General features: G+C 61.9%; 190 protein-coding genes, 5 tRNA genes and 3 pseudogenes (2 of these 198 cut by a window edge). 81 read left to right on the forward strand and 117 right to left on the reverse strand.

Going from position 1 to position 230,686, the window contains the following annotated elements; translation table 11 throughout:
- From G606_RS0103400 to ftsY, 5 genes are all read right to left on the reverse strand, one after another.
- Window positions 1-74, reverse strand: the 5' portion of a protein-coding gene (locus G606_RS0103400) for a hypothetical protein (RefSeq protein WP_026644778.1). 1,483 nt of this gene lie to the left of the window's left edge; only the first 74 of its 1,557 coding nucleotides appear in the window; the start codon lies at window positions 72-74; the stop codon falls past the left edge of the window.
- Between the two features lie 502 nt (window positions 75-576).
- Window positions 577-2,394 carry an HD domain-containing protein gene (locus G606_RS0103405; protein WP_026644779.1) on the reverse strand — a complete coding sequence of 606 codons (1,818 nt, stop codon included), beginning with the start codon at window positions 2,392-2,394 and terminating at the stop codon, window positions 577-579.
- A 111-nt stretch (window positions 2,395-2,505) separates the two neighbouring features.
- Window positions 2,506-2,844, reverse strand: a complete 339-nt coding sequence (locus tag G606_RS0103410; RefSeq protein WP_024541425.1) for a P-II family nitrogen regulator — start codon at window positions 2,842-2,844, stop codon at window positions 2,506-2,508.
- Between the two features lie 2 nt (window positions 2,845-2,846).
- A complete protein-coding gene (locus tag G606_RS0103415; RefSeq protein ID WP_026644780.1) occupies window positions 2,847-4,139 on the reverse strand; it encodes an ammonium transporter in 1,293 nt (430 codons plus the stop codon).
- A 242-nt stretch (window positions 4,140-4,381) separates the two neighbouring features.
- Complete coding sequence (ftsY, locus tag G606_RS0103425) at window positions 4,382-5,884, reverse strand: signal recognition particle-docking protein FtsY (RefSeq protein WP_026644781.1); 1,503 nt, start codon at window positions 5,882-5,884, stop codon at window positions 4,382-4,384.
- A 62-nt stretch (window positions 5,885-5,946) separates the two neighbouring features.
- Here ftsY and G606_RS09760 point away from each other — a divergent pair, with 62 nt between their 5' ends.
- Complete coding sequence (locus G606_RS09760; protein ID WP_081663979.1) at window positions 5,947-6,699, forward strand: TetR/AcrR family transcriptional regulator; 753 nt, start codon at window positions 5,947-5,949, stop codon at window positions 6,697-6,699.
- Here G606_RS09760 and G606_RS0103435 read toward each other — a convergent pair.
- On the reverse strand, window positions 6,671-8,206 hold the full coding sequence (locus G606_RS0103435; protein WP_026644782.1) for a C69 family dipeptidase: 1,536 nt from the start codon (window positions 8,204-8,206) through the stop codon (window positions 6,671-6,673). The two genes, G606_RS09760 and G606_RS0103435, sit on opposite strands and share 29 nt — an antisense overlap.
- 66 nt (window positions 8,207-8,272) lie before the next feature.
- Between G606_RS0103435 and G606_RS0103440 the strand changes: the two genes are divergently transcribed.
- Window positions 8,273-8,345: transfer RNA gene (locus G606_RS0103440), tRNA-Lys, on the forward strand.
- A 118-nt stretch (window positions 8,346-8,463) separates the two neighbouring features.
- Here G606_RS0103440 and G606_RS0103445 read toward each other — a convergent pair.
- From G606_RS0103445 to G606_RS0103500, 12 genes are all read right to left on the reverse strand, one after another.
- A complete protein-coding gene (locus G606_RS0103445; protein WP_196799996.1) occupies window positions 8,464-9,510 on the reverse strand; it encodes a tyrosine-type recombinase/integrase in 1,047 nt (348 codons plus the stop codon).
- 125 nt (window positions 9,511-9,635) lie between these two features.
- Entirely contained in the window at window positions 9,636-10,376 is a 741-nt protein-coding gene (locus G606_RS11140) for a hypothetical protein (RefSeq protein WP_152595877.1), read from the reverse strand.
- A 686-nt stretch (window positions 10,377-11,062) separates the two neighbouring features.
- Entirely contained in the window at window positions 11,063-11,929 is an 867-nt protein-coding gene (locus G606_RS0103455) for a phage major capsid protein (RefSeq protein ID WP_026644784.1), read from the reverse strand.
- A 149-nt stretch (window positions 11,930-12,078) separates the two neighbouring features.
- A complete protein-coding gene (locus G606_RS0103460; RefSeq protein WP_026644785.1) occupies window positions 12,079-12,738 on the reverse strand; it encodes a hypothetical protein in 660 nt (219 codons plus the stop codon).
- 8 nt (window positions 12,739-12,746) lie between these two features.
- Window positions 12,747-12,911 carry a hypothetical protein gene (locus tag G606_RS11145; RefSeq protein ID WP_155802753.1) on the reverse strand — a complete coding sequence of 55 codons (165 nt, stop codon included), beginning with the start codon at window positions 12,909-12,911 and terminating at the stop codon, window positions 12,747-12,749.
- 20 nt (window positions 12,912-12,931) lie between these two features.
- Complete coding sequence (locus tag G606_RS0103470) at window positions 12,932-13,585, reverse strand: hypothetical protein (protein WP_196799997.1); 654 nt, start codon at window positions 13,583-13,585, stop codon at window positions 12,932-12,934.
- A 66-nt stretch (window positions 13,586-13,651) separates the two neighbouring features.
- Window positions 13,652-13,924, reverse strand: a complete 273-nt coding sequence (locus tag G606_RS0103475) for a hypothetical protein (protein WP_026644787.1) — start codon at window positions 13,922-13,924, stop codon at window positions 13,652-13,654.
- Window positions 13,917-15,194, reverse strand: a complete 1,278-nt coding sequence (locus G606_RS09765) for a DUF3631 domain-containing protein (RefSeq protein ID WP_051198471.1) — start codon at window positions 15,192-15,194, stop codon at window positions 13,917-13,919. The genes G606_RS0103475 and G606_RS09765 overlap by 8 nt, the downstream gene beginning before the upstream one ends.
- Window positions 15,172-15,354, reverse strand: a complete 183-nt coding sequence (locus G606_RS09770) for a hypothetical protein (RefSeq protein WP_034247930.1) — start codon at window positions 15,352-15,354, stop codon at window positions 15,172-15,174. Before G606_RS09770 ends, G606_RS09765 begins: the two co-directional genes overlap by 23 nt.
- The gene (locus tag G606_RS0103490) at window positions 15,351-15,707 is read right to left on the reverse strand and encodes a hypothetical protein (protein ID WP_155802756.1); all 357 of its coding nucleotides are present in this window, start codon (window positions 15,705-15,707) and stop codon (window positions 15,351-15,353) included. Before G606_RS0103490 ends, G606_RS09770 begins: the two co-directional genes overlap by 4 nt.
- Before the next feature lie 26 nt (window positions 15,708-15,733).
- Complete coding sequence (locus tag G606_RS0103495) at window positions 15,734-15,922, reverse strand: helix-turn-helix transcriptional regulator (protein WP_026644789.1); 189 nt, start codon at window positions 15,920-15,922, stop codon at window positions 15,734-15,736.
- 950 nt (window positions 15,923-16,872) lie between these two features.
- Window positions 16,873-17,496, reverse strand: coding sequence for a TetR/AcrR family transcriptional regulator (locus G606_RS0103500; protein ID WP_231371397.1), 624 nt, complete (start codon window positions 17,494-17,496; stop codon window positions 16,873-16,875).
- Between the two features lie 137 nt (window positions 17,497-17,633).
- Here G606_RS0103500 and G606_RS09775 point away from each other — a divergent pair, with 137 nt between their 5' ends.
- The 5 genes from G606_RS09775 (at window position 17,634) to G606_RS0103525 (ending at window position 25,200) form a co-directional block, all read left to right on the forward strand.
- Window positions 17,634-18,515 carry a patatin-like phospholipase family protein gene (locus G606_RS09775; RefSeq protein ID WP_051198473.1) on the forward strand — a complete coding sequence of 294 codons (882 nt, stop codon included), beginning with the start codon at window positions 17,634-17,636 and terminating at the stop codon, window positions 18,513-18,515.
- Window positions 18,516-18,703: 188 nt separating this feature from the next.
- Window positions 18,704-19,285 (forward strand): hypothetical protein, encoded by a 582-nt coding sequence (locus tag G606_RS0103510; protein ID WP_026644790.1) that lies wholly within the window; start codon window positions 18,704-18,706, stop codon window positions 19,283-19,285.
- A 291-nt stretch (window positions 19,286-19,576) separates the two neighbouring features.
- Window positions 19,577-22,333: a YhgE/Pip domain-containing protein gene (locus G606_RS0103515; RefSeq protein WP_026644791.1), complete on the forward strand. Its 2,757-nt coding sequence runs from the start codon at window positions 19,577-19,579 to the stop codon at window positions 22,331-22,333.
- A complete protein-coding gene (locus G606_RS0103520) occupies window positions 22,330-24,531 on the forward strand; it encodes a YhgE/Pip domain-containing protein (RefSeq protein WP_026644792.1) in 2,202 nt (733 codons plus the stop codon). The genes G606_RS0103515 and G606_RS0103520 overlap by 4 nt, the downstream gene beginning before the upstream one ends.
- Before the next feature lie 63 nt (window positions 24,532-24,594).
- Window positions 24,595-25,200: a TetR/AcrR family transcriptional regulator gene (locus G606_RS0103525; protein ID WP_051198475.1), complete on the forward strand. Its 606-nt coding sequence runs from the start codon at window positions 24,595-24,597 to the stop codon at window positions 25,198-25,200.
- Between the two features lie 223 nt (window positions 25,201-25,423).
- On the opposite strand, the gene G606_RS0103530 is transcribed toward G606_RS0103525, so the two are convergent.
- Window positions 25,424-25,885, reverse strand: a complete 462-nt coding sequence (locus G606_RS0103530) for a hypothetical protein (protein WP_231371398.1) — start codon at window positions 25,883-25,885, stop codon at window positions 25,424-25,426.
- 111 nt (window positions 25,886-25,996) lie between these two features.
- Here G606_RS0103530 and G606_RS0103535 point away from each other — a divergent pair, with 111 nt between their 5' ends.
- The 3 genes from G606_RS0103535 to G606_RS09780 all read left to right on the forward strand — a co-directional run bounded on the left by G606_RS0103535 (window position 25,997) and on the right by G606_RS09780 (window position 29,017).
- Window positions 25,997-26,680 carry a phosphatase PAP2 family protein gene (locus G606_RS0103535; protein ID WP_026644795.1) on the forward strand — a complete coding sequence of 228 codons (684 nt, stop codon included), beginning with the start codon at window positions 25,997-25,999 and terminating at the stop codon, window positions 26,678-26,680.
- A gap of 41 nt (window positions 26,681-26,721) precedes the next feature.
- Window positions 26,722-27,180, forward strand: coding sequence for a hypothetical protein (locus G606_RS0103540; RefSeq protein ID WP_155802759.1), 459 nt, complete (start codon window positions 26,722-26,724; stop codon window positions 27,178-27,180).
- 397 nt (window positions 27,181-27,577) lie between these two features.
- Window positions 27,578-29,017, forward strand: a complete 1,440-nt coding sequence (locus G606_RS09780) for a polysaccharide deacetylase family protein (RefSeq protein ID WP_051198477.1) — start codon at window positions 27,578-27,580, stop codon at window positions 29,015-29,017.
- Window positions 29,018-29,032: 15 nt separating this feature from the next.
- On the opposite strand, the gene G606_RS0103550 is transcribed toward G606_RS09780, so the two are convergent.
- From G606_RS0103550 to G606_RS0103575, 6 genes are all read right to left on the reverse strand, one after another.
- Entirely contained in the window at window positions 29,033-30,868 is a 1,836-nt protein-coding gene (locus G606_RS0103550; protein ID WP_026644797.1) for an ABC transporter ATP-binding protein, read from the reverse strand.
- A gap of 99 nt (window positions 30,869-30,967) precedes the next feature.
- The gene (locus G606_RS0103555) at window positions 30,968-32,887 is read right to left on the reverse strand and encodes an ABC transporter ATP-binding protein (RefSeq protein WP_026644798.1); all 1,920 of its coding nucleotides are present in this window, start codon (window positions 32,885-32,887) and stop codon (window positions 30,968-30,970) included.
- Between the two features lie 52 nt (window positions 32,888-32,939).
- Window positions 32,940-33,548, reverse strand: a complete 609-nt coding sequence (locus G606_RS09785; protein ID WP_081664026.1) for a MarR family winged helix-turn-helix transcriptional regulator — start codon at window positions 33,546-33,548, stop codon at window positions 32,940-32,942.
- 273 nt (window positions 33,549-33,821) lie between these two features.
- Window positions 33,822-35,351, reverse strand: a complete 1,530-nt coding sequence (locus tag G606_RS0103565; protein WP_026644799.1) for an amino acid permease — start codon at window positions 35,349-35,351, stop codon at window positions 33,822-33,824.
- Between the two features lie 71 nt (window positions 35,352-35,422).
- The gene (locus G606_RS0103570) at window positions 35,423-38,329 is read right to left on the reverse strand and encodes an ABC transporter permease (RefSeq protein ID WP_051198549.1); all 2,907 of its coding nucleotides are present in this window, start codon (window positions 38,327-38,329) and stop codon (window positions 35,423-35,425) included.
- Between the two features lie 7 nt (window positions 38,330-38,336).
- Complete coding sequence (locus G606_RS0103575; RefSeq protein WP_026644801.1) at window positions 38,337-39,038, reverse strand: ABC transporter ATP-binding protein; 702 nt, start codon at window positions 39,036-39,038, stop codon at window positions 38,337-38,339.
- Between the two features lie 300 nt (window positions 39,039-39,338).
- On the opposite strand from G606_RS0103575, the gene G606_RS0103580 reads away from it, so the two are divergent.
- Window positions 39,339-39,872, forward strand: a complete 534-nt coding sequence (locus G606_RS0103580) for a helix-turn-helix domain-containing protein (protein ID WP_026644802.1) — start codon at window positions 39,339-39,341, stop codon at window positions 39,870-39,872.
- Window positions 39,873-40,122: 250 nt separating this feature from the next.
- Here the strand turns inward: G606_RS0103580 and G606_RS0103590 are convergent, their stop codons facing one another.
- The 4 genes from G606_RS0103590 to G606_RS0103605 form a co-directional block, all read right to left on the reverse strand.
- Window positions 40,123-40,488: a type II toxin-antitoxin system PemK/MazF family toxin gene (locus G606_RS0103590; protein ID WP_026644803.1), complete on the reverse strand. Its 366-nt coding sequence runs from the start codon at window positions 40,486-40,488 to the stop codon at window positions 40,123-40,125.
- Window positions 40,488-40,739 carry an AbrB/MazE/SpoVT family DNA-binding domain-containing protein gene (locus G606_RS0103595; protein WP_196799999.1) on the reverse strand — a complete coding sequence of 84 codons (252 nt, stop codon included), beginning with the start codon at window positions 40,737-40,739 and terminating at the stop codon, window positions 40,488-40,490. The genes G606_RS0103590 and G606_RS0103595 overlap by 1 nt, the downstream gene beginning before the upstream one ends.
- Before the next feature lie 116 nt (window positions 40,740-40,855).
- Window positions 40,856-41,203: a hypothetical protein gene (locus G606_RS11150; protein ID WP_133120912.1), complete on the reverse strand. Its 348-nt coding sequence runs from the start codon at window positions 41,201-41,203 to the stop codon at window positions 40,856-40,858.
- Window positions 41,204-41,329: 126 nt separating this feature from the next.
- Window positions 41,330-42,805 carry an amino acid permease gene (locus G606_RS0103605; RefSeq protein WP_026644806.1) on the reverse strand — a complete coding sequence of 492 codons (1,476 nt, stop codon included), beginning with the start codon at window positions 42,803-42,805 and terminating at the stop codon, window positions 41,330-41,332.
- Between the two features lie 208 nt (window positions 42,806-43,013).
- On the opposite strand from G606_RS0103605, the gene G606_RS0103610 reads away from it, so the two are divergent.
- Window positions 43,014-43,892 carry a helix-turn-helix domain-containing protein gene (locus G606_RS0103610; protein WP_026644807.1) on the forward strand — a complete coding sequence of 293 codons (879 nt, stop codon included), beginning with the start codon at window positions 43,014-43,016 and terminating at the stop codon, window positions 43,890-43,892.
- Window positions 43,893-44,023: 131 nt separating this feature from the next.
- Here the strand turns inward: G606_RS0103610 and G606_RS0103615 are convergent, their stop codons facing one another.
- A complete protein-coding gene (locus G606_RS0103615; RefSeq protein ID WP_026644808.1) occupies window positions 44,024-45,289 on the reverse strand; it encodes an AGE family epimerase/isomerase in 1,266 nt (421 codons plus the stop codon).
- Between the two features lie 119 nt (window positions 45,290-45,408).
- Window positions 45,409-47,577 (reverse strand): alpha-galactosidase, encoded by a 2,169-nt coding sequence (locus G606_RS0103620; protein ID WP_026644809.1) that lies wholly within the window; start codon window positions 47,575-47,577, stop codon window positions 45,409-45,411.
- A 224-nt stretch (window positions 47,578-47,801) separates the two neighbouring features.
- Between G606_RS0103620 and G606_RS0103625 the strand changes: the two genes are divergently transcribed.
- Both G606_RS0103625 and G606_RS0103630 read left to right on the forward strand, forming a co-directional pair.
- A complete protein-coding gene (locus tag G606_RS0103625; protein WP_026644810.1) occupies window positions 47,802-48,542 on the forward strand; it encodes a hypothetical protein in 741 nt (246 codons plus the stop codon).
- A gap of 100 nt (window positions 48,543-48,642) precedes the next feature.
- Entirely contained in the window at window positions 48,643-49,293 is a 651-nt protein-coding gene (locus tag G606_RS0103630; protein ID WP_026644811.1) for a YesL family protein, read from the forward strand.
- Window positions 49,294-49,563: 270 nt separating this feature from the next.
- On the opposite strand, the gene G606_RS0103635 is transcribed toward G606_RS0103630, so the two are convergent.
- The 6 genes from G606_RS0103635 to G606_RS0103665 form a co-directional block, all read right to left on the reverse strand.
- Window positions 49,564-50,595, reverse strand: a complete 1,032-nt coding sequence (locus G606_RS0103635; RefSeq protein WP_026644812.1) for a LacI family DNA-binding transcriptional regulator — start codon at window positions 50,593-50,595, stop codon at window positions 49,564-49,566.
- Between the two features lie 328 nt (window positions 50,596-50,923).
- Window positions 50,924-53,632, reverse strand: a complete 2,709-nt coding sequence (locus G606_RS0103640; protein WP_026644813.1) for a glycoside hydrolase family 2 protein — start codon at window positions 53,630-53,632, stop codon at window positions 50,924-50,926.
- 141 nt (window positions 53,633-53,773) lie between these two features.
- On the reverse strand, window positions 53,774-54,643 hold the full coding sequence (locus tag G606_RS0103645) for a carbohydrate ABC transporter permease (RefSeq protein WP_026644814.1): 870 nt from the start codon (window positions 54,641-54,643) through the stop codon (window positions 53,774-53,776).
- A 62-nt stretch (window positions 54,644-54,705) separates the two neighbouring features.
- A complete protein-coding gene (locus tag G606_RS09790) occupies window positions 54,706-55,782 on the reverse strand; it encodes a carbohydrate ABC transporter permease (RefSeq protein WP_051198480.1) in 1,077 nt (358 codons plus the stop codon).
- A gap of 793 nt (window positions 55,783-56,575) precedes the next feature.
- Window positions 56,576-57,958 (reverse strand): ABC transporter substrate-binding protein, encoded by a 1,383-nt coding sequence (locus tag G606_RS0103655; RefSeq protein ID WP_026644815.1) that lies wholly within the window; start codon window positions 57,956-57,958, stop codon window positions 56,576-56,578.
- Between the two features lie 621 nt (window positions 57,959-58,579).
- Window positions 58,580-59,962, reverse strand: a complete 1,383-nt coding sequence (locus G606_RS0103665) for a GH1 family beta-glucosidase (RefSeq protein ID WP_026644816.1) — start codon at window positions 59,960-59,962, stop codon at window positions 58,580-58,582.
- 278 nt (window positions 59,963-60,240) lie between these two features.
- Here G606_RS0103665 and G606_RS0103670 point away from each other — a divergent pair, with 278 nt between their 5' ends.
- Both G606_RS0103670 and G606_RS0103675 read left to right on the forward strand, forming a co-directional pair.
- A complete protein-coding gene (locus G606_RS0103670; protein ID WP_026644817.1) occupies window positions 60,241-61,338 on the forward strand; it encodes a GDSL-type esterase/lipase family protein in 1,098 nt (365 codons plus the stop codon).
- Window positions 61,339-61,455: 117 nt separating this feature from the next.
- Window positions 61,456-63,198: a 9-O-acetylesterase gene (locus G606_RS0103675; protein WP_026644818.1), complete on the forward strand. Its 1,743-nt coding sequence runs from the start codon at window positions 61,456-61,458 to the stop codon at window positions 63,196-63,198.
- Here the strand turns inward: G606_RS0103675 and G606_RS0103680 are convergent.
- The 10 genes from G606_RS0103680 to G606_RS0103720 form a co-directional block, all read right to left on the reverse strand.
- Complete coding sequence (locus tag G606_RS0103680; protein ID WP_026644819.1) at window positions 63,155-63,547, reverse strand: hypothetical protein; 393 nt, start codon at window positions 63,545-63,547, stop codon at window positions 63,155-63,157. The two genes, G606_RS0103675 and G606_RS0103680, sit on opposite strands and share 44 nt — an antisense overlap.
- Before the next feature lie 228 nt (window positions 63,548-63,775).
- Complete coding sequence (locus G606_RS09795) at window positions 63,776-65,050, reverse strand: MFS transporter (protein ID WP_034523579.1); 1,275 nt, start codon at window positions 65,048-65,050, stop codon at window positions 63,776-63,778.
- A gap of 828 nt (window positions 65,051-65,878) precedes the next feature.
- Window positions 65,879-66,940, reverse strand: coding sequence for a ketol-acid reductoisomerase (gene ilvC / locus G606_RS0103690; protein WP_026644820.1), 1,062 nt, complete (start codon window positions 66,938-66,940; stop codon window positions 65,879-65,881).
- 175 nt (window positions 66,941-67,115) lie between these two features.
- On the reverse strand, window positions 67,116-67,307 hold the full coding sequence (locus G606_RS11155; RefSeq protein ID WP_101671378.1) for a hypothetical protein: 192 nt from the start codon (window positions 67,305-67,307) through the stop codon (window positions 67,116-67,118).
- A gap of 46 nt (window positions 67,308-67,353) precedes the next feature.
- A complete protein-coding gene (locus tag G606_RS0103695) occupies window positions 67,354-68,727 on the reverse strand; it encodes an MFS transporter (protein WP_026644821.1) in 1,374 nt (457 codons plus the stop codon).
- 702 nt (window positions 68,728-69,429) lie between these two features.
- On the reverse strand, window positions 69,430-70,242 hold the full coding sequence (locus G606_RS0103700) for an ABC transporter permease (RefSeq protein WP_026644822.1): 813 nt from the start codon (window positions 70,240-70,242) through the stop codon (window positions 69,430-69,432).
- Window positions 70,243-70,544: 302 nt separating this feature from the next.
- On the reverse strand, window positions 70,545-71,261 hold the full coding sequence (locus G606_RS0103705; RefSeq protein WP_081663987.1) for an ABC transporter ATP-binding protein: 717 nt from the start codon (window positions 71,259-71,261) through the stop codon (window positions 70,545-70,547).
- Complete coding sequence (locus G606_RS0103710) at window positions 71,258-71,944, reverse strand: hypothetical protein (RefSeq protein ID WP_026644824.1); 687 nt, start codon at window positions 71,942-71,944, stop codon at window positions 71,258-71,260. Before G606_RS0103710 ends, G606_RS0103705 begins: the two co-directional genes overlap by 4 nt.
- Complete coding sequence (locus G606_RS0103715; RefSeq protein WP_231371400.1) at window positions 71,941-72,432, reverse strand: peptidoglycan-binding domain-containing protein; 492 nt, start codon at window positions 72,430-72,432, stop codon at window positions 71,941-71,943. Before G606_RS0103715 ends, G606_RS0103710 begins: the two co-directional genes overlap by 4 nt.
- Before the next feature lie 37 nt (window positions 72,433-72,469).
- Entirely contained in the window at window positions 72,470-73,357 is an 888-nt protein-coding gene (locus G606_RS0103720; protein ID WP_155802762.1) for a hypothetical protein, read from the reverse strand.
- A gap of 150 nt (window positions 73,358-73,507) precedes the next feature.
- On the opposite strand from G606_RS0103720, the gene G606_RS0103725 reads away from it, so the two are divergent.
- Together G606_RS0103725 and G606_RS0103730 are read left to right on the forward strand one after the other, a co-directional pair.
- On the forward strand, window positions 73,508-74,179 hold the full coding sequence (locus G606_RS0103725; protein ID WP_155802765.1) for a response regulator transcription factor: 672 nt from the start codon (window positions 73,508-73,510) through the stop codon (window positions 74,177-74,179).
- The gene (locus tag G606_RS0103730; RefSeq protein ID WP_026644828.1) at window positions 74,155-75,249 is read left to right on the forward strand and encodes a sensor histidine kinase; all 1,095 of its coding nucleotides are present in this window, start codon (window positions 74,155-74,157) and stop codon (window positions 75,247-75,249) included. The genes G606_RS0103725 and G606_RS0103730 overlap by 25 nt, the downstream gene beginning before the upstream one ends.
- 164 nt (window positions 75,250-75,413) lie before the next feature.
- Here G606_RS0103730 and G606_RS09800 read toward each other — a convergent pair whose 3' ends face one another.
- The 3 genes from G606_RS09800 to G606_RS0103740 form a co-directional block, all read right to left on the reverse strand.
- Window positions 75,414-76,982 (reverse strand): MFS transporter, encoded by a 1,569-nt coding sequence (locus tag G606_RS09800; protein ID WP_051198482.1) that lies wholly within the window; start codon window positions 76,980-76,982, stop codon window positions 75,414-75,416.
- Window positions 76,983-77,086: 104 nt separating this feature from the next.
- Window positions 77,087-77,299 carry a Txe/YoeB family addiction module toxin gene (locus G606_RS10915; protein WP_442852239.1) on the reverse strand — a complete coding sequence of 71 codons (213 nt, stop codon included), beginning with the start codon at window positions 77,297-77,299 and terminating at the stop codon, window positions 77,087-77,089.
- Between the two features lie 67 nt (window positions 77,300-77,366).
- Window positions 77,367-77,621 carry a type II toxin-antitoxin system RelB/DinJ family antitoxin gene (locus G606_RS0103740; RefSeq protein WP_026644829.1) on the reverse strand — a complete coding sequence of 85 codons (255 nt, stop codon included), beginning with the start codon at window positions 77,619-77,621 and terminating at the stop codon, window positions 77,367-77,369.
- A 260-nt stretch (window positions 77,622-77,881) separates the two neighbouring features.
- On the opposite strand from G606_RS0103740, the gene G606_RS0103745 reads away from it, so the two are divergent.
- Window positions 77,882-78,172 (forward strand): hypothetical protein, encoded by a 291-nt coding sequence (locus G606_RS0103745; RefSeq protein WP_026644830.1) that lies wholly within the window; start codon window positions 77,882-77,884, stop codon window positions 78,170-78,172.
- Entirely contained in the window at window positions 78,165-78,590 is a 426-nt protein-coding gene (locus tag G606_RS0103750; protein WP_051198485.1) for a PIN domain-containing protein, read from the forward strand. Before G606_RS0103745 ends, G606_RS0103750 begins: the two co-directional genes overlap by 8 nt.
- Window positions 78,591-78,664: 74 nt before the next feature.
- Here G606_RS0103750 and G606_RS0103755 read toward each other — a convergent pair whose 3' ends face one another.
- Window positions 78,665-80,263: an MFS transporter gene (locus G606_RS0103755; protein ID WP_026644832.1), complete on the reverse strand. Its 1,599-nt coding sequence runs from the start codon at window positions 80,261-80,263 to the stop codon at window positions 78,665-78,667.
- 43 nt (window positions 80,264-80,306) lie between these two features.
- On the reverse strand, window positions 80,307-81,830 hold the full coding sequence (gene gtfA, locus G606_RS0103760; protein WP_026644833.1) for a sucrose phosphorylase: 1,524 nt from the start codon (window positions 81,828-81,830) through the stop codon (window positions 80,307-80,309).
- Window positions 81,831-82,217: 387 nt separating this feature from the next.
- Between gtfA and G606_RS0103765 the strand changes: the two genes are divergently transcribed.
- Entirely contained in the window at window positions 82,218-83,279 is a 1,062-nt protein-coding gene (locus tag G606_RS0103765; RefSeq protein ID WP_026644834.1) for a LacI family DNA-binding transcriptional regulator, read from the forward strand.
- Window positions 83,280-83,406: 127 nt separating this feature from the next.
- On the opposite strand, the gene G606_RS0103770 is transcribed toward G606_RS0103765, so the two are convergent.
- From G606_RS0103770 to fbaA, 9 genes are all read right to left on the reverse strand, one after another.
- Entirely contained in the window at window positions 83,407-84,642 is a 1,236-nt protein-coding gene (locus G606_RS0103770; protein WP_442852240.1) for an ABC transporter substrate-binding protein, read from the reverse strand.
- Window positions 84,643-84,936: 294 nt separating this feature from the next.
- Window positions 84,937-85,713 carry an ABC transporter ATP-binding protein gene (locus G606_RS0103775; protein ID WP_051198550.1) on the reverse strand — a complete coding sequence of 259 codons (777 nt, stop codon included), beginning with the start codon at window positions 85,711-85,713 and terminating at the stop codon, window positions 84,937-84,939.
- Window positions 85,714-85,835: 122 nt separating this feature from the next.
- Window positions 85,836-86,855 (reverse strand): ABC transporter ATP-binding protein, encoded by a 1,020-nt coding sequence (locus tag G606_RS0103780; RefSeq protein ID WP_081663989.1) that lies wholly within the window; start codon window positions 86,853-86,855, stop codon window positions 85,836-85,838.
- Complete coding sequence (locus tag G606_RS0103785) at window positions 86,848-87,831, reverse strand: branched-chain amino acid ABC transporter permease (RefSeq protein ID WP_026644838.1); 984 nt, start codon at window positions 87,829-87,831, stop codon at window positions 86,848-86,850. The genes G606_RS0103780 and G606_RS0103785 overlap by 8 nt, the downstream gene beginning before the upstream one ends.
- A 6-nt stretch (window positions 87,832-87,837) precedes the next feature.
- On the reverse strand, window positions 87,838-89,265 hold the full coding sequence (locus tag G606_RS0103790; protein WP_026644839.1) for an ABC transporter permease subunit: 1,428 nt from the start codon (window positions 89,263-89,265) through the stop codon (window positions 87,838-87,840).
- 277 nt (window positions 89,266-89,542) lie between these two features.
- Complete coding sequence (locus G606_RS0103795; protein ID WP_026644840.1) at window positions 89,543-89,917, reverse strand: fluoride efflux transporter FluC; 375 nt, start codon at window positions 89,915-89,917, stop codon at window positions 89,543-89,545.
- Entirely contained in the window at window positions 89,917-90,750 is an 834-nt protein-coding gene (locus G606_RS09805; RefSeq protein WP_051198487.1) for a fluoride efflux transporter FluC, read from the reverse strand. Before G606_RS09805 ends, G606_RS0103795 begins: the two co-directional genes overlap by 1 nt.
- Window positions 90,751-90,907: 157 nt before the next feature.
- The gene (locus G606_RS0103805; RefSeq protein ID WP_026644841.1) at window positions 90,908-92,194 is read right to left on the reverse strand and encodes an adenylosuccinate synthase; all 1,287 of its coding nucleotides are present in this window, start codon (window positions 92,192-92,194) and stop codon (window positions 90,908-90,910) included.
- A 114-nt stretch (window positions 92,195-92,308) separates the two neighbouring features.
- Entirely contained in the window at window positions 92,309-93,373 is a 1,065-nt protein-coding gene (gene fbaA, locus G606_RS0103810) for a class II fructose-bisphosphate aldolase (RefSeq protein ID WP_026644842.1), read from the reverse strand.
- A gap of 72 nt (window positions 93,374-93,445) precedes the next feature.
- Here fbaA and G606_RS0103815 point away from each other — a divergent pair, with 72 nt between their 5' ends.
- The 4 genes from G606_RS0103815 (at window position 93,446) to G606_RS0103830 (ending at window position 96,551) form a co-directional block, all read left to right on the forward strand.
- Window positions 93,446-94,837 (forward strand): polysaccharide deacetylase family protein, encoded by a 1,392-nt coding sequence (locus G606_RS0103815; RefSeq protein ID WP_081663991.1) that lies wholly within the window; start codon window positions 93,446-93,448, stop codon window positions 94,835-94,837.
- A gap of 144 nt (window positions 94,838-94,981) precedes the next feature.
- Window positions 94,982-95,182, forward strand: a complete 201-nt coding sequence (locus G606_RS09810; protein ID WP_051198489.1) for a flavodoxin — start codon at window positions 94,982-94,984, stop codon at window positions 95,180-95,182.
- Between the two features lie 101 nt (window positions 95,183-95,283).
- On the forward strand, window positions 95,284-95,673 hold the full coding sequence (locus G606_RS0103825) for a hypothetical protein (protein WP_026644844.1): 390 nt from the start codon (window positions 95,284-95,286) through the stop codon (window positions 95,671-95,673).
- A gap of 107 nt (window positions 95,674-95,780) precedes the next feature.
- Complete coding sequence (locus tag G606_RS0103830; RefSeq protein WP_231371401.1) at window positions 95,781-96,551, forward strand: DUF4234 domain-containing protein; 771 nt, start codon at window positions 95,781-95,783, stop codon at window positions 96,549-96,551.
- Window positions 96,552-96,574: 23 nt separating this feature from the next.
- Here G606_RS0103830 and G606_RS0103835 read toward each other — a convergent pair whose 3' ends face one another.
- Window positions 96,575-97,444, reverse strand: coding sequence for a LysR family transcriptional regulator (locus G606_RS0103835; protein ID WP_026644846.1), 870 nt, complete (start codon window positions 97,442-97,444; stop codon window positions 96,575-96,577).
- 178 nt (window positions 97,445-97,622) lie between these two features.
- Here G606_RS0103835 and G606_RS09815 point away from each other — a divergent pair, with 178 nt between their 5' ends.
- From G606_RS09815 to G606_RS0103855, 4 genes are all read left to right on the forward strand, one after another.
- Window positions 97,623-98,615 (forward strand): alpha/beta hydrolase, encoded by a 993-nt coding sequence (locus tag G606_RS09815; protein ID WP_051198491.1) that lies wholly within the window; start codon window positions 97,623-97,625, stop codon window positions 98,613-98,615.
- Window positions 98,616-98,807: 192 nt separating this feature from the next.
- Entirely contained in the window at window positions 98,808-99,251 is a 444-nt protein-coding gene (locus tag G606_RS0103845) for a cupin domain-containing protein (protein WP_026644847.1), read from the forward strand.
- A 119-nt stretch (window positions 99,252-99,370) separates the two neighbouring features.
- Window positions 99,371-100,108, forward strand: a complete 738-nt coding sequence (locus tag G606_RS0103850) for a carboxymuconolactone decarboxylase family protein (protein WP_034523580.1) — start codon at window positions 99,371-99,373, stop codon at window positions 100,106-100,108.
- 111 nt (window positions 100,109-100,219) lie between these two features.
- Entirely contained in the window at window positions 100,220-100,702 is a 483-nt protein-coding gene (locus G606_RS0103855) for a methylated-DNA--[protein]-cysteine S-methyltransferase (protein ID WP_026644849.1), read from the forward strand.
- Window positions 100,703-100,763: 61 nt separating this feature from the next.
- Here the strand turns inward: G606_RS0103855 and G606_RS0103860 are convergent, their stop codons facing one another.
- On the reverse strand, window positions 100,764-101,501 hold the full coding sequence (locus G606_RS0103860; RefSeq protein ID WP_026644850.1) for a DUF4241 domain-containing protein: 738 nt from the start codon (window positions 101,499-101,501) through the stop codon (window positions 100,764-100,766).
- A gap of 415 nt (window positions 101,502-101,916) precedes the next feature.
- Here G606_RS0103860 and G606_RS0103865 point away from each other — a divergent pair, with 415 nt between their 5' ends.
- Window positions 101,917-102,177, forward strand: coding sequence for a type II toxin-antitoxin system RelB/DinJ family antitoxin (locus G606_RS0103865; RefSeq protein ID WP_034523582.1), 261 nt, complete (start codon window positions 101,917-101,919; stop codon window positions 102,175-102,177).
- Between the two features lie 180 nt (window positions 102,178-102,357).
- Window positions 102,358-102,450, forward strand: coding sequence for a type II toxin-antitoxin system YafQ family toxin (locus G606_RS11475; RefSeq protein WP_269208412.1), 93 nt, complete (start codon window positions 102,358-102,360; stop codon window positions 102,448-102,450).
- Window positions 102,451-102,540: 90 nt separating this feature from the next.
- Here G606_RS11475 and G606_RS09825 read toward each other — a convergent pair whose 3' ends face one another.
- The 4 genes from G606_RS09825 to htpX all read right to left on the reverse strand — a co-directional run bounded on the left by G606_RS09825 (window position 102,541) and on the right by htpX (window position 106,135).
- Window positions 102,541-103,806, reverse strand: a complete 1,266-nt coding sequence (locus tag G606_RS09825) for an MFS transporter (RefSeq protein WP_081663993.1) — start codon at window positions 103,804-103,806, stop codon at window positions 102,541-102,543.
- Between the two features lie 132 nt (window positions 103,807-103,938).
- Window positions 103,939-104,670 carry an SOS response-associated peptidase family protein gene (locus tag G606_RS0103880; RefSeq protein ID WP_231371402.1) on the reverse strand — a complete coding sequence of 244 codons (732 nt, stop codon included), beginning with the start codon at window positions 104,668-104,670 and terminating at the stop codon, window positions 103,939-103,941.
- Between the two features lie 381 nt (window positions 104,671-105,051).
- Window positions 105,052-105,122 (reverse strand) — tRNA-Gly (locus G606_RS0103885).
- A 53-nt stretch (window positions 105,123-105,175) separates the two neighbouring features.
- Window positions 105,176-106,135 carry a zinc metalloprotease HtpX gene (gene htpX, locus G606_RS0103890; RefSeq protein ID WP_026644853.1) on the reverse strand — a complete coding sequence of 320 codons (960 nt, stop codon included), beginning with the start codon at window positions 106,133-106,135 and terminating at the stop codon, window positions 105,176-105,178.
- Between the two features lie 94 nt (window positions 106,136-106,229).
- Here htpX and G606_RS0103895 point away from each other — a divergent pair, with 94 nt between their 5' ends.
- A complete protein-coding gene (locus G606_RS0103895) occupies window positions 106,230-107,678 on the forward strand; it encodes an FAD-dependent oxidoreductase (protein WP_026644854.1) in 1,449 nt (482 codons plus the stop codon).
- Window positions 107,679-107,838: 160 nt separating this feature from the next.
- Window positions 107,839-109,005: a serine hydrolase gene (locus G606_RS09830; RefSeq protein WP_051198492.1), complete on the forward strand. Its 1,167-nt coding sequence runs from the start codon at window positions 107,839-107,841 to the stop codon at window positions 109,003-109,005.
- A gap of 111 nt (window positions 109,006-109,116) precedes the next feature.
- Here G606_RS09830 and G606_RS0103905 read toward each other — a convergent pair whose 3' ends face one another.
- Window positions 109,117-111,330, reverse strand: a complete 2,214-nt coding sequence (locus tag G606_RS0103905) for a heavy metal translocating P-type ATPase (protein WP_026644855.1) — start codon at window positions 111,328-111,330, stop codon at window positions 109,117-109,119.
- A gap of 343 nt (window positions 111,331-111,673) precedes the next feature.
- Complete coding sequence (locus G606_RS09835) at window positions 111,674-113,350, reverse strand: S1C family serine protease (RefSeq protein ID WP_231371415.1); 1,677 nt, start codon at window positions 113,348-113,350, stop codon at window positions 111,674-111,676.
- 330 nt (window positions 113,351-113,680) lie between these two features.
- On the opposite strand from G606_RS09835, the gene G606_RS0103915 reads away from it, so the two are divergent.
- From G606_RS0103915 to G606_RS0103960, 10 genes and pseudogenes are all read left to right on the forward strand, one after another.
- Window positions 113,681-115,210, forward strand: a complete 1,530-nt coding sequence (locus G606_RS0103915; RefSeq protein ID WP_026644856.1) for a DUF6508 domain-containing protein — start codon at window positions 113,681-113,683, stop codon at window positions 115,208-115,210.
- Between the two features lie 89 nt (window positions 115,211-115,299).
- On the forward strand, window positions 115,300-116,649 hold the full coding sequence (gene tgt / locus G606_RS0103920) for a tRNA guanosine(34) transglycosylase Tgt (protein ID WP_051198498.1): 1,350 nt from the start codon (window positions 115,300-115,302) through the stop codon (window positions 116,647-116,649).
- A gap of 101 nt (window positions 116,650-116,750) precedes the next feature.
- Window positions 116,751-117,134 (forward strand): Rrf2 family transcriptional regulator, encoded by a 384-nt coding sequence (locus G606_RS10920; protein ID WP_196800000.1) that lies wholly within the window; start codon window positions 116,751-116,753, stop codon window positions 117,132-117,134.
- A 59-nt stretch (window positions 117,135-117,193) separates the two neighbouring features.
- Window positions 117,194-117,279, forward strand: a tRNA-Leu gene (locus G606_RS0103930).
- A gap of 92 nt (window positions 117,280-117,371) precedes the next feature.
- A pseudogene (locus tag G606_RS11395) lies at window positions 117,372-117,458 on the forward strand (response regulator transcription factor); the annotation flags it as partial.
- Between the two features lie 383 nt (window positions 117,459-117,841).
- Entirely contained in the window at window positions 117,842-118,684 is an 843-nt protein-coding gene (locus G606_RS0103940; protein WP_026644858.1) for a putative RNA methyltransferase, read from the forward strand.
- Window positions 118,685-118,786: 102 nt separating this feature from the next.
- Window positions 118,787-118,969, forward strand: coding sequence for a hypothetical protein (locus G606_RS0103945; RefSeq protein ID WP_026644859.1), 183 nt, complete (start codon window positions 118,787-118,789; stop codon window positions 118,967-118,969).
- A gap of 15 nt (window positions 118,970-118,984) precedes the next feature.
- Window positions 118,985-120,025, forward strand: a complete 1,041-nt coding sequence (locus G606_RS10685; protein WP_026644860.1) for a hypothetical protein — start codon at window positions 118,985-118,987, stop codon at window positions 120,023-120,025.
- A gap of 51 nt (window positions 120,026-120,076) precedes the next feature.
- Entirely contained in the window at window positions 120,077-120,469 is a 393-nt protein-coding gene (locus G606_RS0103955; protein ID WP_026644861.1) for a hypothetical protein, read from the forward strand.
- Window positions 120,470-120,567: 98 nt separating this feature from the next.
- Window positions 120,568-122,007 carry a hypothetical protein gene (locus G606_RS0103960; RefSeq protein WP_155802768.1) on the forward strand — a complete coding sequence of 480 codons (1,440 nt, stop codon included), beginning with the start codon at window positions 120,568-120,570 and terminating at the stop codon, window positions 122,005-122,007.
- A gap of 174 nt (window positions 122,008-122,181) precedes the next feature.
- On the opposite strand, the gene G606_RS0103965 is transcribed toward G606_RS0103960, so the two are convergent.
- The 3 genes from G606_RS0103965 to G606_RS0103975 all read right to left on the reverse strand — a co-directional run bounded on the left by G606_RS0103965 (window position 122,182) and on the right by G606_RS0103975 (window position 124,917).
- Complete coding sequence (locus G606_RS0103965; RefSeq protein WP_231371403.1) at window positions 122,182-122,562, reverse strand: hypothetical protein; 381 nt, start codon at window positions 122,560-122,562, stop codon at window positions 122,182-122,184.
- Window positions 122,563-122,676: 114 nt separating this feature from the next.
- The gene (locus G606_RS0103970; protein ID WP_231371416.1) at window positions 122,677-123,543 is read right to left on the reverse strand and encodes a DMT family transporter; all 867 of its coding nucleotides are present in this window, start codon (window positions 123,541-123,543) and stop codon (window positions 122,677-122,679) included.
- Between the two features lie 300 nt (window positions 123,544-123,843).
- Window positions 123,844-124,917 (reverse strand): alpha/beta fold hydrolase, encoded by a 1,074-nt coding sequence (locus tag G606_RS0103975; protein ID WP_026644865.1) that lies wholly within the window; start codon window positions 124,915-124,917, stop codon window positions 123,844-123,846.
- A gap of 227 nt (window positions 124,918-125,144) precedes the next feature.
- On the opposite strand from G606_RS0103975, the gene G606_RS0103980 reads away from it, so the two are divergent.
- The gene (locus G606_RS0103980; protein WP_026644866.1) at window positions 125,145-126,965 is read left to right on the forward strand and encodes an AMP-dependent synthetase/ligase; all 1,821 of its coding nucleotides are present in this window, start codon (window positions 125,145-125,147) and stop codon (window positions 126,963-126,965) included.
- 19 nt (window positions 126,966-126,984) lie between these two features.
- Here G606_RS0103980 and G606_RS0103985 read toward each other — a convergent pair whose 3' ends face one another.
- Entirely contained in the window at window positions 126,985-129,342 is a 2,358-nt protein-coding gene (locus tag G606_RS0103985) for a prolyl oligopeptidase family serine peptidase (RefSeq protein WP_026644867.1), read from the reverse strand.
- Between the two features lie 317 nt (window positions 129,343-129,659).
- On the opposite strand from G606_RS0103985, the gene G606_RS0103990 reads away from it, so the two are divergent.
- Genes G606_RS0103990 through pknB form a run of 7 tightly spaced genes read left to right on the forward strand, consistent with a single transcriptional unit; the run spans window position 129,660 to window position 138,607 of the window.
- Complete coding sequence (locus G606_RS0103990) at window positions 129,660-130,361, forward strand: FhaA domain-containing protein (RefSeq protein WP_024540459.1); 702 nt, start codon at window positions 129,660-129,662, stop codon at window positions 130,359-130,361.
- A gap of 21 nt (window positions 130,362-130,382) precedes the next feature.
- The gene (locus tag G606_RS0103995) at window positions 130,383-130,925 is read left to right on the forward strand and encodes an FHA domain-containing protein FhaB/FipA (RefSeq protein WP_034523585.1); all 543 of its coding nucleotides are present in this window, start codon (window positions 130,383-130,385) and stop codon (window positions 130,923-130,925) included.
- A gap of 4 nt (window positions 130,926-130,929) precedes the next feature.
- Window positions 130,930-132,558: a PP2C family protein-serine/threonine phosphatase gene (locus tag G606_RS0104000; protein WP_034523586.1), complete on the forward strand. Its 1,629-nt coding sequence runs from the start codon at window positions 130,930-130,932 to the stop codon at window positions 132,556-132,558.
- Entirely contained in the window at window positions 132,555-134,072 is a 1,518-nt protein-coding gene (locus G606_RS09850) for an FtsW/RodA/SpoVE family cell cycle protein (RefSeq protein WP_231371404.1), read from the forward strand. The genes G606_RS0104000 and G606_RS09850 overlap by 4 nt, the downstream gene beginning before the upstream one ends.
- Entirely contained in the window at window positions 134,072-135,538 is a 1,467-nt protein-coding gene (locus tag G606_RS0104010) for a peptidoglycan D,D-transpeptidase FtsI family protein (RefSeq protein WP_026644870.1), read from the forward strand. The genes G606_RS09850 and G606_RS0104010 overlap by 1 nt, the downstream gene beginning before the upstream one ends.
- Window positions 135,535-136,548, forward strand: coding sequence for a serine/threonine-protein kinase (locus tag G606_RS0104015; protein WP_026644982.1), 1,014 nt, complete (start codon window positions 135,535-135,537; stop codon window positions 136,546-136,548). The genes G606_RS0104010 and G606_RS0104015 overlap by 4 nt, the downstream gene beginning before the upstream one ends.
- On the forward strand, window positions 136,541-138,607 hold the full coding sequence (gene pknB, locus G606_RS09855) for a Stk1 family PASTA domain-containing Ser/Thr kinase (protein ID WP_034523588.1): 2,067 nt from the start codon (window positions 136,541-136,543) through the stop codon (window positions 138,605-138,607). Before G606_RS0104015 ends, pknB begins: the two co-directional genes overlap by 8 nt.
- 99 nt (window positions 138,608-138,706) lie before the next feature.
- Here pknB and G606_RS0104025 read toward each other — a convergent pair whose 3' ends face one another.
- The 3 genes from G606_RS0104025 to G606_RS0104035 all read right to left on the reverse strand — a co-directional run bounded on the left by G606_RS0104025 (window position 138,707) and on the right by G606_RS0104035 (window position 141,443).
- Window positions 138,707-139,354 (reverse strand): anthranilate synthase component II, encoded by a 648-nt coding sequence (locus G606_RS0104025; protein ID WP_026644871.1) that lies wholly within the window; start codon window positions 139,352-139,354, stop codon window positions 138,707-138,709.
- 78 nt (window positions 139,355-139,432) lie between these two features.
- Window positions 139,433-140,530 (reverse strand): class E sortase, encoded by a 1,098-nt coding sequence (locus tag G606_RS0104030; RefSeq protein WP_026644872.1) that lies wholly within the window; start codon window positions 140,528-140,530, stop codon window positions 139,433-139,435.
- A gap of 103 nt (window positions 140,531-140,633) precedes the next feature.
- Window positions 140,634-141,443 (reverse strand): DUF881 domain-containing protein, encoded by an 810-nt coding sequence (locus tag G606_RS0104035; protein WP_026644873.1) that lies wholly within the window; start codon window positions 141,441-141,443, stop codon window positions 140,634-140,636.
- A 157-nt stretch (window positions 141,444-141,600) separates the two neighbouring features.
- Here G606_RS0104035 and crgA point away from each other — a divergent pair, with 157 nt between their 5' ends.
- Entirely contained in the window at window positions 141,601-142,071 is a 471-nt protein-coding gene (crgA, locus tag G606_RS0104040; RefSeq protein ID WP_026644874.1) for a cell division protein CrgA, read from the forward strand.
- A gap of 166 nt (window positions 142,072-142,237) precedes the next feature.
- Here the strand turns inward: crgA and G606_RS0104045 are convergent, their stop codons facing one another.
- Both G606_RS0104045 and G606_RS0104050 read right to left on the reverse strand, forming a co-directional pair.
- Window positions 142,238-143,506 (reverse strand): THUMP-like domain-containing protein, encoded by a 1,269-nt coding sequence (locus G606_RS0104045; protein ID WP_051198503.1) that lies wholly within the window; start codon window positions 143,504-143,506, stop codon window positions 142,238-142,240.
- A 929-nt stretch (window positions 143,507-144,435) separates the two neighbouring features.
- Window positions 144,436-145,218, reverse strand: a complete 783-nt coding sequence (locus tag G606_RS0104050; RefSeq protein ID WP_026644876.1) for a rhomboid family intramembrane serine protease — start codon at window positions 145,216-145,218, stop codon at window positions 144,436-144,438.
- Between the two features lie 179 nt (window positions 145,219-145,397).
- Here G606_RS0104050 and G606_RS0104055 point away from each other — a divergent pair, with 179 nt between their 5' ends.
- On the forward strand, window positions 145,398-145,622 hold the full coding sequence (locus tag G606_RS0104055; protein ID WP_024540346.1) for a hypothetical protein: 225 nt from the start codon (window positions 145,398-145,400) through the stop codon (window positions 145,620-145,622).
- 246 nt (window positions 145,623-145,868) lie between these two features.
- Here G606_RS0104055 and G606_RS0104060 read toward each other — a convergent pair whose 3' ends face one another.
- Window positions 145,869-148,331 (reverse strand): glycogen/starch/alpha-glucan phosphorylase, encoded by a 2,463-nt coding sequence (locus G606_RS0104060; protein WP_026644877.1) that lies wholly within the window; start codon window positions 148,329-148,331, stop codon window positions 145,869-145,871.
- 510 nt (window positions 148,332-148,841) lie between these two features.
- Here G606_RS0104060 and G606_RS0104065 point away from each other — a divergent pair.
- Window positions 148,842-149,249 carry a sterol carrier family protein gene (locus G606_RS0104065; RefSeq protein WP_026644878.1) on the forward strand — a complete coding sequence of 136 codons (408 nt, stop codon included), beginning with the start codon at window positions 148,842-148,844 and terminating at the stop codon, window positions 149,247-149,249.
- A 173-nt stretch (window positions 149,250-149,422) separates the two neighbouring features.
- Here G606_RS0104065 and G606_RS0104070 read toward each other — a convergent pair whose 3' ends face one another.
- Window positions 149,423-149,812, reverse strand: a complete 390-nt coding sequence (locus G606_RS0104070) for a DUF3073 domain-containing protein (RefSeq protein WP_026644879.1) — start codon at window positions 149,810-149,812, stop codon at window positions 149,423-149,425.
- A 140-nt stretch (window positions 149,813-149,952) separates the two neighbouring features.
- On the opposite strand from G606_RS0104070, the gene trpS reads away from it, so the two are divergent.
- A complete protein-coding gene (gene trpS, locus G606_RS0104075) occupies window positions 149,953-151,056 on the forward strand; it encodes a tryptophan--tRNA ligase (RefSeq protein ID WP_026644880.1) in 1,104 nt (367 codons plus the stop codon).
- Window positions 151,057-151,146: 90 nt separating this feature from the next.
- Here the strand turns inward: trpS and G606_RS0104080 are convergent, their stop codons facing one another.
- Complete coding sequence (locus G606_RS0104080; protein ID WP_026644881.1) at window positions 151,147-152,916, reverse strand: threonine/serine ThrE exporter family protein; 1,770 nt, start codon at window positions 152,914-152,916, stop codon at window positions 151,147-151,149.
- A gap of 467 nt (window positions 152,917-153,383) precedes the next feature.
- On the opposite strand from G606_RS0104080, the gene G606_RS0104085 reads away from it, so the two are divergent.
- Window positions 153,384-156,137: a phosphoenolpyruvate carboxylase gene (locus tag G606_RS0104085; RefSeq protein WP_026644882.1), complete on the forward strand. Its 2,754-nt coding sequence runs from the start codon at window positions 153,384-153,386 to the stop codon at window positions 156,135-156,137.
- Between the two features lie 244 nt (window positions 156,138-156,381).
- On the opposite strand, the gene G606_RS09860 is transcribed toward G606_RS0104085, so the two are convergent.
- Complete coding sequence (locus G606_RS09860) at window positions 156,382-156,639, reverse strand: hypothetical protein (RefSeq protein ID WP_026644883.1); 258 nt, start codon at window positions 156,637-156,639, stop codon at window positions 156,382-156,384.
- A 338-nt stretch (window positions 156,640-156,977) separates the two neighbouring features.
- Here G606_RS09860 and G606_RS0104095 point away from each other — a divergent pair, with 338 nt between their 5' ends.
- Window positions 156,978-157,313, forward strand: a complete 336-nt coding sequence (locus G606_RS0104095; protein WP_026644884.1) for a hypothetical protein — start codon at window positions 156,978-156,980, stop codon at window positions 157,311-157,313.
- Between the two features lie 56 nt (window positions 157,314-157,369).
- Here G606_RS0104095 and G606_RS0104100 read toward each other — a convergent pair whose 3' ends face one another.
- From G606_RS0104100 to G606_RS09865, 5 genes are all read right to left on the reverse strand, one after another.
- Complete coding sequence (locus G606_RS0104100) at window positions 157,370-158,233, reverse strand: aldo/keto reductase (RefSeq protein WP_026644885.1); 864 nt, start codon at window positions 158,231-158,233, stop codon at window positions 157,370-157,372.
- A 201-nt stretch (window positions 158,234-158,434) separates the two neighbouring features.
- Window positions 158,435-159,952 (reverse strand): L-arabinose isomerase, encoded by a 1,518-nt coding sequence (gene araA / locus G606_RS0104105; RefSeq protein ID WP_026644886.1) that lies wholly within the window; start codon window positions 159,950-159,952, stop codon window positions 158,435-158,437.
- Between the two features lie 142 nt (window positions 159,953-160,094).
- A complete protein-coding gene (locus G606_RS0104110; protein WP_026644887.1) occupies window positions 160,095-160,787 on the reverse strand; it encodes an L-ribulose-5-phosphate 4-epimerase in 693 nt (230 codons plus the stop codon).
- A gap of 74 nt (window positions 160,788-160,861) precedes the next feature.
- The gene (locus G606_RS0104115; RefSeq protein ID WP_026644888.1) at window positions 160,862-162,481 is read right to left on the reverse strand and encodes a xylulokinase; all 1,620 of its coding nucleotides are present in this window, start codon (window positions 162,479-162,481) and stop codon (window positions 160,862-160,864) included.
- Window positions 162,482-162,503: 22 nt separating this feature from the next.
- Entirely contained in the window at window positions 162,504-163,928 is a 1,425-nt protein-coding gene (locus tag G606_RS09865; protein WP_269208410.1) for a sugar porter family MFS transporter, read from the reverse strand.
- Window positions 163,929-164,018: 90 nt separating this feature from the next.
- Between G606_RS09865 and G606_RS11165 the strand changes: the two genes are divergently transcribed.
- The gene (locus G606_RS11165; RefSeq protein ID WP_133120908.1) at window positions 164,019-164,399 is read left to right on the forward strand and encodes a hypothetical protein; all 381 of its coding nucleotides are present in this window, start codon (window positions 164,019-164,021) and stop codon (window positions 164,397-164,399) included.
- Between the two features lie 292 nt (window positions 164,400-164,691).
- Here the strand turns inward: G606_RS11165 and G606_RS0104130 are convergent, their stop codons facing one another.
- The 4 genes from G606_RS0104130 to G606_RS0104145 all read right to left on the reverse strand — a co-directional run bounded on the left by G606_RS0104130 (window position 164,692) and on the right by G606_RS0104145 (window position 170,660).
- The gene (locus tag G606_RS0104130; protein WP_026644890.1) at window positions 164,692-165,804 is read right to left on the reverse strand and encodes a LacI family DNA-binding transcriptional regulator; all 1,113 of its coding nucleotides are present in this window, start codon (window positions 165,802-165,804) and stop codon (window positions 164,692-164,694) included.
- 105 nt (window positions 165,805-165,909) lie between these two features.
- The gene (locus tag G606_RS0104135; protein WP_026644891.1) at window positions 165,910-166,911 is read right to left on the reverse strand and encodes a LacI family DNA-binding transcriptional regulator; all 1,002 of its coding nucleotides are present in this window, start codon (window positions 166,909-166,911) and stop codon (window positions 165,910-165,912) included.
- A 149-nt stretch (window positions 166,912-167,060) separates the two neighbouring features.
- A complete protein-coding gene (locus G606_RS0104140) occupies window positions 167,061-169,157 on the reverse strand; it encodes a beta-galactosidase (protein ID WP_051198505.1) in 2,097 nt (698 codons plus the stop codon).
- Between the two features lie 36 nt (window positions 169,158-169,193).
- Entirely contained in the window at window positions 169,194-170,660 is a 1,467-nt protein-coding gene (locus tag G606_RS0104145; RefSeq protein ID WP_051198507.1) for a glycoside-pentoside-hexuronide (GPH):cation symporter, read from the reverse strand.
- 580 nt (window positions 170,661-171,240) lie between these two features.
- On the opposite strand from G606_RS0104145, the gene G606_RS0104150 reads away from it, so the two are divergent.
- The 3 genes from G606_RS0104150 (at window position 171,241) to G606_RS0104160 (ending at window position 174,044) form a co-directional block, all read left to right on the forward strand.
- Window positions 171,241-171,924 carry a carbonic anhydrase gene (locus G606_RS0104150; RefSeq protein ID WP_026644894.1) on the forward strand — a complete coding sequence of 228 codons (684 nt, stop codon included), beginning with the start codon at window positions 171,241-171,243 and terminating at the stop codon, window positions 171,922-171,924.
- 211 nt (window positions 171,925-172,135) lie between these two features.
- Entirely contained in the window at window positions 172,136-173,476 is a 1,341-nt protein-coding gene (locus tag G606_RS0104155) for a hemolysin family protein (RefSeq protein ID WP_026644895.1), read from the forward strand.
- Window positions 173,477-173,561: 85 nt separating this feature from the next.
- Window positions 173,562-174,044 carry a Dps family protein gene (locus G606_RS0104160; RefSeq protein WP_026644896.1) on the forward strand — a complete coding sequence of 161 codons (483 nt, stop codon included), beginning with the start codon at window positions 173,562-173,564 and terminating at the stop codon, window positions 174,042-174,044.
- A 168-nt stretch (window positions 174,045-174,212) separates the two neighbouring features.
- Here the strand turns inward: G606_RS0104160 and G606_RS0104165 are convergent, their stop codons facing one another.
- The 3 genes from G606_RS0104165 to G606_RS0104175 form a co-directional block, all read right to left on the reverse strand.
- Window positions 174,213-174,392 carry a hypothetical protein gene (locus G606_RS0104165; protein WP_026644897.1) on the reverse strand — a complete coding sequence of 60 codons (180 nt, stop codon included), beginning with the start codon at window positions 174,390-174,392 and terminating at the stop codon, window positions 174,213-174,215.
- Window positions 174,389-175,216 (reverse strand): aldo/keto reductase, encoded by an 828-nt coding sequence (locus tag G606_RS0104170; protein WP_034523689.1) that lies wholly within the window; start codon window positions 175,214-175,216, stop codon window positions 174,389-174,391. The genes G606_RS0104165 and G606_RS0104170 overlap by 4 nt, the downstream gene beginning before the upstream one ends.
- Before the next feature lie 409 nt (window positions 175,217-175,625).
- Window positions 175,626-177,770, reverse strand: coding sequence for a hypothetical protein (locus G606_RS0104175; protein WP_026644899.1), 2,145 nt, complete (start codon window positions 177,768-177,770; stop codon window positions 175,626-175,628).
- A 230-nt stretch (window positions 177,771-178,000) separates the two neighbouring features.
- Here G606_RS0104175 and G606_RS0104180 point away from each other — a divergent pair, with 230 nt between their 5' ends.
- The 5 genes from G606_RS0104180 to G606_RS0104200 all read left to right on the forward strand — a co-directional run bounded on the left by G606_RS0104180 (window position 178,001) and on the right by G606_RS0104200 (window position 183,592).
- Complete coding sequence (locus G606_RS0104180; protein WP_231371405.1) at window positions 178,001-179,425, forward strand: hypothetical protein; 1,425 nt, start codon at window positions 178,001-178,003, stop codon at window positions 179,423-179,425.
- Window positions 179,426-179,454: 29 nt separating this feature from the next.
- On the forward strand, window positions 179,455-181,581 hold the full coding sequence (locus G606_RS0104185; RefSeq protein ID WP_034523590.1) for a hypothetical protein: 2,127 nt from the start codon (window positions 179,455-179,457) through the stop codon (window positions 181,579-181,581).
- Window positions 181,562-182,149 (forward strand): hypothetical protein, encoded by a 588-nt coding sequence (locus G606_RS0104190; RefSeq protein ID WP_026644902.1) that lies wholly within the window; start codon window positions 181,562-181,564, stop codon window positions 182,147-182,149. The genes G606_RS0104185 and G606_RS0104190 overlap by 20 nt, the downstream gene beginning before the upstream one ends.
- Before the next feature lie 365 nt (window positions 182,150-182,514).
- Window positions 182,515-182,865: a hypothetical protein gene (locus G606_RS0104195; RefSeq protein ID WP_026644903.1), complete on the forward strand. Its 351-nt coding sequence runs from the start codon at window positions 182,515-182,517 to the stop codon at window positions 182,863-182,865.
- A gap of 238 nt (window positions 182,866-183,103) precedes the next feature.
- Window positions 183,104-183,592 carry a hypothetical protein gene (locus G606_RS0104200; RefSeq protein ID WP_026644904.1) on the forward strand — a complete coding sequence of 163 codons (489 nt, stop codon included), beginning with the start codon at window positions 183,104-183,106 and terminating at the stop codon, window positions 183,590-183,592.
- 68 nt (window positions 183,593-183,660) lie between these two features.
- Here G606_RS0104200 and G606_RS09870 read toward each other — a convergent pair whose 3' ends face one another.
- The gene (locus G606_RS09870; protein WP_034523592.1) at window positions 183,661-185,946 is read right to left on the reverse strand and encodes a S8 family peptidase; all 2,286 of its coding nucleotides are present in this window, start codon (window positions 185,944-185,946) and stop codon (window positions 183,661-183,663) included.
- The gene (locus tag G606_RS0104215) at window positions 185,946-187,001 is read right to left on the reverse strand and encodes an AAA family ATPase (protein ID WP_026644907.1); all 1,056 of its coding nucleotides are present in this window, start codon (window positions 186,999-187,001) and stop codon (window positions 185,946-185,948) included. Before G606_RS0104215 ends, G606_RS09870 begins: the two co-directional genes overlap by 1 nt.
- A 274-nt stretch (window positions 187,002-187,275) precedes the next feature.
- On the opposite strand from G606_RS0104215, the gene G606_RS10930 reads away from it, so the two are divergent.
- From G606_RS10930 to G606_RS09875, 3 genes are all read left to right on the forward strand, one after another.
- Window positions 187,276-187,455 (forward strand): YjzC family protein, encoded by a 180-nt coding sequence (locus G606_RS10930; RefSeq protein ID WP_081664000.1) that lies wholly within the window; start codon window positions 187,276-187,278, stop codon window positions 187,453-187,455.
- 462 nt (window positions 187,456-187,917) lie between these two features.
- Entirely contained in the window at window positions 187,918-188,043 is a 126-nt protein-coding gene (locus tag G606_RS11480) for a hypothetical protein (protein ID WP_269208411.1), read from the forward strand.
- 326 nt (window positions 188,044-188,369) lie between these two features.
- Complete coding sequence (locus G606_RS09875) at window positions 188,370-189,032, forward strand: DUF1287 domain-containing protein (protein WP_034523594.1); 663 nt, start codon at window positions 188,370-188,372, stop codon at window positions 189,030-189,032.
- 157 nt (window positions 189,033-189,189) lie between these two features.
- Here G606_RS09875 and G606_RS11400 read toward each other — a convergent pair whose 3' ends face one another.
- The 5 genes from G606_RS11400 to G606_RS09880 form a co-directional block, all read right to left on the reverse strand.
- Window positions 189,190-190,191, reverse strand: a complete 1,002-nt coding sequence (locus G606_RS11400) for a hypothetical protein (RefSeq protein WP_026644909.1) — start codon at window positions 190,189-190,191, stop codon at window positions 189,190-189,192.
- Between the two features lie 45 nt (window positions 190,192-190,236).
- Entirely contained in the window at window positions 190,237-191,064 is an 828-nt protein-coding gene (locus tag G606_RS0104250) for a hypothetical protein (protein WP_231371406.1), read from the reverse strand.
- Between the two features lie 64 nt (window positions 191,065-191,128).
- Window positions 191,129-192,673, reverse strand: coding sequence for a hypothetical protein (locus G606_RS0104255; RefSeq protein WP_026644911.1), 1,545 nt, complete (start codon window positions 192,671-192,673; stop codon window positions 191,129-191,131).
- A gap of 834 nt (window positions 192,674-193,507) precedes the next feature.
- Window positions 193,508-193,873, reverse strand: coding sequence for a hypothetical protein (locus G606_RS11170; RefSeq protein ID WP_155802771.1), 366 nt, complete (start codon window positions 193,871-193,873; stop codon window positions 193,508-193,510).
- 432 nt (window positions 193,874-194,305) lie between these two features.
- Complete coding sequence (locus G606_RS09880; RefSeq protein WP_051198509.1) at window positions 194,306-199,420, reverse strand: type ISP restriction/modification enzyme; 5,115 nt, start codon at window positions 199,418-199,420, stop codon at window positions 194,306-194,308.
- Window positions 199,421-199,805: 385 nt separating this feature from the next.
- Here G606_RS09880 and G606_RS0104275 point away from each other — a divergent pair, with 385 nt between their 5' ends.
- The 4 genes from G606_RS0104275 (at window position 199,806) to G606_RS09890 (ending at window position 202,981) form a co-directional block, all read left to right on the forward strand.
- The gene (locus tag G606_RS0104275; RefSeq protein WP_026644913.1) at window positions 199,806-200,492 is read left to right on the forward strand and encodes a DUF4357 domain-containing protein; all 687 of its coding nucleotides are present in this window, start codon (window positions 199,806-199,808) and stop codon (window positions 200,490-200,492) included.
- A gap of 98 nt (window positions 200,493-200,590) precedes the next feature.
- Complete coding sequence (gene abiEi, locus G606_RS0104280) at window positions 200,591-201,136, forward strand: type IV toxin-antitoxin system AbiEi family antitoxin (RefSeq protein WP_026644914.1); 546 nt, start codon at window positions 200,591-200,593, stop codon at window positions 201,134-201,136.
- Complete coding sequence (locus G606_RS09885) at window positions 201,129-202,022, forward strand: nucleotidyl transferase AbiEii/AbiGii toxin family protein (protein WP_051198511.1); 894 nt, start codon at window positions 201,129-201,131, stop codon at window positions 202,020-202,022. Before abiEi ends, G606_RS09885 begins: the two co-directional genes overlap by 8 nt.
- A 65-nt stretch (window positions 202,023-202,087) precedes the next feature.
- Window positions 202,088-202,981, forward strand: a complete 894-nt coding sequence (locus G606_RS09890) for a Fic family protein (protein ID WP_081664005.1) — start codon at window positions 202,088-202,090, stop codon at window positions 202,979-202,981.
- 280 nt (window positions 202,982-203,261) lie between these two features.
- Here the strand turns inward: G606_RS09890 and G606_RS09895 are convergent, their stop codons facing one another.
- From G606_RS09895 to G606_RS09900, 4 genes are all read right to left on the reverse strand, one after another.
- Window positions 203,262-204,113, reverse strand: coding sequence for a hypothetical protein (locus G606_RS09895; protein ID WP_051198513.1), 852 nt, complete (start codon window positions 204,111-204,113; stop codon window positions 203,262-203,264).
- Window positions 204,114-204,453: 340 nt separating this feature from the next.
- Window positions 204,454-206,961, reverse strand: a complete 2,508-nt coding sequence (locus G606_RS0104300; RefSeq protein ID WP_026644915.1) for an excinuclease ABC subunit UvrA — start codon at window positions 206,959-206,961, stop codon at window positions 204,454-204,456.
- 117 nt (window positions 206,962-207,078) lie between these two features.
- Window positions 207,079-207,738, reverse strand: a complete 660-nt coding sequence (locus tag G606_RS0104305; RefSeq protein ID WP_231371407.1) for a nitroreductase family protein — start codon at window positions 207,736-207,738, stop codon at window positions 207,079-207,081.
- A gap of 9 nt (window positions 207,739-207,747) precedes the next feature.
- Window positions 207,748-208,185 carry a MarR family winged helix-turn-helix transcriptional regulator gene (locus tag G606_RS09900; protein ID WP_051198516.1) on the reverse strand — a complete coding sequence of 146 codons (438 nt, stop codon included), beginning with the start codon at window positions 208,183-208,185 and terminating at the stop codon, window positions 207,748-207,750.
- 689 nt (window positions 208,186-208,874) lie between these two features.
- Here G606_RS09900 and G606_RS09905 point away from each other — a divergent pair.
- The gene (locus G606_RS09905; RefSeq protein WP_051198518.1) at window positions 208,875-209,906 is read left to right on the forward strand and encodes a phosphotransferase enzyme family protein; all 1,032 of its coding nucleotides are present in this window, start codon (window positions 208,875-208,877) and stop codon (window positions 209,904-209,906) included.
- A gap of 36 nt (window positions 209,907-209,942) precedes the next feature.
- Here G606_RS09905 and G606_RS0104320 read toward each other — a convergent pair whose 3' ends face one another.
- Window positions 209,943-210,536: an NADPH-dependent FMN reductase gene (locus G606_RS0104320; RefSeq protein ID WP_034523596.1), complete on the reverse strand. Its 594-nt coding sequence runs from the start codon at window positions 210,534-210,536 to the stop codon at window positions 209,943-209,945.
- Between the two features lie 657 nt (window positions 210,537-211,193).
- Between G606_RS0104320 and G606_RS0104330 the strand changes: the two genes are divergently transcribed.
- Complete coding sequence (locus tag G606_RS0104330) at window positions 211,194-211,946, forward strand: MerR family transcriptional regulator (protein ID WP_026644918.1); 753 nt, start codon at window positions 211,194-211,196, stop codon at window positions 211,944-211,946.
- A 3-nt stretch (window positions 211,947-211,949) separates the two neighbouring features.
- Here the strand turns inward: G606_RS0104330 and G606_RS0104335 are convergent, their stop codons facing one another.
- Window positions 211,950-212,699 carry a M48 family metallopeptidase gene (locus tag G606_RS0104335; protein WP_026644919.1) on the reverse strand — a complete coding sequence of 250 codons (750 nt, stop codon included), beginning with the start codon at window positions 212,697-212,699 and terminating at the stop codon, window positions 211,950-211,952.
- Between the two features lie 158 nt (window positions 212,700-212,857).
- On the opposite strand from G606_RS0104335, the gene G606_RS0104340 reads away from it, so the two are divergent.
- Window positions 212,858-212,931 (forward strand) — tRNA-Ile (locus G606_RS0104340).
- A gap of 32 nt (window positions 212,932-212,963) precedes the next feature.
- Window positions 212,964-213,036: transfer RNA gene (locus tag G606_RS0104345), tRNA-Ala, on the forward strand.
- Between the two features lie 126 nt (window positions 213,037-213,162).
- Here the strand turns inward: G606_RS0104345 and G606_RS0104350 are convergent.
- From G606_RS0104350 to G606_RS11520, 5 genes and pseudogenes are all read right to left on the reverse strand, one after another.
- Window positions 213,163-213,963, reverse strand: a complete 801-nt coding sequence (locus tag G606_RS0104350; RefSeq protein ID WP_026644920.1) for a transglutaminase family protein — start codon at window positions 213,961-213,963, stop codon at window positions 213,163-213,165.
- Window positions 213,964-213,978: 15 nt separating this feature from the next.
- On the reverse strand, window positions 213,979-216,129 hold the full coding sequence (locus tag G606_RS09910; RefSeq protein ID WP_051198522.1) for a circularly permuted type 2 ATP-grasp protein: 2,151 nt from the start codon (window positions 216,127-216,129) through the stop codon (window positions 213,979-213,981).
- Window positions 216,130-216,370: 241 nt separating this feature from the next.
- Window positions 216,371-216,778, reverse strand: coding sequence for an ester cyclase (locus tag G606_RS0104360; protein WP_034523597.1), 408 nt, complete (start codon window positions 216,776-216,778; stop codon window positions 216,371-216,373).
- A 10-nt stretch (window positions 216,779-216,788) separates the two neighbouring features.
- On the reverse strand, window positions 216,789-217,949 hold the full coding sequence (locus G606_RS0104365) for a hypothetical protein (RefSeq protein ID WP_231371408.1): 1,161 nt from the start codon (window positions 217,947-217,949) through the stop codon (window positions 216,789-216,791).
- A 60-nt stretch (window positions 217,950-218,009) separates the two neighbouring features.
- Window positions 218,010-218,093, reverse strand: a pseudogene (locus tag G606_RS11520) (zinc ribbon domain-containing protein); the annotation flags it as partial.
- Between the two features lie 442 nt (window positions 218,094-218,535).
- Here G606_RS11520 and G606_RS0104370 point away from each other — a divergent pair.
- Entirely contained in the window at window positions 218,536-220,758 is a 2,223-nt protein-coding gene (locus tag G606_RS0104370; RefSeq protein ID WP_051198524.1) for a DUF2207 domain-containing protein, read from the forward strand.
- A 231-nt stretch (window positions 220,759-220,989) separates the two neighbouring features.
- Here G606_RS0104370 and mscL read toward each other — a convergent pair whose 3' ends face one another.
- Window positions 220,990-221,478 carry a large conductance mechanosensitive channel protein MscL gene (gene mscL, locus G606_RS0104375; protein WP_026644924.1) on the reverse strand — a complete coding sequence of 163 codons (489 nt, stop codon included), beginning with the start codon at window positions 221,476-221,478 and terminating at the stop codon, window positions 220,990-220,992.
- Between the two features lie 475 nt (window positions 221,479-221,953).
- Here mscL and G606_RS0104385 point away from each other — a divergent pair, with 475 nt between their 5' ends.
- The 3 genes from G606_RS0104385 (at window position 221,954) to trhA (ending at window position 225,718) form a co-directional block, all read left to right on the forward strand.
- Window positions 221,954-223,246: an MFS transporter gene (locus tag G606_RS0104385; protein ID WP_155802774.1), complete on the forward strand. Its 1,293-nt coding sequence runs from the start codon at window positions 221,954-221,956 to the stop codon at window positions 223,244-223,246.
- Between the two features lie 160 nt (window positions 223,247-223,406).
- Complete coding sequence (gene gdhA, locus G606_RS0104390; protein WP_026644926.1) at window positions 223,407-224,753, forward strand: NADP-specific glutamate dehydrogenase; 1,347 nt, start codon at window positions 223,407-223,409, stop codon at window positions 224,751-224,753.
- Between the two features lie 119 nt (window positions 224,754-224,872).
- Complete coding sequence (trhA, locus tag G606_RS10935; protein WP_026644927.1) at window positions 224,873-225,718, forward strand: PAQR family membrane homeostasis protein TrhA; 846 nt, start codon at window positions 224,873-224,875, stop codon at window positions 225,716-225,718.
- 540 nt (window positions 225,719-226,258) lie between these two features.
- Here the strand turns inward: trhA and G606_RS11505 are convergent.
- The 4 genes and pseudogenes from G606_RS11505 to gyrB form a co-directional block, all read right to left on the reverse strand.
- Window positions 226,259-226,945 (reverse strand): annotated as a pseudogene (locus G606_RS11505) (VanZ family protein); the annotation flags it as partial.
- A 116-nt stretch (window positions 226,946-227,061) separates the two neighbouring features.
- A complete protein-coding gene (locus G606_RS0104405) occupies window positions 227,062-227,547 on the reverse strand; it encodes a DUF3566 domain-containing protein (RefSeq protein WP_051198558.1) in 486 nt (161 codons plus the stop codon).
- 153 nt (window positions 227,548-227,700) lie between these two features.
- Window positions 227,701-230,448 (reverse strand): DNA gyrase subunit A, encoded by a 2,748-nt coding sequence (gene gyrA / locus G606_RS0104410; protein ID WP_026644929.1) that lies wholly within the window; start codon window positions 230,446-230,448, stop codon window positions 227,701-227,703.
- A gap of 92 nt (window positions 230,449-230,540) precedes the next feature.
- Window positions 230,541-230,686, reverse strand: the end of a protein-coding gene (gene gyrB / locus G606_RS0104415) for a DNA topoisomerase (ATP-hydrolyzing) subunit B (RefSeq protein ID WP_423734418.1). It continues 1,906 nt past the right edge of the window; 146 of the gene's 2,052 nt are visible here — the last part of the coding sequence; the start codon falls outside the window, past its right edge — the gene reads right to left on this strand; its stop codon occupies window positions 230,541-230,543.

The raw sequence follows: 230,686 nt of genomic DNA on the forward strand, positions 1-230,686 counted from the left end.
AGCTTCTCGAGGAAGCCCTGCGAGTCGAGCGTGAGCGTCGCGCCGTTGGCGCCCGGATCTGCTGTTGTGGACATATGTCCTCCTTGTCCGTGGAATATCGTTGGTTCGCACCGGTGTTCCAGCCACTGTGCACCATCGGACGATTGCGCGCCAACGGACGGCAAACCTTTGTGGATATGTGGAAAGTTCGCGCGTGTTCCACCGCCATCCGCCCCGATGTGGACAACCGATGACGCCGCCGCTTGCCCTCCTCACCGACGCTGACTCCCCCGATGCGTCCGGCGCCTCTGACACAGCAGCGTGCGCCGTACTCCCCGCCCGTAACCGTCACCGTCGACGTTTAGCGGAAAGTAGAACGACTCGCGCGACGCGCGTTGTGGACAACTTCTTCACAATTTACTTCCGATTATCCACATCTTGGGGATAAGCATGTGGATTACGGTGGATTACGGCTCAGGTTATCCACATTCGGTGGATAACCCTGTGGATAACTTGGGGATACAGCCGCAATCCTTGCAGATTCGCGCTTCTCCGATTTGCGACCGCCGTCGATCTGTGGTAGGCGATCTGCAATTGTCATCCCTTGATCGCCGCGCGCGCGTTCGCCGCCATCGCCGTGACGAGCTGCGCGCTCCATTTGCTCCAGCCGACCCGTCCGGAGATCTGTTCGCCGGATGTCGCGCCGAGCGACGACATGTCCGCCTTCGTCAGGTCGAACAGCATGTCGAGCAGCACCGGGTCGCCCTCCACGCGTGCCGCGAGCTCCTCGCCGGCCTTCGGATCGTTGGGATTGCGCGACGTCGAGAACTCGGACAGACTCAGATGTTCGCGCACGAGCAGCGTCGTCATATGCACGATCCGCTCGTCGAAACCCATCCGTTCAAGCACGGCGCGCGCATGCCGCTCCCCTTCGCGCGCATGGTCCGTGACGCGTGGCCGCTTGCCGATGTCGTGCAGCAGCCCGGCGAGCAGCAGCGCCGCGTAATGCTCGTCGTCGTACTGTCCTCGTTTGAGCTGCGACGTCACGGCGATCATATGACGGTCGATCGTGTAGCGGTGCGTCGCCGATACGCTCGGCCGGTTGCGGATCGCCGCCCATTCGGGCATCCAACGGTTCGGGATGCCGACGAAATCAAGCTCTTCCCAGACGTCGAGCAGATGTTCGCCGCTCGCGAGCAGACGGACGAAGGCGGCGCGCGAATCATCGTCCCAATCGGCGTAGCGAATCGGCGATTTTGCGAGGTTCGCCAATGTCGACGTGTTGATCGACAGTCCACCTTCGGCGGCGGCCGCGGCCACGCGCAGCGGCAGGCCGCCGTCCTTCGCCGCGTCGACGCCGGGCGCAAGCACGACCTCCTGTTCGTGCAGCGCGACGCCGGGCGCGAGCAGCTCGAACTTCGGCGCCTCGCGCTTGCCGCCGGCGCGCGGATGCATGATCTGGAAGAACGAGAATCGCGGTCGTTCATGCACGAGCGTGTGTTCGGCGCGCGCGGCCGTCGCGTCGAGCGAGAATGCGATCGCGCGGCCGAGCCGGGCGATCAGTGTGAGCAGATCGTCGATTGACGTCGCCGCGCGCTCGTCCTCGGGCAGTGTCGGATCGGCAAGGCCGAGCATCGCCGCGACCGGCGCCTGATACGGCGTCAGCAGCAGATTCGTGTCACGATGCGCGGCCAGATGGATGCAGTCGCGTACGTCGAGCAATCGTTCGACGGCGGCGTCGTAGCGGCCGTGCGGACGGTCGGCGAGCCACGACGCTGACAGCGCCGCCGTGAGCACGACGTCGCGCAGGCCGCCGCGCGACTCCTTGACATCGGGTTGGTTGACATACGGCAGGCGGCCGAAACGTTCGAGCCGCGTCCGTGCCGAGTCGAGCAGCTCCGGCAGCCGCTTGCGCGCGGCCTTGCGCCATCGTTCGAGGATCGACACGGCGGTGCCTTCGATCAGTGCGATGTCGCCGGCGATGGGTCTCACGTCGAGCCAGCCCATCGCCGCCGGCAGGTCGGCGTCGGTCACCGATTCGCATTGCACGCGTGTGCGCACCGAATGGTCGAGGTCAATGCCGCTGTCCCACAGCGGATACCACAGTCGGTTCGCGAATTCGTTGAGCTGTGCGCCGTCGAGCGCCTTGCCGTCGTGGATGAGCACGAGGTCGAGGTCGGAGCACGGCCCGAGCTGCCCGCGCGCGAGCGAGCCGACAGCGGCGAGACCGATGCCGTCGGACGGCACGGCGAAGGGCACGTCGTCGCACGCTTGTTGCCACAGCCGCGCAAGCGCGTCCATCGCGAGCACCGTGCGCGCCTCGCGTTTCGCCGCGCCGCCGCGCAGCACGCCGTCCGTGTCGGGTGCGCTCAGCGCGAGCATGCGTTCCTTGAGATCGTCGACCGCCGTCGTCATCGTCGTCTTCTCCTGACTGCGTCGCGTGGGCGCCGCTCAATCGAGGACGGCCTCCGCGCACGTCGTGCAGCGGAGGCCGTCAGGGTGTCACATGGGTTTGTCTGTCGGAGGTCAGATGGCCGCCGATCCCGTTTCGCCGGTGCGTACGCGGGCGACCATGTCGAGCGGGGCGACCCAGACCTTGCCGTCGCCGATCGTGCCGGAGCCGGCGGACTTGATGATGACGTCGACGAGCGTTTCGGCGTCGGCGTCGTCGCACAGGACTTCGACGCGGACCTTCGGGATCAGGTCGACCGTGTATTCGGCGCCGCGGTAAATCTCGGTGTGGCCGCGCTGACGGCCGTAGCCGTTCGCCTCGGAGACGGTCAGGCCGTGCACGCCGGCGGCCGCGAGGGCCTCCTTGACGTCGTCGAGCTTGAAGGGCTGGATGATTGCGGTGATGAGTTTCATGCTCACATCTCCTTGATGACGGAGCTGGCGGTGCCAGCGAAATCGTATGCGCGTTCGCCCTGGTCGGCCAGATCGATGCCGCCGACCTCCTGGGCCTGGGTCACACGCCAGCCGACGGTCTTCTCAAGGCCGAAGGCGATGATCGTCGTGATGACCGCGGAGAAGGCCATCGCGATGAGGGCGATGACGATCTGCACGACGAGCTGACGCCAGTCGCCGCCGCAGAACAGGCCGGTGTCCTGCATGAAGAAGCCGAGCGCGACGGTGCCGATGAGGCCGCCGACGCCGTGGACGCCGACGACGTCGAGCGAGTCGTCATAGCCGAGCTTGTACTTGAGCGAGCAGGCGAGGCAGGTCACGATGCCGGCGATCGCGCCGAGCACGATCGACCAGATCGGGGAGACGACATCCGCGGCCGGGGTGATCGCGACGAGGCCGGCGACGATGCCCGAAGCAGCGCCGATCGCCGTGTAGTGGCCGGTGCGGATCTTCTCGGTGAAGCCCCAGGCGAGCATCGCGGCGCCAGCGGCGAGCGACGTGGAGACCCAAGCGTAGCCGGCGGTGCCGTTCGCGGCGAAGGCGGAGCCGGCGTTGAAGCCGAACCAACCGAACCACAGCAGGAATGCGCCGAGCATGACGAAGGGGACGTTGTGCGGACGCATCGGCTCGGTGCCGAAGCCCTTGCGCTTGCCGATGATCAGGACGATGATCAGCGCTGCGACCGCAGCGTTGATGTGGACGACGGTGCCGCCTGCGAAGTCGTGCGCGGCCGCGCCGATCGCCTGCGAGATCGGGCCGTCGGCGGACAGCAGGCCACCGTTCCAGACCATGTGCGCCATCGGCGCGTAGTCGAAGGTGATCCACAGCGCGACGAAGATCATCCACGTGCTGTACTTGACGCGTTCGGCAATCGCGCCGCAAATGAGCGCGACGGTGATCATCGCGAAGGCGGCCTGGAAGCCGACGTCGACAGAAGCCGGATAGTTGTTGCCGTTCATGCTCGCTGACGTGAAGACGCCGTCCTGCGCGACCATCGTGTCACGCAGCAGGAAACCGGTTGCCGGATCGCCGAAGACGCCGCCGATCGAATGGCCGGCGTAGGCGATCGACCAACCCCACAGACCCCAGATGATGATCGTGACGGACAGTGCCGCCGCTTCCATCATCATCATGTTGAGCACGGCCTTGGCGCGGACCATGCCACCGTAGAAGAATGCAACACCGGGTGTCATAAGGAACACCAAGCACGCGCTCGTAAGTATCCACGCGGCATTACCGGAATCAAGCTGTCCCATACGGCCACCTCCCTCTCATATGTCTTGTTCTTGCTTGTCCGCCGGGGATCCGGCGGGCGACTCTCTTTCGATTGCAGTTCCGTAGTGGAACTCACAAGCCATATGGAACGCCCCGAGGATGTTGAGCATGTTTCGACGCGTTACGAAAGTGTAAAACGCCGAACATGACGAAACGGGACGCCAACCATGCGGTTTGCGTCCCGTTTCGTTGTGTTGCGCGGCGCCTGTCGCGCTGCGGCGCATTATTCGCCGAGGATGCCGTCGACGAAAGATTCCGGGTCGAAGGGGGCCAGATCGTCGGGGCCTTCGCCGACGCCGACGAGCTTGACCGGCACGCCGAGCGCCTTCTGCACCGAAATGACGATGCCGCCCTTCGCCGAACCGTCGAGCTTCGTGAGCACGACGCCCGTGATGCCGGTCGCCTCGGCGAAGACCTTCGCCTGCGTCATGCCGTTCTGTCCGGTCGTCGCATCGAGCACGAGCAGCACTTCGGCCACCGGCAGGTTCTTCTCGGTGACGCGGCGGATCTTGCCGAGCTCGTCCATCAGGTTCGCCTTGTTCTGCAGACGGCCGGCCGTATCGATGATGAGCACGTCCATGCCGGTCTCCTTCGCCTTCGCCGAGGCTTCGAAGGCGACCGACGCCGGATCGGCGCCGTCCTTGTCCGAACGCACGACCGGGACACCGACCTTCGCGCCCCACGTCTCGAGCTGGTCCGCGGCGGCCGCACGGAAGGTGTCCGCTGCGCCGAGCATGACCTTCTTGTCCTCGGAGACGAACAGACGCGCGAGCTTGCCGGTCGTCGTCGTCTTGCCGGTGCCGTTGACGCCGACCATGATGATGACGCTCGGCGTGCTCGCGACCGGTTTCTCCGCTTCGAGGCGGCGGTCGACGTCGGTGCCGACGAGGTTGAGCAGTTCGGCGCGCAGGGCCGCGCGCAGCTGCGTCGCGTCGCTTTCGCCGGTCACGCGCGCGTCGCGGCGCAGCTGTTCGACGAGTTCCTCGCTCGCCTCGGCGCCGACGTCGGCGAGCAGCAGCGTGTCCTCGACATCCTCCCAATCGGCTTCGGACAGATGATCCTTCGCGAGAATGTTGAACAGCGCCTTGCCGAAGGGGTTGCTCGACTTGGAAAGCCGTTCGCGCAGCCGCTGCAGACGCCCTTTCTTGCCGACCGGCTTTTCGGGCTTCTCCTCGAGTGGCGCAGGCTCCTCCTCGACGATCGTCTCGTCGACGACGGCCGGCTCGGCCTCCTCATGCTCGACCGTCTCCTCAGTGACCGGTTCCTCGGCTTCCTGCGCCGCCGGTTCTTCGGTGACCGTCTCTTCGGCGACCGTTTCCTCAACGGCCGGCTTTTCGGCGACCGTTTCCTCAACGGCCGGCTTTTCGGCGACCGTTTCTTCGGTGATCGATTCCTCGGCTGCCGGTTCCCCGGTGATGGTCTCCTCAGTGACCGTTTCCTCAATAGCCGGCGTCGTTTCGACTGCGGCCGCCGGCTTTTCGTCGGCGGATTCCTCCGCTTCCGGGGTCTTCCTCGGCTGCGGATGCTCGGCGGCCGGCTTGGCGGCGGACTTGCGCGCCGCCTGCTCGCGTTCGGCGGCGAGGCGGGCGTCGGCTCTCGCCTTGGCTTCCTCCTGCGCCTTGTTGATTCTCTTCTTGCGTGACCGATCGGCCCAGATGCCGCCCACGATGAACAGCACGGCGATGACCACGACGGCGATGATGCCGTACACGGTGTTCGTATCCATGGCTTCAGCCTAAAAAACTCAACGGACACGGCCAATCAAGAGGACGTGAAAGAATACGCGGTATGGCAAATGCTTCCAGAATGTCGTCGTATCAGCGTCGTGAACAGCTCATCCGCATCGGCCGTTCACTGTTCGCGTCCAAGGGTTTCGAGGCGGTCAGCGTCGAGGAGATCGCCGCGACCGCCAAAGTCAGCAAACCGATTGTCTATGAGCATTTCGGCGGCAAGGAGGGACTGTACGCCGTCGTCGTCGACCGTGAGATGCGCGCGCTCAACGACTCGCTGTTCCAGGCGCTGTCTGGAGAGAACGCCCACCCGCGCCAGATCGTCGAACGCACGACGCTCGCATTGCTCACCTACATCGAGGAGAATGCGGAAGGCTTCCAGGTACTCGTGCGCGATTCGCCGACGACCGATCCGACGAGTTCGTTCTCGTCGCTGCTCGGCGACGTCTCGACGCGCGTCGGCGAAATCCTCGAGGAATGGTTCAAGCGGCAGAAGCTGCCGGCGAAGCATGCGCCGTACTATGCGCAGATGCTCGTGGGCATGACCGTCTACACCGGCCAATACTGGGCCGATCAGCGCAAACTCAGCAAGGAGCAGCTCGCCGCGCTCATCGTGAACCTCGCATGGAACGGCCTGTCGCGCATGGAAGCGAAGCCGGAGCTGCGCTTCGAAAGTGGCAAGGCACGCAAGGACAAAGACAAAGTCGACAAGGACAGCAATAACAGCAACGCCGGCGCGTCGTCGGCACCGCCGTCCAACGACGGCGGTGCCGACGACGCGGTCACCGCATCCAGTGATCCGACATCCTGAACGCGTTGTGCATCAGGTTGCTTGACGTATACAGCACCTGATCGAGCAGCGTCTGCGTGCGTGCGCGCAGCCACGTCGCCATCGTCGCGTTCGCGTCGGCGAGCGCGATGTGCACGGCCGCGCGCCCTTCGACTGCGACGTCGTCGGCGAGCGCATCCGCGTCCTCGGCGAGCGACGCATCGGTGTGTTCGACGAGGTTGAGGCCGTAGGAGAGCACGTCTTCGATGTACTGTTCGATTTCGCCGTTCGTGTCGAACCAGTGCGCGTCGGCGATGACGGCGATGATGCGGTTCATCCAGTACAGCGAATCGGTCGACGCATGCTCCGGCTCGGTGTCGCGCAGGAACGGCGGCGTATCGAGCACATTCGCGTAGAACGGCGCGGGCGACGTGAACGCGCCGCAGCCGTAGGAGATCCACATGAGCGCACGGTTCGCCTCGGGCACATACGGGCGGATCTGCATGCACACCATGTGGCCGGTGCGGTTGACGCCGATCGGACGGTAACGATGGCGGCTTTCCGGCGTGCCGGTCGTGCCGTAGGGGTCGTAGGGCGTGCCTTCGAAATGCGAACCCATCAGGAAGGCCACATCCTCGACGCTCACCTTGCGCTCGGGTTCGCGGCACCACGGCAGATTCTGCGAATCCGGCCGGTATTCGGCGTCCGGGCCGTCCCAGTCATGCGACAGGTTGAGATGGCGTTGCATGTACCATGCGCGCGGCGTGTTGTAGATCGCGTCCTTCGGCGTGGCCGTGCCGAAGGCGCCACGCACGTCGAAATGCGCGGGGCTGCTGTTCTCGGACGTCATCGCGCGGTTCAGATGATGGGCATCGATGAATTCGCGCAGATCGTCGCTGCACATGTTGTTGCGTCTCTCGCTCAGCGCGTCGTCGAAATCGAGGACGTCGATGCCGAGCTGGTTCGGCACCGCCGCATAGCAGTCGTCGGGCACGCGGCGCGCGATCCAATGATGGCCGCCGATCGTCTCGACATACCAGATCTCGTCCACATCGCTGATGATGATGCCGTTCGATTCGTAGGTGCCGTACTGCTCGAGCAGTGAGCCGAGGCGTTCGACGCCCTCGCGCGCCGTCGTGACGTACGGCAACACGAGTGTGATGACGTCCTCCTCGCCAAAGCCGCTGATCTGTTCGCCGCCGGCGTCCTTGTCTGCCTTGACATACGGGTCGGCGGCGAGGACGCGCGGATTGACGCTGATCGTCTCCGTCGCGCTCATCGCCACATTGTGCTCATTGACGCCCGCCTCGGCGAGGATGCCGCGGTTGTTGCGCACATTCGGCACGATGCTGTAGCGGCACGGGTCGTCGGGCAGTTCGATGCGGAAGGTTCCGGCCACGTTCGCGTAATCCCGCGGCTGGTCCTCGGGAGCCACGACGATGAAGCGCTTCGGGTCGTAGGTGCCGCTGCCCGAGTCGTCATTGCGCGCGATGATCGTGGATCCGTCGATGCTGGCTGATTTTCCGACTAACAGTGTGGTGCAAGACATGATGCCCATGCTAGTCGAACCGGCGATTTGCGAAATCAATCCGGCAATGTATAATTGCAGGTTGTTGCCCCTCTAGCTCAACGGTTAGAGCAGCGTCCTTTTAAGTCGTGGGTTGTGGGTTCGAATCCCACGGGGGGTACCGAGCAAGGCTCTGAATCGTTGGGATTCCAATGGTTCAGAGCCTTCACCATATCCGGCGCGCATCGTCCGCGACGCCGAAAAGGGACTATATAGGGACTGATTCAGCGATAAAAGCCCTATAGGCCCTCCAACCCTCCCCACGCATCCAACGTCTTCGCCGTCTCCACCGTATGCAGATTCCTCGCTATGTACACTTTCTCAGTAAGCACAGCATCCTCATGGCCCAAGTAGTCACGTATCGCCAACGTCGAAGCCCCCTGCGCCTCCAGGATCGAAGCACACGTCTTACGGAACGAATGCGACGTGAGATTCAGATCAGGATAGCCAAGCGCCGCACGGTTATCCCGAAGATGCCTATCCAGCAGATTCCCCTCACGGATATTGCCCGTAGGCAATGGGAACACAAGGTCATGCGGGTTAGGCAATCCGTCCGCCTGCTGCCGCTCTTTACGCGCCTTCAACAGGTCCACCACGGCCGCGGGCACGTGGATACGACGCTTGGATGCCGGTGTCTTCACCCTTGGAACCACGCGCATACCCTCATGGGCGATACGCTTCGCCTGCCGTTCCACACGAATCTCACCCGTATCAAGATCCACACAGTCCCATTGCAGTCCGCACGCCTCGCCCACGCGCAACCCGGTGCCGACCATGAACCGGCACAAGTCCACTTCATCGTTACGCACCAGTGCTGGAATGCACTCAATGGCCTTGAACACCGCGCTCAACCCGTCCAACGGGATCGAATCGGCCGCGCGTTCCTCCGCGTCGTCGGGACGCTTCACCTTGTCCAGTTCCAACACCGGATTATGGTTGATCGCACCGTTCTTCACGGCAATCTTGAACATGCCGCTCAACACCGTCTTGCACGTCTTCGCCGCCCCATGCCCATGTTCCGACACGACGTCATCGATGAACCGTTGCAGCACCATCGGCGTCGCCTCACGAATCTGCAAACCGCCGATAGCGGTATAAATCGTAGCCACACTGGAACGATACGCCGCAAGACTACCGTCGCTCAGCTTCCCGGCCTTGTCTTCCATGAACAGTTCCGTCAACCGACGCAACAGCATACGATCATCCACATCACCGCCCACATGAAGATTCAACCCGGAAAACGCCTGCTCGACATTACGCCTCGCACGCTCCCTGGAATCACCCATGCGCGGCAGCTTATGCAACTTGCCATCCATGCCGCGATAACGGCACACGGCCCGCCAACGATCGCCTACCGACTCATACCAGATTTCACCATGCTGCCCCAACGGGATACGCTCACGCGGCATAACTAACCACGCTTCCAGTCAGCCGGCGGCAACAAACCTTCCTTGCGCGCACGGGTAATCCACCTGCGCACACTGCCCGGAGCAACATCTGAATTAAGCTCAACCATCAGGTTCGCGACGTTAGCGTCCGGATGCTCACGTGCCAAAGCGTCATACTGTTCAGCAACCAAGGCATAGAACCAAGGACGCTTAGAGTACTTCGCCGGCAACGGATCAAGAATGTTCGCCGGAGAATAGACGGTATCTCCTTCGCTATCGCTATCTTCAACCCAATACTTCTTCGGAATACCTTTTCGTTCAGGAAAATCCAACAAAAAAGCTCGATTGAACGAAATATTTTTCTCTGCATCATGCTGTGCATATGCAGCCAAAATCGCCCTAATGGGTATGTCGCGCAAATCACCGCCGCGTATCTCACCATCCCATCCACTTAGGATAACCATATTCTTAATCGAGTATTCTATAGACATACTCGGCAGCGAACGCACCCCATTGCAAGGCACGCGCGATAGTTGCAGAATTATTCGCGCGCCAGTATCAAGATTTTCAAGGCAATGCAGATGGTTTGCTGCCGTGTTGATCATTTTCTCAAAAGCTTGAAAGGCCTGCTTTGTACCAAGAGACTTTACTTCATCTCTATCTTCTTCAAGCATAATTACTTTAGCCCATTTTTTCTCGTCAAAAAATAGGCTCTCTTTCCACGGTTCAGGTAGGCGCACTGGTTCATGTTCTTGCTCGGGCATACCCACAGGATACCCGACCCTTTAACCCACAGCCCCTACCACTCCCTGAAAAGCCGTTACCCGCGTTACCCGCGTTACTTAGCCGATTTCAGCCGTTACCGCTCTGTTACCCCGCGTTACCAACCACAGACCAGCCAGGAACACACGAGATGCAGTGGCGATCCACCACCCCACGGGCCACAAACCGATAACGAAATGTGATCCAGTCGCGCACGCGCATGTCACGGCGTCGAAGGATACCGCGATCCACGAGCATCAGGCGCAACACTGTCAATCCGGCAGTTTTGGGACGTCCACCGACCATCAGCAGCATAGAAGCCCCTAAACGCCCATCTAACGCACGCAACCATAGAACACGACAAACCATACGCACACGCGCCACACGCGCCACACGCACACCGTTCCGCAACGTCTGGAGCACACCCGGGGCGGGGAAGGGTACCCCCGCCAATCTGACCGAGGCCGCTGGGGGTTCTGGTTCTCGCCCCGAATGCCTTTCGGGACTTTTTGAAGAGGGTGTAACACCACCGCGAAAACCCTTATGGCAGTAAGGGACACGCCGGTTTCAAAACATTTTCGAGAGCATGGAAAAGGGCCCCACCCATCAGGCAAGGCCCATCAGTTCTGAGCAACGTTACAATTTGTAATGTTGCTGCCCCACCCATCAGGCGAGGCACATCAGCGGTTTACTTCGCCGGCACGATGACGCGGCCCAGCCGTTCGGGCTTGACCACGCCGAAGCCGATCCTCATTGTCATGCGCAGCAACGAGGAATCAGACGTGAACATTGCCGAACTGTCAGTGTCGGCCGCAATGTCAGACACGGATACGATCACGTCCGGCGCGCTCATTGTGAGAATCACGTTCGCCGGCACTTGGCTATTGAACAGAACCGGGGTGTTAAACAACGTCGGCGTCGCGCTGGAAGTCACATCCGGTTCGATGAGCGGCCTTCCATCGGACGCCGTGATCGCCATGAGGGTTGCCCACGTCGAAAAACGCATGATGATGGCCGTGGGGGTTGCGCCCTTGTCGGTAGTCTGGGCGAGCACGTCCAACACCGCATCGAGGGTCTTCTCCTTGCTTGCCGCCGTCACCTCTGTCACGCCGCCCGTGTCGCCAGTAGCCGCGGCGATCTTCGCAATGCCGGTCGGAAGAATCCCGTTCGTATCCTTATCCGCCGCAAGGAACAGGTGGTCGGCCTGCGCCACGAGCGCCTTCTGAGCCGAATCCGTAATCAAGTTCACAGCATCTTCGTAGCGCAATGATTCGTTGGAAAACGGCACGAGCAGTGCCACTTTATGGGTGCCGAACGAAACCTGATTAAGGGCCGGGTTGCTCGTCGCAATCTCGGCACCCTCTGCCACGACGTTGGCCGTGGGATCAACGCTGACGTAGGGTACGTTCACCCGTGGCGCGTCGCCACTGATTACAACCGACTGGGTCGCAACCAGAGGGTTGAGTGCGATCGCTTCAGGAATGGCATCGCGAGCTGCGATGAAGTTGGTGTCGGGGAATGCTCCCTTTGTATTTGTTGTCTTGAAGATAGCCATCATTATCCTTTCGTCTCTGCCGCGCAGCCCGGTAGAAACGAAAACGGGGCGCACGGCAACCATGTGATTGTTTGGTCTCCGTGCGCCCCGCGCTCCGGGTGTGAAACCCTGTTCCACTCCTCCGATTATACCATGAAAACGGCTTGATTTCAACGTTTCGTGAGCTTTTGAGCCACGCTCTCCATGCCGCTGCCAGGACGCTTCATCTTGCCGCCACCGACCTTGTTCGCTTGAATGCCAGCAAGGAAACGCTGACGCACCACATAACTCTCAGACTTCGCGTTCGCGATGCCCGCCGCGATCTGCTCGAACGCCGCCGCCCACTCGGCCACACCCTCCGGCGTCGAGGCTGTACACAGCGCGTCCAGCACCTCGTCGGTGACGTGCTCGTTCTCGCTGACGGCCTTTTGCCGGGCGAGCTCCATCTGCGCGGCCGCGAGCTCCTTCTCGGTGTCGCTCATGGCGTCCGCGGCCACCGGCGCCTCACCACGAAGAGCCACCACGAGCCCGATAGCCTTGTCGGCCCATGCGGCGAGGCCGTCCGCGTCGATGTTATCCGGGGCATATTGGTCGATAAGGTCGGCCGTCAACTCGGGGTGTGCGGCCGTCACGGCCTGCTTAGCCTGACTGAGTTTCAGCGCCGCGATCTGCGCCTTGAGGTCGGCCACCGTAGCTTCGGCAGCGTCGGCACGCTCGTTCGCTTGCTTTGCCTGAACACGGCGGCGAGCGGCCTCCGCAGCAAGCTTGCCATCATGGCCCGTATCGGGCGCCTGCTGGTTGATCTCATTGTTGTTTGTCGTGTTGTCCATTTTACCTCCTAAAGGATGTCAAAGATTTTTGCGAGTTTCTCGTGCAGTGCTTCGTTTTCGGCTTCGAGGGCCGCGATATACCTGCGCTTCCACGCGCTTTCGCTGACACGCTCTCCGTCGATCAGATAGTTCGTACTGTGCCGTCCATTCGCGTGACGCTGTTGGATCGCCATGCCAGGTACTTTGTTCCACATCAGCGCCGGCTCTCCGCGGTCGGGATGTCGCCGGCGTCGCGCCTCGCTTCCCACAGGTCGGCGACGTGGTCGAGGGCGGCAGCGTACACGGTGCGGTAGCGGTCGGCCAAGTCGTGCAACGCGTCCGGGTTCGGCATCATGATCGCGTCACCGTCGCCCATGAGGTAGAACGCTGTCGTGTCGTCTTCCGCCCACGTCGTCACCGTGCCGCGCAGACCGCCGTCATCGAACAGCACCGTCAGATGGTCCACGCGGCCCGCCTCCGGGTTCTCATGCGTCTCGTCGTCCAGCTCGACGTAGTCGGCCCACACGTCGGCCGCATCGGCCGTGTCGGCCGTGAGTGGCTTCAACGCGGTCATCAGCTCACCCACGGTCAGCGAGGCGACGTGGTTCAGGCGCTGTGCTTCAACCGCTTCCGCGAGCTGTTCCAGGGCGGCCGCCTGCCGCCGTTCGGCGTTGCGGATATCGATGAGCATTCCTCGCTCGTCCAGTCTGGCTTCTTGCTCGAGCACCCACTCGTCGAACGCGACGCCTTCGCCTTGCGCTGCCGCCGCACGCCGCAACACTTCCCAGCGGCCGGCGTCTTCGGTACCATCCTCGGGCACGCCCGCGTGCTTCTGCCACAGCGCCTTCAGCGCTTGCACCGGCGACATCGTCGAATCATCACTCATGGTTATCTCCTTTGTTGTTTGTGGCCCTGCGGGCCGGTTTTTTGGGGTTCAGGCTGCCTGCCGGCGGCGTCCGTTGTCGATGCCGAAGTGATCCTCGACCGCAAGTTGGTGCGCCTCATTGAGCAGCACAGCAAGGGCCTCACAGACAGGGCACGACACCTTCACCGCATCCACCTTGGGATCGCCCGCATGGAACACCGTCGCCATCGGCTTCGCCGCCTCATACTCGAGGCCGCACAGTCGCTGACCGGTGTCGGTCAGTTTCAGATGGATAACCTTCTGCAAGGGCCGCACAGTACGGCGGCGATAGATCTCAGTCATCGGTTTTTCCTTCCTTTGGATCTTGTTCAGGTACGTATCTCGTCCAGGCGTCAACGAAGTCGTCACGCATGAACCCTCGAGCCCTGACGCCGCCGAAATTGACGGTATGCGACGATCGGACGCCGAAGTTCTTGAGTGTCTTCGCGATGAACGCCGGCGTGACGCCTCCGCCATCAGGGCCCATCGTCGCCCACGGCCGCTCGTCCATCTTGTTGAGCTCTGTGGCGAGCCCCTTCGCCTGCACGCGCTCAACCTGCATCGTATCGAACACGACGCGAATGTCTGCGAGCAGCATCTCGCCCAACGACTGCGGTTCGCTCTGCTGTTCCTCGATGATTCCCGGAGCCACAGAGGCCAACCATTCGGGCCAATTCCCGCCCGCAAGCTGCGCGACAACGAAGAGCGGTTCCCACACATCGGCCACGCGATCATGGACTGCCGGCGGCAGCGTCGGGTAGTCGTCTTCGCCATATTCTTCGAGTATGCCGATCCTGTCGGCGCTCCAGGCTTCCAGCTGGTCGCGAAGCTTTGCGCTTTCCTTGTCCACCAGACGTTCGCGGTACGGGCGAACGTGCTCCGTAGCCAGCCGACGCTTCATATGGCAAATAATCGCCCGGTCTTCGATGGTGTCAGGTAGGTTCCCGATACCGGCGAGACACGTTGCCGAGAACACCGGAAAGTCGCGCGGATGCACGTCTTTGTTCTTGATTTCCACGCGCCCAACGACCGCGCCGCGCCGATAACCTCCGTTCACGATGGCTCGGACAGCTTCGGCGTTCTCTGTCTTGCCTATGAATAACGCGTCTGTTTCATCGATGAAGATCGTCGGAATGCGTTCGCCCTCCTCCGCTTCGAGTTTCCTGAACAGGTATGCTGCGGATACGTTGATAGCGTTGACCGGGTTCGGGCACAGCGCCGACACGACTTCTTGGGCGCGCGTCTTCCCAGAACGCTTCTCCGGGCTGACGAACAGCAATCGCGGTGTCGTGTAAAAGCCTTCAATGAGCCAGGCGTGCGCCACCCACAACGCACAGATACGCGCCCACACCGGGCTCGGGAACGCGACGTATCCGGCGATCCAATCTGCGACGTCGTTGAGCAGTCGGGCCCCGTCAGGCACCGGCATCGTGGCTTCCTCGGGTTCCACGAATGTTTCGTTTTTCTGCGCCGTAATTGCCTCCTCTGTTGCCGCCGCGACACGGTTGACGTGCTCCAACAGCATCTCCGCCGTCGCCGCCGTCTTCTTATCAGCTGCGATCTTCGCGCCCATAGTCGTCTCTCCCCTCAGCTGCATCTTTTTCGAGTTCCGCCACCCACGGCAACGGTTTACCGTTGAATGCACGCGGGATGCCGTCGCCGACGTATTCGCGCTCCGGAATCGTGAACCGCACCAGCGGCGATTCAGCCAAGGACGGGGCCATCATGCTCATGCGGCCACCTCCTCGTCGCCGACGACTGCCAAGACCTGCGCGATCGTCGCCGTCGTAATGGAAAGCTCATGCTGCGCAGACACGGCGCGGCGGGTGTCCAGTTGCATCCGCTCGTCCGATTCCAACTGCCGAAGTGTCGAGAGCAGAGACGACACGATTCGCGCCCGTTCGGGCGGCGTGTCATTGGATGCTTTCGCCACGGCAACCGAATTGGACACGTACGTCATGATCCGTGCGATGTGCCGCACCGAGACGACCGCACCGACGTTCAAGTCGTTGATCTCCGCCACGGCGGCCGACATCTGCGCGGCCAACGTGGACAGGACGACGACCAGCTCGTCGATCAGCGTCATCTCCGCCTCGAGTGGCTTCTTCCTAGTCATCTCGTCTCCTCCTTCTCTTCATGCTCTTTCAGCCATTCATCGACAGTGTCGGCATTCCACCGAAGCCGCCCACCGATCTTTATTGCCGGAGGCACAGTTTCCGGCATATACGTCCGCCGGCGGTAGATCGAATGGCGAGAAAGGCCCATCAGGCTCCCAAGCTCGTCGATGCTGATGTACTGCATCCCAACCTCCTTAGTGCGAATTTTGCAGTTATCACATCTACAGATATACGACGCTAACGTGATATCTGCAAATTTCACAGTTGTTTCGGCGTGTCGCACCACCTATCCACAAAGCGAACATTTCCGAACGTAACAGAAAGTAACAGCACAGTAACGGCCGAAAACGTTGAAGTAACGCGGGTAACGCCGGTAACGCGTTTTCAGGACGGTAACAAGCGGAGACGGAACCATACGCCGACGCACACCGGCAAGGACATGGCGTGCTCCCATGCAGAAAAGGGACTGTATAGGGACTGATTCAGCGATAAAAGCTTGCCCACTACCGCTAAAAGATTCCAGCAATTTCAAGGGGTTAAGCACACTAGAGATAAAGCCCGCTAACCGCCTCTAACCGCCCTAATTTAAGTCGTGGGTTGTGGGTTCGAATCCCACGGGGGGTACCGGGCAAGGCTCTGAACCATTGGAATCCCAACGATTCAGAGCCTTCACCATATCCGGGCGCCGGCAGTCCGCACCCTTGTTTGAGTGCACTTTGGGTGCACATTCAGCGATAAAACCCCTACAGCCCAGCCAACCCGCCCCAAACATCCATCGCGTCTCACCCATCGACGGCGCCAGCGCCCCATCGGCCCCGCTCATGCTCACCCATCATCATCTCGCCACCTGTCCCAGCCCCCGGCGCCGCATAGCTCGAGGTTTCCCTCAAACTATCGAGTTATGCGCCCAAGCTGCAATCCGACGCCGGCAGCCCCATGACGCCTATCGGCGCAACTGCACAACATCAACCATGACCCCAGTCCAACAGCACGCTTTTGCACACGAACCGCACACCAACGCACATCATGCCCCATTCGAAGCCGGACGTCCGCGCATATCTCGACACTTCCCGGAAACTATCGAGATATGCGCACAGCAGGCGACCGCACGCGCACACGCGCACACCCGTGCACTCACCACACCTCGTCAATGTCGCGAATCAGCCGCAGAATCAACGCCTTGATTTCGGGGATCTCCACGCGTTCCGGCGTCATCAGCCAGAAACGCACGCCCGAGATGAACGCACTCGCGATCATCTCAAGCACAAGCGCGCGGTTGACGGTCGACGGCCGCAGCCGCTGCTCGCGGGCGCCGTCGGTGAACAGCCGCTCCCAGAAGTGGTAGCCGAGCATGCGCTTCCATCGATCGACAAAACGCGCCGACGGCAACTCGACGAGCAGCAGTCGAAATTCATCCTCATGCCGGTGCAGCACACGCACGAAGGCGTCATAGGATTCGGTCGCCGACGCGCCGCCGCGCGCGAGCGCCCGCATCGCGTCGCCGGCGTCGCACAGCTCGGCGAGGATGCGCTGTTCGATGACGTCGAGCACGGCATCGGCGTGCGCGTAGTTCTTGTAGAACGTGCTGCGCGCGACGAACGCGCGTTTCGCGAGCGCGCAGACGGTGATTTCGGCGGCACCTTTGCCGGTGTCGTGCATCCAGTCGACGAGCGCGCGTTCGATCTGCCGCCGCGCCGGCGTCTGCGTCGGCGGATGGGTCAGCTCGAGCACATCCGCATACGGATTCGTTTCCGTCATCGCCGTCAGCATAGACGACGACGGTGGACACTTTCGTCGTTTTTGCAGCCCTCCCCTCGTCTGAACGCGCCGTCGACGCATTTGAATGGGTAGTCACTTGGGTCGTATGCGGCCCGCAGTTCGTCGAAAGGGTGCCCATGTCGAGTTCGTCGTCCGCCGCCATCACCGCCGCGCGTCCGAAAATCGGCGTCATCGACGTCGGCGGCGGCCTGCGCAGCGCGTACGGCGCCGGCGTGCTCGACTGGTGCCTCGACCACGATGTGCGTTTCGACTACGGGCTCGGCGTCTCCGCCGGCGCCGCCAACGTCACGTCGTATCTCGCCGGGCAGCGCGGGCGCGCCTTCCGTTTCTACGCGGACTACTCGTCGCGCCCCGCATACATGGGCGTCGGCAATCTGCTGCGCACCGGCTCGTTTCTCGGCCTCGACTACATCTACGGCACGTTGATGAACGCCAGCGGCGAGGATCCGCTCGATTACGACGCGTTGACGTGCGGCGGGGTGCCGTATCGCATCACCGTGACGAACGCGCTCAGCGGCACCCCCGAGTATTTCGGTCCGGAGCATATGCGGCAGGACGGCTACGACGCGCTCAAGGCCACCGCGTGCCTGCCCGTCATCGACCGCCCGTACGTCATCGACGGTGTCCCGTATTTCGATGGCACGATCAGCGATCCGATTCCGGTGCGACAGGCTTTCGCCGACGGCTGCGACAAAGTCGTCGTCATCCTCACGCGGCCACGCGACTTCCGGCGCAAGGCCTCGCACGACGCCGGCAGCTCGACGCTGCTGCGGCTGCGCTACCCGAAGGCGGCGCGCGCACTCGCCCACCGCGCGCCGTCCTACAACGAGGAGCTCGACCTCGTCGAGCGGCTCGCGCGCGCCGGCAAAGCCTGCATCGTCGCGCCGCAGTCGATCGACGGCATGAGCACGCTCACCCGCGACGCCGACGCGATCGGGCGTCTCTACCGGATGGGACTTGCGGACGGTGCGACAATCGCCGATTTTCTCGCCGCCTAAGGTGGGCGTCCGCGCGCATGCGCAGCGTGGAACAATGTGAAGAATCCGTGTTTTCAGTGGGCTTTCAGCGATTCCGAAGCCGTTTGCAATCCGGCGTCAAGCGATGTCCAATAATTATCGACTGAGATGGTTCCGTCAGCAAACGCGCGTTGCATGTGCACGCGCATCGAATCACATGAAGGACCATCATGACGAATCACGATCACGACATCCAGAACACCGCGACGAACGCGGACGAGACGCCGACGGTCGCGCAGCAGCCGGTCGATTCGACGAAGGCATACAACTACGATTTCACGCAGCGTCCGGCCACACCGATGTACACGGCGAGTCCGACGCCGCCGCAGAACGGCGCGACCACGCGCATCCATGACAAGCTGAGTGGCAAGATGACGGCGTTCATCGTCGGCATCAGCCTCGCCTGCGGTCTCGGCGCCGGCGTCGCTGGCAGCGCGATCACGAACGCGCTGCACGATTCCGGCCAGTCCGGGCGCCATATGGCACCGTTCGCGCACAGCACCGACGAGCAGCTCGAGCAACTGATGCCCGAAGACGGCGAAGGCGGCGACATGGGCGGCATGGATATGCGGGGCTTTGAAGGCGACCGCGGCATGCGCGGCAACCGTCAGCGTCTCGAGGGCCGTGACGGATCGGATTCGCGCGATTCCGACAAGTCCGACCGCAACGGCTCGGACGACTCCAGCGATTCCGATTCCAACTCCGAAAAGGAGAGCAGCTACGTGTGGTACGGTGACCTCCTCAACCTGTAAATCGCACCGCACTGCAAAAACTCACCACACTGCAAACCGCCCCAACGCCGCGCCCCGCCCGCGCGGCGTTCCCATCCCCGTGTTCTTCTTCAGCAAAAGCGTCCACCGAAGCGGCGTCGCACAATGGTAGGAAGCAGCCGCAGCCACGGCATCGACACGCAAACGCTACAGCATCCGTAGCGCTACGTACACCGTAGCGTATAAGGTTGCTGTCCGTATGACGGCCGCCGACGCGCTGCCGTCGCGACCCACACCATCAGAGCACCGAGGAACACGAGGAGCAGAGGCACCATGCGCAACATATGGTTCATTCTCGGCAGAGACCTCAAGCGTCTGCTGCGCGTGCCCACCGCCTGGGTCATCCTCTTTGGCCTGACCTTCATCCCCCCGCTGTACGCGTGGTTCAACATTGTCGGCTTCTGGAACCCCTACGGCAGCACAAGCGGCATCCGCGTCGCCGTCGCGAACGACGACCGCGGCGCGAACAGCGACCTTATGGGCAAGCTCAAGCTTGGCGACCAGATTGAGGACACGCTCAAAAAGAACCATCAGCTCGGCTGGGACTTCATGAGCCGCGCCGAGGCGATGGAATGCGTCGAATCCGCGCGATGCTACGCGGCGATCGTCATCCCGTCCGATTTCAGCGAGCGCATCGCCGACGTGCTCACCGACACCGCGAACCGCCCGCAGATCGACTACTACGTCAACGAAAAGGCGAATCCGGTCGCACCGAAAATCACCGGCGTCGGCGCAACAACCGTCGACCGTCAGATCAACAACACCTTCGTCTCCACGGTCAGCGGCGTCATCGGCGGCATCGTCAACAAAACGAACACCAAGATCAAAGACGATTCCAACACGACGGTCGCGAAGACAACCGCACAGCTGAACAAGACGAAATCCAACCTCGAGGACGCGCGCGCGACCGTCGCGCAGCTGCGCGAAACGCTCGGCACGACGAAATCGAAGACGGCGGCGGCACGGCAGGCGCTCGACGGCGTCACGACGGCGTCGACGAACGCGAGCGACGGCCTGACGACGGCGAACGATCTGCTGACGAAATCACAAGGATCGATCAACACCTTCGCGGCGGACGCGTCGAATCAGCTCGACAAAGGCGGCAACCTGATGCTGCAGGCGACCGGGCGCGCGTCCACCGACGCGACGCGCGTCGCGAACGGCATCCTCACGGCGAGCGGCGCGACCGGCGCCGCCCTCAACAACATGACATCGGTGAACGAGGACACGGCGAAGATCCTCGACGACCTGAAGAATCTGCCGGACAATCCACTGTCCGAGCAGATCAACGAAATCGTGACGCTGCTCGAGCAAGAGAACAAGAAATCCGCGCAAACGCTCGCCTCGCTCACCGAACTCAACAAGTCGACGCAGCAGGCCGCGACGAATTCGCTGTCCACGATCGACCAATTCTCGACGACATCGACATCGACGATTGACTCGCTCGCCGGCGCGCGCACGACGATCAACACGACGGCGCTGCCACAGCTCAACGCCGGCCTGAGCTCGCTCGCCGGCACCAGTGGCGCACTCGCCGGCTCACTCAACGGTCAGGCGTCGCTGTCCGCGCAGGCCAAGCTCGTGCTCGACCAGATCGATGCGATCAGCGACGACGCCGATACGTCGCTCGCGAGCACGGACGGCCTGCTCAAGACCTTCATCGACCGTCTCGACACGACGGCGACTGATTTGGGAGCGCTCGCGAACACCGATCTGCTCGCACAGTTCACCGGCGTCGACGGCGACGTCGACGTCTCGCGCATCGCGAACTTCATGCTGTCGCCGACCGTGCTCAAAACGCATACGCTGTATCCGGTGGACACCTACGGATCGGCGATGGCGCCGCTGTTCACGAGTCTGGCGCTGTGGGTCGGCGCGTTCATGCTGATGGTGCTGATCCGCCTTGAAGTGGATCATGAAGGCCTCGAAGGACGCGATCCGAAGATGTGGCAGACTTATATGGCGCGTTTCCTGCTGCTCGCGTTAATCGCGGGGCTGCAGGGCATCGTCTGCGCGGTCGGCGATATCGCGATTGGCATACAGATGAAGAACGCGGCGCTGTTCATCCTCACCGCGTGGTTCACGTCGATCGTCTACGTCTCGATCGCGTACGCGCTGTCCGCGACCTTCATGCATGTGGGCAAGGCGCTCGTCGTCGCGCTCATCATGGTGCAGATCCCCGGCGCGTCCGGCCTGTACCCGATCGAGATGATGCCGACCTTCTACCGCGAGCTGTACCCGCTGTTCCCCTTCACCTATTCGATCGGCGCGTTCCGTGAGACGATAGGAGGCTTCTACGACGGCCACTGGGCGAAGGACATACTGCTGCTCGCACTGTTCATGGCCCTGGCTTTCGCAATCGGTCTGGGGCTGCGTCCGCTCATGTCGAACTTCAACCATCTGTTCTCCCGTGAGCTCAACGAGGCGGACATGGTCAACAGCGAACGCGTCTACACGCCGACGCACAAATTCAGCCTCAGGCAGGCCGTCGCCGTCCTCGCGAATCAGGAAGGCTACCGCAAGCAGGTGGAGGCACGCGCCACGAAGTTCGCGCGCCTCTACCCGAAGCTGATGCGCGGCGCACTCGTCGCCGGTTTCGTCGTGCCAATCATCCTGTTCGTCACATTCTCGTTCACGAACGGCACGAAGCTCGTGGCGCTCGCGACGTGGATCGTCTGGATCCTGTGCATCATCATCTTCCTGATGGTCGTCGAATCGATCCGCAACAGCCTGCGCCGCGAAGCCGAACTCGGCACGCTCGACAAGGACGCGTTGCGCGCACTCGTGCTCAATCGCGGCATCATCACGCGTCCGTCGGCGCCGAAGTTCGCGCAGAGCTACGCGAAGGCCGCGAAAACACTCGCCGACGCCGATGACGAAGACGATGAGGAAGAAGAGGACGAGGACGACATGATCGACCTCGAGGACACGCTCGACCTCGATCTGCACGAGCTGCGCGAACGACTGACGAAGGGCATGCACGACCTGCGCCCGCACCACGGGCAGCATGAGGGGAGGCACTCGGCATGAAGACGGTAGGCAGGATCTTCATCGACGACGTGAAACGGCTGACAAGCAACATCGCGTCAATCATCATCGTCATCGGACTGACCGTCATCCCCGGCCTGTTCACATGGTTCAACGTGGCCGCCTGCTGGGACCCCTTCGCGAACACGAAGAACCTGCAGTTCGCGATCGCGAACGAGGACGAGGGATACAAGGGCGACCTGCTGCCGATGCGCATCAACATCGGCGACGAAGTCGTCAACACGCTGCGCGCGAACACACAGCTCGACTGGAACTTCACGAAGACGCGGCAGGAGGCGATCGACGGCACGAAGTCGGGCAAATACTACGCCGCCGTCATCATCCCGAAGGATTTCAGCAAGACGATGCTGACGTTCTTCTCAACCGATGCAGACCACGCGGTGCTCGACTACTACGACAACGAGAAACTCAACGCGCTCGCGCCGAAGGTCACCGGGCAGGGCGCCGACACGATCGCCGCGTCGATCAACGAGATGTTCGCGAAGACGATCACCGACACGGCGCTCAACGTCGCATCGTCGATGGTCGACATGCTCGACAAACCCGAGGCGAAGGATCGGCTGAGCAATTTCAATGCGCGGGTCGACGACCTGTCGTCGACGCTCAAGGACAGCGCGTCGATGCTGCGTTCGTACAGTCAGCTCACCGGTTCCGCGCAGACGTTGATGGCGAGTTCGAAGGATCTCGTCGCGCAGACGAAGTCGGGCGTGGACAACGCCGTCGGCGAACTGTCCGGCGCAAAACAGTCGGTCAACAATCTCTCGGGCGCGCTCGGCACGTCCACGGACGCGCTGCAGCAGGCGCTCGACACGAGCTCGGCGAGCATGGAATCGCTCGCCGGCAGCGTCGACACGTTGCTCGGCAGCGTCGACAATCAGGCGAACGCGTCGGCGGCCGCCATCACGAACCTGTCGGGCAACGTCGCCGCCGAGGCGAAGGACTATGCGACGACGCGCGACCGGCTGCAAGATCTGCTCGACAAGTCGTCGCTGCCGCAGGACGGCGCCGTGCGCGCGCACATCCAGTCGCTCATCGACCGTCTTGGCGACGCCTCGACGACGCTGACGCAGCTGTCGTCGCGACTCGACGCGGCCGCCGCCGACATCACCAACCATGTGAAGGTCAACGGCGAGACGCGGCAGTCGATCAAGGATCTCGTCACGCAGGCGAAATCGTCGGTGAGCGGCATCTCCACCGATTTCGACACGTCAATCAAGCCGGATCTGGAGAAGATGAGCACGGCCTTCGCGAACGCCTCCGGCAGCTTGGCGACGAGCGTGACGACGCTCAAGGACGCGCTCGGTGACCTCAACGGCTCGACGACGACGGCCGACGAGCAGATCACCAAAGTGCGTACGTTGCTCGACGACGCCGCCGGCGAACTCGACACGGCGTCCACGAAGCTTGCCGACTTCAGCGGACAGCTGACGAAGGCGCTCAATACCGGCGACATGGGCGTCGTCAAGCAGATGCTCGCCGGCAATTCGTCGAAACTGTCGAGCACGCTGTCCGCACCCGTCGAACTCAAGACGAAGGCGCTGTTCCCCGTGGAGAACTTCGGCACGTCGTTGACGCCGTTCTACACCTTCCTGCCGCTGTGGGTGGGCGCAATCCTGACGGCGGTGACGCTCAAGGTGAACCTGTCAAAGAAGCGGCAGCTCGCACTCGGCGATCCGAAGCCGTGGCAGCAGTTCCTCGGCCACTATTTCGTCTTCGGCATCATCGTGCTGATGCAGGCGACGTTCTCGCTCGCCGGCACGCTGCTGTTCCTGCGCGTGCAGACCGTGCACCCGTGGCTGTTCATGCTCGATGGCTGGTTCAGCGCGATCGTCTATTCATTCTTCACATACACGCTGATTGCGAGTTTCGGCAACGTCGGCAAGGCGATCGCCGTGCTGTTCCTCGTCATGCAGATCTCCGGTTCGGACGCCGCGTATCCGCTCGCGATCCTGCCGCAATTCCTGGGCGATGTCAGCCCGTGGCTGCCGGTCACCTACTCGACGGCCGCGCTGCGCAGCGCGATCGCCGGTATCTATCAGAACGATTATTGGATTGCGATGGGCAAGCTCGCGCTGTTCCTTGTGCCGCTGCTCATCATCGGTTTCGGGCTGCGGCGCGGCCTGACGCGGTTCAACCTGTGGTATGAGCGCAAAGTCGAAAGCACAAAGCTCATCAGCTGACGGCGGCACGGCCACGCGGCAACGGCAAGACAGAATCATCAAGACAGAATCAGGAAGAAGGTCATGAACGCAGCAGCACAGCCGGCCGACGGTGTCCGCATGCCGGCGCGACATGCCGAACGCCGCGAGCAGACGGACGTCAAGATCATGCGCGCGACGTTGGAGATCCTCATCGCGCAAGGCATCGGCGCCGTCACGATTGAGGCGGTCGCGCGCAAATCCGGCGTCGCGAAGACGACGATCTACCGCAGGTTCGCGAACAGCGACGACCTCATCCGGCATCTGGCGCACACAATCGCGCTGCCGATCGATCTGGACGGCATCGAGCCGGGACGCGCGGGTCTTCAGGCGGCGCTGCGGCGCATCGTCGATTGCTTTGACGAGAAGGTCGGGTTGACGGCCGTCGGCATCGTGCTGTCGTCGAGCAATGAACGGCTGCGCGAGGTCGCAGACAACGTCATCCGCCCCGTCTCCGCACGTTTCGCCGAGTTCCTCGCGCGCGGTGCAACGGACGGCGTCTTCCGCGGCGGTCTGGACGCGCCGTTCCTGTTCCGCACGGTGCTGGGCTCGATGCTCGCCTGCAAGGCGCTCGGCGCGCCCGGCAACGGCTCGCACAACGCCTGGGCCTCGCATATGACCGAACTGCTGTGGCCGTCGGTGAGCGCATGACGCCGGTCATTATTTTCAGCAACTTCACAGCATGTTCCAGCCTTGCTTCAAGATACCGGTGGTTATATTGAAGTCATCAGCCGCAAGGTTGACATAATCGAAAACCTTCTTTCTTCTCTTTCCTCTCTCTCAGAGGCCCGGCTTCTTCCCTTCGGCCGGGCCTCTTTCCTTTGTTTTGCACCGCCGTATTCGCGCGCCACGCACACCATTGTTCAGCGGCCGTTCATCGCCGCCGACGCCGGCCGAACCGCTGCGCGAGCCAGCAGCCGCCCAATGCGCCGCCGATGAACAACAGCACCGGTGCCATCGATGCGAGCGTCGCGAGCAGGTTCCCCACGCCCGCCGAGATTCCGCCGGTCACGCCACCGATGATGCCACCGATCGTGCCATCGTCGACGATGTTGTGGAAGTACCCGTAGAGCATCGGCGCCGTCGTGCCCGCGACCATCGCGAGCGCATACCACCACATTGCGCGTCGCGAGCGCTGCCGATACAGCAACGCGCCGCCTGCCGCCGGCGAAAGGATGAAGGAGCTCACGCCGCTCAACGGCGTGTACAGCGCGTCTGCGTCGGGCATCAGCGGCACGCGTCCGACGAGCGCGATCGCCGCCGCGAACACGGCTGCCGACGTGACGGCCGTCCGATGCCGCCGGTAGAACCTTCTCACGCTGCGCCACGCACTCACGTCCATTCCTCGCTTTCACTCGCCCGAACATCTGTTCGATGCCTTCCTCATTATGCCCACCGTGTCGCCTGCGCGCAAATTCCGTCCGTGCCTGCGCCGTACCCTTGTGCCATGCAAGTTTGCGATTCCACGCCCCATGATTCCTTCCTGCGCCGCTACGGCTGGCAGATCGTCGGCGTCCTCGCCGTCTGCGGCGCGACCGCCTTCGCGATCGCCGTGCTGCTCGCGCATGGCGATCCGCTGCCGATGGACACGGCGGTCTACACATGGCTGTCCGCGCATGTCATCTCGCCGTCGCTGACGCCCGCCGTCGTCGTGTTCACGCAGATGTCCGGCGTCGCGACGCTTATCGGACTCACTGCCGTCATTCTCGTCGCCGCCTGCGCGTTGCGGCGTTGGCGTATCGGCGTCGCGGCGGCAGTCAATCTCGCCGTCGAGGCGGCGCTCAACGAGATGCTCAAACGTATCGTCGCCCGTCCGCGGCCGCCGCTTGATCATCGTCTGATCGACGAGGTCGGTTTCAGCTTCCCTTCCGGTCATGCGATGGCGTCGACGGCATTCTACGGTTTCCTCATCTATCTCGTGTACCGCTATTGGCGGCGCGCGATCAAATGGGTTGCGATTGTGCTGCTCGCGCTTGTTCCGCCGATTGTCATGGCGACGCGCATCTATCTGGGCGTCCATTATGCGAGCGACGTACTCGCCGGCTGCCTGTACTCGATCGCCTATCTGACGTTGTTGTCGATTCCGATAATGAAGCTCACGCTACTGCCGACCGATTCCGAGCATCGCTAATGGACGGCCGTTTCCACAGGCCGCCCGAATGGATTTCGTGGGTGCTCGGACTCGTCGCGCTGTTCGATCTTCTTCCGCTGCTCGTCACCGCGTTCTTCGTCGTCTGCGCCGCCGAAAACCACGTCTCCGACCTGCCGACTGATTGCGATCCCGACCATTGCCCGGTGACGCCCGAGCAGCACAGCCGCGATCTGACGATTCTGTGCGGCTCGGTCGTTTTCTGGCTCGCCACCGTCTATCTGATTTACCGACTGTTGCTCGCGTGCCTCGACGCACAGCGCCGCCGCAACGAACGTCTCATCGCGACTGCACTGTGCGTTGCGGGCATGGCGGCGATCTTGACGATTACTTACCGCACTCTCGGCTCCTGGGTGCAACACAACGACCTCATCACCGCCTATGTCGTCGCCGCGCTTATACTCGCCTGTTTCCCCGCCTACCTCGCCGTGCGCCACCAGTATTTCAGGTCCCTGCCATCGGATGTGCCCGAGCGCGCATGACCTGCATCGGCTGCGCGCCGCATCCGCAACGGCCACGCCACCCTTCTTCAACGCATAACTCGATAGTTCGCGGCAACTATCCGGTTATGCATCGACGTCCTTAGCCATACACTCCCGCCATGTGCGATTGCGATTGCCTGCGATTGATTATGTGACCGATTCCCAATCCCCCCCCCGTGCGCTTTTGTGACCTCTCCACCTCACGCCGCATCTCCCGGTCAGCGCGGCGCGCACATCACTCGACAATTCGCCCGAACAACCGAGTCATGCGCAGGGGCGACTAGTCGACGTCGTCACACCAACCATCCATATCGGCCGTTTATATCGATTCCGCGCGCAATGGGCATATACTGGACCCAACAATACAATCGCAACAATGGGGTACTGAGGGGGCATCATGACCGACGATTCTTCTGACCACCACAACGACCAACTCGACCAACCCGCCGATTTCTTCGGATCGGCGACCGAAACGGCTGCCGATCCATCGCCGCATCACCGCCGCAACATGATCCTCGCGCTTGTCACGGCAATCGTCGTCGGTGCCGGCGTGCTCGCGGCGATCATCATCCCGGTCATCGGCGCCTCCCACCGCCATCAGCAGCAGGCGCACGCGAGCGCGCTCGCCGACTGCGAGTCCGCACAACGCGCGTTCGCCACCCTCAACACCACCTACACGACGACGATCACATCCGCGGGCAGGCTCGCGCGCGGCGACGAGGCGAAGACGGTGAGCGAGGAGCACGCGATGGCGCTCACGAGCAAGATCGACCACATCGATGACACCCACACCGTCTCCACATTGGCCACGGCGAGCTGCGACGCAAGCGCCGACACCGCCGCGCTCACCGACCTCGCCGCCAGATTCACGATTGCGAACACGAGTATAGTCAACCGCATGCGCGACGTGCAGACTGACGCTGACACGTTAAAGCAGCTCGTCGAAGGCGCGCGCAACGCCGACCGTCGTGGTGAACTGCAGAAGGAGCTCACCTTCGCGAACACGGTCTATGCGCGCGCGCCCGCCAATCTGCGCGCGGGGCTGCAAGTGCAGATCGAGCAGGCGAAGGCAGTGCTCGAGCCGACCTCCACGGCAACGAACGCGCAAATCAACGATGCGCTTGCCGCACTGACGAAGGCAACTGACGACGTCGTCGAGGCAATGCCGCTTGACTGCGAGCTGACCGCATGCGTCGCGCTCACCTTCGACGACGGCCCGAACAAGCAGGTGACGCCGCGGCTGCTCGACGCGCTGCACACAGCGGATGCGCCGGCCACATTCTTCGTGCAGGGCCAGTTCGTTTCGGGCAGCAACAAGCAGTTGCTCGCGACGATGGCCGCGCAGGGCCACGAGATCGGTTCGATGAGCTGGAGACACAAACAGCTGCACACACTGTCCGCCAACGAGCTCAGCAGATGGTTCCACGACACCGATGAAGTCATCGAGGACGCCGGCGTGGCTAAGCCGACGTTGTTCCGGCCGCCGGACGGCGCATGGAGCGAGGACGTTGTCGAAACCGCCCGCGCTGATGGCCAATCAGTGATCTTGTGGAACGTCGACGCTCGCGACTGGGACGCGAAGACGAGCGCCGACGACATCGCGAACAATGTGCTCAACGGTGCGTCCGCCGGGGCGATCATCGCATTGCATGATGGCAACGAACGCACCGTCGAAGCGATTCCGCAGATCGTCAGCGGCCTGCGTGAGCGCGGCTTCCATCTGGTCACCGTCTCCCAGCTGCTCACCGATGAACTCGACCCCGGCACCGTGTTCTATGCGCGCGGCGACACGGCACAGGACAGTCTGCCGCCTAACGGCGGCGAGCCCACGCGCTGATGCGTGCGCACCTGCCTACTGCGCGAGTGAGAACTGCGCGTTGTAGATGTCCGCGTAGAAACCGCCGCGCGCGAGCAGCTCGTCGTGCGTGCCGCGTTCGACGATGTCGCCGTCCTTCATGACGAGGATCATGTCGGCGTCGCGAATCGTGGACAGGCGATGCGCGATGACGAACGAGGTGCGTCCTTCGGTGAGCTTGTCCATTGCTGTCTGGATGAGTTCCTCGGTGCGCGTATCGACCGAGCTCGTCGCTTCGTCGAGGATCAGGATCGGCGAATCCTGCACCATCGCGCGGGCGATCGTCAACAGCTGCTTCTGCCCTTGCGACAATGTCGCCGATTCGTCGAGCACCGTGTCGTAGCCGTCCGGCAGCGACATGATGTAGCGATGCAGGCCGACGGCCTTGCACGCGGCGACGACCTGCGCGTCGTCCACGTTCTCTTTCGCGTAGACGATGTTCTCGCGCACCGTGCCGCGGAACACCCACGTGTCCTGCAGCACCATCGAGAACTGGTCGTGCACGTTCCAGCGCGGCACGCCCTTCGTGTCGATGCCGTCGATTGTGATGCGGCCGCCGTTGATCTCGTAGAAGCGCATCAGCAGGTTGACCATCGTCGTCTTACCGGCTCCGGTCGGCCCGACGATCGCCACCTTGTGTCCGGGTTCGACGTCCGCGGAGAAATCATGAATGATCAGTCGGTCGGGGTCGTAGCCGAACTTGACGTGTTCGAAACGCACGCGGCCTTCGACCGGCGTGATCTCGCCGTCGGAGGTCATGCCGAGCAGCGGCTGCTTGCCGCTTTCATCGGCGAGTTCGGGCTCATTGAGGAACGTGAACACGCGTTCGGCGCCGGCGGCGCAGCGCTGCAGGTTCTGGAAGGCCTGTGCGAACTGCGAAAGCGGCTGTGTGAAGAATCGGATGTACATCATGAAGGCGACGATGACGCCGAACTCGATGCGCCCGCTCATCGCGAGCCATGCGCCGACGACGCAGACGACGACGTAGCCGAGGTTGCCGACGAGGTTCATCATCGGCATCATCAAGCCGGACAGGAACTGGCTTTTCCAGCCGGATTCATACAGATCGTTGTTGTAGCGTTCGAAACGGCGGATTGCGTCGGCCTCGCCGCCGAAGGCCTTGACGACGACGTGTCCGCTGTACATCTCCTCAACATGGCCGTTGACGTCGCCGAGCGCGACCTGCTGCTGCACGAAGTAATGCTGCGAGAACTTCATGACGACGAGCATGAGCGCCATGCCGACGATGCTCGCCGCGATCGCGCACAGCGCAAGCAGCCAGTTGTTCACGAACATCATGATGAGCGCGCCGAAGAACAATGTGACCGACGTGATCAGCGAGCCGAGCGACTGCCCGAGCGTCTGCCCGACGGCGTCGACGTCGTTCGTGATACGGCTCATCACATCGCCGTTGCTGTGCTCATCGAAATACTTGAGCGGCAGCTTGTTCATCTTGACGTCGATCGCCGTGCGCAGCCGCTGCGCCGTGCGCTGCGTGACCGTCGCCATCATCCAGCTCTGCACATACGAGCACAGCGCGTACGCGACGTACAGCGCGACGAGCGTCCACCCGATGCGCGTGACGGCGTGCATATCTATCGAGCCGAGCACTGGCTTGCCGTTGATGAGCGCCGGCAGTCCCTTCGTGATCTCGTCGGTCATGTCACCCAGACGATCCGGGCCGATGATCTGGCAGACGGTGCCACCGACGCCGAGCAGCAGCGCGACGATGATCGCCGGGATGTATCTGCGGCTGAAGCGCATCAGTTCCTTGAGTGCGCCGCCGAGATCATCTGCTTTCTCAGTGGGCGCACCCGGCCTTCCATGCCCCATTGGTCCTGGCATGATTGCTGTCCTTCCATTCAAACGACTGTTTCAGCGTTTCGCTGTTTCACATGAAACATGCAGTGTCGATTGCCGACCTGCGCGTATTCAGGCGCCGAGCTCCTCCTCGCTCAGCTGCGAGTGCGCGATCTGCTGGTAGACCTCGCAGCTCTCGAGCAGTTCGCGGTGCGTGCCCTTGCCGACGAGCTTGCCGTCATCGAGCACAAGGATGCAGTCGGCATCCATGATCGTGCCGACGCGCTGCGCGACGATGATCTTCGTCGCGTCCTTCGCATACGCCTTGAGCGCGTCGCGCACAACGCGATCGGTCTTGAAATCGAGCGCCGAGAACGAATCGTCGAAGATGAGGATCTCCGGATTGCGGTAGACGGCGCGCGCGATCGACAGACGCTGACGTTGACCGCCGGACACGTTCGTGCCGCCCTGCGCGATCGCCGCGTCGAAAGCGCCCTGCATCTTCTCGACGAATTCGGTCGCCTGCGCGACGTCGCACGCCTGCTCGACGCGGTTCTCCTCCTGCGCGCTGAGCGCACGCTCCTCGTCGGCCTTGAGCATCGCACGTTCCGCCTTGCGGCCGCTCGCGCGCGACGCGTCGAGCATCGGCACATCCTCGGATTCGCCGGGACGGTCGCCGTAGCTGACGTTCGACGCGACGGTGCCCTTGAACAGGAACGACTGCTGCGGCACATAGCCGATCTTGTCGCGCAACGTTCGCAGGTCGTAGTCGCGCACGTCGACGCCGTCGACGAGCACTGCACCGTCGGTCGCGTCGTAGAATCGCGGCACAAGATTGATCAACGACGATTTGCCGGAGCCGGTCGCACCGATGATCGCGATGGTGTCGCCCTGATTCGCCGTGAAACTGATGCCTTCGAGCATCGCCTCGCGCGAATCGGGATAGGCGAAGCTCACGTCGCGGAACTCGACCATGCCGGCGACCTCGAGGTCGTCGCGGTAGTCGGCGGCGTCGGAATCATCGATGACGCCGACCTTCCTCGCCTCGGCCACGGTCAGGCCACGGTCGCGCGTGCCGGACGTGACGAGCGGCTCGGTGTCGATGACCTCCATGACGCGGTGCGCGGAGACATCGGCGCGCGGCCACAGCACGAAGACCATGCTCATCAGCAGGAAGCTCATGATGACCTGGATCGCGTAGCTCGAGAAGACGATCATGTTCGAGAACAGCGTGAGCTTCTCGGTGGCGCCGGCATCCTGGATCAGATAGGCGCCGATCCAGTAGATCGCGAGCGACAGGCCGTTCATGATCGTGCTCATCAGCGGCATCATGACGCTCATCGCACGGTTCGTGAACAGCTGCGTGTTCGTCAGCGCCGCGTTCGCATCCTCGAACTTCTCCTCCTGGTAATCCTCGGCGTTGTAGGCGCGCACGACGCGCATGCCGGTAAGGTTCTCGCGCGCGACGAGGTTGATGTCGTCGGTCAGCCGCTGCATCGCCTTGAACTTCGGCATCACGAGCGCCATGAGGACGCCGACGGCGACGATCAGCACGGCGACGGCGATGCCGGTCGCGAGCGTCCATTCGAAACCGTCGCCGGCGATCTTGCAGACGGCCCAGACGGCCATGATCGGCGCTTTGACGAGCATCTGCAGACCCATCGTGATGAACATCTGGATCTGCGTGACGTCGTTCGTCGAACGCGTGATGAGGCTCGCCGTCGAGAAACGGTGCATTTCGGAGGGGCCGAAGGACTCGACCTTGCGGAACTCGAGCGAGCGCAGCCGCTGGCCGAAGGACGCGGCGACGCGCGCGGCGAAGTAGCCGGTGATGACGGCGCAGACGAGCGAGCCGAACGAGACGAGCAGCATCTTGCCGCCGGCGACCCAGATGTCGTGCATCTGGCTGCCCGGCGTTTCGACAAGCCGGGTGATCTGAGCCATGTAGCTCGGCAGCTCAAGGTCGAAGTACACCTGCCCGACGATTGTGACAAGCGATAGCAGCAGCTGGCCTATCTCCGTCTTGGAGAGGTATTTCATGATTCGCAGCATGGGGCTCCTTGTACGGGGGATTTGTGGTGGATGGATTGTGGGGTGGGTTGGGTTATGCGGTGGGTTGCACGGGTTCTGCGGGGTGCACGGGTTCCGTATCGGAACGGGGTTCGAATGAATCGTCCGGCGGTCGCAGGCAGATCGGGTCGCCATGTGCCATCGCGAGCATACGATCGTGCAGTCGTCGTCGGCGCGCGAAGGCTTCCTGCACCTGCTCGTCAGTCGGTACGGGACCATCCGGCGTACAGACGGACATGTAGGTCATGAACTCGGCGAGCAGGTCCACGAACGCTCGGGTGCGCGTCTCGCCCATGCGGGAGAACACCCAGGTCAGATCCCGGACGAGCATTTCACTGTGCCGACGCTCGGCCTGTCGGCCTTCCTGGGACAACGCGATGCGCACGCTGCGGCGGTCGAACGGATCTTCGGAGCGCACAATCCAGCCTTTTTTCGTCAGACTGGACAGGATCGAGGAAATACGGCCGGAAGTGGCGCCCATCGCCTCCGCAAGCTGCTTGGGCGTGCGCGGCCCTTGGAACGACAGCTCGCGCAGCACGAACATCTCGCCTTGGCCGCCGCGCTCGAAAGAGCGCATCGCGCGCGAGCGCGACGACCACATCGCGAACATCAGCTCATGCACCGCTTCCAACGTGTAATCCATCATCACTCGCAATCATCTTCATCCGGCACCAATTTGTCTTACACCGTAAACTACTTACACTGTAAGACATCTGCGGCGACGGCTGCATCCCGCCGATCGCACGTCCCAGCAACGGCAGTCCGTAGTTGACCTCAACCACAGACCGCCATTATCAACCCTTCAGATGGCAGTACGCGGTTGAGGTCAATCACAGACTGCCACCGCAACCGCCACAAACGGCAGTCGGTGGTTGAGATCAACCACCGACTGCCGTCTGAACATAGGTAAGCGAGATCAGTGCTTCAGGGCCGCACGTAGGCCGCGGCTGGAATAGCGGTCGTGCAGCAGACAGTAGCCGCCGAAAACGACGAGCCATACGAGGCCGGCGATCGCCGGCCCGCGCGTGTCCGCGCCGATGAACAGCGTCGCATAGATGAACACGAAGAAGACGATCGTCAGCGGGTTGAGTACGCGGTAGGTCGGCATCAGGAAACCGTCGGCCATGAATTGCGGCGAATTGCGGTAACGGTAGTGCGCGACCATCGTCAGGATGTAGATGAAGATGAACACGGCGGAGGCAGCCGACGAGAACAGCACGAAGGCACCGGACGCCCCCGGCAGCGCCGCGATCGCCGGCGACAGCACAATCAGCGCGCCGGAGACGACGATCGCACGTGCCGGCACCTTCGTCTTCGAAACGACGCCGAGCTTGCTCAACGTCGGCGATTTGGATTCCTCGCCGATCTGGAACAGGTGGCGTCCCGCCGAGTACAGCAGCGAGTTGAGCGACGACGCGGCGGCGGTCAGCACGACGAAGAACACGACTGCGGCGGCCCAGTGTAGGCCGGCGAATTCGAACACCATGATGAACGGGGATGAGAACTGGTTGCTGTTGTCGTTCGTCATGAAGTTACGCCACGGCACGATTGCCATGATCGCGAGCAGTGCGCCGACGTAGAAGACGAGCACGCGCAGGATGATGCCGTTGATTGCCTTCGGCAGCACTTTGCGCGGATTCTTCGTCTCGGACACGGTCACGCCGACGAATTCGATCATCGTGTAGGAGAAGAAGACCATCTGGAAGCTCATCAGCATCTGCGTCCACCCGTTCGGCGCAAGCGAGAAGCCGTCGGAGATGTTCGCGAGCGACGCCTGACCGGCCGGGTACGTCTGCCCGGATCCCGGCAGTTTCGTCGCGCCGTATCGGTAGCCGGCGACGACCATGATGATCGACGTGACGATGAGCGCGAGGATCAGGAAGATCTTGATCATCGAGAACCAGAACTCCGTTTCGCCGAACAGTTTGACGGCGATCAGGTTGACGCTCACGAGCGCGGCGAGGAACAGCAGTTCGATGAGCCACTGCCATGATTTGAGTTCGAAGCCGAGCGTATGGAAGAACGTCACGCAGTATTGGCCGACGGCCGAAAGTTCGGTCATGCCGGTCAGGATCAGCACGAGCCAATATGTCCACAACGCGAATTTGCCGGTGCCGTTGCCCAGATACATGCGGATGAAATTGATGAAGGTGTGCTGGCTCGGGTCACGGTACATCAGTTCGCCGATTGCGCGCATCATCAGGAACATGACGCCGCCGACGAGGATGTAGACGAGCACGATGCTCGGCCCGTCGAGCGCGATTGACTTGCCCGAGCCGAGGAACAGGCCAGTGCCGATCGCACCGCCGATCGCGATGAACTGCACATGGCGGTTCGTCAGCCCGCGTTCCATCTCGTTGTCTTCGTCAACCGTCTCGAGCGAGTTGTTCACGGCCTCCTGACGGCTACCGCCGGAGGGGCCCGCAGATTGTTGCATATTCGACATAATACGTTCGACTGTAGCCGCCATCTGTTGCGCGCCGTTCGCACTGCGCATACTCACGGCGCGCAACCGCACTATTCGACCGACTTGAGCGAACTGACCGGATCGATGCGGTCGAGGACGGGGTCGACGAACAGCTGCACGAGCCACGCGAAGGCGAGCGTCGCGACAACGGTGATGACATAGCTCCACCAGAAGATGTGCACTTCGAAATACAGTCCCGGCATGTTGAGCACGCTCGTGAGCAGTCCGGCGACCCACCGCCCCAGCGGCAGGCCGATGATGATGCCGATGATCGTCAACACCATCATCTCGCGGTTGACGTAGCGGTGCACTTCCTTGTCGTAGAAGCCGAGCACCTTGAGCGTGGCCATCTCGCGCATGCGTTCCGACACATTCGTATGCGCGAGCGTGAACAGCACGACGAGCGCGAGGCTGCCGGCGAGCGCGACGATCAGCCCGACGACGGCGCCCATCAGATCGAACTTGAAATGCTCGGCCTGATAGGCGGTGGAGCTTGCGCTCAACACGATCGCGTCGTTTTCGAGCCGCTGCACGTACTTGATCTGCGCGTCGTCGTCGCCTTTGAGCTTGGCGTAGACGGCGTTCCAGGTGATCGCCGGCTCGTTGCCCGACAACGCTTCCTCCACGCCGCCACCCTGTTGCGCGGGGAACAGATGCCGGTACAGGTCCTGGGAGATGAACACCTCGGCGCCGACGAGACTGCGCGTGACCGCCGTCACCTTGACCGTATGCGGCTGCGTGCCGTCGGCGCGCAGCGTGACCTCGTCGCCGCCCTGCAAGCCGAGCGACTGTCCTGCCGCCTGTGACACGATGATGCCGTCGTTATTCAGTTTGACCGCCTGATCCTTGCCTGCGTCGTGCATCCACCCGAACAACGATTCCGCCTGCGCGGGCTTGAGATTGAACATCTCGTTGAGTTCGGCGAGCTGGTCCTGCGGCACGATGGTGAGCTGGATGCTCGAGCTGCGGTCGCCGGCGTTCGTGATCTCACCGTTCTCGATGCGGGTTTCCATGATCGCCGTCGTTCTGCCGTCGGAGACGAGCCTCTCCTTGAGCGCCTGCTCGTCGCCGTCATTGGCCACGGCGAGCATGTCGTACTGGTCGACGCCCCGGTATTGGTTCGGTCCGATGGCCGCCACCGTATCGTTGATGGCCAGACCGCATAGAATCAGCGCCGTGCAGCCGGCCACTCCGCCGACCGTCATGATGAGACGGCTCTTGAACCGGAAGATGTTGCGCGCGGTGACCTTGTTGAGGAAGCTCATGCGCCTCCACAGCGGCCTGATGCGCTCGAGAAGGATGCGCGAGCCGGCTTTCGGCGCCTTCGGCCGCATGAGCGTGGCCGGCATCTGGCGCATCTCGCGGACCGATGCGAACAGCGCCGCGCCGAGCACGCCCACGACGAAGAGCAGGATGCCCATCGTGCCATACAGCCAGTCGTACTCAAGACGGAGGTCCGGGATTGCATACAATCCCTTGATTACCAACAGCAGGAACGCCGGAATGCCGAGGAATCCGATGAGCAAGCCGAGACCGCCCCCGATGAGGCACGCGAACAGCGCGAACAGCGCATAGCGCAGCGTGATTGCGAGACGGCCGTACCCGAGACCCAGATACGTGCCGACGAGTCCGCGGTCCTCCTCCACGAGACGGCTCATCGTCGTCAAGCTCATCATGACGGCCACGACGAGGAAGACGATCGGAAACGCGCGACCGAGTGATTCTATCGAGCTGATATCGGATTTCAATGAGCTGAATCCGGCAAGTGCCGATCTGGATTGCATGTACCAGCGTGGCGTTGCGATATCGTCGATCTCCTGCTGCGCCTTCGCGAACTCGAGGTCGGCATCCTTGCGCTGGGCGTTGAGCTCCTGCTGTGCCGCCTTGAGTTTCGCCTCGCCAGCCGCCCACTGCCGCTGCGCTTCGGTGAGCTGCGCGGGTGCGGGCATACCGGCGGGAATCTGCACGGCCTGTACATCAAGCAGATGCTTCTGCTGGTCGAGCTGCGTGCGCTGTTCGTCAAGCTTTCTCTGCGCATCATCGAGTTTGGCGTAGGCGTCGTCCTGCTGAGCCTGCAGCTCGTCCTGCGCGGTCTTGACGAGCGCATCGCGGCGCGCCTGCTCGCGCCTGCCCTGAACGTCGTTCTCGACACGCTTGATGACTCCGGAGACGTATTCGTCGTAGCTATCGCTGAACGCATCCTTGTTCTCGGCGTTCTCGAGCCGGATCACGACCGAGCCGTACACATCCGGGTCGGCGCTCGCGATCGGCGCGCCGGAGGAGTCGACGAAGGTCCTGCGGATGCCGTCCTTCGCCATGTAGAACGCGTAGTCGTTGGTCATCGTCGAGCGGAAGGCACCACTCGAGTATCCGTCGGGATTCGAAAGGTCGGAGGGGTCGGTCACGATGCCGGTGATCTTCAGCGCGCGCAGAGCCTTGGCGTCGTCGTCGTCGGCCACCTTGACCGTATCACCGACCTTCGCGCCGGTGTCATGCGCGAACTGCGAGCTGACGGCCACCTCGCCCGGTCCGTCCGGCAGCCGACCCTCGTGCAGATACGGATGGTCGAGGTCTCCGGCCGGTTCCTGAATGGTCGCGCCGAGCCGTTTGCTCGACCCGTCGTCCACATGGACGCGAATCATATGCATGCCCTGCGCAGCCGTCACATCGTCCACATCGCGCAGTGCGGCGACGTCATCATCGGTGAGCCCCATCGTGGAGACCACCTGCACGTCGTGGAGCCCCTGTTCGCGGTAGAATCTGTTCGCCGCGGCGAAGGTATCGCGGCAGCCCGCGTACATGCCGGTGAGCACGGCCACACCGAGCATCGTGATGATCAGAATCGAAAGGAACGGCTTCCATGCATGCAGCCAGGAGCGCAGCGTGTCCAGCAGGAAAGCGGATCCCACGGGCGATGCGCTCTTGCGCGGGTTCGGGTTCACAGTGCGTCGGGTCATCGTCACCTCACCATTCGATCTCGCTGATCGGCGTCGGATGATCGTTGATCTCCTGACTGACGACCTTGCCGGAGCGGAAACGGATGACCTTATGCGCCATCGGCGCGAGCGCCGAGTTGTGCGTGACGATGAGCACGGTCATGCGCTCGTCGTGGCAGATGTCCTGCAGCAGCTGGAGCACCTCCTTGCCGGTCTCGTAGTCGAGCGCGCCGGTTGGCTCGTCGCACAGCAGCAGCTTCGGTTTCTTCGCGAGCGCACGGGCGATCGACACGCGTTGCTGCTCACCGCCGGACAGTTGCGCCGGGAAGTTGTTGAGCCGGTCGCCGAGACCCACCTTGCGCAACGTGTCCGCGGGGTCGAAATGGTCGGCGCAGATCTGCGAGGCAAGTTCCACGTTCTCGAGCGCGGTCAGGTTCGGGATCAGGTTGTAGAACTGGAAGACGAAGCCGATGTCGTTGCGCCGGTAGGTGATCAGGTCGTGGTGATCGAGATCGGTGATGTCACGGCCGCCGACGACGACCCTGCCGGAGGTCGCCGTGTCCATGCCGCCGAGGATGTTGAGCGCCGTCGTCTTGCCGGCGCCGGACTGCCCGAGGATGACGCTCAGCTCGCCTTCGTCGGCTGTGAAATTCGCGTCGTCGAGCGCACGGATCGTGGAATCCCCGGCCGGATACTCCTTGACCACATCATTGAATTCGATGTACGCCATCATCTACTCCTTCCGCTGCACTGCGCCCTTCGGCCTTAGTACCTCCCAATTTAGTATCTCTGAGTTTGGGCGGCGAAACGCCGCCTCCACCCGCAACACGCAATCGCATAACACGGCGTCCGCATAGCCGATCGTCACAATCGTTGGAATCCCGCCATTGGACAGCGTTGTCCTGTGTCCAATCCATGGTCATCTCCCGAGTTCTCGGGCTGCGCCCGGCGATGATGTGCGTGTTGCCTCCGACGCGGTGCAAAGCTGATGCTCGAAAGCACTCCCCGACCAGAGAAAGGACAGCGCGCGATGAACCAGAAGCACATCGGGACGTTCCTCAAGGAGCTCCGACTTGAACACAGCTGGACGCAGCAGCAGCTCGCGGATCAGATCGGCGTGTCCAACCGAAGCGTGTCCCGTTGGGAGACCGGCTCGACGATGCCCGACCTTTCACTGCTCGTGATGCTTTCGGAACTCTATGGAATCAGCGTCGATGAAATCCTCGACGGCGAAAGGAAAGGTGACGACATGATCGACAACACGACGATGGGCAAGGTGGCCGACTACAACGCGCAGATCAACGAGAGGAAGGACCGACGTATGACGGTGCTGTTCTCGATTGCGTTCGTGATGTTCATCGGATACTGCATCATCGAGGCGAACGGCCTGGCGGATACGGCGCCGTGGTCGAACGTGGCCGAGGCATGCCTCGGCTTCGTCGCGGGCATCCTCGCATGCGGTGTGCTGTACGCGTCCGGCCGCATGCAGCAGATCTCGAGGGCGAAGCTGCGCCTCAAGGGCTATCTGCTCGGCAAGAAGCACAACGACGATTCGACGCGCTGACCGCGCGCAGACGCCGACCGTGCTGACGTCGCTGACCACGCGCTGACTTCGCGCTCACGCGCGCGCAGCCGTAACGGCCGAGCCGTCCGCCGCATATCTCGAGATCGAGGAGGATTTATCGAGATATGCGGCGGACGGCTCGGCTGCTGCGTTCTTCAGCATTCCCGCAGACGATTTCATTTCATATGATCGATTTCGATTGATGCTGAGCGAAGTTGCGCGAGCCGTCCGCCGCATGCGCCGACGTTGATCAAGCGAACTGCTCGATGCGCATCGTGGGTTGCATCAGGCACCCCAGAATCATCTCCGTGAGCGCATTCAGCACATCGGCGTCGACTTCACCGACGACCGTCGCGTTTCTGGTCCGCAAATCCAATGATTTCAGCTGTTCAACCTGTGCCCAGCCGTGGATGGCGTTGCCCCGCTCATCCTCGATAACGCCGATGTTGATATGCAGCGGATACTCATGCGCGCTCGTCACCGGGACGACCATGATGAGATTGTTGAATCGATTGTACGAGTCGTTGCTCACGACGATCGCCGGCCTGCGCTTGGTCTGCTCATGCCCGGCAGCTGGATCAAGATCGACCCAGATCACATCACCGTAATGGAACATCACCACTCCTCGTCGCCAACGGGGCCACCGAAGTCATCCTCCTGCGGCTGCGGACCCGAATAACCGGCGAACATACTCGCAAAATCAGGAATGGAAATGATTCGTTTCCGAACCGGAGCGAGCACGATGTTCCCGCCTTCTACGTGAACATCGAGCTCATCCCCTACGTTCAGATGCGCCTCTTCGAGGACCTGCCGCGACAGGCGCACCCCCTGTCCGTTGCCCCATTTGACCAGCGTGGTGACCATCATCCCGCTCCTTGCCGCTCCATGACCTCAATACCGTATATACAAAGTATATACCTTTCGATCATGCATTGGCACAAAGGTTTGCTGTGCAGCAGCAGCCGCAGCCGCACAGCAAACCGTCAGCGCTGCGCTTGCAGATCATAGACAACTACATCCCGCGCTTCATCGATCACCTTCACAGGAGCTTGACGATAATCGACCTCCAACATGCCGTCAGCGATGAGATTGTTCACCATTCCACGGCGAACGATATCAAGAACTTCGTAAAGCACGACATAGAACTCGTCATACCGAACGGACGGATCCTGCTCCACCAGGTTCTCATTGTCGCTTTCGTAAGACGTAACCAACACTGCATGGCACGAAGAACCATCGGCATACACAAGCAGCAGCTTCGCATGCGGATGCTCCTGCTCATACGCAAGCAGCGGTCCAATTATCGCACTTTCTTCTTGGTGATACCACATGATGTCATCTTCTCAAAGGACAACCAGAAACTCCATGATGCGCCACTCGTTTGCCATACAGAAAACGGTCTTTGACTCGGGTAGAAAGCCAAAGACCGTGCATCAGCGCCATGCGGCACTCCACTATCAGCACTCCTTCGCCGCCTCCCGGCGTCGTTCGCCGCCCCTCGATGCGAGCGCATATGCCGCGAACAGCACGGCGAGCCAGATCACACCGGCGATGAGCGCGATGCGGTAGCTCGGCGAGAAGCACATCAGCACCGCCACCATCGCCAGGAACGCGATGATCAGATACGGCATCCACCGCCATCCCGGCAGCTTGAACTGGATCTTGTCGAGCGCCTCCTTGCCGGTGAGCCCGCGCAGTTCACCCGGGCCGTCGCCGGCTGCCACATGACGTCGGAACAGCATTTCGGTGATCATGATCATCGTCCAGTTGATGATCGCGGCGATCGTCGCGATCGACATCAGATAGTTGAACGCGAACTGCGGCCACAGGAACACGACTACAACGGCGACGACGGTGACGGCGGCGCTCGTGAGCACTGCCGCGACCGGCACGCCGCGCTTGTTCACTTTTCCGAGGTACGCCGGCGCGTTGCCCTGCCTGGCCAGAGAGAACAGCATGCGCGAGTTCGAGTAGAGCGCGGAGTTGTAGACGCTCATGACTGCCGTCAGGCACACGAAGTTGAGGATGCCGGCGGCCACCGGCACGCCGACCGAGTCGAAGATCTGCACGAAGGGGCTCATCTGACCGTCGATCCTGTTCCACGGCACGACCGCCATGATGATGCCGAGCGCAGCCACGTAGAAGACAAGGATGCGCCAGATGATGCCGTTCGTCGCCTTCGGGATCGTCTTGCGCGGCTCGGCGACCTCACCCGCCGTCACGCCGATGAGTTCTGTGCCGCCGAAGCTGAACATGACGACGACGAGCGCCATCAGCAGACCCGTCCATCGTCCGTCCGCGGCGCGCGACATGACGCCGTTCGGGAAGAAGCCGCCGTCGATCGTGAACCAGTTCGCGAAGGACGCGCGCACGCCCGAATCGGTCGGCAGATTCATGATGATGACCGCCAGGCCACCGCCGATCATCGCGATGACGGCGACAATCTTGATCAGCGCGAACCAGAATTCGAATTCGCCGAATTCGCTGACCCCGAAGAGATTGAGGATTGTGATGAGCACGAGGAAGAACGCCGCCGATGCCCACTGCGGAATGTTCGGGAACCAGTAGTTGACGAAGGATCCGACGACGGCGAGCTCGACCATCGAGACGAGCACATAGTTGAACCAGTAGTTCCATCCGGAGATGAATCCGGCCCGCTTCGACCAGTAGCGCGACGCGTAGTAGCTGAACGCGCCCGCCTTCGGGTCTTCGACGCTCATTTCGCTCAGCGCGCGCACGATCATGAAAATCGCGGCGCCGCCGATGATGTAGGCGAGCAGAATGGAGGGGCCGGCGAGCGAGATCGATTCGCTCGAGCCGTAGAACAGGCCGGTGCCGATCGCGCCGCCGAGCGCGATGAGCTGGATGTGCCTGTTCTTCAATGATTTGCGCAGCTGTTGCGGCTGCTCACTCACTTCGGATGTGGAGGCCATGATCGTCCTTTGTTTCGCATTGCCGCGAACGGCCGTCCGTGGCATGGCAATGGCATGGAAAAGGCCGCACCACGCGCGCATGCGTGGACGGCTGACGTCCATTCTACGGACACGTTGTTACGGCGAGCCTCACGAACATGGCAAAAAAGGTCGAGCATCAGCGCAGAACATCGACTTACATGGAAGCTGTCGAAGGAGACGAACGACGATGGACGAACGAACGGCCGCGGTCCAGCGGATGCAGGACTACATCGCGCGGCATCTGCATGAACGCGTCACGATGTCCGATCTGGCCGGCGCGGCGCTGTTCTCACCATGGTATGCCTACCGCCTGTTCCGCGAGATGACCGGTCTGACGCCGGCCGCCTACATGCGACGGATGCGGCTGAGCAGTTCGGCGATGGCGCTCAAACACGATGCACGTCCGGTCACCGAGACGGCCTTCGCGTATGGCTTCGGCAGCGTCGACGGCTACGTACGCGCGTTCAGGCGCGAATTCGGGCGCACACCGGGCGACTTCTCCCGTTCGCCGAGCCCGATCACGTTGTTCCATCCTTACGGCGTCCAGTATCAGCAACCACGAAAGGACACGATCGACATGGATACGATGCAGTACCTGTGTGTCACCCCGATCCACAAGCCACGCCGCAAGGCGATCATCAAACGCGGCACGTCCGCGAACGATTACTGGGCCTACTGCGAGGAGGTGGGCTGCGACGTCTGGGGCACGCTGCTGAGCATGGATTCGCTGTGCGGCGAGCCGGTGTGCCTGTGGCTGCCGGCCGCGTACCGCGAGCCCGGCACCTCGACCTATGTGCAGGGCGTCGAGGTGGGCGTCTACTACGACGGCCCGGTCCCCGACGGATTCGACATCATCGAGCTGCCCGAAGCGGACTATCTGATGTTCCAGGGGCAGCCCTTCGCCGAAGCGGACTACGGCGAGGCGATCCAGTTTGTCGAACATGCGGCGGACCGCTACGACCCATCCGTGCTCGGCTACCGCTGGAGCACGCAGTCCCCGCGCATCCAGCTCGAGCCGAAGGGCGAACGCGGCTATATCGAATTCCGTCCGGTCACGGTGCAGTAAGGCACAGCACCGTCCATCCGAAACCCGATAGGCACCAATATATGAGCGGGCGCCGCGACAGCAGCCGCGGCGCCCGTTCACGCTAAGCGACAGTATGCACAGTGCTCACCGTGTTCATACTGTGCTCGCCGTCAGTCGAGGCCTTCCTCAACGCCCTTCTTCGTCGCCGGAGCGATCGAGAGCGAGGGGTCGCGCAGCGGGATCATCATCGCCTGCGTCGCATGGTACAGGTCGGACTTGCCCGGCCAGACCGTGTCGATGACCTCGTTCTTGCGGTTGAGCTGGTGGAACCACGAACCGTTCTTGTGGTCCATCAGATAGGTGTCGATGTACTCGAGGAAGGTCGCGTACCAGTCGGCGTACTCCTGCTTGCCGGTGACGTGGTAGAGCGTCGCCGCCGTGTTAACGCCTTCGGCGAGCGTCCAGTGCATGCGGTCGTGCACGACCGGCTTGCCTTCCCAATCGGTCGTGTAGACGATGCCCTGCGCGCCGTCGGCGTCCCATGCGTCCTCGACCGCGCGGTTGAATAGATGCTCGGCCGCGTCGAGGTACTTCTTGCCGTCGCCATTGAGTACGCCGTCCTTGCCGTACACGGAGAGCGCGTACTGCGTGATCAGGCGCGCCCATTCGATGCCGTGGCCCGGCGTCGCGCCGTAGGGCTTGAACTGGTCGTCCGGCTTGTCGGCGTTGAACTCGAGCTGCGCCATCCAGTCGGAGGTGAAGTGCTCCGGGATGCGCCAGTTGTTCTCCTCCGCCCACGTGAGCACATGGCCGATGATGCGGCCGGCGCGTTCACGCCAGCTTTCGTCACCGGTGACGTCGGCGACGGCGAGGCACGCCTCGACCGAGTGCATGTTCGCGTTGAGGCCGCGGTAGGTGTCGAGTTCGGTGAACTCGGTATTCCACGTGTCGACGCTCAGGCCGATCTCATCATCCCAGAACTTCGTCAGATAGACGTGTTCGGCCTGTTCGAGCAGCTCCTTGGCGCCCGGCCGTCCCGCGAGCAGCGCCGAGGAGGCGGCGAGCAGCACGAAGGCGTGCGCATAGGCCTGCTTCGTCGGCATGTGGCAGATGTCCGGCGTGATTTCGGCGTACCAGCCATCGTTCTCCTCGTCATGCAGCACGCCGCGCAGGCCGCGGATGCCGTCGTCGACGAGTTCGGCAGCGCCGTCGACGCCGAGCAGCGTCGCGAGCGAGTAGACGTGCGTCATGCGGCACGTGATCCAGGTGGCGCGATTGCGGTCCTTCCACGGCGTGCCGTCATCGCCGAGCCAGTACGAGCTGCCGTCGACGGCAGGGAAATGGCGTCCGAACGCGATGAGGTTGTCACGGGAGATGTCGAGGAACTTCTTGTTCTCCGGCGTCCCGATCTGATACTTCGCATTGGTGGTGGTCATCGTCTTCCTTCCGATTGTCGTCCGCTGTCTTCGTTGACGTTGCCTGACCGTGACGGCCATGCGCGCTTTCGTGCGCGTACGATACCGAGCGTATCACTGAAGCGCTTAAGTGGCAAGTTTCACCGCACTTCCTGAATGTCGAGAACGATCGCCTGCAGCGGCCACAACGGCGGGATCTGCAGGCCGATGTGCGCGAGCAGCGCGCCGCTCACGACAAAGCCGTCCTCCGTGCGCGCGTCGCGCATCCATTCGGGCGTGTTCCAGCCCCAGCGCGACTCGCCGATCTCCTGACGCATGCGCACGCGGTAGACGCGGTCGTCGCACACGCCGGCCGGGCGCAGCCGTTCGGTAAGGATATCGCGCAGATTCGTGACGGTCGCGATGACCCAGATCGCGCGCGAAGCGTCGTCGGCGACGACGCCGCGTGCACGCAGTGCCGGATCGTGGAAGTCGGCGTGGTGCACGGATCCGGAGTGCAGGATGCCGCGCAGTTCCTTGACGAGCGTGACGAACTCGGTGATCTGCTTGAGTTCCTCGGGCGTGCATTCGAGGATGTTCCATTCGAAGCCGGAGCAGCCTTCGAGTGACATCGCCGCACGGTAGGACAGGTCGGTCGCGCGCCACGTCGAATGCGCCGGGCTTGGTCCGATATGTGCGCCGATCATCTCCGGAGGCACGACGAGCTCGGTGTAGCGCTGGATATCCACGCGGTCGCGAGGATCGTTCGAATCGGAAGCCCAGATGCGGTCGGCGTGCTGCAGGATGCCGGCGTCGGTGCGGCCGCCGCCCGAGGCGCAGCTTTCGATCTCGAGCCCCGGGAACTCGTGCTTGAGCTCGTCGAAGAGACGGTAGCAGGCCTCGGTCTGCGCGTGCAGCCCGTAATGGCCGGCGTGCACCGGCTCGGTCACGTCGCGGTTGTGGTCCCACTTGATGTAGTCGATGCCCAGTTCGCGGATGAGGTCGGCCATCTGGTCATGCACATGGCGGTAGGCGTCCGGATTGGCCAGATCGAGCACGTACTGCGTGCGGTAGGAGACGTCGGCGCGGCACGGCACCGCCTCGGGCGCCGCGAGGATCCAGTCGGGGTGCTCACGTGCGCAGTCGGAATCGAGGTTGATCATCTCCGGCTCGAACCACAGGCCGAACTGCATGCCGAGGCCGTGCACGTGCTTCGCGAGCGCGTCGAGTCCGTTCGGCCACACTTCGGGATCGACGACCCAGTCGCCGAGGCCCTTTGTGTCGTCGCGACGCAGATGGAACCAGCCATCGTCGAGCACGAAGCGTTCGACTCCCACCTTCGCGGCGAGGTCGGCGAGCTTGATCAGCGTCGCCTCGTCATGGTCGAAGTAGACGGCCTCCCAGGTGTTGAGTGTCACCGGACGGTCGGTGCGCACATGCTGCGGCAGCGCGCGCAGCCAGCGGTGGAAGCGGCTCGCGGCGCCGTCGAGGCCGGCATCGGAGTAGGAGAAACACACCTGCGGCATCGCGTAGGACGAGCCGGGCTCGAGGCGCATCTCGCCGGGGCCAAGCAGTTCGCCAGCACCGAGCAGCGCCTCGTGCTGCGGCAGGTTGTCGAGACGGTAGGTCTGATTGCCGCTCCATGCGAGGTGGCATGCCCACACTTCGCCGGCGGAGAACTTCGGCGCGCCGTCGGAGGCGATGAACAGCCACGGGCTTTCGTGGCTCGTTTTGCCGTGGCGGCAGTCGCGCGTGACGGAGCCAACCGGCAATGCCGTCGTCGCCGGTTGCTTTTCGAGCGGCCAGCGGCCGGTGAACTGCGTCAGATGGTCGGCGCGGCGCGGGATCGGCATCGTCAGGTCGAGCCAGTTGACGACGAGCGGCTCGCCGCCCTCGGCGGCGTTCCCGACGGTGGCCTTCGCGAGCAGCAGGCCTCCTTCGGCGAGTTCGAGGCGCATGTCGAGCGCGACCTCGTTGACGGCGTCCTCGGCGTACACGTCGAGCGCGACGTCGTCATGCGCTTCGGTCGTCACCGACGTCCAGCGCACGAACACCGGCTTCTCGCCGCGGTACGCCTCGAGTCCCGGGCGTCCCGCGAAGGCCTCGGCGCCCTGCGGCAGAATCGACGGGCGTAGCGCCGCGTCCGGATTCTCGTCCGGCGGCGTCACCTTGAGCGTCATCACGTCGAGCATCGCGAGTACGTCCTCGGCGCTCGACACGCCGAAATCGCCGCCCCAGTACTCGACCTGCGGCATCTCATTCTGCGGCGTCTTGAGCACGACGCATACGCCGTCGCGACGCAGCACCACATGGTTTCCGTTGTCGAACATCGTTGTCTCCTTCGCACAACTGCGGCGTGTCCGCCGCGCATTCAGTTCCCCCGTAAGCTCCGCCGTCGGCACTACATAAGGGGTTGACTTTTTCGTTCAACCAGTATAAATTAAGCGGTTAAGTAACGCAAACAGAACATGGCTGAGGTTCACTTCGACACGCCGATGTGCGCACCGCGGCCACCGGCGACGCCGCCGGAAGATATGACGAGAGGAAGGGCGCCATGGCAGCAGACAAGCATTCGCCGAACGATCGGCTCACCGAATCCCAGCGCGCGGCCGTGGACACGCTCACGCAGTCCCCGCAATACGCCGGCAAATCGAAACTGTATGTGTTCGCGAAACTGCCGATGCGGCAGAAGGCCGCCTATTTCCGCGAGCATTTCCTGATTCCGTGCGTCGCCGCCGTCATCATCATCGCGTTGTGCGCCTTCGTCATCGTCCGTTTCGTCTCGCCGCGCGAACGTCCCGCGCTGTACGCGGCTGTCGTCGACAGCACGCTGCCGCTCGGCGAATCTGCGAAGCTACAGGAGCAGTACGCGAAGACGCTCGGGCAGGACGTCATCATCGACGACTATTTCGACACGAAGAAGGACGGCCTTTCCAAACTGCAGACGATGATCTCGAGCGAGCAGATCGACGTCGTCATCGCACCGCCTTCCGTCTTCCGCGAACTCGCCGGCTACGGCTACTTCACGAATCTCAAATCGGCGTTGCCTGCCGGCGAATACGGCGATCTGCACGCCTATGTCGAGGATTTCCACGGATTCGACGATTCCGCGCTCGCCGACGACGTCGACGACTCCGGCAGCGGCAAAGGCAAGGCGGAACCCTACGGCCTCAAGCTCGACGATGCGAAACGCTGGCATGAGTTTGCGACCTCCGACGCCGCGCTCATCGGCGTCGTCGCGAACACGAAGCAGAGCGGCAACGCACAGCGTTTCATCGAATACCTGTACCGTTGAACGTGCCGGCAGCGGCATGCGATCCACTGACTGCACGCCAGAATCATCTGTAGACAAGAATCTGTAGACATCCGAAGCCATCTGGAGAGGAGACACCGCCATGAGTTCCAGCCTGTTCCGTCAGGACAATCCGTTCAACATCGTCATGGGCCGCATCGGCGACCTCGCGATGCTGTCCGTCGCATGGTTCGTCTGTTCGATTCCGATCGTGACGATCGGTCCGGCGACCTCGGCCGCCTGCGAAGTCGCACGTGAGATCGTCGAGGACACCGATGAAGGCGTCCTGCGCACCTTCTGGCGCGCGGTCAAACGTCGTTTCGGCGTCAACATGCTGTTCTCGCTGCTGTTCATCGTCCTCTTCGCGATCGGCGCCGTCGACCTGTGGTACATCTCGCGGCAGTCCGGCGACGCAGCGTCCATCATCTACGGCGTCACGCTCGGCGCGCTCGTCATCGTCGCGATGATGCTGTCCTTCGTGCTGCCGCTGTCCGGCCGCAGCAAGCTGTCCTGGTGGGAGCAGATCCGCCAGTCGATCCGCCTGTCGCTGATGAAGCCGCTGTTGGCGCTCGGCAACGTCGCACTCATCGCGCTGCCGTTCGTGCTGATGTGGTTCGCGCCCGGCGCGATTGTCTGGGTGCCGATTCTGTGGTGCGTCCTCGGCGCCGGCGTTTCGATGTGGGCGGTCATGCGCTGGACCTGCAAGGCCTTCCAGCTCAAGCCGCGCGACACTCCCGCCGACCACGACGCCTGATCTTCCCTGACCCACCCCCGCCGCGCGAACGCGACCGCCGCAACTTGCACCCGAACCGTTCGCAACACCCCGCCGCGCGAACGCGACCGCCGCAACTTGCACCCGCAGCGTTCGCCAACAGGCATCTTCGCGATCGCCACCGGTGCGCATTGCGATCGTCCGGTTCATTTATGGATCCTATGGATACGGCAGCGGCCCCGCCTGCATGACTTATCAGGCGGGGCCGCTGCCGTCTTTCTTCTCCTATGCGGCGAGCATGCGCCGCACATCTCAGCGTTCCGGGGCCGGGCTGGTGGATTCGCGCACGCGCAGCACGTAGGGCGGTTCCTCGACGACGTCCACTTCCTCACCATCGATGAGCTTGAGCATGAGCGACGCGGCGATGCGTCCTGATTCCACGATGTCGCGGTTGAGCGCCGTGATGCCGGGATGCGCGGCCTCGCACATGAACGAATCGTCCCAGCTCATGATCGACAGATCCTCGGGCACGCGCACGCCGCTCACCGCCGCGACGCCTTCCGCGGCGAGCGCCATCACGTCGTTGTCGTAAATGATCGCCGTCGGCGCCGGATTGACGCTGAGCAGTCGCTTCGTCGCGTCGGCGCCGGCCGCGGGCGTGTAGTCGGTGTGCAGGCAGCGGTAGCGCACGCCGAGTTCGGCGGTCACTTCGGAGAACGCGGCGTCGCGGATGTACGAGTGACCGAGTTCCTCAGGGCCGGCGACGCGCGCGATGTTGCGGTGGCCCAGATCGTAGAGGTGACGCACGGCGAGTCCGACGGCGGCCGCGTCGTCGCTCGCGAGCGTCGGCAGCCCGGCGGTGAGCGACGCGTCGGCGACGGCGAGCACCGGCATCTGCGGATTCTGCTTCATCATGTCGATGCGCGGGTCGCCGATTTCGAGATTGAGCAGCAGCATTGCGTCGACGTTGCTCGTCGCGACCCAATCCTCGATGATCGAATCCTCGTCGTCGCTGTCCATCGACATGCGCACGAGCAGCGAGTAGTCCTTCTCCTCGAGCTCCGCGCCGAGGCCGGAGATGAGGCTCATCATGTACGGCTCGACGGCGAGCAGCTGCGGATCGTAGCCGAGGATCAGGCCGATGCGCCGCGTCTTGGACTGCGCGAGCGACTGCGCAGCGCCGTTCGGTTTCCATCCGAGCTCCCTGGCGACCTGCAGCACCTTCGCGCGCGTCGTGTCGGAAACCCCCGGTTTCCCGTTCAATGCGTAGGACACGGCGCTGCTCGACACCCCCGATGCCTTCGCCACGTCGAAGATCGTGACCTTCGTCTTCTGTGTCGCCATGTCGTTGTCTCCCATCCCGTCACGCTGTGCGCACGCCACTGTGCCGCTGCGCTCCGTGGCCGCCGTCCATGCCCGGACGTCATGCGTTGTGCTTGGTGCCTCGCGATTCCGTGTCGCATCCGCGGGGACGCCTGCACTGAATCGCTTCAGAACCATTGTATAGAGAAAGGTCGGTCGACGCATCTCGCCGTCCGACTTTTCCTCATAATCGTCCGACTTTTCTTATAATTCTGCGTATTGTGCGATTGTCTCGTCCGAACAGGTCGAATGGTCCGGACGATAGTTAAGCGGCCATCAGTTGCCGAAGCGCTGATGGCCGCTTAAATCATCACTTCGCTTCGCGCTTGAGGTCATTCGCGCTGCGCAGCACGTTCGGCGCCGTGAAGGCCTGCGGATCATCCGCGTCCGTCGTGATGTGGAACGTGACCGATTCGCCCGGCAGCAGTGAGACGAGGCCTTCCTCGACGCTGGCCTTCGCATCCACCTTGTCGACCATGACGAACAGGTCGCGCACGTAGTCCTTCGCCGTCACCGTAAGCTCGACGCCGCCGTCGACCTTCTTCGCGTCCGCCGTGAACGCCTCGCCGGGCGCGGCGAGCGACTGGTCGACGACTTCGGCCGGATTGTAGACGACGCGCGCGAAGGAGTTGTCGGACGGCGTCGCGACGATGAGCTCCGCGTTCGGATCGTCGTAGCCGACGATGGCGTCGTCGAGCGTGTATCCCTTGTGCGAGTTCGCGTCGAGGTCGACGTCGATCGTCTGCGTCGCGAGCACGTCGCCGCCGAACGTCACGCGTTGCACCGTCCATGTGTCCTTGACGGATTCGCGGGTGTCATTGAGGACGATGAGCTCGAAGTGGTCGGCGCCCACCTTGACGCCTTCCCAGCTGTGCGTCTGACGGTACTCCTCGGACGTGCGCGGCTGGATCGTCGCGAGACGCGGCGCGAAGAAGTCGCGCGACGCATACCACACCGGCTTGCGATGGCCGTTGAAGTCGACGGCCGCCCAGGACACGACCGGCCAGTCGTCGTTGAGCTGCCAGATGAGCGCGCCTGCGTTGACCGGCGCGAGCGAACGCATATGCTCGACGCCGAACTTCATCGCATGCGCCTGCTGCAGCTGGCACGCCCAGTGCCAGTCCTGGATGTCGTCCCAGTCGTCGGTCGGGATGAGCCAGCTGTGCGCTCCGTCACTCGGCTTGCCGTTGACGACGCCGCCGAAGCTCACGTCGTCGAGGTGGCCGGGCGTCAGATGCGAACGCATGCCACGGGCGAGCTTGTGGTTGCCGCCCATCGCCTTCTGGTGCACGAGCATCTGCTTGCCGAAGGGCTCGAGCTTCTCGTCGTGCACGGCGCCGACGAGCGTGCTCCATGCCGGAGGCGCCTGATAGCCGAATTCGTCGGCGAAGCGCGGCGTGTACTCGGCGTAGATGCGGTAATCCTTGCGGTTCCATGCATCCCAGATATGCATCGTGCCGTCGGTGTCCCAGTTCGCGTTCGTGAACTTCGTGAAGCTCATCGGCGAGCTCGGAAGGTAGACGTGCGTCGGGTCGAGCTCGGCGAGCAGCTGCGGGAAGAGCTCCGAGTAGTAGTAGTCGCCCCAGCCCTTCTCGCCGTAGCCGTATTCGTTCGCCGGCAGGTCGTCGTCACGCACGGCCTGCTTGTAGCCGCCCCATTCTGCGTAGGCCACGTAGTTTTCGTTCGAGCCGTTCCAGACGATGAGGCTCGGGTGGCTCGACAGGCGCACGATGGCTTCGCGGGCTTCGGCCTCGACTTCTTCCTTCGTCTCCGGATCCTCCGGGTAGGCGGCGCACGCGAGCATGAAGTCCTGCCAGACCATGATGCCGTATTCGTCGCACAGATCGTAGAATTCGTCGGCTTCGTAGATGCCGCCACCCCAGACGCGAACCATGTTCGAGTTCGATTCGACGAGGTCGCGGATACCGCGCTCGTAGTCCTTCTTCGTCACGCGCGCGATGAACGCGTCGTCGGGGATCCAGTTGTAGCCGTGCGCGTGCACCGGCACATCGTTGACGTAGATCTGGAACGGGCGGCCGAGGTCGTCGGCGCGCGTGTCGACATGGGTGGCGCGGAAGCCGATACGGCCCTTCCATTCGGCCTGCAGATCGGCACCGGCCTTGACGTCGACGGCATAGAGTGGCTGGTCGCCGTAGCCAAGCGGCCACCACAGCTTCGCGTCCGGCACGGCGATCGTGATCGTCGTCTCGTCGCGGCCCTGATCGACCGAGCCATCGGCCTCAAGCATCGTGCCGTAGCCTTCGAGCGTCACGTGGACCGGGACCGGCGTCTGGAACTTGTGGGCGTCCATCGGGTTCATGATGCGGCCATGGCCTTCGCGCTCGACCTTGACGTGCACGTTGAGGATGCCGGTGCCGTCGGAGGCAACGTCGACGAGCGGGCGAACCTCGGCGAGGCGCACGCCGCTCCACGAATCGATGCCGATCTCACGCCAGATGCCGGCGTTCGCGACGTCGATGCCCCAATCCCAGCCGAAGGAGTAGCTCGGCTTGCGGATCTGGTTGAAGGCGTGGTGCTCGGTGTGCGGGTAGTAGCCGCGGCGCTGCTCCTCGGAGTCGGAATAGCGCACCGGGGACATGAAGGTGACGGTGAGCACGTTCTCGCCGTCGCGCAGCAGGTCGCGCACGTCCCAGCGGTAGGAGCGGTGGCAGTTCTCGGTCTGCGCAACCGGGTCGCCGTTGAGTTCGATCGTCGCGACGGTGTCGAGGCCGTAGGCGACGAGATCGTGGCGTGTGTTGCTGTCGTCATGCCATTCGAAGGTGCAGGTGAAACGCCAGTCGACGTCGCCGGTCCACTGCAGCTTGTTCTCGTTGTCGCCATCGAAGGGGTCGGGGATAAGGCCGGCGTTGAGCAGGTCGAGCGTCGCCTCGCCCGGGACGGTCGCCGGGATGCCGGCGGTCAGCTTCTCACGTAGGTCGGCGGGCACGACCTCCGGATTCATTGCGGTGACGGTCCAGCCGCTCGACAGCGGGGCGAAGGTAGAAGAGGTGTTGGTCATGATATGTGCTCCTGGATTGTGGGCGGCCCGAGGCCGCCGACGGAAAATCGGGAAAGAAGAGGAGAAAGGGAGCCGCGCCGCACGCAACTCGCTCGGCACGGCTCCCTGACGGTGAGGAAAGGGGAAGGGTAAGTCTGGAAATTACTCCTTGACTGCGCCGGCTGCAACGCCGTTGTAGATCTGCTTCTGGAAGATCAGGAACAGGATCAGGGCGGGCAGCAGCGTCACGATGACGCCTGCGCAGATCAGGTTGTACTTCGAGCCCTGCGGACCGGTGAAGGCGTACAGCGAGATTGCCACTGTGCCGAGCTTCTGCTTGTCTTGCAGATAGAGGTTCGCGGCGTAGTACTCGTTGTAGATGCCGACGCCCTTGAGGATGAGAGCCGTGACGATTGCCGGCTTGAGCAGCGGCAGCAGGATACGGCCGTAGATCGTGAAGTAGCTCGCGCCGTCGATCATCGCCGCCTCGTCAAGCGAGATCGGCAGGTTTTCAAAGTACTGGATGAAGATGTAGATCGAGATGACATCGGTGCCCATCGACATGATGATGTAGCCCCACAACGAGTTAATCATGCCGAGCGAGCCCATGATCTTGTAGACCGCGACTTGCATCGCGATGCCCGGCAGCAGTGCCGCGATCGTGAAGGCGCCGCGGATGAACGCGTTGCCCGGGAACTGGAAGCGGCTCAGGACGTAGGCGAGCTGGGTGCCGATGATCGTCGTCATGAAGCAGACGCACACCAGAACGATGAAGGAGTTGCGGAAGGCGACGGCCATGTTCGACAGCTTGAACGCATCCGCGTAGTTCTGGAAGTTGAACCAGTTGTGCGGCATCGCCATGACGTTGCCAGTCTTGTATTCGGCGTCGGTCTTCGCGGCCGTCCACACGCAGGAAGCGAGCGGCAGCAGGACGCAGAACGTGATGAAGACGAGGCTGAAGTACTTGAGGAAGGAGAGCACCCAACGGCGCACATGGTACCAGGCGCTCACCTTTTCGACGGAGGCTTCCATGGCCTTTCCTTTCTGCGAGTTCGTTTGCATATCCGGGGTGATCGTTTCGCTAGACATCGTGCTCACGCCTCGGTTTCCTTCTGGGCTCCGTTCTTGAAGAGCGGGGCGTTGCCGGCCTTGACCTTGTTGGCCTGACGCAGCGCCTTCTTGCGCTGCTTCTCGACCTTCTGCGCATGCTTGCGGGCCTTGGCGGTGCCATCGTCCGCGTCACGGAACAGCCAGCCCATGACGATCTTCTGCAGCAGCGCGCAGATCATGATGATGATGAGCAGGACCACGGCCATCGCGGAGGCGAGGCCCACCTTCTGGTCAGAGTGCGCAATCTTGTCCATCTGGACGAAGAAGGTGCCGGTGCCGTTCGCGCCGGAGGTGATGACGTACGGCGCTTCGAAGGCGGAGAGCGAACCGGTGATCGACAGGATGATGTTCAGAACGAGGATCGTCTGGATGCCCGGCAGGATGATGTGCTTGAACTGCTGCCACTTGTTCGCGCCGTCGATCTCAGCCGCCTCGTAGAGGGAACCATCAATCGACATGATCGCGCCGATGAACAGGATCATCGTCTGGCCGAGGTACCTCCAGACCGAGGAGGCGACGAGCGACCAGTTGTTGACCTTCTGGTCGCGCAGCCAGTACGGCAGGTTGTTGAGGTCGAATCCGCACCACTGGAGCACCGAATCGAGCACGTAGCCGCGGGTGTAGAAGAACTTGAAGATGAAGCCGATCGCGATGCCGTTGATCAGGTAGGGGAAGAACAGCGCACCCTTGAAGAACGCACCACCCTTGACCTTGAAGGCGAGGACCGTGGCGAGGTAGAGCGCGAGGGCCACCTGGATGAGCGCGCCGACCATGTAGTACAGCGAGAGCTTGAGCGTCGCGAGCAGGTCGGGACGGGTGAAGATGTCGACGTAGTTCTTCATGCCGATGTACTTCGGCGTGCCGATGTACTTCATCTTGTAGAGGCTGTATCCGCACATCTGGAAGAACGGCAGATACGTGAAGACGACGAGGAGCGCAACCGGCACGAGGCAGAAGAGGACGATGATGCCCGTCTTCTTCCAATCCCTGCGATGCTTGTTGAACGGGATGTCCGCGGCGGACCGCTCCGCGACCGCTACGTTCGGCTGTGTGGTAGTCATGATGGTCTCTGTTCCTTCCTTATCCTTCCGCCGACGCCGGGGCGTCTGCGTTTTCCTCCCGACTCAGCAATGAGTCCTTTGGAATACCCACCTCAGGCTTCTCTGCCTGCCTGTGATAAGTGATGACACTCAATATAACCGTGTGTTTTCAGTTTGTCAAGCGCTTAAGTTCCCCCGCGTCGCACGACGAACGACACCCACTTCCCCCGCAAGTCCCTCCGATGGCGTTCCACTACTCTCAGAAGCCGCCGTTTCCCTGATATTGCGGCGATTTTCAACCCTGCTACGCAACTGACAGCGCCGTCGCGGCCACGACCCTCCGCTCAACGTCCGTCATCGCACATTGCGCCGATCTTCACTCAATAAGCTGTGCATTTCAGCACGCCCATGCGGCGGTACGAGCGATGTTTTACGTCGACTTTTCGTTGATTTTCCAACGATTTCGCCGACATGCACACCCTCATGCCATGCCAGTTCCGCGATACTTAAGCGCATAACTATATCATTCCTCCGCAGGCGAATTTCCGCACACCGAAGATGGGCCAAGAACGGGCGTTTCGGCGTGTCGCGACGTTGGCGGCCGGGTGCCGGGATCCGATCCAGGCGGCGCGGCACGGCCATTGCGGACATCCCCGCCCCCTCTCACTTCCCCATAACAACGATGAGGGCCGGAACGTTGCCGTTCCGGCCCTCATCGAGGAAAGAAAGGGGAAAAAGGGAAAGGAGTTAAGGTTATGCCATGGGAATGGATCGAGAGCGTCAGCACCCGTCATGGGCGCTGACGCCAGTCAGGTCAGCTCTCGGATTCGACAGCCGCGCCCCACTTCTGATCCCACTCGTCCATGATCTGGTCAATCGTCTTCGTCTTGTTCGCGGCGTCGACGACGATGTCCTGAATCTTCTTGCCGTTGCCGTTGTTGATGCCGAGCTCGGAATCCGAGTTGATGTCAGCGAAGAGGTCCTCTTCGCCTTCCTTCGCCGGGTCGTCGACGATCAGTTCGACGTCCTTGAAGTGCTCGTAGGTGTCCGGGTAGGAATCATCGTCCTTGACAATCGGGATGCCGCCCTCGTTCTTCGCGTAGCCCGACTTCTCGGTCATCCACTTGACGAAGATCATCGCGGCCTTCTGACGGTCGGCGTCGGAGTTCTTGTTGATGCCCATCGAGTAGTTGCCCGCGAGCGTCGCGTACTGCTTGCCGTCGATCGTGATCGGGAACGGCATGTACTGTACGTCGTCCGGGTGGTCGCCGGCCTGCTTCATCTGCGGCACGGCCCACGCACCGAGCACCATCGTCGCGATCTCACCGTTGTTGATCTTGCCCTTCGAGGACTCCCAATCGGTCGTCGAGTAGTCTTCCTCGGTGTAGCCGTTGGCGACCGCGTCGTAGAGTGTCTTGTAGACGGCGTAGGGGTGCGTGTCCGGAGCCTCGTCGTCCTTCTTGAACGGGGTCTTGTCGTGCGGCATGACCTGATTCATGAACTTCGGATCGCCGGTCGCGTTGCCGCCGATGTAGGCATCCCATGCGCCCATCGCCCAGTCCTCGGCAAAGTTCGTGTACAGCGGGATGGCCTTCGTCTTCTCCTTGATGAGCTTGAGATCGGCCTGGAACTCCTCCGGGGTCTTCGGCAGTTCCTTGATGCCGGCCTCCTCGAAGACCTTGGCGTTGTAGACGATGCCCGAGGTCTGGCCGTCGGTCGCGATGCCGTAGGTCTGGCCGTCATAGGCCTTCTCGTTCGCGAGCTTGATTTCCTTGTCCATGTCCTCGGTCTTGCCGTAGGAGACGAAGTAGTTCGAGAACTCGGAGCGGTCGACCGCCGGGATCATCATGACGTCCCACGAGTCGTTGTTCGCCTGAAGGCGGGTGAGCGCGGAATCCGCGTAGTTGGAGTCGGTCTGCACCTTCACCTTGATGTTCGGGTACATCGCGTTGAAGTCCTTCATGTAGGACTCCCAGTTCTTGCCCGGGTAGTCCGCGAGGCCCATGTCGGTGCGGCCGTTGAAGAAGGTGATCTCCGCCTTGAGGTCCTTGTCGGTCTCGCCGAGCTTGATCTGCGGATAGGTGATGCCGGCCTTGTTGTTGCTGTCCGCGGAGCCGCCGTTGTTGCCGCCGCACGCAGCGACGCTGACGAGGCACGCCGCCGCGATACCGGCCGCCGCGATCTTCTTGACGTTCATTCTTGTGTCCTTCCTGGTCTCTTGGGCGTCGTCGCCGACGTCCAGCTCAGCAATGAGCTTGGGCCACCTCTCGGCTTCTCTGCCTGCCTGAGGTGAACGATGGCATTCAATATAACCGACTTTTCTCAGCTTGTCAAGCGCTTAAGTAGCTCGACTACCGTCCTCAACTGCCATCACCGCGAGCACGTTATGCCAGCGTTGTCACAGCCTATCGTCTTTTCCAAGTATTCCCAACGGTTTTCCGTTGCACAAATACACCATGCCGCAACACATCTTGATTCGCTCCGACACCATATACGACGATTTCTTGTGTTAAGCGCTTCATAATCTCGGCGTGTCCCCGACCGCAGAATCCAAGCCGAAGAGGACCTCATGGCGCGTTGCCGTCGCCGAATTCGCCGACGACGGATGACATGTCACCTTCGCCCTTCGCGAAACCGGGCCCATGAGCCATGTCCTCCCCTCCATCCGACGGCAATCATCGGCCCTGCTCCATGCTGTCGCAATGCGGCAAGCGTTCAAGACCAACGTCGCCTCCCCGGCACCAGACCCCCGCAACCATCACAGATGACAAAGGCGCCGATCCGCAGCAAACGAATCGGCGCCTCCTGCGCGATCGACTCAGCGCGCGCTGTGCGTGGCGATGAAGTCGCGGTACCACATGAAGCTGTCCTTGCGGATGCGCTCCTGCGTCTCGTAATCCACATAGGTCAGGCCGAAGCGTTTGCTGTAGCCGAAGGCCCATTCGAAGTTGTCCATCAGCGACCATGCGAAATAGCCACGCACATCGGTGCCCTCCTGGATCGCGCGGTACACGGCCTCCAGATGCCGGCGCAGATAGTCGATGCGTTCGGCATCGTGCACCATCTTGACACCGTCGGGTCCGACCTCGACCTTGTCCGGGCACGCCATGCCATTTTCGGTGACGACGAGCGGCGTGCCGGGATAGTTGTCGTTGAGCCGCACGAGCGTGTCGTACAACGCGTCCGGATCGATGTTCCAACCCATCTCGGTATGCGGACCGGCCGTAGGCAGCCAGTCGATGTCACTCGCGCCCGGCGCCGTCGAAGCCGCCGTGCTCTGCGGGAACTGCGGACGATCGCTCATCTTGACGAGGTTCGTCGAGTAGTAGTTGAGGCCGAGCACATCGATCGGCTGATGGATGAGCGCGAGGTCGCCGTCACGGATGAAGTCCCAGTCGCAGATACCCTTCGTGATCGCGAACAGCTCCTGCGGATAGCGGCAGCGCAGCATCGGGTCGAGGAACGCGCGGTTGGCGATGAGGTCGAGGCGATGCACGGCATCGGCATCGCCGCGGCACACCTGCAGGTTGCAGGTGACAGACAGCTCCGGCTTGCCGCCGGCCTCGGCGCGCACAGCCTGACACATCAGGCCGTGCGCGAGGTTGATGTGGTGCACGGCACGGAAGGCGAGCGGGCCTGCGCCGAGCCCCGGCGCCTGTTCGGTGCCGCCGTAGCTCAGATAGGTCGCGCACCACGGCTCGTTGAGCGTCGTGTAGGTGCGCACGCGGTCGCCGAGCCGCTTCGCGACGACGCCGGCGTAATCGGCGATCTTGTAGGCGGTGTCACGCTCGAGCCAGCCGCCCTCGCGTCCGTCCTCAGAGGCCATGTACTGCGGCAGATCCCAATGGTAAAGCGTCACGATTGGCGCGATGCCGTACTCGAGCAGACGGTCGACGATCTTCTCGTAGAAGTCGAGGCCGGCTTCGTTCGGCTTGCCGTCCGGCGTCGGGATGATGCGCGGGATGCCGATCGAGAATCGGTAGGCGTTGACGCCGAGGTCGCGCAGCAGCTTGAGGTCATCCTCCCAACGGTGGTAGAAATCATCGGCGACGTCGCCCGTGTCGCCGTTCAGCGTGTGTCCGGTGTGGGAGAACGTGTCCCAGATCGACGGCGTGCGGCCGCCCTCGGCCGCCGCTCCTTCGATCTGGTACGCCGCCGTCGCCGTACCGAACAGGAATCCCTTCGGGAACCGTTCTTCCATCGCTTCGTCCTTTCGTTGACGTGCCGCCGACGCCGTCGTTCGCGGTTGCGGCGTCCATATTGATTGGTTGCGTTTCGGCATGTGCGGACGCCGCCGTCGGCGCTCCGCGCTGCTGATAAGTGCATCAATATATATCCGAAGCCACAGAGAAACTTGAGCGCTTCAGCATGTCGAGGTCGCCCCCGCGATTATCATCGGAACACAGCGGACAGCAGGACACGGCGGCGCACCCATCCGCGGGCGCCGCCGTACCGAGACGATGCATACGAAGGAGTGTCATGCGGCTCATCACCTATACGGATCAAGCGTTTCAGTACCAAGGGCGCATCGAGAAGACCGACGCCGGCCTGCTATGGGTGTTCCCCTACACGCAGACGCGATTCCGCTTCACCGGCACATCGTTGAGCGTGCGACTGCGCAACCATTGGAACTACGGCGACATCCGCCTCGGCGTCATCATCGACAACACGCAGTACAGCGTGCGCATCCCCTCGCCGGCCGAGCCGACGCTGCCCGTGTACGCCGAAGAGGACGAAGGCGTGCTGACGCTGCGCATCGCCGATCATCTGCCGGATATCGAGCACAAGGCGGTCGTCTTCAAACGTCAGGACGGCGGCATGCACTATATGGAATTCGTCGGCGTCGCGGTGGACGATGACGCCCACATCGAGGCGCCGCTTGAGACACCGAGCACACGCCGCATCGAAATCTACGGCGATTCGGTCAGCTGCGGCGAGCGCAACGAGGCCGTCCTCTACACCGGCAAGTCCGATCCGGATGCCGATCTGTCGTCGTACAGCAACGCCTGGTATTCGTACGGCGCGATCGCCGCGCGTGCGCTCGGCGCCGAGCTGCGCATCATTGCACAGGGCGGCGCACCGCTCATCGACGGCATCGGCTGGTTCAATGCCCCCGATTACGTGGGCATGGAGAGCATCTGGGACCGTGTGCGTTACAACCCGGCGCTCGGCGAGTCGAGCATGTGGAGATTCGACGATTACGAGCCGCAGGTCGTCATCATCGCGCTCGGACAGAACGATTCCCATCCGAACGATTTCATGGCCGACGACTACGACGGCGACGAGGCTGTCCATTGGCGTGCCCGCTATGCGGACTTCGTGTGCGCGCTGCGTGGACGCTACCCGCACGCGCGCATCGTCTGCACGACGACGGTGCTCGAGCACAGCGCGCAGTGGGATCGCGCGATCCGCGAAACGGTCGAGGCCATCGACGATCCGCGCATCAGCTATTTCGGCTACACGCGCGCCGGCAGCGGCACGCCCGGACATCCGCGCATCGCCGAGGACGAGGAGATGGCGCGCGAGCTCGTCGCCTATCTTGATACGCTCGGCGCGGATATCTGGAGCGGCCGCTGACGCGCATGCGATAACGGGAGATGGTGATCGGCGCGCGCCGGCTATCGGCAGACCATCGGCAGCCGGCGAATCATCAGTACGAAAGCTCGGGCAGGGCTCATCGGGAAAGGCAGTGACATGTCCACAGTGACGGGAATCGCACCCGGAGCGTCGAAGGTGGCGCACGGCGGCCGCCATCACGGCGCCGATCGCACGCGCGCGGGGGCGCTGCGCGTCGCCGCCGTCTTCGCCGACCATATGGTGCTGCAGCGCGATATGCCGATCGCTGTCTTCGGTACGGCGCCGCGCGACACGCAGGTCGTCGTGCAGCTGCGGACGGCCGACGATGTCATCGTCGCACAGAGCGCGTCGCAGGACGTGCGCGACGCCGAAGCGTGGACGGTGCTGCTGCCGCCGCTGTCGGCAGGCGGTCCGTACACGCTCGACGTGCGCGCCGGCCACGACACGATCACCTGCACGGACGTCTTCATCGGCGAAGTGTGGCTCGCCGGCGGCCAAAGCAACATCGAACTCGAACTGCATACGAGCGAGCACGGCGCCGACGAGATCGCCGCCGCTGACGACCCGCTGCTGCGTTTCTACAACACGCCGAAGGTCGGCGCCGTCGACGAGGCGGCGGAAGCCGACAGCGCATGGTGCGCCGCCGTCGCCCCCGAGGTCGCGCACATGTCTGCCGTCGGCTACCATTTCGGACGCCGGCTGCGCGAAAAGCTCGGCGAAGGCGTCGCCGTCGGCATCATCGATTGTTATATCGGCGGCACGTCGATCTCCTGTTGGATGAGCACGGCCACGTTGAACGGCTCCACTGCCGGTCGCCCGTACGTCGAACGCTACGAGCAGGCGATCGCCGGCAAGACCGACGAGCAGATGCGCGCCGAGGCGGACGCGTGGCAGCGCACCTTCGACCAGTGGAACAACGACGTCGCCGCGATGAAGGACACGCATCCCGGCATCACGCAGCCACAGATCGACGCCGTGCTCGGGCCATGCCCGTGGCCGCCGCCGGTCACGCCGTTCTCGGAGCGCCGCGTCGGCGCGCCCTTCGAGGGCATGGTCAGGCGCGTCGCACCGTACACGGTCCGCGGATTCCTGTGGTATCAAGGCGAGGAGGATGAACTGCAATGCGGTTCCTACCGCGAGCTGCTCGGGCTGCTTATCGATGAATGGCGAACGTTGTGGAATCTCGACGGCTATGACGAGCCGACGGTCGGCTATCAGCCGGGCGCGCGGACGCTGCCGTTCCTCGTCGTGCAGCTGCCGCAGTGGATCGACGGCCAGGTCGCGGCGCTCGGCGAGGATCCGCGCCGCTGGCCGGCCATCCGCGCCGCGCAGTACGACGCGAGCGAATCGCTCGACGACGTGGAGCTCGTCTGCACGATGGACTGCGGCGAATTCGACAACATCCATCCGCTCGACAAGCGCACGGTCGGCGAACGCATCGCGAATCTCGCATTGCGTACCGTCTATGGACATCAGGATGTGGCCGCCGAGAGTCCGCGCGCCGTGCACACGAGCGTCGCAGGCGCAGCAATCGACGTCATGTTCAATCATGCGCATGGACTGCACTGGCGAGGCACGACGCCGGATACGATGCGTGACGCCGACGACGAGAGCGGCGCGCGTGCAGCCGGAGCTTCGGGATTCGAGATCGCCGGCGACGACGGCGTCTATGTGGACGCCGAAGCGCAGATCCTCGAGTACAGCGGCATCGACGCGGCCGACGGTGAGCATATGAAGGTGCGCGTGTCGGCGCCGCAGGTGCCCGCGCCGACCGCCGTGCGGTACGCGTGGCGCAGCTGGGGTCCGGCCCCGCTGTTCAACGGCGACGGTCTGCCGGCATTCCCGTTCGCCGATGACTGACGGCTGGACGCCGATTCCGAGCGTTGACCGATGGATTGGCCGATAGCGGAATGAGCGCCATGCTGCCGGCGGCGAGCATCAGCGTCGCCGGCAGCACCGGATAAGTCCATGGCAGCGGCGTCGCGCTTGCGGGGACGGCCAGCGCGAAGATAAGAATCGCACTGACGACGAAGACGCCCCATGCCACGCCGGCGACGGTGATGGCCATGCGACGTCTGGCGTCCGGCGTCCACCGCGCGGCACGCGCCATGCGCAGCAGCCAGCGCACACCGGCGCCGATGCCGACGCCGAGCAGCGCAGGGACTGCGCCAAGCGTGCAGCCGTAGGGCACCGCAGTCCCGACGCCCACCAGAAGTGTTCGTCTGGTCGCGCCCATTCCCAATCGCCGGTCGTCAGCGCCACACATCGTTGTCGATAACGCCGATGCGCATCACACGCGGTCGATCACGTCCCTCAGCCATCTGCGCCTCCGCCCGTATCGTCGATGGCATCCCGACGATGCCACCCGTATGTTCGACAGTAATCCAGAAGGACCATGCGCCGCCACCGTCTGTCACGAATCTCCTGACAGACGCGCTCAATGGCGACGGTCGACACGCAGCAGCCAGATGCCGAAAGGCACTGTGAGCACGCCGCCGACGACGAAGATCACACGCACGTCGATCACATCGGCGAGCGGCCCGAACACAAGCATGCCGAGCGGCGTGCCGAAACCGGAGAACGTCGTCAGCAGGCCAAACACGCGGCCGCGCATCTCCGGCGTACTCTCATGCTGCAGCAGCGTGAACGTCGGCGACGAGCCGAGCGATGTGCACAGACCGACGAGGAAATCGACACACAGATAGACGAGCAATGTCGGCGACAACCCAAGTCCCGCCGTGCACACGCCCATGCCGATGAACGCGCATGCGAGCAGCGCCATATTGTCATGGAAGATGCGCGCGCCGAACGCGGCGAGCAGCGCGCCGCCGATCACCATGCCGACACTCCACGCCATCTCGTTCGCCGCGAGCTTGTCGGCGGCCGTCGACAATACGGTGAAGCCAAGGTTGAGCTGCTGGCCGTCGAATCCGCGATTCATCAGAATCAACGTGAGATTCATCGGCGCGATGTTGATGAAACAGACGATGGCATAGGCGACGAGCACACTGCGGATACGCGGGTATTGCCACGCATAGCGCAGACCGGTGCGCATATCGTCGAACACGGACGCGCTCGGCGCTTGCGCAGCGGCGGCACGCGCGCGACGCACACGAATCAGTGCGACGAAAGCGACGCCGATGACCGCCGTCGTCACATCGACGTAGAGAATCGCCCACAACGGCAGCAGATTGACGAGCACGGCGGCGACGGCGGGTGCGGCGATGAGATTCACCGACTGAATCGTGCCGTTGATCGAATTCACACGCAACAGCGCATGCTCCGGCGTGATCTGCGGAATGAACGACTGCACAGCCGGCGTCTGCACGCCGCCGCCGGCCGAACGAATCGCAAGCACGACGAAGAACAGCATCAGGTCGGCGAGGTTGTGCGCAATCGCGATGGACAACACGACGGTGACAGCGGCGATGAGCGCGTCTGGCAGGATGATGAGCGCCTTCTTGTTCCAACGGTCGGCCCATGCGCCGCCGAACAGCGAGACGATCGCCTGCGGTACGCATGCGCACAGCATCGCGACCGTCATCGTGATGCCGGAATCGGTGCGCATGACGAGGTACCAGAAGACCGTGTACTGCACGATGCTCGATCCGATCAGCGAAAGCGCCTGACCGGTGAGCAGCAGCGCGACCTGCGCCTGCCAATGCGGCGGGACGGCGGCCGCGGCCGGTTGGGATTGCGGATGGTTGTTCATGATGTCTCCTTTGCTTGAATGCGCGCGAAGGCATGCATGATCGGCACGTCACTGATGCTTGCTCCGAGTGCTCGGATGCGGAGGCGAGGCAAGCGGAACAAGCGGAACTGGAACGGGTAGGTCCAGGACAGGTGCATTTAGGGCGTGAGAGTTAGACGTGCTTAGGTGGTTGCAGGCATGCCGATATAGCCGCTACGTAGCGGCTGCGCGCGATGGCTATCGGAAATTCGAGGATTTCAAGAGGATATGCACTGACGCGCGGTCAGATATCCCACGCGATCATCGACATCATTGCTATTCCACACATGCTTCGTCAGTCTACCATCCCACCGTCCCGTTTCGTCGCCCCGCGCGACAATCTCACCCGCAACCACGGCCGTTAGTGGGTCGATTCCTCGACGGGAGAGGCGGATCGACCCGATGCGGTCCGACCCGTCGAGCGGGTTGACGAAATGACCCACAACAGCGGCCATTCGCGGGTTGGATCGTCGACACACCCGACAGAACTACCCGCTACGGGCTGATCCGCCGATGGAGGCGACGAAACAACCCGCAACCACACTGGTTTGTGACTCATCCCGTCGGTCCCCTCGCCGAGGCCGTTCGCAATGGTGGCCGTTAGCGGGGCGGTTCGTCGACGGGAGCGACGGAACGGGACGCGAGTTGCAGGACAGCGACCAGCAGAGTCAGGCAACAGACCGGCAGACCGGCGGGGCGGAGAGCAAAAAAGGTAGGGTACAGTTCTTGATGAACTGCACCCTACCTATACGTAGCTATCAGTACCTACTGGCGTGGCTCAGCCGTGCACTACCGTGCAGGCCGATTCAATCACTCGGCGTCCTGAACCTGGGCGCGGGCGATCTTGCCGGTGAAGGAGTTGGCCTCGTCGGCGTCCTTCGCGGCTTCGTTGTTCCAGGAGAACATCGCGCGGAGCTTCGGGCCGACTTCCTCGATGCGGACGTTCGAGTACTCCTCCTGGAGCTGCTTGAACTTCGGCGCGCCGGCGGCCTGATCGTCCATGAACTCCTTCGCGAAGGAGCCGTCCTGGATGCGCTTGAGGTGATACTCCATGCGCTCACGGGCATGCTCGTCGATGACGGTGTTGACGTAGTCGCCGTACTGGGCGGTGTCGGAGCAGGACCAACGATCCTTGTTCAGGCCGCCTTCGTTCATCAGGTCGACGATCATCTTGAGCTCGTGGCAGACCTCGAAGTAGGCGATCTCCGGCTGGTAGCCGGCGTCGGTGAGGACCTCGAAGCCCATCTCGACGAGCTTGTTGACGCCGCCGAGGAGCACGTTCTGCTCACCGAAGAGATCGGTCTCGGTCTCCTCCTTGAAGGTCGTCTTGATGGCGCCGGCGCGCAGCGCGCCGAGTGCCTTGGCGTAGGCGAGGGCGAGATCCCAGCCGTCGCCGCGCGGATCCTGCTCGACGGCGGTCACGACCGGGACGCCGCGGCCGGCCGCGTACTCACGGCGGACGATGTGGCCCGGGCCCTTCGGCGCGACCATGAAGACCGGGTGGTCCTCGGACGGCTTGATGTAGCCGTAGTTGATGTTGAAGCCGTGCGCGAAGGCCAGTGCGGCGCCTTCCTTGATGTTCGGCTCGATGTCGTTGTCCCAGATGGCCTTCTGATACTGGTCGGGAGCCAGGATCATGATGACGTCGGCCTCCGCGGCAGCCTCCGGAACGCTCTTGACCTCAAGGCCCTGATCCTTCGCGAACTGGACGGACTTCGAGTTCGGGCGCAGGCCGACGACGACGTCCACACCGGAATCACGCAGGTTGAGCGCGTGAGCGTGGCCCTGCGAGCCGTAACCGATGATCGCGACCTTCTTGCCGTCGAGAACCGAGAGATCGCCGTCGTCTTCGTACCAGATCTGTGCTGCCATATTGGCACACTCCTTTGTTGTCTTTTGCTGCGCACCGCGGGCATTGTAGTGGTCCGCGACGCCTATGTTGTTCTTGTGCCTGATTCATGAATCGCGCGTTCCATGGTCCGGAACGGCCGATCCACGTAGGCAGGCTTCCCGCCGTGTCGGAGATTTTGTCTCCAAAACTGAGTCCTCATATTACCGAAATCCGCAAGCGTCTCCTTGCCAAGTCCATCTTTTGGATACCGTTGGCGTCTCGTTTTGGAATACGCGCGGTTTCTTCTGGAAAATAGCGCCAATCCACCATCGCTTGCCGGAAATCAGCAATATGTTTCGTCCATATAATGGACGTCTTGTTCTTCTGTGCGGCCTGCGGCGCCGCCAAGCCTCTCCTTACCTGACGCATCGTTCATTGACGGATCACCCGCGGGTCACCGCATGTAATCCACATCCTTGGTCTCATGGCAGGTCAGTATCGCCACAAGGCAACCCAGCGCCATGACGCCCAGATACAGACCAACCGAGCCCACGCCCCAATGTGACGAAAGCCATGTGGCCACCGACGGCACGAATGCCGCGCCGACAATCGCCGCAAGATTGTAGCCGATGCCGGATCCGGTGTAGCGCACATTAACGCTGAACAGCTCAGGCAGCAGCGCGCCGATCGGTCCGAACGCAATGCCCATCAACGCAAATCCAAGGCACAGGAACAGCATCGCAGCAGCCGTGTTGTGCACGCCGACGACGGCTTTGTTCATCAGCAGCGGGAACACCGCCGCGAACACGACCAGCGCAATCGACGACCCGATGATCACACGGCGACGCCCCAGACGATCCGCAAACACGCATGAGAGCACGATGAACACGGCGAACACACATACCGAGGCCATCAGCATCGTCATGTACTCCTGCGTGGAGAAACCAAGGCCGCCACCGCCCTGCGCATCCGTTTTCGTGGCCCATGCAAGCGACCATGTGGCGAGCGTATAGAACAGCGTATAGGTGACGGCGACGAGGAACGTCGCCTGCAGCACCTGCCTCCAGCTCGTACGGAACACCTCGACCGCCGGGGCCTTGACAACGCGCTGGCTCCGCTGTGCGGCGCGGAACGCCGGCGTCTCCTCCATATGGACGCGCACGAGCAGCCCCACGACCACCAACAGCGACGACAGCAGGAACGGCACGCGCCATCCCCACGCGAGCATCGCCGCGTCGTCATTGAACATCTCAAGCACCACGTAGGTGCCGTTGCACAGGAAGAAGCCGATCGGCGCGCCGAGTTCGGGGAACGAACCATAGAGTGCGCGCTTGTCGGCAGGCGCGTTCTCGGTGGCCACGAGCGCGGCGCCGGACCATTCGCCGCCGAGACCGATGCCCTGCACAAAACGGCAGACACACAACGCGAGCACAGCCCACACGCCCCACATGTCGTAACCGGGCAGGCAGCCGATGAGGAAGGTCGCGACGCCCATCGTCATCAGCGAGACGACGAGCGTCGCCTTACGCCCGATCGAGTCGCCGAAATGCCCGAAGATCAACGAACCAACCGGGCGTGCGAGGAACGCGACGGCGAAGGTGACCAGCGAGAGCAGCAGCGCGACGGTCGGGTTCGTCTTGTCAGAGAAGAACACGCGCGGGAAGTAGTTCGCGGCGGCCGTGCCGTACGCGTAGAAATCGTAGAATTCAATCGTCGTGCCCACCATGGATGCGGCGATGATCGTGCCCACCGACGAGCGCGCTGTGCGCGACGCCGGTCGGGCGAGAGTGACTGCGGCGGATTCCGCCTCTGTTTCGGCTGCGGTCATGAAAACCTCCTGATAGTTTGCCTGCGTTCATGGCTTGGGGTACGAACGCAAAAACCCCGCACATATGGCGGGGCCCGAGGTAGTTTCACGATCCGTCCCCGCCACCATCGGCGGGGCTGGATTCCAGATATACGAATCAGCTCGCCGATGGCGAGATAATAATTCGTACAATCTGCAGTCGTGCGACCATGGTCTCACTCATCGCGAGCCTCCTTTCCACGTATCCGTTTGCGTTGCTGTGTGCGGCGTGCGCTTGCCGCGGCGCCGTGTTGGGTTAGAACCTACTCCCCGGCCCGCGACCGAGCGCGCACAGTGTCCATATAGTGAGATTCATGATTTTGGACAGCAAGACAATATGCGACTCTCCCGCTTTCAGTGTACAAATATAACCAGCCGCATCACCCAACGGCATCACCGACGCTCACAGTCGGGGCGACACACGCACCATGGCTCCCTATGTCACCGTATTACTCGCAAGCTAATCCGCCATCACGCTTGGACGAGCTTCATGAACACCCAGACGAGGATCATCGCCGTTCTTGCCCTCATTACTCATATTTCCCTCAGCACTCGGCGTCACGCACGCATGCGCGCGTCCTCTCCTTCCGCCGAATCGCGGGTTCTTCGCCATTCGTGCTTTGCCATACGCATCGCAGGGCACCTCGAAACCACCGGCAGGAAGGACAACTGCATCAACTCGTTTCAATTGGAGCGCAGCAGCTCCGCCGGATTGATGCGCGTCGCCTGCACCGCCGGCACCAATGCGCCCACGGCACCCGCGAATGGCACGAGCGCCACGCTCCACGGCAGCATGAACTGCCAGCCCATGCACATTGCGATCGTGGCGGCAATCAGCGATCCCAGAGTCATACCCGCTAGGCCTCCACATAAACCGAGTAGCATCGCCTCGAGTAGGAACTGCAGGGCGATATGCCATGCCGGCATGCCGAGCCCCAAACTGATGCCTATCTCGCGCCGCCGCTCAGTGATGACGATTTGCATGGTGTTGACCACGGTGAAGATACTGACGACGACCATGACAACGGTGATGATTAGTGTCGTCTGCTCTGCATCGGCCATGAGATTCTCGCGCAGCGATCGCGGATCCGCTGGCAGTTTCAGCGACACCGCCTGTGGTTGCTCCGCAAGCAGCGCCATCGGCAGATACTGCGCCACCTGATTGGCAGTTCCTTGTTCGACACCAATCTGCACGATGCGAGACGAGGGCAGCAAATCCATGCGCCGCGCAGTCGCCGGTGTCATCACGATGCTTGTCGCGAGCGCTGATTGATGCGGCGCGTCTTCGATGATGCCGGCCACACGCATTGGCACACTGTCCACGGCAATCCCATGGCCGCTCTGCCCATCGCCTATGCCGAGTTCGCGCGCCACGCGCTCACCGAGCAACGCTGCATTGATATCGTCGTCGGCCAGCGGCAACCCGGAACGGAGCTGGGCACCGCGTGCGCGCAATCCATTCATCGTGCCGATTGCCACATTCGTGCTCAACTGCATCCCCCCAGCTGCCCGCAGTCACGGATTTCGGAACCTGGTCTCCCATGACAAGTGTGCCTGCGTTCTCGACGTGCGGAATGCCGACGACTTGGCCGATCACTTCCCGCTCCGCCCGTTCCCAGCTTGCCGCAGGCAATGTGGCCACAATCACACCGGTCTCCATGGCGACGAAGCGCTGCGCAGTGCGTTCGCTTGTGCCCAGCGTGATCCCTTGCAGCGTGACGAATGTGGCTGCGCAGAACAGCACGGCGCATAGCGAGAACAGGTTCCTCCTCCACCGCCGCATCAACGCCACCGCCGCCCTACTCGCGGGTCCTCTCATCGCGCACCTCCCTCACCACGCCGTCGATCACGTGCAGCTGTCGTCGGCATACGCATGCCACATCATCGTCGTGTGTCACGATAACGAGCGCAGACCGCTCATCCACGACTCGGCAAAGCAAGTCAACGACGAGCTCGGAATTATGCGAATCGAGGTTGCCTGTCGGCTCATCACACAGCAGCAACGTGGGCGTCCACGCAACTGCACGAGCAATGGCGACACGTTGCCGTTCACCACCGGAAAGGTCTGTCGGGTAATTCGCAGCTTTGTTCCGCAGACCCACTCGCTCGAGCGCCGCGCTTGCAAGTTGCCGCGCACGGGCGCCGACTTGTCTGCGAATTGAGAGGCCGTACAGCACATTCTCCTCGACAGTGGAGTGTTCGATGAGATGAAAAGACTGGAACACGAATCCAATGTGCTCGCGGCGCAATCTGCTGCGACGACTGGTTGAACTATGCGAGACGTCGTGACCACACAATGTGTACGTCCCCGCTGTAGGGGCATCGAGCAGACCCATAATCGACAGCAGTGTCGACTTGCCAGAGCCCGACGGCCCGGTGATTGCTATTGAATCACCCGCGCGCACGTCAAACGTAGCTTCCTGCAATGCCTGCGTGATGCCGAACGTGCGCTCGATTCCTCGTAGACTGGCCAACACATCCGACCGCTCCATGTTGCCGTTTGGCGTCCCGTTCATTGCCGTTTCCGTTCCGCGGTGTCATTGGTTGAGACCTCTGGCAACACGATCACCATGCCGTCGACAAGTCCGTCGCCGTCAATTTCGCAGAGTCCCTGCACACATAATCCCGTGTCGACGTTCACACGGCCGCCGCCCTCCGTCATCACCCAGATTTGCGAGCCATCCTGCCGCAGCGCGCTCGATTCGACTGTCAATGCGTCTGCTTTCCCCTGCATACGCGTCACCGTCACCGGCGTCTCTGCCGAGTTTATCTTTGCAGACTCCGCCTGCAGTTTTTCCGTATCGGCGTTCTCCAACCGCAGATAGCTGCGATTGTCGTCGCCGATTCCCGCACTGTCATTGGCGCCGGTGTTTTCTTGGGAAGTTTGCCCTTCTCCGACCGTGGGCGTATTCGCTTGTTTCGTCGCAACATACTGTTTGCCGACGGTACCTGTGATTGGGCCGTTAGCAGTTGGAATGGTGACGGACGCTCCTTCGAGCGCGTCGAGATCCGCGTCAGAAACGTCAACCGTAGAAAAGGCGATGGCGTACTCCCGTTCGGCGGTCTCGAGAACGCACAGTTCACCGGCGACCTTCTGCCCGGCGATCCCACATCGAGAGGTCGCCATCACCGGAGTCGCAGGAGCGAACACGAGCTGCTGTTGCGGGATCGCTGTCCGCTTCCAATCCTCGCTCTTCAACGGCGCGTTCGCGCGTCCACTGACCCATACCCCAAGACCGCCAGATACTGGTTCACAGCGAGCGCGGTGGAATCCCCGAAGGCGCCCGCATCATCGTAGACGGCATAACCGAGCCGCGCCAATGCGGCCTGCAGCTGGCGCACATCCTCACCGTTGGAACCCGGCGCGAGGGTTCGCCACATCGGAACGGCACCTTGCACGGGCAGGATGGGGCGCTCGTCGACCACACCGATCACGCCACCCTCGTCAAGATTCGCACCGGCGGTGAGGCCTTCGCGCGTCACAGTGCCCTCAGCGGGAACATGGGCCGTCGCCTTCGGGAACGCCACGAGCTTGCCTGTCATTTCGTCGGCAAGCGTGCGGGTACGAATGGTGGTGGTGAGCGTGGCGGGTTCCTCCGGCTGCCCACGCGATGCTTGAATACCCACGGTCGTGGCGACGACGCCCACCACCAGCAGCCCTACGAGCAGCATGGCCAGCAGCGTCATGCCGAACGCGCGAGGCCATGAACGTTGGCGGTGCATGTCAATCACGCGCTTCGTAGGAGCGCTTGCCGGCAATCACCTCATTGGCGATTTCGCGCGCCTGCTGCAGTTTCTCATGACGTTCCAGCAGCATGGCCTCGTTCGCCACCATCCAAATGCCGACGTTCCGTTCCAGCGCATTGTTGATGCGTTGCATCAGATTGGCATCGGCTTGGCACTGGTAATCCCGCACCGCCATCGCCTTCTCTTCGTCATTCGGAGGCTCGTTCCATTTGCGATGGCGCCCGAACTTCTTTCCGGCGAGCTCACCGCCACGCAGGCCGCGTACATCATAGCCAGCTTTCTTCATGCAGGGCATGTATTCGTCTTTGATCGCCTCCTGCACATCCGGAGCCTCTATGGCTGACGAGGATTGCTCACGAATGACGTCATCGAATGTATCGAGCACGGCCCGCGTGTTTTCAGCGGATTCAAACAACGCTATATAAGCCTGAGCAGCGCAGCCACCCGTATCCAAATCCCCCATCTCCTGCTCATACCGATTTCTCTCCGAGTTGCTCAAGGTATTCACATATGCATCCAGCGCAATATTGCGCCCTGTCAAATCCGCCGTTTGCGTATTGTAACCAACAGTCTTAGCCTCCTCCTTGCTGCGGAATACCCCTCCGACGTCCACATAACTCTGCGGCACAGTAACCACCGTGTAATCGATTGGTACATCAAAACTTTTTGTGCGCATACATTGGCGTTTTAGAATTTCCTGCGCTTGCATGATTTCCAAATCCACGGATGCCAATTCCACTGTGGCCGATGTCACCGAATCCGGCACGTCAATGGCGTTGGAATGACCGCATGCGCCTACGCCTAGCAATATCAACAAAACAACACATGAAGCCAATGCTTTCCTATGGTCTCTCGTGTTTTCCATTTTCCCCCACTCATCCTCTCAGCATCCGTACCAAAAGCAGTGCTCGCTACAGTTCTCAACATAAGAAGACCAACTCTCTGATACAAAGCTGCTATACAGATAATCTGGATACGGAGCCATGTGCACAGCGCACTGGTATACGATGAATCCATGAGAAGGACAACCAAGAACGGCAACGTTATCCACATCGGCATCGTGGACAACGACCCATGCTCGCTGAGGATGCTGGCGCTGATGGTCGGACACGCCTCACCCACATTCCAAGTAATCTGGACCGCTGATTGCGCGCAGCATGTACTGGAGCATTGCCTGTATGACCAACCCAATCTTCGCGCAAACGTCATTCTCATGGACATGGCACTCAACGAGGAGTCAGGAGCCAATCTGAGCCGCCGGATACGCAAGCATGACGGCAGAACCGGCATTATCGGAATCACGGCCTACCCCGCCAGCCATTATCGAGACGACTGCATCGATGCCGGCTTGCAGGGACTCCTCGAGAAATGCACGCTCTCGGATACCGGTATGCTGATGCAAGCCATCGAGCGAGCGGCACAAGGCGAGGGCTGCGATCCGTCTTTTATCAACGCCCACGATGCGTATCTTCGCCTCTCCCCAACCAATGATCGCCGTTCGCTGACCTCTCGCGAATTGGAAATCATCAGCCTGTACGCCAAACATAAATCGACTGAAGACATTGCCCGACAACTCGGCATCTCAGCAGGCACCGTGTTTTCGCATATCCACCATGCGTTGCCAAAACTCGGCGTCACCACCCGGAACGAGGCCATACTGGCATGCCAAACCATGCATCTCATCTGACAGCCGCACTTCGTACCCGCCACCCATGGATCCTGCTCATCGCATGCATCAGCTTCACGCTGTATCTCATCCAAGCCTGCCCGATGTTCTTTCCCTGGTACGCGGATGTGCTGATGATAGCCGTGTTGATTTCTTTCCTCATCATGCCCAAATACCCACGGCAGGGCATTGGAGCAGCCCTATGCCTCCTCATGGCTTCCGCGTATCTGCCATTCCCCACACCCTCGGCAAGCAGTGCGCTCATGGTGTTGCTCATCGCAACCCTGGGCGCGATTGGCACCTATGACGTGCTGATTGCCGCACCGTTGGCGTTGATCGCCATCATCTGCAATCCCTATCGCGCAGACTATGTGCGCCCATTAGATGGCTGGCAGCTGGCCGGCGCGGCCATGCTCGTGCTGGGCGCAGCCGCCGTCGGCATGTTGCTCAGGCAAATCCAACTGCGGCGACAAGCCGACAAGCAGCATGTCGAAGACATGGAACGTTTACGCGTCGCGCGGCTGCTGCACGACAGTGTGGCGAATGGCATCACGCGTGCACTACTGCTCATCGACAGTGACGTAACCGACGATGCACAACTGCACGACGAACTGACGCAAGCGTTGACGGACACCCATAGCATCATCAGCACATTGGAGGATGGCGAGGATCGTATATCGGCGCCTGCAAGCGACGATATCGCCACGTCCGTGGAACACATGGAACATCAGCTTGCGCAAGCCGGGTTCGATGGGGAACTTCTCGCCAATACGGCATCCCTCCGTCTAAGTTGCGCCGCCGAAGAGCTCCTACGTAACATCCTCAAGGAAACCACGACGAACATGCTCAAGCACTCGAACCCCGAGTACCCCTACATAATCTCGCTGTACAGCGCTAACGGCAACGCCGTATTCCGCATCACCGATACGCCCAAAAACACGACGCCCGAACCATCACACCAATACGGGCGTTCCTCCGGGCTTGCGCGGCATCAACAGCAGATTGAACGCATTGGCGGCACAGTCACCATCAGCTATGATCGCAATCTATTTTCCGCCACCTACACCCTGCCGACGCGCCCTCCCCGGTGACTTCAGCAGCAGCAAGCGCCAAGTCGACCCACGTTTCGACGCCGCTCTGTTCGCAGGGGCATCAGCACCATGCCGCAAAATGATCGGCGGTGTTCGCCATGCCAGCACAATGAACACAGCGAACACCGTCTTACCCGCCAACGCCTTACCTATCTCAACCTATCTCAGCGCTTCGCGGCCGTCACAATCGAGGCGGCGCCGCACGCGCCGGCAAACGCGAACATGAGCGCCACCCACAGGAAGACGCTCGAGAAGACGCCCGCGTAGGCGAAGACGAATCCGCCGACGACGACGCCGAGCAGACGGCCGAGCGTCGCACTCGTGTTGAATACGGCGAGATATTCGGCGGCGCGGTCGACCTGCGGCACCGAAGCGACGGCGAGCGACTGCAGTGCGTCATCGATCATGTGGATGGCGAAACCACCGATGCCGGCGAACACGTACAGGCCGGCGGTCGTGTAGCTGACGAGCGGCACGACGGCGGCGACGATTGCCAGCGCGATGCCGATCATCAGCACGAGCCGATCGTTGTCAAAGGACGCGCGCAGCAGATCGGTGACGCCTTCGCCGAGCAGTGCCATCGCGCAGGCGAGCAGACCCATAAGCGCAACCATCGTCATCGTCAAGCGCAGATCAAGGCCGGCGTTGACGCCACCGCGATACCGCACGACGAACCAAACGTAGGCGACCGCAAGCATGACGCCGGCGGACGCGAACAGCCGCGTCAGGCAGATCGTGCGCCATGCGGCCGTCGGATGGCCGACGCGTAGCGTGACGAGCAGATCGGAGGTCTTCATCGGCTTCGCGCGCGAATAGACGGTCGAGGATTCGCGCGGGACGACGAGCAGACCCAGCACACCGGCGGCGAGCAGCGCGACGGCGCACAGATCCATGCCGGCGCTCGGCTCGTCGGCCATCAACACGCCGAACCAGATGCCGAACACGAGGCCGATGAGAAGTCCCACCATGCGCCATGTGCCGACTGCATCACGGAACTTGTCCGGCACACGTTCGCCGATCGACGCGTGCAGCGCGCACAGCATCGCCGCCAAGCCGATCTGCATCAGCGCCCAGATGATGCCGACGGCGACCGGCGTATGGCACGCGCCCAGTGCGAACGCGAACAGGCCACAGATGAGCGCGCCGCCGGCGAACCACGGCGTGCGGCGGCCGACGGGCGTGCGCGTGTGGTCGGACAGCGGCAGGAAGAAGATCGTCGCGACGAAGGAGCACAGAATGCCGACGCCGAGCACCCACGACAGCGCGACTGCGCCGCCGACCGGACCGCCCAAGGCGTCGAGTTCCTGCGGCACGAGCGTGATGTTGAGCGCGGCGAGCGCGAACGCGAGGAAGAACGCCGTGCATGCGAAGCCGATCTTCATGCGCAGCACCTGCGTCTTCGTCGGGCGGTAGCCGTTTGCATCCACCATCGGATCGCGCATATCGAGGAATGCGGATTCGAGGTCGGGCACCGGCTCATCGGCGCCGCCGACCGGCGAGCTCGCACCCATCGCGGCGGCCTGCACTTCCGGCTGATCGGCGGCCGCCGGCGGCGTCTTCGGCTTCTGGCGCACGGCGAGACGCGCGACGGCCGCCTTGTCCTCGTCGGTGAGCGCTTTGTCGAGGTCCGGGCGATCGTCGATGCCCGGACGAATGTAGTTGGAGTTCGGGAACGGACGCGGCGCGAGGCGCCCAGCGTCGTTCGCATTCTGCTGTGGAGACTGATCGTTCATACGCACAACGATAACCGCGACCACGCGGTGGACGCCACGTTACCGCCGTGCGCGCAGACGAATCATGAGGATGGCACGAGCTGTCATCTTATCCGCCACGTCCATCATCGATCGCCGTAATGAGTACGGCACTGCACGATTTCAAGACGCAACGACCGACCGCTTCCCGCAACGCGATACACCAGACGATTTTTCGGGTCGATACGGCGTGACCAGTATCCTGACAGATTTCCCCGCAGCGGTTCCGGCATACCCAGTCCATCCGCCATCCCGTTGCGGTCGATGTCCTTGATGAGGGCATTGACCTTCTTCAGCATTCTCTTGTCGACATGCTACCAATACAGATAATCTTCCCAAGCTTCATCAGTCCACACCTTAAGCATGTCACGGCTCCCGAAGTTCATGCTCGGACACGTCGCCTTGCTCCAGCTGGCGAATCGACCGTTCCAGATGACGCATGTTCTCGGGAGCATAGAACGGATCAGCACTCACCGGGAACGGAATGCCATGCTCACGCACCACCGCCTTGGCGAAAATATTGAACGCCGTCGTCATGTTCATGCCTATCTGATCACAGATCGCAGAGAATTCCTCCTTTGTCGAATCCTCCATGCGCACACTCACCGTAGTCATACTCATTACAGCCTCCATATAACCAATAACTAAATGAACGCATCTATTGTATAGCTGCTGTCAGTACGGTACAAGGTTACTATGGGATAACATGCACTCACACAGCAGTGACCGCCCCGTCAGCTCCCCTCTCCTATCTTTTCTTTTCTTTGATCAGCCATGAGCGGGAATGCAGATACCGCTGAGCCACATCACTATAGATAGTAGAATTATCTACAGTAGATAGATTGGTGCATATACCCAAGGAACGACCGAAAGGAACGACGATGGCCACGTCGACCGTCAGCGCAAGCATGGACGCCACGACGAAGGCGATCGCGAATGCGCGGATCTGCGAGGCCGGGACGACGCCGAATCAGGTCATCCGCGACCTGTGGGCGCATATCGCCGACACCGGCGAGATTCCTGCGTACGATGCGTCGGAGTCGCGGCGCTCCCGCAAGCTGATCGTGCTGAAGAAACTGGAGTCGCTGCGCGCGCAGACGCCCTCCGGCACCGCATTGGTGGCGATGTCCGACGACGAGGTGCGCGAAACGTTGGGGAACCGCCATGCCTAATGCGCCGCGCCTGCTGCTCGACACCAACATCCTGCTCGATTATGTGGTGCCGGAGCGCCCCCATTCGGAGGCCGCGGCGACGATCGTGCAGATGGCCGCACACGGGCATGCCACGATCTGCGTGACGCCGGGTTCATTGAAGGATCTGTATTACATTGCCTGTAAATCCATCGGCGAATCACTCACCCGCCAGTACATCGAGGCCTTCCTCGACCTGTTCGTCGTGCTGACGGTGAATCAGGAGCTCTGCGCGCTGGCGGTCCGTTCCGATGAGCCCGATTTCGAGGACGGACTCGTCCGGGCGGCCGCCGAAGTCCATCACATCGACTTCATCATCACCCGCGACCACGCCGCATTCCAACGGTTCACCGTGCGCTCGATGAGCTCCGACGAATACGTGCGCCTTTTCTCGCAATGAGCACGACGCATATGGAAAAAGGCCGGCGACGTGGACGTCGCCGGCCTTGGCAATGTGATGATGAAAGGAACGCGTCACTTGACGTTGCGGATGCGCATGATGAGCGCGGCCGCGATGAGCACGATGACGATCGCGACGACGAACACCCACGCATAGGCGGCCGCCGGCGTTCCCGACGCGTGCATCGCCGATTTCGCGATCGAGACGACGATCGATGTCATCATCGTGCCGATGACCGTCGAAAGCGTGTTCGCGAGGTTGAGGATGCCCAAATCCTTGCCCGCCTCCTTCGGATTCGGCAGCACGGCCACGTTGAGCGCCTGATCGATCGCGTTGTAGACGCCGTAGCCGAGACCGGCGATCGCGGCGAACAGATACATACCCATCGGCGAACGGAACAGGAGCGGCATTGCGGCGCCGACGGCGAACAGGCAGCTCGCGAGCGCGACCGGCAGCTTACGGCGACCGATGCGATCGGTGATCGGTCCGGCTGTGACGGCGGCGATGAGCGAGACGACGAGCGTGATGACGCCCATCGTCGCGATGATCGCGGCCGCCTTGTCGGTGGCGTGCGAGTCGCCGGCGTAGATGTAGTCCTGCGCGATGTACAGCTGGTAGGTCGTGATCATCCAGTAGCCGCCCATCATCAATGTGCGGCCGACGAGCGCATAATAGAAGTCGGGGGCGTTGCGCGGCGGCCGGAAGTTGCGCAGGATCACCTTGGCGCTCATCTTTTCCCCGTCGGCTTCGTATTTGCTCGACTTTTCGCGCGGCCATACGACGACGACGAAGATGCCGATGAGCGAGAAGATGGCGAGGCCCATCATCCACGCTTGGAAGATGCCCGATGCGCCGTGCGTGAGGAACGCGGCGCCGACGACCGAGCCGAGCGTCTGGCCGACGGCGATGCCGGCACCGTAGAAGCCGGAGATCGTGCCGCGCACCTTGTCGGGAACGCGGTCGGACATGACGGCGACGTACGGCGCGAGCATCATGTTGTAGCCCATCTGCGCGAGGCACCACAGCGTCACGATGAGCGCTTCCGAGCGGGTGAACGCGATCGCGCCGATGCTCAGGCCGGTGATCAGGCCGCCGAGCACGATCCACGGCGTGCGCTTGCCGAAGCGTGAGCGCGTCTGGTCGGAGAGCGTGCCGAAGACGATGTTCGCGACGAGGGCGACGAATGCGCCGATCGAGTTGACGAGGCCGAGCATGAACACCTTGCTGCCGGAGTCGATCTGCTCGAACACGCGCGGCAGGATGACAGTGCTCAGTGCGACCCACGGGATCGCACATGCGATCGCGGAGACGGTGAAACCGACGCCGAGCCGTACGATTTCCGTCTTCGTCGGGCGGTGGCCGTCGGCCGAGACCATCGGGTCGCGCATGTCCATGAATGCGGAGTCCTCGTCGGGCACGGCCGTGTCGATCGCGGCGAGCGCGGCCATGCCGGAGCCGGGAACCTGCGAATCGGTGGCAAGTTTGACGCCCTGCGTCTGTTCGTCGTCGATGCTGGGTTCGGCGGCACGTTTCTTCGGCATCGGCGCGGTCAGGCGCGCGATGTTCTCCTTGTCTTCGGCGCTCAGCGCCTTGTCCGAGTCGGGCCGGTCGTCGATGCCCGGTCGGATGTAGCCGCCTGTCGGCTTGCCGCCGGTGCCTTGTTCGTCAACCATGATCTGCCTTTTTTCCGTTTCGTTGTTCGTCCGCGCGCCGCGTTCAGTTTGTATGCGCGACCGGCGGGTTCGCGATGAGGTCATCGCTGACGTGGTCGCCTGTGGCGTCCTTCCATGCGAGCGTCGCCACCGGCTGCGCGTTGTCGACGCCGATGCCCTTCGACGGCGTGAAGGTCAGCGTCGCCGACGTCTCGCCATCGTTCCACGCAAAACTCACCGTCGTGCCATCATCGCCCGTCGCGTAATCGAAGTCGCCGTCGAATGCGGGCAGCTCGTTGCGGAAGCGCGCAAGCGCGTTAAGCGCCTTGACGACCGGACGTTCGAGATTCTCATCGATTTCGGCGGTCGTGTAATAGTGGCGGTTGATGTCGCGGCCGACGTTCGTGCGCTTGAGCAGCGCCATGTCGTTCTCGCCGGCGAGCGCGCCGACGTAGTACACCTGCGGCACTCCCGGCAGGAAGAACTGCACGGCGCGCGCGGCGATGTAGTGCTGGTCGTTGCAGCCGAGCGCGGAGTAGTACGTGGAGTTCACCTGATAGAGGTCGAGGTTCGATGCGGCGGCGCCGGTCGCCTCCTTCGATTCGCCGTGCGTGTTCGCGGTGATCGTCTCGACCATCGCGTCGACGTCCTCGTCGGGGACGAGTCCCTTGAGCGAACGGTCGAGCTGGTCGGAGCCGATGTCGATGACGCCGATGCCGTCATGCGTGTCGAGGACGGTGACGGCGTTGTTAGGGCGGATCTCGGTCCAGTGCGCGAGCGCGTCGACCTTGCCGGTGAACAGCGAGTGGAGCAGCAGCGGGGGCAGCGCGAAATCGTAGACGCGATCCACCTTCGAGGCGATCTCCACCTGCTTCTTGTAATAGGAGTGCACCTCAATGAGGATCTCGAGGCCGCGCTTGGCGCCCTCCTCACGCAGGCGCGAGATGAGCTCGAAGGTCTTCGGCGTCATGAAGCAGCTCGTGCCGGCTTCCTTCGCGCCGTAGCCGACGGCGTCGAGGCGGATGTACTTGACGTGCGACTTGCCCATCTGGTCGAAGATCGACATCAGGTATTCCCAGCCCTTGTCGGAGTCGGTGTCAATGTCCACCTGCTGCGGCGTGAACGTGACCCAGACGAGGCGCGCCTTGCCGGCGAAGTTGTAGTGGGTGAACGGCAGGCCCGGGCGCGGGCGGTAGATGCCGGCGAGTTCCTCCTCAGTCGCGCCGTCCGGGAACACCGAGCTCATCGTCAGGAACATCGGGTAGTACTCGGATTCCTCACCGCGCTTGAGCACGTCCTGAAACTGGCGCGACTGCCAACTCATGTGGTTGACGATCGCGTCGACCATGATGTCGTGCGTCTTCGCGAGTTCGGCGACGTCATCCCAGTCACCGAGGCGCGGGTCCACCGTCGTGTGGTCGATCGGGTCGAAGCCAGCGTCCGCGCCGTCGAAGGGCGTGAAGAACGGCAGGATGTGCACGCCTTCGTAGACGCCGTCGAAGCGCGTGCGCAGGATGTCAGTCAGCGAGGCGAGGTTGCCATCGCCGAGACGATTCGCATAAGTGATGAGCTGTACTTTGTTCTTCACGGGTTCCTCCTCGTCGAGTCATACGGTCGGTCAATCACACCGTTGGGATCAATCGGTCGGGCCGAAGCCCGGGGCCGGATCGATGGTGTCGTATCGAACCGGTTCGATACCGTTGATTATGGCACCGACGAGGCGGTCGCGCAACACGAGCTCCCATCGGCGTGTCGAACCGGTTCGAGAGTCGCGGCGGCGACGTCGCGACGACGATCGACGCCGCGACGTCGCCGCGCCATCGGCACGTCGTATCTACAATGGATAACGTCAAACCGGTTCGACACCATCGATCGAACGACGACATCGACAATCGAACAGCAACATCGATCAAACAACACAGACATCAACGACGACACGGCACACAAGCACACACAGCACAGACAGGAGGCACGGATGGTCGGCATGCGCGACGTCGCGAAACGCGCGGGGGTTTCGGCGAGCAGCGTCTCACTCGTCATCAACGGCACCGGATACGTGTCGCAGGACATGCGCGCGAAGGTCGAGCAGGCGATGCGCGAACTCAACTACGTCCCCAACGAGCTCGCCCGCCACTTCTACCATGGCCGCACCGGCATCGTTGGCGTCATCGTCCCGACGATCCGCCATCCGTTCTTCGCGACGCTCACGTCGCAGCTGCAGCGCGAGCTGTCCGCACGCGGACTGCGCACGATGCTGTGCTCGACCGTCGACGCGGCGAACGGCGAGGCGCAGTACGTCGACATGCTGCGCCAGCGTAGCCTCGACGCGCTCGTCGTCGCCGCGCACACGACGCACGACGCCGACTATTGGTCGTCGATCGACCGACCGATCGTCGCCTTCGACCGCAATCTCGGCGCGCGCATCGCGCAGGTCGATTCCGACCATCGTCATGGCGGCGCGCTCGTCGCCGACGTGCTGACGGACGGCGGCGCGCACGACGTCGTCATCATCGGCGGCCCGCGCCGGCAGTTCACCGATCTCGGCGACACCGGCACGACGTTCCCGACGGTGCGCTATGTGCAGACGCTCGAGGAGCGGCTTGACGACGCCGACATCGCGCACACGTACATCGAATCGGGCGAAGTGTTCGACATCGACGGCATGCGCAGCGCCGTGCGCGAGGCCTTCGACGCGCACCCGCAGATGGACGCCTTCGTCGGCGCCGACCTCGCCGCCGCCTTCGCGATGCAGGAGGCGACGCTGCGCGGCATCGCCGTGCCCGAGGATCTGCAGATCGTCGCCTATGACGGGACGACGGTCGCCGACTGCGCGGGGCTGCCGCTGACCGCCGTCCGTCAGGATTTCGAGGCGATTGCGCAAGCGATCGCCGACGACGTCGAGCAGCAGATCGATGACGCCGCGCAGCCGCCGCAGACTGAATCGACACAGACTGAATCGACGCAGACTGAATCGACGCAGACGGCGCGCATGACGATCGTTCCGGTGACGCTCGAACGACGTTCGACGACGCGCTGACGCGCGCGTCATGCAGCAGCCGCGCAACGCAATACGCACCAAACAAACAGTGGGCCACCCATGGAGGATGGCCCACTGCCGAGAGTCGCCCGGCCGATCAGCCAATCAGCCGGATTCGCAGATCGCGTCACTCGCTCGGGACGTCGCCGCTCTGCATCGCCTGGAACACGTTGACGTTCTTGTCGTCATATTCGTAGATGCCGATGTTCGCGGAGCTCGGATCGTTATTCTTGTTGAACGCGCCGATGCCGGTCTTGCCCGAGTACTGGATCTTCTTCTTGTCCTTGATGAGCGCCTTGCAGGCCTTGAAGCTGTCGCACTTCTCGCCGCCGTCCGCGCCGGAGACCGAGGCGAGGTTCTTCTGGATCGTCTCCCCGCTTGTACTGCCGCCCTGTTCCGCGGCGAGCGCCGAGAGGATCACCGCGTCGTACGTCTCCGCCGCGTACGTCGTGTCGGAGACCTCGGTGCCGGTGCCCTTGAGCGCCGCGAGGAACGCGTCGTCGACGTGGGCGCCGGGGATTGTGCCCTTCGACCCCTTGAGCAGCCCGGCGTCGTAGGTCTTCGAGTAGTCGACGGTGTTGCCGTCCACGAGATAGAGCTTGTGGGTGTCCACGCCGGCCGAGGCGAGCGATTTGATGAGCGGCGTCGCCTGGTCGTACGAGATGATGAGCGTCGCGTCGGCGCCGGAGTCCTTGATTGCCGATGCGATGGATGAGTAGTTCGTCTCCGCGGGGTCGAACGCGTCCTTTTCGCCGTAGACGACGTCGACGCCGGCGGATTTGAGCTTCTCGAGGATGATGTCGCGCATGCCGGTGCCGTATTCGTCGTTGAAGCATGCGATGGCGAGCTTCTTGACGCCGTCGCCGGCGATGAGGTCGCCCATGACGGCGCCCTGCACCGCGTCGGGCGCGACGGTGCGGAAGAAGTACGGGTCCATGCCGGAGAGCGTCATCGACGTGGACGCCATCGAGATGACCGGGATCTTCTCGGCGACGATGCTTTTGTAGACGTTCTTGACGACGCCCGATGCGGCCGGTCCGATGACGACCGACGGATGCTTCGCGAGCACCGATTGCGCGGCCGACGTGTTCTGGTCGGCGTGCTCGCCGTCCGATGTGTCCGCCTCGACTTCGGTCACGTCCTTGCCGAGGACGCCGCCGGCCGCGTTGATGTCGCTCACGGCGAGCTTGATTGCGGCGACTTCCGGCGGCGCCAGATAGGCGAGCGTGCCGGTGAGCGGCAGCAGCGCGCCGACGACCATGCCGTCCTCGTCGGCCGCCGCGCTCGAGTCGGTCGCGCCCGACGAGCCGCCGCAGCCGCTCAGCGCGAGCGTCGCCGCCGCGACGAACGCCGTCATCACCATCGCAGGCTTTCGCATATTGTGCAGTCGCATATGCATCACTTCTCTTCCTTGTCTCAGACAAACGACCGTATTGGACGAACGGCCGCCGCCTAAGCAAGGCCGTCGGACGTCATCACTGTTGTGCTTGTCTCATCATTGTTCTTATCATCAGTGTTTAATTGTTTTTCTCTTATATTATCTTAAATTATTAGTATTCGTTGACGATTGTGTTACTTGCATATTTCGTGATCTATGAAATATATTGATTGACAGAGTGTCAAGTATTATTCTCTCGGCGGTCACGTCGAACGGCGGTCATTGTCCGGCCTTCTCGACCTCCTCTTCAAGGTTGCCCAGATACAGACTGATGACCTTCGGATCGTTCATCAGGTCGCGCCCGCGCCCAGAATAGGCGTTGCGCCCCTGGTCGAGCACGTAGCCGCGGTCGCAGATCTGCAGGCAGCGTCGCGCGTTCTGCTCGACGATGACGACGGAGACGCCGGCCTTGTTGACCTGACGCACGCGGATGAAGGTCTCGTCCTGCATCATCGGCGACAGGCCGGCGCTCGGCTCATCGAGCAGCAGCACCGACGGCTGCATCATCAGCGCGCGTCCCATCGCAACCATCTGCCGCTCGCCGCCGGAAAGCTGTCCGGCGAGCTGGTTGCGCCGCTCGCCGAGCTTGGGGAAGATCGAGCAGACGTACTCGAAGCGTTCGTCGAACTTCTTCGGCGCCTGATACGCGCCCATATGCATGTTCTCGGCGATCGTCAGGCTCGGGAACACGTTCTCGGTCTGCGGCACGAAGCCGACGCCGCGCGACACGAGTTTGTCGGCGCGCAGATTCGTGATGTCCTGCCCACGCAGCGAGAGCGTGCCCTCGTGGATGCGTACGAGCCCGAACAACGATTTGAGCAGCGTCGATTTGCCGGCGCCGTTGGGGCCGATGATGCCGACGATCTCTCCGTCGTGCAATGTGAGCGAGGCGCCGTTGAGGATGTTGACGCCCGGCAGGTAGCCGGCGACGAGGTTGTCCGCGTCGAGCAGCGGCTCGCCCTCGGGTTCGCCGACGTGGATCTCGGCGCGGCTCATCGGGCGCGGGGCGTCCGCCGTGCCGTCGAGTCCGTAGATGTCGACGCCGTCCGATGTTTCACGTGCAACCTTCCCGCCGCGACGCTTGGCGTTCTTCGACGCGGCCTTCGATGTCGCAATGTTCATGAGCGTTCCTCCAGACCTTCGAGCACCGAGTCGTCGCCGAGATCGACGTCGGCGTGCGCGCCGAGATAGGCGTCGACGACCGCCGGATCGTCCATGACGGTCTTCGGCGGCCCCTCGGCGACGATCCTGCCCTCCGCCATGACGGTCACCCAATCGGCGATGTGGCGCACCATGTTGATGTCGTGCTCGACGAACAGCACCGTCGTGCCGTCCTCGCGCAGACTGATGATGTGGTCGAGCAGCGACTGCTTGAGCGCCGGGTTGACGCCGGCCATCGGCTCGTCGAGCATGACAAGCTTCGGGTCGCACATCAACGCGCGCGCCATCTCGAGGAGCTTGCGCTGGCCTCCGGAAAGCGAGCCGGCGAAATCATCCTTCTTCTTGATGAGCAGGAAGCGTTCGAGCAGCGCCTCGGCCTTCTGCCGGTTCTCGCGCTCCTTGCGTCGCCACATGCCCGGGAACAGCGAGCGCAGCATACCCTCCCCCGGCTGGTCGGGCGCACCGAGCAGCATGTTGTCGAGCACCGACAGACGGTTCATGACCTTCGTCAGCTGGAATGTGCGTACCATGCCGCCGCGGGCCACCTGCTCGGGATTGACGTGCTGCATGTCCCGGCCGTCGAAGCGCCAGCTGCCGGTGTTCGGCGTATCGAAGCCGGTCATCAGGTTGAAGAACGTCGTCTTGCCGGCGCCGTTGGGGCCGATGAGCGCCGTGATGCCGTGCCGTTCGATCTCGAAATGGTCGACGTCCACCGCCGTCATGCCGCCGAAGCGGCGCACGACGTTATCGGCGACGAGGATCGGATCGGGCTTGTGCACGCCCGGCTTGGCCTCGACGAAGGCCAGATCACGCGTGACCTTGTCGCCGTAGGCGGTTGAGATGAGCTCCTCGCCCTCGGGCGGCTTTGTGCCCCACCGGGCGATGTCGTAGAACGGTTCCTTGACGCTCGCGGCCGACGTCGCGTCCGCGTCCTTCCTGTGCACCGCGTCGAGCGGCGGCCTATTGTTGTCAGCCATGGAACGCCAACTCCTTCTTGTTGCCGAGGATGCCTTGCGGCCGGAAGATCACGAGCAGCATGAGCGCGATGCCGACGATGACCCAGCCGAGCGCCTCGATCTGGTTCGACGAGACGACGGTCGGCGGAATCGACACGCGCATCGTCTCCTTGACGGCCGTCAGCAGCACCCACAGCACGCACGAGCCGAGAATCGGGCCCATGACGGTCGCGGCGCCGCCGAGCAGCAGGATCGTCCATGTATAGAACGTGACGGTACGGCCCAGCGAATCGGGGTTGAGCGAACGCGGCAGGATGAAGACGATGCCGGCGAGCGCGCCGAAGAAACCACCGACGATGAGCGCCTGCATCTTGTACGTCGTGACCGACTTGCCCAGCGAGCGGATCGCGTTCTCATCCTCGCGGATGCCTTTGAGCACACGTCCCCACGGCGAGCGGAACCACCGCCAGCACAGGAACGCGCACAGCGCGACGAGCACCCAGGCGACGATGCGCAGCCACCACGAGTTCGCGATGTTGTTGTTGTACGTCCAGATGAGGAAGGTCGACGTGCCGTCCGGCAGTGGCGAGAGATCCTCGAACTGCGTCGTGAAGTCCTGCGGGGCGATGCCGGCGGAGCCGCCGGTGACGTTCGTCATCGACGTGGACCTGCCGACGATGCGCACGATCTCGGCGGCCGCGAGCGTGACCATCGCCAGATAATCAGGGCCGAGCTTGAGCGTCGGGATGCCGAGCAGCAGCGCATAGATCGCCGCGAGCAGCAGCGCGAACAGCACCGACGTGAACAGGTTCGCGCCGTGCATCTGCGTGATCGCGAAGCCGTAGGCGCCGAGCAGCATGAAGCCCGCCTGGCCCATGTTCATCAGGCCCGTCATGCCGAAATGGATGTTCAGGCCGATCGCGGCAAGCGCATAGGCCGCCGTCGTGGGAGCGAACAATTCACCGAGGATGTTCGCGATAATGGTCATCGTGTCCATGAATAATCACCCAATCCTATTGCGCTTGCCGAAGATGCCCTGCGGTCGCACGAGCAGGACGAGGATGAGGATCGCGAGTGCGCTCGCGTAGCGCATGTCACTCGGGATGACGAGCGTGCTCAGGTCGGCGACGACGCCGATGACGAGCGCGCCGACGAGCGCGCCGTTCGCCGTGCCGAGACCGCCAAGCGTGACCGCGGCGAACATCAGCATCAGCAACGTGACGCCGGTGTTCCACGCGATGCCGTTGAGGTAGATGCCGAGCAGCACGCCGGAGAGTGCAGCGAGCGCGCAGGAGAGCGTCCAGACGATGCGCACGACCGAGTCGACGTTGATGCCGGACGCGGCCGCGAGCGCCGCGTTGTCGGAGACGGCGCGCGTCGCGCGGCCGAGCCGTGTGCAGTAGAGGAAGACGGTCACGCCGACGATCGTCGCCAATGCGATGCCCGCGCAGATGAGCGCCGGCGCGTTCGTCGTGATCGGACCGAGCTGGATGCCTTCCGGCACCGATTTGACGATGCCCTTGATGTCGCCGCCGAAGAAGAACTGGTACAGGTACTGCAGCGCCATCGACAGGCCGATCGTGACGATCATCTGCTGCATCGTGCCGACGCGCTTGTGCCGCAGCGGCCCCCAGATGAACTGGTCCTGCAGCAGGCCGGTGAGGCCGCCGATGACGATGGCGAATATCGCGGAGAGCACGACCGGCATATGCAACATCTGCGTGCCGACGTACGCCATCAATCCGCCGAGCGTCACCTGCTCGCCGTGCGAGAAGGAGCTCAGGCCGGTTGTGCCGTAGACGAGGTTCATGCCGACGGCCATGAGGCCGAGCAGCAGGCCGAAGATGATGCCCGAGTACAACTGCTGGCAGAAACGCGCCCATGTGACCGACGACGCCGCGGATTCGTCCGTCTTGGCGTGCGTCTGCGTCGTCGGCTGTTTCGCGTCCGCCGCCGCGCCGCTCGACTTGGACGGCTGTTTCGCCGCCGCAGCCTTGTCGAAGCGGACGACGCCACGCTGTTTCGAGAATGATGATTTGACGATTTCGACGGTCGCGCTGTCGGCCGCGAATCCATACTGCTTGGCGACGTCCTGCGGAATCGTGACCGTGTACTTGCCGTCGTCGGCGACCTTGAACGCCCACGTGCCGTCGTCCGCCGTCGTCGTCTCGCCGGTCGCGGCACCGCCGAGCGTCACCGTGACGCCGGCGATCGGCTTCTGGTCGGAGCCCTGCAGGATGCCGTTGACGCAGCCGTATTCGGCGGTCGGCACGCAGCGGTCGGTCGCTTCGACCTCGGCCGCCACGGCCTGCGGCGCGTTCAGGCCGCACCACAGGAAGACAGCAGCGATGACCGCCACGACGCACAGCAGATGCCGCCATCGTGCCCCTCGACGCCTGCATCGGGCAACGGATCGATATGTGGATGCCATGAGCACCCCCTCTCTCGTGATGCCCATGAACTTAGCGCCGAAGCCGGTGCAGGCACATTACCGAGGTATTTCCCAGCGGTAACCATGAGAGGGGGTGATTCACATGAAGAAAACAAAACGTGGTATCACGCGCGCGACGCGGGCGCGCGATACGTGGGTCAAGACTGTACAAATCGTACGCGAGTGTCTATGCAAACGTTGGTGTCAGCGCATGCAATGCAACAACAATGCAGCGAGCCGTCGCGGCAGTGTCTCATCGCGGCAGTGTCCCATCGCGTCAATGTCCCATCGCGCCGACCCACCAGCCGAGGACGACCATCAGGAACGGGATGAGGACGGTGACGGCGAAGTAGCCGAGCGCCATGCCGATGCGCTTGCCTTTCGCAAGCGAGACCATTTCGTTGATCGCCGTCGAGAACGTCGAGAATCCGCCGAGGAAGCCGGCGACGAACAGCAGATAAGTGAAATAGTTGACGGTCTGGTAGTAGTAGGCCGCCGCGGCGATGCCGGCGAAGAAGGCCGCCATGATGTTGATGACGAAGGTGGACAGCGGGAAGACGCGGTCCCACCAACGCTGGATCGACGTGTTGAGAACGAAGCGGGAGACGGCACCGAGGCCGCCGCAGATGCACACGAGCAGGAACTCCCCCATCACTTCACCTCCCCGGTCAGCGGATCGGCATGGACGATCGGGATCTCGTCGGTCTTCGGATTGGGGTCGCCGACCGGCATCGCGTCGAGCGGCGCGTCCTCGACCGGCACACGCACGCCGATCGCCGGCTTCGGCTGTTCGCGATGCCGCAGCGCGTCGGCCACGGCGAGACTCGCCGCACGCACCGACGTGAGCTTGAGGCCGAGCCACGAGCCGAACCAGGCGACGACGATGCCGACGAGGAACGTGATGACCGTGTAGACGATGAAGCTCAGATAGCCGCTGTTGTGCAAGGCCGTGATGTCCTCGACCATCATCGCGGACAGCGTCGAGAAACCGCCGCACATGCCCATGCCAATACCGCGGCTCGCCAACTGGCGCACACGTTTGCGGATCCAGATCGCCTGCGACATGTAGGAGGTGAGCAGCGCGAAGACGAAGCAGGCGATCATGTTCGCGATGAAGGTGGCCGGATGGAAGGCCATCCACAGCGGGGAATCGGAACCCGGATACGGCAGCACGAGCCACAGGCCGTACCGCAACGCGGTGCCGACGCAGCCGCCGAGGAATACGACGAGATAGATCATGCCATCGGCAAGCGGATTGAAGCGCGCCTGCATGCGTTTCATCGGCGCCAATGGGACGCTCGGCGGCTTGCGCGCGGCGGCCGCTCCGGTCGGATGGGGCTGCATGAGCTCCTTGCGAAGGTCGCCGGTGTCGTCGGCCTCCGTTCCGGCGGTTTCCGTCGCCGGTTGCTGTGTTGGCTGCTGCCCTGTCTGGTTGTATTGGTTCTGGTCGTATTGGTTGTGTCGCGTGCTCTGTTGCGTGTTCATATGAAAATCACCGCCTCAATACAGCTCTGGGTTTCGGCGTGTGCTGACATGATAACCCGTGGAACATGGAAGGGCGCCGGGCGGTCCTCGTTATGGACGGCCCGGCGCCCGACGGTCGGTGGCGGCGGCGCCCGATGGCCCCGCGTCACCGGCCGCTTCAGTCGATGAGCGAATGGATCTGGATGATGTGGTCGCGCTGCGGACCGGTGCCGATGACCGAGATGCGGCAGTTGGACAGTTCCTCGAGCCGCTTCACATAGGCCTGGCAGTTCGCCGGCAGGTCCTCGAAGCGATGCACCTGCGAGATGTCCTCAGTCCAGCCCGGCATCGTCTCGTAGATCGGCTTCGCGGCGGCGAACGCGACCTGATCGGTCGGCATGTCGTCGTAGCGCACACCGTCCACGTCGTAGGCGACACAGATCGGGATCTCCTCAAGGCCGGTGAGCACGTCGAGCTTCGTCAGCACGATGTCGGTCAGGCCGTTCACCTGCGTCGCATAGCGGTTGACGACGGCGTCGAACCAACCGCAGCGGCGCGGACGGCCGGTTGTCACGCCGTATTCGTGGCCCTGCGCGCGCAGCCAATCGCCCCATTCGTCGAACAGCTCGGTCGGGAACGGACCTTCACCGACGCGCGTCACATACGCCTTCGAGACGCCGATGACGCGGTCAATCTTCGTCGGGCCGACGCCGGTGCCGGTGCACGCACCGCCCGCCGTCGGATTCGACGACGTGACGAAGGGGTAGGTGCCGTGGTCGATGTCGAGCATCGTCGCCTGACCACCCTCAAACAGCACGGTCTTGCCGTCGTCGAGCGCCTGGTTGAGTACGAGCGACGTGTTCGCCACATACGGCTTGAGTCGTTCGCCGAGCCTGAGCAACTCCTCGACGGTCGCGTCGACGTCCACCGGACGGCGGTTGTACAGTTTGACAAGCATCTGGTTCTTCTGACGCAGCGCGTTCTCGACCTTGTCGCGCAGATGCTCCTCGTTGAACAGATCGGCCACGCGGATGCCGATGCGGTTGATCTTGTCCGCATACGCCGGGCCGATGCCGCGGCCGGTCGTGCCAATCTTCTTCTTGCCGGCGAAGCGTTCGGTGACCTTGTCGATCATGCGATGATACGGGGCGATGACGTTCGCCGATTCGCTGACGAGCAGCCGCGAGCAGTCGATGCCGCGGCTTTCCAATCCGTCAATCTCCTCGAACAGCACTTCCGGATCGACGACGACGCCGTTGCCGATGACCGGCGTGGCCGTCGGGCTGATGATGCCGGACGGCAGCAGGTGCAGCGCGTACGATTCGTCGCCGACGACGACAGTGTGGCCCGCGTTGTTGCCGCCGTTGAAACGCGCGACATAATCGACCCTCGTTCCGATCAGATCAGTCGCCTTGCCTTTTCCTTCGTCGCCCCACTGGGCGCCGATCAAGACGATTCCTGGCATGCTCCACCTCCGCTGGTTCTCCGGATCCGCCGAGGACAGATTACCGTAGGCCCTCTACGCGAGCCCTTCAGCTCGCGTAGAGGGCCTACGGAGACAGTGCGCCACCTGTGCGCGTTATTTGAGCGCGCGGCCGGCCGAGCCAAGTTCCTGACACGCCTCGACGACGCGCACAGCCATCGAATCCTCGGCTTCCTTGCCCCACGAACGCGGATCGTACATCTTCTTGTTGCCGACCTCGCCGTCCACTTTGAGCACCTCGTCGTAGTGGCGGAACATGTGGTCGGCGACCGCGCGCGTGAACGCGTACTGCGTATCGGTGTCGATGTTCATCTTGACGATGCCGTACGAGACGGCTTCGGCGATCTCCTGCGGCGTCGAGCCGGAGCCGCCGTGGAACACGAGCGCGAAGGGCTTGCCTTCGGGCATGTTCGCGTCGAGCGTCACGTCGAGCTCACCGCTCTTCGCACGATCCCACACGCCGTGCTGGATCTGCTCGAGCAGCTGCGGACGCAGCTTGACGATGCCCGGCTTGTACGCGCCGTGCACGTTGCCGAAGGTGAAGGCGGCCATGTAGCGGCCGCGCTCACCGAGCCCGAGCGCCCGCGCGACGGCGACGCCGTCCTCGACGCTCGAATACAGCTTCTCGTTGATTTCGGCGCTGTGGCCGTCCTCTTCGCCGCCGACGGCGCCGATCTCGATCTCGAGCACCGTGTGCGCGCGCACCGACTTGTCGAGCAGTTCGCGCGCGATCTGCAGATTCTCGGCGAGCGGCACCGTCGAGCCGTCCCACATGTGCGACTGGAACATCGGCTCGCGGCCGTGCGCGACCTCGTCGATCTCGATGTCGAGCAGCGGGCGCACCCATTCGTCGAGATATTGCTTGGCGCAGTGGTCGGTGTGCAGAGCGACGGTGATGTTCGGATACCTCTTCGCGACCTCGTGCGCGAAGGCGGCGAAGGCGAGCGAACCGGTGACGCGGTCGAGCACACGCTGACCGGAGAAGTAGGCGGCGCCGCCCACCGACACCTGGATGATGCCGTCCGATTCCGCCTCGGCGAGCCCCTGCAGCGCCGCGTTGAGCGTCTGCGAGCTGGTGACATTGATCGCAGGGTACGCGTAGCCACCCTGCCGCGCGGCGTCAAGCATCTGCGCGTAACGTTCGGGAGTTGCGATAGTCATGTCTCCTATCTTATGGCGTGCGGGCGCGCGCGACGCCCACAGCCGACCGCGAAACGCCCGATGCTAAGCTGAATGGCAGCACATAAGGCGGCCGATGGCGGGAGGGCGATCACGGTGTCGCAGAACAAACGCAACAGGGACAAGTACATCGACGAGAACGACGTCGCCGAGAACGAGGTCGTCGAGGATCTGCAATCGTTGGACATCGACGGCGGCGACGAAGAGGAGGACGTCGCCGCCGTCGAGGAGATCGATTTCCAGGGCAGCGCGAAGCCGCCGAAACGGCCGCACAGAACGATGGGTCCGGTGGCGGCCGCCGTCGTCACCGTGCTCGTCGCGCTCATCGTCGTCGCGCTCGGTGCGGGCGCATGGTGGATGTGGCGATTCCATTGGCGCTCCGTCGACGTGAACGTCGACGGCGAGACGGTGTCGGCGCGCGCGGACACGACAATCGCGCGGTTCCTCGACGACCATGACGACTTCGGACGCACGCGCGGACGGCTGCTGTCACTTAAGGGGAAGGTGCTCGACAAGGACGGCGGCGATCCGGTCGCTGTCAGCGTCAACGGTACAACGGTGCCGGCGGCCGACTACGGCACGACGACGATCGCCGACGCCGAGACGATGACGGTCACGCCCGGCAAGGACGTCACCGAGGCGCATACGAGCGAGCAGCGCACGACGAAATACGGCACCGACATCAATCTCAACAACGGCCCGATCCAGGTCGTCACGCAGCAGGGCGAGGACGGCGAGCAGGAGGTCTGGATCGGCAAACGGTCGAAGGAGGAGGTCGTCCACAAGGAGATCAAGCCGGCGAAGAAACTCACCGTGCAGTCCTTCGCGCCGCAGCCGGCCGAGAAGAAGGTCATTGCGCTCACCTTCGACGACGGGCCGAGCCAGTACACCGGGCCGATCCTCGACATCCTCAGGCAGAAGAAAGTGAAGGCCACGTTCTTCGACCTCGGCGAGGAGGCGCTCGCCTACCCGAAGCTCGAACAGCGTATGGTCAAGGAGGGTCATCAGGTCGCGTCGCACAGCGTCAGCCATCCGTACATGCCGGACATGTCGCGCGACGACCTGCGCAAGGAGATCCTCACAGGCTTCGCCGACCTCAAGGAGGCGAGCGACACGAAGACGCGCGTGCTGCGCGCGCCCTACGGCGCCTTCGGCGTGCAGCAGTGGAAGGACACGGCCGACATCGTCGACATGAACGTGCTGTGGAGCATCGACACGCTCGACTGGAAACGCCCCGGCAAGAAGGCGATCCACGACGAGGTGCTCAAGAACGCGTATAACGGCGCGATCGCGCTGATGCACGACGGCGGCGGCGACCGCACGCAGGACATCGAGGCGCTGCCCGGCATCATCGACGATCTGAAAAAGCAGGGGTACTCCTTCGTCACGATCGACGAACTGTGCGAGATGGGCGGCGTGCCGAAACCGGCGCAGGGGAAGGACTAAAGAAGGACTAAATCGGCGGCTCAATCAGGCGGGGGCCTCCGTCACAGCACGATCGCATGCAGCTGTGCTTCAGAAAAAGAAATTGACACGACAAACAAACTGGTCGTATACATCACCGGAACCGGCAACACGGCGCCGCGCGAGATGCGCACATGGCTCGAATCGCATGATTTCGCCGGCAAGACGATGACGACCTTCGCGACGTCGTCGTCGAGCACGCGCGGAGCCCTCGGCGAACAGCTGCATGATTCCGCGCCGGACGCGCAGTGGATCGACGGACGCCGTTTCGACGTCGACGCGAACGAGGCCGAGCTGCGCGACTGGGCCGAGTCGCTCGGCATGTGAGCGGCGTGCGGAATCACGCATCGTAGCCGCCCGCACGTTCCGCGCCACGTAGGATGGGACACGCATGACGAACGATCACGGCACGGAAACGGAGACGAGCGATGACGACAACGAATCGGCATGATGACGGCGACGGACGCTCGATGAACATACGGCCACGCGCGGCACTCGCCGCCGTCGCCGCGCTCATCGTCATCGGATATGCACTCATCACCCCGGTGCTGCTGTCCTCCTTCGACGGCGCGCCGAATGACGCGATCGGCGCATGGCTCGACCGGTCGACGACGAACGTGTGGCTGCTTGTCGCGGCCACGATCGCCGGACTCGGCTGCTGGATCAGCGCCGCCGTCGTCGAAAAACGCTCGCGCCCGCAGGGTCGAATGGTCGGATGGCGATCGCTCATCCGACCGGCCGTGACGATTGTGACCGGGCTGTGCGGCTTCTGCGTCTGCTTCTCGCTGCCGATGCTGTGTCTGCTGCATCTGGGCTGACGGCCGTCCACACTTTCGCGTTCCGTTTGTGCGCGGATGGCGTGGACGTCTACACTCGAATCGGACCCGTGCAATGCCGCATGGGCAGCATGAGGAGAGGACCCATCATGACCGACAACAACATGCAACCACAGATTCCGATGCCGGCGCTGCCACCGCGCCCGGGCGAAGCCAGCGCGACTCCGATGCCGCAGTCGGCGCCGACTTATCCGGATACATCGAACATGACACCACAACCGGCATATCCGGACGCAGCGGGAACCGCATCCCCGACACAACCCCAACAGCAATATCCGGGCTATCCTGAGCAACCATCGCAGCCTTATGCGGAGCCATCGAATACGGCATACGCGCCGGCGGCACAGCCCTACGCCGGCGGGGCGAACATCCCGCCGTCGATTCCGGCGGGCGGCGCAGGCCCATCGAACGAATACCAGCCGCAGCAGCCGATCCCGGTGACCGTCGTGCAGCAGGCCCCCGCGTACAAACTCAAGACGAACCGCAGCCTGCTCAAATACATCCTGCTCGGCCTCATCACACTTGGCATCTACGACATCGTCGTCATGTATGACGTGACCGAATCGACGAACATGGTCGCCACGTCGCACGACGGACGCAAATCGACGAACTATCTGCTCATGTACTTCCTGTTCGGCTGGCTGTCGCTCGGCATCGCATGGCTCGTGTGGTACAGCAACCTTTCGGATCGCATCGGCAACGAACTGCAGCGCCGCGGCATGCCGCGCGAAGTGAGCATGTCCGATTTCTGGCTGTGGTGCATCCTCGGCTCGCTAATCATCGTCGGCCCGTTCATCTATCTGTACAAGCTGCTCAAGGCGACGAACATGATGTGCGCGGACTACAACGCGCGCGGCTGATCCGCCGCGGCCGGCTGCGCGGACTACGCTCCGCGCAGCTGCCGCAGGAACCGCTCGGCGATCGGGCTGAGCGGACGGTTGCGCCTCCAGACGAGGTGCAGCTTTGTGACGAGCGCCGGACGCAGCGGACGGAACACGAGCCCCGAATCGGCACTCGTATCGACGATGCGGTCGAAGGCGAGCAGCACACCGAGCCCTTCGCGGGCAAAGACGGCCGCGTTGTAGGCGAGGCCGAAGGTCGCCTCGAGACGCAGATCAGGCATGCGCGATCCCGCCCAGCGCGCGATCTCATGTTTCCACGCCTGCTGTGAGCAGAACAACGGTTCGCCGACGAGATCATCGATTGAGACGGACGTGCGCGACGCGAGTCGATGATCGGCGGGGACGATGACGCCCCAACGGTCGACATTCGGAAATTCGAGCGCCTCGTATTTCGTCAGGTCGGGATCGTGCGCGAGAACGGCGAAATCAAGCGTGCCCTGGTCGAGATGCTCGAGCACCTGCGAGGAAACGCCGCTTTCGACGTGATAGCGCAGGTCGGCGCACTGTTCGCGCAGCTGTTTGATCTGCCGCGCGAGATATTGGATCTGATACGACTCCGCGAGACCGAAATACAACGTGCCGCCGGTGACGTTGCCGAGCGACGCGAACTCGTCCTCGATGCGGTCGGCCATGCCGACGAGATCACGCGCGCGTTCGCGCAGCACGCGCCCCTCCTTCGTCAACGTCAGCCCGAAGCTGCGCCGCACGAACAGTTGCGTGCCAAGCTCATGTTCGAGCGATTTGATGAGCTTCGACAACGACGGCTGCGACATGTGCAGATTGGCCGCGGCGCGCGTCATGTTCTCTTCACGCGAAACTTCGAGGAACGCGCGCAATGCCCGGATCTCCATCGGCGTCCTTTCGCAAAAGTTATTCGTTCAACGAATAATGATTATAGCAAATCACTATTTGCGTTATGACATCGCGCGACCGACACTAGACAGCACAAGCCGATGAGACGGCACAGGACGCGCCACACGGCACCCACGTAATCGAAACATCGAAAAGAATCAGTGAAGGAGATCGCCGATGACAGCACTTGAGCTGACGCCGGCGTGGGACAAGGTGTTCCCGCACAGCGACAAGGTCGAACACAGCAAGATCACGTTCCACAATCGCTACGGCATCGAACTGGCCGCCGATCTGTACATGCCGAAGCATGCACCGAAGAACGGACGCTTCAAGGCGCTCGCCGTCGCCGGACCTTTCGGCGCCGTCAAGGAACAGGCAAGCGGCCTGTACGCGCAAACGCTTGCCGAACGCGGCTTCCTGACGATCGCGTTCGACCCGTCGTTCATCGGCGAATCGGGCGGCTCGCCGCGCGCCGTCGCCTCCCCCGATATCAACACCGAGGATTTCTCGGCGGCCGTCGATTATCTGTCGACGCGCCACGACGTCGACCCCGACGGCATCGGCATCGTCGGCATCTGCGGCTGGGGCGGCCTCGCACTCAACGCCGCCGCGAACGATCCACGCATCAAGGCCACCGTCGCATCGACGATGTACAACATGAGCCGCGTCACCGCGAACGGCTACTTCGACGCCGAGGATTCGCCGACCCAACGCAACGCCAAGCGCGCGCAGCTCGCCAAGCAGCGCACCGAGGACTATGCGAAGGACGACTACGCGCGCGCCGGCGGCGTGCCAGCACCCGAGGCACTGCCCGAGGACGCACCGCAGTTTCTCAAGGACTACGCCGCCTACTACAAGACGCCACGCGGCTACCATGCGCGCTCGGTCAACTCGAACGACGGTTGGAACGCGACGTCGGCGCTGCCCTTCATGAACATGCCGCTGCTGAGCTACATCGACGAAATCGAAAACCCGGTGCTACTCATCCACGGCGAGAAGGCGCATTCGCTGTACTTCTCGAAGGCCGCGTACGACAAGCTCGAGCACGGCGTGAACCCGGCGAACAAGGAATTGATGATCATTCCGGGCGCCAGCCACACCGACCTGTACGACAACTTCAAGCACATCCCCTTCGACGCGATCGAGGCGTTCTTCGACCGCAATCTGTGAGGACTGCGGCACGCATATCGCACACGGCATCATGCATGGCCGAACGTATGCACAACGAACATGCATGATATGCAGTTTCACTATCTGCTGCATATAAAAATCGGTTCCATACTATGAACTGGCGGCGCGCGGGCACGGCACAGCGAAAACCGCCGACCGCGCACAACGACGACCGATCATGGAGGCATCATCATGAACAACTATCCGATTCCGGTCGGCGTGCCGACCGCATATGCGCAGTCACTGATGTTCCTGGTGGGCGCGCCGAACGACGCCTACGCGCAGTACTTCACCGGCAAGAGCTGGCTTGCGCCGATCTCCGGCGAACAGGTCAGCATGGCCAATGTCACCTTCGAACCCGGCTGCATCAACCATTGGCACATCCACCACGCCACGCAGGGCGGCGGTCAGATGCTCATCTGCGTCGGCGGTCGCGGCTACGCGCAGATCGAGGGACAGGAGCCGATCGCAATGACTCCGGGCACCGTCGTGCACATCCCGGCGAACATGAAGCACTGGCACGGCGCGGCACCGGGCAGCTGGTTCTCGCACATCGCCATCGCCGTGCCCGGCGAAGGCAAGAGCAACGAATGGCTCGAGCCGGTCGACGAAGCCGAATACAACAAGCTCGCCTGATCGCCGGCCTTCCACAGACATACCCCTGCCCCCATCAGGCGGCTCGCGACCTCCAACGTGAGCCGCCTTTCCCTACTTAATTCCACATTCCCCTTTGATTTCCAAGAAATCAGGTCATCATGACGCATACCACCATCAATTCCGATACTAATCCGAACGACGAGCTCATCCGCACCGATCCGCATTTCGTCGACCGTCTGCTGCACTTCGCCGATGAGGAGGTGGCGCAGGATCCGGATACGAAGCTCGATGCCGAAACCCGCTATCTCGCGATTCTCGCGACGCTGCTCGGCTGTCAGGGGACCGATGAGTTCCACATCCAGCTGACGCGCGCGCTCGACGCCGGCCTTTCCCCGGTTGAGGTGAAGGAGGTCGTCTATCAGGCCGTCGATTATCTCGGTCTCGGACGCGTGCGACCGTTCCTCGGCATCACGAACGATGTGCTCGAGGCGCGCGGCGTGCAGCTGCCGCTGCCAGACCAGACCACGACGACGATGGACGATCGTCTCGAAACTGGCAACGCGAAGCAGGTGGAGCTCTTCGGCGCCGGCATGGACAAAAGCTACGAACGCAGCAAGATCAACTATTGGCTCGCCGACAACTGCTTCGGCGACTATTACACGCGCACCGGCCTGACGAACGCCCAGCGCGAGATGATCACGTTCTGCTACCTGTCCGCGCAGGGCGGCGTCGAGCCGCAGCTCACCGCGCACGCGAAGGCGAACATCGGTCTGGGCAACGATGCCGGTTTCCTGCGCAAGGTCACGCTCCAGTGCCTGCCGTATATCGGCTATCCGCGTACCCTTAACACGCTGCGCATCGTCGACGAAGCCGACAAGGCGCTCCATTCCGCGTGAACCGGCGGTCGTTGATTACGCAGAATCGGTGAGCATTCACGTCGTGCCGACGCACACCAGCCGGCCGCCTTCTATAATCATGGCAGCATACGCATCAAGGAGGAGGACGCCATGCAGGGATTCGCGACGTATATGGGCACCTATGGCCCCGTGAGGATCGATTGGCAGGACGACGCGGTCACCGGACTGCACATCATCACCCGGGACGACCACGAACTCGACGGCGACGGTGCGCGCACCGAACTCACCGACAGGGCCTTCGACGAACTCGAACGATACTTCGCCGGCGCACTGCGCGAGTTCACCGTGCCGGTCGCATTCACTTTCGGCACACCGTTCCAGCACGCCGTGTGGCACGCGCTGCAGCAGATCCCGTACGGACAGACGCGCACCTACGCGCAGATCGCACAAGCCGTGGGACGCCCGAAGGCGGTACGCGCGGTGGGATCAGCGAACAACCGCAACCCGATTCCGTTCATCGTGCCGTGCCACCGCGTCATCGGCGCCAACGGCAACCTCGTCGGCTACGCCTACGGTGTGGAGATGAAACGTTCGCTGCTGCTGATGGAGATGCGCGCAATCGAGGCCGAGTGACGACCGCCGCCGCGAGACGGCATCAGGTCATGCCATCTCGCGGCGGCACAGCGCGCGGGCCTTACGCCTCATCCTCTCCGAGCTGCTCTTCCTCTTCGATGAGGATGTACGGCACATAGAGGCCGCAGATGGTTCCATCCTCGGCATAGGCGAAATAGGTCGCATAGTAGCCATCGCCCCAACCGCTCGTCGTCACGATGACGTTGTCGTCGGTGTCAGGAACCGTCCAGTTCACCCAGTCGCCGTATTCGGTCTGGTACTTCGGGTGCGTCTTCGCGTTCTCGGCGAGCGCCTCCTCGAACGGCGTCTCCCACTCCTCCAGATCGCCGGCGTCCACGAGTTGCCGGGTGTACGCAACCGCCTCGTCGCGAGTACGGGCATCGGTCACGCAACCGACGCCGGCGTCGACGCCGAATCCATAGAAATCGCCGGATTCGATCGGCTCATCGATCTTCTCGGTGCCTGTCATGCCGCATTCGTAACGAAGCGGCTTGGCATCACTGATGCGCACATGCACGCAGGCGTAGCGATCACCATGCTCCTCACTGGGGATGATGCACGTCTGCACCGGATAGACGCCGGGCGGCACGGTCTGGATATACGGCTTCGCATCCTCCAATTCCGTCATCGGATCGCAGGCGACGATCTGCCCCGTGGGCAGATGCAGATCCCCCAGCGGCAGCACATCCACCGTCACCTCACCGATGGCGGGTTCGGTGAAATACCGCGCGAAATCGACGGTAGCATCCAGTTGACGACGAATGGTCTCATATCGGTCCAACCAAGATTGATCCGGCATCGCACATCACTTCCTTGTGTTCGTCATGTCGATTGCATGGGCCATCAAGGCGCATGCGCCCGGACCCGTACCGGCATCGTAACAGATGAAACGCGGCCGCCGCCGCACATCGTCCATACGAGGAACGTCCTATCCGATCGCAGCCAACGCCGCTGCACTCCGACACCACAGTCTGCGCATCATCGACCACCTGTCTCGATGTTCCTCATCCGTGCGGCATATGGTAGTCCGCCCATAGGGAGTCGCTACCGGTAGCGCATACCTATGGGCATGGCGCCCAACGAACGCGAGATGTGCACGCTCGCCGGTAAACTGTAACCAACACCCGCTATCGCATAGACAACGTATTAACGATAGTTATACAATAGCAGTGCTTGCTACCACATAACGAATCAACAACGCAAGGGGATTGACGATGAGCGATACGACAACCGTGAGTTTCCGCACCGACCGGAAGGTCAAGGAGGAAGCCAAAGCACTGTACGAATCAATGGGCATGGATCTTTCCACGGCGATTAATGTGTTCCTCCGCCAGTCCATCCGCGACAACGGCATGCCATTCAAAATCACCCGAGAACCCGCGGAGAGCATCGCAGCGCGCCGACAGGCGGACGCGCACGAAGGAAGGTCTTTCACCAGTTCCGAAGATCTGATGAAAGATTTGATGCATGCTTAGCACTGTATTCCGCACTACACAGTTCAAAAGGGATTTCAAATCTCTTTTGAAGAAGCACTATGACCCAAAGAAACTGCAGGGCGCCGTTGAGGCGCTCATGGCCCAGGACAAGCCGTTGCTAGCACCAAGTACCGTGATCACCCGCTGTCCGGCAACTGGCGGGGATACCGCGAACTACACATCGAAGGTGATTGGCTGCTCATCTATCGCATCGAGCGCCATGAACTCCAGTTGGTGCTGACCCGCACGGGATCACACGACGACCTGTTCTGAGGCGTCAGGCGTCAGACCGGCGCCACGGTCTCAGCGATCAACGAGGCGCCGTTGGGAGTCATGACGGTCTTGCCGCAGCTGTTCGGCTTGTCACGGACAATCGCGGCCGTGGTGTCCGAGTCGGAGGCGTTCACCTATCCAACGCGAGACCGTCCCCGAGCCTGCCCGACACATGCGGCTGTAGCATACGAGCAGCACGACGGCGAGCGCGGCGAAGGGGACGCCGCTCAACGCCGGATAGTGGTAGTTCATATGCGACGCGTCGAGCACGGCACCTCCGACCATCGAGCCGACGGCATTGCCGAAGTTGAATGCGATCTGCACGGCGGCACCGCCAATCAGGCCGCCGCATTCGGCCATGATGAGCTGCTGCGGCGCCGAAACGAAGAACAGGCCGAAGGAAATCACAAAGGTGAGCACGGCCGTGCTCACATGCGAGCCAGGAATCAGGAAGACGGCAAGCAGACCCATACAGGCGACGAACTGACCAAGCGCCGACGTGGCACCCGGATTCCAATGGTCGCAGATGCGACCGCCGATCAAGCCGCCGACGACCATGCCGAAACCGGCGAGCATCATCAACGCGGAGACCATCGCGTTCGGCCAGCCGCCCACACGCTGCAGCCACGGGCTCACGTAGCTCCACCAGCAGAAGATGCCCACATTGCCGACGAAGACGGCGACGAGCACCATCCAAGGTCCGGGCTTGCGCAGGAATGCGAACTGCCCGGCCAGACCCGCATCGGCTGCAGGCGCGATGAACGGCACCCATACGCGCACGAGGACGCCGGTGACGACGGCGCAGACGGCGAGCGCCGCGAACGCGAGATGCCAGGACAGATGTTCGGCGAGCAATGTTCCCGCCGGCACGCCGAGCATATTCGCCACCGTCTGTCCGGTGACCATCGAGGCCACAGCCTGCGCCTCCTTCCCGCGCCGCGCAAGCAGCTTCGCGATAAGCGTCGCGGTGCCGAAGAAGGCGCCATGCGGGAAGCCGGCGATGAAGCGCGCGACGATCATCATCGGCGCGTTGACGGCGACCGCGCTCAACGCGTTGCCGGCGAATGCGATGACCATGAACAGGATGATGAGCGAGCGCGGCGGGATCCTGCGTCCGAAGATCAGCAGCAACGTGCCGACGCACACGCCGATTGCGTACGCCGAGATGAAGTTGCCGGCGAGGGGGATGCTCACCCGCAGCGCCTGCGCGACCTGCGGCAGGATGCCCATCATGACGAACTCGGCCGCGCCGAACACGAACGCGCCGGCGGCGAGTGCGAACAGACCGAGACCGTGGCCCTGTCCTTCGCCGTCCGTCGCCGGTCCGTTCGATGAATTGACTATTGTGTTCGCCATCTGCCCACCTCGCCTGTGCACCATGTCTGCGCCGTTATCGACCGTGAATGTTTCACATGAAACGCCTAACAGCATAACGGACTCCCTGACCGCACGGCGCTCACCCGGCGAGTGCCGGCGCCGGAGCGTCCGCTACCCCACTTTATGCGCGGCGAGCGGCACAGCGGAACGGTCGGCGAGACGCATGTACCGTGGCCCGAGCCACGTCGTCAGCTCGGTCGGATGCAAAATGAGCGGCATCCGCGGATGCACCGGCGCCATCACCGCGTTCGCGCGCGTCGTGATCATCGAATATTCGTCGCCACGTCGTATGCCGCCGATGAACATGATCGGCATATCGGGAATCGCAAACACATACTGCTGTTTGATGACGCGTCCGGTGCGCTCGCTGACGCGCGTCTCCGTGCCGCTTGATTCGTAGAAACGACGGCAGGCGATGATGCAGCGGTCGTGTTCCATCGATGCCCGCCAGATCGGCTTGTCCGCGCTTTCGATGCGCGTGTTGAAGATCGGCTGCGGATTCCACTGCGTGCTGTATCCCCATGCCAGATCCGCGCGTTCGAGCGTGCCGGGAGTCAGTTCGTCGACGCCGACCGCCGTGTCGAAGGTCGGCACAATCACCGGCGACACCGTCTTCGGATACACGTCGATCCATCGGCGTCCCCGCTCCTCGCGCGGGCTCCCCGACGACTGCCGCTCCGACTGCGGATAGTCGAGCTCGCGCTGTTCGTACTGCGGCGCCGTGGCTTCCGCGGGACTCGACTCGGGTCTCTCCGGTCGCTCCCCGCTCAACTGCCCGACCAGCCGATCGACTTCCTCATCCGACAATCCCAGATAATGCGCGCACATGCCTTCACCGTACATCCTAACGACCCTGCCGGAGCCGTCGTCCCCTGACAGCGTCACCGCACAAGTCATATTGCCACCGCGAACGTTTCCGCCGCATAGCTCACCCCTGACGATCGCCTGCGCCGCCCTTTGCGAACGCCATGCGCGCCATCCGCACCCGTAACAATCGCAACGGGTACCGTCTGCGAACGTAACGGGCGGGGTTTGCATCCGAAGCGTTCGCAACAGACATCGTCTGCAAACGCAATCGGTGCACAGCTCCCCTTCGACGTTCACAAACGAGGCGGTCGGCGCCGGCTCATTGTTGGCTCACATCCGCCCGCCAGTAGAGCGCAGAATAGAGTGGATTTGTATCCCGTCGACCTCAGAAACGGCTATTTTCCAACGATTTCAGAGAGCGGATGACGGGAGTCGAACCCGCCTTTAAAGCTTGGGAAGCTTTCGTTCTACCGATGAACTACATCCGCATGCAGCCGTCGTACACAGCCGCATCAGCTACCTTACCACAGTCGCCAGCCACTCACGCCCGACCGTTGCGCGCGACCTGCGCGAGGCGGTCGCCGTCGACGATGCCCGGAGCGCCCATGTCGACCGCCATCTGCTGCAGGCGGGCGATGCGATCCTCGGTCGGCGGATGCGTCGAGAACAGCCGCGAGAAACCCTTCGCCGAGAACGGCGACTCGATCATCATCGCTGCCGTCGACTGGTCGGTCGCCGTCGCCGGCATCGGGTTCTGCGCGATGCCGTATTGGATTTTGTACAGCGCGCTCGCGAGCGCATTCGGATCTCCGGTCAGCACGCTGCCGTCCTCGTCGGCGTCGTATTCGCGTGTGCGTGAGATCGCCATCTGGATCAGCGACGCCGCGATCGGCGCGAGGATCATGCTGAGCAGTGCGCCGAACGCGCCGAGCGCGCCGGCGCCGTTGTCGGAGTCGCGGTCGTTGCGCGTGGAATTGCCGAAGTACATCAGCGAGTAGCCGAGGTAGGTGATGACGGTGGCCATTGCGCCGGCGATTGCCGACGTGCGGATGTCGCGATTGTAGACGTGCATGAGCTCGTGGCCGAGCACGCCGCGCATCTCCCGATAGTCGAGGATGCGCATGATGCCTTGCGTGCAGCAGACGGCCGCGTGCCGTTCGTTGCGTCCGGTCGCGAACGCGTTCGGCGTCTCCGTTGGCGCGATGTAGATGCGAGGCATCGGCTTGCCCGCGCGCTGCGACAGTTCGCGTACGATCGCGTACAGCTGCGGCGCCTCCTGTTCACTGACCGGCTGCGCGTGCATCGACGCGATCGCGAGCTTGTCGGAGAACCAGTAGGAGACGAAGGACATGCCCAGGCCGATCGCGACGTAGTAGACGAGCGTGTCCACATATGCGCCCGTCGCCCACCAGATGATCATGATGATCGCCCACATGATGGCGAACAGTATCGCCGTCTTCAAACCGTTGTAATGGTTGTGCATCCGCAGTTTCCCGTTCATAGGCAACAGTGTAGCGACGAGGGCGCGCGCTTCCCCCACACGTCCCATATGCGCCTCTTCCCCCGTTCATGCTTATCGGCTACGCTAGTATGCCGTGACTAATGATTCTGAACTTCGTATTGCCGTCATCGGCGCCGGCCCGGCCGGTGTGTATTCCTCCGATATCTTCCTGCGTCAGCTTGCCAAGCTCGGCGATGAGCTGGGCCTCGGCACGAACGCGCGCATCGACCTGTTCGAGAAGCTGCCGGTGCCGTTCGGCCTCGTGCGCTATGGCGTCGCCCCCGACCATCCGTCGATTAAGTTCATCGCGTCCGCGCTTGAGAAGACGCTCGACAATCCGAACATCCATCTGTACTGCGATGTGGAGTTCGGCAAGGATGTGACGATCGACGATCTGCTTGAGCGTTACGACGCCGTGCTCTTCGCGACCGGCGCGATCAAGGACAAGCCGCTGAATCTGCCGGGCGCCGACTATGACGGCGTCTATGGCGCGGCGAAGTTCGTCGAATGGTATGACGGCTATCCGACCGGCGTGCGCGAATGGCCGCTGCAGGCCGAGGAGGTCGCCGTCATCGGCGGCGGCAACGTGGCGATGGACGTCGCGCGCGAGCTGATGCGCAACGCCGACGATCTGCGCGCGCGCACCGACATTCCCGACAACGTGTACGAGGGCATTCTGCGCAATCAGGCGAAGACGCTGCACCTGTTCATCCGCCGTGGCGTCGCGCAGGCGAAGTTCTCCGTTCAGGAGCTGCGTGAGATGGAGAAGCTGCCTGGCGTCCAGCTGATCATCGACGAGGACGATTTCGAACTCGACGATGACACGATCGAGGAGGCCGGCAAGGACAAGCTGACCCGTCAGATGGTCGAGGAGCTGTTCGCGATCCGTGAGATGGCCGAGGACATGGAGGACGACGGCGACGTCGATTTTGAAGGCAATCCGGCCGACCGTAAGTACTACATCCACTTCAACTCCGCGCCGACCGAGATTCTCGGCGAGGACGGCAAGGTGTGCGGCATCCGCGTCGAGCGCACCGAGACGTCGGCGGATGGCACGATGACGCGCACCGGCGAGTTCACCGATTATCCGGTGCAGGCCGTCTACCATGCGATCGGCTACAAGCCGGAGTCGGTGCCAGGCATCGCCTATGACGAGAAAGGCGCGCATCTGGCGAACGCGAACGGAGACGGCCGCATCACCGTCGACGCCGTCGATGGCGAAGTGCGCGAGCGCCTGTACGCGACCGGATGGGCGAAGCGCGGTCCGGTCGGCCTGATCGGTTCGACGAAGTCGGATGCACTGATGATCGTCACGGCGATGCTCGAAGATCTCGCGAAGAACAAGGAGAACGCGCGTCTGGCGCCGGACCGCGATCCCGAATCGATCGACCGTCTGCTCGCCGAACGCGGCGTCAACCCGATCGATTTCGCCGGCTGGAAGCGCGTCGACGCGTTCGAACGTGCCGAGGGCGCGAGGGAAGGCCGCGAACACAAGAAGGTCATCGATCCCGACGAGTTCCGTCGTCTCGCCCACGGCGAGTGACAACGGATGTAACGCGAATACAACGCGCGCACAGATGAAGGCGGACGGCGACGAACCGTCCGCCTTCGTCGTCTCGACGTCGTGCCGCCGATGCCGAAGGGTCACCCTATAGTTTTCCTTGGAACAAGCGTGGGCATACGTGAGAAACGGGTGCGCTGGGATGCAGAAGAAGACGAAACGCGGCACGATTCCCAAATGGCGTGACGTGCCGCTGACCGACGCCCAGCTTGACGTCACCATCGCCGCTCATCGCAAATCGATCGCCAAATGGAAGGGCATCGCAATCGCGTCGACGATCGTCGCTGTATCCGGCATGCTCGGCGCCGGCGCCGTCGGCATCTTCGGCGACGGGCTCGCGAACGCCGCCCATCCCACGGCCTCGGCCACGCAGACGATGCCGACGCCGTCTGCCGCCTCCGAGGAGACGCCCGCCGTCGGCATCGAAAAAACGATCGTCACGCCGAATCTCAGCAGCGTCGTCGCCACCGCGTTCGCGAATCTGCGCGCGACCGACGGTGCGGCCGCCGTATCAGCTGCCGGCGTCACGCTCAGCGACGCCGAATCCGCGCAGCTGCAGCACGCCGTCAGCGCCTATCATGAACAGGGTTTCGAAGTCTCCTTCGCCGTCGTCGACATGCGCACAGGCGCCGTCATCACGTCCTTCGCGAACGTGCCGCGCTATTCGGCGTCGGCGATCAAAGCCCCGTACATCCTGTCGCTCGCGCAGACGGGCGTGCTCGACCTCGACGCCGTCTCGACGAGTGTCGACCCGGACGCCGCCTATCTCAACCATCTGATCACGGCGACGCTCACCGTCTCCGACAACGACGCCTACGAATCGTTGTATCAACGCTACGGCGCGCAGCCGTTCACGACGTGGACGACCGGTTACACCTTCGACGCGCCGCTCAACGGCTATTACGATTCCCTGACGGCGAGCGATCTGGCAAGGGTGTGGGTGCTCGCCTACCAGTATCTGTTCTCGGATACGCCGCCGACGAAGGCAGACGGCACGCCGGCGGCGTCGAAGAACGCGCGCGCATGGCTCGCGCAGCAGATGTGCGGCTCGCTCAATTCGTCGATTCAGATGGCGCATGCCGAGCGGGAGGAAGTGTATACGAAGGCCGGCTGGATCTACGGCGAAGGCAATCTGTACGCGCTCAACGACGCCGGCATCGTGCTACCGGCCGGCGCGCACGATCTGCAGACGCATCCGCAGGGTTATGTGCTCACGATTCTGTCGAACGCGTGCGGCCGCAACGATCTGCTGAGTGAATTGGCGACCGCCGTCGACGACGTCATCGCCGATCTGCACGGCGAATCGTAAACAGATATACAAAGTCGATGCAGATACATCGTCGATATATACAAAAGGAGCCGTCTCGGTGAACGATGACGTCCACCGAGACGGCTCCGCGCATGTGCGGCGTCGCCTCTGCTACTTGCGGTCGAACAGCGCCGTCAGCGCCCACACGATCGAGACGACGTCGATCGCCTCCTGCAGGAACGCGCCGGCGACGACGGGGATCAGGTTGAACGCGGCGCACACCATGCCGACGATCGCGAGCGCGATGCCGACGAGCACCGCCTGCAGCATGCGCTGCTTCGTCTGCCGCGCGATGCGCACGCCCTTCGGCACGGCGCCGATATCGTCGTTCATGATGACGACTTCAGCCGATTCGGAGGCGGCCGTTGACGTGCCGTCGGTCATCGCCATGCCGATGTCGGCGACGGCGAGCACCGGCGAATCGTTGACGCCGTCGCCGACCATCATCGTCACGTCGCGGTGGATCGGCTCGCCGAGCAGTTTCGCGGTCGCGCGCTCCCACCACGTTTCGGTGCCGCTCTTCTCCTGTTCCGAGGCTTCGCGCACCGCATTGACCTTGTCCTGCGGCAGCAATTCGTAGCGCACGTCGGTGATGCCGACTTCATTCGCGATGATCATCGCCGACGACTTCTTGTCGCCGGTGAGCATCGTCTCCTCCTTGACGCCGAGTTTGCGCAGTTCCTGAATCGACTGCTTCGCGTTGTAGCGGGGGATGTCGCGCAGCACGATGCGGGCCGCGAGATAGCCGTCGATGGCGATGTAGGTGGCCATTTCGTCCGGCTCGAGCGTGTCGGGCCACAGCTTGGCAGCTTCACGGTCGGCCGCTTCCATCGCCTTCTCGTTGCGTTCCTCTTCGGCGGCGTTGTGCACTTCCTGGCTGACGATGTCCTGTTCGGTCACGAAGGCGTAACGGCCGACTTCGACCTTGCGGCCGTCGACGGTGCCGCGCACCCCTTTGCCGGGGATTTCGGAGACGTTGCCGACGACCGGATAGTTGTCGCTCGGGTTCGGCAATGCGCGGTGCGAGGCGTCAACGTTGCTATCAGCGGCCGTCTTGCCGCTCGAGCTCGGCAGTCGTCCGAGTCGTTCCATCGCGGCGCGGCCCGCTTCGACGATGCCTTTGGCGAGTACGTGCACGGAGAAGCCTTCGACGACGCCCGCCATCATCAGGATCTCGTCTTCGGACACGTCGGCCGGCACGCCCTTCGCCTTTTCGACACGCACGACCTGCGGCTGCTTGACGGTGAGCGTTCCGGTCTTGTCGAAGAAAACGTGCGTGACGCGACCGAGGTTTTCGAGCACGTCCTGCGATTTGACGAGGATCTTCTGCTTGGCCAGGCGTGCGGTGCCGGCGACGTAGGCGACCGGCGCGGCGATGAGCAGCGGGCATGGCGTCGCGAGCACGAGCACCTGCGCAAAACGCAATCCGGTGCCGGAGACGATCCATGCGACGATCGCGATCGCGAAGGAGATGATGGTGAACGGCACGGCGAGCATATCCGCCGTGCGCACGACGGCGGCGCGCGACTCCTCGGCGGCGGAGACGAGCTTGAGGATCTGCTGATACTGGGAGTCGGCGGCGAGCGACGTCGTGCGAATCATCATCGTCGTCGAACCGTTGATGGAGCCGGAGAGCACCTTCGCGCCGGCGAAGATCGTGCGCGGCACCGGCTCGCCGTTGATGTTGCTCAGATCGACGGAGGCGGTGCCGCTGAGCAGCAAGCCATCGACCGGCACGATCTCGCCGGGCAGCACGAGCAGCACCGAGTTGAGCTTGACATCATTGACGGGCACCGTCTCGAAGTGGCCGTTACCGGCGTTGAGCGGCTTGCCTTCGCGCTGCGCGGCCTCGACGGCCTGCTGCACCTTGCGGAAGCCTTCGTCGGTCATGTCCGCCTCGGCGCCATCGGTTCCCGGCAGCGTGACGACGTGCGCCTGCTGCGGCGCAGCCTTGATCAGGGCTGTGAGATTGCCCTTCGCCTTGTTCTCGGCATACGATTCGATCGCCTCGCCCGAGGCGACCATGAGCACGACGGCCCACGACGCCCAGTACTGCTGCACGCAGACGGTGGAGATGAGCGCGACGATTGCAAGCAGGTCGACGCCCACATGGCCGTGCCTGATGCTGTCGATCATCTCGCGGATACTCGTGTAGATCGTCCAGACGACGAACAGGATGATGATCCATTCACCGACGCCGGGGTCGAACGCGGAATGGATGTGGCCCCAGGGACGCCACTGCGGGATGAGCGCAAGCGGAATCGCCGCGAGGATCGTGAGTGGAAGCAGCGGGACTTCCTTACAAAGATCGATGATTTTCCTCATCGCATCTCCTTACGGTCGGTATCGTCTTCCCTTCCCCACGCATGGCGGAATGCGGCGCGCGCATCGACGCCACCGGCGGGTTCGGGAATGTCAGCTTCACGCCTTGTTAGCCCATCGAACACGGCGCCCGGCTTGGCGCGCTTACGACACACGGCGTAAAAAGATTGCTAGATTCATCTTCAATTATTGGCTCGCGGACACAAATGCGCCGCGATGCGAACTCGTTCACTGTAACAAAAAACGTCGGACAGCGCGAATCACGCTGTCCGACGTGTGCAAGGCATGCCGGCCGCTCACCGTTGACTGAACCGCTTCAGTCGGCTCAGCGCGCGGCCGAAAGGATTTACCACAGCCCGAAGGGGTCGAAAACGCCTCCGTTGCCGCGGTCGTTGCGCTGCTCCTGCTGCTCCTGCTGCTGGCGGCGCTGCTGTTCCTCCTGCTGCTGGTTGCTCTCGCTCTTCGACGAACCGTTGACGTCCGCCTCGGCCTTGTCGAGCGTGACGTTGACGTCCATGACCTTGCCGTCGCGCACGACGGTCAGCTTGGCCGTTGACCCCATCGCCGCCGCACGCACGAAGCCGAGCAGCGAGTAGTTGTTCGTCACGGCGAGGCCGTCGTAGGCGACGATGACGTCACCCTTGACGATGCCGGCCTTCTCGGCGGGGCCGCCGGCGACGAGCGACTGCACTTCGGTGCCGGCGCGCGTCACGCCGTCCGCCGTCACCGTCGTGTTCTTGATCGTCACGCCGAGCGCGACGTGCTCGACCTTGCCGTTCTTGATGATTTCGTTCGCGACGCGTTTGACGAGGTTCGACGGGATCGCGAAGCCGATGCCGATCGAGCCTACGTTCTCCTCGCTGCTCGCCGTCGACGCAATCGACGAGTTGATGCCGATGACCTGGCCGGCCGCGTTGAAGGTCGGGCCGCCCGAGTTGCCCGGGTTGACGGCCGCATCGATTTGGATCGCGTTCGTCACGATCGTCTGGTTGTCCTCATCCATCACCGAAACCGGTCGGTTGAGCGCGGAGACGATGCCGGTCGTCGCCGTGTCGTCGTAGCCGAGCGGGTTGCCGATCGCCATGATCGGCTCGCCGACGGCGACCTTCGAGGAATCGGCGAACTCGACCGTCGTCAGGTCAGACGGCGGGTTCTTGAGCTGGATGACGGCCAGATCGGTCGTCGAATCGGTGCCGACGATGTCGGCCTCGTACAGGTCGCCGTTGCTCAGCGTCACGACGATGTTTTTCGCGCCGGAGACGACGTGGTTGTTCGTGACGATGTGGCCCTGCTTGTCGATGATCGCGCCAGAGCCCTTCGCCGTACCGTCTTCTACGGTCGTCGAGATCGAGACGACGGCGTTCGAGACCTTCGACGAAACGGCCGTCCAGTTCGGCGACTCGCCGCCTTCGACGACGGCGCTGCCTTCGGAGCTGCCCTGGTTCGACGAGGAGACCGACGACATCGACGACGACGTCGGCACCTTCACCCAGCCGTAGGTGAGCGCCGTCCAGCCGACGCCAAGGCACAGGATCGCGGTGACGACGGCCGCGACAACGCCGATGAGCACGCCGTGCGACTTCGTCTCCTCACGGTCGATGTCAGCGTAGGGATTGTGCGGATCGTTGCCGCCGAAAGGCGAGCTCGGCGGCGTCGGGGTGCCTGGATTGCCCGGATTGCCGTTGTTCGCGGCGTTGTTGCTGCCGTTGTTCGCAGCGCCGAAGGGGACGTACGGCGAACGGCCCATCTGCTGCTGCTGCTGCGCACCGGGCGCATTCTGGTCCTGATACGGCAGCGCGAACGGTGACGTCGGCTGCCTCTGCGGATGATTGGGCTGCTGCGGCTGGTTCGGCGTCGCCGGCGCATACGCGCCGTACATCGGCGCCGGACGGTATCCCTGCGCCACCGGTTGCTGCGACTGCGTCGGCGTCTGGTCGGCAGCCGGCTGCTGCGCGTTCGCGGTGTTCGCATTGGCGGTCTCGTTCGCGTCCGATTCGTCGGACGGCGTCTGCTGTGCGGACATGGTCTGCGGTTCCTGCGGCTGGGGCTGCGCCGGATGGGAGTCGTCGGTCTCCCACGGGTAACGGTTCTCGTCACTCATCTGTTCTCTCCGTTCGTCACTCGATGCACTGTCTGTCTGTGTTCGTCACCGGTCATCGTAGTGCGTCGGCGCGGCGCGCGCGGCACTGTTCGTCACCGGTAGAGGAATCTCTATCCACATAGTTAAAACACGACTACTTAACGTTTCCTGAATGTTTGTTGAGAGTCGAAACCATGTTTGATGGCAAGTTCCTTGGGAGGGAAAACGGCGGCGGGACACCCCTTCCACGGCGCGCATTGATAGGATGCTGCCATGGAGCGCAACGACGACCTCAACTGCCCGTATTACCTACGACACGACCGCATGCCGAACATCGGTTCCGGCCGTGTCCGCCCGCATATGCCAATCCTGCGATATGACGACCTCTATTACAGCTTCACCGATCTCGTGATCGGCCCCGTGCTGCCGACCGTACAACTCACGCTCCCCTCGTTCGCGAAAGACCGCTCCGGCACACCCTACGTCTGCGAGCGCAGGCTCACCGGTTTCTATCCGCAGAACGACGGGCCTGACGACGTCGTCTCCATCGAACCCGTACCGATCTGCTACCGGACCGTGATGGACACGACACTCATGCCGTACGAACAGTGGGTGCGGGAGTACCGCGACCTTCCCGGCACGCCGTTCTACTCCTCCACCTATGACGACGGCGACTACTGCAAACGAGCGTCCCGTTACGACCCTGACGGCGTCGAGGCATGGGGACACGCGATGTTCTATCTCGAGGAAGCGATGCGCGTGCACGCGGATAGGTTCGGCACGACCGAATCGCTCAGCGACTGGGAACGCAAACAGCATCATGACTGCCTGAAGCTCGCCGAAATCCTGTTCCGTCACGCGGCCGGCCGCGGCAACGCGCGCGCATGGCTTGCGGTCGGCCGCATCTACCATGACGATCCCAATCACGGCGACTATTTCGACAGCTGCTACACGGCGCACATCAAAGGGCGGCCGCCAATCGTCGAGCAGCCGCCGATTCCCGAGCGTGCACGCATCTGCTTTGAACGCGCGGCCGCGCTCGGCGACGCGGAGGCGCTCGCGTTCCTCGGCGATCTGCGATTGGAAGGGCAGACGTGCAAACGCGACGTGCGGCGCGCGTTCGCGTTGTATGAGGAGGCGTATGCGCGCGGCGGCGAGGACGGGCAGGTCCGCTATGCGAAGGCGGCTGCTGCGCTGCGGCTCGCGCGCTGCTACAAGCACGGCATCGGCTGCGCAATCGACAGAGCGAAGGCGCGCGCGTTGTTCCGTTGTGCGAAGGACGGCCTCGCCGATATCGCGACAAAACATCCGTGGTGGTATCGGGACGCCCATCGCGAAGCTGAGAAGGAGGCGTCTACGCTGACGAATCCGACAAAGCGGCCGGCAGAACGCACCGTGGACGACGCCGGCGCAATCGACAATGTCTCGTATGCCGCGATCACGCAGTATCTGCCGACGCTTGAGCGGACGGATGATTTCGGCACGTTCGTCGACATGTTCTGGTTCTCCTACAACGATGACGTCGACCGTTTCATGGATGCCGTGGCGCAATTCGCCGACGAGCATCCCGAGCTGGGCGCGGCCGACTATCTGGGTTTTCTGGAAGCGAGCTTCCTCAGTGCACCGCTTGATTGTGTGGATCCGGCGGATTGCGACGCGCGCACCGTGTTCCTGATGATCTTCTATGGGGTGCGGCAGGAGCGTTTCTGCGCAGGCCTCCTCGATAGTCTGCTGCGAGCGGGAACCGTCCAGCGTTGTCTGCGCCGCCTCACCCAGCTCGACGATGAGCGGATGAGTGCGTAAGGAGTGCGGATAGCGGCATCGCCCAGAACGAAACAGCGGCAAGCGTACATCGGCCCGGACGGACAACCGCAGGCCTTAGAATTGCGCACATGACCAGCACGAGCATTCCAGCAGACAGTACGATTACGAGCGCGCCGGCACCGCAGCTTGTCGAACATCCGCGCGGCGCCGAACCGGGCGAACCCGGCGATCGCAGCGCCTTCCATTTCGAACAGATCACACGGCTGCCCGACGCCGCGGACGGCAAAGGCAAAGGGGGCGCACGCTACGGGCGCACCGGCATCCTGCACACGCCGCACGGCGACATCAGGACGCCCGCCTTCGTGCCGGTCGCCACACAGGGCGCGATGAAGGCCGTGCTGCCCGAATCGATGGTCGAACTCGGCGCGCAGTGCCTGCTGTCGAACGCGTTCCATCTGTACGAACGCCCCGGCGAGGACGTGCTCGACGAAGCGGGCGGCTTGGCGAAGTTCATGAACTGGAACGGCCCCACCTTCACCGATTCGGGCGGTTTCCAGGTGCTTTCGCTCGGCGCGGGCTTCAAGAAGACGCTCGCGATGGACGTGAAAGGCATGAAATCGGACGACGTGATTGCAGCCGGCAAGGAACGCATGGCCTTCGTCGACGAGGACGGCGTCACCTTCAAATCGCCGCTCAATGGTTCGTTGCATCGTTTCTCGGCGGAGATATCGATGAACATCCAGCACAAGATCGGCGCGGACATCATGTTCGCGTTCGACGAGCTGACAACGCTGATGAACACGCGCCGCTATCAGGAGAACTCGGTCGAACGCACCTACCGCTGGGCGCAGCGATGCGTCGCCGAGCACGAACGGCTGACGGCGCAGCGCGTCGGCAAGCCGTATCAGGCGCTCTACGGCGTCGTGCAGGGCGCGAACTACGAGGATCTGCGCAGGCATGCGGCGCAGCAGATCGCCTCGCTCGACTTCGACGGCGTCGGCATCGGCGGCGCGATGGAGAAGCGCATCATCGGCGACATCTGCGCGTGGATCTGCGATGAGATGCCGCAAAGCCGCCCGCGTCACGTGCTCGGCATCGCCGCGGTGGACGACATCTTCGCCTGCGTCGAAAACGGCGGCGACACCTTCGATTGCGTCGCGCCGGCGCGCTGCGGCAGAAACGGCGCGATCTTCACACGCGACGGCCGCTACAACATCAAACGCGCGCAGTACAAGCATGATTTCGGTCCACTCGAGGAAGGCTGCGGCTGCTACACGTGCACGCATTATTCGCGCGCCTACGTCGACCATCTGCTGCGTTCGCACGAAATGAATGGGTTCACGCTCGCGACGATCCACAACGAGTACTTCTTCGTGCATCTGCTCGACGATATCCGTGCGTCGATCGACGGCGGCTACTTCGACGAGTTCCGCGACAAGGCACTCGCTCGCTTCTACGCGAACGGTTCGCGCGGATAGCAGCGCGCGGCGGCGCATATGGACGCATGGAGGAGAACCAGGCAGCGCCGCCCACTTGTTCGTTACTTGCTCACGAGGGAGATGCGCTCGCGGATGTGCGGGTGGTCGGTGACGATTTCGTCGACGATGCCGATCGCGTAATCGGCATAGCTGATCTCGCTCTTGCCGTCGGCGTTCAGCATGAGGTCATCGGCAAGCTCAAGGACGCCGGCCTCGTCACCGTGGACGCCGGCGTCGGCGGCGCGCACATCGCACGGCCGTTGACGTCAATCACGTTACTGGACGTCTACCAGGCGATCGAGGGCCCCGACCGCCAGCTGTTCGGATTCCACGACAATCCCAATCCGCAGTGCCCGGTCGGCCGCAACATCCACACGCTGCTCGACGGCGAGCTCGATGCCGCACAGCACGCGCTCGAAACGCAACTGGGGCAGACGACGCTCGCCCGGCTCAACGGCCGTTTTGACACGTTGACCGAGGGCTAATCAACGCAACACGCCGAGTTGCACGCATGTTCCACATGGTGTAGATTAGCTATTTGTCTGCGAGCGTGGCGGAATGGTAGACGCGCTGTCTTCAGGTGGCAGTGAGCTCATGCTCGTGCGGGTTCAAGTCCCGCCGCTCGCACCAGCAAGAAATGGCTGATTCCCAACGGAATCAGCCATTTCGTTTTGCCCGGAAGCGGCCTTGTGACAACAATCCGAGAGCAGTTTGAGAATCCGACGGCGAAGGCACATCTGTCGACGGCAAGCGACCGACTGTGCATGGGCCGCATCCAGATGGCGCGCCTCGTCGAACGCGCCAACCTGCAATGCCCCGAGGTGTCCCCGCCCGCACAACTCGGTTTTTCGCACCAAATCACGAGTGATGCGGCGCCTTGATCGGACGGGAGCCGCAGGACGCTCCACAATTCGCACAATTACGCACAACGACACCACCCATCCGCGCATAGGCCACCAAAAACGACCAGAATCCCCCACATGCAGGGGCGCTACATCCATGCATCCCAGTGATCGGCCGCATATATCGACAGTTGGCCCGAACAATCCAGTTATGCACCCACCACCCGGATATGCGCGACGGCGCCGCCGGCGAGTGCAAACACCACCGCCATATGCATCACATCTACCACGGATGCCGCCAATATGCGTCCCTGCCACTGCATGCACGCCCTTCCCGCTAGGATGGCGGCATGAATCCTGCGAAAATCGCGCGCTTCCGTGACAGCGAACGCTACTTCATTTGCCCGATCTGCCATGAGACGCTGCACTTGGATGGCGCGAGCCTGCGCTGCCCGAACCGTCACACCTTCGATATCGCGAAACAGGGCTACGTCAATCTCGCGCCCGCCGCGAAACAGTCGCCGTTCTACAACAAGGCGTCGTTCGAGAACCGTGCGCGCATCCTCGAGGCCGGCTATTACGACGACATCCGCGACGCCGTGCTCGACGCCGTCGGCAGATATCTGAATCCGCGCGCCGCGATCCTGGATGTCGGTTGCGGCGAAGGCTTCTACGCGCGCGCCGTGCAGCGCGCGAATCCGGCCGCCGATGTGCTCGCCTTCGACATCTCAAAGGACTCGATTCAGCAGGCGGCGCGCGAGGACGCGACGATGGCCGTCCGATGGTTCGTCGGCAACCTCGCCGACCTTCCGGTGCGCGACGACGCAATCGACTGCATCCTCGACGTCTTCTCCCCGGTAAACGCCGCGGAATTCCACCGCGTCATGAAGGATGACGCCATCGTCATCAAAGTGATCCCCGGCGTGCATCACGATGAACAATTGCGCGAACTCGCACGCGAGCAGCTGCGCAACGCCGATTATTCAAACGAACACGTAATCGAACAGTTCCGTGAACACTTCAACGTCCTCGATATGCGCACCGTCTCGCGTACCTTTGCGATGGCAGCCGACGACGTGCACACCTTCGCGCATATGACGCCGCTGCTGTTCAACGTCGATATCGACGCGCTCGATCTCGCCCAAATCAGCGAACTGACGATAGAAGCGCGCATAATAGTCGCACGAAAGTAATTTTTCCAATTCGTGCGTGTGTTATTTTTCTCCTGTCTATGATGGATTATGCTGCCCGAGAAGAACAGCAACAGTCACTACAGACCACTGAAGGGGGTCATTATGACACAGGGAAAGCATGCGCAGGCGCGGCGCGAACAGCAGAACAAATCATTCCCGACGATGAAGACGGTGAACGGAGCGGTCGCCACGATGGCCGCGATCGCGACGCTCGGCGCGCCGATGGTCGCCATCGCCGACGAGCCGGCGGAGCCGCAGCAGCCGGACACGCAGACGCAGCAGTAGACGGCGACGAACGCCGTGCAGCAGGCGCAGGCGGCCGTCGACGACGCCAAGGACGGCGTGGCGCAGGCGCAGGAAGCGCAGAAGAACGCCGAAGGCACGGTCACTGACGCGAACGGCGAAGTCGATCAGGCGAACGCGGCCGTGCAGGACGCGCAGCAGGCCGTCGACGACGCCATCGCCAACGATCCGAACACGGCGGCGGCGCAGGAGGCGCTCAACAAGGCCAACACGAAGCTTGACGAAGCCTCCGAACATCTGCAGAACGCCGTCGACACGCAGACGCAGAAGGCGCAGGCGCTCAAGCAGGCACAGGATGCGCAGACTGCGGCCAAGGCCGAGGAATCGAAGGCGCAGGACGCCGTGGACGAGCAGCAGATGAAGGTGGACGGCCTGCAGCAGCAAGTGGACGCCACCAACATGGACGCGCTCGAGCAGGCCGCCGACAGCACCGCGAAGGCGGCGTCGGAAGCCAACGACGCGAGCGCGGACGCCGCCAAGCAGGCGGCCGCGGCACAACAGCAGACGGACGCCGCGAAGCAGCAGCTCGACGACGCGGAACGGATTGCCGGCGATGCCAAAGATCCGGCGAAGGTGGAACAGGCACGTCAGCACGCCGACGACACCGCCACGCAATACGATGAAGCGTTCAAGCAGGCGCAGCAGGCGAGCTTGCAGGCCGATCAGGCCAACGCGGCGCTCAACGACGCGACCCACACCTATCAGAACGCCAGCGACGGCCTGCTGAACGCACGCAATGACGCGGACGCCGCCAAGCAGGCGCTCGACAAGGCGAACGCGGCGCTCGCCGCCGCCGAACGCGACAAGACGACGACGGCGGAGGCGCTCGCGGCCGCGGCAACCGCGAAGAGCGACGCCGAGCAGAAGGTCGCCGACGCCGAACAACGGGTGAAGGACACGCAGGCGGCGGCCGACAAGGCCGCACAAGACAAGGTGGCGGCCCAGCAGAAGCTCGAGGCGGCGCAGAAGGCCGTCGACGAGGCGACAAAGGCCGCAACGAGCGCGACCGAGCTCGAGCAGAAGGGCGCGCTGGGCTAGTTCGAGCATCGCAATGCGGAACTCGCGCAGCAGGTTCTGACGGATTCGGCGTTGAGCACCAAGAATCCGAGCGAACCAGACGAGATCGCACCGCCCGATGGAGGATCGTGGCTGCAGTACACGCACATCGGGGATGCCAAGGACGCCACGAGTCTCGACAACATGCTCCGCGCAGTGGCGCTCATCCAGGAACTCAACCAGCTGCGCGCCAGCGAGGGCCTTGCACCGCTGAAGATCTCAGACGCCGCCATGGCTGCCGCGATGGTGCAGGCGAACGCGGCGACTGCGCAGTTCGAGCACAATCAGGTGCTGACGACCAACCTCTGGCTGGCCGAGAATCTGGCAATGGGACTCCCCGATCCCTTCACCGGTGGTGGACGCAGGAAAAGGCCGTCTATAAGGAGGCCGTTGCCAGCGGTAAGTATCCGGGTCTCGAATCGATGACCCCGTACCAGGTCAGCATAAAGTACCCTGATCTCTACCCCACTATCGGTCACTACCTCAACTGCTCCGACCCTCAGGCGACTTCCACCGGCCTAGGCATGAGCCAGTACAGGCGCAACACCTCCGCCATGGAGAACAGCAGCTACGACATCAGCTATGACGGCGTCGACGACACGACACCCACCGACGCGGATGTCTACCAGCAGGAGTTGCAGGAATACGTCGATTCGATCCGCAACGCGCAGCAGAAGCTCAAGGACGCGCAGGATGCGCTCGCGAGCGCACAGGAAGCCGTGGAGGCCGCGAACAAGGCGAGCGATGCGGCGGACAAGGCCAGCGCGCAGGCAGCCGCCAATCTCAAGGCGGCGCAGAGTGCGCAGTCGGACGCCGAACAGGCCTACGACGACGCGACCGCCAAGCATGCGAATGCGCAGCAGGCCAAGGAGGACGCGCAACGGACGGCGAACGAGCAGGCGGCCAAGTACACGCAGGCCTCCGAGACGCTGAACACGGCGCAAGCCACCTATGATGCCGCCGAGGCCGCCTACACCGCCGCACAGCAGAAGGCCGACGCCGCCAAGCAGACGCTCGATCAGGCGAACCGCAACGCCGACGCCGCCAAGCAGGCCAAGGACGACGCGGCTGCCAAGTACGCCGCGATGCAGAACGCCAAGGCGAATCTGGACAAGGCTCAAACAGCCTACGATGTGGCAAAGCAGGCAAGCGATGCAGCGCAGGCCGACGCCACCGCCAAGGCCGCCGAGGCGGCGTCGGCGCAGCAGGCGGCTGACGCGGCGGCCGCGCAACTCACACACGCCAAGCAGACGGTCGCCGATCTGCAGGCGGCCAAGGACGAACTCGCCAAGCGTAATCAGGCGCTCAACGCAGCCAAGGACACGGTCGCCAAGGCCGGCGAAGCGGTCGCCGACGCCCAGAAGAACACCGACGTGGCGCAGGCCGCGGTGGACGACGCCAAGAAGGCCAAGGACGCTGCCGACGCGGACGTCAAAGCCGCCGAGGCCGCGCTCGACGCCGCAAAGAAGAACGTCGGCAATACGCCGGCCGTTCAGGAGGCGCAGGCCAAGCTCGACGCCGCCAAGCAGGCGGCCGCCGACGCCCAGGCCAAGCTCGACGCCGCGAAAGCCGCGCTCGCCGACGCCCAGCAGGCGCTCAAGGATCGTCAGGAGGACCTGCGCCTCGCCGAGATCGCGCTCGAAACGGCGATCAAGGCCGAGCAGCAGCCGACGACCCCCACTAATCCGACGAAGCCGACCAACCCGACGACACCGACCAACCCGACGACCCCGTCGAAGCCCAGCACGACGAAGCCGACGACACCGGCCGCGTCGACGAAGCCGACCACTGCCGCCAAGCCGACCGCCGTCTCCAAGGCGCCGCAGTCGGTGCAGGTCGCGGACGCCGCAAGCGACAAGCTCGCCACGACCGGCGGCAGCATCGGTGCCGTGCTCGTCACCGCGTTCACGCTCGCGTTCGTCGGCGGCGTCGCCACGCTGAGCGCGCGCCGTCGCGAAGAGTGAGCGCAGAAGTGATCGCGTAGCCGACAGCGCAGCATAGTCGACCATCGCAATTAACAAACCAAGAGGCGGCCGGAACCCCGATGGATTCCGGCCGCCTCTCGTATATCGTCGTCTGCGGCTATCGCGTGTTACCGCGCGTTATCGCCGGCCGCCGTCACACGACTGATTAGTCATTTAGTCATGCGGACGCGTGTTGAGGCGATGGTAGTAGAAGATCGCCGCACAGCAGCACACGAGCGACGCGACATTCGTCACGAGCTCGATCCACCACAGCACCTGCGTCCACCCGTTGCTGAGCGTCCAGAAGACGCCGGGCAGCGTCACGAGCCAGCTGATGATGATGAACACGAACACCCACAGGCCCCACTGCTGGCCGCGCTGCTGATCGTAGAGATGCTCGGGGGTCAGCTCGAAGTTCGGCTTGTTGTTGTACACGGCGAACACGCCGAACACGAGCAATGCGATCAGTACGACCACATTGAGCACGCCCATGACCACATTCTGCGCCGTAGAAAGCATGATCGATCCTTTCTCGTTCCTGCCGCTGTACGTCATCCGTACATCGTCCGTACGTTTCTTGAACGATTCCGATTGTAGGGCGGCGCACACGGCGCCGAACGCCGATTATGCAGCGGGCACAGCTGCCGCACACCAACAGTTCGCCGCGCGCTACCTCACGAGGAACGACATCACGATGATGAGCGCGAAGCCGACCAGATCGGTTCCGGTGAACACGGCGCCGGTCCACATGACGGCCGTGATCGTCGCCATGACCGGCTCGATCGTGCTGAGCATCGTCGCGCGCATCGAGCCGATGCGCACGACGCCCGCCATGTACAGCCAGAACGCAACGAAGGTGCCAACGACGATTGTGAACGCGAGCAGTCCCCACCCGCGCGCGTCGAGCTGCGGCGTGTCCTTCCACGGCTGTACGAAGGGCGTGAGCAGCAGTCCGGACAGCAGGAACGTGATGCCGTTGACGACGAAGTTGCCGTACTTCGCAATGAGCATGACCGGGATGATCGCGAGGCACGCGCACGAGAACGCGTCCGCGAGCCCCCACAGCAGTCCCGGCAGCGGCAGCGCGAGCGAACTGACCTTGCCGCCGGTCGCGAGCAGCCACACGCCAGCGAAGGCGAGCGTCACGCCGACGATCTCCTTGACCGTCGGCTTGCGTTTGCCGCGCACGCACACGTAGACGAGCACCATCAGCAGATTCACCGTCTGCAGCACCGTCGCCGTGCCCGCGTTCGTCCAATGGATCGAGAACAGATACGCGACCTGCACGAGCGTGACGCAGGTGAGCGCCGTGAGCAGATACATCGGGTATTCGCGCACGCTTTTCACGGCGGCGACGAGCGCGTGCCGCGAGCCGACCGCCGCGCATGCGAGGAAGATGAGTCCGGCGACGATCTCCCTGACGCAGGCGAGCCACAGCGGCGCGATGTGGTATCCCTCCATCAGGATCTTCGACACCGACCCGTTGATGCCCCACAGCGCGCCGCCGAGCAATGTGCACAGCACGCCGATCATCATCCGCCGTGGCGTCTGTTCGAGCGATTGTGTGGCGACAGTCTCGTCGGCGAGCGTCTGCGCCGCATCCGCGCGTTCTTCATGCGCCGACCGGCTCAGCAGCTCCTGCACGTGCTCCTGCGCGTCGTGTCCATCGTGGGATGTGCGCCCGTGGGATGCGCGACCCGTGGCCACGCCGTCGTCTCGATCGTCTTGTGCGTTCCGCGTCACTGTACGCCCCGCTTTTGTGTCCATGCGCGGGCCGTGCCGCCGGCGCGCGCGTCGCTTTTTCCGAGGCGATTCTAACGCATCCGACGGCCGTCGCTACGGCAGCACCGTCACCGTCTCCTCCGACTGCAGCCAACGGAAGATCCGCTGCAGATACGGCGCGACGACGGCGTTCGGCATCGAGAAGATCTCATGGACCGAATCGTCGATGCGCACTTTGCTGATACGGCCGCCGTCGCGGCCCACGCGCTGCACGAAGACGTCCTGTGCCGGATTGCTGACCCAGTGATCGCGTCCCGATTGGAACAGCAGCACCGGTATGTCGATGCGTTCGCACATGCGCGGATCGAGGATGGCGCACGAGATGCGCACGGCTTGGCGCACCCATTCGTTCGCGGCCGCACTCGTCTGGTAATGCGTGTTCGCGATGCGCAGTTTCTTGTACCATTCGAGCCGTTCGGCGCATGCGCCCTGCTCGTCGCGCCAATCGATCACCGGCGTGAACCCGTGCTGTCCGGGCGCCATCGACTTCGCGCGCCCGAGGTCGCAGGCCGCGCCGGTGACGGCGGCCGCCAGCCAGTTCGGCACGCCGGTTTTCGCCTTGATCATCGGCGAGGAGAGCACGGCCCGATCCACGATGTTCGGGTAGCGTTCGAGCATCGCCGCGGCGATGCCGGCGCCCATTGAATGCGAGAACAACGTGAGCCGTCCGCCGTGCGTGTAGGCGCGGCCGATCTCCTTCGTGAAGCGTGCGAGATCGGCGATGTAGCGCCGCCAATCGTCGATGTAGACGATCTGGTCGTCGGCCACGTCACGCGCCGAATAGCCGTGTCCGCGATGTTCGAGCACACACACCGAGAATCCGGCGAGCAGGAAATACCAGACGAGCTCGCCGTATTTGGCCGCGAATTCAGAGAAGCCGTGCGAGAACACGACGGCACCGTGGTTCTCGCGTGACGCGCCGGGGATGTCGAGCTGCTGGAATTCGCGCACGTCGTAGCACACATAGTGCAGTCGGCCGAGTTGGCGCAACTTCGGCAGCGGACGGCCCACCCAATCCTCATGCGCCGGTTCCATATATCCTTCATGCGCGCATGTGCTCGTGGCGGGAAGCACCGTCTTCGCCATCGACTGCTGCACATGCCGTTCGTCGACCATCGCAATTTCCATATCGACCATCCTAAGCGCCGAGTGCGCGCACCGCGTCGCGCTCACGCCGTCGACGTAGCCGGGGGCAGCCGCGCTGCGCCGCGTCCATCGATTGTGCGTTCCCTACAAAGCGCGGCCGGCGTGTGTTGTCGATTCATACGAGGCACGCGTTCCCTACGGTACCGTAGGATAGCCGAGGCGGCCATGCGACAAGCCGCCCGATGAAGGCTGATACGAAGGATTTTCCCATGCTCACCGAGTACACGACGCCGGGCCATGCGCTCACCGTCCGCGACAACGAAACGATCTACACGTTGCTGACCGATCGACTCGAGCGTTCCGGCGCCGATTCCCCGCTCACCGAGAACAAGGAGCCCAACGGTTCGTGGAGTACGCTCACCGCCGGCCAGTTCAACGACGAGGTCCGCGCGATCGCGAAGGGCCTCATCCAGTTCGGCATCGCAAAGGGCAACGCCGTCACGATCTTCTCTGCGACGCGCGTCGAATGGGGTCTGCTCGACTTCGCGCTCGCTGCCGTCGGCGCCGTGACCGTGCCGATCTACGACACTGATTCGGCGATCCAGGCCGAGCGCATCCTCAACGATTCCGATGTGAAGCTCGCGATCGCCGACAATCAGGAGCGTTTCGACCGTCTCGACTCCGTCTTCGACCATTGCCCGCAGCTCGAACGCATCCTGATGCTCGACGCAGACGCGATCGCCGCGCTCAAAGGCCTCGGCGTCATGATCTCCGACGAGGAACTCGACGAGCGCATCGCGAGCGTCGGCGCCGACGATCTGGCGACGATCGTCTACACCTCGGGTTCCACCGGCGCGCCGAAGGGCGCCGAACTGACGCACCGCAACTTCGTGAGCATCACGCGCGCAGCTGCCGAATGCGTCCCGGAGATGCTCGAAGGCAATGCGCGACTGCTACTGTTCCTGCCGCTCGCCCACTGCTTCGCCCGATTCATCCAGTACTTCGTGTTCACCTCCGACGCCGGCGTCATCGGCTATCTGCCGAGCACGAAGACATTGCCTCACGACATGCAGGTGTTCGAACCGACCTTCGTGCTGTCGGTGCCGCGCGTGTTCGAGAAGGTCTACAACGCGGCTTCGCGCAAGGCCGGCACCGGCTTCAAGGGCCGCGTCTTCGCAAAGGCCGCCGAGTTCGCGCGCGAATGGAGCGAGATGGAGCAGCAGGGCGTCAGCCCGGACGCGAAGCAGCGCGCCGAGCATGCGCTCTATGAGAAGCTTGTCTACAGCTCGATTCGCGGCGCCTTCGGCCCGCGCATCAAGTACCTCGCATGCGGCGGCGCGCCGCTCGACCGCCGTCTGGCGACGTTCTTCAACGGCATCGGCCTGACGATGATCCAAGGCTACGGCCTGACCGAGACGGCGGCGCCCTTCGCGTTCACGCGCGTCCACGACAACGTCATCGGCACCGTCGGCCAGCCGGTGCCCGGCTCGTCGGTGCGCATCTCGGCGACCGGCGAGCTCGAGGTCAAGGGCCAGAACGTCTTCCGTGGATACCACAACCTTCCTGAGAAGACGGCCGAGACCTTCGCTGCCGACGGCTGGCTGAAGACCGGCGATCTGGCGACACTCGACGACGAAGGCCACATCACGCTGACCGGCCGCGCAAAGGACATCATCATCACGGCCGGCGGCAAAAACGTCGCGCCGATCCCGATGGAGCAGGAGATCGCCACGTGCCCGATCGTCGAGCACGCCGTCGTCGTCGGCGACAACCGCCCGTTCGTCGGCGCCGTCGTCACGCTCGACCAGGAGGGTCTCGCGCATTGGCTGCCAACACAGAAGCTGCCGGCGGATCTGACGATCGAGCAGGCCGCCGGACTGCCGGAGGTCGCCACCGAGATCCAGCGCTACGTCGACCGCGCGAACGCCGAGGTCTCGCGCGCTGAATCGGTGCGCAAGTTCATCGTGCTGCCGGTCACGTTCACGCAGGAGAACAAGTGCCTGACGCCGTCGATGAAGGTTGTGCGTCCGAAGGTCAACGCGGTCTTCGCCGACACGATCGCCACCGGCATCTACGGCGCCAAGCGTTGAAGAAGGCCGACCGATTTCCTCAGCGCGCGAGCGCGCGGCTGAGGAAATCGCGCTGGAGCAGCAGCAGGTTACGCGCGACGGTCGGGTCGTTCGTCATATGCGTGATGCCGGTGAGCGGCAGGAACGTGTGGTCGCGTCCGGCCGCCATCAGCGCGTGGCTCAGCCGCAGCGAATGCGCGATCGTCACGTTGTCGTCGGCGAAGCCGTGGATGAGCATGAGCGGCCTGCGCAGCCCCGGCGCGTCGTCGACGATGCTGTTGCGCACATAGTCGGCTTCGTCGATGCCGAGGTAGCGTTCGGTGTAGCACGTGTCGTACAACGTCCAGTCGGTCGGCGGCGCGCCAGCGCAGGCGGCCGCGAAGGTGTCGGGCGCGTCGAGCACGGCGAGCGCGGACAGGAAACCGCCGTACGACCATCCGATCATCGCGACGCGGTCGAGTTCGGGACGCGGCAGCCCATGTGCGCGGGCGCCCGACGCGTGCCTGCCGTAGGCGGACGCGTCATTGATGCGGCGCACGGCGTCGTCGAGCGCGTGCACGGCGTCAATCTGGTCCTCCAACGTGACCTCTTTCATCGCCTTGTACACCGCGCGATCCCATGCCGGTCCGCGCCCGGTCGTGCCGCGGCCGTCGGCGATGACGACTAGGTAGCCCTGCTCGGCCCACCATTGGGCGTCCCAATACGCGGTCTGACTCATCGTGACCTCCTGGAAGCCGGGGCCGCCGTAGGGGTGCATGAGCACGGGCAGCGATTGCGCGTCCGCGTATTTCGCACCGGTCGGCGCGACGATCGCCGCATGGAGACGACGTTCGCCGAGCCGTACAAAACGCACGTTGATTTCGAGTCCCGGCGTCGCCGCGTTGTTGGCGACGGCGACGGATTCGCCACGGTAGTAGTGCGTCATCTGCGCGCGCGGATCGGCCATGTCGCGGCCAGTGACGACGAGACCTTCGCCGGCGCGCGTAGCGCTCCACACGCCCGGCTCGTCGGTGACCGGATACACGTTGCCGTCGTAGTCGAAGGCGACCACGTCGAAGCTGCGCGCGTCGTGGTCGGCTGCCGTCGACACCCACTGCTTCGGCACGTCGGGCGCCTGCTCGGGTGAACGCTGCACGACGCACATGACGGTCTCGTCGTCGGCGTCGAGGACGGCGCGCACCTGCCAGCCGACCGGCGTGAACGGGCGTCCGTCGACGGTCAGTCGATTCGTGTCGTTCTCCATGTCGTTGATCGAGCAGATGAGCGCGCCGGACGGCGTGTAGACGGGCGTGCCGCCGATGAGATCGATCCACTGCTCGTTGGTGTGCGTCTCGAGGACGGTGACCGGCATCAGCGGCACGACGCCGTCCTCGACGGGCGCATAGTGCTTCCAATCCTGTTCCTTCGGCACGTCGACGCGCAGGATGCGCTCGTGCTGCTGCAGGCGGTCGAGGACGCGCAACAGCGGCATATGACCGGTGTCCCAACGCACGACGGCCAGATATTCGTAGGCGTCGTTGTCCCAGTCGACGAGCGCCGTGCGTTCCGCGTTGAGGCGATCGTCGCCCAGATGCACGGCGTAGAGTTCGACGATCGCGTTGTGCGTGAGCGCGCGCGGATAACGGTGGTCGAATCCGCGGCGATCGGGATGTGCGGGATCGCTGATCGTCCACAGCGGCTCCGGTGACGCGTCGAAGCGTTCAACAAGCAGTGTGCGCGAATCGGGTCCCCACCAGAATCCGTCGTAGCGGTCCATCTCCTCGGCGGCGGCGAATTCGGCGATGCCAGCGTGCACGTCGGCGCGTTCGTCCTGCGGCACCGCGTAGGCGACGCCGGCCATGCCGGTGGCGACGTCGACGACGATGACGGCCGCGCCGGTCGAATAGGCGACGCGCGTGCCGTCGGGGCTCACGCGCGGATTGAGGATCGGGCGCAGCGGCTCGGCGTCGGCGTCATCATCAACGTCATTGCTGGCATGCACGTCAATCGCATATGTGTCAGCGACGGCGGCTTCGGCGTCGAGCTTCGAGACGAACAGCTGATCGTTGATCGTGAAGACGACGACGCGGCCGTCCGCGTCAACGCAATAGGAGACAATGCCGCTGCCGCCTTCTCGCGCGCGTTCGCGGCGGGCGCGCTCGGCCTCGGGCACGTCCTCGGCATCGGCGTCGGCAAGCAGCGCGCGCGGATCGGCGAGCAGCGTCTCGGTGCCGTCGGCCTCGCCCATCCACAGCGACGTCACGGTGTCCTCGGCGCCGTCGGAGCGCAGGAACAGCATCCGCGATCCGTCGCCGAGTAGCCGCGGGCTGCGCGGGGCGCCGCAGCTGAAGCGCAGTGTGCGCGCTTTCGCGGCGGCGTAGTCGGGGATCGAGGAATCGGCGGGGAGGTGATCATTCATCTGCACAGTGGTTTGCGTCATACCGCATTACGCTAGCACTGCAAGCCTGCGCATTGGCTGAGCGCGCGCCGGAAGCGCGGGCGCGCGGATATCGGCAGTGTGCATCGACAGCGCGCATCGTCATCGCATATCCGTATAAATGATGGGAACAGACGTATTCATATATCATGAGTCATATGTGCATGACGTGCGCGGCGCGTCCTGCAGCGCTGTCCACGGCGACGTCCGACGCGGACGGGCATTCGTCCGGCAGTCACAAAGGCCGGCGCGGTTCGCGACCAAGCGTAGGATGGGACAGGAATAAGAAAGGGACTACTATGAGCGTTCTTGACCGTTTTGAGAAAAGCGTTGAAGGCGCGGTCAACGGAGTGTTCGCGAAATTCGGCTCCAAGGACCTGCAGCCCGTCGATCTGACGAGCGCGCTCGAACGCGAGATCGACGAATCGGCCATGCCGGTGGGTCGCGAACGCACGGTCGCGCCGAACGAGTATCGCTTCAAGCTGAGCACCCCCGATTTCGACCGCATCGAGCAGTGGGGATCGGAAGCGCTCGCCAACGAGCTCGCCGACAACCTCACGAAGTACGCGAAGAGCCAGCATTACGCGTTCGTAGGCCCCGTCGTCGTCGTGTTCGAGGAGGATCTCGAACTGTCGAAGGGCAACTTCAAGCTCACGAGCGAATCCGTGCAGGGCAACGCGGTCCCGGTGACGACGGACGCGCAGGCCGAGGACTGCCCGATGCTCGAAGTGAACAACAGCCAGTATCTGCTGACGAAGAGCAAGACGATCATCGGACGCGGCTCCGGCTGCGACATCGTCATCGACGATCCCGGCATCTCCCGCAAGCATCTGGAGATCGACATCACCGACAACGGCGTCATCGCCCGTGATCTCGGCTCGACGAACGGCACCTACGTCGAAGGCCATCAGGTGCCGGCGGCCACGCTGCTCGACGGCAACACGATCACGATCGGCCGCACGCGCATCCTCTACTGGGCGTCGTCGCAGGATCAGGAGTAAACCGGGACACCGATTGCCGTTATGATTACCGAACTTACCTTCGCGGTACTGAAATACGCGTTCCTCATCCTGCTGTGGGTCTTCGTCTGGAGCATCGCCCGTTCGCTGTACCGCGACGTGGCCTCCTACAGCCCACGCAAGTCGCGCGCACGCCGCAAAAAGGAACGTGAGGTCCGCAGGAAGGCCGATACGCCGGTCGCCGCCACCCCCACCAATTCAACGCCGAACCATCCGGTGAGCGGCGCGATGCCGGTGACGGCCGCGGACAAGCAGCCGACGCTGCTCGTCATCATCGACGGCCCGCTCGCCGGCACCTCGGTGCCGCTGAACTCATCCGTCATCACGTTGGGCCGCGCGGCCTCGAACACCGTCGTGCTCGACGACGAATTCGTCTCGTCGCACCATGCGCGCGTCTACCCGGACGAGCGCTCGCACCAGTGGGCCATCGAGGACCTGCACAGCACGAACGGAACCGTGGTCAACCAGCAGCGCATCACCGCGCCCACGATCCTCGCGCCGCGCATCCCCGTGCGCATCGGCGCGACCACCTTCGAACTGAGGTGAGCCGATGACCTCCGCAGAGCACAGCACGTTGTACATGTATTCGACGACGGTCTCCGATGTCGGCACCGTCCGTTCCAACAACCAGGACTCGTCGTTCGCGGGCGCGCATCTCGTCGCGATCTGCGACGGCATGGGCGGCCACGCCGGCGGCGACACCGCATCGACAATCGCGATCCGCTCGCTCGCGCACATCGAAAAGGACAGCGCGGGCGGCGACGTCGCGCGCGCGACCGCGATCATGGAGACGTCGACGCTCGCCGCGCACGACGCGATCGTCGGCAAGGCGAAACGCGAGCGCAAACTCGCCGGCATGGGCACGACGATCACGGCGATCACGCTCGTCTCCGGCTACTGGGTGCTCGCGCACATCGGCGACTCGCGCGCGTATCTGCTGCGCGACGGCGCGCTCATGCGCCTGACGAGCGACCACAGCTACGTCCAGCATCTCATCGACACGAAGCGCATCAGTGAATCCGAGGCGCGCAACCATCCGCAGCGCAACGTCGTCATGCGCGTGCTCGGCGACTTCGACATCGACGCGCGCCCCGACATCTCGATCCGCGTCGCCCACCCCGGCGACCGTCTGCTGCTGTGCTCCGACGGCCTGTGCGGCGTGCTCGAGGATTCGACGATTGAAGAGACGATGCTCTCAGCGACCGATCCCGAGGAATGCGCGCAGCGGCTCGTTTCGATGGCGTTGCGTGCCGGCAGCACCGACAACGTGACGGCGGTCATCGCCGACGCGACACTCGCGCTCAACGCCGACTCCTTCGACGTCCCCCATCAGACGCCGCTCATCGGCGGCGCAGCGAGCGCATCGCTCGACGCGATCGCCGACATCGTCAACGAGCCAGTCGCCGCAGCGCCCGCGCTCATCGCGAAATCGTCGCCGGCGGAACGCGCCGCCGCACTCATCCAGTCACGTCCCGAGGATGACGACAAGGCGGCCGACGACAAGCCGGCGAAGCCGAGCGTCGGCCACACGAGCGAAGTGCGCGAGGAGACCGGCGAACTGCAGGATCCGGATACAGGCGAAATCCCGGTCGTGCGCAAAAGCAACGGCCGCTACAGCGCCGATCCGAACGATCCGGAAGTCGCAGCCGCGATCCACCACGAGCAGCTCGAGAAGAAGAAGGCGGCGCGCTCGCGTCACTTCCGCGGCCGCGTCGCCGCGACGCTCACCATCATCATCGCCGTACTCGCGCTATGCGGCATCGCCGGCGGCGCGTACATGTGGAGCCAAAGGCAGTACTTTCTCGCGAAGGACGGCGACACGATCGCGATCTACCAGGGCGTGCCCACCGACATCTTCGGCATCAAGCTGTCACATCCGGTCAAACAGACGGATCTGAAGTTCAGCGAGCTGCCGGAGGGATGGCAGAACCAACTCGAAAACGGCATCAACGTCGACGACTACGACGCCGCCGTCGCGAAGGCGGATCAAATCGAGCAGGAGCTCAAGAAGACGCAGCAACAGCAGAAGGATGAGCAGGAACAGCGCAAGGCGGCCGCGAAGGCGCAGAAGGAGGCGCTCGAGAAGTCGAAGAAAGACAAGGCTTCGCCGTCGCCGTCATCTTCGGCATCGTCTTCGGCGTCGCCGTCCGCCACGGCTGAGGAGAAGGATTCGAAGTGACGAAGACCCGGATACGCTATCTGCTGCAGATCCTCTTCGCGTTCGTCATCACGGCCATCGGCGTCTTCCAGATGTTCGCGCGCACCGAAGGTCGTCCGCCGACGACGGCGCTCGTGCTCATGGGCGTCATCGCCGCGCTGTTCATCGTCACGTGGGCGATCATCTGCAAGTTCCAGCCTTACGCGAACCAATCGATTGTAGCCTGCGTGCTCATGCTCACGTCGATTGGTGTGCTCGTGATTGCACGCTGCGACGCGGCGATGGATGCGCACGTCGCGACACGACAGATGATCTGGCTGTGTCTTGCGCTCGTGTGCTGCGATCTGCTGTTTGTGTTCATGCGCGACTACCGCGTGCTGCGGCGCTTCTCCTATGTGAGCATGGTCATCGGCCTCGTACTGCTGCTCTCGCCGATGATTCCCGGCCTCGGCCGTGAGATCGGCGGCGCGCGCATCTGGATCGGCATCGGACCGTATTCGCTGCAGCCGGGCGAGTTTGCGAAGCTGTTCCTCGCATTCTTCTTCGCGTCCTATCTGTTCAACCATCGCGACCAGCTCGCCGTCGGCGGCAAAAAGCTTGGGCCATTGCAGCTGCCGCGGTTCAAGGATCTCGGGCCGATCGTCATCGTCTGGGTCGCATCGATGGGCGTGCTCATCATGCAGCACGACCTCGGCACGTCGCTGATGTTCTTCGCGATGTTCGTCGCGATGCTCTACGTCGCCACCGGCCGCGTGAGCTGGGTCATCATCGGCTTCCTCGCCTTCGCCGCCGGCTGCGTCGTCGCCGCGCACATCTTCGCGCACGTCGGCTACCGCGTCGACGCATGGCTGCATCCCTTCGATCCGGCGATCTACAGCCGCTATCCGGGCGGCTCGAGCCAGATCGTGCAGGGCCTGTTCGGCCTCGCCTCGGGTGGCCTGATGGGCACCGGCCTCGGTCAGGGCTATCCGACTGTCACACCGCTGGCGAACTCCGATTTCATCTACGCGTCAACCGGCGAGGAGCTGGGCCTTGTCGGCCTGTTCGCCGTGCTCATGCTCTACCTGCTCATCATCGCGGCCGGCATGATCATCGCGATGAAGATCAAGGACGGCTTCGGCAAACTGCTGTCCTCCGGCCTCGTGTTCACGATGGCGTTCCAGGTGTTCACCGTCGTCGGCGGCATCACGCTCGTCATCCCGCTGACCGGTCTGACGATGCCGTACATGGCGGCCGGCGGCTCGTCGCTCGTCGCGAACTACATCCTCGCCGCACTGCTCATCGTCATCTCGAACGCGGCGAACAAGCCGCAATCCGACGAACTGAGCGACACCTTCCGCATGGAGGCGCTTTCGGTGCTGCGCAGCCGTCAGCAGGCCGAGGCGCGCTCCGCTGCGTCTGCGTCACCATCCGCTGCCGCCGTATCCGGCGACGACGGCTCGGTCACGCAGATCGTCGCGCCGATCAGCACCCATTCCTACGTCAATCTGCCGCAACGCGCACTCGACGACACCCGTCCGGGAGGTGAGGCCTGATGAACAAAACACTGCGTCAGCTGTTCACCGCCGTCCTCGTGCTGTTCGTCATCCTCGGCATCTCATCGTCGATCATCATGACGGTCCGTTCGAACGCGCTCGCCAGCGATTCGCGCAACGTGCGCACACTCTACTATACGAATAGCGCGGCACGCGGCGCGATCCTCGCGTCCGACGGCACGATCCTCGCCAAATCGGATGCGTCGCAGGACGAATACAAGTATCAGCGCGCCTACGCCGACGGTCCGCTCTACGCGCCGATCACCGGCTATTTCTCAGTCACGCAGAAGGCCGACCGCGGCATCGAGGCGTCCGAGGACACGCTGCTGACCGGCGAGTCCGACGCGATGTTCTGGCAGCGGCTCAAAGGCCTGTTCACCGGCGAGGAGAACCGCGGCGCCTCGATCGAGACATCAATCGACACGAAGCTGCAGAAGGCCGCCTACGACGCGCTCGGCGACGATGACGGCGCCGTCGTCGCGATCGAGCCGAGCACCGGCCGCATCCTCGCGATGGTGAGCAAGCCGAGCTACGACCCGAATCTGCTCGCGACGCACGACGGCGGCACGGCGAACAAGAACTACGCCGAGCTGAGCCAAGGCAACGCCAGCCCGATGATCAACCGCGCGACGAGCCAGCTATATCCGCCGGGATCGACGTTCAAGACCGTCGTCGCGGCCGCCGCGATCAACTCGGGCAAATACAACATCAACTCGCAGATCCCGGCCGGCGCAAGCTACACGCTGCCGGGAACGGAGACGGCGCTGACGAACTCGTCGTCGGCAGGCGATGGCGTCGACGGCAAGATCTCGCTCAAGGACGCGATGGCGTACTCGTCGAACACGGCGTTCGCGCAGCTCGGCGTCGCGCTTGGCGACGACACGGTCAGCGACATGGCGAAGAAATTCGGCTTCGATTCGACGATCACGATCGACGGATCGGCCGCGGACGGCACGCCGATGCGCGCCGTCGCGTCGCGGTTCCCGCAGCAGGTCACGCCAGATCGGCTCGCGTTGGCGTCGATCGGTCAGGGCGACACGCTCATCACGCCGCTGCAGAACGCGATGGTCGCCGCGACGGTCGCGAACAAGGGCAAGGTCATGAAACCGACGCTCGTCGACCGCGTACGCTTCAGCGACCTGTCAGTATTGCCGGACACGAAGCCGCAGGTCATGAGCACGGCGTTCAGCGAGGACACGGCGAAACAGCTCACCGAAGGCATGGAGGCCGTCGTCACCGACGAGAACACGAATCTCGAGATCCCCGGCATCCGCGTCGCCGCAAAGACCGGCACCGCGCAGATCGGCGCAGACAACGATTCGATTGACGGCTGGGTCATCGGATTCGCGCCGGCCGATGATCCGAAGATCGCCGTCGCCGTCGTCGTCCACAATGTCGACCTCTACGGCTCGTTCGCCGCCGGACCGGTCATGACCGCAGTAATGAAGGAGGCGCTTACCCAATGAGACTCATCGAAGGACAGCTCATTCACCGGCGTTACCGCCTCGATTCGCGCCTCGCGCAGGGAGGCATGGGCGAGGTCTGGAAAGGCTACGACATCCAGCTGGGACGCCCGGTCGCGATCAAGGCGCTGCGCACCGACACGACAAACCAGGAGTCGAAGCTGCGCAGGCTGCGCGCCGAGGCGCGCAACTCGGCGAATCTCGCACACCCGAACATCGCCGCGCTGTTCGAATACTACGAGCATGACGGCATCGGATTCCTGATCATGGAATACGTGCCAAGCAAGTCGCTCGCCGATCTGTTCCACGAGATCGACGGTCCGATGGAGCCTACGCAGCTGCTGCCGATCCTCATCCAGACGGCGCGCGGCCTGTTCGTCGCGCACTCGCACGGCGTCATCCACCGCGACGTCAAGCCAGCGAACATCATGGTGTCGAGCAACGGCGAAGTCAAGATCACCGATTTCGGCGTCTCCTATTCGACGAATCAGGAGCAGATCACGCAGGACGGCATGGTCGTCGGCACCGCGCAGTACATCTCCCCCGAGCAGGCGCAAGGCCAGCACGCCACGCCGCAGTCGGACATCTATTCGCTCGGCGTCGTCGCCTACGAAGGCCTGTGCGGACACCGTCCGTTCACCGGCGCGACGCCGGTCGACATCGCCGCCGCGCATGTCAACAATCCGGTGCCGCCGCTGCCGGCGAGCGTCAACTTCCAGCTGTCCCAATTCGTCATGTCGATGCTTTCGAAGGACCCGCTCGACCGTCCGCAGGACGCGCTGACGGTCGCCCGCGTCCTCTCGCGCATCGAACGCAGGCTGCTCGACCAGCAGACGAGCGCCGTCGACGTGACGATGGTCACGTCCGGAAAGCGGGTGCCGCGCCGCGTCGCGAGCGCGCCGCACCACGATCCGGCCACGAACACGATTCCCCCGTTCGCGCAGGCGGCGCGCACGGATTCCCCACGACACAACCACTTTGCGGTTCAAGGCGGAAGGAGCAGCAATGAGTAGCATGCCCACGACATTGGATAGTGGCCGCTACCAGCTCGGCCAGCTCATCGGACGTGGCGGCATGGCGGAGGTCCATGTGGCCGTGGACACGAGGCTCGGCCGTACCGTCGCCATCAAGATCATGCGTCCCGACCTCGCTCACGACGAGATCTTCCTGACGCGCTTCCAGCGTGAGGCGCATTCGGTCGCGCAGATGAACAACCCGAACATCGTCAACATCTATGATTCGGGCGAGGAGGTCATCACCTTCGAGAACGGCCAGACCGAGCATCTGCCGTATTTGGTCATGGAATACGTCAAGGGCCAGACGCTGCGCGACATCATCAAGGCGAACGGGCCGCTGTCGCAGCGCGACGCCGAGCATGTGATGATCGGCGTGCTCAGTGCGCTCGAGTATTCGCATCGGATGGGCATCATCCACCGTGACATCAAGCCCGGCAATATCATGATCTCCGAGCAGGGCATCGTCAAGGTCATGGATTTCGGCATCGCCCGCGCGCTCGACGATTCAGCGACGACGATGACGAAATCGCAGGGCGTCGTCGGCACCGCGCAGTACCTCTCCCCCGAGCAGGCGCGCGGCGAGACCGTCGACATGCGTTCCGACCTGTATTCGGCCGGCTGCGTGCTCTACGAGATGCTCACCGGACGGCCTCCGTTCACCGGTGATTCGGCGGTCGCGATCGCCTATCAGCACGTTTCCGAAGTGGCCGTGCGGCCGAGCACAATTGTGCCGGGGCTGCCGACGGCGTGGGATTCGATCTGCGCGAAGGCGATGGCGAAGGACCGCCAGAACCGCTATGCGACGGCCGCCGAATTCAAGAACGACATCATCGCGTTCATGAACGGCGGCGTGCCGAGCGCGACGGCCTTCAATCCACTGACCGACCTGTCGGCGACGAAGGCGCAGCCGCAGCGGACGGAACCGATGCCGGCGCAGCAGGGACCGGCGACGCAGCGATTCAACCCGGTCACCGGACAGTTCGAACGCATCAACCCGGATGGTTCGACCGGACCGCTCAAGACACGTGCGGATCGCCGTGCCGAAATCGCGAAGAAGAAGCACAAGCGCAACGTCGTCATCGCGTCGATCGCCGCGGCGATCGTCATCCTCGGCATCGCGATCGGCGGATGGCTATGGTGGGACCACGCGCAGAACGCGACGAAGTTCGTGACGGTGCCGACCTTCAACGAAACGACGACCGAGGCACGCGCACGCAAGCAGCTGAGCGACCTCGGCCTCAACATCAACGTCAAGCAGGACGCCGATTCAACGAAGCCGGAAGGCATGTTCACGAAGCAGACGCCGGCCGGCGGCAAGCGCGTCGCCGAGGGCAGCACCGTCGAAGTGTGGTTCTCGACGGGTCCGCGGCCGATCAAGATCCCGGACGTGACCGGCTATACGCAGGAGCAGGCGAGGTCGACGCTCGAGGACGCCGGATTCGTCGTCGAGGCGAGCGTGCAGACCGAGGACAGCGCGACGATTGCGAAGGATCATGTCACACGCACCGACCCGGCCTACGGCACGTCGCAACTCAAGGGATCCACGATCAGCCTGTGGGTGTCGTCGGGCATGACGAAGGTGCCGGACGGCATCATCGGCAAGCCGCAGGATCAGGCGTTGTCCGCGCTCTCGCAGATGGGTCTGACGGTCACCGTCATGCAGGAATCGTCGGACACCGTCGACAAGGGATCGGTCATCCGCGTCTCGCCGGACGTCGGCACGTCGGTCGCGCAGAACAGCACGGTGACGGTGTGGGTGTCGACCGGCCATGAGCAGGTGACGGTGCCGAATGTCGACGCCGGAGACACGCTCGCGAGCGCGCGCGCCATCCTCGAGGCGGCCGGACTGAGCGTCAAAGTGGACGGCAATTCGTCAGATGACGCGATCGTCGAATCAATCAACCCCTCCGCCGGCGCGAGCGTCGATAAGGGTTCCGAGGTCACCGTCAAGACGAAGGCGCCGTCGAATCCGTCGCCATCGCCGTCGGGCTCCTCCTCGGCGTCGCCATCGCCGTCGGACGGCGCGCAGAACGGCGGCGACCACGGTCAGCACTGATCTCGGGCAGCAATAGGTAACATGCGAGTGGGGGCCGAATCCGCGATGGGTTCGGCCCCCACTCGTTGTCGTTGTAATCAACGCGAAATCAACGCATACTCAGCGCGCAAGCTTCGGCTGCAGCCCCAGGCTTTTGTCGACGGCGGACGGCTGGCCGCAGACGGCGAGCCAATTCGCGAACAGACGGTAGCCGTCCTGCGTGAGCACCGATTCCGGATGGAACTGCACGGCGTGCAACGGCAGCTCACGATGCTTGATGCCCTGCACGATATGGTCGTCGACGGTCCACGCGGTCACCTCAAGCACATCGGCCGGCACCGAATCGGGCTCGACGGCGAGCGAATGGTAGCGCGTGGCCGTCATCGGATTCGCGACGCCGGCGAAGATCTCGTCGTCAATGTGCTCGACGAGGCTCGTCTTGCCGTGCATGATCGACGGCGCATGGCTCACCGTGCAGCCGAAGACCTCGGCGAGCGCCTGCATGCCGAGGCAGACGCCGAACATCGGCGTGCATGTCGACGCACACAGGCGAATCATGTCCTCGCTGACGCCCGCGTCGGCCGGCGCTCCCGGCCCCGGCGAAATCAGGACGCCGTCGTAGCCGTCGAGGACGGCGGCGTCGGACGGGTCAAGCGCATCGTTGCGCACGACCGTCACGGTCGCGCCGAGCGTCTTGAGATAGCCGACGATCGTGTACACGAAGGAATCGTAGTTGTCCACGACGAGGATATGCGCGGAATCGGTCATGAAAGGTCCTCTCGCTCGCGTGCAGGCTTATGCTAGCCCACAAGTGTAGTGCAGCCGGTGTAGCGGCCGCATGGCGCGCTACACGGCCACGTAGTTGGACATCTGCTGCAGGAACGGGACGTTCGCGGCCGCCCACGGGAAGCCCCACTGGAACAGCGCGGCCGCGGCGGCGAAGACGAGCAGCAGCAGCATCAGCCAACGGATTGGCGCGGCACCCGGCTGATGGCGCAGCAGCCAGCCGTAGATGTCGGCGTCCGGCAGCGGCTTGTCGCTCTCGCGGATCGCGCGCAGCGCCGGCCAACGCCATGCGACGGCCGCCGCGAGGAACACGACGAGATAGACGGCGAGCGCTCCCCACACCCACGGCGCGAGCGACGTGATCGACGATGCGAAGGACTGCCGTTCGTTGTTGATGAATTCGACGGCGCTGTTCGAGCCGGTCTTCGCAAGCTCCTTCGGGATGCCGTCGGAGACCTTCGCCCAGTAGGCGAACTCGCCGAAGCTCGCCCAACGATGCGTCGGCGCCGTGTACTTCGGCTCGCAGGTGGTCATCGTGATGAGTCGTTTCGTCGGCGTCTCGCCCGGATGTTCGGGATTCGCGCCGATGACCCAGCCTTCGTCCGGCGTCACGATCGTATAGTTCGTGTAGTGGTAGACGTACCAGTAGTCCTTCGAACGAATGACGATCGCGTCGCCCTTTTCGAGTTTGTCGACGTCGCCGAGCGGCTGCCCGTAGCCGTTCCTGTGCCCGGCGATCGCGAAGTTGCCGACCTGACCGGCCATCTGCGAGTCCACATAGTGGCCAAGGCCGTGCTGATTGAGTTCGGCGAGGTCGGTGCCCTGCACGAGGTTGCGTTCCCATTGGTCGCCGAAGCGCGGAATGTAGACGCGGGCGATGAGTTCGCCGACAAGTGCCTCCCGTGGCTGCACCGGCGGCTCGCCATCCTGCGGCTGCGCGATCTTCAGCGTGCCGCCGTCGTTCGGCTGCGCCCATGCGATCTGCGCGCGCGTCTCCTGCTGGACATGGTCCGACTGCACGCCGGTCCACCACTGCATCCACGCCACGTACAGGCCGCAGATCGCGGCGAAGGTGAGCAGCAACTCCGCGATGATCGTGACGATCGAACGTCCGACGCTGCGTGTGCGGCGCTGCGCCGCATGTTGACTGTGTGCCATAGGTGGTGTCTTCCCCCGTTTCCGGTTGGCTGATGTGGTCACGTTGCTGATGTGGTCACATTAATTGAGAGCTGCGCGATTGCCCACGCGATCGCCGCTGCATCTATTGTGCGCCGCCCTGGTCATTCTCATCGCCGTGCGCGGCATCGTCGGTCCCGTTTTCCGACTTGTTCGGTTGCTGCAGCACATGCGCGTACTGCAGCGGCTGCAGCAGCATCGTTGTGCTGTCGAAGTGGAGTTTGCTCTCCGTGCGCACGTCGTAGCCGAGGCCGTACGCGTCCACGTACTGCCGGTAGATCTGCACGGCGCGCGAATCATCAAGGGCCTGAATCATCAACGTTGGCGGACCGATTGCGGATATCGTGAACGGCGGCGAGTATTTGCGGCCCTGCAGCAGCAGCACGTTGCCCGAGCAGATGATCGCCGACGTCGACAGCACACGCTGATCCATGATCTGCATCGACTCGGCGCCGCCCGCCCACAGCGCGTCGACGACCGCTTCGACGTCCTGCTGATGCACGACGTACTTGTCGTTGTCCACCGCCGACCCCGACGAATCGACGGCGTTCTTCCACATCGACGAATCGTTGAGCGTCACCGTGACGCCCGGACCTTCGACGGCGGGCAGCATCGTGCTCGAGCCGGCATCCTCGGACGGCGTCGACTGACCCGACTGCACCTGCGCGCTCAACTTGTCCACTTGCGCCGACAGTTCCTTCACGTCGGCCTGCAGTTTGTCCACCTTGCGCACGCGGTTCTCGATGAGTTCGGCCGTGTCCGAGGAGACGGTCGTCGTGCGGTTGATGCGCATGTTCGTGATGAGCAGGAAGCCGACGAAGGTGACGACGAGCAGCACGGAGACACTGCCGACGAACGATTTGCCGGTGCCATGCTTGGGTTTGTGCCTGGCCATATCCGTCTCCTTACGAACCGTTGCGTCGGGCCGCATGGCCCGTCTTCACAGCGACGCGCGAAATATGATGATTTTGCTCATGATGGCCGACGCTAGTGGCCGCTTTCGCGAGCAACCACTATGATACCTAATTAGCCTATGCAAGGAGATAAGACAAATGGCTGACGAAGAGCTGCACAAAACACCCACGGATGGCCAGGTCGACGAACACGGCGCCGCCGAGAAGTCGAACGACGAGCCGATGAAGGGCACCGACCCGGATAAGGAACCGATGGATCTGGCGCAGGCCGCCACCTACGTCGAGAACGATGAGATCCCGGTCGGCCGCATCCAGGAGATCCTCAACCAGACCGTTGACGAGAAGGACATGACCCCGCAGATGCGCCGCATGATGCAGCGTCAGCGTGAGAACACGAAGCGTGTCGAGGAAAGCATCAAGGGCACGAAGGCGAATCCCGGTTGGTTCGTGCCGGTGTTCTGTGCGCTGATGATCATCGGTCTCATCTGGGCCGTCGTCTTCTACCTGACGAACTACACGTATCCGATTCCGTCGATCGGCTCCTGGAATCTGCTGATCGCGTTCGGTTTCATGATCGCCGGCTTCATCATGATGGTCTGGTGGCGTTGAGCCGTGCCGCAAGTCTGATCAGGGCGTCCACCGACGCCCTTTTTTGTTGCCCGCCGCCGGCACGGTAGTTGTCCGCCACCATCCGCAGCTGTCCGCCACTGTCCGCCAACGGCAGTATGTGATTGACCTCAACCGCCGACTACCGCCGTTGACCGCTCTGCCGCACTCAGTTACTACTACTACTGCGCGCGTCCTCCTTGTGCGCGCAGATGAGGATGTGGCGTCCGTCGGCGTCGGTCGTCGCGAAGAGATAGACGTCGCCGCCATCGGCCAGTTTGAGTTTCTTCGCGAGTTGCGCGGCCGTCAGCGGGAAGTTGCGCACGGCCACGTTCGCCTTTCCGACGCCGCCGAGCAGTCGTCGCAGCTCCTTCTTGTTCATCGTGCCAATGCCGTCGATGGTGAACGCACGCCCGGGAAAATCGTCGAACCACTGATCGGCGACGAACAGATGACTGTTGACGCCGATCTGCGCCGCCGGCCATCGCCGCTGCAGCGTCGCGAATGCGCCACCCTTCATGATCGCCGCGTTCGGCTCATAGAGCACGTGCATATCGGGCAGTGTCGACGCCGGCGCGACGCTCGGCCGTTCGTCATCGCCGGCGCGGAACTCGACGCTTACGCCATCGTTCACGCATCGAATCTGCGGCCGCTCAACGCGCTCCCGACTAAGCACAACGAGGATCTCCTTGCATTCGTTGTGCACGGCGACGATGTCGAGACGCTGCACCGCGCCGCCGAAATCGTCAATCGTCTGCCGCCAATCCAGCATTGGCGACAGTTTGATGACGACGAACGGCGCTTTGGCGAGCAGCGCGTCGCGCAATGCGAGCGCGTCGGGCGTGCAGTCGGCGATCGCGACGGTACGCGCGCCGTGTGCGTCACGCCGGGCCGGGTCAATGTAGATGAGCGTCGCCGGCGCCATCGTTTCGAGGAATGCGACGCCATCGGCGCAGACGACGCGCGCATTGTCGATGCCGAGTTCGCGCAGATTGTGCTCTGCGAGCGCGCATAGTGTCGGCTGTTGTTCGACGTAGACGGCGTCGTCGAATGCGCGCGCCATGAAGGAGAAGTCGACGCCGAAGCCGCCGGTGAGGTCGACGAGCGTCGTCGGATGCGGCTGCCCGGCGATGAGTTCGGCCGCGAGCCGGGCCTTGTATTCCGCTGCCGGTTGCGACGAGCATTGTTCCATCGGCACATGCGGTGGATAGATGATGCCGTCGATCATCGCCCATCGCGGCAGTTTCGCGCGGGCGATGCGGCGGCCGGCGATCTGGTCGAGCGCGAACGACACGTCCACGTCGCCGTCGCGCTTGGCGTGAAGTGCGACGTCGCGCACGTCCTCATCCTGATGCGCCGCGATAAACGCGCGCGTGGCCGCGTTGATCTGCGGTGCGAGGCGGCCGCCGTCCGCGATCGCATTATCGTCGTTGTCCATAAGCGGCATTGTAGCGATGCGTCGTCCGCAGAGCATCCGTCGTGGCTGAGTGCAGTCGAGCGCAGACGAACGATGCATGGTCATCTCGCATAGCCGCCGACGCAGCAACCGAGTTGCGTCCGAAACGTATTGTTGCGTACACAAATTGAGTAGTTCAGTTGACACTACAATCTCGCCGAAAGAATAATTGGCAGTGGGTCTTTCCACGGTCTGTTCCGGTTTCGCCACCCATTCCCGGAACACGCGCAGAGGATGAACGCTGGTCTTCTGCACAGCAGCAGGCCATTGCTTCAGGGCAAATCGATCGACCTAACGGGAGGCCGTGATATCCCGCACGCGATACCGGCCCGACGGGGTGGGAGTCCTTGAGGAGGAAACAGTGGCAGGGGATGTCCACTGTGCTTTCAGTTTCTGACATAACATGAAATGTGGATAACTTTCGAGGTACTACATATAGGGACTGCCCCCGAGTGGAATCCCTATTTGTGGCTTGATTCCAACGGTTCGTCGGGGATGTGGATAACTGTTATCCACATCCCCGACCATCGAAGAAACCACAGATATCAACATTTGTGGATAACCATGTGGATAACTTCGACTTGTTTCCTCACCCTATCCCCGAGTTATCCACAATGTTTTCCACATCATGTGGAAAACTACACCGCTGTAAGTTATGAGGCGGCGTCGGAAGCCATTTCGATCGACCATCCGACGCCGTCTGACAACAGCCAACACTGCTCGACTGCGTCCACCAACACATCCAGATGCGAATGCCGCATTACTGTGGCCTGCTCATCGATGTCGACACGCAGATGTCGACACGCAACGATCTGTGCGCCGCACCATCTACACACACGAGCGCGGGGACCGCGCAAACGCCGCACGAACACCGTGCAACGTCCCCCCGCCCCACTACAGCATCACCATAATCACAGCATCATCGCGTAGATATTGTTCTGATTGCAGATGACGACAATAATCACCTCGAGCAGCAGCAACGCGCCACCGTAGATCGACGTGCGCACAAGCGTCGAACTGCGGCGCAGCGCGCGCGGACCATCCACGACGAGCAACGTGAGCAGACCGCCGATGATGAAGCCGCCGACATGCGCCTGCCATGCGATGTTCGGCATGACAAGCGGCATCGCAAAGTTGATCACCATCCACACGAGCATCGATCGCATATCCGAGCCGGCCTTGCGATACACGACGAGGCACGCGGCGAACAGGCCGAACAAAGCACCGGACGCGCCATAAGAATAGGTGAGCCACGCGGAAGGATCGCGCCCGAAGGCCGCCCACAACTCCATGCCGACGCCGCCGCCAATGCCGGAAACCAGATACAGCATCAGATACGGCCAGTGCCCCATGAGTCGCTCGAGGAACGGCCCGACGCACCACAGCGTCAGCATGTTGAACAGGATATGGAATATCGAGCCCGGCGAGTGCAGGAACATCGACGTGACGAACATCCACGGTTCGCGCGCCGCACGATACGGCTGCATCGCGCCATACTGCAGCAGGTTCGCCAGCGTCGGGCGGCTCACCAGGTTCAAGATGAATTCGACGATCCACAACGCGACACAGACGACGATGATCGCCGACGTGACGACCGGCTCGCCGTTGCGCCACCGGTAGCGCAACGACCGCAGCGAGAACACCTGCCGCATCGACGGAGAATCGGGAAACAAAGAAAAACGATTGTTGGGCATAGGTCACACTGTAGCGCAGAGTGACGCGCCGCCGCGCGCGGCCGACAACGCCTGCGCGTTGCGGTGCAAGGACTTGCCATCAGCACAACCGAAGTCGCGCGAACGCGGCGAAGGTCCTATGATGGTGAACAGAGTTGTCTGGGGAAACCAGTCGACCACGTAATCGGAAAGGAGCCGTCATGAAGGAACATAAGTCCTCTAGCGGTTGGAAATTCTTTGCGCTGCTCTTCGGTGCGCTGCTCGCGGCAGTCGTCGGAGTCTACATCTACAAGCAGCAGAACCCGGACTACGATCCGTGGGAGGAGCCGTGGGAGAACAGCTCGTCGCCGGTCGACCTCACGCTCGCGAAGGACAAGACTGAGGACGACGTCGACAAGGTCGCTCCGGCCGCCGACGCAGCCTGATTGTGCGACTCCCGCACTGCGCTGTGCGGGGACGCGCGCATCATCGACGCCGAAAACCGCGGCGTGCACGATTGTTGGAACGTGCACGCCGCGGTTTTCGCATATGCGGGCGCCGACACGGTCACCGTCGCGGCAACGAGCGCCTACGTAATCATCAATGATCGATACAGAAACGAACGGCGGACGACACCCGAAGGTGCTGTCCGCCGTTCTTCTACGCTGCAGTCGACCTTACGGCCGCGCGAATCACTTCTCGGTCGGCAGCGGACCGGTCATCCAGACGCGGTCGAGGTAATCCTCGATCGAGCGGTCGGAGCTGAAGTAGCCGGAGTTGGCGACGTTGATGATCGCCTTGCGGTTCCACTCGAGCTGATCGCCGTAGAGCGTCTCGATCTGCGACTGGATCTCATGGTACGCCGTGAAGTCGGCGAGGGTCATGAACCAATCCTTCGTCAGCCAGTCGGAGACGAGCGGCGCATACGCGTCCTTGTCACCGTTGGAGAACGTGCCGTCGGCGACCATGTCGATGGCGGCCTTCAGGCGCGGATCGCCCTCATAGTACTTGGCCGGATCGTAGCCGTCCGCGTACATCTTCTCGACTTCGTCGACGGTCATGCCGAAGAGGAAGAAGTTGTCGGCGCCGACGCGCTCGCGGATCTCGACGTTCGCACCGTCGAGCGTGCCGACGGTGAGGGCGCCGTTGAGCGCGAACTTCATGTTCGACGTACCCGAGGCTTCCTTGCCGGCCTGCGAGATCTGCTCGTCGAGTTCGGTCGCCGGAATCAGCATCTGCGCAACGCGGATGTTGTAGTTCCACGGGAAGACGACCTTGAGCTTGCCCATGACGTCCGGGTCGTTGTTGATGACCTTGGAGACGTTGTTGATGAGCTGGATCGTCATCTTGGCGAGGTAGTAGCCCGGAGCGGCCTTCGCGCCGAAGATGACGGTGCGCGGCGTGATGTCCTCGGCCTTGACCTTGCCGGACTTGATGTCCGCGTAGGTGGCGATGACCTCGAGGATCTTGAGGGCCTGACGCTTGTACTCGTGCAGACGCTTGATCATCGTGTCGAACATCGTCGTCGGATCGAGGTCGAAGTCGTACTCGGACTTCGCGAAGTCGGCGAAGCGGACCTTGTTATCGTACTTTACCTTCGCGAACTTCTTGACGAACTCGTCATCCCCGGCGAGCGGCTCAAGGTTCTTGAGCAGTTCGAGGTCCTCAAGCCACTTGTCGGTGCCGAGGCCTTCGGTGATGAGCGCGGACAGACCCGGGTTCGCGAGCTTCATGAAGCGACGCGGGGTGACGCCGTTGGTGACGTTCGTGAACTTCGCCGGATAGATGTCCGAGAAGTCTCGCAGCGTCACGTCCTTGAGCAGCTGCGAATGCAGCTCGGCGACGCCGTTGACGTGCGAGCCGGCGTAGGAGGCGAGGTACGCCATGCGCACCGACGGGTTCTCGCCCGCGGTGAGGATGCGCATACGCTCGATCTTTGCCTCGTCGTCGGTGCGGTCGGCGAGCTCGTGCATGAACTGGTCGTTGATCTTCTCGATGATCTCGAGATGACGCGGCAGCAGCTTGCCGATGAGCGACGCCGGCCACACTTCGAGCGCTTCCGGAAGCAGCGTGTGGCACGTGTAGTTGAAGGTCTTCGTCGTGATGTCCCACGCGGTATCCCAGTCGTAGCCATACTCATCGATGAGGATGCGCATGAGCTCCGGGATGCCGATGACCGGGTGGGTGTCGTTGAGCTGGAACGTGATCTTGTCCGGGAAGGTCGTCAGATCCGGCTTCTCGGCGTCGCCGTAGAAGACGCGGATCGCGTCATGCAGCGAAGCGGAAGCGAAGAAGTACTGCTGCTCGAGGCGCAGTTCCTTGCCGACCTCCGTCGAATCCTCCGGGTAGAGGATCTTGGAGATGTTCTCGGCCTCGACCTGCGGCTTGACCGCGTCGAGGTACTCGGACTTGTTGAAGGTGAGCAGGTCGAACTCGTCGTATGCGCGGGCCTGCCACAGGCGCAGCGTGTTGACGCGGCCGGATTCGTAGCCCGGAACCATGTAGTCGACCGGGATCGCGCGGACAGCCCACGCCGGCTTCCACACGCGCTTGCCGTCCTCTTCGACGACTTCGCCGCCGAAGTTGACGCGCTGGTCGCGCGCGTAGTCGATGTGGCCCCACGGATCCTCGTTGGTCAGCCAGTAATCGGGACGCTCGACCTGGCGGCCGTCCTCGTCGAATTCCTGACGGAAGATGCCGTAACGGTACTGGATGCCGTAGCCGAAGGCCGGAACGCCCAGCGACGCGAGGGAATCGATGAAGCAGGCGGCGAGACGGCCGAGGCCGCCGTTGCCGAGGCCCGGCTCGTATTCGGCGTCGATGACTTCCTGGGCGTCGAAGCCCAGCTCCTTGACCGCCGCGTAGAACTGATCGGTGAGGCCCGAGTTGAGCAGCGCGTTGCGCAGCTGCTTGCCCATCAGGAACTCAGCGGACAGGTAGCCGACGGCCTTGGTGTTGCCGTTGATCATGTCCTGCTGGGTCTTCATCCAAGAATCCATAAGGTGCTTGCGCACAGCGGTCGCCGTGGCGACGTAGACGTCGGCCGGCTTCGCCTGTTCAGGCGTAACGCCCTGCGTGTACTTGAGCTCGTTGCGGATCTCGTCCGCGAACTGGGCTGCGGTAACCGAGGACTTCGGTGCCGTAAGTTCGGTCATATCTATGACTCCTCTGAACATTATCTTTCTCGTGAACGTCCACGGGCAAAAGCTCCTGTCCCATCGGGAATCCGCGCCACAAGCTCTTCCGTCCGTTTTTGCATACGTTCTCAAACAGAAAATCATAGCATAAGGTCCACTTTGTCAACGCCTGCGTCTGCGTGCATGCGTTTTTTGCGTGGCAACCTTCACATTGCGGAAGCGCTTCAGCCGTCGTAAGCAGTCGCAAAAGCCCCTCGTGAGGCCTCCACGGACGGCGACGGCGCGCGTGTCACATGTGCAGTTCAGTGTCTATTTCAGTTCGCTCCGTATCCACCGAACGCCTCCGGTGCATTCTGCACTCGTTCCGTTCGCTCACACCACCGTCCGCGAACGCCGCCGACGCATTCCGCACCCGTTCCGTTCACCCACACCACTGTCCGCGAACGCGACGGTCACTCCCCGCACCCGTGACGATCGGAGATACATAAATATATTGACTTATCGCAGCGTACGCGCACAATACGAAGCATGGCTGCTATCCATAAGAAAGACCTGCGCGCCGGCATGGATGCCTACGACGTGTGGTGCGACGCCGCGCGAGCGCTCGTCGGCACCGAAGCGGCGACCGACATCGCGCCTGCCCTTCCACGTCCAACGATGGCGCTCGCTGTCCGCTACTCGCTGCACATGCTCGAACTGAAGGCGCCCGGCCCGGGCGTGGAGGTACGCGTCGCGCCGTGGGGCGCCGTGAAGATCCTCGACGGCCCCGCCTCGGATCCGCACAACCTCACGCCGCCGGACGTCATCGAACTCGAACCGGCCGTATGGCTGCGCGTAGCCAGCGGCATCACAAGCTGGGACGAGGAACGCGAAGCCGGCCACATCAGCGCCGTCGGCGAGCGCGATGACCTGTCGGCGATCCTCCCACTCGGCTGAACTTCACTGTAATCGCGTCGACTACACTGTCCAAAGCTGGCTATACCGACTGACCGACCACATCAGCGCCCGAATACGCGAGGTGGGTGTGCACGAACCGTCTCGTTCGTGCACACCCACCTCGTTCAGCGTCGCTTAATCATCGCGACGCGGTCAACGGACCTTCATGCCCGTCACTGCTGAGCGTCGTGCAAGCCCGCATGATCGGCATGCTTGAAGGCACCCGGCACTGGCATCGGAATCGGCTTGTGCGGCTTGGGCGCTGGCGTTGCCGGCATCTCTCCGCTTGTGGCCTTCGCGGCGGCTTCGGCCGCCCACTGCGCATAGTCATCAAGGTCATCCTCGGAAGGAGCAGACACGACGGTCTCCTCTTCCTCGAACTCATCAACATCCGCGTCTTGGGCGTACTTCGCCTCCACATCGGCAAACGGATCGAATGAACCGGAACCTGGTTCCTGCGCTCCCAGCTCCTTCGCAAGCTCGTCATAATCCGTGTCAGTGGTCAGGTACTTGAGCTTCCTAGCTATCTTCTGCTGCTTGGCTTTTTGACGTCCGCGGCCCATCTGACCCCCTGGAGTAACTGTTTGCTATCGATTCATCACATAAGAGAGTACCACTCCTCCACCCCTCTTTTGTTGTCGGCTCAGATTTCTACGATGAAAACCACCGAAAACCAACGATTCGAACGGCACAAGGATTACGTATGGCTGAAGAACAAGAGGCGCGCCTGACCGCGGCCGGCAACGAAATGAGCGCGAGTTTCCTCGCTGCGAGAAAGCGCTCGGAGGAGACGCTCAAGAAGCTCGAGGAGAATCCGAGCAAGTTCACGATGCTCACCGGCGACCGTCCGACAGGCCGTCTCCACCTAGGCCACTTCTTCGGCTCGATCAAGGAACGCGTCGCGATGCAGAACCGCGGCGTCAACACGAACATCATCATCGCCGATTACCAGGTGATCACCGACCGTGACACGACCGAGCACATCGACGACAACGTCCTCAACCTCGTCCTCGACTACATGGCCGCCGGCATCGACCCGGAGAAGACGATGATCTTCACGCATTCGGCGATTCCGGCCGAGAACCAGCTGATGCTGCCGTTCCTGTCCCTCGTCACCGAAGCCGAGCTGCACCGCAATCCGACCGTCAAGTCGGAGATGGAATCCTCCGGACACGCGCTCACCGGTCTGCTGCTCACCTACCCGGTGCATCAGGCCTGCGACATCCTGTTCTGCAAGGCGAACGTCGTGCCGATCGGCAAGGACAACCTGCCGCACGTCGAGATCACGCGTACGATCGCGCGCCGCTTCAACGAACGCTATGCGAAGAAGCACCCGATCTTCCCGGAGCCGGCCGCGATCCTGTCCGATGCGCCGGAGATCCCAGGTCTCGACGGCCGCAAGATGAGCAAGTCCTACGGCAATTCGATCATGCTCGGCGCAACCGCCGAGGAGACGGCGAAGCTCATCAAGAAGAGCCCAACCGATTCCGAACGTACGATCACCTTCGATCCCGAGCACCGTCCGCAGGTGTCGGCGCTGCTGACGACCGCCGGCCTCGTCACCGGCCGCGACCCGCAGGAGATCGCCGAGGAGATCGGCGCGTCCGGCGCCGGCGCGCTCAAGCAGTATGTGACCGAATCGGTCAACGAGTTCCTTGCGCCGCACCGCGAGCGCCGCGCCGAGCTCGCGCAGGACATGGATACGATCCGCGACATTTTGCACGAAGGCAACCGTCGCGCGAACGCCATCGCGAACGAGACGCTCGACGAAGTCCGCGAGGCGATGGGCATGCGCTACGACCGCTGATCCGCGCGCATCGCAATAGCCGCAATAAGTTGGGGCGCCGCTTCGATCATCCGAAGCGGCGCCCCAGCTATATGTATGTCCTCGCCGGCATCACACGTCGTATCGCCACGACTTGTCGGTGATGACGCGCGCCATCGCAAGCCCGATCGGCAGACAGATGATGACCATGAACGCGCGGAACGCCCAGTCGAGCGCGAGCAACGTCTCGAACTGTCCCAGATGGAACATCGCCTGATACATATACATGCCCGGCACCATGATGACGATCGACGGCACCGTCAGACAGATACGCGGATAGCCCAGATGCGGGGGCAGCAGCCGGTGGCGCACCGCCGAACGCCACGCCGAGGCAAGCAGTCCGGCGAGCATCGCGCCGAGAAACGCGCCTGCTTCCGGCGCAAGTCCGCAATCAACGAGTTCGAGACGCAGCGTATCGGTGATCATGCCGATCGTGGCGGCCACAAGACACATGCGCTGCGGCGAATTGAACATCATCGAGAATCCCCACACGCCGATGAACGCGAACAGCGCGCGCAGGCAACCCGTCACCCACGGCGTAAGATTCGGCGATTCGAAGCCCTGCGGATTGAGCTGCACGAGCGACGCGACCATCCATCCGGCGAGCGTCGCCATCAAAATGATGCACACGACGTACATCACACGTTGCACGCCTGAGGGGAAATCAATCTTCGCCATGTCGAGACCGCCGGTGATCAGCGGGAATCCGGGGATGACGAACAACATCGCACCGATGTACGCCGTGTCATGCTGCAACGCCACCGGATTGAACAAGCCAATCAGACGCAGCGTGCCGACGCATGCGAACGCGGCGACGGCCACGCACACGAAGGTCACGAAGAACTGATTGAGATGATGCGCGAACAGTCGTCGTCGCAGCCACTGGCCGAGCCCGGCGCCGACGAACGCGCCGATCATGTCGTACGGCGCGCCGCCGAGCAGAAACACGAAGGACGCGCACGCGCAGGCTGACGCGAGTCCCGACAACGCCGGCGAATACAACGGTTTGCGACGTTCGATCATGTCGAGCCGCTTATGCACGTCGCGCACCGTGATCTCATGCGTCTTGCGCGCGGCGGCAGCGCCGCCGACATGGTCGAAATGCTCGGCGTAGCCGTTTTTCGGAGGACGCTGCGAACGTTCACGCCATGCGCGCGTGCGTTCGCCGGCGGCCGCGCGCAGCCGCAGGCGCGATTTGTGCGGCAGTTCGAGCTGTTCGGCGCTGCCGCGCGCGTCGTCGCCATGGCCGTCGGCTTTGACAAGCGCGTCGATGACGGTCTCGTTGACTTCCGATTGCGCGTCGTCCTGCGGGCGGGCGGCGGCATCGGCGGCGTTGAGCGCGACCTCGTAATCCTCGACGGCCGCGTCGGAGGCGGCGGCGCGCTCGGCGACGCGCGCCTGATGGCGTTCCTCGCGCAGTCGTTTCGCCATGTCCGCCGAGACCTGCGACGCGTCGCGCATGTCGAGATGCTGCATGAGGCCGGCGGAGACCTTTGTCTCACGGTGATACATCGATCCGGTGCCGAGATTGACGCTGAACCAGTCGGCGAAATGCTCAAGCAGCCAGATACGTTCGGTGTTGACGCCGGTCGTCGGCAGGTTGACGACTTCGGTGATGCGTCCGGAGCCGTCGGTGCATGCCGCCTCGATGTCGGTGAGGTTGACGTCGGCGCGCACGTGCACGCCGAGCGGATATGCGATGCGGTGCATCATCTCGCGCACGCGGAAACTGCCGGTGCCGGCGCCGAGGTCGAGCATGCCGACGCGCACGATGACGCTCGCCTTCGCGGCGATGCCGGCATCCTGGATCGGCTTGTCCCAGTCGCGCTCGATGTCCTCCATGTCGAGCGGAATCGAATGGGAATGGAATTTGCCCGCGGCGGACGCGCCGCTCGTCAGCGGTCCGTCGTGCGGGTGGGCGTATGCGGGTTCGGCGAGGGGCTCTCGTGGGCGGTCTGCGGACGATTGCACGGGTGGCGTTCCGGCGTCCGCGTCCGTTCCTTGTGCTTGCTCATTGCTCATGGTTTCCATTAACGTGCGGACGCTGGACGTGCACGCCGCGCGCACGTCCGCGAAGCCGCACGTCGAAGAAATCAGGAAAAATCAACAAAACGGCGGCGGCACCGTCTCATATCATGACCCTTTCAGCGTTTCAACGGCGCGCGCTGTCGATTCCCCGCGCCTACAATGAGCGTGCAACTGAAGAGAACTTAAGGCTGTGGGCTCGCAACGTCCGATCAACACAACCGCGGAGGAGCCGCGGATGAGCGGAAGACCGAGCAACCTGATGTTCTTAGAAGGAGGTCAATGTGACTGATAACGAACAGATCACGCCTGCGGACGCGGCCATCGTCACGTCCGGACTGGGGACCAAGGCCCCTGAGGAGCGTGAACTTCCCCCCACACTTCACGAAGACATGGATCTGTGTCTCGAAATTCTGCGTGGAGTGCTCTCCGAATACGACGAATCGCTGCTCAACACCTTCGACACCGTGCGTCAGTACGCCGTCGACGCAAGCGCGGAACGTTTCTCCGGCGTCCTCACCGACACCCATCCCGAGCGCGACGACCTTGAAATGGCCGTCAAGACGATCGACGCGATGAATCTGCACGACGCGCAGCTGCTTGCGCGCGCATTCACCACGTACTTCCATCTTGCGAACCTCTGCGAGGAGAACTACCGCGTCTCCGTGCTGCATGAGCGCGAAGCGAAAGTGGATGATTCGCTGGCGATTGACCCGGTCAACGAGATGACGAAGGCCTACCATCAGCTGATCGCCGAGATGGGTCCCGCGAAGGCGAAGGAGCTGCTCAACCGTCTTGAGTTCCATCCGGTCTTCACCGCGCATCCGACCGAAGCGCGCCGCAAGGCCGTGGAAGGCAAGATCCGCCGTATCGCCGACCAGCTCGCCGCATACCGCATGCTGGGCGGATCGGATAAGAAGGAATGCTACCGCCGTCTCTACAACGAGATCGACGCGCTGTTCCGCACCTCGCCGATCGCGCTCAAGAAGCCGACGCCGGTCGAGGAAGCCGACACGATTCTCGATATCTTCGACAACACGCTGTTCCACACGATTCCGATGGTCTACCGTCGTTTCGACGACTGGGTGCTCGGCGACAAGGCCGGCACCGTCGAACCGGCGTGTCCCGCGTTCTTCCATCCGGGCAGCTGGATCGGCTCCGACCGCGATGGCAACCCGAACGTGACCGCGAAGGTGAGCCGTCAGGTGGCGCGCAAGTTCTCCGACCATGTGCTCGCCGCACTCGAGGAGGCCACGCGCAACGTCGGCCGCAACCTGACGGTGGAAGCGGAGACGACGCCGCCGAGCGACGAGCTGCACACGCTGTGGAATCAGCAGAAGGAGATCAGCGAGCGGCTCACGAGCAAGGCATCGCTCATCTCCACGAAGGAGCTCCACCGCGCCGTCATGCTCGTCATGGCCGATCGTCTGCACTACACGATCAAGCGCGACACCGACCTGATGTACCACAGCGCCGACGACTTCCTCGCCGATCTGCGCATCGTGCAGCGCTCGCTCGCCGAAGCCGGCGACAAGCGCGCCGCCTACGGCCCGCTGCAGGACCTCATCTGGCAGACGGAGACCTTCGGCTTCCACATGGTCGAGATGGAGTTCCGTCAGCATTCGGTCGTGCACGCCCGCGCGCTCGACGACATCCGCGAGCATGGCCTGCACGGCGAACGCGGCGAACTGCAGCCGATGACGGTCGAGGTGCTCGACACCTTCCGCGCGCTCGGCGCGATCCAGAAGCGCAACGGCGTCAAGGCCGCGCGCCGCTACATCATCTCGTTCACGAAGAGCGCGAAGAACGTGCGCGACGTCTACGAGCTCAACCGCCTCGCGTTCTCGAACCCGGAGGATGCGCCGGTCATCGACGTCATCCCGCTGTTCGAGCAGCTTGAGGATCTTGAGAATTCGGTGAGCGTACTCGACGAAATGATCAAGATCCCCGAAGTGCAGGCACGTCTCAAGCAGACCGGCCGCAAGCTCGAGGTCATGCTCGGCTATTCCGATTCGTCGAAGGACGCTGGCCCGACCTCCGCGACGCTCGCGCTGCACTCGGCGCAGGAGCGCATCGCCACGTGGGCCGAGGCGAACGACATCGATCTGACGCTGTTCCATGGTCGCGGCGGCGCCGTCGGCCGCGGCGGCGGCCCGGCGAATCGTGCCGTGCTCGCGCAGCCGAAGGGCTCCGTCAAGTGCCGCTTCAAGCTCACCGAGCAGGGTGAGGTCATCTTCGCCCGCTACGGCAACCCGGTGCTCGCGATCCGCCACGTCGAATCCGTGGCTGCCGCGACGCTGCTGCAGTCCGCGCCGAGCGTCGAGAAGACGAACACCGAGATGACCGACGCGTTCGCGCCGATGGCGAAGAAACTCGACGAGGTCTCGCATGCGACGTACCTCGACCTGCTCAATACGCCGGACTTCGCACCGTGGTTCTCGACGGTCACGCCGCTGACCGAGGTCGGCCTGCTGCCGATCGGTTCGCGTCCGGCGAAGCGTGGTCTGGGTGCGAAGTCGCTCGACGATCTGCGTACGATCCCGTGGATCTTCTCGTGGGCGCAGGCGCGCATCAACCTCGCCGCATGGTACGGCCTGGGCTCGGCGTGCGAAGCCTTCGGCGATCTCGACACGATGCGCAAGGCGTATCAGGAGTGGCCGCTGTTCTCGACCTTCATCGACAACATCGAGATGTCGCTCGCAAAGACCGACGAACGCATCGCGAAGATGTATCTCGCGCTCGGCGACCGTGACGATCTGCGCGACAAGGTTCTGCACGAGATGGAGCTGACGCGCCGCTGGGTGCTGCGCATCGTCGGCGACGAATGGCCGCTGCAGCACCGCCACGTGCTCGGCCAGGCGATCCGCATCCGCTCGCCGTATGTGGACGCGCTGTCCGTCACCCAGGTGCTCGCGCTGCGTTCGCTGCGTAAGAAGGTGGACAAGGAAGAGCTCTCGAAGAGCCAGCAGGCAGGGTTCATCTACCTGATCCTGTGCACCGTTTCGGGTGTCGCCGCCGGCCTCCAGAACACCGGCTGATACCAGGAATCCGACCTCTTCAATGAGCGGGGGCCGTGACGCGGGAAAACATCCCGCGTCACGGCCCCCGCTCATTACCGCCATTGCGCCGGTACATGGCTGACAGCGCTCCGCCGGAATCATGCCACTGCGGTGCACCGCACCACGGAATATCTCAAATCTCAGGCATCCCCTCTAGATTCGCTCCATCGCCGGAGCAACGGAACATCAGCGGACGCCGCTTCGTATACTCAACAAGTCCGGCCTATTCAAGCTCTTTGACCACTTTGCGCGCGCTCTGCTTCGACAGACCAAGATGCCGGGCGCCCTCATCGAACGTCATCGACCGCCAGCCGCCGAACTCCTGCTCTTGAACAGCACCTCGCCCGCATGGGGAGGAAAGCGCGTGCATATCCGTCAGCTGGTCGCATCGACGCCTAAGCCCTTTCACGCCGTTCATCAACTGCGTCAGATATTCGACGAGGTCATGCTGCGACTCCATGATCAAATCGAGCAGCGTCATCACGAAGAAGGTCAGCTCGCCATGGTTCAGCGCATCCTCCGGTCTCGATATTGATACTGATGAGCATAATCAGAAGGCTGCACCATCGAATTGACGTCGTAAATGATAGAAAGTATCAATTAGAGCGCGCATCTCGGCACGCAACAGGCCGTAAATGATAGAAAGTATCATTTACGCAGACGACGGATGCTGGCGCGGAGACCATCCAAAACGCACATCAGCACCGTTACACCGGCAGCGGAAGTTCCGCACGCGCGCTGACCGGCGCGTTTACGATGTCACCTGAACGATTGCACGGCGCGCGTCATATCAGGCGCGCGCAACAGGAAGGATGAGGCATGGCGGAAACGACCGAAGACATGACCCGCACCGGCGAAGCGCTGTACCAGTGGTATCAGGTGCTGTTCGAGAACAAGCCGATCGCCGATTTCCAGGATAATCTCAACGCGCTGCACGGACTGTCCGAGATGAAGGACACCGACAACAACCGCGACGAGCTCATCGTCGCCGCATCGCGCATCGGACTGCCCGAAGTCACCGTGAACGTGCTCAATGAATGGGTGAACGCCGACCGCGTGAAGTCGGATCACTTCCCGGCAGACAAGGGCTTCTTCTCCAAGGACACCCGCGATCTGATGACCACCGACCTCAACGTCTTCGAATCGGAAAACTGACCGCCACCGACATACGTCGTACCCTCACCGATCCGGCTTCATGCGTTGGCATCCGGTCACGCATACGTGAAGGTCATCGGATCATGGCCGGCGCGCGTCGGGCCGTCGAGCGCGTCGATCTGCGCATGCTCCTGCGACGTCAGGGCGAAACCAAACAGATCGAGGTTCTCGCGCTGGCGTTCGGCGTGCACCGATTTCGGAATGATGATCGTCCCATTTTCGATATGCCAGCGCAGAATGACCTGTGCGGGCGTCACGCCGTGCGCGGCGGCGATGCGCTCGACGACGCCGTTCGCAAGGTCGGCGCCGCGCGCCATCGGCGAATACGCCTCCACCGCGATACCGTGGGTGCGGCAGTACGCGACGACGTCACGTTGCTGCCATGTGGGGTGCAGTTCGATCTGGTTGACGGTCGGGTACTCCCCCGTTTCGTCGAACAGCCGGTCGAGGTGCTCGGGCATGAAATTGCAGACGCCGAGCGTGCGCACACGTCCTTCGTCACGCAGTGCGCGGAACGCCTTCCACGTCTCGCCGCTACGCCAGTCGAACGGTGTCGGCCAATGGATCATATACATGTCCACGTAGTCGAGCCGCAGCAGGTCGAGAGAATGGTCGAACGCGCGCATCGCGGAATCGTATCCCTGTTCGGAATCGCGTAGTTTCGTCGTCATCCACAACGACGCGCGTTGCTCGCCCGTGTTGTATCCGGTCGCGGCGAGCGCGCGCCCGACGCCCTCCTCATTGTTGTAGCCGGCGGCGCCGTCGATGTGACGGTAGCCGACTTCCAACGCCGATTCGACGACGGGTACGACACCTTCGTCGTCGATGCGCAGCACACCGAGACCGATCTGCGGAATCCGCGTACCGTCGTGCAGTGTGATGAGGGGGATGTCTGGATGCTGTTCGCTGTGGGTGCCCATGGCGCGCCTTTCTGTGGATGGTCCGTCGGTGGTTCGTTTTGTCGTTTCTCTATCTGCCGATGCTAGCACCGCATACGAAGCTCCCGTGTACGGGAAAAGGCGGTGCGCCGACGCCCGTTGTGGACGTCGGCGCACCGCCGAGGGGAAGGAAGGAGAAGAAAGGAGTTCAGTTATTTGATTATCGATACCACTGATGATTGGTCAGTGGCGGTTCGCGAGTTCGTGGTACATGTCCTCGATCTCGAGTTCGCGCGCGAATGCGCGGGGCGTCGTCTCCGCGTCGATCGTCGCGAGTTCGACGCCTGCGATGCGCGCGAAGTCCTCCCACGCCTCACGTCCGACCGAGGTCGTCATGCACGTGTGGTGCGAGCCGCCCGCGCGCAGCCAGCATTCGGCGGAGACCTCGAGGCTCGGCTCGGGCTTCCACAGCGCACGCGCGCACGGCAGCTTGTCGAGCGAACCGAGCGGTTTGACGACGTCGACGACGTTCATCAGCATGCGGAATCGAGTACGAACGTCGGCAAGCGACACGACGACCGCATCCTGCTTCGGCGCCACGGTGAACACGAGGCGCACGGGGTCGGCCTTGCCGCCGATGCCGAGCGGGTGGATCTCCAGACGAGGCTTGGCGATCGTGCCGACCGACGGCGAGACTTCGAGCATGTGCGATCCCATGATCATCTCGTTGCCGGGCGTGAAGTTGTAGGAGTAGTCCTCCATGAGCGAGGCGCCGCCGTCGAGGCCGTAGCCCATCACCGCGCCGATGCGCACGAGCACCGCCGTCTTCCAGTCGCCTTCGGCCGAGAAGCCCCAGCCGTATTCGGACGGGAAGCGCTGCGGGCCGACGCCCGGCAGCTGTGGCAGCGCCCCGAGGTCTTCGAAGTTGTCGACGCCGGCCGTGCAGTTGTTGGCGCGCATCATGTTCACCATCGCGCACTCCTCGCGCGCGGCGATGAACAGCGAATCATAGTCCTTGTCCAGCAGCTCGGGCGCGATCTCGTACTTCGCCTTGTAGTCCTCGATGAGGTCCTTGACCTGATCCTCCTTGACCGCCTCATAGGCGGCGACAAGCTCGTTAACGGCCCAGGTGTTGATCGAGGCGCCGAACACGCGCTCGGCCTCGGTCTTGTCGCCTTCCGTCACGGCCACATTGCGCATGTTGTCGCCCCAACGCATCACGTTCATCGTGTTCGATGCCTGCCACCCGGCGCATGCGCGCGCCCACACGCCGATCTTGTCGGCGACCGCTGGGTCGGTGTAGTGGCCGACGACGATCTTGCGCGGGATGCCGAGGCGCGTGACGATGTACCCGTATTCACGGTCGCCGTGCGCGGCCTGGTTGAGGTTCATGAAGTCCATGTCGATCGTGTTCCACGGGATCTCGAAATGGTGCTGCGTATTGAGCTGCAGGAGCGGCTTCTTGAGCGCTTCGAGACCGCGGATCCACATCTTCGCCGGCGAGAACGTGTGCATCCATGTGATGACGCCGATGCAGTTGTCGTCAGCGGAGGCGTCGACCATGAAGCGGCGCACACCGTCCGATGATTTCAGCGTTGGCTTGAGCACGAGCTTGACGGGGATGCGGCCGCTCGCGTTGAGCGCGTCGACGATTTCGGTCGACTGCTGCGCGACCTGACGCAGCGCTTCCTCGCCGTACAGGTCCTGCGAGCCGACGCCGAACCAGATTTCCTTGCCTTCGAATGGGTTCTCCATTGCCATGGTGTTTTCTCACTTCACTGTGGTGTTGGGTTGGTTGGTTGTTGTTGTGGATTGATTGGGGATTTCCGCAGCGCACTGTGCATGGTTGTGGATTGCGCTGTGGATATCCTCGGGGAACGGATATCCACAGGGAACGGTTCGCTCAGTGCTGTCCGTACACGTTCTGGTACCGGTCATTGAGCTTGTCGATGTCCGCCTGCGCGATCGGGATGATGTCGCCGATCTGCCGGGCCGCCCACATCGTATGTGCGACTTCCTCGGTCATCGCGGCTGCCTTGACGGCCGCCTCTGCATCCTTGCCGATGGTGAACGGCCCGTGATTCTGCATGAGCACCGCAGGCGACTTCGGGTACTTCCTGAGCGTTTCGACGACGCCTTCGCCGATCGCCTCGGATCCGATAAGACGGAACGGACCGACCGGCACATCGCCGCCGAATTCATCGCCCATCATCGTCAAGCCGCATGGGATGTTCTGCCCCGTCGCCGCCCAGGCGGTCGCGTACGTCGAGTGCGTGTGCACGACGCCGTACACGTCCGGCATATGCCGGTAGATGTACGCGTGCGACGCGGTATCCGACGACGGCGATTCCGCACCGTCGACGACGTTGCCATCGAGGTCGCACACGACCATCGAGCTTGGCGTCAGGTATTCGTACCGCAGTCCCGACGGTTTGATGACCATGAGGTCGGCCGTGCGCAGCCGTTGTGAGACGTTGCCCGCCGTCCACACGACGAGGTTCCACTTGATGAGCTGTTCGTGCAGGGCCGCGACCACTTCGCGTACCTGCTTGACTTCCGCTCGTACTTCGGGACCGTAATCCGCAAGCGTTGCCATAATTGTTCCTTTCGATGTTCGATTGCTGGATGTGCTATCTGGTGGTGCCGTTTTTGGGGAAAAGGCCGAGACGATTACCGCGCGCCTATCGGCATATGGTCGACCGCATCCCGTTCAACCGGAAGCGCCTCGACGAACCGCGCGAAGAACCTGCGGAATCCGTCGACATCGACCGGATCCGGCTCCTCGGTCTCCGACTGCGCGTCGGCGAATACGATATCGTCAAGGTAATCGGCGAGCGGCATTCCGGCATGCTGCAAATAGTCAGCGAGCACGGCCATGCCCCACGCGCCCCCTTCAGATGCGGTCGTCATGACGCGGATAGGCGTATTGAACGCGGCCGCGAGGATGCGCTGCGCGACGACCGGCGTCGCGAAGATACCGCCGTGGCCAACGAGCGAATCGATCTGCACGCCCTCGTCCTGCGTCATGACGTTCATGCCGATCGTGACGGGCGAGAACGCGCCGAAGAGCTGTGCACGCATAAAGTTCGCAAGGTTGAAGCGCGCCTCCGGCTCGCGGACGAACAGCGGACGCCCCTCGGCGAGTCCAGCAAGGAACTCGCCGGTGCGGAACGGGTAAGCGAGCATCCCTCCGGCGTCTGGATCGGCGTCGTCGCTAATTGCGCAACGGAACAGTTCACCATACAGATCAGCCCCATCGATCGAGCAGCAGTTGATCTGCGCGAACTCACGGAACAGGCTGATCCATGCGTTGAGATCGGACGTGAAGTTGTTCGCATGGCTCATACCGGCGAGATCGCCCGCGGGCGTTGTCACGAGGTCGACTTCGGGCCGCAGCGCCGACAGCTTGTGTTCGAGTACGACGGTCGCAAAGATCGACGTGCCTGCGGAGACGTTGCCGGTGCGACGGCGCACCGCATTCGTCGCGACCATACCCGTTCCGGCGTCGCCCTCCGGCGGCGCGAGCACGACGCCCGGCTGCAGGGCGCCCGAGGGGTCGAGCAATGCGGCGCCTTCGGCCGTGAGCACGCCAGCGGGTGCACCCGCGACAAGAGGTTCGGGCAACAGGTCCTCAAGCTTCCACGGCTGTGCGGCGACTTCGGGGAGCGCGTCGAACCATTCAATGAACGCGCGTTCGTAGGTCTTCGTCTCCGGATCGATCGGGAACATGCCGGAGGCGTCGCCGACGCCGAGGACCTTGCGCCCCGTAAGCTTCCAATGCACGTAGCCAGCGAGCGTCGTGAAGTAGCACACCGACGACACATGGGGCTCGCCGTCGAGGACCGCCTGGTACAGGTGCGCGATCGACCAGCGCTCGGGGATGTTGTACTGGAACAGCTGTGAAAGGCGGTCATGTGCCTCGCTCGTGTTCGTGTTCTGCCATGTGCGGAACGGCACGAGCAGCTTACCGTCCTTGTCGAACGCAAGATAGCCATGCATCATCGCGGAGAAACCGATCTGGCCGATGCGCGTGAGCTTGAGCCCATAGTCCGCCTCGACGCGGTCGGCGACGTCGGCGTAGACGCTCTGCAGCCCGCGCCAGATCTTGTCGACGTCATACGTCCACAGACCGTCGACCATATGCGACTGCCATCCGTAGTCGCCGGTCTCGATGACGTTGCGCTCATCGTCTATGAGCACCGCCTTGATGCGCGTCGATCCGAACTCGATGCCGAGCGATGTGCGTCCATCGCGGATCTTCTCGGCGATTGCGTCCTTGCTATCCGTCATATGCTGCATGATGCTTGCTCCTTTACGATTCGATCCGTGCGCTCACTTGGCCCTGCCGGCCGCCTTGAGCTTCCAGTAGTCCTCGATCTCCTCGAGGCTCTTGCCCTTCGTCTCGGGAACGAGGAAGGTTACGCCGAGGAAACAGATGAAATCGAGCGCCGCGAAGAATGCGAACATGCCGCCGCCACCCCCAGTGAGCGAACATCATCGGCGTGAACTGGCCAATGCAGAAGTTAATGCCCCACAGGAACACGGTGCAGATCCCAGCGGCGCGGCCACGCAGATAGGTCGGGAACAGTTCTGGAATCATCACCCATGTCATCGGCCCCATCGAATAGGCAAAGGCAGCGATGAACCCGCAAGCGAACACGAGCATCCAGATGCCATCCCAGTGCATGCCGTAGGTGAGCGCCATAAGCACTGCGAACACGCCCATCAGGAACGCACCCGACTGCATGAGCGGTTTGCGCCCGAGCCTGTCAATGAGCGCCATACCGACGAACGCGAACAGCAGCTCGACGGCGCCGACGACGGTCGATACGATGAATTCCCCATTGTTCTCGAAACCGATCGATGCAAACATCGTCGGCCCATAATAGGAGATTGTGTTCTGACCGACCGCTTGGTTGAAGATCGCAAGGAAGATGCCGACAAGCAGTGCATAAAGCAGCGGCTTACGGAACAGATCGCGGAATGTGGAGCCCTTCTCCTCTTCGAGCGACTTCTCGATCGAAGAGACCTGCGCCTTCGCGTCATCGGTGCCTCCAATGCGCTCGAGAATCTCGAAGCCCTCCTTCGTCTTGCCTTGCTGAAGCAGGAAGCGCGGACTCTCAGGGGACAGGAACAGGGCGATGAAGAAGATGGCAGCAGGGATCGCGCCGATGCCGAGCATCCAACGCCAGCCCACATTCTCACCCCACAGATGCGTGCCCGCATTCGCGATGAAGAAATCGATGAGATTGGTCAGGAAAAGGCCGAGGATCGTGAGCAGCTGATAGGCGGAACTCAACGTGCCACGGTACTTCGTAGGCGCGCATTCAGTGATATAGGTGATTGCGAGCGCGGAAGCCAGGCCAATGCCGACGCCGCCGACGATGCGTGTGACGATGAGCGACGTCGGATCGTAAGTGAACGCAGATGCCAATGCCGAGACAAAGAAAAAGGCGGCGCCGATGAGCAACACCTTGCGGCGGCCTATCTTGTCCGCGAGGAATCCCGAGACTCCGACGCCGGCCACACCACCGATCATGATCGATGAGATCACGAGCCCCTGCATCGCGGCGGAAAGACCGTAATGGGCGGAAAGGAATTCAATGGCGCCGGAGATGCTGACCGTATCATACCCGTACAGCAGACCTGCCATACCGGCGCTCAACGCAAGGATGACGACGTATTTCATCGACCCTTCGCGCTTGGTTTCCCGCGCAGCGGGAATTGTATTGTCCATGTTCGCCCCTTCGCTCAACTTGAACAGTTGCGACCGACGTCACTCGCCTCCTCTACGCGCCTTGTGAGTCCTCGGTTCAGATGTGCTGACATGAAGAATGTTAGCGCGAACAAAACCTCGACACACCGCGCACTCAGAGAAAAGTTCGCGTTAACAACCATTGAAAAACAAGACATTGCAAAAACCGAAAGAAGTTCTTGCGAGGTTGCCCGTAATTTGAACGTCCTTCCCGCATCAGCGATGTGGGACCGCGCACCGACCGGCACGATCAAGCCGAGCGACATAAGGCCCACGCCCTGCCGTGAAGTTTGGGCAATCTGGCTCGTCCTTCTCACCCATGAGGGGCCGCGCCTCCTTCATGGCCATATCGCGGACGGCCTGATCGCTATCGCGCTCGTGTTCCGATTCCCCATTGACGGCGTCCTGTTGAAGCCGGACAGCTTCGTCCCATTAATCCCGCAGAACGCCTAGGCGGCTATCCGGTAACCGGCATGGCAATGTTCATCGTCACCGCCCATATTGCTTGGACGGTTGGTTCCAGCGACGCTCCGGCGGGACGTCTATGCAATATCGACAAACGATAAGGCGCCGATGCGACGCCCGGCCGGAGCATGAAATCCGACGCCTCAGACCAGATTCATCCAAATAACGCCAAGTGTTCGAAAACGAGCAATGCCCGGCAAACTGATTCGCGATTCTCTCCCATATGGGCGGTCGCGTACAGTGGTGCATGACCCGCCTACGATGATGCGCATATCATCCCTCACCTGCGCCGCGCCGCACGCACGGACTGCCGCACAATCAGATCGGCCGACGTCAGCCCCACGCCATGCTGTGAGTTCGGGTAGCCCGGTTCGTCCCCCTCACCCATGAGGAACAACGCCTCCTTCATCGCCATGACGCCCAGGTCGTCGAAATCCTGCCGCACTGTGGTCAGCGGCGGGTACAGGTTGCTCATGCCGGGCATGTCGTCGAAGCCGGTCACGCTCATGTCGTCGGGCACGCGCACGCCATGCTCAAGCAACGCACGGATCACGCCGATCGCCATCACATCGTTCGAGCACACCGCGCAGGTGGGCAGACGACCGCCGTTCGAGCCGATATTGTCGAGGATGTGGTTCATGCGCCGGTAGGCGTCGGCGGATTCCCAGTCGCCGCACTGCACCGTCACCGAGTTCACTGTGTTCTCCGCACACAGCTTGTTCCACGCCATCAGGCGCGTGCTGGCGTCACGCCACTGCTCAGGCCCCGCGAAGAACAACACGTTGCGATGCCCGTGCTTGCGTATGAGCCGCATCACCGACGCCATGCCGCCCCACTGGTCTATGCCTACCAGCGAGACATGTCTGCGTTGGCGCGCATTGAACATGCGCAGACCCTCACTCACGCTCACGTCGCCGTGTGACGAGGCGATGACCACGCACGGCTGGCTCACCTGCGACTGGCACGCTACCTTGAACATCTCGTCGGTGGGCGTCAGGAAGATGAACGCGTCGACGCCCTGCTCCATGAACATGCCGCACAGGTCATCGAACTCCGCTTGCGCGCACTCCGCCTCATGCACCATCGCCACCGAGACGAACATGCCGTGCTCACGGGCGGTCGCCTCAATCGACGCCAACGCGCTCACCGGGCCGTAAAACCGCTGGCCGCCGGCGATCATGCCGATCGTGCGCGTACGGTTCGACGCCAGCGAACGCGCGGAGTTGCTGGGCCGGTACCCCAATGCGGCAATCGCACGTTCGACCTTCTCACGCGTGGCCGGCGCAACGTTCGGGGAATCGTTGATGACCCGCGAAACGGTCTGATGGCTCACACCCGCAAGTTTCGCAACCTCAAACATCGATGGGCGTTTCGCACTCTTGCGGTCGGCCATCGCCACCTCCTGCAATTGCGCGCACCGGAACGCGCGCTGTATTCAAAACTTCCATGATGTACCTTAACGCATGACCCCACGGCGGCCGACGGAGTCCGCCCTCCGTCACCCAAATGCGGGGGTGAAGCTCTCCCGGGGCACCAATGCGGCCGAAATCAGCAGATGATGGCGGCAGGTGCGATTGCGCGCGATCGCGTCCTTGAGCGTCTCCAGCCCCGCATGCACCAGCTCGTGCTGGTCGATGTCGAAGGTGGTCAGCGGAGGCGCCGTATACTGCGCGATCGGCAGATTGTTCACGCTGATGACGGCGATGTCATCCGGCACCTTCACCCCTGCGCTCGCGAAGGCCTGCAGCACGCCGACGGCCATCGGGTCGGTCGCCACGATGATGGCGTCCGGCCGGTCGCCTTCGGGATGTTCCTCCAGCATACGTTCGGCCAATGCCCGTCCGTTGTCCACGGTGACGGGCCCATGGGCGTAGACGAGATCGCGATTGTCGAGCCCCAGTCGCTCGCTCCAATCGACGAACGCCATCGAGCGGATGTCCTCCTTATGGTTGTGCAGCCCCATGATCAACCCGCGGCCGCCGATGAACCCGATGCGTCTGCGCCCCGCATCGATGAAGGCGTCCAACGCGTCCAGCATGCATTGGCTCAGATCAGGCTGGACCGAATCGAACCAGGCCGGAGCCGGATTCGTGTCCATGAACACCCCGTACGGCAACGATTCATGCAACCGCTCCAGATCCTCGGGCTCGATCAGTCCCGGACCGATTGCGAGGAATCCGTCATAATCATCGGCTCCGGCGACGAGCTGCGCCGCATCCTCGAAGTAGGTGAGCGTCATCCCCTGATCGCGCACCACCTGCTCCACCTCCTTGCGCAGCGCTTGGAAATACTCGTCTTCGAGTCCTTCCACCTGTGGATGCACGTCAAGCACGGCGATGGTGCGCATCGGCACATTGGCGAACCCCAGTTGGGCCGCCGCCCGCATGATGCGCCGTCGGGTCTCCGGCTTGATCTTGAACGAAGCATCCCCGTTCAGCACACGGGACACCGTGGCCTGCGACACTCCCGCCAATGCGGCGATCTCCTTACGCGTCGCCATCGTCACCTCACTCCGCTCAGCATCCCTGATTAGTAAACTACTTTACCAATCATAGCGCCTCATGGCGCGCGGGGCATGGTGACCGTGGGTGTGTGCGAGCCGTGACATCGCACCCGCCCACGGTCACCATGCCGGCGTCCGCGCGCCGATCAGCGGCGGATCACGATCGCGCCGTTGGGTCGCAGCACCGCCGTGGCGCCGTTCGATTCCGCACGGTACATGACCGCCGCCTCGCCGCGCGGCACATCAACGGTGACCGACTCACGCCGACGGTTGAACACGAATTCGTATGCCCTGCCGTCCGCCTGCGCGCGGGTCACACGCAGCACGTCGCCGTCCGCCGCAGCGGCATCCGGGAACAAGTCCATCGCGGCGAATAGCTGCGGCAGGCTCGCCGCGATGCCGTCCTTGCCGAACCGTCCGCCCACATAGCCCGTCATGCCGTCGCCATACGGATGGACGGTGATGGCGGGGCGCCCGTCCATGCCGGTCACGGCATCGGCCTCGAAGGTCGCAAGCACCTGCGTGTCGGGGGCGACCGACGTGATGACATCGGCGAGGTCATGCACGACGGCGCCATTGCTGACATCCAGATGGTCAAGTGCACCGGCGAACCGATCGCCCAACGGGCAGTGCTCCTCGACGCGCACGCCGGCTACATCGCCGATGAGTCCGGGCCATCCTCCCAGTAGCAGACGATCATGCTCGTCGGCGATCGCACTGTAATAGGTCACGATCGCCTTGCCGCCCCGCGCCACGAAGTCGCGCAGACGCGAGGCGGTTTCATCGCCGAACAGATAGACGCACGGGATGACGACGACGTCATGCGTATCCCAATCGCCATGCACCGGCGTCACGTCGGCGCGGATGCCGTATTCCACGAACGCGCCGAACCAGTCCAGCGGCTCGGTCCACCCCTGCACCGCCTGGTTCGGCACCGTCGTGTGCTCGGCGGCCCATACCGATTCGACGTCGTAGACGATGGCGACCGGCGAATCGGTCACCTTCGATCCGGTGACGTCCGCCAGATCGTGCAGATAGGAGCCCAGCTCGCATACATCGCGGTAGATCTGCGAATCCTCGCCTGCGACCGGCAGCATCGCCGAATGGAACTTCTCGGCCCCGGCGCGCGATTGCCGCCACTGGAAGTAACAGATCGCGTCCGCGCCCATCGCCAGATGGAGCAGCGAATCACGCACGAGCGCGCCCGGTTCCTTGCGCGGATTGAGCCCGCGCCAGTTGACGGCGGACGTGGACTGCTCCATCAGGAACCACGGTTCCTTGCGCGCGATGCCGTCCACATGCGACGACGAATACGCCATCTCGTCAAGATGCCATGAGCCCGGCGTGAAGTAATGGTCGTTCGAGACGAAATCGACTTCGCGGCCCCAATCGTCATAGTCCATCGTGCTCTCCGACGAGTTGACCATGAAGTTCGTCGTGATCGGGATGTTCGGCGTGATCGAAGCCAATACGTCGCGCTCGGCGCAGAAGAACTCCTTGAGCGCGTCCGAGCTGAAGCGCTTGTAGTCGAGCAGACGTCCCGGATTCGTGAAGTTGCCTTCGCCGATGTAGCGCGGCGGCAGGATCTCGTCGAACCCGTTGAGGCGCTGCGACCAGAAGTTCGCGCCCCATGCCTCGTTGACGGCGTCGATCGTGCCGTACTTCGCGCGGCACCAATCCTGGAATGCGCGCATCGCGTCGTCCGAATAGTCGAAGCGGTTATGGCAGCCGTACTCGTTGCTCACATGCCAGGAGACGATGGCGGGGTTGTCGCGGTAATGGTCGGCCATCCGCCGGCACAGACGCAGCGCATACTCGCGGAACACCGGGCTCGTCGGACGCCAGTGCTGGCGGGCGCCGGGCCAGACGACGTCGCCGCGCTCGTCGCGAGGCAGCACTTCGGGATGCTTGGCGGTCAGCCACATCGGCGGCGAGGCCGTGCCCGATGCCAAATCGACGGCGATGCCGGCCGCATAGAGCTTCGCGATGATGCGATCGAGCCAGTCGAAGGTGAAGACGCCGTCCTCGGGCTCGATGTTGGCCCACGAGAAGATCGCCAGCGAGACGATGTTGACGCCGGCCTGCGTCATCAGACGCACATCCTCGTCCCAGTATTCCTCCGCCCACTGGTCGGGGTTGTAGTCGGCGCCGTACCAGATCCGCGCATCGTTGCCGGGCAGTGGCTGCGGCCAACGATGGACGCGGCGCGGCTTGGTGGCGATCGGGCTTTCGCATGCGGTCATGATTGTTCCTTTCTGATCGGTATCGGATATCGGATGTCAGGCGTTGACGTCGCTGCTCTCGGCGAGTTCGGCCTCGAGCTGCTCGACGATCTCCTCATGCTTCTTCTCGTCGATGCGGACGGTGAGCAGGAAGACGAGCAGGCTGAGCACGATGCCGGCGGACGGGATGATGTACGCCCAGGTCGTGAAGGTATGAATGTTCGAGGAGGTCATATCCGAGGCGGACACGGTGCCGACCATGCCGGCGGCGACGGCCACGAAGCCGACGATGCCGTTGGAGCAGGCGCCCGCGATCTTATCGAGCATCGGACGCACGCTCAACGTGACCGCCTCGTTGCGGCGGCCGGTCTTGAGCTGGCCATATTCGATGGAATCGGTCATTGTCAGGATCGCGGTCATCTGGATGGTCTGCTGCGGCAGATAGAACAGGCACAGCGCGACGAGCACGACCGCAAGGTTACGTGGCGCCATGATGAACATCGCATACGCGGCGATCATCAGCGCCATGCCGGCGGCATACAGCCAGCGGCGGGGAATGCGCCGGTTCAGGACCGGGTACAGCGGCGTCGTGACGAGACCGGTGACGACCGGGATGACGCCGGCGATCGCGAAGCGCTCGGGGGTGCCGAGCACATAGGTGAACTGGTAGAACAGCACGCCGGTCGTGGCGACGTTGGCGACGGCGTACAGCAGGTAGCTCAGCGCGGTCCACAGCAGCTGGTCGTTGCGCCCGATGGCCTTGAACGCGTCCAGCGGACCGCAATGCTCCTCCTTCGTACGCAGGTTGCTCGAGCTTTCGCGGGTGCCGAACGCGACGGACCAGGCGGTGAGCAGCCCGAGCACGGCGATGATGACGGCGAAGGCCGTCCATCCGGACTGCCCCTGCGCGTACTCGCCGGTGAAACGGTAGGTGAAGTAGCTGACGATCGGAATGACGATGACGGTGACGCCGTTGTAGCCAATCGAGCCGGTCAGCGAGCCGAGCGACGTGTACACCGCGCGCTCATGCGAGTCGCTGGACAGCGCCGGGATCATGCCCCAATAGGAGATGTCACGCGCCGAATAGAAGATGTCGAGCGCGACGAAGGTGATGATGAACAGCGTGATGAACCATGTGGTGTTCACGTTGACGAGTCCGAACAGACCACTGAAGATGACGACGAGCAGCACGGACGGCACGATGCCGCCGATGAACTGCCATACACGGAAACGGCCCCACTTCGTGCGCGTGTTGTCGACGATGTTGCCGATGATCGGGTCGAGGAAGATCTCCGCGATGCGGATGACGACGACCAACGACGTGATCAGCGCGATCATGCGGGCCGCGACGTCCTTGTCCACGCGCACGAACAGCGCGGTCGTGACGTAGGTCATGAAGAAGGTGCTCATCGCGTTGTAGAACGCGGACTGGCCGAGGTTGCCGAAGGCGAAGCAGATCTTCTGACGCCGCGCGCGCCGGCGCTGCGACTGCTCCTGCGGACCGGTTCCGATTGCGCTCTGCATGGCATGCTCCTTGATGGACGTTGATGACATTACCGGCGGCTGCGGTGCCGTCTCGCTGGATGTACTCGTCATGTCGTTCTCTCCATTGCGATATCGACGTTATGTCTGGCGTGAACCATGGCGTCATTCCTGATGTCATGCCCGACGCCGTGCTCTGCGGTTGTCGCGATCGGTACTGCGCTGCACCGGTCATGTCACGTACTCTACCATTTACCGACTTTACTAAACAAATTTAGGCGTGTCGGAAAATCATTACCTCGCCGGTGCAAAACCACAGCCGCTCAGAGACACGGCGCGCACGAGCATGCCGATCGCCGAAGGAGACCCCGCGAGTCCGGTCGCACCGGCCCCGCAACACCGTTTCAGCGACCAACGACCGCCTGCCATACGGAATGAAGGCATCACACGCCGCTTCCCCCCGGTGGCAGGCAAGTACGTTCACCGCACCGCAGCACATGGTCTTGAAGCGCGCACAGACGGCAACGCGCAGGCGCCGATTGCGCACGGTGAACAATCCGCTGATGACAAAGACCCTATGATTTACCGTAACGCACGAACCGCGACGACCAGAGGAGACACGATGACCGAGCACACCGAAGAGACGACCGCGAACAGCACATGGAGCCGCATGCTCGCCGGCAACCGGCGCTTCGCGGAAGGCAACGCCACGCATCCGTGGCAGGACAAGCAGACGCGCGAATCGCTCATCGACGCGCAGAATCCGGACGCGGCCGTGCTCAGCTGCTCGGATTCGCGCGTGCCGCCGGAGATCATCTTCGACGCCGGTCTGGGCGACATGTTCACGGTGCGCACGGCCGGGCAGATCATCGACGACGCCGTGCTGCAGTCACTCGAATACGCGGTCGGCTCGATGCATGTGAGCCTGCTCGTCGTGCTCGGCCATCAGCATTGCGCCGCCGTCGAGCAGGGCGTCAAGGAACTCGACGCACTGGTGAAGAAGCTGTCAAAGGAGGACGAGCACGAATCGCCGGCCGTGCGCGAACAGCTGATGGAGGACCTCGATGAGGTCATCCTCTCGTCCGATTCGCAATTCCTCAAAAATGTGGGCCTGTCCGTCTGGCAGGCGCGGATGGCCGGCCTCGACTCGAACGAGGACTATGAGCAGGTCAACATCGCACGCACGATCGAACATCTGGTGACGCATTCGGAGATCATCCGCGATGCGCTCGCCCATGAGCGGCTGATGATCGTGGGCGCCCGCTACCGCTTGGATTCCGGCCTGGTGGAAGTGCTCAGCTTCTGAGCGCCGAGATTAGCCGCCAATCGGCTGTATCTGCGATTTTGGGGTGGGTCATCCCGGAGACGATGCCCCTAAACGTGCCATTCTTATCGCTTCTGTTCGCATATGGTGGGTTTAGCGGCAGTTGGAGAAGGAGTTTCATGGATGACGCACCCCAAAATCGAAGATATCCTTTTGCCGGCCGATTGCCCTGCCGATGACATACGCTTGAGACATGTCTTTAGGTTTGAACATTCTGCTCATCTTCGTCTTCCTGCTGCTCGGCGCCGTCTTCGCCGGCACTGAGCTCGCGCTCGTCTCGCTGCGCGGCTCGCAGATCGACCAGATGGAACAGGAGGACGCGCGTGGCGCCCGCGTCGCAAAGATCGCGCGCGACCCGAATACGTTCCTTTCGACCGTGCAGATCGGCGTAACGCTTTCCGGCTTCCTGTCCGCCTCCTTCGGCGAATCGTCGATCTCCCCGTTCATCGTGCCGGTCGTGGAGAGCTGGGGTGTGCCCGGCAATGTGGCCGCACCGCTCACGACGATCGCGCTCACGCTTATCATCTCCTACTGCTCGATCGTGATCTCCGAAATGGTGCCGAAGCGCATCGCGATGCAGCGCAACGAGCAGATCGCCCGCGCCGTCGTGCCCGCGATCTCCGCGTTCGCGAAGGTCTGCAAGCCGATCATCTGGCTCATCGGCAAGAACACGAACGGCATCGTCCGTCTGCTCGGCTTCGACCCGAATGAAACCGAATCGGAGGTCTCCGATGAGGAGCTGCGCGTTCTCGTCAGCTCGAACTCGAACCTGACAACCGATGAACGCACGATCCTAGACGACGTCTTCGACGCGTCCGAGAAGATCGTCGCCGAGGTCATGCGCCCGCGCGCCGACGTCGCGTTCCTCAACGCGGACATGCCACTCGCCGAAGCCGCCGCCTTCGTACGCGACATGCCGTATTCCCGCTACCCCGTCTCCGGCAAGGATTTCGACGATATCCTCGGCTTCGTCCATGTGCGCGATCTGCTCGACGTGCAGAATCCCGATGGCATGACCGTCGCCGACGTGACGCGCGAAGGCATCGCGCTGCCCGGCACGTCGAAGCTGCTGCCAAGCTTGGCGCTGCTGCGCAAACGCGGCATCCATCTGGCCACCGTCATTGATGAATACGGCGGCACCGACGGCATCGTCACGCTCGAGGACATGACCGAGGAACTCGTCGGCGACATCCGCGACGAGTACGACCTGCCGGAGGATCACTCGAAGACGAACGGCAACGGCACGGTGTTCGTCAACGGCGTCGCAACCGTGGACGGCAGCATGACGATCGAGGATTTCGCCGATCTCACCGGCATCGAACTGAGCGACGGCCCGTATGAGACGGTCGCGGGATATTTCCTCGCGCACACCGGCAAAATGGGCGAGGTCGGCGACACCTACACCTCCGAGGACGGCGGCTACACGATGACCGTAACGAAAGTCGACGGCCGCAGGATCGAGACGATCGAAGTGCGCAAGCAGTACGATCATGAAGCCAGCGCATCCAAAGGGGATGAGGAGAATAAGAGTTAGGCTAACAGCTCACGCTCAGCCAACATACGGCAATGGGACGTAAGCTCGAGGCAGAACATCTGCCAACATACCGAAAGGAACAACCATGGCACTGTCATTCATCATTCCGGGACTTGACGAAGCCTCCTCGGAGAAGACCATCGGCATTCTGCAGGAGCGTCTGAGCCAGGAGCAGGAGGCTGCGCTCGTGCTCAAGCATGCGCATTGGAACGTCGCCGGCCCGAACTTCATCGCCGTCCATGAGATGCTTGATCCGCAGGTCGACGAAGTGCTCGCGATGGCCGACGAGACGGCGGAACGCATCGCCGCGCTCGGCGGTTCGCCCTCCGGCCGCGCCGACGACATCGTGCGCTACCGCACCTGGGACAAGTTCGAACTCGAAGGCCGCCAGAACACGCTCGACTATCTGCGCGCGCTCGACAAGTACTACGACTCGTTCATCAAGGCCGACCGCACCGCCGTCGCTGAACTCGACGACCTCGACTTCGTGAGCAGCAACATCATTCAGGACCACGTGCAGAAGCTCGAGCAATTCCAGTGGTTCATGCGCTCGTTCCTCATCGACTGAGCCGTCAGCCCAACGACCGGCGGCGGTCATCGTGCTGATGTTTCACATGGAACATGAAACATCGATGACTTTCAGCCGCCGGCGATTATGGGTGAGCCCCGGGTTTCCTCATGCGAGGAGGCCCGGGGCTCACCCATATCCGTTGATTTCAGCTGATTTCAGCATCGCTCAGCGAGCCGCGCTCAGCGACTCAGTAGAAGCTCGGCTTCGCCCATTCGATGCCGGGCTCACGATGCCGAGGCATTCACGATGGTAGTCCTGTTTGCCGGTCAGCAGTTCGGCGGCGAACTTCGCTACCGTCTCGCGCGTGAGCTGCGCGTCCTTGAACGGTTCGCCCTTGCGCGTCACGAACGCAGTGCGCGCAGGCTTTGCCCGAAGATGCTCACGATGGCCGTCGGATCGCGGTGGTCGAAGAACTGGCTCTCATGCCTATCGAGACCGGCGATTGTAGCCATGTCCTCGTCGCTGAGTTCGAAGTCGAAGACGTCGAAGTTCTCCTCGATACGCTCCTTGTGCACCGACTCCGGAATCGCGACGATGCCGCGCTGCAGCAGCCAGCGCAGAATCACCTGACCGTTCGTCTTGCCGTACTTCGCGCCGATCGCCGCGATCGTCGGATCGGTGAAGATATGATGCTTGCCTTCGGCGAACGGCGCCCACGCCTCGACCTGCACATCCTGCTCTTCGGCGAAGCGCACCTCGTCCTTCTCCTGATACCATGGGGAGACTTCGATCTGGTTGACGGCGGGCTTCACGTTGCTCATCAGTTCGAGGTTGATGAGCTGGTCGGGCGCGAAGTTGGACACGCCGATCGAGCGGATCTTGCCGGCCTGCTGCGCCTCTTCGAGCGCGCGCCAGGCACCGGCGACGTCGCCGTACGGCTGGTGCAGCAGATACAGGTCGAGGTAGTCGAGGCTGAGCTTGCGCAGCGAATCGTCGACGCCCTGCTTCGCCTTCTCGTAGCTGAAGTGGTCGACCCACAGCTTCGAGGTCACGAAGATGTCCTCGCACGCAACCGGGCTCTTCGCAATCGCCGCGCCGACCGCCTCCTCGTTCATATAGGCCGCCGCCGTGTCGATCAGTCGGTAGCCGGTCGCGAGCGCATCCGAAACCGCCTGCTCGCACACCGCGAGATCCGGTACCTGGAATACTCCGAAGCCGAGCTGCGGCATCTTGTTGCCATCATTCAACGTCCTTGCAGCCAATCCGAAGGGTTTTCATGCCAGCAGACACCGAATCAGGCTCTCTGAACATAACAGGAAAGCCACGTGCAACCATATCTGCGCTGAGGGGGGGGAGCATCTTCTGGCGGAAGCGCAAGTATCACCACCGCGAAATGGCGGTTTTTGAAGGCGATACTTGCAATATTCCCCAAAGATGCTCCCCCTCAGCGCAGATACAGCCCGCGCCCCTCCCGATATGACCTCAGCTAGCCTCAGATAGCCTCAGTTGGCATCCTCCACGCCCTCAACAGCGTCCCAACAACCCCGTGAACCACCTAGCAACCCATTCTAACGCCCCACAAACTTCAACCCCCACGCCTCAAACCCACCGCCGGCCCCAATCAGCTTCGCACCGACGCTACAGCAGCAGTTCGTCGTGGGCGTTCACCGACATGAAGGTGATGCGCCCGGCCCCGTCGCGCGTGAAATGCAGCCGGTACTGGCCATGCACGTTGCAGCGGTAGATCGCGTTGCCCTGTTCGTCCTTGCGCCCGGGGTTGTCCCCTCCCCTGCCGGTGCGCAGCTGGTGCGGCCGCAGTCCGTTGGCCGTTTCCTTGCCGGCGAGCACGAGCAGCATCGTATGGATCAACGGCCATCGCGTCATCTCCTTGCTCTCGCATTTCTCGAGCGAGTCGAAGAACTCATCCCCGTACGACCATTCCGCCAACGGCCGGCGCCGACGCTCCTCGACCGTGAACTGCAGCAGCGATTGCGCGCGCAGCATCCAATCGAGCTCCTCGCGCAGCGACGCGAACCTCCCGCTGAACACGGCGAGCGGGTTTGCGTCCTCGAGCGCCTTCTCGTAGTCATGGTTGTCGCGTTTGAGCTTGGCGTTCTCTTCTCGAAGCCTGCCGATGTCGTCGTTGTGCTGCCGGTTGTCCTGGCTGAGTTCGACGAGCTGCGCGTGCATCCGACGGATCGTCGTTTGGGCCGCCTCGACGGTGTCCACCGTCGTGAGAAGCTGTTCGACCGGCACGTCGGCGAGCGTGCTGTGGCTGCGCAGCCGCGGCAGATAGTCGAGCGCCGCGGAGGTCTCCAGCCACGCCGGGCCTCCAGGCAGCAGGCTCGGCGCCGACAGCACCGTGTCGTGCGCGTCCGGCAGCGATAGCAGCCAGTCGTCGCCGTCGCGTTCCTCGACGCGCATTGCGATCGTCTGCCCGCGTGTGAGCATCGGCCGCAGGTCGGCGTTCATGTCGATGCCGCTTCCGGCGAACAGTTCCGGCCCGCGCACGGTCACTTCGACGCCCGCGCGTCCGGAGAGCGCCGGGTACAGCATGATCTTGAACATGTCTTCGCACACAAAGGTGACGCGACCGGCCACGGTTGTGCCGGAGGCGTAGTCACGCAACGCATCTGTGGCGGTGCGCCATTCGGGTTCGATGGCGAGTTGACCGTCCGCGTCGACGTGTCCGCGCACCGGTTGCTCTTCACACAACAGCGATGCCGTCGCGAGCGCCGTCGGCACCTCGAGCCTCGCTTTGCGTGGGTTGCGTTCATCGTCGACATAGACGTAGGCGATGCCGTCGAGCATCATCGCGACGACGCCTTCCACGAGTTTCGTGTTCCGCTGTGTCTCATGGCGTGGTTGCGGCTGGGCGTCGTCATCGTCGGCGCCGCCGAGGCTGTAGCCTTCGGGGTAAGCGACGTCGAGGACGAGGTTCGTGAGTTCTGCGACGGTGTCGGCGCTGTCATTCGTCGAGTACATGCGCAGCAGCTCCCGTGAATGGTCTCGACCGGCCATGTTGCTTGGCGCGAGGAAACGGCAGGCGCCGTTGTAGGCGCGCGCCCAGTATGGAAGGTTGTCGCGTAGCCAGTTGTCGGCGGCGCGATCGGCGATTTCGAAGATGACGGCGGCTTTGCCGATGCTGTCGACCAATGCGTTGACGTCGAGGTACGGGGTCGTCATGCCGACGCCGAGCGAGACGAGGACGCACGGGTATTCGCGACGTTCCGAGACGATTGCGTTGCGGCATACGCGCGCATGCTTGATGTCGACGCGGTAGTGACGGTCGCGGACGTGCACGTCGAAGAGGTTCGGCTCGTCTTTGGCGGGTGTGGCGGGTGTGGCGGGGCGTGCGGCGGCGATCGTGTGCGCGATCATGTTCGTCGGCGGCTTGCGTCGCGTGGGCAGGCGGCGATCGAGCAGTTCTTCGATGCGCTCGAGGAAGCGCGTCGATGACAGCGATGGCAGCACGCAGCCGACGAGTCGTGGATCGTCGAACCACATGTCGCCGGGTGGGAAGACGCGCGCGGCGCCGCGGTAGGGGTTGACGCTGCCGAGGTGGTCGCGCGCGTCGTTCTGTACGGCGTTGGAGAGCAACACGGTGACAGCGCGCGTGCCGACGGTGCGACGGACTTCGTCGAGCGGCGCGATCGTTTTGCCGTGGGCGTCTTCGGACAGCAGCACGCAGGCGATGTCACGGCTTGATTTGCGCAGCCAGTTGACGAATTCGGACAGCGTGAAGGAATCCTTGATGACCTTGCCGTCATATGAACCGTCCATATGCGCTCCTTGCTTCTGAGCCCCCGGTGGCTTTCAGCATAGCAGCCCGGTCGCGGGTGGGAATGCGCGCAATCGCGGAGGGGCGGCCGATGCAAAGTCGTCGGACGCGTTGCGGCGCGCCACACGCCCCGGCTACGGGCGCCGGCGAATTCCGCGTACACTGGATGACCAAACGGCAGAGAAGACGTAGAGGGGGTTCATGCATGGATACCGCGCGACAAACCATACCCATGGCTCCCACGTCCATCGTCACGGCCGAGCAGGTAATCATTGAATTTCACGGCGACGTCCCCGCGAGCGTGCGGTTCTTCTGCCCGTCGTGCGACCGACCCGTGCGATTCAACCGCGGCAACCAAATGTATGCCTCGCCTTCCGAGGGCGCCCAAGAACGCTCCGCGCGACTTCTTCCGACGCGAACACGCGCGAGCACTCGACGTACGCTGCGCGCGCATTTCAAACATGCCAGAAATGACGCCATCGCGAAGCTGTGCGACCGATATCAGGCGGGCATCGGCACCGATACGCGCACCCTTCCGCCTTCGCTGCCGATGTTCCTGCGCCGTGACCGTGATCGTCATGACATGCCCCGAGGCAGCGGTGCAGCCTCGTCGATTGCGACGTTCCATCTTGAGCTCGCCGTGCGCCGTCGGTCGCTTGGCCATGATCTCGTTGCCGAGCTGCGCGCCGACAACGCGCGCCTCGTCGTGGACCGTGTCTGCCATGATCTTGCCGATCTTGTCGCCAACCGCCGCCATGTCATCCGTGTGCAGGATCCTTCATTCCAGCTGGGGGCGCGCATCTGTGTGCCCGAACAGTGGCAGCGTCATGTGGGTGTTCCCGAGGATGGCGACCGCGCGTTCGTCTTCACCGCCGAGTTCGGCCCGAACGGCGGCCGCCGGCTCGCCGCCGGATCCTCCTTGCATGCGGGATTCGACTATTACGTGCTCGTGCGGCCGCGTGAATTGCATACGTTGCAAGAGTGCTTCGACGTCGCCGAAACGGTGGGCGTTGTGCCATCGTCGCATGGTGATCTTCAGGTGGTGCGTATCGTCACGCTGTGGAAGTCCGGGAACCGTGGGCAGGCCGAATATTGGCTTGCCGATCACGGGTTCCGTCTGACGAGCCTTGATCTTGATCCGCTCGCCGTCTGGCCGCCGCAGCTGCGTTTCGACGGCGTCGACGAACCGTTGTTCCGCGAGAGTTTCCAGATCTATCAGACACCGTTCGCACCGCGTGACGAAGCTCCGCTGCCGGATACGATCGATTTTCCATCCTTCACATGCAGCATGCCCAGACCTCGGCGTGCAGGCTTCGTGGGTTTCGGACAGATCCGACGCTCCTACGCGCAGGTGGAAGGCGAATGCTGCTTCCTGCGCGCGGATCGCCATCTGCCCTGGAGCGCTTTCCTGCTTTCACGAAAATGCCCCGAAGGGCTTGAGCTGGCGGATCCGCCCGACTTGCGCGCGAGCGATCCTCCCCGTGCAGACGTCTCCACGATGGCGCCCGTGCCGACGCTGCAACAGGTGCAACGGCAGCGCGCCAATAGGCAGTACGACGTCACGCAAATGCGCGCTGGACGACCGACGTATCACGGTCTGCCATCCAGCATGACGATAGCTCGCATTCGTTCCGCACAACGATACGACCACGAATAACACCACGCACAACAACAGGGGGTATGACCATGGCATCATTCGACGAACGCCGACGTTCCTGGGGACTGTTCATCTGGAACAGCAACGGGGATGGCCAGTTCCTGCGCATCATCGATCATGTGACCGATTCATCGGGCAACGATCGTTATGAATGGGTGGCGCACGACCGTTGGTGGGAGCGTTCCACCCCACGCGCCGACGACCCCAAGACGCTCTACAATCCCACTTTCCGCCGCATGATGAACGACAGTCTTTCAGACTTTCGTTTTCTGCAGTGGACGCCAAACCTTGAAAGACCCGACCGACCGTGGGCAGACATCACCCAAGGCGGCATCCACACGACACCGCCTCCACTGTATGAAATCATTCTTTCGCCGACGAACAACGCCCAAGAGCTTCCCGACGCACTCGCCCGCGGCATCCATTACTCGGGAGGGCGCCCCACCGAGAAAGTACTGCTGCTGTTCGCACGGCATGGCTCCAGATGGGAAGCGGCCGTCCTCAACCGCGAGAATCTCACGCTGCGCAACCACAGGCTCACGCTAAACTCGACGGCCCCGAACAGCGTCCCCCGAGTCATACTGCGCAACGTCAACATACAGACCATCTACAGCCGTTCCGGAAGGGAGGATCGTTCCGTATACGACCAGCCCACGCTGCCCGACCCCGACGGCACCGTACTGATCAAACCGATCTACGAACTGGCGCAGCTCTACGTGAATTGGTACATCCGCAAGGAGCAAATCCGCAACAGCGACGAGCTCATGCATAACGCCGGTCTCCTCCTGGAGCAAGCGTTCAGCAAACCGGAGAATCTGAACGAATATCTGGACGTCACTCCTTCATCGAGGGACCTCTATCGACTCCAGACCGCGATCAAGGCGACGATTCGCAGCAACACCGACGACATATCGACGATCATCTACGACCTGCTCAAACAGGACGAGGATGTGATGACAGCGTTCAGGCAGCAGGCCACCGCCGCGCTCGAAGACGAGTTCAATGCGCACAAGCACAAACTGCGCATGCAGCTCGACGATCTGCGCGAGCAGCGGGATCGGCAAACCAAAACAGTGCAGCAGCTGACGCAGCAGGCGCAGGATCTCGACGAACAGCTGCAGCAGAAGCAGCGCGCGATACGCGACGCGCAGGCGGAACTGGAACTGCAGGAGGAAACGCAGAATCAATCATTGCGGGATTTCGAAGAGAACGTCGCACTCAAACTCGGCCTGCGGCAGATCGTCGAACACAACGACGCCATGCTGCAGCAGATGGGGGCGCCGCACGCCGCGTCGTCGGATGCGGGCGAACGATTGCGCAGCGCATCGATGATGAAACAGACGCCGGTGCGTCCGATCGATGATCTGCAGCATGCGCTCGCGGCAAACATGCAGGCACTCGGCTGCGCTTTCACCGCGCAAAACGCGCACAACAGCGAACGACTGGCCGATTTCGCAACACAACTGTGCCGGACGCTGCAAACGACGCGGCTGCTGGCCATCGACGCCGTCCATGTACCGACCGTAGCGAATGCGCTCGCGTTCGCACTCGGCGGCGGCCCCGCGCAACATATGGGAGTCCCCGTCGATTTCAGCGATTTCGCGGCACTGGAGGCTTTCCTGAAGCGGGACACGTCGCCGGTGACCGTGTTGGACAACGTTTTCGACACCGTCAACGAAAGTCTGCTGTTCGCACTGAACCGATGCGATCTGGGCGATGCGATCGTTGTGCTGCCGATTGGCAGTCTCGCCAATCTGCGGCTGGTGGCACCGGAGGTGTGGCAGCGCGTGTTTTATGTGCCGACTGCGGGCATGATCGAACTTCCCGCGCCACATATGCCGACGCTGTATCGATCGCGTGCGCTGTTCACGCGCGACGACGTGAATACGGACAGCGTGGTCGCACAGATGTCCGCGCTGCGACCGACTGCGGCTCTGACCTCCACGGCGATGGTGACGCCTGCCATGATCGTGGCGTTCGGACATGGCACGAGCGCCGTGAGGGAGTGGGTCATGCCGCATCTGTGCGTGGAAATGTACGCGTACAACGGATTCGATGCGGCGTATGAGCTATGTAAGCATCCGTCCAACAAGGCCATCGCCAATAATCTCGTCGCGTTGATCAACAGGATCGATCATGGCTCTGCGGCTTGTTGATGTGATGGCGCGCGACCTGGGCGTGACGCGCAAACCGGGCGATGATGCGCAGGGGCATGCGTTTGCCGTGCGCGCGACGTTCACGGCGTTGCGGTTCTGGATGCAGGCGTGCTGCATCGACGATGGTTACGGCGGCGCGATGGGCATCACGCAGAAATCGGTGGAAGGAAAGGCTTCTGACTGGATTGTGCAGCTGAACGCCATGTACCCATGGCTGGAAGATGTGTTCACGTCGGCGATGCTGCACCAGTATTGCTCGGCGCTCGTCGGCGTCGGCGATCTGGTGCGAACCGACGAAGGCACGTTACGCTGCACCAGACCGCACAATCTCTCGGTGCCGTATGGAACGCCGCACCAAGTGTACAAAGATGGCACCGCCGTCACCGCGCAGCTGGGATTGCGCGACCTGAGCATGCAGGATTGGCGCGCTTGCGTGCTCTCCGGCGCTATAGTGTTCGCCGGCGTACCCGAGCATGACGGCGTGGTCAGATTCGAGGCGGAGGCGATTGATCCAGGGCTCCCCTACCGCGATGACCTGCTGTTCCTGGCGACATGGCCCGGCGGATGAAAACAACCCTGCCGGAGATTGGAAGCGCTTCGTCTTTCATCTGTGCGGCATCACGGCCAGCGCCGCGACGATGCGATATCTGTAGCTTCGGATGGCCATAGCTACAGATAATCGGATATCTGTAGCTATGGAGGAACTTAGCTACAGATATCGTGCCGACGGACGTGCAGGACGTTGCGGATCCAGCGCCTTTCCATCTACTGATTTCCTTTAGGAGACGACGGCTAATCGGCATGTCATCGGCACAACGGAAACGCCATCAGGTCAGACTAGACGAGGCACCGCCACCGTACGTCGTTATACTTTTTATATTCTTTATACTTTCGGGACTTTGATAACGAATCTGTTCAAACCCACTGCATAACATGACGTCACCCATACTGATCGGCAAGGAAGAAGACCTTAAGAAATCCGAGGCGGTACTTGGCAATGCCCTGGGCGACATGGTGCACGCTCCGGAAATCGACGGGCTGAGCTCGATGCAGAAGGAGTATCTGCTCGCCATGACCCAGGGCGACGGACCATCATCCACCGGGGAGATCGCCAAACGCCTCGAACGAAACGCCAGCTACGCGAACGTGTACCGCACGCAACTGATCAAGAAGAACGTCATCTACTCACCCGCATGGGGCCAGGTGGATTTCAAACTGCCCTACATGCGCGACTACCTGCGCGAGCACGGCGCCTACCACTTCCTGCACAGTAGTAAGGAGTGATTGGTTCACCCAAAAACGACGATAACGATGCCGACCCCGAAAACGCAATCCACATCACCGTTCCACGCCTTGATTGGGACGGCATTGCCCATCTCATCACTTGCGACGCGCCAGTCTTTCGCGGAATTTCAAGCAATCCAAATATCCAGAGATTTCTACGGTTTGATTTTCTCTAGTCATCGTGTATACTGTTTAGAGAAATTCGAGATACGTATTTCTCTTATGGGAAGGATACCTCATGGCTGTCAGCATCACCCTCAAAGACGCCAAGACCCTCATCATCGAACTCGCGAAGTTCAACCTTGCGCCATTGGACATTGAACTCGGCACTGATAGCAGAGGAAACCTCTTCGCCTACAACACAGCCGACGACAGCACTATGTTGCTGCGTCTCAACGTCCGTCGCGAGAGCAAAAATGAGAACGCTCTGCAAGGCGTCACCGTCAAGGCAATCGAAGAGACCAAGAAGCTCGCCCACGAAATTACCGACATTGACTACGATAGGGCCGGCATCCTTATGGGACGCATCGTCAGCAACGGAAAAGTGATCAGCATTGCATTGTTCGACCTCGCGCAGTACGGGAAAGATTCCCAAGCCGGAAGCGTCGTCTCCGTAACAGACGGGAAATACAGCTACGATTACACGAAACTCGACCCGGCGCACATGCCATCCGGGATGATCATGCACGCTATCTACACCCGCGCCGAGCAGCGGAGCCGACGCTAACCAGAAACGGCGCCGACCCCAAGGGAGAACGGTCACCCGAGAAATTCGGCGCCGCACCATCAGCCTCTTCACTCGTCATCATCAAAGTCGATTTCGATATCGGCTTCATTGTAGAGTTCGACATTCAAATTCATGTCAATCTCCTCGACAATCCAAGGCTCTTCCTGAAGTTGGCAATTACGTTTGAACTCTTCGAAGTGGTTACGTCGATCCATACCACGAAGCGTGACAACAATACTGAATCGCATGCCGTCCCCGGCGTTGGGCCCTAGACTGCCGTCCTCGTCAATCGGGCGGTCGAACCTTTCCACTTTACGTAACTTGAAACCCCAGTAAGGCTGCTCAAAGCTCTTCCGCGGGACGAAGCGGCTCTTCTCTGTATCGCTGACGTGTTTGACGTTGTCCCATTTGCGATAGAGCCGGCGAGCATCCCCCTCATACGTACGGGCAAATGCATCCCCCTGGACATTGTTGCCCAATGACTTGATTCCCTTTTTGTTTACACGTCCAAAATGCAGATCCAGTTCCGTGTCAGTGTAATCCACACCTTGATTTTTGTCACACTTCGGAAAATAGCACAGTGTGGCACGTGCCATATAAGGGTACTTCCCTTCTACGAGAGGCACAGGAATTCGATAATTATATGTCTCAAAAGCATCCACTCGCCCCTCAAGAATGAACCTGATCTCATTACTTGGCGTCTCCAGAATATCCTCAATCCGCCGAGGGACGATACCGTATCCCAGTTTCATGTTGGTGGAAGACATGGTATTCCAACCAGAAGCGGAGTCAATAAGCAATGCCTTCGCTGTCTCACAAGATAAATTCATGACATGAATTAAGTATGCAATTTTTCGCGTGACCCAAGGCGCAGCAAATGATGTACCTTCATTTAAAACAACTCCATCTGGGCCATACACAGCCATTTTGTCACGACCATCACCACCGAAACACGAAACGTCTGGCTTCCGGAAGAACTGGAGAACCGGCCCTTCGCGCGTATAGCTAGCTGGCTCTCGAAGCGCCGAGCTAGCGTTCACCACGAGAGCGTTAATCGAGTCAGCCGGAGCCCCAATACGCTTCGGCTTATTGACGTCATCTGTTGACAACTTATTTGTACCGGAGACGACGAAGATAACCCCATATCTGTTCTGCAGTTCATCCAGCACGGCTGCTTCAGGAGATATGGTATTTGGGGGAATCTCCAAACCCGACCCCAGACTCAAGTTCCACACTGTAATATCGCGATTTGTCACCACAATCTGGCGAATCTTTGAAATGATGGCAAATGAGCTATTTTTACCTTGCTTGGCGACCGCAAAATGCCGAACACGAAATCGACCGCATCCGTCGTCAAGCGCCGGATTCAAGCGCGGTCCATCAACAATCAGCGAGGTCACCTCAGTCCCATGAATATAATCACCCGAATCTACACCCAGCTGCGGATCAATTTCATCATGATACTCAACCCAATCCGAATAATAAACACCAGCATCGAACCGCGTGTCAATAACGCCGACAATTGGTTCGTTCCCAGGATCAGGAATGGTGAGATTATACGGATCCGGAGATTTCTCCCCCTCAGGAAGCTCGTATTGCGATAGATCCGACAGAGACATCGAAATGAGGTACGGGGCTTTCTCGCACAACACCGTATACTGATCTGGGGCCATTCTGATTGTCGTATCATCAAGCAGATTTGCTGAAGTAACCTCAACGCCAAGATCATGTAGTAAGGAAACGGTCTGCTCTGCGCTGCGATCGGATCCATAGATGGTCACCAAAGGACGATAGCCATCAAGATCCTCTTTGGATTTCACGCCAAATCGAGCGACAGAATGCACATCGCGAATTACGTTAGCGAAAGTGGTCTTGCTTATGCCAGCTTGTTTATTCTGACCGGTCAGCCCATCGCGAGTCAGTGACTGCAAGCCCCTGTCGTCAATCTTCCCACCTAGAGATTCAAGGATACCCAGAGCCTTTTCGAGCTTGGAAATAGCGGTTCTGATTGCATCGAGACTAACTGAATAGGTGATGACATGACGCTGCCGACCCCGTACTTCAGATTCCTCAAAAGCCGCACCAACAATGGAATTGTTGGGCGTTTTTGAACCATCGGCCAACAGGCATTGCAGGCGCTTGCTCTTGGGAACAACTCGACGATAATGCACTTGGACCAATGGCAGAATATGAACCCGCTGCCTTTCCCAATACGTCGCAACAGATTCCAGTTGCTCAATCTTGCTCTTCAGATCGTCCGATTCCACAACGGCATTGGCAGGCAGAGTCGGCGCCCCCGGGGCTTGTGCACTTCTAGTCTGAAACTTCCCTTTCAACCTGAGAGTGTTATTCATTACTTTCCCTCCTTCACTTCTCGCGCAACGGTACTGCGCGAGATACCAGTCAGGGTCGCTATCTCACGGAGTGTGAATCCTTGCTTGTACAGCGCCCGTGGATCTTGAATGCGTTGAGCGCCATCAGGAACCAGCGCAATATACAGGCGACGCAGATAGTCATACTCTGCATCGGGTTTGCTGAACGCAATTGCCGAACGAATCAGATTCCTCAACTCTCCTGGATAGGGAAGCCGTTCCGGAACAGAGAGAATCTTGCGAAACAGACGGATATCCTTACCGACAAACGAGAACTGACCAGCATAGTCATTCATGATGGCTTCAGCTATCTCAATTAAATCTTCGCGAGAATATCTTTTGAAATCAACGATTGCATCGAAACGGCGAACAAAAGCCTTATCGAATTTTTCAAAAAGATTCGTCGTAGCAAACAACAAAACCTGTTCGGAGAGATTATCCATCTGCCGCAACAGCTCAGACGTCGCACGCCCCATCTCACGCACATCACGGGAATCCATGCGGTTTAGAGCAAGCGCATCAATCTCATCGAACAACACCATCACTTGATCAGGCCGCGTAAAACTATTGATTTCACCGAACAAAGCAGCGATGTTCTTAGCGGTCTGACCTAGATGACTATCGACCACCGAGTTGAAATCGACGACATACAACTCTCGCCGAAGAATGGCAGCGATCTGCTTGACCGATTCCGTCTTCCCTGTTCCCGCTGGACCATGAAACAAGAATCGATGCACTCCAACATTACGACTGATTGCATTTAAGACACCTTGAATATCCCCCATAATGGACTCCGGAAGGGGCAGTGACGTCTTCACCACTGGGCATTTTGCCAAAAAATCCGACTCGACAGAAGCGACAGACGATTGAGGAACGAAGGTATTCGCATCGGAAAGCAACGCAATGACATAGGCAGCCAATTGGGTGTCGCCGGAGCGGTCGAAGTCTTTTGCGATGCTGTATGCCTCATTGCGGAACGCAGCATCATTATGCTCGGTATGATACCGGATGAGATTGATGACGTCCTTCTTCTTCACGGTAGTTCTCCTGTTGCATTACTTCTAACGCATACCATCATACCTCAAAAAACTATACCTATGTCCCAAAGTGTCACCGGTTTGTCTTTCAGCGTTTTTGATGGTACCGTGAAGACTACTTCTACACAGAAGTAAAAACCGGCCTGTTGCAGCAGGCCGGAAAGCAAAACACGAGCTCAGCTCGCGGTTGTCGTCAAAATACAACAGCCGTTAGTCTAACGCGACGGAACGTCAAAGTCCGGCGCATGAGCTCCTTAGCTGAAAGGAGCTGCTTATGGCAGCCATCTATAAGCCTGGCGAAGACAACCGTCCCGCTGGCACCTATGAAGAAGTCGGTCCACGTGGAGGAAAACTGCCCGATCCACGCATCGTGCACATCGGCCCCGGCGACCGGCTCCCTCCAACCGCTGGCCCAAAACATGGTTGGCAGCGTCAGGGAGGCCGCAAACATTAAGAACATAACTTTGAATAGCTAGGGTGATGCCGGTTCCGATATGATTAGATGATTCAGGAACCGGCATTTGCCCTCTTTTCCCATTTATCTTATCCTCTTCACATCCTCCCTCTCTCTACAGAATTTCATAATCTCGGCCCAAAGCTCCATCGCATCCGAAAGCAGCAAGCTTATCATCGCACAGTCAGACTCGTCACTCTTTGAGCCCACGAAATCAGAACAACGCAGGTGCCCGCAACACGCCGACCTTCCGATCAAACGCACTCAAGGATGACACACAAATCAGTATCCCCTGACGGCGAACCCGCCCCAAGTCCGCCGCAAACATGACACCCCATACTGATCGGTAAAGAAGAAGCCTTGAGGAACTCAAGGTGATATTCGGCACTGGTGCGGGCGACATGGGCGCACGCTCCGGAAAACGACGGGCTGAGCCCGACGTAGAAGGAATATCTGCCCGCTATGGCTCAGGACGATGGGCCACCGTCCACAGGGGAGATCGCCAAGCGCCGCGAACGAAACGCCAGCTACGCAAACGTGTACCGCACACAACCGATCAAGAAGGACATCATCTACTCGCCCGCGTGAGGCCAAGTGGATTTCAAACCGCCCTACATGCGCGACTATCTGCGCGAACACGGCACCTACCACTTCCTACATCGTGACACAACGTGAATCGTCCCGACCGCCTACAAATCCGACGACAGCAATACGAATGACAGCGTGAACGTGACCGGCGATTCCGGCAGATACAGCACCGTTGGCTTGCGGATTTTGTTGAATACCGCAAGCGGATTGGTCTCTCCAAGCGACTCTTTACGGCGGCCACGATGTTCGAGCGTATCGCCACTCCCTATAGGCGATAAGCGTGCTATAACAGATGCCAGCGAAGGGCAACGCGGAGGAGGACATATATGGCACAACGACTATCCAGAGTCATCACGATAGGCGCGCTCATCGTCACCTGCGCGTTGGCGTCGTCCTGCGGGAGCGCAATAGGAAGCCCAGACGAAGATAGGTCGGCGAGGCAGTCAACGCCAAGCATCGCCCCATACATCAGCGCAATCGACAAAGATGGCGACGGCATCGACGACCAAAGCGACATTCTGCAGAACGCGCGCGCCTACATCGCCACAAAACCGGCATACAAAAGCGAGTATTACGCAACTGGCTACCCGAACGACGGGTATGGCGTATGCACCGACGTCGTAGGCGCAGCCCTGCGCGGAGCCGGCTACGATCTGATGACACTCGTGCATGAAGACATACTCGCTCATCCCGAACGTTATGACATCGACACACCTGACGCCAATATCGACTTCCGCCGCGTCCCCGTACTCAACTCGTACTTCGCTGCGCATGCGATCAGTCTCACGACAGACACCACAGACGTCAGCGCATGGCAGGGTGGCGACATCGTCGTCTACAACAACCACATCGGCATTGCCTCCGACACACGCAACGCAGACGGATTGCCGTTGCTCATCCACCACGTGAGCGCGAAGCAAAAGCAGTACGAAGAGGATGTGCTCGGCACGTTTCCGCAAGAGCTCGTCGGGCATTACCGAATCAGTTGAGAGCGGACGAGGCCCAGATTCTGGCTAAATCGCAGGACGTGCCATCCCGCTACTTCAAGGGGCGCCAAGCTGTTTTCGCGCCAGACATGCAACCTCACAGCTGACTGTATCTTAATCGACTACGAACTCAGCCGTCACAACAACAACCGCATCCCGCTCACTCATCACCGTCCTGCTCGAACCTGTCCATCAGAGCACCTGATTCGTCGGTGAGGGCGCCGGAATCGTCAAGGATGGGCGTATCGAGCACGGATTTGATGGACATGGCCAGCGAAACGCAGGCAGCGACGGACTGCTTGGCTTCCTGGTTGAACTGCGCGTAGTCCTCGCCCTGTGCGGCGATGATCTGATCAAGATTCTGCAGCGCCACGACGAAGCGAACGTCAAGTTGTGCAAGCGTCGCGTAGAACATCATCGCCCGATCCCTGATGGCGCGCGACATATCGGTGGCGGCCGCCCACTGCTCGCAGTAGGCGCTCACCTGCGCCGCATTGGCTTTCGCCTGCTCCAGATCCTTCATGCCGTTCAAACCGACCATGGCGCCAAACACCAGCAGTGCAGGGCCCGCCACGAGGCCGCCGAGCACCGCCATACCGCCGGCCATGCCCATGCCACCGGCGGCCAGTGCCCCACCACCGAAGAACGCCAGCGTCGCATTGGCCGCGGCCGCACCATGCAGACTGGCGATGGCCGTCCCGGTGGAAGCCGCAGCGAAATGCATCGCCAGACCATACGCGCCGAATGCCGTCAACGATCCGGCGGCCATTCCCGCAACTCCGCCTTTGACGATTTCGACGGCCAGATCACTGAGCTTGCGCAGTTCCTCAAACGAAGCCTCATCGATATGCAGACGCTTGAGCTCATCCAATCCGGCGGAGTCCCGCAGTTCCACGTTCTTGAGCCTGCCGAACGAATCCAGGAAATGCTTCATCGACGTATCCAGAACGCTGATTTTCTCGCGCCCAAGTTCGTCGAGCGCACGCCCACACTCCTCACGCAGCGTTTCCAGATTCTGCGCGGCGATGCGCTGACGCTCCGCCGTGTTTTCATTCAATCCCTGTGCCTTGTGCCCATCCGCGACGCCCTTGACTCCGGCGCCCACACCACCGACGCCGGCGAGCGCCGCCGCACCGATTACCAACGGAACGAAAACCACCATGATGACTGCTCCCTTATCCTCTATGCATCCCGTACGAGCCGTGCACTAGTTCTTCTTGAACCAACCGCCAACGGTATTGGCAACGTTGTTCCACGCCTGCGCGGCACCCTTCTGTACTTCGTTGCCCACGGCGCCCATGGCGTTGCCGACCTGTCCCGCGGCATCGGCGATAGCATGTCCTGCTTTGCCCGCCGCATCACCGATGGCACCTCCGGCTTTGCCTGCCGCATCACCGATGGCTTGCCCTGCCACGTTCATGAAGTCGCCTACGCCACGCATGCCTTGATCGACGATGTCCTCCTGAACCTGTTGCGCTGCGGGAACTGCGGGCATTCGGGAATCGTTGATGACGTCGAGCGCACCGGCAACCATCAAGTCGCGCCGGTGTTCCAGCTCATCGACGATCGGCTTGGCTTCGCTGTAGTTCATCGATGAGTTCTTCACCGCCTCCAGCTGGACGCCCACCGTCACGCAGGCGTTCATCATATAGACGAACTGCCGGTAGAGACGCTGATCCACATTGTTCACGCGCACGACGTGCTTGATCAGACGCTCTTCTTCAGCGCTGCATGTGCGGTCGGCGTGCGCGACAGCGAGCATGTCCCAAAGCACCATGCTCAACGGAATCTGCGGGCCTTTGCCGGATGACTTGCCAGCAAGCGCCTTGTCGACTCCCTCCACGACGAGCTCGTAGTATTCGAAATCATCGGCGGCACCGGAGACCTGCTTCTCACAGTCGGCGATCACCGTCTCTCGGCATTTTGCGAATTCAGCCGCATCAAACTGCTCGCCCAGCTGCTCGAACAGCTGCAGCTCATGCTCCTGAGATTGGCCATCCACCAGAATGAGGTAGTACAGCACGCTCAGTGCCATGCGTACGTCGCAATTTTTCATCACTCTCCCACCTTTCACCGATACAGACTCGTCGTACTCCATTTCACAGCTGCAGACTGTCGTCACGATTCATTAAAGCATCGAATTCCGTTTGAGACCTAAACTGTGGCTCATATCCCAACGCTTGCTGCAGCTGTGCGTTGGCTTGGATGAATCCATCGCCGTCCTGTTCCAGAATCGCCTGATCCATGGTTCGGAACGCGGTATCGAAGATGTCCAGATGCTCGCTGAAATAACGTTCGGATTGCTCATTGAGTTGCCGTCTCCATGCGCGCACCTGTTCCACGATCTGCGCGCATTCCGCTTCCGCTGCGATTCGTTCCTGCTTGGCGAGCTGATATTCCATCATCGCCTGCCGCAGGTTCCGGTAGGATCCCACTGCCACCTGCACGGCGATCATGTTCGCGATGATTGGCGCGAGCGTCACACCAGCGGCTGCGGTGCCGACTACGGCGCCCGCAAAGCAGGATGCCAACGCGCCGATGTTGGTTTCGGCCAGAGCGTCCAGGAACTCCTCACCGGTCATATCGCTCCTGACCAGCTGCTGGACCAGCATTGCGTTTTCGAACGCCAGCGACGCCATCATCGTCAACGCATTGCCTTTCGCGATGGCCTTCACATAGTCGCTGCCAGCGTTTTTCATCGCACCGTCAGCCGCGATCTGGATGAAGCCGATCACGTACTGGATACCACCGGCTAATGCCACATCCAGACCGTGTTCCTTCAATGATTCAGGCAACGACCGATTCCGCTGAATGCAATCCTGAATTACACCCATTATCGCCATTGGAGCCGCAGCGGCCATCACGCCCGCCGCCTGTCCCATGGCGCCCTGATGAGCGATTTTCGCCGCATGTTTCACCGTTTCGCGTTTGGGATGCAGAGCTGCCGCCAACGCCTCATCTTTGGTGAGACCGGCTTTGCGAATCTTCTTCTGCAGCTGCCTGTCTTGCTTGATGCGCTTGCGGTGCTTCGCGCAGGCATCTTTATCGCCTTGTGCGACCGCAGCCTTCAACCTGGCTTTGGTGTCCTGGATATCCTGACGAATGGAACCCGGCCCTTCTCCCAACAGTTGATCGCAGTACTCGTCAGGGAGGCCGAACAGGACGTTACCGTCGTAGTACTTTTCATATCCGCTGGAATGCAGCAGATCTAGGCACTCCTTCGCATCCTTGCCGACAAATTTCATCTGGATCCGTTGCGCCTTCAACGGCTGACCATGCGCTCCGAACGCCTGCATGTCCACGAGCGGATCATTGTTGTTCGTGCGACGCATACGACGCTTGTCTCCAGCGATAATTGCGTCCGCGTTATGATGCGCTTCGGCCATCGCCTCAGCAGCGAAGCCCTGTTTGACGGCAGGATTGGAGGCGTTCAGCCCGATGCCTTTCAGATCCACCGTGTACACGCCGTCGCCTTTCACCGCGCGGGCATCATGATTGATGTACGCCGCGCAGTACTCGCGCACAGCATCCCCGTACCGCTGCCCAATCTCATCCAACGACAGGCGATTCAGCGCATACCGAATCGCCTGCGCCCACGGTTCCGGCATGCCCTGACCGAAACCCGTATCGTTATGCTCACCCAATCACCACACCTCCTCCATCAGCACTTTGTTTAAAGCATAGTGGCTCTTCTCAAGCTAGTGCGTAAGGATGTCTCGCACACGGCGCTTAGGCATGCAAAGGCCTCTTCGACCGGATCAGGGAACCGTCGGGATTCGAACATGCTGCACTCGGGCTCAGGCCGTTCTTTCTCATTTTCTATTTCTTTTTTGATCACACAAGCAATGATGAAGTACGGTCCTTACGCGCTAGCTTGAGAAGAGCCAACTCAGTGACAGATATCTTAGCGCCGAATCCTCAGGATTCCGGGGATTCGGCGGTCCTTCTGCGCAACGATCTTTCGCGCGAACGACGCTAGTGGACAGGTCAATTGGGGATAGGGATGCCACAGGCATCCTGACCCCTTGAGTGAAGAAGACCAAACTTCCACCGAAACTAACACAAAACGCATGTATCACGTACTAGCATCATCGTCCTACCAGAAGGTAAGACACAGAGCGCACACACCAGCCATTGATGTATAATGTACTCACGTGAACACAATTGTACGTGTTCAACAATTCAAGATTACGGAGGCCAAAGATGACACGACGAAAGATTCGCAGCGACTGCAGAGTGGGAGCACTCGAAAAGATGTTGGGAGTGCCACTTGGAACCATTCGCAATAAAAACGGTAGGAAGACTAGAAGCGATAAGAAACTAGGGACTCTACGCAAAGAAGCAAAGAAGAAATAATTACAATCATATGGTGCATTGACATCTATTCGATGCACCATATGCTCTTTTACCAAACAGAGCTTCTTAACCAACATCCAACCGCCATCTTCCACCGAGCACCCACACTATCTTCACGCACTTCACCAACGTTCATTAAGTCGATCTAGAATCATCTTCACAGCATCCTCTACATCCTCACTAACATCACAATAGGATGCATCCCACTCTCCTGTTGAATATGTAAAATAAATATTCTCATATTCATCGTCAACAAGAACAAAACAAACAGAATCATCAGATGCATAGGCATATTCGATACCTTCCCCGAAATTCCAGCTAACTGCTTCTACAGCCTCACTAAGATCAAGCTTCTGCCCATTAGTGAGCTCAGCATGCTCACTATCACTATCCGACATTGCCATAAGCATTGCCCCACCCATTATCGCAAGAGCACCTAAAATCTCCTCTTTGTGTTCTTTGAAGAAACCTACAATGTCAATACCCATGAAACAATCATAGCACTCATTGCCACATACCAATCGAGATCTTTTCAAATTAGCACGCAAGTACGGATCCTCATCAATGTTTGCATGCTTAAAAACTAAACCTTCTCAGGGTTGCGCGCAAGGATGCCCTGGGTGTCTGCCGTGGATAAGGCATCGTTGTATGTTGTATGTAGCTGGTGGCGCTAACGAAACTCATGTCGCCGTCGCGCAGGGTCCCGCTCCTGTCGTCCATGACCCCCGTGGGCCTGTTTGCTCGGAAGAGGGCGAGGATGCGGCACTTGAGCACGCAGAGGCCCGTTTCGGGCGGGTCAGAGAACTGTCGGGATTCGAACATGCTACACTCCAGCTCAGGCCGTGCTTCCTCATTTTCTATTTTGATCACACAACCAATAATGAAGCACGGCTCTTACACGCCGACGTGAGGGGACCCGATTACTTCCACTCCGCAGGCCAGTTCGCAGGTTGGGGAAGTTCTTCCAGCGGAGGTAACGACTCCACAATGTCCAGCGTGCGTAGGCTCACCGTGATGACCTTGCGCACAAGATCCACGATGTAGCGCGGATCGTCGGAGTACAGATTCGGGTCGTTAACGATGCCGGTTTTCTTATCGACGCGCACCTGATAGCGATCGATGATCCAGTCGAGCGCACTCTTGCCATTGACGACATACTGGTATGCACGCGTGGGGATTTCCTGGAAGGTCAAGCGCTCCGCGACCTGCAGCACAGTGGGATCCTTGATCTTCTTACCGGATTCAGGATCCTTGATCTTGTTCGGATACCGCATCTTCTCGGTGCGCCCTGGATTCGTACGGTCGCCAACTTCAACTACTGGATATGGCTCTACATGCTCATAGTCCAGATGCAACTGAGCCAGCTCTCTGCCCGCTTTCATGAAAGCCTTGAAATCTTTGGCCAGTGGGATACGCGGCAGCTCCTTACTCAGATTGTTCTCGAAGCGTTTGCGGTATTCCGGCGAATGCAGCACACCATATACATAGTAGAAAATATCCTCTTTGCTGATGCGCATGCCCGGATATGCCGCGCGGAACACTTGCAGACCGGTATCGGTTATGGCATCATGCCGCACATACTCTGTTCGCTTCTGCGTGGCTCCGTCACACAGATCCAGCATGGTCTGCTCAGCTTTTGGAGCATTGGGATCATCGAACAACGCACCTTGGGCATCATCAGCTGGGACGTCTACCTCCACTTGCTCATACCAATACAAGGGGAAGCACTGACCATGATGGTTAAACTCAAGGTCTGGAAGCAGATTCGACATGATCGCACCGCGCTCACCTACAGTAATCACCTTGTTTTCAAAGCAAGGAGTGTAATATTGTTGGAGCGTCATTTCGTTCGCCGAATTTTCATTCTTTTCTATTTGAAGCAAAGAGGATGAACTAGGGGTTGTTGGAGCGTCCTTTCGCCCGCTCGCTTCCGCGAGCGGGAAAATTCGGGGTTGTTGGAGCGTCCTTTCGTTCATGTATTTGTCAAAGTAAACATACTCTTTACAAAATGGGCGATACACCTCCGCAGTAAACCCATCAAAATTAACGGGAATACGGAAGCCCGATTCAGCATAATCTCTCACACGTCTCGTCCAGCTGAACTGCGCAAAATCTTGCGGCAAAGGAATATTGCTTGCAACAAAAGAGTCTGAGGCGATATTAGTTGAATCAATTAGTTTTCTCATATTGTTTACAACCAACGAAAGCGAGAAGTTGATTGCCCACGCATCACGTTGAGTTTTCAGACCACCCGAATAAGTCTCAAACAACCCGAGAGAGTGCTTATACTTACCCAAGCCTAATGGAACAAAGTCCTGATATGAGTCATCACGTTGATTCAGCCAGTCGCCATGCTCATCGGGCGTCAATATGGTCCATTCGGGATCTTCGTCAACTGCCTGTTTAAGGATATCGAGCTTCTCGTCACGGCTGAGATAGTCACCAATATCTTTGTAATGAATCACACCATGTTCGTCGGAATTTGGATTTTTCACCAGCATCGTGATGGCGATGGTCGCACGGGAACCAGAATCAAATATCTTCCCGCCTTCCTTCCGCGACTCCTCACCTTGCGTACGCTGGTTTCCTCGTAGGTTGTAGACGTAGATGGAGTTGAATTCTTCAATGAAGGAACGACGCACTCCCGCTCCCGCCGAACTGGTTAGCCATCCGCCATTGGAAACAAAGCAGATGACACCGCTATCATTCCCATCCTTGAGGATACGATCTGAAGCCCAACGAAATGCACGAATATAATGGTCGTAGAGCGAGTTATTGAGCGTAGCATCAGATTTTGCTACGTAGGTTTCCCCAATGCGCGCATCCAGGTACTTGTATTCTGTGTTCTGATTGCCTGTATTGTCTTTGTCATTAGCCCGGTATGGCGGATTACCCGCGATAACACGAATGGGAGTCTTCAACTGTTCGCATGCACGACGCGTATTTTCCTCAAAGGCAAGTTCGTGAGGTATCTCATCATCCTTTTCACTCATCTGGAACGTGTCTGTAAGCAATGCCCCCGGGAAGTTGACATAATCACCACCGTGACGAAGATGATATGACTGTTCGATATTAATGTCCATGATTGTGGCAGCCAGAGGCACAATCTCGTTGGAGTGCAGGTCGTGCATGTACTTGTATTCAAGCTGGTCGTCAGCAATCAGACTTGGATCTTCGATCAGGCGGCAGATATAGGTGCCGGTGCCTGCAAATCCGTCAAGCACATGCACACCGTGATCGCCGAGCTGCTGCCCGAATTCGCGAGCGAGAGCGCGCTGCACCATATGCAACTGTGCGTCCACGACCTCAACCGGCGTATAGACAATGCCAAGTTCGTTCGCAGTATCCTTGAACACCTTCGTGAAGAACTCGTTGTAGATCTCCTTGATCAGGTTCTGCTTAGCAGTGTCGGTGGTGATCTGCGCAGCGGCGATCTTGACCGAATCGTACAGGCTGAGCAACGTTGGATCGGTAATGCTGCTGGGCAGACCGGCCGCATACAGCTCATCCATGACCGTATCGAGCGCTTTCATCACGGGATTGTTGTTAATCACCGCATGCTCAGTGAATAGCGTCTCGAAAATCGGCTTCGTAATCTCGTGCTGGGCGAGCACGGTGATGGCCTGCACTTCCGAATAGTCGGGATTGAGACTGTCACGCAGCCCCCGCACATACTCCTCAAATGCTTCCTTGGCCTTGCCATGCTGAACGAGTTCATCAATCTGCTGTGCACGGGCGGCAGCGATATTGGCGATATCCTGTGTCCATTCACCCCAGTAGATCTTCGTGCCGCAACGGCGCACAATCTGCGCATTGATGGCCTTTGCCCACTCATCTGCTGTACCGGTGAATTCCGGCTGTACAGCTTGACCTTGATTGTGGCTACTCTTCACACCGCTGTTGTCGAGATCTTCAGATCCAATCGAGTTTCGCTCCCCATCGCCATTGGACTGATCCAACTGCCCAGAATGCCTATGTTTCCCCTTCAGCTTGAGCTGATCAGCATGAAGCACATCGACCTCAACAATGCGTTTGAGCGCCTCCGTATCTCCGAGCGAAGCTGCATTGATGACCGCTTCGAGCCGTTCATCATGACTACGCAACGCGCGCACCACATCCCAAACAATCTTGTAATTGCTTGATGACAGGATGGAATCCGGATCGGCGCCCAACGGCACCACCACCGGCACGATGATGTATCCAAATTGCTTGCCAGGAGCCTTCCTCATGACACGGCCAACCGACTGAATGATGTCCACATGACTTTTACGCGCATGCAGATAAATGACCGCATCCAGATCGGGTACGTCGACGCCCTCAGCCAGACAGCGCGCGTTGGACAGAATATGGCATTCGTTCGACGGCATATCTTCGGCGAGCCAATCAAGTTTCTCTCGGCGTTCCTCCGCATCCATCGTGCCGTCCACATGGTCGATCTCCACCTTCACCATGCGTCCGTTGCTGATGGTCTCGCGATTCTCTTCAGTGTCTTCCAGACTGGAGGTGTAGTCGTCAATAACCGCCTGGAATTTATCCTTCAACCGTTCGGAATCCTTGATGGTGCTGGCAAAAGCGATAGCGTGATGCAGCACCTGCCGGGATTCGTCATCCTCCAGGCCGGCTTGGGCATGTCGACCGACTACGCCGTTGAGATTGCTTGCATGTCGGCGGTCGAACAACGCCTTCCAACAACCGACGAACTTGGCCGCATCGGACAATGGAATCTGCGATTTCGCTTCGCTGTACCGTTCCTGCATCATGCGGCTCATCTGATCCTCGGCGACCTGCATGACCACAATCTTGTAATCGGTCAACAATCCCAATTGCACGGCCTTGCCGAAGGACAGCGTGTAGGCGACCCTGCCATACACGTCCACATTGTCCATGCTAGCGATTTCCACCGCTCCGGCCTTGGCCTTGTTTTTCGCATCCTCACCATAGATGCGTGGCGTAGCCGTCATGTACAAACGCTTATCGCCACGCACATTCTTATTTGAGTGCACCTTTCGGAAACTCACGTCGTCATCCATCGTGCCAGTCGTGCGATGCGCTTCATCGCACACAATCAAATCAAAATCGCACAAGCCCAGTTCCTGTGCCTCATGAATGACATCAATGGACTGGTAGGTGGAGAAGATGACATTGAGCGCATCTTTCTTGGGCTTGAAACGGTTCGCGATTGTCTGTGCATTGGTCGTAGCCGGGAATGGAATATCAGACAGCTGACCATAGGATTCAGCAGTAGTATGACTAGCCTTGGGACTCGAGCAGCACACATACAGGTTGATACGTCCACGCACCTGATTCACCCAGTTGCGCATCGTTTGTGATACCAGTGAAATCGACGGCGCAAGGAAGAGCACTGTGCCGCCCATCCCCGGAACCTGCTCGGCATAGCGCAAAGCCGTGAGCGTCTTGCCCGTACCACATGCCATGACCAGCGTGCACCGATCATGCTCGTCCAGTTCTTTCCGGACTGCCTCGATCGCTTCCACCTGATGCGGACGCGGATCAAAGGTCTCTCGTTCATTGGGCTTTTCGCCGCGTAGGAAGGCATGCCAATCCAAGTTGGAATCCTTCATCGTATCCAAATCAAGACGCACGATGTCCTTGGGAGACTGGGTAATGAAACTCTCCAGCGTGGACGTATATCCGGAAGCCGTGTCGGCAATCATGAAATGTCCATACAACGGATTGTCCGTCGCATTCATGAAGAACGATGCAAGCTTGTCCTGATTCAGCTTTTTTCCGCGATAGCACTTCGCCTGAATCGCCCAATACGAACCATCCACATCCAACGCAACCAGGTCGATGCCGGTATCAGTATGCCCTCTACGCAATGCTTCGGGCGCATCATCCCACATCCATACTTCAGTGATGCGTTCCACCCACGAGGGATCGTTCTCAAGAAACCATTTGACGGTGTACTCGAACCAAGTGCCCTGCTGCCGCGTATCTACGGACTCGTCAACGATACGCGCAAACAGATCTTCGACGAAGGACCTATCCCCGTCTTCACGATACTCAGCCGCCATTGCCTTATATCCCCTTTCAACCTATTCCATGAGAACATCTCCGATAAGCATTCCTACACTAACACGGCATCGCAGAACGACTGCGAATCTGTTTCGCGAGCGCTATGCTGAACGTGTTCACGAAGAAATAGAAGATTGTTCCAACTTCGGGCGTGTCGCGGGATTCACATCCTGCAGAAACGTTCGTTGAATCTTCGTTTTGCTTCTGAATCAGGCTCTTGTGATGGCCTGCAAAGTGAAAACGCGATAGAGGGTCCGAGGCAACAAGCCTTCGGACCCTCTACTACTCTCAAAGCACGTCAGTCATCATTCTTCGCGTTCGTGCTCCTAACGCTCAGCCAACCTATACTGAGAGCACCATCAATCAACCCGAAGGAGGCTCCCCATGGCGAGGGGCGTGCTGTATGTGATGTCAACGGTGGTGCCGGGACTCATCAAGATCGGCAAGACTGCGACGAATCGCTTCGACGACCGCATGTACGCCCTCGAACGCAACGGCTACAACAACGTGACCGGGCTAAAGCGCAAGTTCGCCATCGAAGTTGAGGATTATGACGAGAAGGAACGCATGCTCGACGACATCTTCGCCAAAGCGCGCGTGCCTGGATCCGAACTGTTCGCATTGGATCTCGACTTGGCCATCGAGTTGCTGTCGTCGTTCGAAGGTCGGCAGATCTTCCCGGAACCCACACAGGAATCCAAACAACAGGTGTTCGACGTCGCCGTACGCAACCACACCGAGTTCACCGCTGTCCAGCGCATCCCCGACGGCGTCTACTTCCTCTCACGGAAACGGCCGCCGCTAAACGTGGAGATGACGGTCGAGGACGGCGCACTCACGATCCGCGCCGGGCAGCATGTCGCCGGTAATGACAGCCCGAGCCTCGACAAAACCGCACGCGCACTGCGCCGCGACAACATCGATGTGCACGGCGTCGTGCGCAACGATGTGCGCTTCAGCTCGCCGTCGCAAGCCGCCGCGTTCGTCACCGGCAGCTCGAGCAACGGGTGGACGCAGTGGAAGACGAAAGACGGCAAACCCATCGCCCAATTCCGCGCACACGACGACTGACATCAACGAAGATACCCTAACGCAGATCTTGAGCTTATCCGACATCCTTGGTCTACAGTAATTACACAATCCATGGTAACTGCTGTAGACTGGAGGATATGGATAGAGCCGCCGCCTTACACCGCCTAGCAGAGGCAGACCGATCGATGGGGCTGTATGTGTATCGCAAGCACGATCTGGCAATTCCATTCGGAGAGACGGGACGTAGGCTCACCGCCACGATTGCTTCATTATGTAAAGCCGGCATCCTCGAACGGGTGAGCAGAGGAGTTTACGTGTTCCCCTACTCCAAGCATATCGGCGCATCCACATTGGATGACATCGCCAAGGCATTGCGTCCAGGCAAACTGGTGTGGGAGAGCCTCGAGAGTGCATTAAGCCAATGGGGCGTTATCAGCCAAATTCCATTAGGCCGCGTCACCTACATGACGACTGGGCGAGAAGGCGAATTCTGCACGAAGTATGGCACAATCGAGTTCACACACAGCGACCTCAAACCCTCGCGCATCATCCCGAATCTGATCATGAGAAAGGGACGCCTACCATTGGCAGGCAAGAGATTCGCATATGAAAATCTCAAAGCCACAGGTCGCAACCTACATTTAATCGACTATGAGGAGCTGGAGGAAGACGAAGATGAGTGAGGAGACACCGGAAGAACTCGCGGCAATCATAGCCGAGGAGGATGCGACGCCAGATATGGTGCCCGTCATCACCAAAGAAATCTATCATTACCATATTCTGTCCGCAATGAGAGAGAACGGTTTTCTGGAGCAGTTAACGTTCCAGGGCGGCACCTCGTTGCGCTTATGCCAAGGCTCCCCACGCTACAGCGAGGATCTCGACTTCGCCGGCGGACCCAGCTTTTTACTCGACGACTTTACCGCATTGGGCAACGCCATCGAGAACAGACTCAAAGAAGTCTCCCCGGAATCACATGTAACCGTTCGTCCGCCAACTCGGGAACGGAAGGTGAACAAATGGAGCATTCAAATCAGAACAGCCCTGCTCGCCAAAGACATGCCCAGCCAGCGTATCAAACTCGAAATCGCAGCCATCCCCTCCTATGATCCGCGAATGACGCTTGTACGGGTCAACTACTCTCATCTCGAAAGCATGTTCTTTCCCCTACCGATCTCGGCAGAAAGTCGCGAAGAGATCCTTGCCGACAAGATGCTTTCCTATATCGCGTCAGGGCACATCCGATACAGGGATCTGTGGGACATGGGTTGGATCGGCAGCCGAACCGACGTCGACCCAACACATGTATGGGAGATGATCGACCGCAAACAGTCCGACTATGGCGAGAGCCCCGACTGGCGAGCACACCTCAAGTCCGACCGCGACATCGCTACCGTCATGCATTCTAAGGAATTCGCAAACGAGTTAGGACGTTTCATCACACCCCAAGCCCGCAGGCGAACAATACAAGATTCACGATGGATCGATGCCACCGTGAACCAACTGAGAGACTTGTACGACGAATACCTGCAGCATGAGCTCTATTCCAAACCGAACTCCACACACTGACCCTCAAATTACAATCTGCCTCCTCCGTCATTGACCGTCATGTTCGCATATGAGAACATGACGGCATGGGTACATCGACGAACGACGAAACAAACGACGTCGTGCCGAACGACATCCGTCGGCGGAACGTCGATCTCGCGCTGCAATCGGTCGCGTTGGAAGGCGGACATATCGACGGCGACTTCGCGGACATATTCATCGCATACGCCGACGGCAAGGTTGATGAGGATCAGCTGACCAAACTCGCAATTGCTCGTTATCCCTATCGCGATGCCGAATTGGAACATCAGACGACCGGCACGAATGCGACAGCCGTCGACCCGTATCTCATCCCCGGCACGCAGGTGCTGCGCAATCTCGTCGGCGTACACGACGCGGAAACGCTCTCCACGATCGAGTTCACATGGTTCACGGTCCGATCGATCAAACTGCAGACGATGCAGATACCGGCGCTCGGCACCGTGCGGCAGCTGCAGCAGATCCACCGCTATCTGTTTCAGGACGCGTACGACTGGGCAGGCAAGCTGCGCACCGTCACCATCAGCAAGGCATACACGACGTTCCTGCCGACGCACATGTTCGTCACGGGCATCCCGTACTGCGAGCGCGCGCTTGCCGACGACCGCTATCTGCGCGGTCTGAGTCGCCGGCGATTCGTGGAGCGGATGAGCGTCCACTACGACGATTTCAATGTGTTGCATCCGTTCCGCGAAGGCAACGGACGCACGCAGCGCTTCTTCTGGGACCTGGTGGCGCGCGATGCCGGATGGCGGTTCGACTGGCGACTGATCGGCAAGCGGGAGAACGACGTCGCATCCGCGCGCGCGATGCTCGTCGGCGACTATGCGCCGCTCATCCGCATGTTCGACAAGATCGTCAAGCCGCTGAGCGAGTCCCTCGCTACCGACGAAGCTGCACTGCTGCGCCGGGTGGACGCCATGTCCAACACGGGCTGCTGAGACACAATGCTTCGGAAAACATCAGTGGATGATGAATGGAGATACAACAAGAGGGTCCGCGGTTTGCCAGCCGCGAACCCTGATATACACAGCCATCGTGCGTACGAAAAGACGGCGCCAAGCGGCGCCTGAAGTGGCTTCGCTACTACAGGGTCAGTCTGCACAGTTACTCTGCACAGTCGCCGTACTCAGTCGATGATCAGATACGACTTGATCATCGAGACAGAATTCGGACGTGAACACGCGGCCCGGTCCCCGCCATACTGCGTCACACAAAACCCTAGATGCAGATGCCCGCGGTTTGGGATTGCGTCGGCAGGTCGAACGCGCCAAGCGCCTTGCATTCCTTGTCGAACTGCGCACGGTTGGCACCGCTCAGATCAAGCTGATGTTCAGGAATCGCAATCAATGGACCATTCGGTTCCAGACCGTCCTCAGTCTCACTGTTATCGACAAGCACGATGCCGACGCGGCGCAGATCGGCACGGGTGACGCTGATGAGCGTGAGCTGGCTGGACATCAGGTAGCGGCGCAGCCAGTTGTAGAGAAAATCAAGCATCGCATCGGACGGTTCGTTCGGCAACGGCAGTATCGGCATGCGCGTCGAGCGCAAATCCGATAGATAGTAGGCGTCGCGCATCCTGACGAACTGTGCGGCGTCCTTGACGACGAGGAATCGTTTTCTGACGAACGCGAGGTAGCGCTCGCACGCGATGAACGGGATGACGATCATGAACACCATCGACACAAAACCCAGCAGAATGTGACCGTACTCGCCAAGCATATACGTCACATACGCAAGTCCGATCACCAACGCGACCATGGCAATGCACACCATCGTGGCGTACGTTTTCTTGCGCAGCATGAGAATCGACGTGATGTCGTTACGGATCACGCGACTCTCCGTTTCCGAACTTGTCTGCGGCAGACGACTGCGACGCGACCAATAGATGAAGAACGGGGAGCCGATGATCGCGAACAACGCGGCGATGAACGTGAACACGATGATCGGATAACTCCACTCGCCGAAATCGTTGAGCGCCGCGACCACCAGAAACGCGAAATCAACAAGCGTAAGACCCCAGCCGACGAGCTGCCAGAACAAATACGGATGCCGCTGCGAAAAACTCATGTCGCCGCCTTTCCCGCTCCTTCGTCGCACGGTGTCCCTTCAGCATAGAAGCGGCGGGGGCGAGGCGACGCGTTCATCTCAGCAGCCGTCGACGCTGCCACGAAGCGTAGCAAAGAGGGCGGCGGTGATCGGCCGGACGTCGGTCGGCACCGCGGCTGAGCGAACGAGACTGGTGCAGACTGCACCCAGTCCGATCGCTATCGGCTGGCTAAGCGAACGCGGCCGGTACAGACTGCACCCGGTCCGGTCGCAACTGGTCACCTTAGCGAACGTGTTGGGGGCGCCCCGCACCCACTCCGATCACAACCGACCCACACACCCGCGCCCACGCACCCGGCCTTCACCGCCGCGTCACGCCGACGCACGGCGCCAGATATTCGCCGGTCACGCTGAGCGGATTCGCGGCGACCTGTGTCGGCATGCCGGTGGCCACGATTTCGCCGCCGTTTTCGCCGCCGCCGGGTCCCATGTCGATGATCCAGTCGGCGTTCGCGATCATGTCGAGGTCGTGTTCGATCACGAGCACGCTCGCACCGTGGTCGATGAGCTTCTGGAAGACGCCGATCAACGTGCATACGTCAAGCGGATGCAGGCCGATCGTCGGCTCGTCGAAGACGAATAGCGTCCCCTTCTGCGCGCGTCCCATTTCGCTCGCGAGCTTGAGTCTCTGCGCCTCGCCGCCGGATAGCGCCGGCGTGCTCTCGCCGAGTGTCAGGTAGCCGATGCCGAGTTCGTGAAGCGTCGCGAGTTTCGCATGGATGCGCCGCTGCCCGGCGAACACAACCATTGCCTCATCGACCGTCATCGCGAGCGCGTCCGGCAGCGACACCGCGGTTGCGCCGTCCGCGGGCGTCCACGTGATCTCACCCGCCTGATCGCCGTAGCGGCTGCCGTGGCAGTCGGGGCAGTCGATGTCCACGTCGGGCAGGAACTGCACGTCGAGCGTGATCTGCCCGGTGCCGTCGCACGTCGGGCAGCGCAGCGAGCCGGTGTTGTAGGAGAACGCGCCCGCTTTCAGGCCGCGCGCCTTCGCCGTATCGGTGCGCGCATACAGGCGACGCAGATCGTCGAGGATGCCGCTGTAGGTGGCGACGGTTGAGCGCACGTTGGCGCCGATCGGCGTCGCATCGATTATCGTGACGCGTTCGATGCCCGGCGCGTCAAGTGCGCGTACGTGTTCGGGCATGCGTTCGTCGGCGATCTTCGCGTTGAGCGCGGGCACGAGGCTTTCGAGAACGAGCGTCGTCTTGCCGGAGCCGGAGACGCCGGTGACGACGGTCAGTCGATGTTTCGGGATATGCGCGTCCAACGCGTGCACGGTGTGCAGCGGCGATGTCGCGATGTCGATCGAACCTTCATCGAACATCGCGTCGGCGGCTGTCTGCGGACGCACGATGCGCGCACGTTCATTCGCGAGGAACGGGCCGATGAGCGAATGCGGATCGTCTTCGACGTCGCCCACCGTGCCCTGCGCGATCACGGTGCCGCCGTGCGCGCCGGCGCCGGGTCCCATTTCGATGATCCAGTCGACGTCGCGCAGCACGCGCGTGTCGTGGTCGACGACGATGACGGTGTTGCCTTGCGCTTTGAGGTCGCGCATGACGCCGATGAGTCCGTCGACGTTCGCCGGGTGCAGGCCGATCGACGGTTCGTCGAGCACATACATCGCGCCTGTCAGTTCGCTGCGCACGGAGCGCGCGAGCTGGATGCGCTGGCGCTCGCCTGTAGACAAAGTGGAGCCTGCACGGTCGAGCGTCAGATAGCCGAGGCCGAGTTCGAGCAGACGACGCGCGGTGCGCGTGAATTCGTCGACGATCGTCCGCGCCATCTCGCGCATGTCGTCCGGCATCGTCGCGGGCACCGTGCGCACCCACGCCGCGAGGTCGTCGAGCTGCATCGCGCACTGTTCGGGCAGCGTCCTGCCGTCGACGGGCAATGTACGCGCGCGTTCGTTGAGCCGTGTGCCGTGGCAGTCGGGGCATCGTTCCTCTTTGATGAACGGCTCGACGCGCTTGAGCGCCTTCGAGTCCTTCGCCTTGTCGAGCGCGTTGAGCACGGTGCGTTCGGCGCTGAAGTATGTGAAGTCGAGTTCGCCGGCGCGGTTCAGTTTCTTCGAGTGGTACAGAATGTGCCGTTTCTCGGCGGGGCCGTGCAGCACGATCTCCTTCTCATGATCGGTGAGGTCCTTGTACGGAACATCGGTGCGCACGCCCATCTCACGGCACACGTCGACCATGATCGACCACATCAGCGAACGCCACGGCGCGACCGCTCCTTGTTCTATGGTCAGATTCGGGTCGGCGATCAACGTCGACTCGTCCACGGTGCGCACGATGCCCGTGCCTGAACATGCCGGACAAGCACCGCCCGAATTGAAAGCGAGATCCTCGGCGCCAAGCGGCTGCACATGCTCGCCGCACACCGGGCAGACGATCGGCCTCTCGAGCGCGACATTCGGCGTCGGATCAAGCATATGGCCGTTCGGGCAGCTGTAGTTGCCAAGACGGGACGTCATCAGCCGCAGACTGTTGAGCAGCTCGCTCATCGTGCCGAAGGTGCTGCGGATGCCGGGAACGCTCGGCCGCTGATGCAACGCGAGCGCCGGCGGCACATGTTCGATCGCGTCGAGCTTCGCCTCACCGCTCTGCGCGATGCGTCGACGCGTGTACGTCGACAATCCTTCCAGATAGCGACGCGACCCTTCCGCATAGAGCACGCCGAGCGCGAGCGATGATTTGCCGGAACCCGATACGCCCGCGACAGCGACCATCTCGCCGATCGGCACCTGCACGTCCACATGTTTGAGATTGTGCACGCGCGCGCCAGTGATATCGATTGTCTTCGCCATGCGATCGCTCCTAACCTATTTCACGTAGTTCCGAGCGTAAGGCGTGCGCGGGCGCTCCGCCGCAGGCGCACCGTTGCCTGTGGTTACCGGTCGGAAAGTGACCGGAGTGCACAGGCCTCACTGCACCCATGTGAAGTGCTGGGCACCTGCTCCAAGTTCAAAGTGGTATTTCACCAATCCTTTGTTCACTCCGGCAAAGATGCTCTCCTCGCATGTGATGGAGACGTCATGCCCTGTGCCGGTGATGAAGAAATCCTGCTTGTCAAGCGCCGTAGGCGCGAAGAGCGCCGCCTTGACGCCATCAGTGAACCATTGCGGAGCCGGGCCGTCATACGAACTCACCTGCGCGGGTGTCTTTGTTTTGTGGGGCGTGCCTTGTGTCGCCCCGTACCCGACGACCACAACGCCGACGGGTTTGGCGCCTCCCGCCTCCCGCTGCACGGTTTTGCGGCTGAACGTGCCACCGACCCACCATGTGTTGAGTCCGAGGGTCTGTGCATATAGCATGAGATCCGCGCCGGCGTATCCCAGACGCTCGTCGGCGCCGTCGGGTCCCGCCATGATGAAGAAATTGTTGACGTCTTTCGCCAACAGCAGCTTGATCGCCATCGGAATCGCACTGCCGTTGTCTGTCATGAGTTTGATGGACAGCCCATATGCTTCGTTGTTCTTCTGTACGCGTTCTTCCAATTTCGCCACGATATCCGCAGGAATGGGTTTGTCGAGATATTTACGGACCATGTGACGTTCACTCATCGCTTGTTGCATATCCATCATGGAATCCTTTCATTCATTGGCTTGTGTGGCATTGAGCTGTTTCGCACGTTCGGCCATGTGGGCAAGACGGCGCTCGAGGAAGGAGACCTCCTCGTCCGTCATCCCTTGCGTCACGTACGCGTCCCACTCGTCTCGAAGTCCACGGATGGTTGGTTCCAGGGCTTTCGCCTGAGGGGTGAGCCATATCCGCTTGGAGCGGCGATCGTCCATCTGTGTCCGACGCAATACGAGGTTTTTCGATTCCAGTTTCCTCACGATGCGCGCCGTAGCCGCCTTGTTGACCGCGAGCACCGCCGAGAGCCGCTCCTGTGTCAGGCCGTCCTCCTCGTACAGTGGCGCGAGATACATCAGTTCCGATGCGGTCATGTTGGCTTCCCGTATATGACGGCCGAGGAAAACATTCAACTGCCGCATCAGCACGACCACACTGGGTCCGATCAGCTCCATCACAATCCTTCCGTCACCATCCACGATACACGGATTAGTTGATATATCAACTAATATAGTGGCACTATCCCACTCAACTCATCGACTCATGGATATTTCCGCGTATTGACAACGTTCTTTGAGGATGCGTCACCGGTTTTCCAAGATAGGCGCGTCTATATTGGAGACGTCAGCTCACGGGATACGCGAACTGGGATAACTGAATATCTCCTTTTTCTTTCTCTCTACAGTGTTCGGCTGGGGCTGCGACTACGCAGCCCCAGCTTTCTCTGTTGTGCGGTGCGATGAACGCTCGTTGAGCGGTGCGAGGAGCGCGTCAATGTATCGATATGACAATCCACAATCGCCATCCCGTGTCACAATCGACCTTCACAATCCGCCATTCAGCGCTAAAATCGACGTTCAGCACACGCCATTCCGTGCAACCGTGTTGCTTGCATACCACTCCCGCGCTGCGGTACGGTGGGAGGTGCCGTAGCGTACCGCAGCGCGACAAAGTCAGAAGCCGCTGGTGTCATCCCCTTCACTCGCGTCGGCACCGAATACGCCCTGCTCCCCGAGCAACTCGAACACGCCGGAGATCGCGTCAGTCTGCCGCCGTACATGAGCGGGCTGCTGTAGCAACTGCGACAGCTCGCACGGTCAACCGCATCGCAGTATGTAGAGCAGTATGTAGAAAGGAGCAGTCCATGATGTCACGCAAGGAGACCTTGGGAGTTCTCGGGCATTGGGGATTGGCGGATGAACCAATCACTGACATTCACCCCAAGGGCAGTGGAGAGGAAGAAGCCAGGGCCTTTTACGTCGGCGATGATTGTGTCCTGAAGTGTTCCGGAAACCTCGATGAGGTCAAAAATGCCGTGGCGCTCTACGAGGCACTGCACAGTGCCGACAAATGCGTGTCCCCAATCATCAGGACAACAGATGGCCGCGCATATGTACAGGACAGCGGACTGTTCTTCTATATGACCCAGAGAATCTTTGGTGCGCAATTGTCGGTTCAGGATTTTTACGAAGGGGATCACGCCACCAAAGCACGGATCCTCGGTGAGGCCATTGGAAAACTGCACCACGCTTTACGTCAAGTGACGGCGTCCGTGAACGATGTGAACCCGTACGAATCGGTGAAAGACTGGGCGTTGCCGACAATGAAACGCGTCCTTCCGCTTCCCGAATCATTCTGTCAGAAGTATTTGCATACATTTGGGGAATTGTATGATCATCTGCCCAAACAGATCATCCACGGTGACCCGAATCCATCGAATATCATCGTCTCGCACGACGAATGGAGTTTTATCGATTTCGAACTGTCGAAGAGCAGCCTGCGCATGTACGACCCCTGTTACGCAGCCCTCGCCATTCTCAGCGAAAGCTTTGACCCGAACGATGATGCCGCACTCTCGACATGGCTGAACATATACAGAAATATCATAAGCGGCTATGACGATGTGATGCGACTCACCGACAAGGAACGCATCGCGCTTCCTTATGTGATCGTGGCGGAACAGCTGACCAGTACGGCATGGTTCTCGGAACAGAGCGGATACACGAAACTGTTCGAGACCAACAAGCGCATAGCCGAATGGCTCATCTCCGTTTTCGACGAATTGGGATTCGACAGGATTCTGGATTCAGCAACTGTACACATCACCCTCAATCCGGCTTCTAGGCGTATTGGTGCTGCAAATCATTGGAATTCCAGCGGTCCACAACACCAATAACCATGCAGGCGCGCGTGTCGGTGAAATACAGTCGGACTACTGCTCGGCGACCATACCGATCAACGCGTCGGCCTGGTGTTCAATCGACGTGCGCGCGGCGTCGTCGAGTTCGAGGGTGTTGCTGACGAACATCTCACGGCTCAACGCGACACCGGTGAACGTGGCCGGCGCGAAACGCATCTTCATGAACTCAAGGACCGGCAGCAGTGTTGCGAAGCTGTCGCGCACGCAATTCGCGCCACCGGCGCCGCTCATCGTCATCGTCTTGCCGAACAGCGGCGACGGCGAACCATCCTCAGCCGGACGCGACAGCCAATCGAGCAGATTCTTGAGCGGACCGGGCATCCCGTGGTTATATTCGGGAGTCACGATCCACAACGCGTCGGCACCCGCGACCGCGGCGCGCGCGGAGGTCACCGACTCCGGATTCGGGAACTCCTCATCCTGATTGAACACGGGCACGTCATGCCAATCAAGGAAAATCACGTTCGCACGTCCCGCGAGCGCATGCGCGGCGAACTGCGTGAGTTGTTTGTTGAACGACTGTTTGCGCAGCGAACCGACGATCATCAATACCGTCGGCAGACTGCCGTCATGTTCCGCGATGCGCGCTTCGTTGGCTGGTTCCATGGTTCGTTCCTTTCGTGGAATCGGATTAGTGATGTACCTGTTCCAACAGATTGCGTGCACCGACGCATCCGCGTCTCGCGATGAGCTGAGCGCAGTGGGCATATGTACGGATGTTGTCGTGCGTGGTGTGCGTGGCGTCACGCAGTGCCGTCGTTGCGCCGATGTCGTGTCTCTCCTTGCGCTCGTACGGGTTCACAAATCGGCAATCGGTGCTGTCAGACGATTTGTGAACTGCTGCGCCGCGGACGCTCACGGCACATGTGCGCAAAACGATTACGTATGCGCACATGTGTGCCGAATGATGATGCCTGTGTGCGCAAATGTGCGGTTCTCACAGCGCGCGCGGCACAGCATCCGTACGTGCAGGTCACAAATCAACGATTCGATCGAACTATCGATATATGAACGACGGTGTCCTGTGACGCCACCGCCCGCCCACGAACGAGACTATCACCAACCTATGCCATTCACACTGTCACATCACTATCATTCACACTGTCATATCACTATCACTGTGATGGTGTGATGATAGTGATGTGACAGTGTGATGATAGCGACACCACAATACTCATCCACTTTTTCTTAAATCCGATTACTCGACACGCCGTTCATGTTGACCTTCACATCATGTCAGGCCGTAGCGTACGAATCATGCGAATGAGTGAACAACGGACGATCGGCGAGACGTCGGCGCTGTGCGCGGTGAGCGTACGGATGCTGCGGCATTGGGAATCGACGGGACTGCTCCGGCCGAGCCGAGACGGCAACGGATACAGGTTGTACAGCGAAGACGACATCGCACGCATCCGTCGTATCCGTCTGTACCGTGACCTCGGACTCACGACGGAGCAGATCCGCGCGGCACTCGACGGTCCAACCACGACAACGCTCGCATTGATGCGCGACCAACGGGCGCGCATCAGCGACCATATCGCACAACTGCAGCTGATGTTGCAGGACATTGATGAACTCAGCGCATACGCACACAACACGAACAAGGATGAGCATATGAACGACCCATATATCAACGAAGCACACGAACGTTGGGGAGACAGCGCACAGTGGATGGAGTACGCGGAATACCGCACCCGTATGAACGACGCGCAGCAGCAAGCGGACCGCGACGCGATGCAGACAGTCGAACATGAACTCGCGCGGGCGATGCGCGACGGCGTCGAACCAGGCAGCGACACCGCGAACGAACTCGCGTTGCGGCACAGGGAATCACTCACGTGGTACCACGTGACGCCGTCGATGCACGTGTGTCTTGCGCAGATGTACACCGCGGATCCGCGGTTCCGCGCACATTACGACGCAATCGAACCTGGACTCACGGAATGGTTGCGCGCGGTCATCGAAGCACAGGCCGCCACGGAGGGTGTGGACGTCGAGCACGCGCGTTGGGAGTAGTGTTCAGCTGCGCGTCTGGGGTACTTCGAAGATCGTACAGCGGTTGAGCTCGCGACGCAGCTCCTTCCACTCGGGCAACGCGTCACTCATTCTCGCTTGGAAGCCGGCGCCATGACCATGCTCCCACAGATGCGTCATCTCATGGACGAGCACGTATTCGAGGAACTTCGGATCCATCAATCCGAGCTGCAGATTCAGGCGGATTCGCGATGTCTTCGGCGTGCATGACCCCCATCGTGACGTCATCGCACGCACGGTGATCTTCGACGGCGAACGTCCGATGATCGGCGTCCACTTCTCCACAAGCGCCGGAATCCGCTGTTCGATCGAGCGCCGCGCCTTCTCGACGTACTGTTCGTTCCACGTGAAACCCGCTGCTGAGTTTTCGGCGTCGGTTTCACGCGCTGCGGAGACTTCGGCGCCGGCGGCGGCGATCGACGGCGACGGCACCGACGGATCCACATCCGCCGACGCGAAGGTGCGCGAACGCGCGACCGCCATCTTGCGCAACGCATCATCGATCCACTCGCGGCGGTCGCGCACGAAATCGATGATCGTCCGTTCGGACATGCGCGCGGGGGCGGTCACTTCGACGGCGCCATACGGTGGCTTAATACGCAGATACATGTTGCGGTTGTTCTTGCGCAGCACCGTCACCTGCAGCCCGTCGACATTGAGCGTCTCACGCGAGATCAGCGCACGCCGCGACGGTGCGGAGAACGAGCGGGCACGAGGCATTCCACGAAAAGACATACGAGCATTATCAACATGCATTCGGACATATGTTCGAATGTGCACCGAAGGTCAGACGGCGCGTAGCGCGAGCGACGACACGCCGAACGGCGGTCAATTTGCACAAGTACACCTTGAAGTGTATTCTCTTTATCTGTTGCGTCTAGCGCAATCGGATCGGGCCCGTAGCTCAGGTGGTTAGAGCGCATCCCTGATAAGGATGAGGTCGGAGGTTCAAGTCCTCCCGGGCCCACGTGGGGAGCATTCTCACGTGTTCCCCCGTTCGGGGCTATAGCGCAGCTGGTAGCGCATCTGCTTTGCAAGCAGAGGGTCCCCGGTTCGAACCCGGGTAGCTCCACTCACGACAACCGTTGAAAACACTGGGTTTTCAGCGGTTTTTCTGTTTTATCCGGCAGCAGCGGGGCCTGTTCGGGCAGCCGCCCGCAACAGCGCAAGCATCGCACTCACGCTGCGCACAGCCGCCCTACACGAGACTCTCATGCACGGACGCGTTCACCCACTGGGTCTGCGCCACATTGTCGCCGGAGAAGACGCCGATGTCGAGCATGCAGTCGCGGTAATCACGGCCATGCGCAATGGTGATGTAATTGTCGTCGACCATACGGTTATGTGTGGGGTCCAGACCGATCCAACGGCGGTCGCGATACACCTCGACCCACGCATGCGTCGCCCCTTCCCCGTCGAGCAATCCCGCGATATAACGAGCGGCGATGCCAAGGTCGCGGCATACGGCGAGCATCACATGCGCATAGTCCTGGCAGACGCCCTTGCGTTGCGCGAACGCCTCTTCGGCGGTCGTCTGCACTGTGGTGGATCCGGGAGTGTAGTCGAACGACCGATACACCTCATCCATGATGACACTTGCACGGTCCAGCTCATCGGTGCCATCCCCCAATGCATCGATTCGGGTGCGGCAGCGCACAATCAGCGCTTCGATCGCCGGCCCCGGCTTCGTCAACGCGGACGGGAACCGATACAACGGCTTGAACGGCTCCTCCTTGATGTTCGCATTGTCCACGAACGCGATGCCGGTCACACGATAGCCGAACTCGCTGTGTGCCTGCGGCATGTAGCCGGTCATGACGAGCGAACCGAAGGAATCGATCGTCGACTCGAGCTCCACCTGCGGCTCCATCTGCACATCGACGTCGATGACCTGCTGACGAGGGCCGGTCACCGGGGCGCAACGCAACTGGAAACGGTGCTCGGCCACCGGCGCGCTGAACGTCAGTTTCATCTCATACGCAAAGGTCAGTTTCTTCACGCGACACACCTTATATCATGCACACAGATGCTCAGTCGAATCGGTCCGCAGACCAGACAGCATCGCGGCCAGAGCCTCGGAAATCGGCGCATAGCCGCGCACCAAGGTCTGTTCGATGAGCCACACCAAACCAGATTCAAGGCATTCTGGCATCTGCAGACCATCCAGCACCTGCACATAGGTGGTCATCTTACGCAGCGGCGCGTCAAGCTCCTGCGTCGAAAGCCCGAAACGCGTATACAGATCCACCCGTTCCAGATACTTGCCGAGGAACAGCAACGCCTTGAGCGGCGCGTCGATCTGCGAATCCTCGATACCGCCCCAGAAGGACAGGATGAGGTCGGCTATGTCGCGATGATCATACAAATCGTCGGCATGCGAGGAATGCGCGGCGGCCTCGTCGATTCCACCCATCGCCAGCTCGATGTACTGCAACAGCCGCGAGCCGAGCTCGGGACGCAGCGGCACCGCGTTCGTGAATGCACAGCGGATGGCGGAGCGAATCGAGTCGGGATTCTCGCCGTCATACAGGAACGACGTGATGAACGTATCGAAATCAGCGAAATCCTGCGGAAGGTCGAGCGCGCTGGCGAACGGGCGGAACGCATCGACGTCGGTGTCCATGACACGGTCATAGAACGGCAGGAACGTGTTCAACGTCGTGAACACGCGCTCGCTGTAACGGCCGAGCCAATAGAGGTTCTCCACTTTCGACTTCGTGATGAGCGCGCTCGAATGCGCGGCGGATTGCGCGGACGCGCGGACACTGGCCGGCTTGATCAGTTCGACGTGCGGCGACGTGTCGTATTCCACGCCGGTGTCCTTCGCGAGCACCCATGTGTCCTTGAATCCGCCGCCCTGCGACGAGTTGACGATCATCTGCCCCGGCACGGACGAGTAACGGGTGAGACCGGAATACCAAACATGCGTGTTCTGCCCCGTGAGTACGAATGCGCGCAAATCGCATTTCCTGGGCGTGCGCTCGCCCGTGTCGGGATCGATGACATCGATGTCCTTGAACTGGATGACTTCCTGCGCGATGAAACGGCGCGGCTCCTCGGCGATCTTAGCGGCGAGGTCGCGACGCTGTTCGCGGTCGAGCGACGAACCGAACACGACGCCGTAGCCGCCTGCCTCGGCGACGTCCTTGACGACGAGCTCGCCAAGTCTGTCCATGATTTCCTTGCGATCTTGTTCGAACAGCGGCATATAGGTAGGCGCGTTGTTGAGCAATGGCTCCTCATGCAGGTAATAGCGGATCATCTGCGGTACGAAATAATAAATCGCCTTGTCATCGGCCACGCCGTTGCCCGGCGCGTTCACGATGGCCACATTGCCGGCGCGGTAGGCGCTCAGCAGCCCTGGCACGCCAATCACCGAATCCGGGTTGAACGCGAAGGGGTCGAGGAACTCGTCAGACAGACGTCGGTACAGGACGCCGACGCGGTGGCGACGGCCGGCGTAATCAAGGAAGAACAGCCGGTTGTCGACGACCTCGAGGTCTTCGGGGAACACGAGCGTGGCACCGGTCTTCTCGGCGAGATATGCGTGTTCGAAGAACGCCGAGTTGTAACGGCCCGGCGACAGGACGACGGCCATGCCTTCGGTCGAGACGAAATCCATCGATTTGCGCAACAGCCGCGGATAGTCCCGGTTGTCGCGCACGCGCACGTCACGGAACAATCGCGGCGTGGTGCGGCGCTCGATATCACGGGCGAACAGCGGATAACTGGCGCCGGAGGGGATGCGCAGATTATCCTCGAGCACCCACCAAGCGCCGTCCTCTCCCTGTACGAGATCCTCGCCGGCGATGTGCGCGAAGACGCCGCCGGGAGGCGTCACGCCGTTGACCTGCGGGAAATACCCGGAGCAGGTGTAGACGAATTCCTCGGGAATGATGCCGTCGCGCACGATGCGCTTGTCCGAATAGATGTCGCGCAGATAGGCGTTGAGCGCGTTCACGCGTTGCTTGAGACCGGCTTCGAGCTGATCGAACTCATCGGAGCCGAGGATGCGCGGGATCGGATCGTAAGGGAAGAGCTGATCCTGGTATTCACCGTTCTTGTAGATGCCGAACCGCACGCCGTTGCGCGCCAGTTCGCGATTGAGCGCGTCGCGCCTGTTGACGAGTTCGTCCGCCAATTGCTGTGCCGCTGAAATGACCATGTCCTTCTCCCATCCATTCCATATTTATGCATGTACATGCCCTCTGTATGGATTATCGCGTCCTGTAACAGTGCTGCATTCCGGTATAGGAAGAAGAAATTACCTGTAACCATTGGTTTTGTTACGGTTATGCTTCGCCGCCATGGACGTCTGCACGAGCTAGAACGCACACATCGCTATTCTGTGAGCGATACCCAACGCGCGGATGCCGCCCAGCGACCCCGGCATCGACGACCGTCGTCTACTCGGTGAGCATCGCGACGATCTGCGCTTCGGGCCAATATCCCCACGACTCCACAATCTTCCCGTCGATGACGCGGAAGTTCTCGAGCGCCTCGAACGCAATCCGGCGTCCGGTCGGCGCAACCCTGCAGCATTCGCCTATCTGATAGCCCTCATACCGGATGCGCGTGGACACCATCGCACCGTCTGCGAACACGTCCTCAAATGTCAACTGCAAATCGTTGAACATACCCTCGACGATGCGCAGAATCCCCACAGCGTCCGCGTTGCTGCGCGCTCCAGCCGGACTGTGATCCACATAGTCCTGCGCCACGAGATCCATCACACGGTCATAATCATGATCGATGTATCCCGCCGTGAAGAACTCGCGCACCACCGTCGCCGCCGTTGTTTCGTCCACCGCCATATATCCATCCTTACCTGTCGGCACCACCATGCGTGTACGGCGCCGACAGCGTCGGTGACGTCTCCTCCAGAATCGAATCGCATGAGGCATGGTTGGTCTCCGGATAGGTGAACTCGATCGTGCTGATGGCCTTCTCCCCGATGATCTCCCTCACATAATGCACGTCGCCATCCTGCGCCCACGTGGCGATCATGACGTCGCCTTTGATGAGGCTGTAGCTGACGTCATAATTGTTCTTGTACATTGCGAGCTGCTGCTGCGGCGTCGTATCCAGGACATTGTGCATCGCGCTGACGGTGATGCGCATGTCCAGATCCTTGTTCACGAACGTCCGTCCGGCGCCGTTATCCGGTGCGGGCGTCACGATTGCGAAATCCTCGGGGATCTGTGCGCTGAATCCGTAGCGCGCGTTGATGTATTCCCGCTTGCCGCCCTTCGGGTAGGACAGCCAATCACCGTCGATGTTCTCGCCGTTGGCACGTGCTGACGAATTCGTCGATTCCTGATCATCGTTTGTCCGCTGCGCCTTGCGCGCCTCCTCTTCGGCCGCCTGCTGCTCCTGCTGGCGTTTTTCCTCGGCGGCCGCATCGGCGGCTTGCTCATCGGCCTTCTGCTGCGCCTTGCGCGACGCTTTCACCGCCTCGACTGCCTGGGCGACAGCCTGCGCGTCCTTGCGCTGTGCGTCGGCACGCGAACGCGCCTGCTGCGTCACGTAGTCGAGCACATCCTTATGTGCATCCGTTGCGCAGGTCAAACCGTTTTTGTCGCCGGAGAGTTTGCGATAACGGTCGATTGCACCCTTGAGTTCCGTGACTGTATCCTCATCGGCCACATCATCCGCCGACAACGTTTCCAATTGTTGCGCCTCATCGACTTCCTGCTGCGCGGCCGCGTACTGATCTTCGAGTTCCTGCACAGCGGCGGTACAGGATTCTCGCGCCTGCGTCAATTCCGATTGGTGCCGACGATTCCAGATGAAGCCTCCAACCGCACCGATGACGATGACGACGGCCGCGACGATTGCCGTGATGATGACGGCCTTTCCGGCGCCATGCGCATGCCGGTCATCATGAGACGGTTCAGGCTGCGGTGCCGGAGCCGGCACATTCACGACCGGCGGCGCGGACGGCGCAGGCGGCACCGACGGCACGAAGGTCGCCGTCTCGTCCATGGCGGACATCATGCCCGTCGCAACCCGCGTTTGATCCGGCATCGGCGCAGTCTCAAGCGGCATCCCGCAGTTCGGGCAGATCGCGGCATCCGCCGCCACATTCATGCCGCAATTCGGGCACGATCCCCATTCCCGCTGCACCATCGTTGTCCCCTTTCCTATCGGTTCGTCGCCATCTCACCACGATGCCCACTGCTCCTTCCCGCCAATATACCGCCGTTTCACCCCGCCAAGCGTCCGATATTCCACTACCGGCCATCCGTCTTCGTCCCGTTTCATCGACCAACTCGACATTTTCCCCCGCAGGCAGGTCTGTCCGCGTCCCAGCCCATCGGCACTATCGACAAACCAACCCGCAAAAGACCCCTTTTCCGACCCAATCCATCGAACCGCCCGACGAACCGACCCATACCCCAATGCGGGCGTCTCTCCCCCTCCCCCCACACACAACGGCATTCTCAGGAGATGGACTTGCCGCCCCGCTCCGCTCCTCCCCTATGCCACAATCTTCATCATTTACAGCACCGAACGTTCGCACAAGCAGAAGCCGGGCATGCATAACCCAAGAAAGGCGCCGGCAACCATCATGAGCACCAGCACAGTCAAATCCCCACGGTCATGCAAGCGCAACCTTCTGCTGGCCGTTGTCACGACGATCATCACCGCCCTCCTCCTCGGCTTCGCCGGTACGATCCTCATCGCCGGCATCGCGAACAGCGGCCGTGACGCGCGCATGGCCTACCGCACACTCGACTACGACGTGACCGTGGAGGACGACGGCAGTCTGCGCATCACGGAAACGGTTGACGTGCGGCTGGACAAGCAGAAGAACCACAAGCCGTGGCGTCAGATCTACCAACGCTACACGCTCGACTCCAACCAGCTGATCGGCATCAGCGGCATCGCGGTCGAAAGCCTCGACACCGGCGACATCTACACCGAGGGCGACATTGTGCAGCCGAAGGACGTGCGCCGCGCACACAACTGGAACAGCGAGCACGCCGGCACCTGGTACATCGCGAACGTCGAGAATCCGAAGTCGAAACAGTCACCGCTGACCTCATACACATCGATCACACCTACCGACAACGTGGCCGATCCGCATAAGCAGACGGTGGAGGTCGGTTGGAACATCCCAGAGACGAAGCGCGCATCGAGTCTGCGATTCCGCGTCGAGATGACCTTCGACAACGTCGCGACCTCCTACAGCGACGTCACGAAGTTCCAATGGGAGCCCGTGTCGAAGGAGAACTCGGTGCCAATCGGCACGCTCACGGCGCGCGTGCACTACCCGCAGCCGCTCGATGCCGACGATTCGTGGGCGTGGCTGCATTTCGAGGGTCCCGAATCGTCGATCAGCCGCATCGACGATGGTTTCGAATTCCGCGCGCACGACGTGCGTTCGCGCATGTACGTCGACTATCTGAGCATGACTGCGAACGATGTCACGCCATATGTCATGCGCATGGCGGATACGACAACAAAAGATCAGACAATCGCCGCCGAAGCGCAGGCGCGCGCCGACTGGGACAGCAAACGCACATGCGACGCGCGGCTCACGATCGCCGGCATCGCCATCGGCGCCGCGCTGTGGCTCGTCTGTGTCGTCGCCGAGTGCATCCAATGCGCACGCATCCTGCGCGGCATCCGCTACCGCGGCCCGATCGAATACTGGCGCGCCGCGCCATCGCTCAGCCCGGGTGCCGCGGCACGGCTGTACAACATCGTCATCGATTACGGCAACGGCGAGGCCGCGACGGCGCCGGCGATGGCTGCCACGCTGATGTCGCTCGTCAACAAACGCATCGTCGCCGTCTTCCCCGGCAAAATCGCGCTGTACAACGGCGAGGACGGGCAACCGCCGCTCGATCTGACGAGGACGACGCCGTCGATGGCGAGGGCGAGGCTCAGTATGCTCGACGACGATCGCCGACGCAAAGCGATGAAACAGTGCACGTTCGTGCTGCTGCCCGCCGCCTTCGACGAGTGTGATCCTCACACGGCGCGCCTGTGCGCGTCGGAGCGCGCGCTGCTCGACATCTTGTTGGAGATCGGCGAACGCTCACAGTCGAATGTCTTCGACACGAGGCAGATGAACAAGACGGTGCGCAAATGGAAGCAAGCGAGCAAGCGCTTCGAGCAGTTCACGCAGACGTGCCGGGGCGAGCTGCAGCATGCGCATGCCGTGCAGGTGTCCGACCGCGCGCTGCATTGGTGGGGCGCCGGCGCGATCGCGTCGCTGCTGCTCGGCTGCGTGCTGCTGTGCTTCGGCGTCGGCGAGGTCGTGCTCACCGGCATCGTCGCCTGCGTGGCGTTGACGCTGACATTGTTCCCGATGATCCGCGCGCCGAAGTACACGATCGACCCGCAGGGCGAAGAGATCGTCGGACAGGTGGAGGGATTGGCGCGCTATCTGCTCGATTTCAGCCATTTTCAGGACCGCACGATGCTTGACGTGACGCTGTGGGGCGAATATCTCGTCTATGCGACAGCTTTCGGCATTTCGAAGGACGTCGTCGCACAGTTCGCGAGCGCCGCCGTCGAGCTGCGTGACGCCGCATGGCTCGACGCGCACGCCGACATGGCGCCGGTGCTCTACTGGTCGATGTGTTCGACGACGTCCGGCTCCGCGTTCACGAATGATGGCGGCGCGAGCGTCGGCGGCGCGTCGTTCTTCGATTTCGGTTCGCAGATGGGTTCCAATTTCTCGTCGATGATGTCTGCGGCCTCGGGCGGCGGATCGTCGTCGGGCAGTGGTTTTGGCGGTGGCACAGGCGGCGCCGGCGGCGGTTCGTTCGGCGGCCGCTGATGGTGACCGCCGCCGCGCACGGGATTCTTCGCGTCCAGTGGGACGCAGAACCGGATTCATGGTGCGGTGGCGCATGCGGGGAGATCTCCTACCCCGCATGTGACCTCTACCTATTGCGCGTATTCCCTGTCTGTCTCTATGCCCGATTACGACATGGGCAGGCGTCCGGATTCGGGACGCCTGCCCAAGCAATGCGGTCGTATATGCGACCGGTACGGCGAAATGCGGCTGCTACTTGGTTTCGGGGGCTGCCGTGACTGTGGCGGCGTTGCCGGTGTTCTGCTGGGCGGCGAGCGAATCGCGGATCTGCTGCAGCAGGATGACGGTCTGCTCGTCGGGGCTCAGGTCGGGTTCGGCGGCGGCGACGTCCTCGTCCTTGTCGCCCTTGACCTTCGCCATCGCCTTCTCGCTCATGTCACGCAGCTTGTTGATCGGCACGACGATGCAGAAGTAGACGGCGATGGCGATGATCAGGAAGTTGAGCAGCGCGTTGAGCACGGAGCCGAAGGAGATGACCGAGTTCTCTCCGGCCCAGTTCGTGATCGTCCAGTTCCACGTCTTGCTCAGGTCCGGCTTGCCGAAGATGGCGGCGACGAGCGGATTGATGATGCTGTCGACGAGCGCGTTGACGACGCCCGTGACCGCGGCGCCCATGACGACGCCGACCGCCATGTCGACCATATTGCCTCGCGCAATGAATTTCTTGAATCCGTCCAACATGATGCTGACTCCTTTTTCAGTGTTCCGACGGGTGATGGCCAGCCATCCGTCGGTGCCCCTCCGCCTCATGGCATGGAGAAGGGCGGAAATCGGCGCAATGACGACCACGTACTGTCATAGTAAGCGACTCGATTACGGGAACATGTCCATATCGTCGGAATTGCCGCCGACTTCCGCGTTGCGCGCATTGTCGCCGATGTGCGCAACAATCCCGGATTCATGAATCCGCCGGCGCCCGATCATGCAACGGCGACGGCCGTGTCAGGCGCATCGCGAACAGCGCGGTCTCCGACCCTGCCCGCGCGCCTACAATGGCGACGCCGCCATGTACGACGCCACCGACTCGACTGGGGCACCGGGTTCATCATCGCGATCGGTCGCGCATATCCCCATGCATAGCACGGCGGCGACCCCGGATCCGCGCGGTTTGACGTCCATCGGACATCCATCGGACGTCCATCGAAAGGAAGCTTCCATGTCCCATGCATCCAAGCACGCCGACGAACGACGCAACAAACGGAGGTTGTCGATGAGCGGGCGCACACCGACCAACGGATATACGCGTCGCGACGGCGACGGCCGCAAGGAGCGTCTGATCACGCGCGATGTGGTGCTCATCATGGCGGCCACGTTCTTCTTCATGACGGCGAGCATGATGAGCGGCCCAATCATCGCCGGCTTCGCGCACACGCTCGGCGCGAACGGCGCATTGATGGGATTCATCGCCGGTGCATTGTCGCTGGCCGCGCTGTTCTGCCGCCCGGTCGCCGGACATCTGTCCGACCGTACGAGCAAACGCGTGCTCGCGGTCGTCGGCGGCGCACTGTACCTGATCACGAACGTCTGGTACGCGTATGCGTCGAATCCGGCGTCGCTGCTCGCCGCACGCATCGTCAACGGCGTCGGTTTCGCCTGCATCTCGGTGTGCCTGTCGACGTGGCTGTCGACGTTGCTGCCGTTGTCTCGCATGGGCGCCGGCATGGGATTGTACGGGACGATGAACGCGTTGGCGCAGGCCTTCGGCCCCGATCTGGGCATCCGCATCTCGAAGGCAGTGAGCTACCGCGCCGCGTTCCTGACGGCGTCGACGATGGCGGTGCTCGTCGTCGTCTGCGTGCTGTGCATCAGGGACTCCGGCCGCCCGTACGCCGCACGCGCCGCGCGACCGGCGGACGACGGCCGCCGTCCGCGGCTGAGCGCGCTTTTCGAACCGAAGGTGATCCCGATCGCGCTGATCTTCATGATGTTCGGCATCCCCTACTTCGCGAACCAGTCATTCATCGTCGATTATGCAGCCCGCATGCAGGTGCCGTTCGGCGTCTCCGTGTTCTTCCCGATCTACGCGCTCGTGCTGCTCGCCGTCCGCATCGTGCTGTGCAACTGGTTCGACACGAAATCCTTCCGGTTCTTCCTGACGCTGTGCACGGTCGGCGACGTCGTGATGCTGCTGTCGCTCGCCCACCTGCGCAGTTTCTGGATGCTCGCGTTGGCGGCCGTCATGACGGCCGGCGGCTACGGGCTGATGAGCTCGGTCACGCAGGCGAAGGCGGTGCTCATCGCCGGCAAGGCGCGCAGCGGCATGGCGAACACGACCTACTACGCCGGCATCGATCTGGGCATGTTCCTCGGTCCGCTCATCGGCGGTCTGCTGTTCAGCGGCGTCCCGATCGCCTGGTTCTATCCCGCGCTGCTCGTCACGATGCCGGTCGCGTGGGCGATCTATCTGCCGTTCCGCCGCACAATCGACGGCGCGACCTCGCGGGAGTGATCGCGACGGCGAACACTGTGTCCATCGCGGCTGTGATGCTCGCGGCGATATCCACGGCGGCGAAATCACCTTCCAAAACATGAAACATGCTTGTGTACGCGTTTTCGCTGTCTTTAGAATGATGCTGTTTTGTCCGTATCCGACAGCAGAAAGAGGAACAATGCTCACCGATGAGTATGTGAAGCGCGTCTACGCCAAGGTCGAAGAGCGCGACCCCGACCAGAAGGAGTTCCTGCAGGCCGTGCAGGAAGTGTTCGAGAGCATCGAACCGGTCTTCGCGAAGCACCCGGAGTACGAGGCGGCAGGCGTCCTGCAGCGTTTCGTTGAGCCGGAGCGCCTCGTCAAGTTCCGTGTGGCCTGGGTCGACGACAACGGCGACGTGCAGGTCAACCGCGGCTACCGCGTCCAGTTCAACTCGGCGATCGGCCCGTACAAGGGCGGCCTGCGCTTCCATCCGACTGTCACCGAGAGCGTCATCAAGTTCCTCGGCTTCGAGCAGATCCTGAAGAACTCGCTGACCGGTCTGCCGATGGGCGGCGGCAAGGGCGGCGCGGACTTCGATCCGAAGGGCCGCTCCGACGCGGAGGTCATGCGCTTCTGCCAGGCCTTCATGACCGAGCTGCAGCGCCATATCGGCCAGTTCACCGACGTGCCGGCCGGCGACATCAACGTCGGCGCCCGTGAGGTCGGCTACCTCTTCGGCCAGTACAAGCGTCTGCGCAACGAGTTCACCGGCGTGCTCACCGGCAAGGGCCTCGAGTTCGGCGGCTCGCTCGCCCGCACCGAGGCGACCGGCTACGGCCTGTGCTACTACACGCAGGAAGCGCTGCGCGTGCTGCGCAACGACTCCTTCGAAGGCAAGACCGTCGCCGTCTCCGGCTCCGGCAACGTCGCGATCTTCGCGATCGAGAAGGCCACCGAACTTGGCGCGAAGGTCGTCACCTGCTCCGATTCGAACGGCTACATCTACGATCCGAAGGGCATCGACCTCGACGTCGTCAAGGACATCAAGCTCGGCCACCGCGGCCGCATCAAGGAGTACGCCGACCGCGTCGCCGGCTCCGAATACCACGAGGGCTGCAGCGGCGTGTGGACCGTCAAGTGCGACATCGCGCTGCCGTGCGCGACGCAGAACGAGATCGACGGCAACTCGGCTCAGACACTCGTCGACAACGGCTGCACCGTCGTGTGCGAAGGCGCGAACATGCCGTCGACGCCGGACGCGATCGCCGTCTACCAGAAGAACCACGTGCTCTACGGCCCGGCCAAGGCGTCGAACGCCGGCGGCGTGGCCGTCTCCGGTCTGGAGATGAGCCAGAACTCGTACCGCCTGTCGTGGACCTTCGAAGAGGTCGACGAGCGCCTCAAGGACATCATGAAGAACATCGTGTCCGAGTCGCTCGACGCGGCGAAGGAGTACGGCCATGACGGCGACCTGATGTTCGGCGCGAACATCGCCGGCTTCGTCAAGGTCGCCGACGCGATGGTCGCTCAGGGCATCTTCTAAGCCCGACGGCGCCGCGTCGTATCAATACGCGAGCCACCCGCATGCGCGGTCGTTCCCCGTCAGAAGAACGACCGCGCGTTTTTTCATGCTCTTCCCGTGCGCGACCCTATGCTAGAGGCATGGCCGGCGAGAACAGCAGAAAACGGAAGAATCAGGTACGGGCGATTTCTCAGAGCCATCGCCCCATCTACAACATCCCACGCACGGAAAACGAGGAGCCGCGCAAGCCGAAGAAGGCGGTCACGGCGAAGAAACTCAACGAGCAGAAACAGCGCACCGCATGGTTCCGCGACTGGAGCGAACGCCAGCAGATCCTGCGCGCGAAGCCGAAACTGCGCGGATGGCTGCACCTGATCGCGTTCCCGTTCTCGATCGCCACATCGGTCATCCTCATCTGCCTCGCCCCGGCGGGATGGATGAAGGTCGGCATCAGCATCTACGGCGCGACCGTCATGCTGCTGTTCGGTGTGAGCGCGACGCTGCACCTCGGGCATGGGCACTTCCCGAAGCTCGTCGACACCGTCCTCGTACGCATCGACTATTCGAACATCTTCCTCGTGATCGCCGGCACCTGCACGCCGTTCCTGTTCGCGCTCAACAACAAGCCGATCTGCTGGACGTACATGGGCATCCTATGGGTGACGGCGGTCGTCGGCACCGTCGTGCACCTGCTGTACCCGGAGGGGCTTGACTGGCTGTTCACGATCATCTACTGCATTCTGGGACTGTCACCGCTGTCGATCATCTACTTCTTCTGGGTTTCGCCGTACATCGGCCCGGTGCCGACGATTCTCGTCATCTGCGGCGGCGCCTGCTACATCATCGGTGCCGTGTTCTTCGCGTTGCGCAAGCCCAACCCCTTCCCGCGTTGGTTCGGATACCACGAGCTGTTCCATCTGGGGACAATCGGCGGATACGTGTGCCACGTCATCGCGCTGTTCATGGTCGTGCTGCAGATGCGCTGAAGTCGTGACTGCGTCGCCCGGCACGAGATCCCACGGCATGCGGTGCACGAAGATCCACCAGAGCACGAGCGCGGCCGTCAGATACCAGAACCAGCGGTCGGCACCGGTGTTGAGCAGTACGAACCAGGTGCCGAGCACGAGCATGCGGACGGCGTAGAACAGGATGCGCCGCCAGCCGGTGCGCGGCATCGTCTCGATCGTCATGCGCGTGTAGGCGGCGCCGAGCGTGCGGCCGTCGTGACGCCATGGACGCCACAGCTCAAAGATCAGGAACAGGATGCCGGCGAGGATGCCGGGCACCCAGCGCACGCCGTCGGTCGTGATGAGCAACGCGCCGATTGCGTAATGCGTGCTGTCGAGCGTGACCGCGCACTTGTAGAACACGTAGGTGAGCAGCAGCACGAGCGCGTAGAGGATGACGTCCATGATGATGACGTCGATCGCGAGCGCGACGGCGCGGTGCACGAATCCGGGATGCGTGTTGATGCCTTCGATCTGCTTCGTGCGTTTCGGCACGAGCTTCGTGTAGAGGACGGCGAGTGCGTAGCCGAGCATCGCGCCGATTGTGTTCGTCAGCATGTCGTCGACGTCGAAGTAGCGGTAGGCACAGGGGTAGAGGCCCCAGATGCCGGTGAGCTGCGTCGTTTCGATGAAGATCGAGCAGGCGAGGCCGGTGCCGGCGGTCTGCCAGAACTTCCAGCCGGCCCAGCGGCCGAGCATGAAGCCGAGCGGTATGAACAGCACGACGTTCATGACGAGCTGCAGCACGCCGGACAGGCCGCTTTGCGCGTCCTGGATGAAGCGCAGCAGGTCAAGCTGCGGGCCCAGATGATGGGTGAGGCAGTAGGCGGTCGGGTCGTCGGGCATCGGATACATCGTGAACGCGAGCAGGCCGAGCGCGTAGAGCACGGCGACGTAGGCGGTGAAGGCGCTCATGAAGCTCAATCGATGGTTGCGGTGATAGATGACCGCGACGATCGGCAACGTCAGCAGGAACGACACGAACGGCCACAGCATGACGGCGAGCATGAACGACTGGCTGAAATACCCGAGATATCTGAACACGGTCTTGAGTTTACCGGCCGCCGCGACCCGGCCCCATGGTCCGTATGGATGATTTTCCGTCCGCGATCGCTTCCGCCACATTGTGCACCGCCGACGTTCGCGAAGACGATGTTTTGCGAACGCTACAGCCGCACGCTGCACCCGAACCGATCGCGAGGGCATATGCCCGCGAACGCGACCGCCGCAATCCACACCCGAACCAGTCGCAACGATAGAAGAAAAGGCGGCCTGCGGACGATTACCGTCCACAGGTCGCCTTCGCAGCGAATTTCGGAGGATCAGTCGTCGCCGAGCGTCACATGAACGCCTCCGACGAGCGAGCAGACGACGTTGTACAGCAGCGCGAAGATCGTGACGAGGATTGTAACGAGCACGATTTCGACGATTGAGAAGATCGTGACGCCGCTGAGAATCGTCGGCAGCGAGAAGACGTTCGCGAGATTGATGCCGCCCGCATCGAGGCCGGCCGACGAGACGATCTGCGTGACCTGGTCGAAGACGCCGACGACCTTGAGCAGCGACCACAGCAGCGCGACGGCGATGATCTGGATGAGCGCGCCGGCGATCGACAGCATGAACGTGACCTTCGCGACCGACCACGCGTCCAGATGCGTCAGCGACAGCTTCATGCGGCGCGCACCCGGCTTCTTGCGACGCTTGATCGGGCGGACCGGCTTGTTTTCCTCGGGACGATCCTTGTCCGCGATCAGCGGGGTGTTCGAGGCGGAACGGGCGACGCGCGGCGCATGCTTGTCATGCGTCATCGAAGCGGTCGTATGCTCCAGTGGATTGGCCTCGCGGGGGTCGCTCATGCTCTGCTCCTTGAAATGCTCATGGCTTTGAGGTTGAGATTACCAACGTTCGGGGACGTGCCCACGGCGCACATGGCCGTGGGCACGTCCCTTCACGGACGATGGTCACTCGGCGTCGCCGTCGCCGTCGCCGGTGCGTTCGATCGCCGCCGAATCCTCTTCGATGACCGGCGTCGGCTGGTCGCCGTCGGCGCGGACTTCGAAGACCGGCTCACCTTCGGCCGGCTGCACGCTCGTGCTGCCGGACGCGGAATCGGTCGTCACGGTGTCGCCGTCGGCGTCGTCCTCGGTTTCGGCATTGCGCGCAATCGAGACGATCTCGTCGTCCTTGTCCGGCTTCGCGAAGGTGACGCCCTGCGTCGTGCGGCCGGTGCGCTTGACCTCGGCCACGTCGGAGCGGATGACCTTGCCGGACTTCATGATCGCCATGATCTGGTCCTCTTCGGACACGACGAGCGCGCCGATGAGGAAGCCGCGGCCCTCAACGAGCTGCACGGCCTTGACGCCGTAGCCGTTGCGGCCCTGCAGACGGTATTCGCCCAGCTGCGTGCGCTTCGCGAAGCCCTCGTTCGTCACGACGAAGAGATCCTTGTCGGTGTCTCCCCACACGACGTCCATCGCGAGCAACTCGTCGCCGTCGCGGAACTTCATGCCCTGCACGCCGGCGGTCTGGCGGCCCATCGGGCGCAGCTGCTCGTCGTCGGCGCGGAACTTGAGGCTCATGCCGTGCTTCGAGACGAGAATGATGTCATCCTCGGCGTTGCACAGGTTCGCGCCGATCAGCTCGTCGCTCGTCTCGCCGTCCTCGTTCTGCATCAGACGCACGGCGATGAGGCCGCCCTGACGCGGCGAATCGTATTCGGACAGCCGCGTCTTCTTGACCTTGCCGGAGCGCGTCGCGAGCACGAGGTACTTTGCGACCTCGTAGTTCGGGATCGACAGCACGGTCTGGATCTGCTCGTCGGGTTCGAACTGCAGCAGGTTCGCGACATGCTGGCCCTTGGAGTCGCGCGAGCCTTCCGGCAGCTCGTACGCCTTGCAGCGGTAGACGCGTCCTTTGTTCGTGAAGAACAGCAGCCAGTTGTGCGTGCTCGTCAGGAAGAAGTGGTCGACGACGTCGTCCTCGCGCAGCTTGGCGCCCTTGATGCCCTTGCCGCCGCGGTGCTGCGCACGGTATTCGTCGGCCTTCGTGCGCTTGATGAATCCGGCGTGCGTCACGGTGACGACGACGTTCTCCTCGGCGATCAGGTCCTCGACGTTCATCTCGCCGGAGAACGGCAGGATCTTCGTACGGCGGTCGTCGCCGTACTTGGCGACGATCTCGTCGAGTTCGTCGCCGACGATCTTGCGCTGGCGTTCCGGCTTCGCGAGGATGTCCGCGTAGTCGGCAATCTTGCGCATCAGCTCATCGTGCTCGTCGAGGATCTTCTGACGTTCGAGCGCGGCGAGACGACGCAGCTGCATCGCGAGGATCGCGTCGGCCTGCACGTCGTCCACGTCGAGCAGGTTCATCAGGCCGGTGCGCGCGATTTCGACGGTCGCCGACGAACGGATCAGCTGGATGACCTCGTCGATCATGTCGAGCGCCTTGAGGTAGCCCTGCAGGATGTGGTCGCGTTCCTCGGCCTCGCGCTTGAGGTAGGCGGTGCGACGCGCGATGACGTCGAGCTGGTGGGCGACCCAGTGGCGGATGAAGGCGTCGAGGCTCAGCGTGCGCGGCACGCCGTCGACGAGCGCGAGCATGTTCGCGCCGAAGGTCTGCTGCAGCTGCGAATGCTTGTACAGGTTGTTGAGCACGACCTTCGGGACGGCGTCGCGCTTGAGCACAAGCACGAGACGCTGGCCGGTGCGGCCCGAGGTCTCGTCGCGCATGTCGGCGATGCCCTGAATCTTGCCGTCGCGCACGGCCTCGCGGATCGAGACGACGAGACGGTCCGGGTTGACCTGATACGGCAGCTCGGTGACGACGAGGCACATGCGGCCGTGGATCTCCTCGGTGTTGACGACGGCGCGCATCGTAATCAGGCCGCGGCCGGTGCGGTAGGCCTGTTCGATGCCCTTGTGGCCGAGGATCGTCGCGCCGGTCGGGAAGTCCGGTCCCTTGATGCGCGCGATGAGAGCGTCGAGCAGCTCCTCGCGGCTCGCTTCGGGATGGTCGAGCGCCCAGTGCACGCCGTCCGCGACCTCGCGCATGTTGTGCGGGGGGATGTTCGTCGCCATGCCGACGGCGATGCCGGAGGAGCCGTTGACGAGCAGGTTCGGGAAGCGCGCGGGCAGCACGGTCGGCTCCTGCGTCTTGCCGTCGTAGTTCGGCACGAAATCGACGGTGTCCTTGTCGATGTCGCGCACCATCTCCATCGCAAGCGGCGCCATGCGGCATTCGGTGTAACGCATTGCAGCGGCCGGATCGTCGCCAGGGGAGCCGAAGTTGCCCTGGCCGTCGACGAGCAGATAGCGCATCGACCACGACTGCGCCATGCGCACGAGCGTGTCGTAGATCGCCGAATCGCCGTGCGGATGGTATTTGCCCATGACGTCGCCGACGACGCGCGAGCACTTGTTGTAGCCACGGTCGGGGCGGTAGCCGCCGTCGTACATCGCGTAGACGACGCGGCGGTGCACCGGCTTCATGCCGTCGCGCACGTCGGGCAGCGCGCGTTCGACGATGACGGACAGCGCATAGGAGAGATACGACTGGCGCATCTCCTCCTGCAGGTCGACCGGCTGCACGCGCGTGCCGACCATCAGGCCGTAATCGGTGTTGTCCGCTTCCTGCGGGCTCAGCGGCTCCATCGAGCCGGAGAGATTGTTGAGCTCGTCATCCGAGCCGTTGTTGGTGGGTTCGTCTGCCACTTTGTTTCCTTTGCCTTCACCGCGTCTGGGCGGTCACGTCTTGTTGCGGGTGCCTGACTCGTAGGGGACTGCTGTAGGGGTTGCAAGTCCGATCAGGCGTCGATCCAGCGGGCGTTGTGCGCGTTGCGCTGGATGAACAGACGGCGTGGTTCGACCTCGTCGCCCATCAGCATCGAGAAGGTCTCGTCGGCCTGCAGCGCATCCTCGATATGCACTTGCTTGAGCACACGGTTCTCCG

Origin of the sequence: Bifidobacterium sp. AGR2158 (genome assembly GCF_000424225.1) — a bacterium.
GTDB classification, from domain to species: Bacteria; Actinomycetota; Actinomycetes; order Actinomycetales; family Bifidobacteriaceae; genus Bifidobacterium; species Bifidobacterium anseris.

What these genes read in the sequence shown, in the direction of transcription:
- G606_RS09825 (WP_081663993.1), bottom strand. Translation starts at nt 103,806, where the DNA reads ATGGCGAACACAATAGTCAATTCATCGAACGGACCGGCGACGGACGGC.
- G606_RS0103755 (WP_026644832.1), bottom strand. Translation starts at nt 80,263, where the DNA reads ATGGTTGACGAACAAGGCACCGGCGGCAAGCCGACAGGCGGCTACATC.
- pknB (WP_034523588.1), top strand. Translation starts at nt 136,541, where the DNA reads ATGAGTAGCATGCCCACGACATTGGATAGTGGCCGCTACCAGCTCGGC.
- G606_RS0103880 (WP_231371402.1), bottom strand. Translation starts at nt 104,670, where the DNA reads ATGTACGGTGAAGGCATGTGCGCGCATTATCTGGGATTGTCGGATGAG.
- G606_RS09780 (WP_051198477.1), top strand. Translation starts at nt 27,578, where the DNA reads ATGACCGACGATTCTTCTGACCACCACAACGACCAACTCGACCAACCC.
- G606_RS0103790 (WP_026644839.1), bottom strand. Translation starts at nt 89,265, where the DNA reads ATGGCATCCACATATCGATCCGTTGCCCGATGCAGGCGTCGAGGGGCA.
- G606_RS0103405 (WP_026644779.1), bottom strand. Translation starts at nt 2,394, where the DNA reads ATGACGACGGCGGTCGACGATCTCAAGGAACGCATGCTCGCGCTGAGC.
- G606_RS0103500 (WP_231371397.1), bottom strand. Translation starts at nt 17,496, where the DNA reads ATGACGGAAACGAATCCGTATGCGGATGTGCTCGAGCTGACCCATCCG.
- G606_RS0104360 (WP_034523597.1), bottom strand. Translation starts at nt 216,778, where the DNA reads ATGGCGGTGGACGAAACAACGGCGGCGACGGTGGTGCGCGAGTTCTTC.
- G606_RS09760 (WP_081663979.1), top strand. Translation starts at nt 5,947, where the DNA reads ATGGCAAATGCTTCCAGAATGTCGTCGTATCAGCGTCGTGAACAGCTC.
- G606_RS0103970 (WP_231371416.1), bottom strand. Translation starts at nt 123,543, where the DNA reads ATGATGATCGGCGTGCTGTGCACATTGCTCGGCGGCGCGCTGTGGGGC.
- G606_RS0104025 (WP_026644871.1), bottom strand. Translation starts at nt 139,354, where the DNA reads ATGACCGATTCCGCGCATATCCTCGTCGTGGACAACTACGATTCCTTC.
- G606_RS0103695 (WP_026644821.1), bottom strand. Translation starts at nt 68,727, where the DNA reads ATGACCGCAGCCGAAACAGAGGCGGAATCCGCCGCAGTCACTCTCGCC.
- G606_RS0103435 (WP_026644782.1), bottom strand. Translation starts at nt 8,206, where the DNA reads ATGTCTTGCACCACACTGTTAGTCGGAAAATCAGCCAGCATCGACGGA.
- G606_RS0103515 (WP_026644791.1), top strand. Translation starts at nt 19,577, where the DNA reads ATGCGCAACATATGGTTCATTCTCGGCAGAGACCTCAAGCGTCTGCTG.
- gdhA (WP_026644926.1), top strand. Translation starts at nt 223,407, where the DNA reads ATGCTCACCGATGAGTATGTGAAGCGCGTCTACGCCAAGGTCGAAGAG.
- G606_RS0103630 (WP_026644811.1), top strand. Translation starts at nt 48,643, where the DNA reads ATGAGTTCCAGCCTGTTCCGTCAGGACAATCCGTTCAACATCGTCATG.
- G606_RS0104065 (WP_026644878.1), top strand. Translation starts at nt 148,842, where the DNA reads ATGGCTGCTATCCATAAGAAAGACCTGCGCGCCGGCATGGATGCCTAC.
- G606_RS0104385 (WP_155802774.1), top strand. Translation starts at nt 221,954, where the DNA reads ATGTCCCATGCATCCAAGCACGCCGACGAACGACGCAACAAACGGAGG.
- G606_RS0103700 (WP_026644822.1), bottom strand. Translation starts at nt 70,242, where the DNA reads ATGCAGTTGAGCACGAATGTGGCAATCGGCACGATGAATGGATTGCGC.
- G606_RS0103470 (WP_196799997.1), bottom strand. Translation starts at nt 13,585, where the DNA reads ATGTCGCCGGTGCAAGCGCTGAAGGCGCTGTGGCAGAAGCACGCGGGC.
- G606_RS0103945 (WP_026644859.1), top strand. Translation starts at nt 118,787, where the DNA reads ATGACACAGGGAAAGCATGCGCAGGCGCGGCGCGAACAGCAGAACAAA.
- G606_RS0103625 (WP_026644810.1), top strand. Translation starts at nt 47,802, where the DNA reads ATGGCAGCAGACAAGCATTCGCCGAACGATCGGCTCACCGAATCCCAG.
- G606_RS0103570 (WP_051198549.1), bottom strand. Translation starts at nt 38,329, where the DNA reads ATGACCCGACGCACTGTGAACCCGAACCCGCGCAAGAGCGCATCGCCC.
- G606_RS09765 (WP_051198471.1), bottom strand. Translation starts at nt 15,194, where the DNA reads ATGGGCGCGAAGATCGCAGCTGATAAGAAGACGGCGGCGACGGCGGAG.
- G606_RS0104175 (WP_026644899.1), bottom strand. Translation starts at nt 177,770, where the DNA reads ATGGACGGTTCATATGACGGCAAGGTCATCAAGGATTCCTTCACGCTG.
- G606_RS0104275 (WP_026644913.1), top strand. Translation starts at nt 199,806, where the DNA reads ATGGCGAGGGGCGTGCTGTATGTGATGTCAACGGTGGTGCCGGGACTC.
- G606_RS0103645 (WP_026644814.1), bottom strand. Translation starts at nt 54,643, where the DNA reads ATGGAAGCCTCCGTCGAAAAGGTGAGCGCCTGGTACCATGTGCGCCGT.
- G606_RS09785 (WP_081664026.1), bottom strand. Translation starts at nt 33,548, where the DNA reads ATGGATTACACGTTGGAAGCGGTGCATGAGCTGATGTTCGCGATGTGG.
- G606_RS09895 (WP_051198513.1), bottom strand. Translation starts at nt 204,113, where the DNA reads ATGAGTTTTTCGCAGCGGCATCCGTATTTGTTCTGGCAGCTCGTCGGC.
- ftsY (WP_026644781.1), bottom strand. Translation starts at nt 5,884, where the DNA reads ATGGATACGAACACCGTGTACGGCATCATCGCCGTCGTGGTCATCGCC.
- G606_RS11170 (WP_155802771.1), bottom strand. Translation starts at nt 193,873, where the DNA reads ATGGGTATTGACATTGTAGGTTTCTTCAAAGAACACAAAGAGGAGATT.
- G606_RS0103830 (WP_231371401.1), top strand. Translation starts at nt 95,781, where the DNA reads ATGACCGACAACAACATGCAACCACAGATTCCGATGCCGGCGCTGCCA.
- G606_RS0103610 (WP_026644807.1), top strand. Translation starts at nt 43,014, where the DNA reads ATGGACGAACGAACGGCCGCGGTCCAGCGGATGCAGGACTACATCGCG.
- G606_RS0104250 (WP_231371406.1), bottom strand. Translation starts at nt 191,064, where the DNA reads ATGGCACTGAGCGTGCTGTACTACCTCATTCTGGTGGATGGCCAATCT.
- G606_RS0103795 (WP_026644840.1), bottom strand. Translation starts at nt 89,917, where the DNA reads ATGGGGGAGTTCCTGCTCGTGTGCATCTGCGGCGGCCTCGGTGCCGTC.
- G606_RS0104170 (WP_034523689.1), bottom strand. Translation starts at nt 175,216, where the DNA reads ATGCCGCAGCTCGGCTTCGGAGTATTCCAGGTACCGGATCTCGCGGTG.
- G606_RS09795 (WP_034523579.1), bottom strand. Translation starts at nt 65,050, where the DNA reads ATGAACAACCATCCGCAATCCCAACCGGCCGCGGCCGCCGTCCCGCCG.
- G606_RS11480 (WP_269208411.1), top strand. Translation starts at nt 187,918, where the DNA reads ATGGCTCAGGACGATGGGCCACCGTCCACAGGGGAGATCGCCAAGCGC.
- G606_RS11165 (WP_133120908.1), top strand. Translation starts at nt 164,019, where the DNA reads ATGAAGAATGTTAGCGCGAACAAAACCTCGACACACCGCGCACTCAGA.
- G606_RS0103860 (WP_026644850.1), bottom strand. Translation starts at nt 101,501, where the DNA reads ATGCCGGATCAATCTTGGTTGGACCGATATGAGACCATTCGTCGTCAA.
- G606_RS0104335 (WP_026644919.1), bottom strand. Translation starts at nt 212,699, where the DNA reads ATGTCTTTTCGTGGAATGCCTCGTGCCCGCTCGTTCTCCGCACCGTCG.
- G606_RS09875 (WP_034523594.1), top strand. Translation starts at nt 188,370, where the DNA reads ATGGCACAACGACTATCCAGAGTCATCACGATAGGCGCGCTCATCGTC.
- G606_RS0103665 (WP_026644816.1), bottom strand. Translation starts at nt 59,962, where the DNA reads ATGGAAGAACGGTTCCCGAAGGGATTCCTGTTCGGTACGGCGACGGCG.
- G606_RS0103720 (WP_155802762.1), bottom strand. Translation starts at nt 73,357, where the DNA reads ATGGAAAACACGAGAGACCATAGGAAAGCATTGGCTTCATGTGTTGTT.
- G606_RS0103565 (WP_026644799.1), bottom strand. Translation starts at nt 35,351, where the DNA reads ATGTCGAATATGCAACAATCTGCGGGCCCCTCCGGCGGTAGCCGTCAG.
- G606_RS09790 (WP_051198480.1), bottom strand. Translation starts at nt 55,782, where the DNA reads ATGACTACCACACAGCCGAACGTAGCGGTCGCGGAGCGGTCCGCCGCG.
- tgt (WP_051198498.1), top strand. Translation starts at nt 115,300, where the DNA reads ATGACCAGCACGAGCATTCCAGCAGACAGTACGATTACGAGCGCGCCG.
- G606_RS0103490 (WP_155802756.1), bottom strand. Translation starts at nt 15,707, where the DNA reads ATGACGCTGATCGACGAGCTGGTCGTCGTCCTGTCCACGTTGGCCGCG.
- G606_RS09830 (WP_051198492.1), top strand. Translation starts at nt 107,839, where the DNA reads ATGCAGAAGAAGACGAAACGCGGCACGATTCCCAAATGGCGTGACGTG.
- G606_RS0103990 (WP_024540459.1), top strand. Translation starts at nt 129,660, where the DNA reads ATGAGCGTTCTTGACCGTTTTGAGAAAAGCGTTGAAGGCGCGGTCAAC.
- G606_RS10930 (WP_081664000.1), top strand. Translation starts at nt 187,276, where the DNA reads ATGGCAGCCATCTATAAGCCTGGCGAAGACAACCGTCCCGCTGGCACC.
- G606_RS09805 (WP_051198487.1), bottom strand. Translation starts at nt 90,750, where the DNA reads ATGAACACGCAACAGAGCACGCGACACAACCAATACGACCAGAACCAA.
- G606_RS0104010 (WP_026644870.1), top strand. Translation starts at nt 134,072, where the DNA reads ATGAACAAAACACTGCGTCAGCTGTTCACCGCCGTCCTCGTGCTGTTC.
- G606_RS0103805 (WP_026644841.1), bottom strand. Translation starts at nt 92,194, where the DNA reads ATGCCAGGAATCGTCTTGATCGGCGCCCAGTGGGGCGACGAAGGAAAA.
- G606_RS0104015 (WP_026644982.1), top strand. Translation starts at nt 135,535, where the DNA reads ATGAGACTCATCGAAGGACAGCTCATTCACCGGCGTTACCGCCTCGAT.
- fbaA (WP_026644842.1), bottom strand. Translation starts at nt 93,373, where the DNA reads ATGACTATCGCAACTCCCGAACGTTACGCGCAGATGCTTGACGCCGCG.
- G606_RS0104080 (WP_026644881.1), bottom strand. Translation starts at nt 152,916, where the DNA reads ATGGAGGACATCGAGCGCGACTGGGACAAGCCGATCCAGGATGCCGGC.
- G606_RS0103715 (WP_231371400.1), bottom strand. Translation starts at nt 72,432, where the DNA reads ATGACGCTGCTGGCCATGCTGCTCGTAGGGCTGCTGGTGGTGGGCGTC.
- G606_RS0103765 (WP_026644834.1), top strand. Translation starts at nt 82,218, where the DNA reads ATGGTCGGCATGCGCGACGTCGCGAAACGCGCGGGGGTTTCGGCGAGC.
- htpX (WP_026644853.1), bottom strand. Translation starts at nt 106,135, where the DNA reads ATGAACGGGAAACTGCGGATGCACAACCATTACAACGGTTTGAAGACG.
- G606_RS11140 (WP_152595877.1), bottom strand. Translation starts at nt 10,376, where the DNA reads ATGCCCGAGCAAGAACATGAACCAGTGCGCCTACCTGAACCGTGGAAA.
- G606_RS0103410 (WP_024541425.1), bottom strand. Translation starts at nt 2,844, where the DNA reads ATGAAACTCATCACCGCAATCATCCAGCCCTTCAAGCTCGACGACGTC.
- G606_RS0104200 (WP_026644904.1), top strand. Translation starts at nt 183,104, where the DNA reads ATGGCTGTCAGCATCACCCTCAAAGACGCCAAGACCCTCATCATCGAA.
- G606_RS0103915 (WP_026644856.1), top strand. Translation starts at nt 113,681, where the DNA reads ATGGAGCGCAACGACGACCTCAACTGCCCGTATTACCTACGACACGAC.
- G606_RS0103985 (WP_026644867.1), bottom strand. Translation starts at nt 129,342, where the DNA reads ATGAATGATCACCTCCCCGCCGATTCCTCGATCCCCGACTACGCCGCC.
- araA (WP_026644886.1), bottom strand. Translation starts at nt 159,952, where the DNA reads ATGGCAATGGAGAACCCATTCGAAGGCAAGGAAATCTGGTTCGGCGTC.
- G606_RS09775 (WP_051198473.1), top strand. Translation starts at nt 17,634, where the DNA reads ATGTCGAGTTCGTCGTCCGCCGCCATCACCGCCGCGCGTCCGAAAATC.
- G606_RS0103725 (WP_155802765.1), top strand. Translation starts at nt 73,508, where the DNA reads ATGAGAAGGACAACCAAGAACGGCAACGTTATCCACATCGGCATCGTG.
- G606_RS0104070 (WP_026644879.1), bottom strand. Translation starts at nt 149,812, where the DNA reads ATGGGCCGCGGACGTCAAAAAGCCAAGCAGCAGAAGATAGCTAGGAAG.
- G606_RS0104405 (WP_051198558.1), bottom strand. Translation starts at nt 227,547, where the DNA reads ATGACGCATGACAAGCATGCGCCGCGCGTCGCCCGTTCCGCCTCGAAC.
- G606_RS0103995 (WP_034523585.1), top strand. Translation starts at nt 130,383, where the DNA reads ATGATTACCGAACTTACCTTCGCGGTACTGAAATACGCGTTCCTCATC.
- G606_RS0103785 (WP_026644838.1), bottom strand. Translation starts at nt 87,831, where the DNA reads ATGGACACGATGACCATTATCGCGAACATCCTCGGTGAATTGTTCGCT.
- G606_RS0104135 (WP_026644891.1), bottom strand. Translation starts at nt 166,911, where the DNA reads ATGGCGACGCGTAAGGAGATCGCCGCATTGGCGGGAGTGTCGCAGGCC.
- G606_RS0103740 (WP_026644829.1), bottom strand. Translation starts at nt 77,621, where the DNA reads ATGAGTATGACTACGGTGAGTGTGCGCATGGAGGATTCGACAAAGGAG.
- G606_RS0103865 (WP_034523582.1), top strand. Translation starts at nt 101,917, where the DNA reads ATGAGCGATACGACAACCGTGAGTTTCCGCACCGACCGGAAGGTCAAG.
- G606_RS09835 (WP_231371415.1), bottom strand. Translation starts at nt 113,350, where the DNA reads ATGTCCGCACAGCAGACGCCGTCCGACGAATCGGACGCGAACGAGACC.
- G606_RS0104155 (WP_026644895.1), top strand. Translation starts at nt 172,136, where the DNA reads ATGTCTTTAGGTTTGAACATTCTGCTCATCTTCGTCTTCCTGCTGCTC.
- G606_RS0103780 (WP_081663989.1), bottom strand. Translation starts at nt 86,855, where the DNA reads ATGGCTGACAACAATAGGCCGCCGCTCGACGCGGTGCACAGGAAGGAC.
- G606_RS0103750 (WP_051198485.1), top strand. Translation starts at nt 78,165, where the DNA reads ATGCCTAATGCGCCGCGCCTGCTGCTCGACACCAACATCCTGCTCGAT.
- G606_RS0103730 (WP_026644828.1), top strand. Translation starts at nt 74,155, where the DNA reads ATGCCAAACCATGCATCTCATCTGACAGCCGCACTTCGTACCCGCCAC.
- G606_RS09800 (WP_051198482.1), bottom strand. Translation starts at nt 76,982, where the DNA reads ATGAACGATCAGTCTCCACAGCAGAATGCGAACGACGCTGGGCGCCTC.
- G606_RS0103475 (WP_026644787.1), bottom strand. Translation starts at nt 13,924, where the DNA reads ATGACTGAGATCTATCGCCGCCGTACTGTGCGGCCCTTGCAGAAGGTT.
- G606_RS0103595 (WP_196799999.1), bottom strand. Translation starts at nt 40,739, where the DNA reads ATGATGGTCACCACGCTGGTCAAATGGGGCAACGGACAGGGGGTGCGC.
- G606_RS0104060 (WP_026644877.1), bottom strand. Translation starts at nt 148,331, where the DNA reads ATGACCGAACTTACGGCACCGAAGTCCTCGGTTACCGCAGCCCAGTTC.
- G606_RS09910 (WP_051198522.1), bottom strand. Translation starts at nt 216,129, where the DNA reads ATGGTCATTTCAGCGGCACAGCAATTGGCGGACGAACTCGTCAACAGG.
- G606_RS0103460 (WP_026644785.1), bottom strand. Translation starts at nt 12,738, where the DNA reads ATGGACAACACGACAAACAACAATGAGATCAACCAGCAGGCGCCCGAT.
- G606_RS0104145 (WP_051198507.1), bottom strand. Translation starts at nt 170,660, where the DNA reads ATGCAGAGCGCAATCGGAACCGGTCCGCAGGAGCAGTCGCAGCGCCGG.
- G606_RS09860 (WP_026644883.1), bottom strand. Translation starts at nt 156,639, where the DNA reads ATGACGCTGCTCGATTTGATCATGGAGTCGCAGCATGACCTCGTCGAA.
- G606_RS0104150 (WP_026644894.1), top strand. Translation starts at nt 171,241, where the DNA reads ATGACCGAGCACACCGAAGAGACGACCGCGAACAGCACATGGAGCCGC.
- G606_RS09885 (WP_051198511.1), top strand. Translation starts at nt 201,129, where the DNA reads ATGAGTGAGGAGACACCGGAAGAACTCGCGGCAATCATAGCCGAGGAG.
- G606_RS0103670 (WP_026644817.1), top strand. Translation starts at nt 60,241, where the DNA reads ATGCGGCTCATCACCTATACGGATCAAGCGTTTCAGTACCAAGGGCGC.
- G606_RS09880 (WP_051198509.1), bottom strand. Translation starts at nt 199,420, where the DNA reads ATGGCGGCTGAGTATCGTGAAGACGGGGATAGGTCCTTCGTCGAAGAT.
- G606_RS0103850 (WP_034523580.1), top strand. Translation starts at nt 99,371, where the DNA reads ATGACGCATACCACCATCAATTCCGATACTAATCCGAACGACGAGCTC.
- G606_RS0103640 (WP_026644813.1), bottom strand. Translation starts at nt 53,632, where the DNA reads ATGACCAACACCTCTTCTACCTTCGCCCCGCTGTCGAGCGGCTGGACC.
- G606_RS0103495 (WP_026644789.1), bottom strand. Translation starts at nt 15,922, where the DNA reads ATGCAGTACATCAGCATCGACGAGCTTGGGAGCCTGATGGGCCTTTCT.
- G606_RS11400 (WP_026644909.1), bottom strand. Translation starts at nt 190,191, where the DNA reads ATGGTGGTTTTCGTTCCGTTGGTAATCGGTGCGGCGGCGCTCGCCGGC.
- G606_RS0103415 (WP_026644780.1), bottom strand. Translation starts at nt 4,139, where the DNA reads ATGGGACAGCTTGATTCCGGTAATGCCGCGTGGATACTTACGAGCGCG.
- G606_RS0103525 (WP_051198475.1), top strand. Translation starts at nt 24,595, where the DNA reads ATGAACGCAGCAGCACAGCCGGCCGACGGTGTCCGCATGCCGGCGCGA.
- G606_RS0103520 (WP_026644792.1), top strand. Translation starts at nt 22,330, where the DNA reads ATGAAGACGGTAGGCAGGATCTTCATCGACGACGTGAAACGGCTGACA.
- G606_RS0103635 (WP_026644812.1), bottom strand. Translation starts at nt 50,595, where the DNA reads ATGGCGACACAGAAGACGAAGGTCACGATCTTCGACGTGGCGAAGGCA.
- G606_RS0104180 (WP_231371405.1), top strand. Translation starts at nt 178,001, where the DNA reads ATGGCTCCCACGTCCATCGTCACGGCCGAGCAGGTAATCATTGAATTT.
- G606_RS0103605 (WP_026644806.1), bottom strand. Translation starts at nt 42,805, where the DNA reads ATGGCCTCCACATCCGAAGTGAGTGAGCAGCCGCAACAGCTGCGCAAA.
- G606_RS0103980 (WP_026644866.1), top strand. Translation starts at nt 125,145, where the DNA reads ATGCTCACCGAGTACACGACGCCGGGCCATGCGCTCACCGTCCGCGAC.
- G606_RS09815 (WP_051198491.1), top strand. Translation starts at nt 97,623, where the DNA reads ATGACAGCACTTGAGCTGACGCCGGCGTGGGACAAGGTGTTCCCGCAC.
- G606_RS0104030 (WP_026644872.1), bottom strand. Translation starts at nt 140,530, where the DNA reads ATGGCACACAGTCAACATGCGGCGCAGCGCCGCACACGCAGCGTCGGA.
- G606_RS0103845 (WP_026644847.1), top strand. Translation starts at nt 98,808, where the DNA reads ATGAACAACTATCCGATTCCGGTCGGCGTGCCGACCGCATATGCGCAG.
- G606_RS09900 (WP_051198516.1), bottom strand. Translation starts at nt 208,185, where the DNA reads ATGGAGCTGATCGGACCCAGTGTGGTCGTGCTGATGCGGCAGTTGAAT.
- G606_RS09905 (WP_051198518.1), top strand. Translation starts at nt 208,875, where the DNA reads ATGATGTCACGCAAGGAGACCTTGGGAGTTCTCGGGCATTGGGGATTG.
- G606_RS0104195 (WP_026644903.1), top strand. Translation starts at nt 182,515, where the DNA reads ATGACGTCACCCATACTGATCGGCAAGGAAGAAGACCTTAAGAAATCC.
- mscL (WP_026644924.1), bottom strand. Translation starts at nt 221,478, where the DNA reads ATGTTGGACGGATTCAAGAAATTCATTGCGCGAGGCAATATGGTCGAC.
- G606_RS11150 (WP_133120912.1), bottom strand. Translation starts at nt 41,203, where the DNA reads ATGTGGTATCACCAAGAAGAAAGTGCGATAATTGGACCGCTGCTTGCG.
- G606_RS0103655 (WP_026644815.1), bottom strand. Translation starts at nt 57,958, where the DNA reads ATGAACGTCAAGAAGATCGCGGCGGCCGGTATCGCGGCGGCGTGCCTC.
- trhA (WP_026644927.1), top strand. Translation starts at nt 224,873, where the DNA reads ATGGCCGGCGAGAACAGCAGAAAACGGAAGAATCAGGTACGGGCGATT.
- G606_RS0104140 (WP_051198505.1), bottom strand. Translation starts at nt 169,157, where the DNA reads ATGACCGCATGCGAAAGCCCGATCGCCACCAAGCCGCGCCGCGTCCAT.
- G606_RS0103825 (WP_026644844.1), top strand. Translation starts at nt 95,284, where the DNA reads ATGACGACAACGAATCGGCATGATGACGGCGACGGACGCTCGATGAAC.
- G606_RS0103550 (WP_026644797.1), bottom strand. Translation starts at nt 30,868, where the DNA reads ATGGGGCATGGAAGGCCGGGTGCGCCCACTGAGAAAGCAGATGATCTC.
- G606_RS0104320 (WP_034523596.1), bottom strand. Translation starts at nt 210,536, where the DNA reads ATGGAACCAGCCAACGAAGCGCGCATCGCGGAACATGACGGCAGTCTG.
- G606_RS0103905 (WP_026644855.1), bottom strand. Translation starts at nt 111,330, where the DNA reads ATGAGGAAAATCATCGATCTTTGTAAGGAAGTCCCGCTGCTTCCACTC.
- G606_RS0103620 (WP_026644809.1), bottom strand. Translation starts at nt 47,577, where the DNA reads ATGTTCGACAACGGAAACCATGTGGTGCTGCGTCGCGACGGCGTATGC.
- G606_RS0104035 (WP_026644873.1), bottom strand. Translation starts at nt 141,443, where the DNA reads ATGGCCAGGCACAAACCCAAGCATGGCACCGGCAAATCGTTCGTCGGC.
- crgA (WP_026644874.1), top strand. Translation starts at nt 141,601, where the DNA reads ATGGCTGACGAAGAGCTGCACAAAACACCCACGGATGGCCAGGTCGAC.
- G606_RS0104095 (WP_026644884.1), top strand. Translation starts at nt 156,978, where the DNA reads ATGGCGGAAACGACCGAAGACATGACCCGCACCGGCGAAGCGCTGTAC.
- G606_RS0103510 (WP_026644790.1), top strand. Translation starts at nt 18,704, where the DNA reads ATGACGAATCACGATCACGACATCCAGAACACCGCGACGAACGCGGAC.
- G606_RS0103960 (WP_155802768.1), top strand. Translation starts at nt 120,568, where the DNA reads ATGAGCCAGTACAGGCGCAACACCTCCGCCATGGAGAACAGCAGCTAC.
- G606_RS0104055 (WP_024540346.1), top strand. Translation starts at nt 145,398, where the DNA reads ATGAAGGAACATAAGTCCTCTAGCGGTTGGAAATTCTTTGCGCTGCTC.
- G606_RS0104185 (WP_034523590.1), top strand. Translation starts at nt 179,455, where the DNA reads ATGGCATCATTCGACGAACGCCGACGTTCCTGGGGACTGTTCATCTGG.
- G606_RS0103455 (WP_026644784.1), bottom strand. Translation starts at nt 11,929, where the DNA reads ATGGCTATCTTCAAGACAACAAATACAAAGGGAGCATTCCCCGACACC.
- G606_RS0103575 (WP_026644801.1), bottom strand. Translation starts at nt 39,038, where the DNA reads ATGGCGTACATCGAATTCAATGATGTGGTCAAGGAGTATCCGGCCGGG.
- G606_RS0103705 (WP_081663987.1), bottom strand. Translation starts at nt 71,261, where the DNA reads ATGAACGGGACGCCAAACGGCAACATGGAGCGGTCGGATGTGTTGGCC.
- ilvC (WP_026644820.1), bottom strand. Translation starts at nt 66,940, where the DNA reads ATGGCAGCACAGATCTGGTACGAAGACGACGGCGATCTCTCGGTTCTC.
- G606_RS0104305 (WP_231371407.1), bottom strand. Translation starts at nt 207,738, where the DNA reads ATGATGGATATGCAACAAGCGATGAGTGAACGTCACATGGTCCGTAAA.
- G606_RS11145 (WP_155802753.1), bottom strand. Translation starts at nt 12,911, where the DNA reads ATGGCGATCCAACAGCGTCACGCGAATGGACGGCACAGTACGAACTAT.
- G606_RS0103555 (WP_026644798.1), bottom strand. Translation starts at nt 32,887, where the DNA reads ATGCTGCGAATCATGAAATACCTCTCCAAGACGGAGATAGGCCAGCTG.
- G606_RS0104190 (WP_026644902.1), top strand. Translation starts at nt 181,562, where the DNA reads ATGGCTCTGCGGCTTGTTGATGTGATGGCGCGCGACCTGGGCGTGACG.
- G606_RS0104130 (WP_026644890.1), bottom strand. Translation starts at nt 165,804, where the DNA reads ATGGCCGACCGCAAGAGTGCGAAACGCCCATCGATGTTTGAGGTTGCG.
- G606_RS0103815 (WP_081663991.1), top strand. Translation starts at nt 93,446, where the DNA reads ATGGCAGCACATAAGGCGGCCGATGGCGGGAGGGCGATCACGGTGTCG.
- G606_RS09890 (WP_081664005.1), top strand. Translation starts at nt 202,088, where the DNA reads ATGGGTACATCGACGAACGACGAAACAAACGACGTCGTGCCGAACGAC.
- G606_RS0103445 (WP_196799996.1), bottom strand. Translation starts at nt 9,510, where the DNA reads ATGGGTGATTCCAGGGAGCGTGCGAGGCGTAATGTCGAGCAGGCGTTT.
- G606_RS09810 (WP_051198489.1), top strand. Translation starts at nt 94,982, where the DNA reads ATGCGCACATGGCTCGAATCGCATGATTTCGCCGGCAAGACGATGACG.
- G606_RS0103775 (WP_051198550.1), bottom strand. Translation starts at nt 85,713, where the DNA reads ATGAGCCGCGCCGAGATCCACGTCGGCGAACCCGAGGGCGAGCCGCTG.
- G606_RS0103855 (WP_026644849.1), top strand. Translation starts at nt 100,220, where the DNA reads ATGCAGGGATTCGCGACGTATATGGGCACCTATGGCCCCGTGAGGATC.
- G606_RS0103580 (WP_026644802.1), top strand. Translation starts at nt 39,339, where the DNA reads ATGAACCAGAAGCACATCGGGACGTTCCTCAAGGAGCTCCGACTTGAA.
- G606_RS0104050 (WP_026644876.1), bottom strand. Translation starts at nt 145,218, where the DNA reads ATGCCCAACAATCGTTTTTCTTTGTTTCCCGATTCTCCGTCGATGCGG.
- trpS (WP_026644880.1), top strand. Translation starts at nt 149,953, where the DNA reads ATGGCTGAAGAACAAGAGGCGCGCCTGACCGCGGCCGGCAACGAAATG.
- G606_RS09865 (WP_269208410.1), bottom strand. Translation starts at nt 163,928, where the DNA reads ATGGACAATACAATTCCCGCTGCGCGGGAAACCAAGCGCGAAGGGTCG.
- G606_RS0104115 (WP_026644888.1), bottom strand. Translation starts at nt 162,481, where the DNA reads ATGACGGATAGCAAGGACGCAATCGCCGAGAAGATCCGCGATGGACGC.
- G606_RS0104365 (WP_231371408.1), bottom strand. Translation starts at nt 217,949, where the DNA reads ATGGACGAGACGGCGACCTTCGTGCCGTCGGTGCCGCCTGCGCCGTCC.
- G606_RS0103675 (WP_026644818.1), top strand. Translation starts at nt 61,456, where the DNA reads ATGTCCACAGTGACGGGAATCGCACCCGGAGCGTCGAAGGTGGCGCAC.
- G606_RS0104110 (WP_026644887.1), bottom strand. Translation starts at nt 160,787, where the DNA reads ATGGCAACGCTTGCGGATTACGGTCCCGAAGTACGAGCGGAAGTCAAG.
- G606_RS0104045 (WP_051198503.1), bottom strand. Translation starts at nt 143,506, where the DNA reads ATGGACAACGACGATAATGCGATCGCGGACGGCGGCCGCCTCGCACCG.
- G606_RS0104300 (WP_026644915.1), bottom strand. Translation starts at nt 206,961, where the DNA reads ATGGCGAAGACAATCGATATCACTGGCGCGCGCGTGCACAATCTCAAA.
- G606_RS10915 (WP_442852239.1), bottom strand. Translation starts at nt 77,299, where the DNA reads ATGCTGAAGAAGGTCAATGCCCTCATCAAGGACATCGACCGCAACGGG.
- G606_RS0103535 (WP_026644795.1), top strand. Translation starts at nt 25,997, where the DNA reads ATGCAAGTTTGCGATTCCACGCCCCATGATTCCTTCCTGCGCCGCTAC.
- G606_RS0104330 (WP_026644918.1), top strand. Translation starts at nt 211,194, where the DNA reads ATGAGTGAACAACGGACGATCGGCGAGACGTCGGCGCTGTGCGCGGTG.
- G606_RS09770 (WP_034247930.1), bottom strand. Translation starts at nt 15,354, where the DNA reads ATGAGCATGATGGCCCCGTCCTTGGCTGAATCGCCGCTGGTGCGGTTC.
- G606_RS0103975 (WP_026644865.1), bottom strand. Translation starts at nt 124,917, where the DNA reads ATGGAAATTGCGATGGTCGACGAACGGCATGTGCAGCAGTCGATGGCG.
- G606_RS0103940 (WP_026644858.1), top strand. Translation starts at nt 117,842, where the DNA reads ATGAATCCTGCGAAAATCGCGCGCTTCCGTGACAGCGAACGCTACTTC.
- G606_RS0104100 (WP_026644885.1), bottom strand. Translation starts at nt 158,233, where the DNA reads ATGGGCACCCACAGCGAACAGCATCCAGACATCCCCCTCATCACACTG.
- abiEi (WP_026644914.1), top strand. Translation starts at nt 200,591, where the DNA reads ATGGATAGAGCCGCCGCCTTACACCGCCTAGCAGAGGCAGACCGATCG.
- G606_RS0103745 (WP_026644830.1), top strand. Translation starts at nt 77,882, where the DNA reads ATGGCCACGTCGACCGTCAGCGCAAGCATGGACGCCACGACGAAGGCG.
- G606_RS0104370 (WP_051198524.1), top strand. Translation starts at nt 218,536, where the DNA reads ATGAGCACCAGCACAGTCAAATCCCCACGGTCATGCAAGCGCAACCTT.
- G606_RS09870 (WP_034523592.1), bottom strand. Translation starts at nt 185,946, where the DNA reads ATGAATAACACTCTCAGGTTGAAAGGGAAGTTTCAGACTAGAAGTGCA.
- G606_RS0103965 (WP_231371403.1), bottom strand. Translation starts at nt 122,562, where the DNA reads ATGACGTACAGCGGCAGGAACGAGAAAGGATCGATCATGCTTTCTACG.
- G606_RS0103835 (WP_026644846.1), bottom strand. Translation starts at nt 97,444, where the DNA reads ATGGAGATCCGGGCATTGCGCGCGTTCCTCGAAGTTTCGCGTGAAGAG.
- G606_RS0103615 (WP_026644808.1), bottom strand. Translation starts at nt 45,289, where the DNA reads ATGACCACCACCAATGCGAAGTATCAGATCGGGACGCCGGAGAACAAG.
- G606_RS0103590 (WP_026644803.1), bottom strand. Translation starts at nt 40,488, where the DNA reads ATGTTCCATTACGGTGATGTGATCTGGGTCGATCTTGATCCAGCTGCC.
- G606_RS0103770 (WP_442852240.1), bottom strand. Translation starts at nt 84,642, where the DNA reads ATGGTGATGACGGCGTTCGTCGCGGCGGCGACGCTCGCGCTGAGCGGC.
- G606_RS0104160 (WP_026644896.1), top strand. Translation starts at nt 173,562, where the DNA reads ATGGCACTGTCATTCATCATTCCGGGACTTGACGAAGCCTCCTCGGAG.
- G606_RS0104000 (WP_034523586.1), top strand. Translation starts at nt 130,930, where the DNA reads ATGACCTCCGCAGAGCACAGCACGTTGTACATGTATTCGACGACGGTC.